Origin of the sequence: Paracoccus haematequi, assembly GCF_900631945.1 — a bacterium.
GTDB lineage: Bacteria > Pseudomonadota > Alphaproteobacteria > Rhodobacterales > Rhodobacteraceae > Paracoccus > Paracoccus haematequi_A.
Window position 1 is genome coordinate 1 of record NZ_UZWE01000021.1, and the last position, 166,937, is coordinate 166,937.

Sequence of the window (166,937 nt, forward strand, 5' to 3'; positions counted from 1 at the left end):
AGGCTCAAGGAATACAGAGGCATCGCCATGCGCTGCTGCAAGACTGATGAAAGTTTCAGCGCCTTCATTGCTCTCGCCGCAACCGTCATCCGACTCCGGTGAACGTCAACACACCCTAGTCGCCGCTGCCCTCCAGCCGGATCCGCAATTCGCGCAGGACCGGCAGGGCGATGCGCACGCGGTCGACGCCGATGTCGCGCACCACCTCGCCGATCAGGGGCATGAAGGCGGCGATGGCCGCGTCGCGCGCTGCCCGGCCCGCCGGGCTGATCGACACGAACTTGCGCCGCGCATCGTCCCAGTCCGGGCGGATATGGACATGGCCCGCCCATTCCAGCCGCGACAGGGTGTTGGTCATCGCCCCCCGCGTCACATGGAAGGCCTGCGCCAGTTGCGCGGGGGTGCGTTCCTCGTTCACATGGGCCAGCAGGTTCAGCACCGAGAAATGCGAGATCTGCATTCCGCGCGGCAGGGCCTTGCTGATCAGGTTGCGCGACAACTGGTCGGCGATCAGCACCTCGGCGAAAAGGCTGGCCGCAAGCCGGTCATGGGTCTGGGGCTTGTCAGAGGCCGGGGGCCTGTCGGGTTCGGACACAAGGGGGCGCATGGTTCCCTGAGGAGCGGGCTGGGTTTTACCGGAGAGGGCGAAATCGTGACCCTGCCTTGCGGTCTGCCCCTTGGTCAAGCCCGACATTGGCCGCACCTTGCGTCACGTCTGCCCATGCCTATGCGCCCGTACCCGCCAGCAGGCCGTCCAGCTTGCCCTGACGCTCAAGATCGAACAGGTCGTCGCAGCCGCCGACATGCCGGTCGCCGATGAAGATCTGCGGCACCGTCCGGCGGCCCCCGGCGCGCTGTGTCATCTGCGCGCGGACCTGCGGATCGGCGCCCACGTCGATCTCGTCGTATTGGGCGTTCTTGTCGCGCAGCAACCCCTTGGCGCGGTGGCAGAAGGGGCAGGTGCGGGTGGTATAGATGGTGATCGGGGCTTGGCTCATGATGCGGTCCTTTTCCTGTCGTCCCCATATCTAGTCATCCTTGACCGCCCTTGCCAGAACCGCGACCGACACCGGCCCCGATCCCGCCGCCAGCAGCGCCTCGGTGGCCGCGGCCATGGTCGCGCCCGAGGCCATCACGTCGTCGATCAGCAGCACCGGCCGCCCCGCCAGGGCCGCCGCATGGCGCGGATTGACCGCAAGCGCGCCGGCGATATTGGCGAAGCGGTCGCCGACGCCCCGATGATCCTGTCCGGGCGTATGCCGCCGCCGGACCAGCAGGCCGGGCAGATGTGCCGCCCCATGCGTCCGAGCCACCCGGCCCGAGATCAGTGCCGCCTGGTTGTATCGCCGCTTCAGCAGCCGCCGCAGATGCAGCGGCACCGGCGCCACGATCGTGTCGGGCCGCACCAGCGGTGCCGCCGCGCGCGCCAGCCAGGCCGCAAGCGCGGGCGCCAGGTCGGGCCTGTCGCCATGCTTCAGCGCCAGCACCAGCTTGCGCCCGATACCCGAATAGACCATCGCCGCCCGCCCGGCCTGCCAAGGGCCGCGCCATCGTCAGGCAGTCGTCGCAGGTCAGCGTCGGGTCGTCCGCGCCCGTCCCGTCATCGGGCAGCGGCACCCCGCAGCGGCCGCAGGCCGCGCCGGTGATGAAGCGCGTGTCGGGAAAGCAATCCGGGCACAGCTGGCCGGGATCGTCGCCCCCGCCCGCCACCGGCGCGCCGCAGGACACGCATTGCGGCGGATACAGCAGGCGCAACGCGCCTTTCATCGCCCCCTGAAGCACCCTATGTTCCATCCCCATGACCAAGCCCGCGCCAGATCGCCCCGCCCTGACCGACCGTCCCGCGCTGCTGCGCCAGCGTGCCCGCGCGATTCGCCAGGGCTTCGCCGACGTGCTGCACCGGCTTGCCGCCGACGAGATCCAGGATAGGCTCTCCGAGATTAACAGAAGGTTTACGGCTCCGGCCGTGGTGACGGGTTTTCCGCACCTGTGGTCCGAAACCTTCCCCGATGCCCGCATCGTCCCCGACGATCCGGTGCTGGATCTGGAACCCGGCGCGCATGACCTGGTGATCCACGCCCTGTCGCTGCACTGGGCCGAGGATCCGGTGGGCCAGATCGTGCAATCCGCCCGCGCGCTGCGCGAGGACGGGCTGTTCGTCGCCGCCTGCTTCGGCGGCCAGACCCTGCACGAATTGCGCGGCGCCCTGGCCCAGGCCGAGGTCGAACTGACCGGCGGCCTGTCCCCTCGCGTGCTGCCGATGGGGGAAATCCGCGACCTGGGCCAGCTTCTGAGCCGCGCCGGGCTGGCCCTGCCGGTGGCCGACGTGGTGACGCAGAAGGCCAGCTATCGCGACCTGATCCACCTGGCCCGCGACCTGCGCGCCATGGGCGAGGGCAATGCGATGGCCGCCCGCCTGCGCCGCCCGACCGGGCGCGCGGTGCTGGCGCGGGCTGCCCAGATCCTGGCCGAACACCATCCCGACCGCGACGATCCGTCCCGGATCGCGGCGACCTTCGATCTGGTCTTCCTGACCGGATGGTCGCCGTCCGACAACCAGCAGAAGCCGTTGCGGCCGGGATCGGCCAAGACCCGCCTTGAAGACGCGCTGAACGAAATCAGGACCAAGACATGACGCCAGCCCATGCGCCCGCAAACCATCCCGCGATCCCGCCGAAGAAGACCGGGATCCTGATCGCCAACCTGGGCACGCCGGACGGCTATGACTATTGGTCGATGCGGCGCTATCTGAACGAGTTCCTGTCGGACAAGCGGGTGATCGACTATCCGGCCTGGAAATGGCAGCCGCTGTTGCAGGGCATCATCCTGACCAAGCGGCCCTTCACGTCCGGCAAGAACTACAAGCTGATCTGGAACGAGGAGCGGAACGAAAGCCCGCTGATGACCATCACCCGGTCGCAGACCGAGGCCCTGCGCGCCCGCGCAGCCGCCGAATGGGGCGACGGGGTGATGGTCGAATTCTGCATGCGCTATGGCAACCCCTCCACCCAGGACGTGCTGGACCGGATGGTCAAGGCGGGCTGCCAGCGGATCGTGTTCCTGCCGCTTTATCCGCAATATGCGGGCGCGACTTCGGCCACGGCGAACGACCAGCTGTTCCGGGCGCTGATGACGCAGAAATGGCAGCCTTCGGTGCGCACCTGCGAACCCTATTTCGACCGTCCCGACTATATCGCGGCCCTGGCCGCATCGGTCCGCCGCGCCCTGGGCGACACCGTGCCCGCCAAGCTGGTCGCCAGCTATCACGGCATGCCGCGCCGTTACCTGCTGGAGGGCGATCCCTATCATTGCCAGTGCCAGAAGACATCCCGCCTGCTGCAACAGGCGCTTGGCTGGCCCGACGGGGTGATCGACACCACCTTCCAGTCGGTCTTCGGGACCGAGGAATGGCTGCGCCCCTATACGGTCGAACATGTGGCCGAGCTGGCGAAACGCGGCATCACCGACATCGCCGTGATCTCGCCCGCCTTCGCCGCCGACTGCATCGAGACCCTGGAGGAGATCAACGGAGAGATCCGCGAAAGCTTCGAACATGCGGGCGGCAAGGGCTTCACCTATATCCCCTGCCTGAACGACGACCCGGCACATATCGAGGTGATGCTGAACGTCATCCGCGACAATATCGGCGGCTGGGTCTGATCCCGAAAGCGAAAGGGGGCCGCCCGGCCCCCCGTCCTCAGATCACCAGAACCTGCGTACCGATCTTGGTCAGGCCGAACAGTTCCTTGATATGTTCGTTATACAACCCGATGCAGCCGTTCGACGATTTGCGCCCGATCTTGCGCGTGTCATGCGTGCCGTGGATGCGGTAATACTGCCAGCTTAGCCACAGCGCATGGGTTCCCAGGGGGTTGTCGGGGCCGGGGGGCACGAAATCGGGCCATTCCGGGTTGCGGGCCTTCATTTCCGGGGTGGGCGACCAGCTTGGGCCTTCGACCTTCTTGATGATCTCGGTCCGGCCGGTGCGGGTCAGGTCCTGGCTGACCGGGATGGACGAGGGATAGACCCGATAGGTGGCCCCGTCCTCGGACCAGAAATGCACCGCGCGCGAGGTCAGGTCGCACAGGATCGCGCCGTTGGTCAGGTTCTGGAAATGCGGCTGCCAGCTTTGGCCGGCGAAGCTGGAGATGTTGTGGCGCTGATCTGCGGTCGGATCGTATTGCACCGCGCCCGCGTCGGGGGTGGCGCCGGGGACCAACGCGCCCTGGATGGGCTGGCCGGTATAGGGGTCGTACTGCTGGGCAAGCGCCGGCATCGCCAGGCCTGCGGCGCCCAGAGCTGCGGCCGAACCCAGGAAGGCCCGGCGGCTGATTGCGGATGATCTGCTCATCGTCACATGTCCTTCGAAGGATGGCCGTTCTTGCTGGACGGCCTTGACCACTCTGCCTTTGGGGGCAGGACGTGCTATACGACCGGGCGGCGATTCCGGCAATTCAAACTGCCGTGCGGGCCAAGATGCCACAGCGCGCCGCTTCACGAATTCGTGGGTTTGATCGGCTGATCGTCCTTCGATAGATCTGCGCGCAAGAAACACGAGGGATGGCGAAAACATGCCGAATTACAAGGTGATCGCGACGCTGTCGCTGATGGCGCTGGCGGCCTGCCAGCCGCGCAGCCTGCCGCCGGTCGCGCCCGACGGGCAGGCGCTGCCCACCGGCCGCCAGATCAGCGCCGCCGAAGAGCAGCAGATTCCGATCCGTGTGTTGCAGCAAATCAACACGCTGCGCGGGAACATCGCCGCGCCCCCGCTGACGCTGAACCCGCAGCTGTCGGCGGCCGCCCTGGCCCATTCGCGCGACATGTCGGCGCAGAACCGGGCCTGGCACTGGGGATCGGACGGATCCTCGCCGCTGGATCGGGCGCGCCGGGCCGGATATCTCGGCACCGTCATCGGCGAGAACATCTCGGAATCCTATGAAAACGACATGCAGACGCTGTCCGCCTGGATGGGCACGCGCGACACACGCGACGTGATCATGGATCCGGCCGCCACCAACCTGGGCTTCGCCTGGTATCAGGAACCCTCGGGCAAGCTGTGGTGGACGCTGCTGACCGGAAATTGAGCCGCAAGCAAAAGGCCCCGGTCGTCCGGGGCCCTGGTCACAGCGGGTGCCGATCAGCGTCAGGGATTGATGACGATGGGAACGCCGGGGCGCAGCATCGCATAGACCTCTTCGATCTCTTCGTCCTTGATGGCGATGCAGCCTGCGGTCCAGTCGCGGTTCTTGGGCGCGAAGCGGTTCCCCTCGGGGCCGCGGCCGTGGATGAAGATGTCGCCGCCCGCGTGACGGCCCAGGGCGGCAGCCAGCGCGGCATCGCGTTCGTTCGGATAGGACACGCCCACCGACAGGTGATAGCGGCTGCGCGGGTTGAAGCGGTCGATGAAATAGACGCCCTCGGGCGTCTTGCCGTCGCCCTCGAATTGTTTGTGGCCGACCGGCACGTTGCCCAGGCCCACGTCATAGGATTTCAGCACGGTCGTGCCGTGCAGAAGATACATCTTGCGCGCGCCCTTGTTCACGACGACCTGGGTCACGGCCGGGCCGTTATAGCCCTTGAACTTGCTTTCCGGTTTGCCGCAGGCCGCCACGAAGGCAAGCAGGGAAAAGGCGACGGCGCGGCGCGTTGGCTTGAACATCACTGCCTCTGACGTTTTTGATTTTTGTGGGTGATTCATATCACAAGCGACTGTGATCTGACTAGGTTCTGACGAATTCCGCGACCGTTTCGACATGGGGCGACCACCGGAACTGATCGACCACGATCAGCCGGGACAACCTGAAGCCGCCATCGGCAAGAAGCTGCGCATCCCTTGAGAAATTGACCGGATCGCAGGCCACGAAGGCCAGCCGCCCGACCTCGGATCCGGCGATTTCGCGCGCCTGTGCCTCGGCCCCGGCGCGGGGCGGGTCGATCACGATTGCGTCAAAGCGCTCCAGCTCGTCGGCCATCAGCGGGCAACGGGCCAGGTCGCGAATCTCGGTCGTGACGCGGCCCAGGCCGGGGGCGGCGCGCCAGCCCGCGTCCAGGGCGGTCAGAGGGGCCGCCAGCCCCTCGACCGCGTGGACGGTCGCGGCTTCCGACAGGGGCAGCGCGAATGTCCCGCAGCCCGCGAACAGATCGACGATGCGCGTGGCGCCCGCCGTCATGCCGCGCACCGCCGTCAGCAGCGCGGCCTCTCCGTCCGGGGTCGCTTGCAGGAACGCCCCCGGCGGCGGCACGACCCGCGCGCGGCCCATCGGCAGGGCCGGGGGGCGGCGGGTGATCGACTGGCTGTCTCCGGCCTGATCCTGCCAGGTCAGCCGCGCCAGACCGCCCTGGTCCGCCAAAGCGGCCAGCGTCTGGAACAGCGCCGGATCCAACGGCTTGCCGCCGGTGACGGTCAGGTCCAGCCCGGCGGGGCCGTGGATCACCGTCATCGACAGTTCTGCGCTGCGCGAGGCGCCCGCCACGGTGATCTGCCGCAGCAGGGGCAGGGCTGCGGTGATTTCGGGGCGCATGACGTGGCATTCGGCCAGATCCACGATCACGTCCGAGGCCCGCGCGTGGAACCCGACCAAGGCGCCCTTCTTGGTGCGTTTCCCCGACAGCACCGCGCGGCGTCGCGACAAGGGGGGCGAGACATGCACCGCCTCGATGGGCGCGGGCAGGCCGCGCGCAGCCAGCGCGGCCTCGACCACCTGCCGTTTCCAGGCGGTGGTGAAACCGTCCGACGCGTGCATCAGTGAACAGCCTCCGCAGGCGCGGTAATGGGTGCAGATGGGCCGCACCCGGTCGGCCGAGGGCGTGACGATGCGCGGCGCGGCGATGCGGCCATCCTGCGCCTCGCCCTCGATGCGTTCGCCGGGAAGGGTCAGGGGGGCAAGGGCACGGCCTGCGTCGCCGGCCGCCACCCCGTCGCCGCGACGGCCCAGGCGCTCGACCTGCCACAGGCTCATTCGGCCGCTTCCTCGGTGCCCAGGAAACCGCCCGACTGCCGGTTCCAATACCGCGCATACAGCCCGCCGCGCGCCAGCAGGTGATCGTGGCTGCCCTGTTCGACGATCCGGCCCGCATCCATGACGATGATCCGGTCCAGCTCGGCGATGGTGGACAGCCGGTGGGCGATGGCCAGCACCGTCTTGCCCTTCATGGCGCGGACCAGGGCATCCTGAACCTGGGCCTCGACCTCGCTGTCCAGGGCACTGGTGGCTTCGTCCAGAACCAGGATCGGCGCGTCCTTGAGGAACGCGCGGGCCAGCGCGATCCGCTGGCGCTGCCCCCCCGACAGCTTGACCCCGCGTTCGCCCAGATGCGCGTCATAGCCCTTGCGCCCGGCATGATCCTGCAAGGTCAGGATGAAGTCATGCGCCTCGGCGGCCCGCGCCGCCGCCTCGACCTCGGCCTGGCTGGCGCCGGGGCGGCCATACAGGATGTTGTCGCGGGCCGATCGGTTGAACATCGCCGTTTCCTGCGTGACCATGCCGATCTGGCGGCGCAGGCTTTCCTGCGTGACGCGGCGGATGTCCTGCCCGTCGATTCGGATGGCGCCTTTTTCCACGTCGTACAGCCGCAGCAGCAGCGCGACCATGGTGGACTTGCCCGCCCCCGACGCGCCGACGATGCCCACCTTCTCGCCCGGTCGGATATGCAGGTCGATGTCGCGCAAGCCGCCTTCGTCGCGGCCATAGGCGAAACCCACATGGTCGAAATCGATCCGGCCCGCGACGCCCTCCATCGCCACGGCATCGGGGGCGTCGGTCAGGCCATGGGCGGGGGACAGGGTCTTCATGCCGTCCTCGACCTCGCCCACGCTGCCCCAGATGCCCATCAGCGCCATGCTGACCCAGCCGGTCATCTGCGACAGGCGCATGGCGATGGCCCCCGCCGCCGCCACGTCGCCCGGCGTGGCCTGGCCCTGCCGCCACAGCATGATGGACCCGCCCACCAGGATCACCGGCAGCACCCCCGCAATCACCATCAGCGACATGCGGAAGCTGCTGCTGACCACGCCGAAATCCAGCGCCCGTTCGCGGAACCCCGCCATGGCACCCAAGGCGGCGCGATCCTCGTGTTCGGCATGGGCGAACAGCTTGACGGTCTTGATGTTGGTGATCGTGTCGACCACCTGGCCGGTGATCATCGCGCGGGCCGAGGCGCGGGCCCCCGATTTCGCGCGGATGCGCGGCAGGAAGAACTTGATCAGCACCAGATAGGACGCCAGCCACAGGATCAGCGCCACCGCGCCCCAGGCATCGACCGACACCAGGAAGGCCGCCGACCCCAGGATCGAGGCCAGCGCGAAAGCCACCACGTTCACCATTTCCGTGGCGACATCGGTGACGGCGCGGGCGGTCTGCATCTGCTTCTGCGCCAGCCGCCCGGCAAAGTCGTTGTCGAAGAAGGCGACCGAATGGCCCATGGTCCAGCGATGGATCCGCGACAGGACCAGCGGCAGCACGTTCGGCCCGATGATGACGCTGCTGGTCGCGGTGGACAGGCCGAAGATCAGGGGCCGCAGCAGCAGGAAGAAGCCCACGAAGGCCGCGACCAGCAGCCCGTTCTGGCCCCAGAAGGCGCCCGGATCGCCGCTGGCGATGGCGTCCACGACCCAGCCCAGCAGCACGGCCGCGACCACGTCGGCCACACCGCCCAGTGCGGATGCGACGGCGGCCAGCCCAAGCCCGCCCCAGGCCCCCGACAGGCACCAGCGGAAGAAGGCCAGCAGCGTGGCGGGCGGCGGGCCCTCGGCGGGGCGGAAGGCGTCGATCAGGCGGCCAAGGCGGTGGTGCAGGGTCATGGCGTCTTTCCGGCCAGCAGGGCGATGTCGATCAGGGCGGAGGGCGGCAGGGCAAAGCCCGAGTCGATCCAGGCATCCTCGGCCGCTTTCAGCCCCCGGCCAAGCGCCGGGCCTTGCAGGCGAGGTTGCAGATCGGCGGCGGCGATGGGCAGCGGGCGGGCGGCGGCCTGCGCCTCGGCCCAGCCGGGGCAGGGGCCTGACGGCCCGGTCTGGACCAGCAGCGCGGCGGCCTGGGCAAGGTCGCCCGACAGGCGATAAGCGATGCGGTGGAAGGACCAGTCCTCGGCCAGGGCGGTGGCAAGGATGCGATGGTCGCGGGCCTCGGACCGGGACAGGCGCAGAACCTCGGTCAGGTCGGCTTGGGACAGCGCGGCCAGCCGCGCCAACCAGGGCGCGGGGGATTGCAGGGCGGAAAGCCGGTTCGGCGCGGCATCCGGCAAAACCTTCTTCAGGACGCCGGTATCCGCCATCAGCCGGATGGCGGGCAGCGGATCGGGGGCCATCAGCAGTTTGCGGAATTCCTGGCCGATGCGTTCGCGGGAAATGCCGTCCAACCCATCGCGCCCGTCCCGGCAGGCGGCGATCGCCGCCGGATCGGCATCGCGGCCATACCAGGCCAGGAAGCGGAAGAAGCGCAGGATCCGCAGGTAATCCTCGGCGATGCGTTGCGCTGGATCGCCGACGAAACGCAGGCGCCGGGCGCGCAGGTCGTCCAAGCCCCCGACAAGGTCGATGACCGTGCCGCCGCGGTCGGCATAAAGCGCGTTCATCGTGAAATCGCGCCGCCGGGCGTCCTGCGCCAGGTCGTCGGAAAAGGCCACCACCGCGCGGCGACCGTCGGTTTCCACGTCGCGGCGCAGGGTCGTCACCTCGAAGCCGCGCCCGTCCGCCACCACCGTCACCGTGCCATGGTCGATGCCCGTGGGCACCGGCTTCAGCCCGGCGGCCTGGGTCAGCTGCGTGACCGTTTCCGGCGGCGCGTCGGTTGCCAGATCCAGATCGCCCACCGGCTCGCCCAGCAGGGCGTTCCTGACCGCGCCGCCGACCAGCCAGGCGCGGTGGCCGCCCGCCTGGAGGGCGTCGAAAACCGATTGCAGGGGGGGATCCTGCAAGACCGCCGGGGGAAGCCGCGTCACGCCTGCATCCTTCTGGCCAGGCCCAGCAGGATCCGCGCCGTCGCACCCCACAGGTAATAGGGGCCGAAGGGCGCGGCGTGATAGCTGCGCCAGCCCTCGCGCCAGCGCCGCCTTTCGATCCGATAGCGCGAGGGATCGGCGACATGGGCAAAGGGCAGCGCGAAGGCCTCCTCGACCTCGCCGGGTTCGGGGCGCGGGGCGAAGGGGCCGCGGATGATGCCGATGACCGGGGTCACGGCGAAGCCGGTGACGGTGCGGTGCGGCGGCAGCGTGCCCAGCAAATCGACCTGCGCGGGATCCAGGCCGATCTCCTCCTGCGCCTCGCGCAGGGCGGCGGCCACATCGTCGGCATCCCCTGGATCGACCTTGCCGCCGGGCAGGGCGATCTGGCCCGGATGGTGGCGGAGGCCCGAGGCGCGCTTGGTCAGGAGCAGGCGGCCGTCGTCCTGATGGAAAGCGGCCAGCACCCCTGCCGGGCGCAGGCTGCCCGCAGGCGGAGTCACGTCCGGGTTGAGGTCGTAATCAGAGGTCGGCCCCATGGCCACGGCCAGCGCGTGGCGCAGGCGATCCTCGGACCAGTCGGGAATCACTCGGCCGCCCTGTCGGACAGGGGCTGGCCGTCGGCGTCCACGGTGGCCTCGAAGCCCAGGCTGTGCGGGTCGAATTCGTAATGCGCCCCGCAAAACTGGCAGTCGGCGGTGACGATGCCCGCGTCGGTTGTCATATGCGCGATGTCCTTGGCGGAATAGATCGACAGCGTGTTGCGCACCCGGTCCGCCGTGCAGGAGCAGCCGAATTCGACCCGCTGCGTATCGAAGACGCGCGGTTCCTCCTCGTGGAACAGGCGCAGCAGCAGGTCGGTCGGCCCGACCGAGGGGCCGATCAGCTCCAGAACCTCGACCGTGTCCAGCAACAGGTTGGCGCGGTTCCAATCCTCGGATTCGGCGCCTTGCAGGATGTCGGCGGCCTCGATCAACCCGCCCTCGCCGCTGCCGCCCTCGCCCTGCATGGGTTTGGCGGGCAGGGTTTGCAGCATCACGCCGCCCGCCCGCCAATGGCTGTCCTGCCCCGACAGGCGCGACGCCCCGCTGGCAAGCTGGAACCGGGTCGGCAACTGTTCGGATTGCGCGAAATAGGTCTGCGCGCAGGCCGACAGCGACCCGCCCGCCAAGGGCGTGATCCCCTGGTAGGGCAGCGTGCCTTCGCCCTGGTCGATCAGCACGGCGAAATAGCCTTCGCCGATCTGCTGGAAGGGGGGGCGATCGTCCAGCCGGGCGTCGTCAAAGCTGGCCCAGGCGCGGATCCGGGCCGGGGCGCCGTCCCGTTCGGGGGCGTAATAGTCGGCGGCCAGTGTGCGGATGGCGCCGTTGCCCCGCACCTGAAGGCTGAGCTTCCAGCGCAGCTTGACGGTCGGGCCGACCAGGGCCGCCAGCAGCGCCAGTTCGGCCACCAGGGCGCCGACCGGGGTCGGATAGTCGTGGCGCGACAGGATGTGGTCCAGCACCCCGTCCAGGCGGGCGACGCGGCCGCGAATGTCCGAACGATCCAGTTGGAACGGCAGAATCGTGTCGTCCCACGCGATCTGGTTGATCTTGCTCATGCGGTGATTCCTGAAATCCTGGGCAGGCCCGCGCAAGGCGGGCCGGGTCGCGCCCAATATAGGATGTTTGCGGGCAATCCCAAGGGGGCGGCTTTTGCGTTGCGCGGGGTTGCGCTAGACGGGCGAAAGCGACCGGAGTTCCCATGATCCCCCGTTACGGCCATGTTCCCCGCCCCGGACGGCGGCACCGTCTGCGCCCCGGCGCCTATGCCCTGCTGATCCGCGACGGGCTGCTGTTGCTGACGCATCAGTCCGGACCGGAACCGGAATACCAGCTGCCGGGCGGCGGCATCGATCCCGGTGAAACCGGCCTGCGCGCGCTGCACCGCGAGGTGTTCGAGGAAACCGGCTGGACCATCGGCGATGCCCGCAGGTTGGGCGCCTACCGCCGCTTCGCCTTCATGCCGGACTATGGCTGGTGGGCCGAAAAGCTGTGCCATGTCTGGGTGGCGCGCCCGACCCTCCGCCTGTCGGCCCCGACCGAGCCGCATCACAGCGCACATTGGGCCACCCCCCGCGCCGCGATGGGCCTGCTGGCTGATCCGGGCGCGCGGGCGTTCCTGGCGCGGTTCCGGCACTTGATCTAGCCCGGACTTCTCACGAGTCGATGGCAGGGGGCGTGTTCGGGTCCGACTGGGGTGTAGTGGACAGGGTTGTGCCGGTTTGGACGCGCGGGTCTGCGGCGCCGGGAACGCGGGCGAGAGCGGTGGGGTTTGGGGGGGTGCGGGAAGCCTAAGATGCAGGGGGGCCGCGCAGGATACCCAATTCGGACGATGCCGTGCCGTACGGAGATCACGAAGCTTTGCCCCGACAGCCGAAGCTGCGATATGAGACCCCGATGCGACCGATTTATCTTTCCTATCTGACCGCGCCGGTCGATGACCCGTTCGAGGCGCTGCGTATCGCGGCGAATGCCGGATATGCCGTGTTGGGCCTGCGGCTATGCGATCCGGTGACCGGCATGGGGCCTCTCCGCTGGTCGGAAATCCGGCGCTGTGCCGACGGTTCGCAGCCAGTCTGAAAGAGGCCGGGCTGAGCGTCCCCGAGGTCGAGGCCCGGGTGCTGATGCGCGGCCCGGACCCGCAGATCGCCCCCGAGGTGCTGGAGGCCGCCGCCATGCTGGGCCGACCCTGCATCATCGCGGTCGCGGACCAGCGGGGCGCGATCTAGCCCACCGACGTACGCGACCGTTTCGCCGCCCTCTGCACCGAGGTCGCGGCCTTCGGGCTGGAGGCCGGGTTCGAGCCCATCGCCCATCGCGCCGCCGGGTCGCTGGATCGCGCACTGGAGATTGTTTCGGGCTCCGGGCAGGGCGCAAGACTGGTTCTGGACGCGCTGCACCTGCACCGCATGGGGATCGGCACGGATCGGCTGGCTCGGGTGGACCCCGCGCGGATGCGGGTCTTTCACCTCTGCGACGCCCCGCCGATTCCGGCCGATCATATCGATCATTCCGTTCCCCACGCCGGCCAGGCCGCCGGGCCCGCCGTGCCGCCGGTGCCGATGCGGAAGAACGATATCTCTTGCGCCGTGGCGGTCTGGCCCAGTCCGGCGGCTATGGCGAAGGATGCGAACACTATCTTGAGTTTCAGGGCGTTACCCCTGTTTCCCTGACTTCCCGAAATCTGCCGAGCCCAGAGGCGGCGCCCCCGACAACCGTGCAGATCCGCCGAATTGCCGCCGTGACGCACCGTCCCGCCGCGCAACGGCCCGTTCGTGCCTGGCGTGGCGGGCAGGACGCGCGGGTGAGCTTGACATTCGGGACCGAAAGCCGCTGTTTCCCGGTCGTGGCGACAGGGAAAGAGGCGACCGATGGAACTCGACCGGATAGAAGCAGTCCTGGGGACAATCGGCGGCATCGTCTGGGGGCCCTATCTTCTGATCCCGCTGCTGCTGGGGACCGGGCTTTACCTGACCTTCCGCTTGCGGGGCATCCAGCTGCTCCGGCTGGGCGCGGCGCTGCGGCTGGGCCTGCTGAAGCGCAAGGATGACGATGCCGAGGGCGACATCTCGCAATTCCAGGCGCTGACCACCGCCATGGCGGCGACCGTCGGCACCGGCAACATCGTCGGCGTGGCGACGGCCATCGCGGCGGGCGGGCCGGGGGCGCTGTTCTGGATGTGGGTCACGGCGATCCTCGGCATGGCCTCGAAATATGCCGAGGCCTTCCTGGGCGTGCGCTTCCGCATCACCGACGAGGTGGGAGAGAAGAACGGCGGCCCGCAATATTATCTGGAGCGCGGCATCCGCAACGGCTTCGGCAAGGTGCTGGCGCTGAGCTTCGCGGTCTTCGCCGTCTGCGCCTGCTTCGGCATCGGCAACATGACCCAGGGCAATTCCATCGCCTCGAACCTGGAGCGCAGCTTCATGATCCCGACCTGGATCACCGGGGTCGTGCTGGCCGGGCTGACGCTGGTGGTGCTGGTCGGCGGCATCAAGTCCATCGGCCGGGTGACCGCCGGGCTGGTTCCGGTGATGATCCTGTTCTATGTGCTGGGCGCGCTTTACATCCTGCTGGTCAACATCCAGGCGGTGCCTGCCGCCCTGGGCGAGATCTTCTCGCAGGCCTTCACGGGCACGGCGGCGACCGGCGGGTTCCTGGGGTCCACGATCATGGTCGCGGTGCAGTTCGGCGTGGCGCGCGGCATCTTCTCGAACGAATCCGGCATGGGCTCGGCCGCCATCGCCGCGGCCTCGGCGCAGACCACGCATCCGGTGCGCCAGGGGCTGGTGTCTATGACCCAGACCTTCATCGACACGATCATCGTCGTGTCCTGCACCGGCCTCGTCATCATCACCACCGGCGTCTGGAGCGAGATCGACCCGCAGACCGGCGTGCAGATCTCGCCCTCGATCATGACCGGGCAGGCCTTCACCCACGGGCTGCCGGGGCAGTGGGGGCATTGGATCGTCACCATCGGCCTGGTGCTGTTTGCCTATTCGACCATCCTGGGTTGGGCCTATTACGGCGAGCGCAACCTGGAACGCCTGGTCGGCCATCGCGGCGTGATGCCCTTCCGCATCCTGTTCTCGCTGGCGGTGCTGCTGGGCTGCACGGTGCAACTGGGCGTGGTCTGGAGCTTCTCGGACGTGATGAACGGGCTGATGGCCATTCCGAACCTGATCGGCCTGTTGATCCTGTCCGGCCTGATCGCGCGCGAGACCCGCTTCTACCTGCGCCACGATCCCCGGCTGGAGGCCGATCGCCAGCAGATCGAGGCATTCATGAAGGGCCAGCCCGGCTGGGAGGAATGGAAGGCAAGCGAGCGGTCCTAGCCGCGCGCGGCGGCCAGGGCGCGCGAACCTTGCGCGGTTCTATGCTGAGGCTCGTCAGAGGATAACTTACCAGGCTGTCGGCGAGAGAGCGGCGCAAGCCGGAAGATCGGTTCTGCCGGCAGCTGGGGCGCGGCGTTCCCCTGACGTGACCCCTGCATGACAGAGTGTCCCGTAAAGGTTGCATTTCGTTTGCTTCTTTTGCTAACCTTCAAGGGCAGGGGTGGAGCCGAGTCACCCCCAGACTCAGGAGGCAGCCATGTCGGATCGACATGCCACCCAACCCGAGGGGCAAGCGCCCAGCCGCCGCAGAGAGTTGGCGCAGTTCCTTTTGCTGGCTTTCGGCATCTGGCCGGTGGTCGCGGTGGCGACCGTGGGCGGCTACGGGTTTCTTGTCTGGATGTATCAGCTGATCGCCGGACCTCCTGGGCCTTCGGGGCATTAGGCCGTGTCCGCCGGTCCCGCCCTGTCGCGCCGGGATGTGCTGCGCGGCGCCACCCGCCCGGCGCCGTTCCTGCCGCGTCCTCCTGGCGTCACCGCCGCCTCGCTTGCGGCCTGCACCGGCTGCGGCGCCTGCGTCCAGGCCTGTCCGCAGGCCGTCCTTGCCCTGACGCCCAGGGGCGTCGCGCTGCGGCCCGAGGCGGGGGAATGCGTCTTCTGCGGCGATTGCGCGGCGGCCTGTCCCGAGCCGGTCTTCGCGGCCGACCGCCGCATGGCGCATGTGATGCGGATTTCGGCCGACTGTTTCGCCCATGCGGGCATCTCTTGCATGTCCTGCCGTGACGCCTGTCCCGAACAGGCGATCGCCATGCAGCCCAGGATCGGCGCGCCCTTCCTGCCGCGCATCGACGCGGCCGCCTGCACGGGCTGCGCGGCCTGTTCGGCATCCTGTCCCGCCGGGGCGATCCTGGCGGTCGCGCGCGAGGCCGAGGATGCGTAAGCCGCGCTGGCATGTCTCGTCCGCCGTCGTGACGGTCGCCCCGGACGCGATGCCCGCCGTCCGCGACCGGGTGGCCGGAATGGACGGGGTCGAAATCCACGGCGGCGACGCAACCCGCCTGATCGTCACCATCGAGGGCGACAGCACCGGCAGGCTGGGCGACCGGCTGACCGAAATCAATCTGATCAAGGGCGTTCTGGCGGCCAGCATGGTCTTCGAGCACGCCGAGGACAAGGAGGAAACCTCATGCCGCTTGACCTGACCCGCCGCCAGCTTCTCAAGGCCCATGCGGCGGCGCTTGCCGCCTCGGCCGCCGGGCTGCCGCAGGCGGCCCTGTCCCAGCCCGTCGCGGGCGGGGTCGAGGCGCTGAAGATCCACTGGTCCAAGGCCCCCTGCCGGTTCTGCGGCACCGGCTGCGGCGTGATGGTCGGTGTCAAGGAGGGCAAGGTCGTCGCCACCCATGGCGACATGCAGCACGAGGTCAATCGGGGCCTGAACTGCGTCAAGGGCTATTTCCTGTCCAAGATCATGTATGGCGAGGACCGGCTGACCACGCCGATGATGCGCAAGACGAACGGCCAGTTCGACAAGAACGGCACCTTCGAGCCGGTGAGCTGGGACGAGGCCTTCGACCTGATGGCCGCGCGGGTCAAGAAAGTCCTGGCCGAGAAGGGGCCGGAAGGCATCGGCATGTTCGGGTCGGGCCAGTGGACCGTGCTGGAAGGCTATGCCGCCACCAAGCTGATGCGGGCGGGGTTCCGGTCGAACAACCTCGACCCCAATGCGCGGCACTGCATGGCCTCGGCGGCGGTGGCCTTCATGCGCACCTTCGGCATCGACGAGCCGATGGGCTGCTATGACGATTTCGAACATGCGGATGCCTTCGTGCTGTGGGGATCGAACATGGCCGAGATGCATCCGATCCTGTGGACCCGGCTGGCCGACCGCCGCCTGGGCACGCCGGGCGTGAAATGCGCGGTTCTGTCCACCTTCACGCATCGGTCGATGGACCTGGCCGACATCCCGATCGTCTTCAAGCCGGGCACCGACCTGGCGATCCTGAACTATATCGCCAACCACATCATCCAGACCGGGCGGGTGAACCAGGACTTCGTGGACCGGCACACGGTCTTCAAGAAGGGCGCCACCAACATCGGCTATGGCCTGCGCCCCGAACACGAACTGGAACTGGCCGCCACCGGCGCCGGCAATCCCGGCCTGATGGAGGACAGCGATTTCGAAGCGTTCAAGGCCCATGTCTCGACCTATACGCTGGATTACGTCAGCGAGCTTTCGGGCGTCGAGCCGGGCTTCCTGGAGGAACTGGCCGAGCTTTACGCCGATCCCGACCGCAAGGTCATGTCGCTGTGGACGATGGGCTTCAACCAGCACGTCCGGGGCGTCTGGGCCAACCAGATGGTCTACAACATCCACCTGCTGACCGGGAAAATCTCGGAACCCGGCAACTCTCCCTTCTCGCTCACGGGCCAGCCCTCGGCCTGCGGCACGGCGCGAGAGGTCGGCACCTTCGCCCACCGCCTGCCCGCCGACATGGTGGTCACGAACCCCGAACATGTCGCCCATGCCGAGGAACTGTGGAAGCTGCCGCACGGGCTGCTGAACACCAAGCCGGGTTTCCACGCCGTTCAGCAGGACCGGATGCTGAAGGACGGGGTGCTGAACTTCTACTGGATCCAGGTGAACAACAACCTGCAAGCCGCGCCCAATTCGCAGAACGAGACCTATCAGGGCTATCGCAATCCCGACAACCTGATCGTGGTGTCGGACGCCTATCCGACGGTGACGGCGATGGCCGCCGACATCATCCTGCCCGCCGCCATGTGGGTCGAGAAGGAGGGCGTCTATGGCAATGCCGAACGGCGCACCCATGCCTGGCACCAGCTTGTCGATGCGCCGGGCGAGGCGCGGTCGGATCTGTGGCAGCTTGTCGAATTCTCGAAACGCTTCACCACGGACGAGATCTGGCCCGCCGAGATCCTGGACGCGAACCCGGACTTCCGCGGCAAGACCCTGTTCGATGTCTGCTTTGCCAACGGCCAGGTGGACCAGTATCCGCTGGACCAGGTGCGCGCGGATTACCCCAACCAAGAGGCGCGGGATTTCGGCTTTTACCTCCAGAAGGGCCTGTTCGAGGAATATGCCAGCTTCGGGCGCGGCCATGGCCACGACCTGGCGCCCTATGACGTCTATCAAAGCGACGAGGTGCGCGGGCTGCGCTGGCCGGTGGTGGACGGGCAGGAAACCCGCTGGCGCTTCCGCGAGGGCCACGACCCCTATGTGAAGCCGGGCAAGGGGGTCGAATTCTATGGCAATCCCGACGGCCGCGCGGTCATCATCGCCGTGCCCTACGAGCCGCCCGCCGAAAGCCCCGACGACGAATTCGACATGTGGCTGGTGACGGGCCGGGTTCTGGAACACTGGCATTCCGGGTCGATGACCATGCGCGTCCCCGAGCTTTACAAGGCCTTCCCCGGCGCCAAGGTCTTCATGAACGCCATCGACGCGCGCGAACGCGGCCTGAACCAGGGGATGGAGGTGCGCATCGTCTCGCGCCGGGGCGAAATCCGCAGCCGGGTCGAAACGCGCGGCCGCAACCGGATGCCGCCCGGCGTGATCTTCGTGCCTTGGTTCGACGCCAGCCAGCTGATCAACAAGGTGACGCTGGACGCGACCGACCCGATCTCGAAACAGACCGATTTCAAGAAATGCGCCGTGCGGGTGGAGCCGGTGTGATGGGACAGCTTCGCCTTTCGATCGCGCTTGCCGCCTGTTTCTCTGCCAGCTTCGTGATGGCGCAGAACGTCCCGGAACTGTCCGGCCCGCAGCCCGATCCGATGCGGTCGGTGCCCGCCGCGCCGATCGCGCAGTTCGTCACCGACGACGTGCGGCAGATGCGCGCCTATCCCGAACAGCCGCCGGTCATCCCCCACTCGATCGAGGGCTATCAGCTGTCGGTCAACACCAACCGCTGCATGTCCTGCCACACCCGAGAAATGACCCGGGGGTCGGGCGCGCCGATGATCTCGATCACCCATTACATGACGCGCGAGGCGCAGATGCTGGCCGACGTGTCGCCGCGCCGGTACTTCTGCACCCAGTGCCATGTGCCCCAGGCCGACGCCCCGGCGCTGATCGGCAACACCTTCACCGACATGTCCGAACTGGGCGCGACCGGCGCGGGGAGTGAGTGAGATGCGCCGGATCCTGCAACCCTTCCGCTGGTTCTGGCGCGTCCTGTGGACCCCTGCGGGCACGCTGGGCCTGGGCTTCCTGACGCTGGGCGGCTTTCTGGGCGGGGTGATCTTCTGGGGCGCGTTCAACACCGCGCTGGAATTCACCAATACCGAGGGCTTCTGCATCTCGTGCCACGAGATGCGCGCCAACGTCTATGAAGAGATGTCGCGCACGGTCCATTACTCGAACCGTTCCGGGGTGCGGGCGGGCTGTCCGCAATGCCATGTGCCCCATGACTGGACGGACAAGATCGCCCGCAAGATGCAGGCCTCGAAAGAGGTCTGGGGCAAGGTCTTCGGCACCATCGACACGCGGCAGAAATTCCTGGAACACCGGCTGGTGATGGCCAAGCGCGAATGGGCGCGGCTGAAGGCGAACGACAGCCTGGAATGCCGCAACTGCCATTCCGCCATCGCGATGGACCTGGGGCGGCAGGCCCCGCGCGCGGCCGAAATCCATTCGACCTATCTGCTGTCGGGCGAACGCACCTGCATCGACTGCCACAAGGGCATCGCCCACGAACTGCCCGACATGACCGGCATCGAACCCGGCTGGACCGTTCCCGCCGACCTTCAGGGAGAGACCCAGCCCGGCCTGACCCCCGCCGAGGAAATCCAGAGCTTCCTGCGCCAGGCGCCGGCGGAGTGATACCGCCGCGCCCCCGGCGTTTCATCGCCGCATGGGGCAGCTTTCCCGACTTTATCCTGCCACCGACCCGATCTGAGGCAGAGGCGGGTCCGCGCAGGCACCCTGCGCCCGCAGGGCGGAAAAATTGGCGGCTAACCAGCAGAAGTCGCGCAAAAATTCCCTTTCATTAATCTTTTGTTAATCATTTTCCGGCCAGAAGGTCCCGCTGCCCTGTTTTCGGGCAGTGAAAGATCATGGTTGAGTCGTCGATGTCCAAAAACTTTGCCCGCAGTGTCCGCCGCAATTTCGCTTCTCACCGGGTCTTCTTCCAAGCATTTCTCTCGATCCTGCTGGGCTCCTGGCTCCTAGCTCCTGGCTTTCAGCGTGCAGGGCGCTGCGGCGCAGGCGGTCGATTGGGTAGTCAACGTCAACGATTCGGCCTCGGATCCGTCGCCTGCGGGCGGGCTGATCGATTATTCGATCCGCATCACCAATGACGGCTTCAACGCAGCGCCCGCGACCTCGCTGAGCCTGACGGTCCCCTCCGGCACGGTGCTAGAGGCCACGACCGGGGCCATCACCGGCTGCGCGCCCCTGCCGGCGACGGGACCGGCCACGGTTTCCTGCCCCGTGCCCGCGCTGGCGGCGGGGGCGGACGTCAGCTTCACGGCGCATCTGCGCAGTTCGGTGCAGGGCACGATCACCTTTGGCGCCGCGGTCCCGGCCACTGCGGGCACGGCGACCGACACCCAGCCCGGCAACAACGCCGTGACCGAGAATACCAGCATCACCGCGGGCGCCGATATCGCGCTGGAGATGACCGGGCCGGATTCGGCGGCGGCCGGGTCTGTCGTGACCTACGCGCTGGCCGCGACGAACAACGGCCCCGATGCGGTCAGCAACCTGACGCTGACCTTCCCGGTCCCGACCGGCCTTGCCAACATCACCCCCCCGTCCGGCTGCACGCTGGTCGGCGGCACCTATCGCTGCGCCATCGCCGGTCCGGTCGCGGTCGGCGCGACGGTGACGCAGAACTTCCAGGCGCAGATCGTCGCGGCCTCCGGCTCGACCATCACCCCGGCGGCCAGCATCGGCGGCGGTACGCCCAACGACCCGATCCCCGATAACAACGCCGCGCTGAAAAATACCGAGATTCAGGCCGGCAGCGACCTGTCGATCGTCAAATCCCGCGCGCCTGCGGGCACGATCCTGGTGGGCGATCAGGTCACCTTCACGCTGACCCCGCGCTATTCCGGTGACAGCCCGCAGGGGATCACGGTCACCGACAGCCTGCCCGCGAATTACAGCATCGTCTCGGTCACGGCGCCGGGCTGGTCGGCGACCACGGCGGGCCAGACGGTGACGGCGACCCGCGCTTCGGGCACCGGGTCAGGGGCGAATGTCGCGTTGGGGCCGATCACCATCGTCGCGCAGGCCGACACGCCGGGCAGCATCGTCAACACGGCGCAGATTTCGGCCGCGACCGCCGATCCGAACCCTGCCAACAACAGCGACGACGATGGCGGCGTGACCATCGAGGCGCCGCGCGTCGACCTCCGCGCCAACAAGAGGGGGCCGTCTCCGGCGCTGTATGTCGTGGGCCAGAACTATGATTTCGACATCAGCACCAGCAATGTCGGCAACGCGCCCTTCTCGGGCCAGTTGACCATGACCGACCATCTGCCGGCCGGGATGACGGTGACGAGCGCCGCTCTGAACGGTTGGACATGTCCCGCCCTGCCGGTGGCCGGGCCCGCGAATCTGACCTGTACGCGGGACTATGCACCGGGCTCTCCGCTGGGCGTGGGCGCCCAGACGCCAATCGTAAGGCTGACCGCCACCGTGACGGATGCGGGGGCGCAGCCCAACGGGCTGACGGTCGGTTCTCCCGACCTGCCGGACGAACAGAACACCGCCAACAACAGCATCACATTCGGCGGCACCGCGGCCCAGCCCGCCAACAGCGCCGATCTGCGCGTCATCAAGACGGCCAACCTTGCGACCGTCGCCTCGGGCGACGAGATCCAGTTCACGCTGGAGATCGTCAATGACGGCCCGACCCAAGCGACCTCGGTCGCGGTCACGGACGAGTTGACCGGGCTGATCAACAATGCCGCAGGGCCGGCTGCCGGCTTCGTCGGCTATTCGGTGACGAACGGCAGCGCGACCGGCCTGTCCTGCTCTTCGGCCAGCAGCGGGTCCACAGGCCGCCGCGCCACCTGCTCGATCGCCACGCTGCCGGTCTGCACGGCGGGAACTGGTGACTGCCCGCGCATCGTGCTGACCGTCCGGCCCGGCGGAGACGCGGGTTCGCGCACCAACACGGCCAGCGCGATGTCCGCCGACACGCCCGATCCGGTCCTTGGCAATAATGCGGGCAGCGTCAGCCATGCCGTGACCGCGCGGACGGACGTGACCGTCAGCAAGGTCGCCATCTCCACCACTCCTCCGGCGGTGGGCCAGCCCTTTGAATATGTGATCACCGCACGCACCCTCAATAACGGGTTGTCGTCCGCTCAGAACGTCACCATCACCGATACGCTGCCCGCCGGAATGACTTTCATCTCGGCCACGCCCAGCAGCGGCAGCTGTTCGGTCAGGCCTGGGGCGAACACGACGACGGGGCCGGGCAACGACACCGTTACCTGCAACCTGGGCGTGATCGGCGTGAACGCGCAGCGCACGGCGACGATCCGGCTGCGGCCGAACCTGGGCCTGCAAGGCGGGACGGCGACCAACACCGTCGCCGTCTCGACCTCGACGGCCGAGACCGACACCAGCAACAACGTCTTCTCGCTGGGAACCGTCATAGCCAATCCGCAGGTCGACCTTCTGATCAACAAGACCGACAGCGTCGATCCGCTGCCGGTGGGCGACAGTACGGTCTATCACCTCACCGTGACCAATTCCGGCCCTTCCGTGGCGACCAACGTGGTGGTGACGGACGACATGCCGACCGACCATATCGCCTATCAAAGCTATGCCGTGTCGGACGATGGCACCTGCGGCACGTTGCCCACGCCGGGAACGTCGGGCGGCAAGCTGATCTGCAGCTTCCCTGTGCTGGGGGTCAACGAAAGCCGCCGGATCGACATCACGGCCCAAGGCCTGTCCAAGGGCGTCCCCATGAACCGCGCCGCAGTCACCTCGGACGAGACGCAGGGCGGGTTCGAGCCCAACACCACGAACAATGCCACGCAGCAGGCAACGACGCTGCGCACCCGCGCCGATGTCGAGGTGGTCTCGAAGACCGCCACTCCGGCCACCGTCAACCTTCGTGATCCTTTCCAGTTCGTGATCGACGTCCGCAACAACAGCGGGGTCGGCCTGGACGAGGCCGACGATGTGGTCGTCACCGACAATCTGCCCAGCGGGACCGAGCTGATGGGCACCCCGACCGTCACCGTCACCAGCGGCACCGCCAGCACCGCGTCCTGCACGGGCAGTTCGGGGGCGACCAGCTTCAGCTGCCAACTGGGCACGATGAGCCCCGGCGCTACGGTCCGCATCGCCGCGCCGACGCGCGTGGTCACGGTGACCTCGACCGGGCAGGAATTCACCAACACCGCCAGCATCGACACCTCGTCCTTCGAGGCGGATCAGACGAACAACAGCAATTCCGGTATCGTGACCGTGGGCGCAAGCTCTCTGGCGGGGCGCGTGTTCCGCGACTTCGACAACAATGGCGCGCCGGATGCCGACGATACCGGAATTTCCGGTCTCAGCGTGACGCTGAGCGGCACGGCCTTCGACGGCACGCCGATCACCCGGACCGTATCGACCGCAGCGGATGGCAGCTATGCCTTCTTGGGCATCCCCGAGGGCACCTACAGCATCACCCATGCCGCCATCGGCGAGGCGCAGTTGCAAGACGGCGACACGACCGCAGGCAGCGCGGGCGGCACCACGGCGCCGACCACGATCAGCGGTATCGCGCTGCCTGCGGCGACGCCTGCGTCAGGCTATCTGTTCCCCAAGGTGCCGCAGGCCCTGATCGGCATCGCCAAGCACCGCAGCAGCGGGCCGCAGATCCAGGCCGATGGCAGCTTCACCGCAAGCTTCGGCCTGACCGTCCGCAACCCCTCGCTGGAACCGCTGGAAGATATCCAGGTCACCGACCCGCTGGCCGGTGCCGCGCCCGCCTTCGGCAGCTTCGCGGCGCTGTCTGATCCCGCGACCGATCCGCTGGCGCCCGGCAGCTACACCATCGTCGGGGCGCCTTCGGGAAGCTGCGGCGGGGCGAATGGCGGCTTCGACGGGGCCTCGGACCGGGTGGTGGCCAGCGGCTTCACCCTGGCGGCGGGCGCGCAATGCAGCCTGTCCTTCCAGATCCGCGTGCGGCCCTCGGCGCCGATGCCGCCGGTCCAGGCCTCGGGCGGCAATTACGAGAACCTGGCCGATGTCGAGGGCACCGGCGCGCTGTCGGGCCAGACCCGCGCCACCAACCCGGACCTGGCCGACCGTTCGAACAACGGCACGACGGTGCAGCCGGGCGTGGTCTCGCCGACGCCGCTGGCCCCGGCTTTCGCGCCGTCCCTGACGCTGGTGAAGACGGCCGATACCTCGGCCCTGTCCGCCCCGCCGGCGGTGGGCGACCGGATCACCTACAGCCTGACGGTGCAGAATACCGGCAACGTGACGCTGACGAATGTGGCGGTCACCGATCCGATGCTGGGCGCGATCACTGGCAGCCCGCTGGCCTCTCTGGCGCCGGGCGCATCCCAGGTGCTGACCGCGAGTTATGATCTGACCCAGGCCGATCTGGACGCGGGCCGGGTCGAGAATACCGCGACGGCCGAAGGCGAGGCGCCGGACGGCAGCACGGTCGATGATGTTTCTGGCACGGACGCGACGAACGACGATCCGACCATCACCAGCCTGACGGCGCAACCCGCGATCACGCTGGTCAAGGCGGCGGATGCCTCGGCGGTGTCCTCGCCAGCGGCGGTGGGCGACCGGATCACCTACAGCCTGACGGTGCAGAATACCGGCAACGTGACGCTGACGAATGTGGCGGTCACCGACCCGATGCTGGGCGCGATCACCGGCAGCCCGCTGGCCTCTCTGGCACCGGGCGCGTCCCAGGTGCTGACCGCGAGCTATGATCTGACCCAGGCCGATCTGGACGCAGGCCGGGTCGAGAATACCGCGACGGCCGAAGGCGAGGCGCCGGATGGCAGCACCGTCGATGATGTTTCCGGCACGGACGCGACGAACGACGATCCGACCATCACCAGTCTGACGGCGCAGCCTGCGATCACGCTGGTGAAGACGGCGGATGCCTCGGCGGTGTCCTCGCCAGCGGCGGTGGGCGACCGGATCACCTACAGCCTGACGGTGCAGAATACCGGCAACGTGACGCTGACGAATGTGGCGGTCACCGACCCGATGCTGGGCGCGATCACCGGCAGCCCGCTGGCCTCTCTGGCACCGGGCGCGTCCCAGGTGCTGACCGCGAGTTATGATCTGACCCAGGCCGATCTGGACGCGGGCCGGGTCGAGAATACCGCGACGGCCGAAGGGGATACCCCGGACGGCGGCACGGTCGATGATGTTTCTGGCACGGACGCGACGAACGACGATCCGACCATCACCGGCCTGACGGCGCAGCCTGCGATCACGCTGGTCAAGACGGCGGATGACAGCGGCATCTCGACCCCCGCAGCGGTGGGCGACCCGATCACCTACAGCTTCACCGTGACCAATACCGGCAGCGTGACACTGAAGAACGTCGTGCTGACCGAATCGCTGGCCGGGGCGGTCGTGACCGGCGGCCCGATCGCCGCGCTGGCGCCGGGGGCGGTCGATGCGGCCAGCTTCACTGCGACCTATCGCCTGACCCAGGCCGATATCGACGCGGGCGAGGTCAGGAACAGCGCCACCGTGACCGGCACGCCCGACAGCGGCGGCCCCGTCTCGGACGTTTCGGGCACGACCGCCGGGGATGACGCGCCGACCCGTGTCACCATCGCGCCCCAGACCGGGATCCGGCTGGTGAAGTCGCTGGCCGGGATCGAGGACAGCAACGGAAACGGCATCCAGGACATCGGCGATCTGGTCCGCTTCGGCTTTGAGGTGACCAATACCGGCAACGTCGCGCTGCGGGTCGAGACCATCGCGGATGCCACGGCCAGCGTGTCGGGCGGGCCGGTGACCATCGCGCCGGGCGCGACCAACCGGGGCAGCTTCACCGCCATCCACGTCCTGACGCAGGCGGACCTGGATCGCGGCCATGTGCAGAACAGCGCCTCGGTCGAGGGCCTTGCGGTGCGCGGCGACGGCAGCCCGATCCTGGGCAGCGACGGCGCGCTTCGGGCCAGCGACGTGTCGGACGCAGGGACCGATCCCGAAGGGGCGGCCGTGGGCGATCCGGCGGCGGTAGAGACCCCCGACGGCGCGGGCGGGCGCGACGGCGATCCGGGCAACGACCCGACCGTGGCGCTCTTGACCCGCACGGCGGCGGTCGAACTGATCAAGAGCTATCTCGACTTCACCGATGCCAACGGCAATGGCGTCGAGGATGCGGGCGATACGCTGCGCTTCGGCTTTGCCGTCACGAATACCGGCAATGTCGCGCTGCGGATCGACACCATCGAGGATCCGCTGGCGGCGGTCGCGGGCGGACCCGTGACCCTGGCGCCGGGCGAAACCGACGCGGCGGCCTTTACCGCCACCTATCTGCTGACCGACGAGGACATGCAGCGCGGATATGTGCAGAATTCGGCCCGCGTCACCGGCCAGGCGGTCACGGCGGATGGCACGCCGATCCGCGACGGCCAGACGCCGCTGCGGGCCACCGATGTCTCGGACGCGGGCACCGATCCCGAAGGCGCGGCCCTGGACGATCCGCAGGCGGTGGAGACACCCGATGGCGAGGACCGCACCGACGGCGACGGGACCAACGATCCCACCGTGGTCAAGCTGGGCTGGCCCGAGATTCTGCTGAAGATCTCGATTCTCGACACGCCCGACAGCAACGGCAACGGCATTTTCGACGCGGGCGACCGGATCGTCTATGCCTTCACCGTGACCAATACCGGCAACGTCCTGTTGGAGAATGTCACCGTCGATCCGGCCAGCCTCAGCCTGGACCTGCCCGGATTCTCCTGTCAGCCGATCCGGCTTGAGGTGGGCGAAAGCGCGGTGCTGACCTGCACCGGCAACCTCTATACCGTCACGCCCGAGGATGCGCGCCGCGGCACGATCAACCTGGCCGCGACCGCGACCGGCAGTTCCATCGCAGGTGTGCAGGCCTCGTCCGATCACGCGGTCGTCTCGCCCACGATGGAGGCGGGCGGGCTGACGCTGACCAAGACGGCAGATCGCAGCACCGCGCTGGCGGGCGATCTGGTCGGCTATGTGCTGGAGCTTGGCAACGACGCTTCGGGGATCGCCACGATCACCGATCTGGTCGACACGCTGCCTTCGGGCTTCAGCTATCGCTCGGGCAGCGGCACGGTCGGCGGCAGCAAGGTCGAGCCCGAGATCCAGGGCAACCGGCTGATCTGGCGCGACCTGCGGCTGGCGGCGGGGGAAACCCTCCGGGTGCGGATCGAGGTTCTGGTCGGCGGCGGCGTCGAGCCGGGCGCCTATGTGAACCGCGCGCAGGCCTTCAGCCCCGCCACCGGCCGGCCGGTGACGCCCGAGGCCACGGCCACCATCCGGGTCGAGGCCGATGCGGTCTTTGCCTGCGCGACGGTCATCGGCCGGGTCTTCGACGACCTCAACCACGACGGCTACTACAATGGCCAGCCGTCGCGGCAGAGCCTGCGTCCCGACCAAGGCAGGCTGCCCGCCGCCGAGGGGGCCGAACGGGGCCTGCCGGGCGTGCGGCTGGTGACGCCGAACGGGCTTGCGGTGACGACCGACCGGCATGGCCGCTTCAGTCTGCCCTGCGCCGCCCTGCCGCGCGACATCGGCGCCAACTTCATGCTGAAGCTGGACGAACGCACGCTGCCGCTGGGCTATCGGCTGACCTCGGAAAATCCGCGCGTGGTGCGGCTGACGCCGGGGATGCTGACGAAGATGAACTTCGGGGCCACCCTGTCGCAGGTCGTGCGCGTGGATCTGTCGGCGCGCGCCTTCGACGGTCGCGACCTGCGCCCCGAGCTTGAGGCGGGCCTGCGCCAGCTGGTCGGCCAGATCGCGTCGAAGCCTTCGGTGCTGCGGCTGGGCTATCAGCTGCAACCGGGCGAGGCGAAGGGCGATGCCCGGTCCCGGTTGCGCCAGGTCGAGGCGGCGCTGCGCCGGTTGTGGCCTGCGAACGGCCGCTTTGCCCTGAATGTCGAGACGGCCGTGGAAACCGCTCCGGCCCGTGCGCGGAACCAGTAAGATGGCGAATTTTCCTATCATGAACCCGATTGCTTCCTTCCGTCTGACGGCCTGTTCCGCCCTGGCGCTGATCCTGTCGCTGCAATCCACGCTGGCGGATCCGGCCGGCAGCCGGGGCTGCGCGCTGATCCAGGGCGAGTTGCCCGGCGACTGCGCCCATGACAATGCGGGCACCGTCGTCTCGCGCGAGCTGCCGGCCAATGCCCGGCACGAACCGGCGGGCGACCTGGGGCCGCTGGGCTTCTCGATCTCGATCGAGGCGACCCCGGCCGAGCCGCGCCGAACCGTCGCGGGCGCGGCCCCGGCGCCCGACCGGCTGCGCGAGATGGACCAGGATCTGGACCGGCTGGGACTTAGGGTCAGCGTCGACGGGCTGGGCGCGCGGCCGATCCTGAACGTGGCGACCGCGGATCTGCGCAGCAGCTATGGTCCGGGGCAGGCGGTGGTGTTCCGAACCTCGTCGAACTATCCGGGCTGGATCGCGCGGGCGCAGGTGATCGTCATCGATCCCGACCGCCCCGGCCATCCGCTGGCGGTGCTGCCCGCATCGCCGAACGGGCTGACCGAATGGCGGATGCCCGCCGAGGGTCCGGAGGAGATGACCTATGTTCTGCGGGTCGAGGACCGCGAGGGACGGCGCGACGAGACCGTGCCCCTGCCGCTGCGGCGCGCCTCGGCCGTCCTGGAGGGCGCGGATCTGACCGGCCCAATCATCGCGCCCGGCGAGGGCGAGGACCGCACCGCCCGGCGCGGCATCCCGGTCCATGGCGCGGTGGTCACCGTCTCGGGCGAGGATCTGCCCGCCGGGGCGCGGCTGACCGTGCTGGGCGAACCGGCGATCCCCGATGCCGGCGGCCGCTTCGTGCTGCAACGCATCCTGCCGCCTGGCGAACATGACCTGCGCATCGCGATGGGCGACCAGGCCCAGACCCGCCACGTCACCGTCCCGCAGCGCGAGCTGTTCGCGACCGGCATCGCCGAGATCACCCTGGGTCGCGACCAGGTCAGCGACGAGACCTGGCGCTATGGCCGGGTGGCGGGCTTCGTCCAGGGCGTGCTGGCCGACGGGACCAAGGTGACGGCCTCGGTCGATACCCGCGATACCGAACTGCGCGACATGTTCCGCCATGTGACGCGGCGCTTCCCCGACCAGGTGCTGCGCCAGATCGAGGACCGCGACGTCTGGGTCACGACCGGCGACGACAGCACGGTCGAGAACCTGGCGCCGACCTCGGGGCGGCTGTTCGTGCGGCTGGAAAACGACCAGAGCTATGCGATGTGGGGCGATTTCCGCCCCGAGGGCGATCTGGACCGGATGGTGCGCAGTGACCGCACACTCTACGGCGCCTCTGCCGGGTGGCGTTCGGCCGAGACGGCCGCCGATGGCAGTCCACGGCAGAAGATCGGCGCCTATGCGGCCTCGACCGACCGGCTGAGCCAGCGCGACGTGTTCCGCGGCACCGGCGGCAGCGCCTATTTCCTGTCCCACCGCGACATCGAGGCGGGAACCGAAACGCTGATGGTCGAAATCCGCGACCGGGTCTCGAATACCATCGTGTCGTCCCGCCGCCTGGTCGAGGGGCGGGACTATCGCATCGACTATGTGCAGGGCGTGGTGATCCTGAACGGGCCCTTGTCGCCCTCGGCGGGCGGTCCGGGGCTGGTCAGCGACAGCGCCCTGGGGGACCAACTGGTCAATCTGGTCGCGCAATACGACTATGTCCCGGCGAACGGCGCGGATTCCAGCGACAGCTATGGCGCGCGGGCCGAAAGCTGGGTCACGCCGCGTCTGCGCTTTGGCGCCACGCTGGCGCAGGAAGGGGCAGGGGGCGCCGACAACCGTCTGGGCGGCGCCGACCTGCTGTGGAAGCGCAGCGAGGACAGCTGGTTCTCGGCCGAACTGGCCGAGAGCGAGGGACCGGGCCTGGGCCAGGCCCTGTCTCTGACCGGCGGGCTGGATCTGGATCCGGCCAGCCCCACGGCGGGCGTCAAGGGGCTGCGCGCAAGGGGGATGCATGTCGAGGGGCGGCTGGATCTTGCCGAAATCGGCGGCGCGGGCCATGTCACCGCCTTCTGGGATCGCCGGGACGAAGGCTTCGTCTCGCCCGACTGGAACGTGACGGTGGGCCAGCGCAGCGGCGGTCTGGACGGCCGGGTCGAGATCGGCGGCGCGACTGCCCTGACCTTCGGCGCCACCCGGTTCCGCGACGATGCGGGCAAGCGCGACGACCGCGAACGCATCGGGATCGACCACTGGCTGAGCGGCGCCTGGCAGGTCGAGGCCGAGATCGCGCGTCGCGACCTGGCCAATCCCACGGCCCTGGTCCAGGGAGAGAACGGCAAGTCCACCGACGCCGCCCTGCGCCTGACCTGGCATCGCGACGAGGATCTGTCGGCCTGGGTCTTCGGGCAGGCGAACCTGTCGCGGTCGGGCGATGTGCTGCGCGACGACCGAGTGGGGATCGGCGCCGAGGCCGCGGTCACAGATCGGCTCAGCGCGCTGTCCGAGGTGTCGGACGGCACCCAGGGCGTCGCCGGGCGGCTGGAACTGGCCTGGGCCAAGGATGCCGCCACGACCTATACGCTGGGCTGGCGCGAAGATCCGACGCAGATCGACAACCTCGCCAGCGGCGAGCGGCGCGGCCTGACCTTCGGCGCGCAGCGGCAGGTCAACGACCGCTGGGCCTATACGACCGAGACGATCCGCAGCGGCGTCACCAGCCGCCGGTCGCTGGCCTCCAGCTATGGCGTCAGCTACACGCCGGACGAACGCTGGCGCCATGATGTCGGGGTGGTCACCGGCCGGACGCTGGAACAGGACGGCAGCCGGATGCGGCGCACCGGCCTGTCGCTGGGCACCCAGTTCTCGAACGGCGAGGATCAGGCGGCCAGCCTGCGCGGCGAATGGCGGCGCGAACGGTCGGACGACGCGCTGCAACCGATCCGCCGCAAGACCTGGATGGTCACGGGCGATTTCACCTATCGCACCAATGACGACTGGCGCCTGGTGGGGGAACTGGACACGGTGATCTCGACGGGCGAGGACGACCTGCGCGACGGCCGCTATATCGAGGCGATGCTAGGCTACGCCTATCGCCCGGTCCATGACGACCGGCTGAACGCGCTGTTCAGCTATACCTATCTGGAGGATCTGCCGGGGGCCGATCAGGTCAATATCGACGGCGAGACGGACGGGCCGCGCCAGCGCAGCCATATCCTGAACGCGGCCTTCAGCTATGACCTGGACCAGCGGTGGACGCTGGGCGGCAAATACGGCTTCCGCACCCGCCAGCAGGCCGACCGGGACGATTCGGATTTCACCCGTTCCACCGCGCATCTGGCGGCGCTGCGGGCCGATTACCGCATCGTGCATCGCTGGGACGCCATGGCCGAGATCCGCGCCTTCCACGCGCCCCGCGCCGAGATGACCGAATATGGCGCGCTGCTGGCCGTCTATCGCGAGGTCACGCCCCATGCCCGGCTGGGGGTGGGCTATGCCTGGGGCGGCATCTCGGACGACCTGCGCAAGATCGAACCGGCCAAGCGGGGGATCTTCGTGAACCTGATCGGCAAGTTCTGACCCCCCTTCGGCAGGCCGCGACGCCCTTCCGGCGGCGCTGCGGCCTGCAACTCCTCGCCCCCGGCCTCCGGCCGCCTGGCCCAGGCATGCGGCAGGCCGGGCGCAGGCCCAACCTCTCCCGGATCGGGGTGACACCGACCGGCGCGGCCCGTCTCGTTCTGCGACGAGACCCGGCCCGCTCTCTCTGGCCACCCCCGCTCTGAACGGATTATTCCTGACTGGATGCAGGAAAGGTGCTGCCCAATCCGCCGTGGCAGATGCTGCCGGGTGAAGGCAATGCCTACCGCGTCGAGGCCGCGACCTTCGCGGTCGCCATCACGGGCCGCTGGGTTTCGTCGGGCTGGTCGCGCCGACATCCGGCAGGACTGTGGCTGGGACCGGATTGCCGGCTGATCCTGCCAATCGCGGCGCTTCGCGGACGGGTGCCGTGCGCGACCCTGGCCCCAGGCCGGGACGCGGCGCCGCGAATTGCTGGACCGAGGGCCGGGTGCCGCCCGCCGGGCAGGGGCAAGGCTGACCTGATGAAGGGGCGATCCGGGCTGAGGCCTCTCAGTGCCCGCCGCCGCCCGCCGCCCCGCGGGCGGGGGGGCTTCATCGCCAGGGCCATCACGGCAAGGCCCACGAACAGCATCGTCAGCAGGGTGAACACGTCGATGAAGGACATGATCGTGGCCTGCTGCGCCACCCGTCCCGCCATCTGCGCCAGGGCGCCGTCAACGGGCAGGCCGTGGCTGGCCAGGTTGCGCTGCATCATCTCAAGCTGGCTCAGCGCCTGCGGGTTGGCCCAGGTCACGGATTCGTCCAGTCGGGCGGTGTGCAGTGCGCGGCGGTCGGTCAGCACGGTATTGATCATCGCCAGCCCGACCGCCCCGCCCAGGTTGCGCATCAGGTTGTAAAGCCCGGACGCGCCCTTCATCTTGGCGGGCGGCAGCGTGCCCAGAGCCAGGTTGTTGATCGGAACCATGCAGATCATCAGCGACAGGCCGCGCAGCACCTGCGGCCAGAACAGTTCCTGAAAGTCCCAATCGGCGGTCATGCCGGTCAGCATCCAGGACGAAATCCCGAAGCCGACGAAGCCGCACAGCAGCATCAGGCGCAGATCCATCCTCGACGCCAGGATCCCGGCCAGCGGCGCCGACACGAACATCGCCAGCCCCGAGACGAACACCGTCTCGCCGATCATCAGGCTGTCATAGCCCCGGATCGCCGAGAGATAGAGCGGATAGAGATAGGTCATCCCGTAAAGCCCGATCCCCATCACGAAGGAAAACACCGATCCGACCGCGAAATTGGTGTTCGCGAAGGCCGAGAAATCCACCAGCGGCTCGTCGCGGGTGAAGGCGCGCCAGAAGGTAACAATGCCGCCCAGGACCATCACCACGAACAGGATCGCCACGGCCTCGTCCTGGAACCAGTCGTTGCCGGGCCCTTCCTCCAGCACGAATTCCATCGCGCCCAGGAAGGCCGCCAGGGCGACCAGGCCGGTCCAGTCGAACTTGCCCCACAACGACCATTCCGGCTTGTCGAAATCCACAAGCGCCAGAACGCCCAGGGTGACGGCGATCCCGGCGGGGACGTTGACCAGGAACAGCCAGTGCCAGGACAGCGCATGGCTGAGATATCCGCCCACCGTCGGTCCCACCGTGGGCGCCAGCGTCGCCACCAGCCCGATCATGGGCGAGACGACGTTGCGCTTCGCGGGCGGAAAGATCGTGAAGGCGGCGGCAAACACGGACGGGATCATGCCGCCGCCCAGAAACCCCTGGACGCCGCGCCACAGGATCATCTCGTTGATGGACGACGAGGTGGCGCACAGGAAGGACGCCGCCGTGAACCCCGCCGCCGAAATGGCGAACAGGTATCGCGTCGACATCATCCGGCCCAGGAATCCCGACAGCGGGATCATCACCACCTCGGCGATCAGATATGAGGTCTGCACCCAGGAGATTTCGTCCGAGGAGGCGCCCAGCCCTGCCTGGATTTCCGGCAGCGATGCCGAGACGATCTGGATGTCCAGGATCGCCATGAACATGCCGAAGACCATGATGAAGAAGGCGGCGACCCGGCGCGGCGTCAGTTCGGGCGCGGCGGCCTGATCGGCAGGGGCGGCGGGGGCGGCCATCTATCCGGCGGCGGCCAGGGCCGCGTCGGGGCCGGTGCGGGTGTCGATCTCGACCTCGACCGACAGGCCCGCGCGCAGGCCGGGCGTGCCTTCGGGCAGTTCGATCCGAACCGGCACGCGCTGCACGATCTTGGTGAAATTGCCGGTCGCGTTCTCGGCCGGCAGCAGGGAAAACACCGCGCCGGTGGCAGGGGCGACCGGCACCACGCGGCCCTCGATCGCGGGGCCGTCGAAGGCATCGACGGACAGGTGGGCGGTCTGGCCCGCGCGAACCTCGGCCAGTTGGGTTTCCTTCAGGTTGGCCTCGACATAGAGGCCCTGGTCGGGGACCACCGCCGCCAGCCGCGCGCCCGCGCTGACCAGTTCGCCCTGCTTGATGGCGATGTTGGCGACAGTGCCGTCAAAGGGCGCGCGCAGCGTGGTGAAATCCAGATCGCGCTGCGCCTGCGCCACGGCCAGTTCCAGGGCGCGCCGGGTCGCCCCGGCCTCGGCCCGCTGGGCCTTCAGCACCTCGACCTGGGCAAGGGCGCCCGCGATGGCGGCATTCGCGGCGTTGCGGTTGGCCTCGGCCGTGGCCAGGGATTCGTTGGCGTCGTCAAGATCGGCCTGCGATGTCACGCGCCGCCCCGCCAGATCGCGCGCCCGTTCGGCCGAGGCGCGCGCGGCCGTCAGCACCGCGTCGGATGCGGCAAGCTGCGCCTTCGCCTGGTCCACGCCGCTTTCCGCCGCAGCGACCTGCGCGTCGATCCGCGCCAGCGTGCTGGACAGCTCCGTCAGCCGGGCCTGCGCCTGTTCCAGGGCGATGCGGTGATCGCCGTCGTCGATGCGCAGCAGCACCTCGCCCGCCCGGACATGCTGGTTCGCCGAAACCGGAATATCGGCGACATAGCCGGTGATCTTGGCCGAGATCAGCGACAGATCCGCCTGCACATAGGCATCGTCGGTCGAGACCAGGAACCGCCCCTGGGACCACCAGTGCCAGCCCTCGTATCCCCCCGCCAGCAGGGCTGCCGCCGCCAGCCCGGCCAGGATCCGCATCTTGCGGCCCTTCGGGGCAGCGGCCTGGGCCTTGGGGGATTCCGAACCGGGCGTGTCGGCGTCGGGCGGGGTTACGGGCCGGGGGGCCTCGGGACGTTCGTGGCGTGACACTGATGCTCACCCTGCGCTGGGGACATCGAACCATCCGGTTCGAAGCGCCGAAATAACCCGTCGCGGCGCGGTTTTCAATATTCCATCGAACCCCCCGGTTCGATTAAAATCGAAATCATGACAGACGATCCGCGCCGACCTGACGATACCCCCCCACGCCGCCACGCCGCCGGAGAGGATCCGCAGAAGCGCGGCCAGATCCTGGCGGGGGCCTGGCAGGAATTCATGGCCAAGGGCTTTGACGCCGCCACGATGAACGGCATCTGCCGCGCGGCGGGCGTGTCCAAGGGGACGCTGTATGTCTATTTCCGCAACAAGGAGGATCTGTTCGTGGCCCTGGTCGAACACCGCCGGGTCCAGATCTCTGAACAGCTGCGCGCCGCCCTTGCCGTCCCCGGCGGGATCGAGGCGCGGCTGACCGCCTATGCCGCCGCGATCATCCGAATGCTGACCTCGGCCGAGGTGCTGCGGTCGCAGCGGATCGTGGTGGCGATGGCCGAACGGATGCCAGACCTGGCGCGCCGCTTCTATGACGCCGGGGCGCGCCAGGTGCTGAACGGCCTGGGCCGCTGGCTGACCGAGGCCGAGGAGGCGGGCCTTCTGCGCATCCCCGATGCCGAACGCGCGGCCCACCAGTTCGTGGAACTGGCCACGGCGGGGGTCTGGCGGCAATATCTGTTCGGCCTGCGCAGCGATCCTCCCCGTCAAGGGGAAATCGACGCCCTTGCGGCGGATGCCGTGCGGATCTTCATGGCGGCCCACCGTTCCCCGCCCGCGGGTTAGGGGGCGTCATCGCCCCGCCTGGGCGGTATCCACGTGGACGACCACCGACATGCCGGGGCGCAGGTATTCGGCCATCTGCTGGCCGGGGTCGATGGCGATGCGGACGGGCAGGCGCTGCGCGATCTTGGTGAAGTTGCCGGTCGCGTTGGTGCCCGCCAGCAGGCTGTATTCCGATGCCGTCGCGGGCGAGAAGGAATCGACCCGTCCGGTAAAGGCGCGGTCCTGCATGGCATCGACGGTAAAGCGTACCGGCTCGTCCGGGCGCAGGCCGGTCAGGTGGGTTTCCTGGAAATTGGCGATGATCCAGATTTCGGTCCCGACATGGGACACAAGCGCGGTGCCCGGCGTCACATATTGCCCGACCCGGACCGAGACCTGCCCCAGATGTCCGTCCGAGGGCGCGCGGATGACGGTGTTGTCCAGGTCGATCTGCGCCAGTTCGACGGCCGCCTGAGCGCTGGCGATGTCGGCGCGGCGCGATTGCAGGGCGACGCGGGCGGATTTCACCGCCTCGGTCTGCACGTCCAGTTGCGCCTGGGTCTGGGCGACGGCGGCCTGGGCCTGCTGCAAGGCCAGTTCAGACTGGTCGGCCGAGGATTGCGAGGCCACGCCGCGCGTGCGCAGCGCCTGCGCGCGGTCCCAGCTGGTCTGCGCCGTGGCCAGGGCCGATCGGGCCGATTCCGTCGCCGCCTCGCTGGCCCGCGCCGCAGCCTGGGCCGAGGCGACGCCCTGGGTCGCCACCTGCAACGCGGCCTGGGCGGCGGCCAGTTGCGCCTGGGCCTGGGCCAGCTTCTGCCGGGCGATGCGGTCGTCGATGCGCGCGATCACCTCGCCCGCCTTCACGGGTTGGAAATCGGTGACCTCGACGGCGCTGACATAGCCGGCGACCTGCGGGGCGACCGTCGTGACCTTGCCCCGGATATAGGCGTTCTCGGTCGTCGGTTGGGATGGCTGGAACGGCGGCAGGTGCCAGGCGAACAGCAGCAGCAGGACGCCTGCCGCGCCGATGACGAGGGCGATGACGGTGGGGATCAGGTTTTCTTTTTTCATGGGTTCGGGTCCGGTTTGGGCGCCATCCGCAGGGCCAGCCGGTCGCGCAGCAGGTGCAGGACCAGGGCCGAGGCGGCCGCAAGGGCGATCAGCGCCGTCAGGGCATAGGCGTCGTTATAGGCCATCACCCAGGATTGGGCGGACGCCTCTTGCGCGACCTGCTGGACGGCCTGCGCCCGGCGCGCGGCGGCATCGGGGATCGCCGCCGTCAGCGCCGCGGCGGCGCGGGCGATGGCCTGGATGGTGGCGGGATCGCTGGCGGCAAGCTGTTCGGTCAGGGTCGCGTAATGAGCGGCCTGGCGGTGGTTGATGAAGGTCGTGAACAGCCCCGACCCCAGCACTCCGCCCAGCGGCTGTGTGGAAATGAAGACGATCACGAAGGACAGCAGGTATTGCGGCCCGCGCGCAAGCGCCTGGACCAGCCCCGCCATCATCGCGGGCGGCAGGAACAGCATTCCGGCAAATCCGATCAGCGCCTGGCTGACGATCATCTGCTGGGGCCGGGTGTCGATGGTGGCCTGCGCATCCATGAACGCCCCCGCCGCGATCAGCAGCAGCGCCGTCAGGTGCAGCGCGGGCACGCGGTTGGGGCGCATCCAGGCCACGCAGGCCAGCCCGCCCAGCAGGCTGGCCGCGACGATGACCGCGAACAGCCCCGTCATCTGCGCGGGCGCCACGCCAAGCGCCTGGAACATGCGCGGCGCGCCCGCGCTTTGTTCCGACAGGATCAGCCGGAACAGGAACAGCGTCGCGGTCAGGTGCAGCATCGCCGGGCTGACCAGCCAGCGGATGTCCAGAAGCGGCGCGGCGCGGTTCAGTTCCAGCGCGACCGCCACGGCCAGCGATCCGGCCGAGGCCGCCAGCAGCATCCCGATCCAGGGCGCGTCGGTCCAGGAGTGGATCGGCCCCATGACGAAGCCGATGGTCAGCCCGGCGAAGCCGAAGCCGATCAGCGCGAAGCTGACGAAATCCAGCGCCTGGATCACCTTCTGATGCGGCACCGGGCGCAGCGGCAGGCGGAACACCAGCATCAGCGACACCATCGCCATGCCAAGCGCGGTCAGATGCACCCCGGTCAGCCCGCCGTCGCCGATCAGCGCGGGCGACACCACGCGCGCCAGGGTCGGCCCCGACATCATCACGGCCATCGCGGCGGGCAGGCCCAGGCGCATCTTCCAGTGCTGGGGCAGGGGTTCCAGCATGTACAGAAAGGCCAGCGTGGACAGAGGCGCGGCCGCCGCGCCCGACAATGTCTGGACCACCACCGCAGACCGGAAATCGCTGATCCAGACCGAGGCGAAGGCCACCACCACATAGGCGATGATCCCCAGTTCGGCGAAACGGGGCAGGCCGTACTGGGTGCGGATCTTGATCAGCAGCAGGGGCAGGGATGCGCGCGGGATCATGTAGGCCGCGACCAGCCAACTGGCCTGGGTGGTGGTCGTGCCCAGGTCGCCCGCAAACTGCGGAATGTTGGCCGACACGAAGCCCTGGCCCAGCCCCTGGGACAGGGCCAGCATCACGGACGCGCCCATATAGGCCAGGGCGCGGGGCACGGGCAGCGGCGGGTGGACCACCGGCGGCGGGGGCGCGGCATCCGTCATGGGCGGTCCAGCCGGGCGATATTGGCGGCGATGCGGTCCAGGACGGATTGCGCCACGGCCAGATCCTCGGCCGGGATGCCCGCCACCAGATCGGCCCGCATCCGGCGGGTGAAATCGACGATGCCGCTGTCCTGGCCGCGCGGGGTCAGGAACAGGGCGTTCTTGCGCCCGTCGCCCTGGGCCGGGCGGCGTTCCACGAAACCGGCCCGTTCCAGGGCGTCGATCTGGCGCTTCAGCGTCGGCGCCTCGATGTCGAGGGCGGCGGCCAGTTCGGCCTGCGTGGTCCCGTCCATCCGCGACAGCGTGGTCAGCGCGCGGGCGCGCGACAGGGTCAGGCCCATGGCCTCGGCCCGCGCGTCATAGCTGCGGCGCAGCAGCCGCATCAGTTGCAGCAGGGTGTCGAAGAAATGCGAGGATTGCGGCATGGCCAGGTTCCGATTATTCGTTAGCTAGCTAATGACATGGACCGCCGCCGTCAAGGACGGGCGCCCGTCCGGCCGGGTCTTCATCGAAGATCAATCGGGCAGGTGCCGCGCAGATCTGCCGCGCGGCAAAAAACGTCGGGCGCCGCGAACAATGCGGCCCGCCGCGCGTTACCTCGCCATAGTCACGAATTTCCAAGCGAGCGAGCATCATGTCAGCCAAGGACTATACCACCGAGACCGGCAGCGGCGGAGAGCTTCACCAGAAGGCCGGGGGCGACGTGCCGCCGCTGACCACGCAGGTCGGCGCGCCGGTTTCCGACGACCAGAACAGCCTGCGGGTGGGGCGTCGCGGCCCCACCCTGATCGAGGACCAGGCCTTCCGCGAAAAGATTTTCCATTTCGATCACGAACGGATCCCGGAACGGGTCGTCCATGCCAGGGGCTATGGCGCGCACGGCTATTTCGAGACCTATGAAAGCCTGTCCGACATCACGGCGGCCGACATTTTCCAGCGCGCCGGGGAAAAGACCGAGGTGTTCGTGCGGTTTTCCACCGTGGCGGGAAACAAGGGGTCGATGGATCTGGCCCGCGACGTGCGCGGCTTCGCGGTCAAATTCTATACCAAGGAAGGCAACTGGGATCTGGTCGGCAACAACATCCCGGTGTTCTTCATCCAGGACGCGATCAAGTTTCCCGATCTGGTCCACGCCGCCAAGCAGGAACCCGACAGCGATTTCCCGCAGGCCCAGACCGCGCATGACAACTTCTGGGACTTCATCTCGCTGATGCCGGAATCCATGCACATGATCATGTGGATCATGTCCGACCGGGCGATCCCCCGGTCGTTCCGCTTCATGCAGGGCTTCGGCGTCCATTCCTTCCGCTTCGTGAACGCGGCGGGCGAGGCGCGGTTCGTCAAGTTCCACTGGAAGCCCAAGCAGGGCCTGCAATCCGTGCTGTGGGACGAGGCGCTGCGCATCAACGGCGCCGATCCCGATTTCCACCGCCGCGACCTGTGGACCGCCATCCAGTCGGGCGATTATCCCGAATGGGAACTGGGCGTGCAGGTCTTCGACGACGCCTTTGCCGACCAGTTCGATTTCGATGTCTTGGACGCCACCAAGATCATCCCCGAGGAGATCCTGCCGGTCCGCCCCATCGGCCGGATGGTCCTGAACCGGATGCCCGACAACTTCTTCGCCGAGACGGAACAGGTCGCCTTCCAGACCGGCAACATCGTCCCCGGCATCGACTTTTCCGAAGATCCGCTGCTGCAAGGGCGGAACTTCAGTTACCTGGACACGCAGTTGAAGCGGCTGGGCAGCCCCAATTTCAACCATATCCCGATCAACGCCCCGCGCTGCCCGTTCCACCACTTCCAGCAGGATGGCCACATGGCCATGCACAATCCGCGCGGGCGCGCGAATTACGAACCGAACAGTTGGGGCGGCGACCAGGGCGGCCCGCGCGAGGTCGCGCAGGGTGGCATCCGCGCGGTGCCTGTCGCCTATAGCGGTGAAAAGGCGCGGATCCGGTCGGAAACCTTCGCCGACCATTACTCGCAGGCCCGGCAGTTCTATATCAGCCAGACCCCGGTCGAGCAGAAGCACATGGCCGACGCGCTGACCTTCGAATTGTCGAAGGTCAAGACCAAGCCGATCCGGCTGCGGATGCTGGCCCATCTGCTGAACATTCATGAGGATCTGGCCCAGGCGGTGGCGGCGGGCCTTGGCGTCAAGGACATGCCCGCGCCCGCCCAGCCCGCAGTTCCGCCGCGCACCGATCTGCCGGAAAGTCCGGCCCTGTCGATCCTGAAGAACGGTCCCGACAGTTTCGCGGGCCGCAAGATCGGCATGTTGCTGACCGACGGATCGGACGTGGCCCAGGTCAAGGCCATCGTCGATGCGGCTCAGGCGGAAGGCGCGATGGTGCAGTTCATCGGCCCGATCGCCGGCAGCGTGGTTCTGTCGGACGGCACCGAACTGGACCTGGACGAGATGGTCGAGGGTGCGCCTTCGGCGGTCTTCGACGCCGTGGCGATCCTGCCGTCCGACGATCAGGCCGAGATGCTGGCCAAGATGGCCGCCGCGCGCGATTTCGCCGCGACCACCTGGGCGCATTACAAGTTCGCGGCCTTCAACGACGCGGCGCGCGTGCTGTTCGCCAAGGCCGGGCTGCCGCAGGAACTGGACGAAGGCTTCATCCCGGCCTCGGACGCCAAGGGCTTCATCGCCGCCTGCCGCGACCTGCGCTTCTGGGGACGCAAGAACGCGGCCTGACCGGCCGCTTTCCGAACGGCTGCGGCGGGCGGGCATGGTCCGCCTGCCGCATCCCGGCGGCCCTTGCCATTCGTCTGGATTGTCCCGATAGTGAATCATGACAATCTGGCGCCCCGACCCCCTGGCCTTGTATCGCCCCGCCTATCTGTCCCTGGCCGAGCAATATGCCCGCGCCATCCGGGACGGGCAGCTTCCCGCAGGATCGCGCCTGCCGCCGCAGCGCAAGCTGGCCGACGATCTGGGGCTGTCGGTGCAGACCGTCTCGCGCGCGTATGAGGATCTGATCCGGCGCGGGCTGGTGGTGGGCGAGGTGGGGCGCGGATCCTTCGTCCTGCCCGCCGGATCCGAGAATTCGCCTCCGTATCTGGCCGAACGGCCGGGCGGGCTGGTCGATCTGTCGATCCTGAAGCCGGTGACCGGGCGGATGCATGTCGACATCTTCCGCGAAGGTCTGCACTGGGTGGCCGAGAACCTGACCGCGCCCGCCGCGCTGTCGTTCCGGCCGAATTCAGTCCTGCCGCAGCATCGCCGGGTGGCGGCGGACTGGCTGCGGCGCGGCGGCCTGGACGTGGCGCCCGACTGCATCACCCTGACCGACGGCGCGACCTCGGCCATCACCACCGCGGTGATGAGCGCGGTTCCCCCCGGCGGCACGCTGGCGGCGGCGGCGCTGACCCATCATCTGCTGATGCCGCTGTGCAAATACCTGGGCCTGCATCTGGAGGGCCTGCCGGTGGACCATGATGGCATCGTCCCCGAGGCCCTGGACCATCTGGCCCGCAAGGGCAGCCTGCGCGCCCTGTATATGCAGCCCTCCGCGATCAATCCGATGGCGATCATGACCAGCCTAGACCGCCGCGCCGAACTGGTTCAGATCGCCCGCCGCCACGACCTGCTGATCATCGAAAACGACATGCTGAACACGCTGATCCAGGATCGCCCGCCGCCCATGGCGGTGCTGGCGCCGGAACGTGTGCTGCATATCCAGGGCTTCACCAAGACCACCCTGCCGGGCCTGCGCATCGGCTGGCTGGTGTCGCCGTCGCGCTTGGCCCCGATCGCCGCGAACCGGCATCTGGTCACGAACTGGATGGCGACGCCCGCGATGGTCGAACTGCTCAGCCACTGGATCAGCGACGGCACGGTGGACCGTCTGATGTCCTGGCAGCGGGACGCGCTGCGCGAACGCCACGCCATCGCGAGAGAGGTTCTGGGATCCGCGCCCTTTCACGCCCATCCGCAAAGCCTGCATGTCTGGCTGGAACTGCCCCCCGGCCGCGACGAGGAGGAATTCGTGGCCCAGGCAAGGCAGCGGGGGGTGGCGGTCGCCTCGGGGCGGGCATTCCGGCTGGACGAACGCGGGCGGCGGGACGCGGTGCGAATCGCCCTGGGTTCCACCGGAGCCGAGGATCTGCGGCGCGGATTGCGGCTGGTCGTGGAAACCCTGGGCAGCAATGCCGAGCCGGTTCTGACGCTGGTTTAGGCAAAGCGCCCCGAATAATTGTCATGATATTATTTTGTGATTGACCTGATATAATCCCGCTGCAAAGTTCCGCTGTGACAGCACGGGGAACGCATGGACCAACCGATCATCCGAATCCAGAACCTGCAAAAGTCCTTCGGTACGCTGAAGGTCATCGACGGGCTGAACTTCGACGTGATGAAGGGCGAGAAGCTGGCCCTGATCGGCCCGTCGGGATCGGGCAAGACCACCATCCTGCGCATCCTGATGACGCTGGAGGATATTTCCGGCGGCCGGATCGAGATCAACGGAGAGCCGCTGTATCACATGACCAAAGGCGGCGCCGAGCTGCCTGCGGACGAGGCGCATCTGCACAAGATGCGCCGCCATGTCGGGATGGTGTTCCAGCACTTCAACCTGTTTCCGCACAAGACCGTCTTGCAGAACATCACCCTTGCCCCGGTCCTGACCCAGGGCGTCGGCCGCGCGGCGGCCGAGTCCCGTGCCCGCGAATTGCTGGACATGGTGGGTCTGGCCGACAAGGCCGCCTATATGCCCAGCCAGCTTTCCGGCGGCCAGAAACAGCGCGTGGCCATCGCCCGCGCCCTTGCCTTGCAGCCGCAGATCATGCTGTTCGACGAAGTGACCTCGGCCTTGGACCCCGAACTGGTCGAGGAGGTGCTGGAGGTGATGCAGCGTCTTGCGCGGGAAACCGACATGACCATGCTGCTGGTCACGCACGAGATGGGCTTTGCCCATGACTTCGCCGACCGGGTTCTGTTCTTCGACAAGGGCCGGATCGTCGAACAAGGCCCGCCCGACCAGATCTTCACCGCGCCGCAAGAGGACCGAACGAAGTCCTTCCTGCGCAAGATCATCGCCGCCGGACAGCGCGTGTGATGGACACCCAACAGGAGAAAGCCATGAAAACCACCCTGATCGCCGCCCTGCTGCTGGCGGCCCCGCTGCCCGCGCTGGCGGACAAGCTGGACGACCTGAAGGAAGCGGGCACCGCCCGCATCGCCATCGGCAACGAACCGCCCTTCACCGCCATCGGCGCCGACGGCAAGGTTTCGGGCGCCGCGCCCGACGTGGCCCGCGCGGTCTTCGCGGCGTTGGGCGTGGCCGATCTGGAAGCCTCGATCCTGGATTACGGCGCCATGATTCCCAGCCTTCAGGCGGGCCGCGTCGATGCGATCACGGCGGGTCTGTTCATGAAGCCCGAACGCTGCGACGCGGTGGCCTATTCCGAACCGATCCTCTGCGATGCCGAGGCGCTGCTGCTGCCCAAGGGCAACCCCAAGGGCTTCAAGTCCTATGCCGATTTCGCCAACGATCCCGAAGCCCGTCTGGGCGCGCCCGGCGGCGGAACCGAGGAGAAGCTGGCCCTGGACGCGGGCGTGCCGCGCGACCGGCTGGTCGTGGTGCCTGATGCGCAATCGGGGCTGAAGATGGTCCAGGACGGCCGCATCGACGCCTATTCGCTGCCGGTTCTGTCGTTGAACGACCTGCTGGCGAAATCCGGCGACGCCAGCCTGGAGGTCGTGGCCCCGGTCCAGGGGGCGCCGGTCTATTGCGACGGCGCGGCCTTCAACAAGCGCGACACCGCGCTGCGCGACGCCTTCGACGTGGAGCTGGCCAAGCTGAAGGAATCGGGCGAATTCGCCAGGATCATCGAACCCTACGGCTTCTCGGCCGAGGCGGCCATCTCGACCAACCGCGAGGCGCTTTGCGCGCAACAGTGACGTGACGGGGGCGGGGCGCGGCCCCGCCCGATCATCCGACAGCAGAAAGGCAGGCATCAGCGCATGGGCGACTGGTCTGGATATCTGACGCTTATCCTTCAGGGGGCATGGGTCACCGTCAAGCTGACGCTGATGGGATCCGCGCTGGCGCTGGTGGTGGCCTTCATCGCCGGGCTGGGCCGCATCTCGGGCCACGCCGCCCTGCGCTGGCTGGCGACCGGATATATCGAATTCTTCCGGGGCACCTCGATCTTCGTGCAGCTGTTCTGGATCTATTTCGTGCTGCCGATGACCGGGCTGTGGGCGCCCACGCCGATGCAGGCGGGCGTCCTGGCGCTGGGCCTGAACGTGGGCGCCTATGGGGCCGAGGTGGTGCGCGGCGCCATCCTGGCCGTGCCGCGCGACCAGTACGAGGCCTGCACCGCCGTCAACCTGACCCGCTTCCAGCGGATGCGCCACATCATCCTGCCCCAGGCGCTGCCGCTGATGCTGCCGACCTTCGGCAACAACGCCATCGAACTGCTGAAGGCCACGTCGGTCGTGTCGCTGATCTCGCTGGCCGACATGACCTTCCAGGCGCAGGTGGTGCGGTCCCAGACCGGCAACACGCTGCTGCCCTTCGTCACGATCCTGCTGCTGTATTTCGCGATGTCCTCGGTGATTTCCTTCGCCATCCGCCGGTACGAGCGGCGCGTGACGCGCGGCCTGGACGGGGTGCGCTGATGGAATGGGATTGGGAATTCGCCGCCTCGATCATGCCGCAGCTGCTGGCGGGGTTCAGGATCACGCTGATCGCCACCGCGCTTGGCGCCGTGGTCGCCGCCGTGCTGGGGCTGGTCTTTGCCATCCTGCGCCGGTCGCGGAACCGGATCCTGTCGCGCGGCACCGGCTTCGTGGTGGAATTCATCCGCGGCACGCCGCTGCTGGTGCAGCTTTACTTCATCTTCTACGTCCTGCCCGATCTGGGCATCCGCCTGCCCGCGCTGACGGCGGGGGTGATCGGCATGGGCCTGCATTACGCGACCTATGCGTCCGAGGTTTATCGCGGCGGGATCGAGGCCGTGTCGCGCGGCCAGTGGGAGGCCGCGAAGGCCACCAACCTGAACGCCCGCCAGACCTGGATCCACATCATCCTGCCGCAGGCGGTGCCGCCGATGATCCCGGCCATGGCGAATTACCTGCTGGCGATGTTCAAGGAAACGCCGCTGCTGTCGGCCATCACCGTGCTGGAACTGATGAACCAGGCCCGGTCGGTCGCCAACAGTTCCTATCGCTATGTCGAGCCGATGACCCTGGTCGGGGTGATGTTCCTGATCGTCAGCGTGATCTCGGTCGTCGGGCTGCGCTGGCTGGAACGGCGCTATGGCGGGGTGGGGAAATGACCGTGGTTCTGGACGACCGTCCCCTGCCGCATCGCCTGGGCCTGGTGACGCTGGCCACCGACCACACGACCGAGGTCGACTTCGCCGCCCTGCCGCCGCATGGCATCGGCGTCTATGCCACCCGGATTCCCTTTGCCAACCCGGTCACGCCCGAAACGCTGGCCGCGATGGCGGGCGACGTGACGCGGGCGGCGGCGCTGATCCTGCCGGATCAGGATCTGGACGCGGTGGTCTATAGCTGCACCTCGGCGTCGGTGGTCATCGGCGACGACAAGGTGCGCGGGGCCATCGCGGCGGGCAAGCCGGGGGCGGCGGCGATCACGCCGATCTCGGCCGGGTTCGCGGCGCTGCGGGCGCTTGGCGCGGATCGGATCACGCTGCTGACCCCCTATGATGCCCAGACGACGCAGCCGATGGCCGAGTGCTTCGAGGCGGGCGGCTTTGCGCTGCAAGCGGTGTCCTGTCTGGGCCTGACCGACGACCGCGACATGGCCCGGATCACCCACGCCAGCATCGTCGAGGCCGCGCGGGCGGCCGTTGCCCCCGGCAGCCAGGCGCTGTTCGTGGCCTGCACCGCCGTCCGCGCCGCCGGGATCATCGACCGGATCGAGAACGCCGTGGGCATCCCGGTCGTCTCGGCCAATTCCGCAACGCTGTGGGCCGCCGCGCGCGCCTGCGGCGTCGCGGGCGCCCTTGCCCCCGGCCAGTTGATGAGGCTGCCATGACGCTGGACGACATCCGGGCCGCCGCCGCCCGCCTTCGGGGCCATGTCGCGGAAACGCCACTGCCGCGCGACGAGGCGCTGTCGGCGCGGCTGGGCCAGCCGGTGCTGATGAAATGCGAATACCGCCAGCCGACCGGCGCCTTCAAGCTGCGCGGCGCGACCAACGCGATCCTGTCGCTGCCCGCCGGGGTGCGGGGGGTGGTCACGGCCTCGACCGGGAACCATGGCCGGGCGCTGGCCCATGCCGCCCGCGCGCTTGGCGTGCCTGCCACGGTCTGCCTGTCGCGGCTGGTGCCCGCGAACAAGGTCCAGGCGATCCGCCATCTGGGCGCCCTGGTGCGGATCGTCGGCGACAGCCAGGACGACGCCATGGCCGAGGTCGCGCGCCTGGTGGCCCAGGACGGCCTGACCCAGATCCCGCCCTTCGACCACCCCGATGTGGTCGCTGGCCAGGGCACCATCGGGTTGGAGATCGGCACGCCCAACGCGGTGCTGGTGCCGCTGTCCGGCGGCGGACTGGCGGCGGGGATCGCGGTGGCGATCAAGGCGATCTCGCCCGCGACCCGCGTGATCGGCCTGACGATGGAGAACGGTGCGGCCATGGCCGCCAGCCTGCGCGCGGGGCGCCCCGTCGAGGTGGCCGAGGTCGCGACCCTGGCCGACAGCCTGGGCGGCGGCATCGGGCTGGACAACCGCGTCACCTTCGCCCTGTGCCGCGATCTTCTGGACGATGTGATCCTGCTGACCGAGGCGGAAATCGCCGCCGCCATCCGCCATCTGGGCCGCGCCGGCCATGTGGTCGAGGGCGCGGCGGCGGTCGGCCATGCCGCGCTGCTGGCCGGGAAATTCGTGCCTCGGGGTCCGACCGTCACCATCCTGTCCGGCGGCAATATCGACCCCGCCCAGCACGCCCGGTTGATGCAGGAGGACGCCGCATGAGACCGCCCGTGAAGATCCTGACGGAATCCGACCTGCGCGCCCTGATGCCCCTGGATACCGGGGCCGTGGCCTGCATCCGCGACGCCTTCCTGGCGCTGGCGACGAAGCCCGTCGCCATGCCGCCGATCCTGCGGCTGGACATCCCCGAACACCGGGGCGAGGTCGATGTGAAGACCGCCTATGTTCCCGGCCTGTCGCATGTCGCGATCAAGATCTCGCCCGGCTTCTTCGGCAATCCGGCGCTTGGCCTGCCGTCCACCAACGGCATGATGGTGGTGCTGTCGGCCAGGACCGGCCTGGTCGAGGCACTGCTGCTGGACAACGGCTGGCTGACGGATGTGCGCACCGCCGCCGCAGGGGCGGTCGCCGCCGATGCGCTGGCGCGGGCCGATGCGGCCACCGCCGCGATCCTGGGCGCCGGGATGCAGGCGCGGATGCAGTTGCAGGCGCTGACGCTGGTTCGCCCGCTGTCCCGCGCCACCGTCTGGGCGCGCGATCCGGCAAGGGCGCGGGCCTTCGCCCAGGACATGACCGCCGCGCTGTCGATCCCCGTCACCGCCGCCGCCTCGGTCGAGGATGCCGTGCGCGATGCCGGGATCGTCGTGACCACCACGCCCGCGGAAAGCCCGATCCTGCACCGGGTCGCGCCGGGCACCCATGTCACCGCCATGGGGTCGGACGCGCCGCACAAGAACGAGATCGCCCCGGACCTGATCCGGGCGGCGCATTACGTCGCCGACCGCCTGTCCCAGACCCGCACGCTGGGCGAATTGCGCCATGCCGGGCTGGACGGCGGGCTGGACGGCGATTTGCCCGAATTGGGACAGATCCTGGCCGGATCGGCCCCCGGCAGGACCAGCCCGGATCAGATCACCCTGGCCGACCTGACCGGCACCGGCATCCAGGACACCGCCATCGCCACCCTTGCCTTGGCCCGCGCGGCCCAGGCGGGGGCAGGCCACGACTTCACCCTCTGAAAGCAACCCCCATGACAGATGTCGCATTGAAATTCACCCGCGAGGAATACGCGCAACGCCTCGTCAAGACCCGCCGGGCGATGGAGGCCGGTGGCGTCGACCTGCTGATCGTCACCGATCCGTCCAACATGAACTGGCTGACCGGCTATGACGGCTGGTCCTTCTATGTCCATCAATGCGTGGTCGTGCCCCCGGACGGAGAGCCGATCTTCTTCGGGCGCGGCATGGATGCCGTGGGGGCGCGTTTCACCGCCTATCTGAACGACGCCAACATCATCGGCTATCCCGACGATTATGTGCAGAACACCCAGAAGCATCCCATGGACCTGCTGTCGCAGATCCTGACGGACAAGGGCTGGGGCGCGAAACGCATCGGCGTCGAGATGGACAATTACTGGTTCACCGCCGCCGCCTTCGCCGCCCTGCAAAAGCACCTGCCCAACGCGACGTTCAGCGACACGACCGGGCTGGTGAACTGGCAGCGCGCGGTGAAATCCCCGACCGAGCTGGACTATATGCGCAAGGCCGGGGCCATCGTGACGAAGATGCACGAACGCATCTTCGAGAAGATCGAGCCGGGGATGCGCAAATGCGACCTGGTGGCCGAGATCTATGACGCGGGCATTCGCGGCACCGATGGCTTCGGCGGCGATTACCCGGCCATCGTGCCGCTGCTGCCCTCGGGGCGCGAGGCCGCGGCGTCGCACCTGACCTGGGACGACCGGCCGATGCGCGCGGGCGAGGGGACGTTCTTCGAGATCGCGGGCTGCTATAACCGCTATCACGCGCCGCTGTCGCGGACGGTGTTCCTGGGCAAGCCCACCCAGGTGTTTCTGGACGGCGAAAAGGCCGTGCTGGAAGGCATGGAGGCCGGGCTGGAGGCCGCGCGTCCCGGCAATACCTGCGAACAGTTCGCGGGCGCCTTCTTCGCGGTGCTGAAGAAATACGGCATCGTCAAGGACGGCCGCACCGGATACGGCATCGGCGTCAGCTATCCCCCCGACTGGGGCGAACGCACCATGTCGCTGCGTCCGGGCGACACCACCGTGCTGCAACCCGGCATGACGTTCCACTTCATGACCGGCCTCTGGTCCGAGGAAATGGGGCTGGAGATCACCGAAAGTATCGCCATCACCGAGGGCGCGCCGGAACTGCTGGCCTCGGTCCCGCGCAAGCTGTTCGTGAAGGACTAGGCCATGCTGCCCCTTCAGATGCAACTGACGCCGTCGCCCATCACGGCGACGGTCGATTTCGCGGAACCGGGCGTCCGCCACGGCTTCCTGCGCCTGCCCTATTCGCGCGACGACGCGGCCTGGGGGTCGATCATGACCCCCATCACCGTGGTCGTGGGCGGCGAAGGGCCGACCGTGCTGCTGACCGGCGCCAATCACGGCGACGAATACGAAGGTCCGATCGCGCTGTTCGACCTGGCCTCGACCGTCCGGGCCGATCAGGTGACGGGCCGGATCATCATCGTGCCGGCAATGAACTATCCGGCCTTCGGGGCGGGGACGCGCACCTCTCCCATCGACCGGGGCAACCTGAACCGCAGCTTTCCGGGGCGGCCCGACGGCACGGTGACGCAGAAGATCGCGGACTACTTCCAGCGGGTTCTGCTGCCCATGGCCGATGTGGTGGTGGATTTCCATTCCGGCGGCAAGACGCTGGATTTTCTGCCCTACTGCGCCGCCCACATCCTGCCCGACAAGCGGCAGGAGGGGCAGAGCTTCGATCTGGTGCGGGCCTTCGGGGCGCCCTGGTCGGTCAAGATGCTGGAGATCGACGCGGTCGGCATGTACGACACCGCCGCCGAGGAGATGGGCAAGGTCTTCGTCACCACCGAACTGGGCGGCGGCGGCACCGCGACCGCGCGCACGGCGGGCATCGCCAAGCGCGGGTTGAAGAACCTGCTGATCGCGGCGGGCGTCCTGCGCGGCGAGGTTCAGGCCCAGCCGACGCAATGGCTGGACATGCCTGACGCCGATTGCTTCACCTTCGCGGAAGACGGCGGGCTGATCGAATTCCTGGTGGATCTGGGCGATGCCGTCGCGCAGGACCAGCCGGTCGCCCGCATCTTTCCCGTGACTCGCACCGGGCTGCCGCCCGTGACCGTCACCGCCGCGCGCGCCGGGCTGATGATGGCGCGGCATTTCCCCGGCATCGTGAAACCCGGCGATTGTGTCGCCGTCATCGGCGTAGAGGTGGACGAATGATTGCCGACAAGACCCTGATGCGCCCCGACGCCTTCGTGAACGGCGCCTGGATCGGCGGCGACCGTTTCGCCGTCACCGATCCGGCCACCGGCGGGACCGTCGCGCAGGTCGCGAAACTGGATGCGGCGGGCGCCCGCGCCGCCGTGGATGCCGCCGACGCGGCCTTCCCGGCCTGGGCCGCCGCGCTGCCGCAGGAACGCGCGGCGATCCTGTTCCGCTGGTTCCAGCTGATCCGCGACAACCGCGAGGATCTGGCCCGGATCATGACCGCCGAACAGGGCAAGCCGCTGTCGGAATCGCGGGGCGAGATCGACTATGCCGCCAGCTTCGTCGAATTCTATGCCGAGGAAGCCAAGCGCCCCAATATCGAAAGCGTGACCTCGCACCTGTCCACGGCCGAGATGGAGCTGTGGCGGGAACCCGTGGGGGTCGCGGCCTTGGTGACGCCCTGGAATTTCCCCTGCGCGATGATCACCCGCAAGGCGGCTGCGGCCCTGGCTGCCGGCTGCACGGTGGTGATCCATCCCTCTGCCGAAACGCCGCTGTCGGCGACCGCGCTTGCCGAACTGGCGGATCGCGCCGGTTTCCCTGCCGGGGTGTTCAACGTGGTGACGGGCGAGGCGCCGGAAATCGTCGGGGAATGGTGCGCCGATCCGCGGGTGCGGGCGCTGTCCTTCACCGGATCCACCGAAATCGGCAGGCTGCTGTATCGCCAATCTTCGGACACGGTAAAGCGGCTGGTGCTGGAGCTGGGCGGCCATGCGCCTTTCATCGCCTTCGCCGATTGCGATCTGGACCTGGCGGTGGAAGAGGCGATCAAGGCCAAGTTCGCGACCTCGGGCCAGGATTGCCTGGGTGCCAACCGCTTCCTGGTCGAACGCCCGATCTATGACGAGTTCTGCCGCCGTTTCGCGGACGCCGCCGCCGCGCTGACGCTTGGCCCCGGCGAACAGGACCGCGACCTTGGCCCGCTGATGAACGAAGGCGCGGTCCGCAAGCAGGAAGAACATGTGGCCGACGCCCTGTCGCGCGGCGCCCGGCTGCTGACCGGCGGCGGGCGCGACCCGCAAGGTCCGCTGTTCTATCAGCCGACGGTGCTGGCCGATGTCCCCGTCGATGCGCTGATCTTCCGCCAGGAAACCTTCGGCCCAGTCGCCGCCATCGCCCCCTTCGAGACCGAGGACCAGGCGGTGCGGATCGCCAACGACACCGAATACGGCCTTGTCGCCTATGTCCATTCCCGCGACCCGCGCCGCATCTATCGCCTGTCGCGCGCGCTGCAATTCGGCATGGTCGCGGTCAACCGCACCAAGGTCACCGGCGCGCCGATCCCCTTTGGCGGCATGAAGCAGTCCGGCCTCGGCCGCGAGGGCAGCCGCCACGGTTTGGAGGCCTTCACCGAAATCAAATACGTCTGCCGCGACTGGGCAGAGCACAGGAGGGCATGAGAATGCTGACGAATGACGAACTGGCGAAATGGGACCGCGAGAGCTTTTTCCATCCCTCGACCAACCTGGGCCAATTCGCCCGCGGCGAAGGCGCGCAGCGCATCGTCAAGGGGGCCGAGGGCGTCCATATCATCGACCGCGACGGCAACCGCCTGCTGGACGGGTTCGCGGGGCTTTACTGCGTGAACGTGGGCTATGGCCGGACGGAAATCGCCGACGCCATCGCCGCGCAGGCGCGCGAACTGGCCTATTACCACGCCTATGCGGGGCACGGATCCGAAGCCGCGATCACGCTGGCGAAGATGGTCATGGACCGCGCCCCCGACGGCATGGCGCGGGTCTATTTCGGGCTTGGCGGGTCGGACGCCAATGAAACCAACATCAAGCTGGTCTGGTATTACAACAACATCCGCGGCCTGCCGCAGAAGAAGAAGATCATCAGCCGCTGGCGGGGCTATCACGGGTCGGGCCTGATGACCGGCAGCCTGACCGGGCTCGAGCTGTTCCACAAGAAGTTCGACCTGCCCCTGGCGCAGGTGATCCACACCGAGGCGCCCTATTACTTCCGCCGTCCCGATCCCTCACAAAGCGAAAGCAGCTTCGTGGGCTATTGCGTCGACAAGCTGGAGGCGCTGATCAAGGCGGAAGGCCCCGACACCATCGCCGCCTTCATCGGCGAGCCGGTGCTGGGCACCGGCGGCATCGTGCCCCCGCCCCAAGGCTATTGGCCCGCGATCCAGGCGGTGCTGGACAAGTACGACATCCTGCTGATCGCCGACGAGGTGGTGACGGGCTTCGGCCGCCTGGGGTCGCTGTTCGGGTCCGATCATTACGGCATGAAGCCCGACATCATCACCTGCGCCAAGGGGCTGACCAGTGCCTATGCCCCCCTGTCCGGGTCGATCGTCGGTCAGCGGGTCTGGGACGTGCTGATGCAGGGCACCGACGAGAACGGCGTCTTCGGCCATGGCTGGACCTATTCCGCCCATCCGATCGGCGCGGCGGCGGGGATTGCCAACCTGAAGCTGATCGACGAACTGGGGCTGGTGCGCAACGCGGGCGAGACCGGCGCCTATCTGAACGCGCAGATGCGGGCCGCGCTTGGCGATCATCCCCATGTCGGCGAGATCCGGGGCGAGGGGATGCTCTGCGCCGTGGAACTGGTCCGCGACCGGGATTCGCGGACGTTCTTCGACGCGTCCGAAGGCGTGGGGGCCAGGATCGTGGCGGCGATGCTGAAGCGCGGCGTGATCGCGCGGGCCATGCCGCAAGGCGACATCCTTGGCTTTGCGCCGCCGCTGTGCCTGACCCGCGCCGAGGCCGACACCATCGTCGCCGCCGCCGCTGAATCCGTGCGCGAGGTGCTGGGCTGAGCCGCCGGGGGACTTCGCGTCCCCCGGACCCCCTGCGGGATATTTGGACAAAGGAGAATGAGGCCGGCCGGGCTTGACAAGAGAGGTCCCGCCGCCGCTTCAATTCCGGGGCATGGGTCAGGACAGCCGCCGATGACGCGCCAACTTCTCGGAACCGTTTTTCGCAGCCTTGGGGGCAGGGGGCTTGCCCGATGATCGTCCGCCCCCGGCCCGGCCTGCTGACGCTGTTCTTCGTCCTGAAGGGGTCGATCATCCTGCGCACCTGGCCGCAGCTTGCCGCCGTGGGCCTGTTGTCGCTGGTCGTCGTGGCCGCCCACCGTCATGCGCCGCAGGTGGTGCCGGGAATCAATCCGGCACCGCTGACCCTGATCGGCATCGCGCTGTCGATCTTTCTCAGCTTCCGCAACAATGCCTGCTATGACCGCTGGTGGGAGGCCCGAAAGCTGTGGGGCGGGATCATCCACTCGGCCCGCGACGTCGCCCGGCAGACGGTGGTCCTGGATGACGGCCCGGACGGCCCGTCGCCCGAACGGCGCGAAATCCTGACGGCCATCATCGCCTTTGCCCATGCGGCGGTCGCGCAATTGCGGCACAGGACCAGCCTTCAGGCGGCGGGCGCGCCTGCCGTCTCGGCCCGGCCGGCGGACCGGATCCTGCATGAGGTCGCCGGGCTGGTCGGCCGGCTGCTGCGCCAGGGCCGTCTTGCCCCGGTCGAGGCGCTTGCCCTGAACGACAGCCTGGGGCGGCTGACGCAGGCCCTGGTGGGTTGCGAGCGTCTGGCCAACACGCCCTTGCCCTTTGCCTATACGCTGCTTCTGCACCGCACGGCCTATCTGTTCTGCTTCCTGCTGCCCTTCGGCCTTGCCGACATGCTGGGCTGGTCCACGCCCCTGGCCGCCATGCTGGTCGCCTATACCTTCTTCGGCCTCGACGCCCTGGGCGAGGAACTGGAGGAGCCGTTCGGCCTGATGCCGAACAACCTGCCGATCGCCGCCTATGCGACGGTGATCGAGATCCACCTGCGATCCGCCCTGGGCGAGACGGACCTGCCCGCCATGCCGGTCCCGCAGGATTACGTGCTGACCTGATGCAAGCATCGGCCGCCGCACGAAACCCTTTGGCGGGGTTCGGTATTATCCTTGGACAGCCTGCGGCCCCAGCCCGACGGAAAGCGAGGATCCATGAGTCAACCCTATTGCGGACCGGGCGCAGCCCCTGGCGGGTTATGGACCGCCTGGAATCTCGATCCGCCGCTGCTGGCCGGGCTGGCGCTGCTGTCGCTGGCCTTGTGGTGGCGTCAGGCGGGCAGGGCGGGCGGCGTCGCGGTCCTGGCGCTTGTTCTGGCCTTCGTGTCGCCCCTTTGCGCGCTGACCGTTTCGCTGTTTTCGGCCCGCGCGCTGCATCACCTGGTCCTTGCCGGGGTGGCCGCGCCCGCCCTGGCGCTGGCCTGGCCGCTGGCCGCGCGCTGGCCTGCGCAAATCGGGGCGGCGGGGATGGCCCTGGCGATGGCGGCCTGGCACCTGCCTGCGGTCTATGACGCGATCTGGCGATCCGATGCGGTCTATTGGCTGATGCAGGCGGCGCTGCTGCTGCCCGCCTGGGCCTTCTGGTCGGCGGTCTTGGCCGGGCCGCGCCATGCGGTCCTGGGCAACAGCGTCCTGACCATGGGGCTGGCGGGGGTGATGGGCTTTCTGGGTGCGGTGCTGACCTTCGCGCCCGCCGTCCTCTATGTCCAGCATGTCGACGGCGCGGCGCTGTGGGGCATGACCGCGCTGGACGATCAGCGGCTGGCCGGGCTGATCCTGTGGGTGCCGGGTTTCCTGCCGATGGCGGGCTTTGCGGGCTGGATGCTGCGCCGAGGCTGGCAGCGGGGCTTCGCGGCATGATCGCGGCGCTGAAGGCCATCCATATCGCCGCGATGCTGTGCTGGTGCGCCGGGCTGATCGCCCTGCCGCTGTTGCTGATCGCCTATGGCCACGCGCGGCGCCAGGTCCGCTATTCCGAATTCCGGCTGCTGACGCATTACGGCTATATCGGCTTCGCGACCCCCGCGGCGGTCATCGCCGTGGTCGCGGGAACCGCGCTGATCTTCGCGGCCGAGGTGTTCGATCTGTGGTTCGTCGCCAAGCTGGCGTTCGTCAGCCTGATGGCGCTGACCCATGCCTGGATCGGCCACCTGATCGAGCAGTCGGGTCTGCAACGCCGGGGCAGGGGCAGCGATCCGGGCCGGGCCTATGACATGCCGTGGCCGGGCATCGCCCTGGCCATCGGCCTGCCGTCGATGGCGGCGGTTCTGTGGCTGGTGCTGGCCAAGCCGGATCTGGCCTGGGTCGCGGATCTGCTGCCGGACATCATGCAGGCGCCCAGGGATCAGCTGCCATGATCCCGTTGCGTGCCGATCTGATAGTCGAAGACCAGCTTGCCGCCATGCCAGCCGGTGACCGTCGTCAGCCCCACCCCCAGGGCCGAGATCAGGATCCCCACCGGCAGCACCGCCGCCTGCGGGTCGGGCAGGCGGAAGCCCCAGTTGACGCCCAGGACCGAAAGCAGCGTGCAGGCCAGGATGAAATGCGTCCAACTGGGCGCGCGGATGCGGATGCCCGGAACGATCAGCAGCTCGACCGTTCCGGCGATGCCGGCCAGCACGCCCATCACGAAGGCGATGCCTGCCGTCCAGACCGCCATGCGCGGCCAGAAGGCGTCGCCCGTCCACCAGAACATGCCGTCGGCGAACAGCGTCAGGAAGGCCAGGGCGATGGGATAGGTGATCAGCATCGCGTGGATCGGATGGCCCGCCAGGGCGATGGTGGATTCGGTATCGTCGAAGGCCGAATGCTCCTCGATCGGGTCGGAAAGGCGGCGGCGTTGGCTCCAGGTCCGTTTGGGTCGCATCGGCAGTCTCCGTCGGGGTTGCACAAGGGGAAGTTTTGGGCGGTCCTTGCGGTTCCCCTGCTGGCCGGTTGCGACGGCGGCGCAAGCGCGCTGTCCCCGGCCGGACCCGCCGCCCAGCAGATCGCCACGCTGTGGTGGGCGATGCTGGCCGGGGCGGGCCTGATCACCCTTCTGGTGCTGGTGCTGGCGGGCCTTGCGCTGTGGCGCGGCCCGCGCCCGACCGGGGAACGCGGCTGGATCGTCTGGTGGGGCCTGGGCTTCACCATGTCGGTGCTGGCGGTCCTGCTGGGCTTCGCGCTGTGGACGGGCGAGCGGATGATCGCGCGCGGCGACGGCGCCATGCAGGTCCAGGCCGAGGCCTATAACTGGGGCTGGCGCTTTACCCAGCCCGGCCCGGACGGACCCGTCGTGACCGAGGGGATCCTGTATGTCCCGGCAGGCCAGCCCTTCGACATCGTGCTGACCAGCCCCGACGTGATCCATTCCTTCTGGGTGCCCCAGCTTGGCGGCAAGATGGACGCGATCCCCGGCCATCGCAACGTCCACCGCCTGCAAGCCGACGCCCCCGGACGGCACGAGGGGCTGTGCGCCGAATTCTGCGGCCTGGGCCATGCCGCCATGCGGTTCGAGGTGGTCGTCTATGACCCCGCCGCGCCGCCTGCCTTCATCTCTGCCGAAAGGGCGCCATGACCGAGGACATTCCCGCCAATCCTGCCCGCAAGGCGCTGCGCCTGCACCGCGAGATGGACCGCATCTGGTCCGACCTGCCCGGTTGGCGGGGCAGCCTCGCCTCGGTCAACCACAGCACGATCGGGCTGCGGTTCATGGCGACCTCCTTCGTGTTCTTCGCCATCGGCGGCGTTCTGGCGATGCTGATCCGGGCGCAGCTTGCGACGCGGGACGGGGCCTTCCTGGATACGGCGCTGTATAACCAGATCTTCACGATGCACGGCAGCATCATGATGTTCCTGTTCGCCATCCCCATGCTGGAGGGGCTGGGCATGTGGCTGCTGCCCAAGATCCTGGGTGCGCGCGACCTGGCCTTTCCGCGCCTGGGGGCGCTTGGCTATTGGTGTTACCTGTTCGGCGGCACGATCATCCTGGCGTCGCTGCTGCTGGGCATGGCGCCCGATGGCGGCTGGTTCATGTATGTGCCCCTGTCCGGCAAGACCCATACCCCCGGCGTCAGCGCCGATGTCTGGCTGCTGGGCGTGACCTTCGTCGAGATCTCGGCCGTGGCGGCGGCGGTCGAGATCATCGTCACGATCCTGCGGATGCGCCGGGCGGGCATGGGCCTGACGCGGATGCCGCTGATGGGCTGGTACATGCTGGGCACCGCCGCGATGATGCTGGTGGGGTTTCCGCCGCTGATCCTGGGATCGATCCTGCTGGAACTGGAACGCGCCTTCGACTGGCCGTTCTTCGACATCCTGCGCGGCGGCGATCCCCTGCTGTGGCAGCACCTGTTCTGGCTGTTCGGCCACCCCGAGGTCTATATCATCTTCCTGCCCGCCGCAGGCGTGCTGTCCACGATCATCCCGGTCTTCGCGCGGGTGCCGATTCTGGGATACGGCGCCATCGTCGCGGCGGTGCTGGGGCTGGTGTTCCTGTCCTTCGGGCTGTGGGTGCATCACATGTTCACCGTGGGCATTCCGCATATGGCGCTGGCGTTCTTTTCGGCGGCCTCGGCCCTGGTGGCGGTGCCGACCTCGGTCCAGATCTTCGCCTGGATCGGCACGATGTGGGCGGGCAGGGTAGAGTTGCGCCTGCCGATGCTGCATGTGATCGGCTTTTTCCTGACCTTCGTGATGGGCGGGCTGACCGGGGTGATGCTGGCCATGGTGCCCTTCAACTGGCAGGCCCATGATACCGCCTTCGTGACCGCGCATCTGCATTACGTCCTGGTCGGCGGCTTCGTCTTTCCGATGATGGCCGGGATCACCTACTGGATGCCGATGATCAGTGGCAGGTTCCGGGTCCGCGCCCTGGGCGAGGCCGCCTTCTGGCTGATCCTGCTGGGCTTTCACGGCACCTTCTTCCTGATGCACCTGACCGGGCTTCTGGGGATGCCGCGCCGGATCGACCGCTATCCGGGCAACCCGGAATGGGAATGGCTGAACCTGGTGTCGTCCATCGGCGGGATGGTGATGGCGGCGGGCTTCGCGCTGTTCGTGATGGATATCGGAATGCAATGGCTGTTCGGTCGGCGCAGCCACCGCAACCCATGGCGGGCCGAGACGCTGGACTGGGCGATGGCGCTGCCCGCGCCGCCCTACAACTTCGCCTCGCTGCCCGGACCGCGCCATCCCGACAGCAGCGCGATCCTGCCCCTGGCGCGGGGCGAGGGCCTGCTGCCCGGCTCCCCCCGAGACCGGCGAGAGGTTCTGGTGACGGACGCAGGCACCGGCCGCCCCGATCACGTCGCCGTGGTGCCGGGAAACACCGTGTTGCCGATCTGGACCGCCGCCGCGCTTGGCAGCTTCTTCCTGCTGATGCTGGCGGGGCTTTACTGGCTGACGCCTCTGGCCATCGCGGCGATCCTGTGGGCGGGATGGCAGTGGGGCGGCTTCATGGGCAGCCCGCGCGACGCGGCGCCGATCCCCGTCGCGCCCGGCCTGTCCCTGCCCGAGCATTGGCAGATCCGCCAGACCCTCGCCTATAGCGGGACCGTGACGCTGCTGGTGGCGGACGGGACGCTCTATGCCTCGCTGCTGTTCGGGGTGGGTTTTCTGACCGTCATCGCCCCGAACTGGCCCGCCCCGGAAAGCGGCCTGGGCCTTGGCGCGCTGCTGGCCGCCGGAGGGGCGCTGCTGTCCATCGCCGCCGCCACCCTGGCCGCCCGCCTGGCCGAGACGCGGCGCGACAGGCCGACCGGCGCCACTGCCGCCCTGACGGGAGTGCTGGCCGCGGGGCTGGCGCTGGCGCTGCTGGGCGTGCTGGCCTGGCAGTTGGACGATCCGCGCCGCCATGCCCGCGACGCCCTGCGCGGGGTTCTGCTGGGCCATGCGGTGTTCCACGGGGCTGTCGCGCTGATGCTGGGGCTGCGCAGCCTGTGCGATGCCCGGCAGGGACGGACCAGCCGGTTGCGCCGAGGCGCCGCGCCGGTCTGGCAACTGTTCCAGGCCTTCTGGCTGGCGACCGCCGCCCTGTCGCTGGGCCTTGTCATCCTGCAAGAGGTCGGCTGATGGCCTGGGTTTTGCGGATGCTGGCGGGGCCGCTGCTGTGGGGCGCGCTGTTTTCCGCCGTCTATGCGCTGCACGGGCTGGGCTGTGCCTGGGACTGGCCCGCCCGCGCAACGCCCGCCGGGCCGCTGCATCCCCTGGCGATGATCCTGCTGTGGCTGGCCGGGCTGGCCCTGCACGGCGCCTTGATCCTGTGGAACAGGGCCGATGGCAGCGCGAGGCAGGCGCTGCTGGTCCGTGCAGGCAACTGGATCGGCGCGGTCGCCAGCGCCGCCACGCTGTTTCCGGTGATCGTCCTGTCGACCTGCGGCTAAAAGGCCGTTTTGCGGGTTATTGCATATCTTCGAAGAAGCGCATACATCAAGACCCGCACAGGCCCACAGACAGTCCGAGGGACAGGCAATGACCCACACGCCCGAAGTCACCGGCTTTTACGAGTCCCGCACCGGATCGGTGCAATACGTGGTGGCCGATCCGGCGGCCGGGGCCTGTGCCATCATCGACCCGGTGCTGGATTTCGACGACAAGTCGGGCGCCGTCGCGACGGCCCAGGCCGACCGGATCCTGGATTTCGTGGCGACGAAGGGCTATCGGGTGGACTGGATCCTGGACACCCATCCCCATGCCGACCATTTCTCGGCCGCCGACCACATCAGGCGCAGGACCGGCGCGCCCACCGGCATCGGCGCCCAGGTCGTGCAGGTCCAGCGGCTGTGGAAGGGCTTTTACAACTGGCCGGATTTTCCCGCCGACGGATCCCAGTGGGACAGGCTGTTCGACGATGGCGACCGCTTCGCGGTCGGGTCCATCCCGGCGCGGGTGATGTTCTCGCCCGGCCATACGCTGGCCTCGATCACCTATGTCATCGGCGACGCGGCCTTCGTGCATGACACGCTGTTCATGCCCGACAGCGGCACCGCCCGAGCCGATTTTCCGGGCGGCGACGCAGGGCAGCTTTGGCGCTCGATCCAGGCGATCCTGGCCCTGCCGGACGACACGCGGATCTTCACCGGCCACGATTATGGCGAGGGCGGCCGTCCGCCCCGCTGGGAATCGACCGTGGCCGAGCAGAAGGCCGCGAACATCCACATCGCCCGATACCGGACCGAGGACGCCTTCGTCGCGGCCCGGCAGGCACGAGACCGGACACTGCCGATGCCCCGGCTGATCCTGCATTCGTTGCAGGTCAACATGAATGCGGGCCGCCTGCCCGACGCGGAATCCAACGGGCGCCGCTATCTGAAAATTCCGCTGAACCTTCTGGAGGCCCCGTGGGAATGAGCGACATGACTGCCTTCACCCCGATCCAATCGCTGCTGGGCGGGGCGCTGATCGGCCTGTCGGCGGTGCTGCTGATGGCCTTTCACGGCCGCATCGCCGGGATGACCGGCATCCTGGCCGGCCTGCTGCCGGGGCAAGAGGGTCGGGGCTGGCGGCTGGCCTTCCTGGCCGGGGCCGTCCTTGCGCCCCTGCTGGCGACGACGCTGGGCGGCATCGAGATTCCGTTTTCCAGCCAGACCCCCTTGCCCTGGATCGTCGTCAGCGGGCTGGCGGTCGGCATCGGCACGACCTTCGGCGGCGGCTGCACGTCGGGGCACGGAATCTGCGGCAATGCCCGGCTTTCGCGGCGCTCGATCCTGGCGACGCTGATCTTCATGCTGGCGGCGGGACTGACCGTCTATGCGATCCGCCACGGGATCGGGGGGGCATAGGGATGGCCGTTCCGCTTGCTTTCCTGATCGGGCTGGTCTTTGGAACCGGGATCATGATCTCGGGCATGGCGAACCCCGCCAAGGTATTGAATTTCTTCGACATCGCCGGAACCTGGGATCCGTCTCTGGCCTTCGTGATGGGCGGCGCGCTGACCGTGGCCCTGATCGGCTATCGCATCGTGTTGCGGCGGCCCCGGCCGGTGCTGGACACCTGCTTCCACCTGCCGACGCGGCGCGACATCGACCCCGCGCTGATCGGCGGTTCGGCGCTGTTCGGGGTCGGCTGGGGGATCGCGGGTTTCTGCCCCGGCGGGTCGATCCCCGCGCTTGGCCTGCTGCGCCCCCAGGCGGCGGTGTTCGTCTGCGCGATGCTGGCGGGCATGGCGATCGCCCGCAGGCTGCGCGCCCGCCGCGCCGCGCCGCGACCCAGGCTGTCCTGAGGCCTGCCCCGCCTTACGCCCTCTGCCGCAGACGCTGCGTGCAGACCGGGATGCCCAAGGCCTCGCGGTATTTGGCAACGGTGCGCCGTGCCAGCGGCTTGCCCTCGCGGCACAGGGCGGCGGCCAGTTCCGCGTCGCCCAAGGGGGCGGCCGGATCCTCGGCCGCGATCAATTGCCCCAGCCTGTAGCGGATCGCCGCCGCGGCGGGCTGAGGGCCGGGCCGCCTGCCCGGTCCCGCCCGGACGGGGCCGCCGTCGAACAGGCTGCACAGGGTCCGCAGCCCGTGCGGCGTGTCGACCAGCAGATCCCGCGCCACCCGCCCGACCGTGCTGCCATGCAGGCCCAGATCGGCCGCGATCCCGGCCCGGCTGAGGGTCAGCAGCGCGCCGGGACCGTGATCCAGAAAGCCGCGCTGCCGGTTCAGGACCGCCCGCGCCACCGCCAGCACCGTGCGGTTGCGGCGTTCCACGATGGACGACAGCCATTCGGCCTCGGCCCGGATCGCGCCCATCCCCTTGGCCGCGCGGGCGTCGGGGATCACGTCCAGCACCGGCAGCGTGGCGCGGTTCAGGGCCACCTGCCAGCCTTGCGCCGCGCGCGAGACGATCACGTCGGGCGCCCTGACCGGCGCGGGGGTGCCCCCGAAGGCCAGTCCGGGGCGCGGATCCATGCGCCGGACCCGCGCCAGGCAGGCCGCCACCTGGTCCGGGTCCAGCCCCGCAGCCTTTGCCACCGCAGCGGCCCCGCCCTGGGCCAGAAGGTCAAGATGGCGCAGCACCGCCGCCATCGCGGGCGAATGCTGGTCGCGATCGATGGCCTGAAGGCGCAGGCAATCGGCCAGGCCGCTGGCGAACAGACCGGCAGGCTCGATCCCCTGTTGCAGGGCCGTCAGCATGGCTTCAGCCTGGGCAAGCGACCGCTGGGCACTGGCCGCGATCTGGGACAGCGGACGGTCCAGCCAGCCGTTGCCGTCCAGGGCTTCCACAAAGGCCAGGGCAAGCGCCTCGTCCGCCCGCGCCGCACCGATCAGCCGCAGCTGCGCCGTCACATGGGCATATAGCCCGCCTTGGGAATCGGCCAGATCCTCGGTCCCCGGCGAAGCGGTCCCGGCAGGCAGGCGCAGCCGCAGAAAGGGGTTGTGCGCCGCGCGCCGTGCCAGATCGGCGGCCAGATCCTCGTTCGTCAGCCGCAAGAGGGCGATGCCCTGGATCTGGCGGAACCCCAGGCTTTGCCGCTGGCTTTGCGTCAGGCGCAAGGACATTCGGGCCGATCCCGTCAGTGGGGCGCCGTGGGGCCGCCCATCTTGTCGCTGGCGATCCAGCGCGCGGCCAGCACCAGGGTGCCCATCGCGAAATCCTTGCCATGGACCTGAATCATCTCTTGCGAGATTTCCGCGATGCGGGCGAAGAAGGCGTCCTTGCTGGCATCCTCGGGGGTCGGTTTGGCCTGGGCGTTGGTCATGCTGTGTCCTTTCGTCATTTGAAAAGCTGCGGCGGCAGGGTGACAAGCGCCGCCTGGCCGTCCGCCGTGCCGATGCCGAGATGAAGCCCGTCGCGCGACCAGCCAAGCGCGGTCACGGCGTGGCCGTCGGGCTGGCGCAGGGCCATCTCCTCGGAACGGCCCGCGCGGGCGATCTGGACTGCGCCATCGGCAGCGCCGAAGGCGATCAGGTCGCGGGTCGGGTGGGCGGCGATCCTGTCGATCAGCACCAGCCCCGGCCGCCCGGTCCGCAGTGCGCCGGTTGCCTCGTCATCCCAGGGCGGCGTCTTCAGCGACCATCCCGCCGCGCGGAAGGCGCCCGAGGCGAACACCGCCCCGGCCGGGCCGCTGAAGGCGAGCGAGGAGGGGGCTGCGCGGAACCTGCCGATCCGGGCGATCCGTCCGTCACCGCGCCGCAGCAGCCACAGGCCGTCCCGGCAGTTCGACCCGGCCAGCCATCCGCCATCGGCCGAAAAGATCAGCGGCCCGCTGCCGCCGATCAGCGGGTGCATGGTCAGCCCGTCTTCGGGTCGGCCCAGCAGCAGGGCCTGGGGCAGCAACGCCGCCAGGGTGCCGTCATCGGCGAAGGCCAGCGCCTGGGCCTGGGCCGGCACCGGCAGGCTGGCGATCCGGGCCATGTCCTGTTCGTCATGCAGATCGACCGCCCCCTGTCGCGCCAGGGCCAGGCGGCCCGCCAGGTCCGAGGCGATGGCCAGGATCGGGCCGTCCGGCACCGGCAGGGCAATGACCTGGCCGCGCGGGGTGACGCGGTGCAGGCGGCCGTCGCGCCCGGCGGCGACCAGCCCGATCACGCCTGATGCCGCCAGCAGCGGCGCGCCCCGCGCCAGTTCCGGGGTCAGGACCGGCGGGGCGGGCGGCTTTTCGCGGGGGCGGATGGTGCTGCGGCCCGAATCCGCCTCGATCCGCATCCGCGACAGGGCCGAGTCCGGATCGTCCAGCGGCGCCAGTGCCAGCCGCCCGTCGTTCAGCGCGAAGCCCGCCAGCTTGCCCGCGCGGTCGAAGGCGATGTCGGTAACGGCCGCGCCCAGCATCCAGTTGCGCGCCAGCAGATCGAACAGCGGCGATTGCGGCGGCGGGGCCGCGACATCGGGGAAGGCGGTTTCGGTCATGCGATGATCCTCATGTCGATGCGGCCAGTTCCCGCCCAAGGGCCGAAAGGCGCTTTTCCAGGTCGATGATCTGCAAGGCGCAGGTCTCGGCGGTCTGTTTCGCGGCCTGTTCGGCGCGCCGGGCCAGGGCGAGGGTTTCGGGGGCGGCGTCCTCGGCCATTTGCCGGGCAAAACCGGCGGCGGCCACCTGCTGCAGAAGCCGGTGGTATTCGCCGGTCAGCGCGCTCAGCTGGGCAGTGATGCGGAACTGATCCGCCAGAACCTCTTGCGCGGCGCGCCCATCCCTTGTCATGCTGTCCCCCATGCGCCGAACGCGCCCCACAGCAGAAGCCGCCGATGCCCGGCGCGGCCCCGTCGGGCGGGATGCCGTGACCGGCTCATGACCGGGCCTCGCGCAGGGCGGTCTCTTCGGCGCGCAGGCCCGCAACCACGCGGTCGATCCCTTCGCTGAACCGCTTCTCGGCCATCTCGATATGGGCGGCGATGGCGTCCCAGATATCGACCCGCATCAGGGTTTCCACGTCGCCGGTCAGGATCTCGATCTCGTCCAGGCGGAAGCTGCGGGTCAGCGAGACGCCGGTGGCCACGAAGTCGCGCAGTTCGACCGCGTGGCTGTCGATGAAGAAGGGCAGCAGGGGATGGCCTTCCGCCGTCACTCCGGCCTGGGCCAGCCGCGTTTCCAGGAAGCGGCGGAAATGGCTGTGCAGGATCTCTTGGCTGCGGCCCAGGAAGCGCATGGTGAAGACCAGATCCTGGGGCGCGCGGGCGACCATCGCCTGGGCGGTCAGGCGCGGCGCGTTCTGATCGGGGGGGAAGGGATCTGGCATCGGAACGTCCCGCGGAAAGAAGGGCCGGACGGCGCCGGCGGTCCTGCCCAGATTACCACCCGCCCGCCTGCCAGGACATGTTTTTGTGACGGTAACATCATGTTTTTGAAAACTAAAAACGGGATTCAGCGTTACGGTTGTAACGTTTCGTTCCAGCCGTCCGTTACAGCTTTGCGGCGGCTTTACATGCCGCGCTGCGGCATGGGAATCCGGCGCGCAGGGGCGGACGGTTCAGGGGCGAATCGGCCTGCACGGGGCCCTTATGGACGAAATGTTACAGTTTTGTGCAGCGCAGCCCGGATGGACGTGACAGGTGTAACGTTTTGCAACGCCGCGCGCGGCGCAGGACCGGACCGGCCGGGCGCCAAGCGGCAAAAAATCGTGAAAAAATAAATTGTTTTATTTCAGTCATCTATCGACAGATGGCGGATGAATCGGCGCGATTTCCCGCGCCGGTGCCGCCGTCTGGCACGCGTTCTGCATGTATCCCCATCACAATAAGGCGGCTGGCCCGATGGCCTGACCCCGAAAGAACGAAGGAATGGGAGGAGACGCGAGGCCACCGGGGACGGCAGCACGCAGGACGTTGCGCCGAACCGGATCCAGGCCCGCAGCCCGGAAACCTTTGCCGTGACCTGACCCGGCCGATCGGCCGGAAAAACCGGGGCGGACAAGCCGCCCAGCGGCCCGGAATGCCACCCGTGCCGTCAACATCAGGAGATTCATGGCATGACGCAACTGACGCTCAACAAGATCACCGCGCAGCGCGGGATTTCGGTCGGGGAGGCGACGAAGAAGATCTCGGATCTGGGCTGGAACCCCAGCTATGTCCAGGAAGCCGCGACCTTCCCCACCGATTACAAGATCGCCAAGGCGCCGCGCGATCCGATGAAACAGGTGCTGCGGTCCTATTTCCCGATGCAGGAGGAAAAGGACAACCGCGTCTATGGCGCGCTGGACGCCGCCCTGCGCGGCGACATGTTCCGCAACGTCGAACCCCGTTGGGTGGAATGGATGAAGCTGTTCCTGGCGATCATCCCCTTCCCGGAAATCTCGGCCGCGCGGTCGATGGCGATGGTCGCCCGCATCGCGCCGGGCGAGGATCTGCGCACCGGATTCACCATGCAGATGGTGGACGAATTCCGCCACTCCACGATTCAGATGAACCTGAAGAAGTGGTACATGGAGAACTATATCGACCCGGCCGGCTTCGACATCACCGAGGAAGCCTTCGGCAAGTGCTATGCGACGACCATCGGCCGCCAGTTCGGCGAGGGCTTCATCACCGGCGACGTGATGACCTCGGCCTGCATGTACCTGACCGTGGTCGCGGAAACCGCCTTCACCAACACGCTGTTCGTGGCCATGCCGTCCGAGGCCGCGCGCAATGGCGACTATGCGCTGCCCACGGTGTTCCTGTCGGTGCAGTCGGATGAAAGCCGCCACATCGGCAACGGCCATTCGCTGCTGATGGCCGCGCTGAAAGAGCCGGAAAACCACCTGCTGCTGGAACGCGACCTGCGTTACGCCTTCTGGCAGAACCACGCCATCGTCGATGCCGCCATCGGCACGCTGATCGAATACGGCACCACCAACCGCGACAAGGACAAGGAATCCTACGCGGAGATGTGGCACCGCTGGATCTTCGAGGATTACTATCGCACCTACATGCTGCCGCTGGAGAAATACGGCATCAAGGTGCATCACGACGATGTCCAGGAAGCCTGGAACCGCATCACCAAGAAGCATTACGTCCACCGGGTCGCGCAGTTCTTCGCGGTCGGATGGCCGGTGAACTTCTGGCGGATCGAGGCTCAGACCGACAAGGACTTCGAGTGGTTCGAGCACAAGTATCCGGGCTGGTATGCCGAATTCGGCGAGTTCTGGAAATGGTATGCGAAGCTGTCGAAGCCGGGCCAGAAGGTCATCACCTTCAACGAGGAGACCGGCTATGTCTATCCGCACCGCTGCTGGTCCTGCCTGGTGCCCTGCCTGATCCGCGAGGATATGGTGGTGGACGAGATCGACGGCCAGATCCACACCTTCGCCCATGAGCTGGACCGCTGGACCGCGGTCGAGGCCTTCGCGAACGAATACCAGGGCCGGCCGACCCCGGCGATGGGCAAGTTCTCGGGCAAGCGGGAATGGGAGACGCTGTATCACGGCTGGGATCTGGCCGATGCGATCAAGGATCTGAACTTCGTGCGCGACGACGGCAAGACGCTGGTGCCGCAGCCGCATCTGCGCTTTGACGACAAGGACATGTGGACGCTGGACGACGTGCGCGGCCACACGCTTCTGTCGCCGCTGACCCTGCTGCGCGAGATGACGCCCGAGGCGCGGGCCAAGCACATCGCCGAATACCAGGCGGGCTTCACCATCAACCCCTGCAACTGATGCGGGCGGGCGGGGGCCGGGCCGGTCCCCGCCGATCACCGGACTTGAACGGGGCGGCCGCAAGGCTGCCGGACTGACGGCGGGGAGGCCGGACAGAATGGGAGAGGTTTATACCGTAAGGCTGGAACCCGTGGGGGTGGAATTCGAGGTGGACGAGGACGAGACCGTCCTGGACGCCGCCTTCCGCCAGGGCATCGCGCTGCCCCACGGATGCAAGGAGGGGCAATGCTCGGCCTGCAAATGCGTGCTGCTCGACGGCGAGGTCGAGATGCTGAAATACTCGACCTTCGCGCTGAACGACGGCGACCGCGACAGCGGCCAGATCCTGATGTGCCGCGCCAAGGCCTTCGACAATCTGACCATCGACCTTTTGAACTATGACGAGGAGGTGCTGTCGAAATCCATCCCCGTCAGGCAGTTCCAGGGGCGGATCACCGATTTCCGCAAGCTCACGCATGACATCCGCGGCGTCGAGGTCGAGCTGAGCGCGCCGCTCAAGTTCTGGGCGGGTCAGTATGTCGACATCACAGTCACCACGGAAGAAGGGGAGACGATCACGCGTTCGTTCTCCATGGCAAATCCGCCGAGCGAAACCCAAAAGCTGTCCTTCATCATCAAGAAATACCCCGAAGGAAAGTTCTCCAACCAACTCGACAACGGAGGAATCCGCGCCGGAGCGGAAGTGACCGTGACCGGCCCCTATGGCATGTGCTTCCGCCGAGAGGGGCGCGCGGGGCCGGTGGTGCTGGTCGGCGCGGGGTCGGGCATGTCGCCGGTCTGGTCGATCCTGCACGACCATATCGAAAGCGGCGAGGATCGGCCGGTCTATTTCTTCTATGGGGCGCGCACCCAGGACGACCTGTTCCACCTGGACCGGCTGGCCGCGATCACCGCCGACCATCCGTCGGTCGAATTCATCCCGGTCCTGTCCCACGCCCCCGAGGACGGCGGCTGGCAGGGCGAGCGCGGCTTCGTCCACGAGGCGGTCGACCGCAGGCTGAAGGCGCTTGGGATCGGCGGGCAGGGCGATGTCTATGCCTGCGGCCCGCCGCCGATGATCGACGCACTGACGCCGACGCTGTTCATGCTGGATTACGAAAGCGAGCGGATTTTCTACGACAAGTTCACCACCACCTCGGGCGCCTCGGGCCACTAGGCCACGCCGCATCATCACGACCACCAAGGGAGGAAGACCAAATGGCATCAACAGCAAGTGCCGTCGCATCGGGTGCCGCAGGCGCCGCGATCTTTGCAGGCTCGACCAGCCGCAAATACAACTATTTCGAGCCGCGCGGCAAGCGCGCCACCCATTACGAGGATGTCACCTGCGACGTGCAGCCCGATCCCGAACGCTATCTGATCCAGGACTGGATCATCAGCTTCGGCGACGGCAAGGGCGCCTATACCAAGGACAATACCCGCGCGCTGAGTTCCAACTGGCACCTGTTCCGCGCGCCCGACCAGGAATGGGAACGCACCCATTACCAGCGTCAGTCCAAGATCGAGACGATGGTCCAGGCGGTGATCGGCAACGCCCGCAAGGCCGGCGCGCATCTGGTCTTCGACAAGGTCTGGCAGCGCGTGTTGCAGACGCATCTGGGCGCCTGGAAGCATGTGGAATTCGGCCTGGGCACCTCGCTGATGCAGGCGCAGCGGTATGGCTATACCCAGATGATCAACAACGCCACGCTGACGAATTCGTCCTACAAGATGCGGCTGGCGCAGGACATCACCCTGTATCTGGCCGAGATCGGCATGGACATTCCCGGCTGGGACGACGAGCTGGGCAAGAAGGCCTGGCTGGAGGATCCGATCTGGCAGCCCACCCGCCTGGCGGTCGAGACGATCATGGGCGCCGAGGATTACCTGGAGCAGTATTTCGCCATCAACCTGGTCTTCGAGCCCCTGGTGGGCGAGCTGTTCCGGTCGGGCTTCCTGATGCAGGCGGCGGCGGCGAACAACGACTTCATCACCCCGCCGGTGATCTCGGCGGCAGAGGCGGACTATGAACGCAACCTCGCCAACACCATCGACCTGATCTACCTGCTGGCCAACGACGAAAAGCACGCCGCCCACAACCGGGCGCTATTCGGGGCCTGGGTCAGGAAGCATGGCGACCTGGCCGACAAGGCCGCCGCCGCGTTGCAGCCGATCTGGTCGCAGCCCCATTCGAAACCCGTGTCCTTCGCCGATGCCCAGGCCGCCTCGCACGAGCGGCTGGCCCAGATCCTGGGCGAAATCGGCCTGAGCCGCTGAACAGGAGACAGAGAGCATGTCCACGACCGCCCGCGACAGCACGAAAAGCAACATCTTCAAGTCGATGAAGGACATCACCTTCGACCAGACGATCTCGCATCAATGCGGCGTCACCATGAACGATTCGGTCGAGGCGCGCGCCATCGCCGAATACATGGACCAGGATCCGAAGGTGACGGTGACCTATAACCCGGCCACCATCCGCATCGACGGCGAAGGCAGGCTGATCTTCAAGATGGACGACATCAGCGAATATCTGGGCCGCGAGATGACGGCCGAGATCTTCGAGGTCAACACCTCGACCCATTACGGCCGGATGGTTCGGATCGACGACAACACCGTGATCCTGTTCGGGAACATGGACGAAGTTTTCGAATACATCTGACCGTTTTCAGGGATGCGCCCTCCCCGCGCATCCCTGATCCGTTCCAGCAGGAGATGACATGGCAAGCATGATGAAAGCGGCGGTCTTCGTGGAGAAGGGCCGCATCGTCCTGGAAGACAAGAAGATCCCCGATGTCGGCCCGAACGACGCGCTGATGCGGGTGACGACGACCACGATCTGCGGCACCGACATCCACATCCTAAAAGGCGAATACCCGGTCGAACGCGGGCTGACCATCGGCCACGAGCCGGTCGGCGTGATCGAGAAGCTGGGCACGGCCGTCAAGGGCTTCCGCGAGGGGCAGCGCGTCATCGCCGGGGCGATCACGCCCTCGGGCTGGTCGAATGCCTGCCTGTGCGGCTTCTGTTCGCAGGACGGCGCGGGCACCCCGCACGGCTGGAAGGCCATCGGCGGCTGGAAGTTCGGCAATACCATCGACGGCTGCCAGGCCGAATATGTGCTGGTGCCGGACGCGATGGCGAACCTGGCGCCGATCCCCGACGACCTGACCGACGAAGAGGTGCTGATGTGCCCCGACATCATGTCAACGGGCTTCGTCGGCGCCGAGAACGGCAATATCCGCATCGGCGACACGGTGGCGGTCTTTGCCCAGGGACCGATCGGATTATGCGCCACCGCGGGCGCGAAGCTGATGGGCGCCAGCCGCATCATCGCGGTCGATACCGTGCCCGCCCGGCTGGAGATGGCCCGCCGCATGGGCGCGGACGAGGTGGTCGATTTCAAGGCCTCGAACGACGTGGTGGGCACCATCATGGAGATGACCGACGGACGCGGCTGCGATGTCGCCATCGAGGCGCTTGGCTTGCAGGCGACCTTCGAATGGGCGCTGCGTTCGATCCGGCCGGGCGGCACGCTGTCCAGCCTGGGGGTCTATTCAAGCGACCTGAAGATCCCGCTGGACGCCTTTGCGGCGGGCTTGGGCGAAAAGACCATCCGTTCCGCCCTGTGCCCCGGCGGCAAGGAACGGATGCGGCGGATGATGGATGTGGTCCGGGCGCGCCGCGTCGATTTCAGCGCGCTTGTCACCCACCGCTTCGGCCTCGACCAGATCGAGGAAGCCTACGAGCTTTTCGCCAATCAGCGCGACGGCGTGCTGAAGGTCGCGATCAGCACCTGACCGACCCACCAAGACGACATTCAGGGAGGAAGACGATGTACAAGACAGCCGACGGGAAAGAGATCTTCGTTCTGGACTGCCATACCCATTTCTGGAACGGCAGCCCCGAAAACCAGCGCAACATCCATGGCAAGCAGTTCATCGACTGCTTCTATGCCTATCACACCGGCCTCAGCCCCAAGGAACAGCTTTGGGAAAAGGCCAGGTTCGAAAAGCAGACGGTGGAACAGGTCTATCAGGATCTGTTCATCGACGGGCCGGATGACATGGCGATCATCCAGTCCACCTATCTGCGCGATTTCTACAAAGAGGGCTTCAGCTCGATCGAGCGTTCGACCCAGCTGGCCCAGGTCCATCCGGGGCGCTTCATCGTCAACGGATCCTTCGATCCGCGCGACGGGGAAAAGGCGCTGGAATACATCCACTACATGAAAGAGACCTTCGATATCAAAGGGGTCAAGATGTATACCGCCGAATGGCACGGCGAATCCCGCGGCTGGAAGCTGACCGACCCATCGGCCTACAAATGCTTCGAACTGTGCGACAAGCTGGGCATCCGCAACATCCACGTCCACAAGGGCCCGACGATCCGGCCGCTGTCCAAGGACGCCTTCGCGGTGGGCGATGTGGACGACGCCGCGACGGATTTCCAGAACCTGAACTGGATCATCGAACATTGCGGCCTGCCGCGCCTGGACGATTTCTGCTGGATCGCCACCCAGGAAAGCAATGTCTATGCCGGCCTGGCCGTCGCCTTGCCCTTCATCCATTCGCGCCCGCGCTATTTCGGCGAGATCATTTCCGAACTGCTGTTCTGGATCGGCCCGGACAAGATCCTGTTCGGGTCGGACTATGCGATCTGGACGCCGCGATGGCTGGTCGAGACGTTCTGGAATTTCCAGATCCCCCAGGACATCGCCCAGGAACGCGGCGTTCAGTTGACCGATCAGATCAAGGAGCAGATCCTGGGCCTGAACGCGGCGCGGCTCTACGACATCGACGTGGCGGCGAAACGGGCCGAACTGGCGCAGTCGCCCATCCGCTTTGCGGCAGAGTGACGCCATGGGCCTGCCGCAGATCCGGGGCGCGCAGGCAAGGGAGGTGTGGCGGCGCCTGGGCGCCGTCACCGACCCCGAGCTTGACGAGCCGATCACCGACATGGGTTTCGTCGAACGCCTGGAGGTCAGGCGCGGCGAGGTCGAGATCGCCTTCCGCCTGCCGACCTATTGGTGTTCGCCGAACTTCGCCTTCCTGATGGCCGACGGCATCCGCCGGGCGGCGCTGGCGCCCGCCTGGGTGACGGGGGTGCGGGTCCAGCTGATGGACCATTGCTATGCCGACCGGGTGAACGCCGCCGTCAACGGCGAGCAGTCCTTCGATGCGGTCTTTGCCGAACTGAGCGACGGCGCCGACCTGTCCGAACTGCGCGAGACCTTCCGCGAAAAGGCCTTTCTGCGCCGGCAAGAGGCGGTGCTGCGCGGCCTGCTGGCGATGGGCTGGGACGCGGCGGGGATCACCGGGCTGACGCTGGCGGGCTTCGATGCGCTGAACCTGGCCGACAGCCCCGAGGCGGCGGCGCAGAAGCCCCGCTATCGCGAGATCCTGCTGGGCGAGGGGCTGGCGATCCTGCCCCAGGATCCGGCCTTCGTCACCTGGGGCGGCGATCCTCTGGCGGCCGGGGAGCTTGGCGATCACCTGATGCGGCTGCGCTCGATCCGCATCAACATGGAGTTTAACGGCGCGCTGTGCCGGGGCCTTGCCGCCGCGCGCTACAAAGAGGTCGATCTGTCCGGGGACGAACCGGGGCTGGTCGATTTCATCCTGGGGCGGGTGCCGCCACGGGACCGGGGGACCGGACCCGACTGCCGGACCTGATCCCCGGACCGATCATCACCACGAAGAAAAGCCGGCGCGCGCCGCGCGTCCGGCCACCAAGGGAGGATTACCCATGCCGCATTTCCTGCTTCACAGCACCGATGCCCGCCGGGCCTTGGCGCGCGGCGTCGCGCGCCTGGCCGCCGCGGTCGAACCGACGCTTGGCCCCAAGGGCCTGAACGCGATGATCGACCGCCCGGTCGGAACGCCGCTGATCACCCGTGACGGCGTGTCCATCGCGACCGAGATCGAGCTGCCCGACCGCTTCGAGAACATGGGCGCGCAGGTGGTGCGCGAGGTCTCGATGCAGACCAACGAGGTGGCGGGCGACGGCACCACCACCGCCATCGTGCTGGCCAATGCGATGATCCAGCAGGGCGTGACCCAGGCCGAACGCGGCGCGCGGGCGGTGGATCTGTGCCGGGGAATCGAACTGGCGGTCGGCCGCGTCGTCGAGGCGCTGCGCGCCAATGCCGTGCCGGTCAAGGACAATCCCCGGCTGCTGGGCGCGGTCGCCAATATCGCCGCCACCGATCCGCGCCTGGGCGAGATCGTGGCCCAGGCGCATGGCCGGGTCGGCAACGACGGCATCATCACCGCCGATTTCTCGGTCACGGTCGAAACCACGCTGGAGGTGATCGAGGGCATGTCCTTCGACCGCGGCTATATCTCGCATCACATGGTCACCGACCAGGACGAGATGGAGGCCGTGCTGGACAAACCGCTGATCCTGCTGACCGATCAGAAGATCCTGTCGCCCTCGGCCCTGGACGGCGCGCGCCGCATCGCCGATGCCGAGGGGCGGTCGCTGCTGATCGTGGCCGAGGAGATCGCCCCCGAGGTGGTGGTGACGCTGCTTGAGGCCGCGCGGCCCGGCAAGTACCTGATCGTGCATCCGCCGGAATACGGCCATTGGCGCAAGGCGCTGATGGACGACCTGGCGATCCTGACCGGGGGTGAGGTGCTGGCCCGCGATCTGGGCCGGAAGATCGAGACCGTCACCCGCGAACAGCTGGGCGCGGCCCGGCAGGTGCGCGCCTCGGCCAGCCAGACCACGGTGATCGGCGGCGGGGCAGGGGACGCGGGCGCCATCGCCGCGCGCCGGTTGCAGGTGCAGCGCCAATACGACATCGCGCCGCCGAACATCGAACAGGACAAGCTGCGCGAACGGCTGGCCAAGCTGTCGGGCGGGACCGCCGTGATCCATGCGGGCGGCCTGACGCCGGTGGAACAGAAGCGCAAGATCCAGTTGATCGAGGATGCGCTGCACGCGATCCGCGCCGCCGTTGACGAAGGCGTGGTGCCCGGCGGCGGCTCGGCCCTGGCCCATGCCGCGACGGCGCTGGATGGGCTGGTGGCCGAGACCTCGGGCGATGTCTCGGCGGGGGTCGAGCTGGTCCGTTCGGTCCTGACGCGGCCGCTTGCGCGGATCGCGCTGAATGCCGGGTCGGATCCGAACGCGGTCATCGCCGAGGTGATCCGGTCGGGCGACGGCATGGGGTTCGATGCGGCCCAGGGCCGGTTCCGCGACATGATCGAGGCAGGGATCGTCGATCCGGTCCGGGTCACCTGTTCCGCCCTGGCCAACGCGGCCTCGGTCGCCAGCCTGATCCTGACCACCGAGACGGTGATCGGCCATGCCGAGGATTATGTCGATCCGACCGCTGGTCCCGCCCTGGGCGGCGGCGCGGAACGGCTGGGCCGGCAATAGGCGCGCGGCGGGCGGCCTGCCGGGCCGCCCCCGATCCCAACCCTTCAGGACAAGGAGCGCGCCATGAAGGCCGCAAGACTTTACGACTATGACCCGGCGATGAACGTCAAGCTGGTGGTCGAGGACATTCCCAGCCCCACCATCGCCGCCCCTGACGAGGTGATCGTGCGCGTCGGCGCGGCCGGGCTGTGCCGCACCGACCTGCATATCATCGAGGGCGTCTGGCGTCCGATCATGGACCCCGACAACACGCTGCTGCCCTATGTGATGGGCCACGAGAACGCCGGCTGGGTCGAGGATGTCGGCAGCAATGTCCGCACCGTCAAGCCCGGCGACGCGGTGATCTGCCATCCGCTGCGGACCTGCGGCGTCTGCCTGAACTGCCATCACGGCCACGACATGTATTGCGACCACGGCCTGTTCCCCGGCCTGGGGCTGGACGGCGGCTTCGCGGAATATTTCAAGACCAACGAACGCTCGCTCATCAAGCTGAACACCGACATCGCGCCCCTGGACGTGGCGCCGATGGCCGATGCCGGGATCACCGCCTATCGCGCCGCCAAGCGCGCGGCCAAGATGCTGCCGCCGGGCAGCTGGTGCGCGGTGCTGGGCGTCGGCGGGCTGGGCCATATCGCGCTGCAATCGCTGCGCGCGCTGTCGGGCTGCCGGCTGATCGCCATCGACCGCGAACCGGGCGCGCAGGTGCTGGCGCGCGAACTGGGCGCCGATGTCGTGCTGGACGGCGGCCCGAACCTGATCGCCGAATTGAAGGACATCACCGGGGGCGGCGCCCATGTGGTGATCGACTTCGTGGGCGAACTGGGGGTCGAGAACATCTGCTGGAAGCTGTTGCGCAAGGGCGGCGAATGCATCGTCGTCGGCTATGGCGGCACGGTCGAGGTGCCGACGCTGGAACTGGTCGCCAACGAGATCAGGATCGGCGGCAGCCTGGTCGGCGATTACACCGAACTGGTCGAACTGATGGAGCTGAATTCCGACGGCAAGGTGAAGATGCACTATACCGCCTACAAGCTGGACGACATCAACACGGCCATCGACGATTTCAAGAACCGCCGCTTCACCGGGCGCGGCGTGATCGTGCCCTGAACCCCATCGGAAAGGGCGCCCCCGTGCGCCCTTTCCCGTTCGCCTCATTCATAGGTGCGGCGGATCCCGTAGGTCTTCAGCTTGCGGTACAGCGTCGGGCGAGAGATGCCCAGAACTTGGGCCACGCGGGTCAGGTTGCCTTCCTCGGCGGCCAGGGCGTGGCGGATCGCCTGTTCCTCGAGATCGGTCAGATTGGCGGGTCCGGGCTGCGGCTCGGGCGCGACGGCCGTCGGGTGGCGCGGCGCATTGCGGAAGGCCGGGGGCAGATCCTCGGGCGTGACCATGTCTTCCGCGACCATCAGGTGCAGCCGCTCGAACAGGTTGCGCATCTCGCGCACGTTGCCGGGCCAGGCATAACCGATCAGCAGTCGCGCGGCGTCCTGGGACAGGACCAGCGGCTCGCGGCCCATCCGGGCGGCGACCGCGCGGTTGAAGTGATCGGCAAGGCAGGGAATGTCGCAGGGCCGTTCGCGCAGCGGCGGCACCTCGATGGTGATCGCGCCCAGCCGGTAATACAGGTCGCGGCGGAACCGCCCGGCCTCGACCTCTTGGCCCAGGTCGCGATTGGTCATGGCCACCAGTTGCACATCGACCTGGCGGCGACGCGAACAGCCGATCCGATAGACCGCGCGCTGTTCCAGAACCCGCAGCAGATAGGGTTGCAGATCCAGCGGCATTTCTCCGATCTCGTCCAGGCACAGCACGCCGCCGTCGGCCTGTTCGAACTTGCCGGGCTTGCCCTCGCGCGTGGCGCCGGTGAAGGCGCCGGGGGCGTGGCCGAACAGTTCGGACCCGAACAGCTCGGCCGAGATGGCGCCGCAGTTCACGGTGACGAAGGGCGCGCGGCCCTGATGCGCGGCCGAGGTATGGATCAGCCGGGCGAACAGTTCCTTGCCCGCGCCGGTCTCGCCCTGGATCAGAACCGCCGATCCCGCCGCCGCCGCGCGCCGCGCCATCTGGACCGCGGCGGTGAATTTCGGCGCTTGGCCGATCATCAGAAGCTCGTCCCGCTCGGCCCCTGCGCGGGGCGGGATGCGCAGCGCCTCGGCGGGTGCGGCCGGGCGGGCGGCGGCGCTGGCGGGGCGGGGCGGCAGGATCAGCGCGGCGCCGCTGAATTCGCCGTCCAGGAACAGGCGGCTGATGCCCTTGGGGCGCAGATCGGGCGGCGTGGCCCGCGCGATGTCCTGATCGCTCATGGAACCGGACAGCGGGATGAACTGCTGGCCCGGCGACAGCTTCGGCGCGCGCGGGTCGGGCGCGTCGCCCGAGGGCGCGCGATGGTACATCACCCGGCCGAAGCGGTCCAGGATCACCACCGCGTCGCGGCTGCTCTGCGCGGATCCGCTGTCCAGGAACGCCTCCAACAGGCGGATGCGGCGCATCTCCTGCCGCTCGGCCAGCGCCGCCTCGATCTCGCGCGCGACCGAGGCGATCATGGCGACGTTGTGCGGCCGGAAGATCGACGGCGGGCCGGACAGGTCGACCGCGCCGATGATGCGCTGGTCCACCGGATCGCGCACCGGGGCGGCCGCGCAGGTCCAGCCCTTGATGCCCTGACAGAAATGTTCATAGGCGTGGACCAGCGTCGGGCGCCCGGCACGGATCGCGGTGCCGATGCCGTTGGTGCCGATCGCGGCCTCGTCCCATTTGCCGCCCTGGATCAGGTGGATGCCGCGGGCCGCGTGATGGGTGCGCAGATCGCCGATCTGGTCCAGCACCAACCCGTCGGCATCCGTCAGGATCAGCAGCACGTTGGCTTCCGACAGCAGCGGCTCGATCTTCTGAAACGGCTTCTGGGCGGCGGCGGCGCGCAGGTCGGCATTCTTCTGCCGCGCGTCGTCCAGCAGTTCCTCGGTCTCGTCCATCGGCGCAAGCCCGGCCGTGGCGTCGATCCCCGAGGCGAGGCTGCGCGACCAGGATTCCAGGATCTCGCGGCGCACGCCCGAGGTCCGGCTGTGGTCGAGATCCCGATAGGTCAGGAAATCCTCCCAGGCGCGCATGATCGCGCGCTGGTCGAGCCAGTCGTCGAACATGCCGGTTCGGGTCTGATATCCCGAAAAGAGATCGGTCATGCGTCCTCATACAGGGCTGGGGCGGGGTGTCGCCCTTGCTGATCGGTGCAGTTCGCAACAGGGCCGGCAGCCGCGACGCGGGCGCCGGAGGATCGGCTGACGCAGCGGTCAGCTAAGGCCGAGTCGGTCCGCTATCTCGCCTGCCAGCAGGCTTTCGGGGCAAGCCTGGTCGATGATCTGGCCGTCCAGTTCGGCGATCTTTCCGGCCATCTCGTCGGGCAGGCCCGACAGGAAACCGTTCTCGCGCGTGGCAAGGGCGAAATAGCGGGTGCCCTGCTGGCGTCGGATCTCGCCCAGCAGGTGCATCTGCCGGCCCGAGCCGCTGTCATAGGCGACGACGCGGTTGTTCACGCTGACCTTGACCCGGACATCCCCCGACTCGGGCCCCAGGCGCGCGCCAGAGGACAGGTCGTGGAACCGCCTGCCTGACTCGGGCGGCGGGGCGTTGGAAGCCTCGGCCTTGGCGCGCCGCGACGCGCTGTAGCCGCCTTGGGTCAGATGATCGGCGATCTGGGTGATGGCGCCGCGATTCGCCTGGATCATGTGCCGGGCGCGTTCGTCCTCGCGGCGCGGGCCGTCGCGTTTCGATATGATGTCGACCATGGTCATCCTCCCAAATGGCCAGTGATCTCTCTGTCTTGTCGACGCCGCCCCCTCCCCCTCGGCCGGTCTCCCCTCCGGCTTTTCGGGCGCGTCGCGGCCCTGTGGCAGGGGCGCATGGCGTCGTCGTGGTGGAACAAGGCTACAGACCGGACTGCTTTTCAGCAAGCGTTTCCGCGCGGCCGGGCAAAGTCGCGCCCGGCGCGGGCGCCGTCAGCCGGGGCGCCAGCCGGGCAGGGCGGTCAGCCCGCTGGCCCGCCGCAGCGCCAGGCCGCCCTCGCGGACGACCTCGGCGATCTGCATCAGCTGCGCCTCCATCGCGCTGGATTTGCGCCAGACCATGCCGATCCGGCGGGTCGGCTGGGGGTCGCGGAACCGCGCCACCGATACCGAGGCGGAACGGGTCTCGATCGGCACCGCCATTTCCGGGATCAGCGTCACCCCCACGCCCACGCCGACCATCTGCACCAGCGTGGACAGCGAGCTTGCGTCCAGCATCTCGCGCGGCTGGGTCGAGGGCATGTCGCAGAAGGACAGCGCCTGGTCGCGGAAGCAATGCCCCTCTTCCAGCAGCAGCAGCCGCATCTCGCGCAGCTTGTCGCGGTCGGGCACCGGCTTGTCGGCATCTTCCGGCGGGCGGATCAGCACGAAGCGTTCGGTGAACAGCGCCACCTCGGTCAGCGAGGGTTCCGAGACCGGCAGCGCAAGGATTGCCGCGTCGATGCGTCCGTCGCTCAGCTCCTCGATCAGGCGCGAGGTCATGCTTTCGCGCAGGATCGGGCTGAGACCGGGGAACTGCCGGGCCAGCCGGGTGACGATGCCGGGCAGCAGATAGGGCGCGATGGTCGGAATGACCCCCAGCCGCAGCTTGCCCGCAGGCTGGCCGCCCGCCGCCCGCGCCAGATCGTCCAGATCCTCCAGGATCGCCAGCATCGCCTGCGCCCGCGCATGGACCATCTCGCCGAAGGCGGTCAGCCGCACGCCCCGCGGCCTGCGTTCCAGCAGCGGGGTTCCGGCGATCTCCTCCAACTCCTTGATCTGCATCGACAGGGCGGGCTGCGTCACTGCGCAGGCCTGCGCCGCCGCGCTGAAGGTGCCCAGGCGGGCGATGGCGTCGAAATACCGGATCTGCCGCAGGGTCAGGTTTCGCATCAGGTCAGGTTATACAAGCCATAAGAATATTCAAGTTTCCCTGAAGTCAGCGCCCCGTTAGGATCGCCCTGTCGGCCCAGGTCCGGGGAGGGGGCGGGCCGTTCGGTTATCTATCCGAGGGAGGACATCATGGATGGAAGCACACCTGCCGGGCAATGCCCGGTGGTTCACGGCGCCGCGCCGCGCGCCAGGCGCAGGAACAGGGACTGGTGGCCGAACCACCTGGATCTGTCGATCCTGCACCAGCATGACGCGAAATCCGACCCGATGGGACCGGGCTTCGATTATCGCGCCGAGTTCCAGAAGCTGGATTACGACGGGCTGAAAAAGGATCTGGCGGCGCTGATGACCGACAGCCAGGACTGGTGGCCTGCGGACTGGGGCCATTACGGCGGGCTGATGGTGCGGATGGCCTGGCACGCGGCGGGAACCTATCGCACCGCCGACGGGCGCGGGGGCGGCTCCACCGGCAACCAGCGGTTCGCGCCGCTGAACTCCTGGCCGGACAACGGCAACCTGGACAAGGCGCGGCGGCTGTTGTGGCCGGTCAAGCAGAAATACGGCAACCGGATTTCCTGGGCCGATCTGATCCTGCTTGCGGGCAACGTCGCCATGGAGACGATGGGCTTCAAGACCTTCGGCTTTGCGGGCGGCCGCGCCGACATCTGGGCGCCCGAGGAGGACACCTACTGGGGGCCGGAAGGCGAATGGCTGGCCACCTCGGACAAGCCGGACAGCCGGTATTCGGGCGAACGCGACCTGGCCAACCCCCTGGCCGCGGTGCAGATGGGCCTGATCTATGTGAACCCGCAAGGGCCGGACGGCAATCCCGACCCGGTCGCATCGGGGCGCGACGTGCGCGACACCTTCGGCCGCATGGGCATGAACGACGAGGAAACCGTGGCGCTGGTCGCGGGCGGCCATACCTTCGGCAAGGCGCATGGCGCGGGCGACCCGGCCTTGGTCGGGGCCGAGCCGGAGGGCTGCGCCATCGAACACCAGGGCTTCGGCTGGATGAACCGGCTGGGCGGCGGCCACGGCGTCCACACCACCACCTCGGGTTTCGAAGGAGCCTGGAAGCCGAACCCGACCACCTGGGACAACGGCTATTTCGACATGCTGTTCGGCTATGACTGGGAACAGGTGACCAGCCCCGCCGGAGCGATCCAGTGGCGGGCCAAGGGCTGTCGGCCCGAACACATGATTCCCGACGCGCATGATCCGGCCGTGAAGCACGCGCCGTTCATGACGACGGCGGATCTGTCGCTGCGGTTCGATCCGATCTATGAACCCATCGCCCGCCGCTTCCACCGGAACCCCGACCAGTTCGCCGACGCCTTCGCGCGCGCCTGGTTCAAGCTGCTGCACCGCGACATGGGACCAAGGTCGCTGTATCTTGGCCCCGAGGCCCCGACCGAGGATCTGATCTGGCAGGATCCTATCCCGGCCCGCGACCATGCCCTGATCGACGCCGTCGACATTGCCGGGCTGAAGGCGCGGATCCTGGCATCGGGGCTGGGCCATGCCGACCTGATCGCGACGGCCTGGGCCTCGGCCTCGACCTTCCGCCAGTCGGACCGGCGCGGCGGCGCCAACGGCGCGCGGATCCGGCTTGCCCCGCAAAAGGGCTGGGAGATCAACCAGCCCGACCGGCTGACCCGTGTGCTGGGCGTCCTGGAAACCGTGCAGGCCGAATTCAACGCGGCCCAGACCGGCGGCAAGCGGGTTTCCCTGGCCGACCTGATCGTGCTGGCGGGCGGCGCGGCCGTCGAGGCGGCGGCCCTTGCGGGCGGCCATCCGGTGACGGTGCCCTTCACGCCGGGCCGGATGGATGCGACGGCGGACCAGACCGACGTGGCCAGCATGGATCTGCTGCGCCCCGAGGCCGACGGCTTCCGCAACTATTCCAGCGGCACCTATCGCATCGCGCCCGAGGAGATGCTGGTCGATCGCGCGCAGCTTCTGACGCTGAGCGCGCCCGAAATGACCGTGCTGGTCGGCGGCTTGCGGGTGCTGGGCGTCAACCACGCCGACGCGCCCCATGGCGCGCTGACCACGCGCAAGGGGCAGTTGACGAACGACTTCTTCGTCAACCTGCTGGACATGGGCACCCAGTGGCGTCCCGCGAACGAGGATCAGACCCTGTTCGAGGGGCTGGACCGCAAGACCGGCGCGGTGCGGTGGACGGGAACGCGCGTCGACCTGGTGTTCGGGTCGAATTCGCAACTGCGCGCCCTGGCCGAGGTTTACGGCCAGTCCGACAACGCCGCGAAATTCGTCGGCGATTTCGTCCGGGCCTGGACGAAGGTCATGGAACTGGACCTGTTCGGCGCCCCGGCCTATCCGGCCTGAGATCCCGCGCGCGGCGGTCCCCCGCCGCGCGCAATCCGGCGCGACGCTGCCTTGTCGGGGGTGAAGGCGACCCGCTTCGTCGCCGCATTCCTGGCCCGTCAGCCCAGCCGCTCGTCGAAGGGATAGCGGGTCAGGTTCTCGAACCCCGTTTCGGTGATCAGCACCTGGTCCTCCAGCTTGATCGAGAAATCGCCGCCCTCGGGCGAGATCAGCGCCTCGACGCACAGCACCATGCCTGCTTCCAGCGCATAGTCGAAGGCGCCTTCGACATGCCCGTCGGGATAGGCGACCATGGGCCATTCGTCGCACAGTCCGACGCCGTGCATCATCAGCCCGTATTTCTGCTTCTGGCAGTTGTCGGGCAGGCGGTGGCAGTTCATCGTCAGCTCGCGGATGGCGACGCCGGGGCGCAGCATCGCCATGTTGTGGTCGATATGTTCGCGCGCCAGTTTCATCGCGTCGATCATGTCCGGGCGCGGCGGCTGGTCGCCGATCCACCAGGTCCGGCTGATGTCCACGCACATGCCGTAGGATCCGATCAGATCCGTGTCGAAGGCCACGATCTCGTTCGGCTGCACGATGCGGGGGCCGCATTCCTGGAACCAGGGGTTGGTCCTGACGCCCGAGGTCAGCAGCCGCGTCTCGATCCATTCGCCGCCGCGCCGGATGTTGCCCGCGTGCAGGCAGGACCAGATGTCGTCCTCGGACATATGGCCCAGCGGCACGCCGTCGCGGGCGGCCTGCTCCATCTCGGCCACGGCGGCCTCGCAGGCGTGGACGGCGCATCGCATGGCCAGGATCTCGTCGGGGCTCTTGATGGCGCGGGCTTTCTCGGTCAGTTCCTCGCCGTCCGTGACCTGGAAGCCCTGTGCCTCCAGCGCGCGCAGCCCGTGCAGCATGATCTTGTCCACGGCCAGCCGCCGGTTGCCGCCGCCATGGTGGTCCACCAGGTCGCGCACTTCGGCGGCAAAGCGGTCCGCCGCCGGGCCGATCCTGTCGCCCCGGTCGAAATAGAACAGATCCGCCCCCGACCGCTGTTCGCGCACCAGCGGGTTGAAGGCCGACAGGAAGGGCGAGCTTTTGTAGTCCCAGATGACCATGTAGCCATCGGCGCAGACCAGCACGGCGCGGAACAGGTTGTGGGTGTTCCACAGCTGCATGTTCGTCGAATCGGTAGCATAGCGGATGTTCAGCGGATCGAACATCAGCACCGCGCCATAGTCGCGGTCGACGACATGGCGGGTCAGCCTTTCCCAGCGATACCGGCGCATGGTCTCAAGGTTCGGCGCGGCCAGCCCGGCGGCGGCCCATTCTTGGAAGGCCAGGCGGGTCGGGCCGATCTCGATCCGGTCGCCGTCGTTGGGCGATCCGTCGGCCAGGGTCTCGCCCCGGTCCAGGTCGATCTTGCCGGGGCCGATCTTGCGTCTGTCGCTGAAATGCTGCGGCGCGGTCATCGTGATGAACCCTGTGTTGCGTGGTGGCCGGGGTCGCCTCTGTCCCCGGTGCCGATCAATGGCGAATTGCATCAGCAGGGCAATGCGATAAAAAATTGACTGTGAATTGATGCTGGCGCAACTCGGGGGGATGCGATGGTCCGGCGCTTCTATGATCTTCCCTCTCTGACGGGGCTGGAGGTGTTCGAGGCCGTCGCGCGGCACGGCAGTCTCAAGCTGGCGACATCCGAGCTGAATGTCACCTCGGCGGCGATCAGCCGTCAGATCAAGGCGCTGGAAGCGCAGTTCGGCGTGCCGCTGTTCATTCGCACGGGGCGGGGGGTCAGGCTGACCCCCGCCGGGACCGAGCTTTACGCCAGCGTCGCCGCGGGATTTTCCCGCATCGCCGACGTGTCGCGAGAGATCAAGCGCGGCGACCGATCCCGGAACGTCACGATCGCCACCACCGACACCACGGCGACGATGTGGCTTGTCCCCCGGATGCCTGAGTTCTGGCAGCGCCATCCCAAAATCATGATCAACCACCAGCTGGCCGAGAACAGCCGCCACTTCCGCCCCGAGGAGGTCGAGCTGCGCATCCGGCACGGCATGGGCGGCTGGATCAACGACGTGACGGAACCCCTGTTCGACGACTGGCTCTATCCCGTCTGCAGCCCCGCCTTCGCCAGGCGCCATGCCGGGGCCACGACGGCCGACCTTCCCGACCTGCCGCTTCTGGACATCGACTGGGTGGCGCCCGACTGGGTGACCTGGGAACAGGCGCTGTTGCAAGGCGGCGTGTCGGCGCGGTCGTTCGAGGCCCGCCGCCTGGGCAAGTTCAGCCTGGCCATGCAGGCGGCGGCGGCCGATCAGGGCGTGGCCATCGGCTGGCACCGGATGATTACCCCCATGCTGGAGCGTGGCGAACTGGTCCGCCTGACCGACCTGATCTTCCGCGCGCCGGGGGTTTATTATCTGACATGGAATCGCGGCCACGGGCTGTCCCCCGCCGCAGAACTGCTGCGCGGCTGGATCCACGAGCAGGCAGAGGCGGAACGGTCCCGGCCCCCGCCGGTGGAAGCTTCCGGCGTCTGAGATCGGCCGCAGGGTGGCTCGTGCCCTCAGCCGGGCCGTCTGGCGATCAGGTCGATCAGGGCCGAGGGACCGGCATGGGCGGTTCCCTCGGCCAGATGCGCCTCGTAGGATCGCAGCACCGGGATGTCCCAGCCGGCAAAGGCGTCTTGCAGCATCTGCGGGGTATAGAGGTTCTCGACCTGGCGCGGCCCGCCGGTGCCGTGGTCCAGCTGCCGGGGCGTGTAGCCGTGCAGAAGGATCAGCCCGCCGGGGCGCACCGCGCGCTTCATGCCCGCGAAGATCCGGCGGCGCAGGTCGGGGCCAGCGAACTGGATGAAGATCGCCACCACCGCGTCGAAGGCGGCGTCCGGCCAGGCATAATCCTCGGCCGCGGCAAGGCTGAAGCCGACGGCGACGCCCCGCGCCTGGGCCAGCCGCCGGGCCTTGGCCAAGGCGACGGCCGAGGCGTCCCAGGCCGCGACCCGGCAACCCTGCGCGGCCAGCCAGACCGAGTTGCGCCCCTCGCCATCCGCCACGCAAAGCACCCGGTCGCCTGGCGCGAACCGGCCGGCATGGCGGGTCAGAAAGGCTGCAGGTTCGGTCCCGAACAGGAACCCTTCGCCACCATAGCGTTCATCCCAATCCATCGTCCGCCCCCTTCATTCCCCCGCCGACCGGCAGGGCGCGCCGGTCAGGGCGCGCCAGGCGTCATACTGGCTTTGAAAGACCCGTCCGTTCAACTGGTCCAGGAAATGGCTGGACTTCAGCCGATCCATAACCGGGCCCTTCACCTCGCTGAGGTGGAAGCCGATGCCCAACTCGGCCAGGCGCCGGTTCACCGCCTCCAGGCTTTCCAGGGCCGAGAAATCGATGTCGTTCACCGCCGGGCACATCAGCACCACGTTCGCGACCGGCGAATCGTCGGCAACCCGGTCATGGATAAGGTTTTCCAGAAAACGCGCATTCACGAAATACAGGCTTTCGTCGATGCGGATGGTCAGCAGGCTGGGATCGGTCTGGACCCGGTGGCGGGCGACGTTGCGGAAATGGTGCGTGCCGGGAACCAGGCCCACCACGGCGACATGCGGCCGGGCGGTCTTGACCAGATGCAGCAGGATCGACACCACCACGCCGGTCGCCACGCCGATCTCGACCCCCGCGCCCAGGGTCAGCAGGATGGTGACCGCGACGGCGGCGAAGTCGCCTTTGGAATAGGCCCAGGTCCGTCGCAGGATCGACAGATCCACCAGCCCCAGCACCGCCACGATGATCGTGGCGGCCAGGGTGGCGTTGGGCAGGTCATGGATCAGCGGCGTCAGGAAGGCCGCGGCGAAGGCCAGACCGATGGCGGTGAATGCCCCGGCGGCGGGCGTCTCGGCCCCTGCGTCGTGGTTCACGACCGACCGGGCGAAGCCCCCGGTGACCGGATAGCCGCCGGTGAAGGCCGCGCCCAGGTTGGCGGCGCCCAGGCCGATCAGTTCCTGGTCCGGGTCGATCCGTTCCCGCCGCCGCGCGGCCAGCGTCTGCGCGACCGACACCGATTCCACGAAGCCGATGATCGAGATCAGCACTGCGGGCAGGGCCAGTTCGCGGATCAGCGCGGGCGACAGGCCGGGCAGGGTCAGCGGCGGCAGGCCCTGCGGCACCGCGCCGACGATGGCGACGCCCGCCCGGTCCAGCGACAGCGCCCGCACCGCGAGGGTGGTGGCCACGACCGCCAGCACCGGCCCGGCCTTGGTCAGGATGTCGGCCATGCGCGCCGGCACGCCCCGGCGCAGCAGGGCGGGCTTCATGCCGCGCCGCACCCAGACCAGAAAGCCGGTCGCCGCGGCGCCGGTCGCCAGGGTCGCGGGGTTGGCCTGGCCCAGGTTCGACAGCAGCCCGGCGGCGATCTCGACCAGCGTGTCGCCGCCCGCCGGAATGCCCAGAAGGTGGCGCAATTGCGAGGCCGCGATCAGGATCCCCGAGGCGCTGATGAAGCCCGAAATCACCGGATGGCTGAGGAAATTCGCCAGCATCCCCAGCCGCAGCAACCCCAGCAGCAGCAGGAACCCGCCCGACAGCGCCGCCAGCGTCAGCGCCGCGCTGGCGTAATCCGCCGTGCCCTGCTGCGCGACCTGGCCCACCGCGCTTGCGGTCAGCAGCGACACCACCGCGACCGGCCCCACCGCCAGGCTGCGCGAGGTGCCGAAGACCGCATAGAGCATGATCGGCGCGATCGAGGCATAGATCCCCGCCTCGGGCGGCAGCCCTGCCAGCATGGCATAGGCCAGCGATTGCGGGATCAGCATGATCGTCACGATCACTGCCGCCAGCAGGTCGCCCGACAGCGCCGCCCGGTCATAGCGGCGCCCCCAGTCGAGGATGGGAAGATACCGGCTGACCATCCTCGTCACGGACTGCTTGCCCCCTTGCGCCGGTCTCATTGCGGTGCGGCCCCCCGCCGTTCGGGCCGGGCGTGCCATTTCCGGTGGCGTCCGGCCGTCAGCGGGCAGGGGCCATCGCCGTCGGTCCGCGCGTCTGCCGGGCGTCCGGCCGCGATCACAGCGCGTTGACCGGCACCTTGAGGTAGCGCCTGCCGTCGCCATCCGGCGGCGGCAGCTCGCCCCCGCGCATGTTCACCTGAAGAGACGGGATGATGAGCCTGGGCATGTCCAGTTGCGCGTCGCGTTCGGTGCGGAAGCGGACGAACTCCTCTTTCGTCTTGCCGCCGCCGACATGGATGTTGTGGGCCTTTTCCTCGGCCACGGTGGTTTCCCAGCGGATCTCGCGGCCGTTCGGCCCGTAGTCGTGGCACATGAACAGCCGCGTCTCGTCGGGCAGGCTCAGCACCTTCTGGATCGAATCGTACAGCGTTCCGGCATCGCCGCCGGGAAAATCCGCGCGCGCCGAGCCGCCGTCGGGCATGAACAGCGTATCGCCCACGAAGGCCGCGTCGCCCATCACATGCGTCATGCAGGCCGGGGTATGGCCGGGGGTATGGATCGCCAGGCAGGTCATGCCGCCGACCCGGTAGGTGTCGCCGTCGTCGAACAGCCGGTCGAACTGCGATCCGTCGCGGCGGAACTCGGTTCCTTCGTTGAAAACCTTGCCGAAGGTGTCCTGGACCACGGTGATGCCGCGGCCGATGCCCAGCTTGCCGCCCAGCCTCTGCTGGATATAGGGGGCGGCGCTGAGATGGTCGGCATGGACATGCGTCTCGATCAGCCAGTCCACGGTCAGGCCCCGGTTGCGGACATGGGCGATGATCTGGTCGGCGTGGTCATGGCTGATGCGGCCGGCGGCATAGTCGATGTCCATGACGCTGTCGACGATGGCGCAGGCGGCCGAACCGGGATCCTTGACCACATAGGAAATCGTGTTCGTCGCCGGGTCGAAGAATCCCGTGACCTCGGGCCGGACGGACAGGTCGGGGGTATAAGGCCGCATTGACTGCTCGTTTCTTTTGAAGGGGTGACGGATCGGGCCGGGCGGCGCCTGGGCGGGCCCGGCCTGAACTGGGTTCGCGGATCAGCAGTCGCGGCAGGTTCTCAGCCCCAACAGGCTGTAAAGCGGGCAGTTGCCCATGATCGAGGTCAGCAGGAACACCGCCGCGATGGCCAGGAACAGCCAGTGCGGCAGGCCGGTGGCCGCGAAGGCGGTGCCGAATGCCGCCCAGACCAGGATGACCGCCGCGCTGATGCGCGCAACGCGGTCGAAGGTGCCCATGTTCGTCTTCATCTTTCGCCTCCGGGATTCGCGTGATGACGGATCCTCGCATCCCGGCGCCCGATGCGTCGGTGACTTGGTCACCAAGCGTTCAGGCGGCGCGGACCAGCCGTTCCAGCCCCTCGCGCCCGATCAGCCGCAGCTCGCCCCGCGCCTGCTCGACCCAGCCGCGCCGCTGGAATTCCGCCAGCGTACGCGAGATCACCTCGCGCGCGGTGCCCAGTTCGGACGCCAGGACCGCATGGGTCGCCCGCACCACGCCCCGGTCGTCGGCCAGTTCCAGCAGCCGCGAGGCCAGCCGCACGTCCATGCGCTGGAAGACGATGTCGTCGATCAGGCTGAACAGGTCGGTGATCCGCCGCGCATAGGCGGTAAAGACGAATTCGCGGAACACCGGCGAACGGGCCACCAAATCGTCGAAGGTCTTGCGCGGAATCACGGCCGCCTCGACATCCGTCTCGGCGATGCCATCGGCGGAATAATCCTGGAATGCCAGCATGCAGGCGGTGGTCAGGACGCAGCTTTCCCCGGCGTGGACGCGGTACAGGAACACCTCTCGTCCCGTCTCGGACCGCTGCTGCACCCGGACGGTGCCCTTGAGAAGCAGCAGCAGGCTGTCGGCCGACTTGCCGGGTTGGAAGACCTGGGTGCCTGCGGGCACCGCGACGATCTGGCTGCCGCGATCCAGATCGGCGCGGATGTCGGCGGGCAGGCGGCCCAGCCCCGGAAAGCGGTCGATCCAGCTTGCGCCCGCATCGCTCATCTTATCGGTCTCCGCCCCGGTCTGATCGGCGGCGCGATGGTCCGCAGCCGCATCGCCCCGATTTCAAGCCGAAGCCAGCCGCCAAGACAAGGGGCGCGGCGCTTGAGCAGTTCCTGGCCCCGCCTGCTGGCGCTGCAAAGCGTTCCCCAGGCCTAGGACTGCCCCCAGATCACCGCGCTTTCATGGCGCTTGATGGCGTGGCGCAGGCTGTCGAAGGCGGCGATGACGTGGCCCGCGAAACGGTCCGACGCGGGCAGCCGCGGACCGCCCGCCTTGCGCATGATCCCCAGCGAGCGGTTCGGTTGCGGGATCTGATAGGGCAGCACAGCCACATGGCCGGGGTCGCGCAGCGCAAAGACGACGGAAAACGGCAGGACCGCCAGCGCGTCGGTCTCGGCCAGGACGTTCACGACGCTCATCAGCGAGCCGCCGGAATAGCGGATGTTGAGATCCGACATGCCGATGCTCATCAGGATCATTTGCAGATCCGACATCAGCGGCGATCCCGGCAGCGGCGCGACCCATGGACAGGCGGCCAGGTCGGCGGCCTCGATGGGGCGCTTGCGCATCAAGGGATGGCCCCGGCGGCAGGCGACGACGTTCCGGCCGGGCAGGATCTCGGTGAATTCGAAGCCGGGGCCGGATGACATCTCGCCCATGGCGACGATGCCCAGGTCAAGCTGGTCGCCCTCCAGCGCGGCGATCACCTCGGGCAGGTTCATATAGCTTTGCTGGATCACGATCTCGGGTTCGCGGCGCTGGAATTCGCCGATCATGCCGCTGATGATCGCGTCCATGAAGAAGGGCACGCCGCCCAGGCGGACCAGGCCCCTGGTGCCCTTGACGAAGCCCTGCACCGCGTCCGAGGCTTGGCGCGACGCGGCGATGATGACACGGCCCTGCGCGGCCAGTTGCGCGGCCAGCGGCGTCGCCTGCAAGGGGCGGCGGCCCTTGACGAACAGCGGTTCGCCCACGCGCGCCTCCAGCATGGACAGCGAGCGGCTGACGGCGGGCTGGGTCAGGCCCAGCATGGCCGCGCCCTCGGACACGCCCCCCGCGTCCAGGACGGCGGCAAGCTGCATGAGGTGGCGTTCGTTCAGGCGCATAGCAGAGTGCTATATTGACCGCGGCAAAACTCAAGCAGTTTCCGCGGCGGCCGTGCTACCACCCTTGCAAGGGGAGGGGAGGCCCCGCGGGAATGGAGGATGGGCGCGATCCCTGGGCGCATGATGCGATGCCCGTCGCGGACCAGATCGGCCGCGACCTGGCGCAGCGGCTGGCGATGGTTCCGCCGACGCGGCTGGCCCAGGCCGTCGCCCGGATCGCCCGTCACCTGCACCTGCTGATCGCCGAGTTGCACCCCTCATCCGCCGAATTCCGCGAGGCGCTGGGCTTTCTGACCCAGGTCGGCCATCACACCGACCACAAGCGGCAGGAATGGGTGCTGCTGGCCGATGTGCTGGGCGTCTCGGCGCTGGTCGAGGGGCTGAACGCCCCCCGTCCGCCCGGCGCGACCCCGAATACCGGGGCGGGGCCGTTCTATCGCCCCGATGCGCCCGACCTGCCGCTGGGGGCGGACCTGTCGCGGGACGGCAAGGGCGAAAGGCTGCGCGTGTCGGGACGTGTCACCGACATTCAGGGTCATGCGCTGCCCGGCGCGCTGGTCGAGGTCTGGCACGCCAATGGCGCGGGCCTTTACGAAAACCAGCAGCCCCACAACCAGCCCGAATTCAACCTGCGCGGCCGGTTCCGGGCGGATCCCAAAGGGCGGTTCGACTTTCTGTCGGTGATGCCGGGGGGCTATGCGCTGCCCTCGGACGGGCCGGTCGGGCGGCTGATGGCGGCGCTGGGCTGCCCGCTGGACCGTCCGGCGCATCTGCATTTCCGCGTCACCGCGTCGGGCTGTCAGACCCTGACCACGCATATCTTCGACCGCGCCGATCCCGCCCTTGGCCGCGACCCGATCTTCGACGTCAAACCCGCGCTTCTGGCCGATTTCCGCGCCACCCGGACCCGTTCCGGCCTGTCCCAGCATCGGCTGGATCTGACCCTTGTCCTGTGCCCCTTGGGCCAGGCCGCACCCTGACATTCAAACGGAGGAAACACATGGCTCTTGTCAGCGGATACCACCACCTGACCCTGTCCACGGACGGCGCGCAGGAGGATTTCGATTTCTACACCAAGACGCTGGGCCTGCATTCGGTCAAGCGCACCGTGCTGTTCGACGGGGTGATCCCAGTCTATCACCTCTATTACGGCTCGCCTGACGGCGATGCCTCGACCATCATCACCACGTTTCCCTTTCGCAAGCCCGGCGTTTATGGCCGGCGCGGCACCAACCAGTCGCGCACCATCATGCAGTCGATCCCGCCGGGCGCCGCGGATTTCTGGGTGGACCGGCTGAACGCGCGTGGGCTGGCGGTCGAAAAGACCGCGCGCTTCGGGGCGACCCGCGTGGTCTTCGCCCATCCCTGCGGCATTCCGCATGAACTGGTCGAAAGCGACGGCGACCCGCGCCAGCCGATCGTGAACGAGGCGCAGGGCATCGGACCCGCCCAAGGCATCAAGGGCATCTATGGCGGGCTGGTGGCCTGTTTCGACCGCACGGCGATGGACGATTTCATGACCGTCGCGCTGCCCCTGACGAAAGAGGCCGACAGCGACGAAGGCACCGTCTATCGCGTGCCCGACGCCGATGGCGTGATCCAGCGGGTCGAGGTGATCGAGGACCGCGCCTCGCCTCAGGGCACCTGGACGCTGGCGGGCGGCACCATCCATCACCTGGCGCTGAACACCGGCGACGAGGAAAACCAGCTGAAGCTGCGCGCCCATATCGAGGGGCTGGGCTTCACCGACATTTCCGAACAGAAGGATCGCAACTATTTCAAGTCCTGCTATGTCCGCAGCCCCGGCGGCGCGCTGTTCGAACTGGCCTGGACCACGCCGCAGGGCTGGGCGCGCGACGAGGCGCCGGGCGAGATCGGCAAGACCCTGGTCTTTCCGCCCTGGTTCAAGGACCGCGAGGACGAATTGCGCGCGGGCCTCGAGGCCGCGGAATTCGCATGACGGCGGTGCTGGACCTGCTGCGCTGCGGGGCGGACCTGTCGGCGGCAAGGGCGCTGTGCGTCCTTGTCCACGGCCGGGGCCAGTCGCCCGAGGAGATGCAGTCGCATGTGCTGGCGCGGCTGGATGCGCCGGGAACGGCCTTCCTGCTGCCCCGCGCGCCGGGGGCAAGCTGGTATGCCGCCCGCGCGGTCGATCCGCTGACCGCCCAGACCCGCGCCGCGCTGGCCGATGGGCTGGCGGGTCTGCGCGCGCTGATCCGGGATGCCCGCGCCGCCGCGCCCGGCCTGCCGCTTGTGCTGGCGGGGTTTTCGCAAGGGGCCTGCCTGTCGCTGGAATACGCCTTTGCCGGACAGGACGCGCCCGATGCGCTGGCGGCGCTGACCGGCTGCCGCGTGGGGGTGGCGGGGGATGCGCGCGCCGACAACCTTCCGCCGGGTCTGCCGGTCTATCTGACCGGCTCGGACGCCGATCCGTGGATCCCGGTCGAGGCTTTTGCCGAAGCCGCCGTGGCCCTGGGCCGATCCGGCGCCGCGCTGCGCGCCGACCTGTTTCCGGGCCGCGCGCACGAGGTCTCGGGCGCCGAGATCGCCATGCTCGCGGCGATGCTGGGCGACATGGCGGCGGGCCATGCGCCCCGGATGGCGGCGGCGCGGTAACGGCCGGGCGGTTCATAACGCCGGGTTATGCTGGCTGCCCAAGATCCTAAACAAAATCGGCTTTCGAACGGTCATGCTTGCACGAACGGCGCGGGTGGACCGGGGACCGCCCGCAGATCATCAGGGGAGGATGAGATGTTCACCAGACGGAAATTCCTGCGCACGACGGCGGCGACCGGCCTGACGCTGGCCGCGCCCCACCTGGCCGCGCCGGCCATCGCCCAGGGCGCGCGGATCAGGCTGGGCTATGTCACGCCCCGGACCGGCCCGCTGGCGGGTTTCGCCGAAAGCGACGACTGGAACATCAAGACCTTCCTGGCATCGGAACTGGGCCGCGACTTCGAGGTGGTGGTCAAGGACAGCCAGTCGAACCCGAACCGCGCCGCCGAGGTCGCCAAGGAACTGATCCTGGCCGACGAGGTGAACCTGATGCTGGCGGCCTCGACGCCGGAAAACACAAATCCCGTGGCCGGGGTCTGCGAGGGCGAGGGCGTGCCCTGCATCACCACCGTCGCCCCCTGGCAGCCCTGGTTCATCGGCCAGCAGGGCAATCCGCGCGACCCGGCAAGCTGGCAGGGCTTCGATTACGCCTTCCATTACTTCTGGGGGATGGAGGACGTGATCCAGGTCTATACCGCCATGTGGGACCAGCTTCGGACCGGCAAGGCGGTGGGCGGGCTGTTTCCCAACGACGCCGACGGCAACGCTTGGGGCGACCCTCGGACCGGGTTGCAGCCGGGCCTGGCCGAACGGGGATATGCGCTGACCAATCCCGGCAGCTTCCAGAACCTGTCCGACGATTTTTCGGCCCAGATCAATGCGTTCAAGGCGGCGAATTCGGACATCATCACCGGCGTCCTGATCCCGCCGGACTTCGCGACCTTCTGGGCGCAGATGCGCCAGCAGGGGCTGCGGCCCAAGGCGGTGACGGTCGCCAAGGCGCTGCTGTTCCCGCAATCGGTGGAAACGCTGGGCGAGGCCGGGCACAACCTGTCGTCCGAGGTCTGGTGGTCGCCCTCGCATCCGTTTTCCTCGACCCTGACGGGGAAAAGCTCGGCCGGGCTGGCGGCGGATTTCACCGCCGAAACCGGGCGGCCCTGGACCCAGCCGATCGGCTTCGTTCATTCGCTGTTCGAAGTCGCCGCGAATGTCATGGGCCGGATCGACGATCCGTCGGACGGCGACGCCGTGGCCGAGGCGGTGGCTGCGACCGACATGACCACGGTCGTGGGCAGGATCGCCTGGAACGGCGTGGGCGTGCCGGATTTCGCCGCGCGCAACGTCTGCAAGACGCCGCTGACCGGCGGGCAATGGCGCCGGAAGGAAGGCGGCGGCTATGACCTGGTGATCGTCGAGAACGGCGCCGCGCCCGACATTCCGACCGGCGGCAGGATGGAGCCGCTGGCCTGACCGGGCGGCACCCGCCGCTATATATCGAACCGCTATGCTAACGGGGGTTTTTCGCATTTGACTTGCGCAGATGCAGACCGCTTGATGCAGGCACTGGTTTCGCCCTCTGGGAGGCGGGCGAAGCCTTCTCGACAGGACCGATGCCTGGTTCCGGGTTTCTACCCGGCCGGTGCCGCTTTGCCCGCCCCTGGGGTGGGTCGCGGCGGCGTGTCCCGTCCTGGACCGAAGGGCAGAATGGGAGGATGCCTTGGCTTCACTTGAGACGATGTTCGACGTGCGCGGCAAATCCGTGATCGTCACCGGCGGCGCCAGCGGCATCGGCCGCGCCTATGCCGAGATCCTGCTGCAACAGGGCGCGCGGGTCTGCATCTTCGACATCGACGCCGAAGGGCTGGACCGCACGGTCGCGGACTTGGCCGAAGGGGCCGGGCAGGGCGGCGAGATCTGGGGCCAGCAGGTCGATGTCGGCGACCGCCGGGCGATGGCCATGGCCTTCGACGCGGTGGCCGACCGCCATGGCCGCATCGACACGGTCTTCGCCAATGCGGGCATCGATCCCGGCCCCGGCTTCATGACGCCCGACGGCGAACGCAATCCCGACGGCGCCATCGAGAACATCCCCGACAGCCAGTGGGATCGCGGCATCGAGATCAACCTGACCTCGGTCTATACCACCGTGAAGAACGCCGTGCGGCACATGAAGCCCAACGGCGGCGGGCAGATCATCGTCACCTCGTCCATCGCCTCGCAGATCAACGAAAGCATTGTCGGCACCAGCTACATGCCCGCCAAGGCGGCGGTGAACCACTTCGTGCGCCACATGGCGATGGAACTGGGCGCCTTCGGCATCCGCGTGAACGCCATCCTGCCCGGACCCTTCATCACCAACATCGCGGGCGGACGCCTGCGCAACAAGGCCGACCGCGCCGCCTTCGAGCGCCAGTCGCTGATCGGCCGCATCGGCGATGTCGAGGACATCAAGGGCCTGGCGCTGCTGCTGGCCTCGCCCGCCGGGGCCTTCTTCACGGGATCGCTGATCGTGATCGACGGCGGCGCCCTGACCCGCATGACCTGAACGCCGCCACGCGCCTGGCCGGGCGCGCGGCCCATCCAAGGGAGGAACGACAGTGACCTATTACAACAAGCTTGTCCGATCGGGCATCAGCCGTCGGTCGTTGCTGCGTGGCGCGGGCGCGGGGATGGTCTCGACCCTGGCGCTGCCGGGATACCTGCGCGCGCAGACGGCGGGCAGGATCAGGATGGCCTATATCACCCCCGCGACCGGCCCGCTGGGGCTGTTCGGGGAAACCGACGGCTATACCGTCCAGAAGATCCGCGCGGTGCTGGGGGGCACCATCACCGCCGCCAATGGCAGCACCTATGAACTTGAGATCCTGGAGCGCGACAGCCAGTCCAACCCCAACAAGGCGGCCGAGATCGCGGGCGACCTGATCCTGAACGACGAGGTGCATCTGATGGTGCCCGCCTCGACCACCGACACGATCCTGCCGGTCATGGAGCAGTCGGAACTGTACGAAACCCCCTGCATCTCGGCCGGGGCGCCATGGCAGGCGGTCATCATGCCGCGCGGCGGCGGCGAATTCGACTGGACCTATCATTTCTTCTGGGGCCTGGACGAGGCGCTGAACACCTATGTCGGGCTGTGGAACGGGCTGGACAGCAACAAGGTCGTAGGAATGCTGTTCCCGCAGAACATAGACGGCGAGACCTGGGGGAACGAGGATTACGGCCTGCCCGCGCCGACCCGCGCCGCCGGATACGAGGTGGTGATCCCCGGCTATTTCCAACCGCGCACCAACGACTTTTCCGCCCAGATCGCGGAATTCAAGGCCAAAGGCTGCGAGATCATCGGCGGCATCGCCTATCCCGACGACCTCAAGACCTTCGTGACCCAGTGCAACCAGCAAGGGTTCAAGCCCAAGGCCATCACGGTCGCGGCGGCGCTGCTGTTCCCCGGCGGGGTCGAGGCGATGGGGGCCTTGGGCGACGGCATGACCACCGAGGTCTGGTGGACCCCGGCCTTCCCGTTCCAGTCCTCGCTGACGGGCCAGACCGGACGCCAGATCGCCGACCAGTGGGAGGCCGACCAGAAGCGCCAGTGGACCCAGCCGCTGGGCTATTCCCATGCCCTGATCGAGGTGGCCATCGACATCCTGAAACGCTCGGCCGATCCCCTGGACCGCGAGGCCAACCGCGAGGCGATGGCGGCGACCGACCTGTCCACCGTCTGCGGCCCGGTCCGGTTCGGCGGCACGCCGCACAAGAACATCTGCACCATGCCGATCTTCGGCGGGCAATGGGTCAAGGGCGCCGACTGGCCCTATGACCTGAAGATCGTCGACAACACCGTCAACCAGCTGTTCCCGCCGGAACAGAAGATCGTCCCGATCGCCTGGTGACCATGCGCGACACCACCGAACAGGCCGAAAGGATCGGGATGGCCACGGAGATTCACCTTTCCGCGCGCGACGTGTCGAAAAGCTTCGGTGCGGTGCGGGTGCTGCACGGCGTCAGCTTCGACGTGCATCGCGGCGAGGTGCTGGGCATCCTGGGTCCGAACGGCGCGGGCAAGACCACGCTGTTCAACATGATCAGCGGCGACATCCGCCCTTCGGGCGGTGAAATCCGCCTGGGCGATGTGCCCTTGAAGGGCGAGCCGCCGTTCCGGCGCTGCAAGATGGGGATCGGGCGGACCTATCAGATCCCGCGCCCTTATTCCGGCATGACCACGTTCGAGAACCTGCTGGTCGCATCGACCTTCGGGGGCGGCCGGTCGGAACGCGACAGCTATGGCTTTTGCGCGCAGGTGCTGGAGGACTGCGAACTGGCGGGCAAGGCCAACCTGCGCGCCGGGGGGTTGACGCTTCTGGACCGCAAGCGGCTGGAACTGGCCCGCGCGCTGGCATCCGACCCGCAGCTTCTGCTGCTGGACGAGATCGCGGGCGGGCTGACCGACGACGAATCCCGCGATCTGGTGGCGCTGGTGCGCCGCATCCGCGACCGCGGCGTGACCATCGTCTGGATCGAACATGTGCTGCACGCGCTGCTGGCGGTGGCCGACCGGCTGATGGTGCTGAACTTCGGCGAGAAGATCGCCGAGGGCGCGCCCGATGCCGTGATCGCCGACCCGGACGTGAAGCGCGTCTATATGGGGATCGAGGGATGACCGGCGCCGTTTTGTCCACGCATGGCCTGGTGGCGCGCTATGGCGATTTCCAGGCGCTTTACGGCATCGACTTCCAGATCGGCCAGGGCGAGGCGGTGGCGCTGATCGGCGCCAACGGCGCGGGCAAATCCACCTTCCTGCGCGCGGTGATGGGGCTGCTGCCGGTCGCGTCCGACATGGTGCGGATGGGCGGCCAGCCCATCGGCGGCACTCCGGCCGACCGCATGGTGCAGCGGGGCGTGGCCATTGTCCCGGAAGGGCGGCGGCTGTTTACCGGCATGTCGGTCCAGGACAACCTGCGCGTCGCCGTCGATCAGGCGGACCGGCTGGGCCGCAGGGGCGGCTGGTCGCTGTCGCGGCTGCACCGGCTGTTCCCGATCCTGAACGAAAAGGCCCGCACCCCGGTGCAAAGCCTGTCGGGCGGGCAGCAGCAGATGGTGTCCATCGGCCGGGCGCTGCTGTGCCAGCCGACCGTCCTGCTGTGCGACGAGATCAGCCTGGGCCTTGCGCCCAAGGTGATCCGCGAAATCTATGCCGCCCTGCCGGAGATCCGGGCGCAGGGCACCTCGGTCGTGCTGGTGGAACAGGATGTGGGCTTGGCCCAGTCGGCGTCGGACCGGCTTTACTGCCTGCTGGAGGGGCGGGTGACGCTGACCGGCCCCTCGGGATCGGTCACGCGCGACCAGATCAGCCAGGCCTATTTCGGAGGTTCCCATGCAGTGGTTTGACGCGCTGATCCAGGGCGTTCTGCTGGGCGGCATGTATGCGCAATACGCGCTGGGCATGGCGCTGATGTTCGGGGTGATGAAGATCGTGAACGTCAGCCACGGCGATCTGGTGATCCTGCTGTCGCTGGTGGGAATCTCGCTTGCCTCGTCCTTTGGCCTCGGCCCGCTGGCCGTCATGGCGGCGCTGGTGCCGCTGGCGGTGGGGCTGGGCTGGCTGCTGCAAAAGGCCGTCCTGAACCGGGTGGTGGGCGAGGATCCGCTGCCCTCGCTGATCGCGACCTTCGGGCTGTCGCTGGCCTTGCAGAACCTGATGCTGCAGATCTGGTCGGCCAACAGCCGGTCGCTGCCGGGTGGCGGGATCGAAAGCCGGTCGGTGCAGATCGGCGGCATCTATATCGGCCTTCTGCCGGTGATCGTGCTGGCCGTCGCGGTCGCGCTGACCTGGGGGCTGGACCTGATGCTGAAGCGCACGCGCTTCGGCCGGGCGCTGCGGGCGGCGGCCTCGGATGTCGAGGCGGCGTCGATGACCGGCATCAACCCGCGCGCCGTCTATGCCTCGGCCACGGCCATCGCGGTCGGCATCCTGGGCTTTGCGGCGGTGTTCCAGTCGCTGCGCTCCACCGTGGCCCCGGCCGATGGCGGCGCGCAGCTGATCTATGCCTTCGAGGCGGTCATCATCGGCGGCATGGGGTCGGTCTGGGGGGCCTTCCTGGGCGCCATGGTCCTGGGCGTGGCGCAGGCCATCGGTTTCCGCATCGACCCCGGCTTTGGCGTCCTGGCCGGCCATATCGTCTTTCTGCTCGTGCTGGCGACGCGCCCGCAGGGCCTGTTCGGAAGGGCCTGAGACATGACAATGGTTGCCATGATGCCGATGCAGGTGTCCATCCGGCGGCAGACCGCCTCGGGGCGGGTGGCGCTGGCGCTGTTCGTGCTGGCGGTGATCGGGCTGGCGGCGATGCCCTGGTGGGCCAGGACCGGCACCATCCGCATGGTGCTGGAACTGTGCTGCTATATCGCCGTGGCGCAGATGTGGAACCTGCTGGCGGGCTATGCGGGCCTTGTGTCGGTGGGCCAGCAGGCCTTCATGGGGGCGGCGGGCTATGCGCTGTTCGTGCTGGCCCAGACCTTCGGGGTGAACCCGTTCCTGGCGGTCTTCCTGTCGCTTCTGGTGCCGCTGGTGCTGGCCGTGCCCTGCTATCTGCTGCTGCACCGGCTGGACGGGCCGTATTTCGCCATCGGCACCTGGGTCGTGGCCGAGGTGTTCCGGCTGGTCGCCTCGAACCTGTCATGGGTGAATGCGGGGGCGGGCATGTCGCTGTCGGTGATGAAGGACTATTCCGCCTTTCAGCGCAATATCGCCATGTCGCTGTTCTGCGCGCTGCTGGTCCTGGTCAGCATCGGCGGCAGCTACTGGTTCCTGCGGTCTCGCTTCGGGCTGGCGCTGATCGCCATGCGCGACAATCCGGTGGCGGCGGCCAGCCAGGGCGTGAACGTGCGCAGGCTGCGGTTTCTGATCTATGTCGCGGCGGCGGTGGGCTGCGGGCTGGTCGGCGCGGTCTATTTCATGGCGCAACTGCGCATCAACCCGCCCTCGGCCTTCGATCCGATGTGGTCGAACCTCGCCATCTTCATCGTCATGGTCGGCGGCATCGCCTCGATCGAGGGGGTGCTGATCGGCACGCTGATCTATTTCATCGCGGACCGCTGGTTCGGCGAATACGGCGCCAGCTATTTCGTCGTGCTGGGCGTGATGACGGTGCTGGTCGCGCTCTATGCCCGCACGGGCATCTGGGGCATGATCTCGAAACGCTGGGATGCGCCCTGGTTCCCGATCCGCCGCCACCTGGTTCTGGAAAGGGACAAGCCATGAAGGCAGTCATCTTCGACGCGGTGGGCCAGCCGCTGCGCACGGGCACCCGCCCCGATCCCGCGCCCGCCCCGGACGAGGTGGTGCTGCGCGTCGCCGGTTGCGGCATCTGCGGCAGCGACCTGCACATCACCGAGGATCCCGCCCCCTTCGGCATCGGGCCGGGCTTCGTGCTGGGCCACGAGATCGCGGGCGAGGTGGCGGCAACGGGCGCCGAGGTGCGCGACCTGCGCCCCGGCGACCGGGTGGCGGTGGTGCCGATGCGCGGCTGCGGCCGGTGCCCGCGCTGTCTGGCGGGCGATCCGGCGCGCTGTCCCGATATGGTGCTGATCGGCGGCGGCTATGCCGATTACGTCACCGTCGCCGCGCGCCAGTGCCACCGCCTGCCCGACGGCGTGGCGCTGTCCGACGCCGCCCTGGCCGAGCCGCTGGCGGTGGCGCTGCATTGCATCGTCCGGTCCGGCATGAAACCCGGCGACCGGGTGGCGGTGCTGGGCGCCGGGCCCATCGGGCTGCTGGTCGCCTTCTGGGCGCGGCGCATGGGCGCCAGCCATGTGGTGATGGCCGACCTGCACGACCATCAGCAGGCCCGCGCGCTGGCCTTGGGGGCCACGGGATTTGCGCTGTCCGGCCCCGCGCTGCCCGAAAGCCTGGCCGATTTGTGCGGCGGCGCGCCGGATATCGTCTTCGAATGCGTGGGCAAGCGCGGGTTGTTGCAGGCCGCGGCCCAGGCGGTGCGGCTGCAAGGCAAGGTGATCGGCGTCGGGCTGTGCATCGGCGGCGACGACTGGGATCCCTTTGTCGCGCTGTCCAAGGAAATCGACCTGATCTTCAGCGTCTTCTTCCATCAGCGCAACGAATTCGGCGTGGCGCTGGACGCCCTGGCCGCCCGCCCCTTCGCGCCGCAGGCGATCGTCACCGACCGCATCGGCCTGTCGCAGGTGCCGCAGGTCTTCGAATCCCTGCGCCGCCGCACCACGCAATGCAAGGTGCTGATCCAGCCCGAACTGTACTTAGGAGAATAGACATGGCCGTGAACTTTGAAACGCTGGAATACGACATCGGCGGCGTGCGGACGGTGGTGAAGGCCGTGGGCCGGGGCAGGCCGGTCCTGTTCCTGCACGGCGCGGCGACGCTGGAGGGTTTCGATTTCGCCGAAGGTCTTGCCGACCGCTTCCGCGTGCTGCTGCCCAGCCATCCGGGCATGGGGCTGTCGGGTCCCGCGCCGCATGTGGCCGACATCTCGGACATGCTGCTGCATTACCTGAACCTGCTGGACGTGCTGGACCTGGCCGAAAAGCCGCATCTGATGGGCTTTTCCATGGGCGGCTGGATGGCCACCGAACTGGCCGCCATCGCGCGGGACCGCTTTGACAAGCTGGTGCTGATCGCGCCCGCCGGGCTGAACGATCCCGCGCATCCGGCGACCCCGCTTGGCGGCATCGCGCCGCAGGATTTCCCCGGCTATCTGACCCATGACCCGGCGGTCGCCGCGCGCTTTTTCCCCGACGGCAGCGATCCGGCATTTGCCGAATCCTTCGGCGCCGACCGCGCGCGGGAAGGCGATCTGGTCGGGCGGCTTTGCGCGCCCTTCGGCATGGGCCATCCGAACCTGCGCCGCTTCATGGCGCGGATCACCAATCCGACCCTGTTGGTCTGGGGCGAACGGGACCGGCTGCTGCCCGCCTCGCAGGCGCCGATCTGGCTGGAAAACCTGCCCGCCGCGCAGTTCCTGTCCGTTCCCGACACCGGCCACCTTGTGCCGCAGGAACGTCCCGAGACCCTGAAGACAATCGGCGATTTCCTCGCCGCCTGAACCGACCCTGAGGAGGAGCAAATGAACAAGCCCATGAACCACAGCTATTGGGGCAAGAGCGTCGATTACCGCGATATGCTGCAACGGATCGCCCAGATCGGCCCGCAGCTTGAAGCCAATGCCCCGGCCGACGAGGCGGCAGGCGAACTGACGCCCGAGACCTTCGCCCTGCTGAAACCCCTGCGCTTCTCGCATCTGCTGGCGACCGAGGAACTGGGCGGCGCGCAGATGCGCCCGACCGAGGTGCTGCAACTGCTGGAAGCCGTCAGCTATCATTCCGGCTCGGCCGGATGGGTGTCGATGGTGCATTGCTGCATCGGCGCGATGTCGGCGGCCTTCCTGCCCGACAGCGCGGTGGAACGGCTGTTCGCGCCGGGCACCGAGAACCGATTCTCGGGGCAGGGCGCGCCGCTGGGGATGCTGAAGAAGGTCGAGGGCGGATACACGCTGACCGGCAAGTGGAGCTATGGCTCGGGCTTTTCGCATGCCACCTGGTCGCATTCGGCCTGCTTCGTGGACGACGGCACCGGCAAGCCCGCCAAGGACGAGGCGGGCAATGTCATCGTCATGTGCGCCCATGCGCCGATCCCGGAACACAAGCAGCTTGGCAACTGGGACGTGCTGGGGCTGAAGGGCACCGGGTCCATCGACTATTCCGCCGAGGATGTGTTCATCGCCGAGGATCTGGTGTTCCCGATCCTGACCGCGCCGCCGCAGCGGCTGAAGGAACTGTTCAGCCTGGGCATCGTCGGGCTGGCCGCCATCGGCCATACCGGCTGGGCGATGGGCACCGGGCGGCGGATGCTGGACGAGATCGCGGGCTTCGCGCGGTCCAAATCCGGCCGCGCCGGGCTGATCGGCGAAAGCGAGAAGTTCTGGTACGATTACGGCCGCGCCGAGGCCGCCTATCGCGCCGCCCGCGCCTTTGTGATGGAGGTCTGGGCCGAGATCGAGCATCTGGCCGAAAGCGGGCAGATGATGACCACCCGCCAGATCAGCCTGGTCCATCTGGCCAAGGCGCAGATCCACGAGGTCGGCGTCGATGTGTGCAACTTCGCCTATCGCGCCTCGGGCGGGGCGGGGCTGCGCGCCGGCGTGATCCAGCGGACCTTCCGCGACATGATGGTGGCGGCGAACCACTTCACCGTGGCGCCGTCGCTGGTCACCTCGGCCGGGCGCGATCTGGGCGGACAGTGGTCCGACCGGGTCTGGCAGTTCTACGACCTGATCGAGAAGAAATAAGCCATGCGCCGGGCCGGGGCACCCTGGCCCGGCACCAAACCCGGAGCGCGCCGATGACCGACCAACCGCTTTCGCAGGCCTTTCGCGAGGCTTTCCGCTGCCATCCCGCCGGGGTGGCCGTCATCACCGCCGATCCGGGCGACCGGCCCGTGGCGATGACCGTATCCTCGCTGATCTCGGTCAGCGCGGAACCGCCCACGGTCGCCTTTTCGCTGTCGTCTCGGTCGGGGTCGACGGCGGCGGTGTTGCAGGCGGGCGCGGTGGTCGTCCATCTGCTGCGCTATGACGATCTGGCGCTGGCGCAGTTGGGCGCGACGCCGGGCGCGGACCGTTTCGGCCCCGGCATCGCCTGGCGGCGCCTGCCCTCGGGCGAGCCGCGCTATGACCGCGTGGCGACCTGGTTCCGGGGGCGGATCATCGGGTCGTTGCCAGTCGAGGGCGCGACCGTCGTGGTCGCGGAACTGTTGGAGGGTGCGGCGGGCCATCCCCCCGGCGCGCCTGAACTGGAATCGCTGATCTATCTGGACCGGCGCTGGCACCGCCTGCGCGAGGCGGCGGACGGCCATGCCAGCCTGACGCTGATGGACGAGGATCCGCGCGATGTGTTCCGCTGACCCTCTGGGCGCACCTTCATAACGCAAGGCGATATTGCCGCCGGATCATCCGATCCAATCCGCCCTGGCCTGTCTTTAGGCTGCCCAAGGGCAATCCGAAGGGGAAGGGGGAGCCATGGCAATTCTGTCGCTGCGGGACGTGTCGAAGCGCTTTGGCGCGCTGACCGTGGCCGAGGCGGTCAGCTTCGACCTGGCCCCCGGCGAGGCCTTGGGCATCATCGGCCCGAACGGCGCGGGGAAATCGACGCTGTTCAACCTGATCACCGGCAGCCTGCGTCCCGACCGGGGCGGCATCGGCCTGGACGGGCGCGACATCACCGCCGAAACGCCGATGCAGCGTTGCGCCAGCGGCATCGGCCGGTCCTTCCAGATCCCGCAGCCCTTCGGCCACCTGTCGGTCTATGAAAACCTGCTGGTCGCGGCGCGCTTCGGCGGCGGCGTCGATGCCGCGCAGGCGCCCGGCCACTGCATGGACATCCTGCGCCGCACCGGGCTGGCGGCCCTGGCCGACCGCAAGGCGGGGGGCCTGCCGCTGCTCAGCCGCAAGCGGCTGGAACTGGCCCGCGCCATGGCGACGAAGCCGCGCGTGATCCTGCTGGACGAGATCGCGGGCGGGCTGACCGAGGCCGAATGCGGCGAACTGGTCGCCACCATCCGCGCCATCCACGCCGAGGGCACCGCGATCCTGTGGATCGAGCATGTGCTGCACGCGCTGACGGCGGTGGTGACGCGGCTGATGGTGCTGAACTTCGGCCGGGTGCTGATGATCGGCCCGCCCGACCAGGTCATGGCCGCCCCCGAGGTGCGCGAGATCTATCTGGGGATCGAGGCATGAGCGCGCTGTTGCAGGTAACCGGGCTGACCGCCCATTACGGCGATTTCCAGGCCCTGTTCGGCGTCGATCTGACGCTGGATCAAGGCCAGACCCTGGCGATCATCGGAGCCAACGGCGCGGGCAAGACCACGCTGATGCGGGCGATCACCGGCATCGCGCGGGTCACCGGCGGGTCGGTCCTGCTGGACGGGCAGCGGCTGGACCGGATGGCCGCGCCCGAGATCCTGCACGCGGGCGTCGCCATGGTCCCCGAAGGGCGGCGGCTGTTCCCCAGCCTGACGGTCGAGGAAAACCTGCGCATCGGCGCCCATGCCCGGCAGGGCAGCGGCTTCTGGACGCTGCCGCGCATCCATGACCTGTTCCCGGTGCTGCGCGACCGCCGCGACCACCCCGCCACCGCCCTGTCGGGCGGCCAGCAGCAGATGGTCGCCATCGGCCGGGCGCTGATGGCGAACCCCCGCGTCCTGCTGTGCGATGAACTCTCGCTGGGCCTGGCCCCGGTGGTGATCCGCGAGATTTATGCCGCTTTCCCGGCCATCCGCGACAGCGGCACCGCCATCGTCGTGGTCGAACAGGACATCGGCCAGGCGCTGAAGGTCGCCACCCGCGTGCATTGCATGATGGAGGGTCGGATCACCCTGTCGGGCGCCCCCGCCGATCTGGGGCGCGAGGCGATCCACGACGCCTATTTCGGGGTAAGACAGGGATGATCTGGCTGGACACGCTGATCCAGGGACTGATGCTGGGCGGGCTTTACGCCCTGTTCGCGGCCGGTCTGTCGCTGGTCTTCGGGATCATGCGGCTGGTCAACCTGGCGCATGGCGACCTGATCGTGCTGGGCGCCTATCTGATTCTGGGGATCGGCACGGCGACCGGGCTGAATCCCCTCCTGGCCGCGGCGCTTGCCCTGCCGCCGATGTTCGCGCTGGGCTGGCTGTTGCAGACCGCCCTTCTGAACCGCGTGCTGGGCGAGGACATCCTGCCGCCGCTGCTGGTCACCTTCGGGCTGTCTGTGGTGATCCAGAACACGCTGCTGATGGGGTTTTCCGCCGACAGCCGCAAGCTGCCGATCGGCCCCGTCGAGGCGCAGTCCCTGGCATTGGGGCCGGTGAACCTGGGGGTGATGCCGCTTGTGACCTTCGGCTCGGCCGTGGCGGTGGTCTTCGGGCTGAACCGGCTGTTCTATCGCACCGCGCTTGGCCGCGCCTTCCGGGCCACCTCGGACGATCCGGTGACGGCGCAGCTGATGGGGATCCGGCCGCAGCGCGTCTTTGCCGTGGCGACCGGCATCGCGCTGGTGGTGGCGACGATCGCCGCGCTTTACTTGGGCGCGCGGGCGAATTTCGACCCCTCGACAGGACCGGCGCGGCTGCTTTACGCCTTCGAGGCGGTGATCATCGGCGGCCTGGGCAGCCTGTGGGGCACGCTGGCCGGGGGCATGGTGATCGGCGTGGCCCAAGCCCTGGGCGCGGCGCTGAACCCCGAATGGCAGATCCTGGCGGGGCACCTGGCCTTCGTGGCCGTGCTGCTGCTGCGCCCGCGCGGGCTGTTTCCGCGCGCCAATGATTAGGAGGGCGTGGACCATGAGAACGCTGCTTCCTCCCGCGATGCTGATCGTGGCGGTGGTCCTGCTGGCGGCGCTGCCGGTGATCGGCAGCCGCGCGCTGGTGCAGGATCTGTTCATGGTGCTGTGCCTGCTGGTGCTGGCGCTGAACTGGAACATGCTGGCGGGCTTTGCCGGGCTGATCTCGGTGGGCCAGCAGGCTTTCGTGGGCATCGGCGCCTACGGCATGTTCGCCTGCGTCATCCTGGGGGGCATGGATCCGCTGGCGGGCCTGCTGGTCGGCGGGCTGGCCGCCATGGCCCTGTCCGTGCCGGTGGCCTTTTTCACCTTCCGCCTGAACGGCGCCTATTTCGCCATCGGCACCTGGGCGGTGGCCGACATTGCCCGACTGGCCCTTGGCCAGTGGAAGGCGCTTGGCGGCGGCACCGGCACCGCGCTGCCCAAAGCCGCCGTGCAGGACATGCCGGGGATCGAGGCGATCCGCGCGCTGATCGGCGGATCGAAGGCGGCGGCGGTCGATGCGCTGACCTATTGGCTGGCGCTGGCGCTGGCGGCGGCGATGCTGGCGGCAAGCTGGGCCTTCCTGCGGTCGCGCATGGGACTGGGCTTGCAGGCGGTGCGCGACAATCCGGTTGCGGCGCGGTCGGTCGGGGTGGACCCGGTGCGCCTGAAGGCGCTGGTCTTTCTGCTGACGGCCTTCGGCACCGGGATCTGCGGCGGGCTTCTGTTCATCCAGATCGGGCGGATTTCGCCGGACGCCGCGTTCTCGCTGCTGGACTGGACGGCCTTCGTCATCTTCATCGTCGTGATCGGCGGCATCGGCACGCTGCCCGGCCCTGTCGTCGGGGTGCTGGTCTTCTATGGCCTGCAAACCCTGCTGGCCGATTACGGCACCGTCTATCTGATCGTCCTGGGGCTGATCGGCATCGCGATCATGCTGTTCGCGCGGCGCGGCCTGTGGGGCGGCTTCACCCGACGCACCGGCCTGGATCCCGTGCCGCTGTCCCATGCCGCGCCCCGGCCCGTCCCGACACCCGAATCCTGAGGAGGAAGACCCGTGAGCTATTTCACCGAAGCCAATTCAACCGCCACCGTGAACGGCCGTATGGGCCCCGGAACCGATCCTCGGTTGGCGACGGTCATGGAAAGCCTGGTCCGACACCTGCATGACTTCGTGAAGGATGTCGGCCTGACCCAGCAGGAATGGGAATACGGGATCGGCTTCCTGACCCGCACCGGCCAGATCTGTTCGGGGGAACGGCAGGAATTCATCCTATTGTCGGACGTGCTGGGCGTGTCGATGCTGGTCGATGCGATCAACAACCGCCGCCCCCAGGGTGCGACCGAAAACACCGTCTTCGGCCCCTTCCATGTGGACGGCGCGCCGATCCGCCAGATGGGCGACTCCATCAGCCTGGACGGCAAGGGCGAATCCTGCCTGTTCGAGGGGCGGGTGCTGGATCTGGACGGCTCCCCCGTCGAAGGCGCGACGGTGGATGTCTGGTCCGACAATGCCGACGGCTTCTATGACGTGCAGCAGCCGGGCATTCAGCCGAAATGGAACAACCGGGGCCGCTTCATTACCGGGCCGGACGGACGATACAGCTTTGTCGGTATCAAGCCGGTCAGCTATCCGATCCCGGATGACGGGCCTGTGGGGCAGATGCTGGCCCATCTGGGCCGTCACCCCTATCGGCCCGCGCATATGCACTATCTGGTCACCGCACCGGGTTATCAGCGGCTGGTGACGCATACCTTCGTGGGCGGGGACGAATACCTGACCTCGGACGCGGTGTTCGGCGTCAAGGACACCCTGGTCGCCCCTTATGAACGGCTGGAGGGTGGCGACACGCAGTGGCGGTCGCCCTTCGATTTCGTCCTGGTTCCGGTCTGAGGCCGCCATGCCCAACGTCAAGATCTATATCGACCAGGCCTGCTATGACGCCGTGCGCCCGGCCGTATCCGACCTGCTGCCCGATCTGCGCGCGATGCTGTGCGATCTGCTGGAGGTCGCGCCCGACGCCTGCCAGTTCGCGGTGCTGCCGGTGCTGGGCCTGCCGGACCAGCCCAGGATCAACGCCGAACTGCACCTGATGCCGCGCCCCTCGCGGACCCGCGACCGGCTGGAACAGGTGGCGGCCGGGACGCGCGACAGCCTGTCGCGGGCCAGCGGGTTGACGGTCGCGGTCAGGATCGCCCAGCTTGACGCGGCGACCTATGTGGCGCTGAAATGATCAGCCGCGCCGCCGCGTGATCTGCTGGTCATGGTCCATCCGCGCCTGCAACCGCTGGCATTCGGCCAGCAGGAAGGTGGTCAACTGCCGCACGGCAGGGGGCAACTGGCGGTCGGACACCCGCAGGATGCCCAACTGGCGTTCGGCATGGTCGATCTTCAGCGGCAGCGCCTCCAGCGGGATGGTGCGGCGTGACAGGAACACCACCGAATAGGGCAGCACCGTCAGCGCGTCCGATCCGGTCAGCACGGACTGGATCGAGGCCAGCGTCCCGCCCGAGAAGTTCACGCGGAAATCCTCTTGCCCGATGGATTTCAGCGCCCGTTGCAGGTCGCGATACAGCGGGCTGTCGATGGGCGGCGCGATCCAGGCATAGGGCGCGATATGGTTCAGCGTGATGCCTCGGGTGCGGGTCAGCGGATGACCGGCGCGGCAGGTGATGACATTGTTGCCCGACAGCAGCGGCGTGAATTCCAGATCCGGCGGCACTTGTCCGGGATGCAGCGGCAGGATCGCCACGTCCAGCCCGCCGTTCCGCAGCCCGGCCTCGAGCTGGTTCAGATAGCCATAGGACTGGTCGATCTGCACATCGGCGTGGCGCGACTGGAATTCCGCAATCATCGAGGCGACCACCCCGTCCATGAAGATCGGCGACCCGCCGACCCTCAGCCGCCCCGCCAGCCCCTGGCGATAGCGTTGCACCAGCAGGCTGGCTTCCTTGTTGGCGCGGTGGATGCGGCTGCCCAGCCGCGCCAGGCTGGCGCCCAGTTCGGTCGGGCGCAGGGGACGGCGCCCCGGCTCGAACAGCGGCAGGCCGATCCGCGCCTCCAACAGCGCCATCGACCGCGACACCGAGGGCTGCGACTTGCCCAAGGCCTCGGCCCCTTCGGTCAGGCCGCCCTGTTCGACGATGGCCGCCAGGATCTCCAGGTGTTCGCTGTCGAGCTTCATAGCATGACGCTATATTACGGCGCGCATATCCGATCAATATTCCTGTTTCGCCGCAATAGAGTTATTCGCAGGAAAGAGAGGGGCCATGTCCTTTTACCGCGATGAATTCACCGCCCGCAGCGCGGCGGTCCGCGTCCGTTTCGGCGCCGGTATCTGTAAGGCCGTCGCCGAGGAGATCGAGGCCTTGGGCGCCCGCCGGGCGCTGATCCTGACCACGCCGCAGCAGGCCGCCCTGGCCGACGATTTCGCGGCGCTGTGCGGGCGCGCGGCGGTCGGCCGTTTCACCGGCGCGGCGATGCACACGCCGGTGGACATTTCCGAACAGGCCACGGCGGTGGCGCGCGACCTGGGCGCGGATGTGCTGGTCTCGGTCGGCGGGGGATCGACCACGGGCCTGGGCAAGGCCATCGCCCTGCGCACCGCCCTGCCGCAGATCGTGGTGCCCACCACCTATGCGGGGTCCGAGGCGACAGGGATCCTAGGCCAGACCGAAAACGGCGTGAAGACCACGCTGACCAGCCCCAAGGTCCAGCCCGAGGTGATCCTCTATGACGCCGAACTGGTGACCAGCCTGCCGGTCGGGATGACCGTGACCAGTGCCCTGAACGCGATGGCCCATGCAGCCGAGGGGCTTTATGCGCGCGACCGTTCGCCCCTATCCTCGCTGATGGCGGTCGAGGGGCTGCGCGCCTTTCGCGACAGCCTGCCCCAGGTGACGGCGCGGCCCGATGATGTGTCCGCGCGGGGGCAGACGCTGTATGGCGCATGGCTGTGCGGCACGGTGCTGGGACAGGTCGGCATGGCGCTGCATCACAAGCTGTGCCACACGCTGGGCGGCAGCTTCGATCTGCCGCATGCCGAAACCCATGCGGTGATCCTGCCCCATGCGCTGGCGTTCAACGCGGTTGCGGTGCCCGACCTGCTGGCGCCGGTGACGGAGCTGTTCGGCCATGGCGATCCGGGCCTAGGCCTGTGGCATTTCGCCCGCGACGCCGGGGCGCCCCTGGCTCTGCGCGACCTGGGGCTGAAGGAAGCCGACCTGGACCGGGCGGCAGACCTGGCCTCGGCCAATCCCTACTGGAACCCGCGCCCGGTGACGCGCGACGGCATCCGCGGCCTGTTGCAGGCCGCTTGGGCGGGCGACCGGCCCGCCACCTGATCCTTGGGCGCGGGCAGGGAGGCCCGCCCCGCTGCTGCATATCCCTGGGAGGACTTCATGGCAGACATTTCCACCGATGTGCTGATCATCGGCACCGGCCCCGCAGGCTCGGCCACGGCGGCGTTGCTGTCCAGCTACGGCATCGCCAACATGGCGGTGAACCGCTATCGCTGGCTGGCCAACACGCCGCGCGCCCATATCACCAACCAGCGGACCATGGAGGTGCTGCGCGACCTGGGCCGAGAGGTCGAGGACGAGGCCTACATGTTCGCCACCCATCAGGATCTGATGGGCGAGAACATCTTCTGCGAAAGCCTGGCGGGCGAGGAAATCGGCCGGATGAAGGCCTGGGGCAACCATCCGCTGTCCAAGGCGGAACACCTGATGTCCTCGCCCACGAAGATGAACGACCTGCCGCAGACCTTCATGGAGCCGCTGCTGTTCAAGACCGCCTGCCAGCGCGGCACGCAGGCGCGCATGTCCACCGAATACCTGCGCCACGACCAGGATGCGACCGGGGTGACGACGACCTGTCTGGACCGGCTGACGGGCCGCGAATTCACCATCCGCTCGAAATATCTGGTCGGCGCCGATGGCGGCAAGTCGCTGGTGGCGGACCATGCGGGCCTGCCGTTCGAGGGCAGGATGGGCGTCGGCGGCAGCATGAACATCCTGTTCCGGGCGGATCTGTCGCGATACGTCGCCCATCGGCCCAGCGTCCTTTACTGGGTGATGCAGCCCGGCGCCGATGTCGGTGGCATCGGCATGGGGCTGGTGCGGATGGTGCGGCCCTGGAACGAATGGCTGATCGTCTGGGGCTATGACATCAACGGTCCCGAACCCGAGGTCACGCCCGAATTCGCCACCGGCGTCGCGCGCCAGCTGATCGGCGATCCCGATCTGGAAATCGAGCTTCTGTCCGCGAACACCTGGACGGTGAACAACTATTACGCGACCCGCACCAGCCAGGGCCGGGTGTTCTGCATGGGCGACGCGATCCACCGCCATCCGCCGTCGAACGGGCTGGGATCCAACACCTCGATCCAGGACGCGTTCAACCTGGCCTGGAAACTGGCGATGGTGCTGCGCGGACAGGCGGGCGAACGCCTGCTGGACAGCTATGACGCCGAACGCGCGCCGATTGCGAAACAGATCGTCACCCGCGCCAACCAGTCCATAGGGGAAACTGGCCCGATCTTCGCCGCGCTTGGCATGGCCGAAGGCGTCAGCCCCGAGCAGATGCAGAAGAACCTGCAAGCCCGCACCCAGGGCACCCCCCAGGCCGAGGAGCAGCGCGAGGCGATCCGCAAGGCCATCGCCTTCAAGAAATACGAATTCGACGCCCACGGGGTCGAGATGAACCAGCGTTACCGTTCGGATGCGGTGGTGACGGACGGCCAGATCGAACCCGCCTTCGCGCTGGATGCCGACCTGCATTACCAACCGACGACCTGGCCCGGCGCGCGGCTGCCCCATGCCTGGCTGTATCGCCACGACACCGGGGCCGAGGTCTCGACGCTGGACCTGTGCGGGCATGGCCGGTTCACGCTGCTGACCGGCCTGGGCGGCGAGCCTTGGGTCCAGGCGGCCGAGGCGCTGGAGGCGGAACTGGGGATCGAGATCGCCACCCATGTCATCGGCCCGCGCCAGGCCTATGTCGATCACAGCGGCGACTGGGCGCGCCTGTCCGAGATCCGCGACGACGGCTGCCTGCTTGTCCGCCCCGACCACCACGTCGCCTGGCGCGCCATCACGAAAAGCACGGCCCCGAAGGCGGACCTGACGCGGGTGCTGAAGGCCGTTCTGGCGCGTTAGGCGGGGTGCCCGGAGCGGGGGCCGCCCGCAGCCGGTGGCGCCGCGTCCTGTGGTCCGCAAAAGGCGTCGTACAGAACCTGCATCACCCGGCGCGCCGGGTCGCTGTCGATCCGGTACCAGATTGTCTGGCCGTCGCGGCGCCCGGCGATGATGCGGTCGCGGCGCAGGATCGCCAGGTGCTGCGACACGGTGGAATCGCGGATGCCCAGAAGGGCCGCAAGCTGGCCCACGGATTTCTCGTCCTGGGCTAGCGCGCAGAGGATCATCAGCCGGTGCTGGTTGCCAAGCGACTTCAACAGCCCGCTGGCCTGATCGGCCGCGGCGCGCATGGTTTCGGGATTCATCGCAAGATCGGGGGTCATCCGCAGATATATACGGGAATCCGCAGACCTTTCAAGGAAAGACGCGCCCCGCCGGTGACGCGCGCGGTTCTTGCAGGGGCGCGCCGGGGGCTGTAAACCCCGGCCAACGAAAGGAAACGTCATGTCGATCACCGAGGATCAGGCCCGCAAGGTCGCCCATCTGGCGCGCATCGCGGTCGATGACGCCGCTTTGCCCGCCCTGGCGCGAGAGTTGAACGGCATCCTGCATTTCATGGAGCAACTGAACGAGGTCGACGTGACCGGCGTCGAGCCGATGACCGGCGTCACCCCCATGCGCCTGAAGCGGCGCGAGGATGTCGTGACCACCGGAGAGATGGCCGACAAGATCCTCTCCAACGCCCCCGACGCGCGCGAGGGCTTATTTGCCGTGCCGAAGGTGGTGGAATGACCGATCTGAACAGCCTGACCATCGCCGAGGCGCGCGATACGCTGCGCAAGGGCGACGCCACCGCCCTGGACCTGACCGAAGCCTGCCTGACCGCCATCGAAGGCGCAGGCGCGCTGAACGCATTCGTCCACAAGACGCCCGACATCGCGCGTGCGATGGCCCAGGCCGCGGATGCGCGGATCAAGGCGGGCGACGCCACATCGCTGACCGGGATTCCGTTGGGCATCAAGGACGTGTTCTGCGTGAAGGGCGTGCCCAGCCAGGCCGCCAGCCGGATCCTGGAAGGCTTCCGGCCGGAATATGAATCGACCGTCACGCAGAACCTGTGGAACGCGGGCGCGGTGCTGCTGGGCAAGCTGAACCAGGACGAATTCGCGATGGGCTCGGCCAACGAATCCAGCTGCTATGGCCCGGCGGTGAACCCCTGGAAGGTCGATGACCGGCAGTTGACGCCCGGCGGCAGCTCGGGCGGGTCGGCGGCGGCGGTGGCGGCAGACCTGTGCCTGGCCGCGACCGGCACCGATACCGGCGGCTCGATCCGCCAGCCCGCCGCCTTCACCGGCATCGTGGGGTTGAAGCCCACCTATGGCCGGGTCAGCCGTTGGGGGGTGATCGCCTATGCGTCCAGCCTGGACCAGGCCGGGCCGATGACCAAGACCGTGCGCGACGCGGCGATCATGCTGGGCGCGATGGCCTCGGTCGATCCGCAGGATTCGACCAGTGCCGAACATCCGGTCCCGGATTACGAGGCTGCGCTGACCGGCGACATTCGCGGCAAGCGCATCGGCATCCCGCGCGAATACCGCGTGGACGGAATGCCTGCGGAAATCGACGCGCTGTGGCAGAAGGGCGCCGAGATGCTGCGCGAGGCCGGGGCCGAGATCGTCGAGATCAGCCTGCCGCATACGAAATACGCGCTGCCCGCCTATTACGTCATCGCGCCCGCCGAGGCGTCGTCGAACCTCGCGCGCTATGACGGGGTGCGTTACGGCCGCCGCGCCAGGCTGGGGCAGGGCGACGGCATCGTCGAGATGTACGAGAAGACCCGCGCCGAGGGCTTCGGCCCCGAGGTGCAGCGCCGCGTGATGATCGGCACGTATGTCCTGTCGGCGGGATTCTATGACGCCTATTACAACCGCGCCCGCAAGGTCCGCGCGCTGATCAAGCGCGACTTCGACCAGGCCTTCGCCGACGGCATCGATGCGATCCTGGCGCCGACGACTCCGTCGGCGGCCTTTGGTCTGAGGTCGGTGGACAGCAGCGATCCGGTGCAGATGTATCTGAACGATGTCTTCACCGTCACGCTGAACCTGGCCGGGCTGCCGGGGATCGCGGTGCCGGTCGGCCTGGACAAGCAGGGTCTGCCGCTGGGCCTGCAACTGTTCGGCCGCCCCTTCGAAGAGGGCGATCTGCTGAACCACGCCCTTGTCCTGGAACGCGCGGCGGGATTTGTGGCCAAGCCCGATCGCTGGTGGTAGGGTCGCGTCGATGGCATATCCAGGAGGCATGATGCGCGGCTGTCTGATCCTTTCGGTGCTGGCCCTGGCCGGCTGTGGCGAGCATCTGGGCTGGAATCCCAACTACAACTTCGCCCCGACCCGCTATGGCGAATATCGCGCCACGCGCGAGGCGGCCCTGGTGACGGGGGCGGAATCGCCCAAGACCATTCCGGTGACGCGGCCCTTCTATGCCCCGACCGGCGCCGACATCGCGGGCCGCAATCCGGTGCCGGTCCCCGCGACCATGGGCGTCGGCAAGGTGCGGGTGGTCAAGCCCTCGCCCGCGACCGCGCCCGCCTCGGCCCCCGCCCGCAGCCCGAACGCGCCGGTCGTGATCGTTCCCCCCTCGATGCGGACGGGCGGCCAGCCGCCGCTGTGATCGCGGCTTTCCCCAGTCCCAACCATGGCGACAGGCGCGGGCAGCGCCCGGAACTGATCGTCCTGCATTACACCGGCATGGCGGACGCGGTCCAGGCCCGCACCCGGCTGTGCGATCCGGTGGCCGAGGTCAGCGCCCATTGGCTGGTTCACGAGGACGGCCGCGCGGACCCTCTGGTCCCCGAGGATCGCCGCGCCTGGCACGCGGGCGCGGGCGCCTGGCAGGGCCGCGACGACGTGAATTCCCGCAGCATCGGCATCGAGATCGCCAATCCGGGCGACCGTCCCTTTCCGCTGCGCCAGATGGACGGCGTGGCCGCGCTGCTGCGCGACATCATGGACCGTTGGGGAATCGGCCCTCAGGGCGTGATCGGCCATTCCGACATGGCGCCCGGCCGCAAGATCGACCCCGGCCCGCGCTTCGACTGGCAGCGCCTGTCGCGCGAAGGGCTGGCCTTGACGGGGGGCAGCGGACCGGACCTGCCGCTGGAGGACAGCCTGACCCGGATCGGCTATCCCCCCGCCGATCCCACGACCCGCCTGTCCGCCTTCCGCCTGCGCTTCCGCCCTGGGGGGCAGGGCCCCGAGAACGAGGCCGACCGCCGCTGCGCGGCCTTCGTCGCGGCGTCCCTGGCAGCCCCGGACCGCGCCGCCCTGGTCTGAGATCCCGGGCTTTGCCGTGGCGCAAAGATTTTTGTCCGGCACTCGAAATTTACGCTTGCGCCCCCCTGCGCCTTTGCCTAAACACCGCCCCACGCCGCCCGTAAAGACGGGCCGCGCCAGAAAGTGGCCCGTTCGTCTATCGGTTAGGACGTCAGGTTTTCAACCTGAAAAGAGGGGTTCGACTCCCCTACGGGCTGCCACTACTTTTTTCCTCCATTTGAAAACATGCAGTTAGCGGGCAAAAGTGTATCATGCTGCGTCATGATACAACGTTCCGGCCTTGTTCCCTGCTGACCAAGCGGCGCATTTTCGCGGCTCGAGTATAGTGTTCGACCTCGGCCAGTGACGCATGACCGCCCCACGCCATGATCGCATGAGATGTGCCGCCAGCTTCGGCTATGGCCGTCAACCGAGCTTTGCGCAGGCCGTGCGCTGTGCGGTCAATCAGTCCAGCGTCTCGAGCCGCGTCCGCTATCAGGTTGCCCAGCCCTTTCACGCTGCGGGGCTTGCCTGCTACCGCCAGAAACGTTGCGCTCGAGCCTAGCAGGGCGCTCTTGACCGCTTCCCGTTCATCCTCCCAGCCCTCGGCAAACTCTGGCAGCCGGTTCGACCACGGGACATAAGCCCGGCCTCCGGTCTTGGACTGGACGAACGACAAGATACCGTCAGGCCCGATATTCCCCGGCCCGATCAGCACGGCATCATTCGTGCGCGCGGCGGTCCAGTATAGCAGTTCAAATGCGGCTCGAGCCGGTGTCCCGATCTTCCAGCGGGCGCGGAATAGGGCAATGTCGTCGCTGTCCCATGCCGCGAAGCCGATCACGCGAACCGTGCGGCGCTTGACCTCGAGGGCGGGGTTCGGCGTGACCTTCGCGTGGTTCATTAGTGCCCGCCATACCTTGAGCCTGTCATTGGCCGGGTTGGGGTCCAGCTTGCCCAGATCCGTTTCAATGTTGTGTGCGGTGACGGCTTTGATCTTGCCCGTCCCATACTTGGCTGCAATGTCCTCTGCATGGCGGCGCATCATCCCTTGATAGGTCGGTGACTTACCGCGAAACCATGCCCCGTGCAGCATGTCCCGCACGGCGGCGGCGATCTGGCCTGGCAGAACCGGCTTGCGGCGCTGCGCAGTCTCGAGAGGGCTTTTCGCCTTGGCCTCAGCCTTCGCCCATTCTGTGACGAAATCCGGGTGCGTCTCGGGCAGATCGGGCAACCTGATGCCGGTGGCCCGATGATAGCGGACGATCTTGTCTCCGCGTTTCTGGCGACGGATGCCTTTCAGTTTCCCGCCCCAAACAGCCTGTCGCATTCTTCCCTGTCCCTTTCCGCCGTGTCGATCTGTTCGCCTTCATAGCCCATGGCATTGACGAACGCCTCGAGGTCGTAGCGGTCGTAAAGGCGGCGCTTGCCCCATACGCGACGGGGCAGGCCAAGGGAACGCAGGGTCGTTTCACTCATGCCGATATATCGAGCCGCCTCCGATGCTGACATCAGGCGCGGCTGATATGTCAGGATCGCGCGTTCACCCATCCCGGCCCTCCTTGCTGCCTCGGCCATAGCCCGCCGTTCTGCCGCCCTTGCTGATGTATCGGTCGGCTATATCAACCATCCCCGCCCTCCATCCACCCGCCCCTCTGCATCAAGGGGTCATCCCGATACCGGCCTGTGCGGATCGCCTCCATGTGGTATTGCCGGTCTGTGACCTCGGAGGGGGACATGCCGATGTAGGAGGCGATGGCGGTGCGCTCGTCCTGGCGGGCAGCTTCCAGCAGGCGGTCGAGGGCGCTGGCGTCGGGAAGGGGGATGTTCAAAACGCCATGCCCGCACGGATAAAGCGTCGTCGTGGCATTTCCGGTGCCGCCTGATCCGCCGCTATATCCAGAGCCGCCACAGATGCGGCAGTTGGCCTTGATGGTCGGCAGCAGCGCCTCCCGCATCTTCCGCACCGCTGCGGCTTCCCGTGCTGCGGCCCGATCCTCCGCATCTTTCAGCCGCCGTTCGCTGTCAACCAAAGTGCCCCGCAAGAACACTCGCGACAGGTTGCGTTCCCCGGCGTCATTGATCCCGGCACGCACGGCTGCGGCGAGTTCGTCGCAACCTTCGGCCTTGCGCTTCCATTCATCCCGGCGCCGGGTCATTTCATACAGCTTTTCAGTCAGCACGAGTTTGGCTGCGGCTTCTCGTGCTGCGGAGAGGTCGCGTTCGGCTAGGAGGGCGATGATAGCCTGCCCCCAAGGTCCGTCTGCGCTGGCATGGTCAAGTTTGCCGTCTATCATCAGCGTCAGCATCGTCGTGTCTTTGCCGGTGCCGAAGTCAATGCCGGTCGTCATGCCGATGCCAGGCGCTTGCGTGTCGATCTTCGGTGCGTCGGTCGGGCCGGTCATGTGTAATACTCCACAACAAAGAGGCGTTCAGCGTCGATGGGGACCGCAAGGGTTCCGTAGAAATCATCGCCGCACATGCCGGGGCCGCGCTGATCAACCCATTCGGTTTCCACGCCTGCGTAATCGCTTCTCTGCTCCTTGAACTTGGACAGATCAAAGCCTGCGCGGGCAGCGATTCGCGGCTTGCTGGTGAAGCCGTTGCCGTTCATTTCTTTGCATACGGCGGCGATGATGCTGGCGGGGTCACACGCCTCTGCCACCGCATCGGGGGCGGGCTTCGCTTCACGGCTGGCAAGGGCGGCGCGGTTTCTAATGTTGTCCACCCAGTCCCGGTCAAACCCCGGCATGGCTGGTAGCGGGGTATCGCTGGGCACTGCGTCGATCCACTCAAGGCAAACGTCCAGCGCCTCCACCAGCGCCGTGTTGTCCGTGGGCGCGGCAGAGGGGCCGGACGAAACTTCGGTTTGATCCGGGGCGTCACCTTCAACTTTCCGCGCCGAAAGTTGAAGGTCGGGCTGCTCGGTCTGGGCGTCGAGGATGGCGAGGACAGATCGGCGGCAAATCCAGTTGCCGTCGCCGTCGCTGGCTTCCACCATAGCAAGAGGGCGCTTGAGACATTGATCATAAGAGGTCAGCGCCGCGATCTTCTCGCGCAGGGTGCGTTCGGTCATGATATGCAAAACCCCTTGGAGATTGAGAAAAGCACCGTTTCTTTCGGAGTAGGAAAGCGGTGGGCTTTCTGCTCATTGCAGGACCGGCACAACCGCCATATGTTGCTTTGCTTCTTCGTGCCGCCCATGAAACGCGGAACGAAATGATCCTTGGTAGAAGATGGGCCTTTCCGCTCCCGAGGCCCAATCCATTCACGGCACAAGGGGCAGTATTCTGCAGGGCTGTAGAAACTCGAATGGATCATGCGTCACCCGTGGGCTGGAGAGCGGCAATCTGGCGGCGCAGTTCACGCCACTGATCTGTCGTCCATACTGTCTCATCGCGATCTGACGTGCGGAAACTGATGGCCCATGTCGTCACAAACTCCGCAAAGCCGCGCAGCCGTGCCAGTTCGGCGGCTTGGGCATCCAGCGCATCGGCGGCAATGTCCAAGTCCCATGCAGACACCTCATGGAACGTGCTGCGCATACTAGCTTCGATGGTCTGACCACCAATCCCGCCGCGCATCCTGCCTTTGGCGAACGTCGCCTGCCGCAGCCGCTTCGCTGTTTCCGCCACATCATCCGGCACGGCAGGGACCGGCGCGGAATAATGTGCATCACGGGTATGGCCGCAAATCCTGCAATCACCCATCGCCATGTAATCGGGGCTATACTCGTGCGGCTTCTCGCCCGGTCCATTCCACGCCACCGGATCCTGTTCAGCGGGTGCAGGGGCGGGGATGAGGGCCATGATACCGTTCAGCAGGCTGTCGCTATCCCATGAGATACGGTGCCCGGCATCGCTGCCAGCAGGATAATCCACTTCGGCGTCGATCATGGCGTCTTCAATTAGACGCTCAATCGTCGCCCGAAGGTCCGGCTTCACGGCCACCTGCGCGGGGGTGTTAGTGGTCATGGGTGATACACCTTCGTCAATGAGCCTTTGCAGACCGGGCATGTGATGGTCATGAAGTCTCCCTCCCGCTGATCGTGAGTGATCTTCGCCTCATGCTCCCGAAACCGAAGTTCGCTGTCGCAGTATCGGCAGGTGATGTCGTGGACCCGTTCGCCCTTTGGCTGACCTCGCTTGATTATCTCGACCATCACGCCCCCTCCCCGCTGTCAGGCTGCGGCAGGGCGGCGCGGGCTGCGATGAACTCCGGGCGATCTGCCGACAAGTCGCAATCCGATAGCAAGCCACGCAGCGCCGCCCGCATCTCCGCCTCACGGGCGCGGAGGGCGGACAGGTCGGCGCGTAGTTGCAGCACCTCGGCGGCAAGCTGCGGGGCGAGGGCGATCAGGCGGGCGTTGGCCGACTGTTCCTCTGCGGACGCATACTCGTGATATTCGCCATCGTTCAGATCGCAAATGAAGTCGTTCTCGCAGCCATAACCATGGGTTCGGCCCGGCCGCAGCCCTTCGGCCTTGGTCTTGACGCCGGAAAACTCATAGTCGGCGTCTGCGATCCACGGCCCCGGCGTTGCCGCTTCCAGCATCCGCCGCAGGTCGTCCGTGTCTATAGGGTCAGGCATGGTCGCTCTCCATCAGATGCTTGCGCGCCCGCGTCTCCCAATCGTGCAGGTCGCGCTGAAATTGATCCTCGACCCATAGCTGCGGGGTCAGACTGCGATGCTCGATCACGCGCCAGGGATCGCAGGTGCAATTATGGCGCTGGACGTATCGCTCAAACTGGCCGCTTTCCTGCCAGCCCTCGGGATCCTTCGACGCGGCCAGCGTGTCGGCGCGGCGCTGTATCCCGTCCAAGGTCCGACCGCGAACGGTGAGGTTCAGGGCTTCGTTCAGTAGCGCCGTGCAAGTGGTGCAGGCGGGGTCACCCATCGGGGGCCTCCAGCGCAGACAGGCCGTCTTTGAAATCGCGAAGAAGATCGCGCATGAACTGTCGGGTCAGGCTACCGTCCGGGACATTGCGCAGCGCGCTTCCCGCCCAGCGGATGATCTCGGCCTCGGTGGGATAGCGGTAGATGGTGATGGTGGCGCGCTTATCCATCGCTCCCCTCCGTGGCAGAGGGGCGGGGGGCGATCACTCGACCCGTTGCCTTGGAATACTCCAGCCGATGCCAGCGCGGATCGAACGTCAGGCCGATGGCATCTGCGATCTCGCGCATGGTGTCCTCGTCCTCGTAATGACGCTGATCCATCCAGCCGAACCAGATCAGGTCATCGCCGTAGGTTTGGCCGATGTTGAAATCGTCAGAGCCACGGATCTTCCATCCGTGCTTGATGGCATCGTTGCGGTTGTTGAACCGCTTTCGGTCCCAGCCATAGCCGAAGCCGTAACCGCGATCATTGCACCAGACCGAGGCACAGACGACGATGAACTCCGGGTCGATGTCGGGCAGCGCCGCCCCGCCGCTGTTGCTGTTGCTCTGGGCGGTCATGCGGCACCGCCTTCCGCCACATCAGCAGCGTCCCGGATCGCGGCACACAGCGCCCGAGCCTGATCCGGCGTCATCGCGATGGTGACGGCTTCCTCGGCCACAATATCAACCGCGCGGATCAGCACGTCGCCAAGCGGACTAACGGTCACACGGGCATGGTCGCCACGCTGGCCGGGGTATTTCGGGGTGTCTGCAAAAATGCTTGTCATGTCTCGGCTCCTGCCGGTTGTGTTTGGAAAAAGGCGGCGACACAGCGGACCATGCCGCCGCCCAGGTGCCCGCGCGTGTCCGATGTGGGGACAGGCAGTTGCGCGGGGGGATTAGCTGCCGGGCACATAGATGCCGTCCCGGAACTGTTGCTTGAGCGTCAGATACAGGGCGCGAAGGGCATCCTCGTGACCCCATTCGCCAGCGGTTGCGGCGTCCCGTCGATCAAGGCTGTCGTGGCACGCGCTGCACGCAAAGACCGCAAACCAGTCGTCGGGCTTCTGGCCCATGCCAGCCGCGCCAAACATCCGCAGATGCGCCAGGACGGTCGTCTGCGGATCGCCGTTGCAGCTGGGCAGGCGCAGGGTGCATTCTCGTCCGCGCGCATTCTGACGGGCCGCGACATGGACCAGGTTGCCGGTCATGCGCTTCTGCGGCTTTGGTTGAGTGCCCTTAAGGCCCAAGGCCCCACGTCCCGCAAGATCTCCGAAGCGGGCGTTCATGCCGCGTCCTCCGCCAGAAACCCAAGCGGATCGAACCCAACGGCATCGGCCAGTTCGGCCATAGCGCGGTCCATGTATTCGCAGAAATCGCGATGGCTCATCTTGTCCAAGGCAACGCTGTCGGGTTTCATGCCAACCACCTTGCCTTGCAGGTCAAAGATCGGTTCCACATAGCCCAGCTTGACCTTGATCGCCGTGTGCAGGGCTTCGCGGGATCCCCATCGGCCCGTTGCCTTCACAGCGACGGACAGGGCTTTCCAATAGGTCTTGAGTTGGGGATGGCTGCGCTTGGTTCGGGCGATCAGGTCAAACTCGGTGCCGTTTGGAAAGGCCGTGATATCCTCATGGTCCAAGCCGCTGGCGGGGATGATGCGCCCTGCAAACAGCTTGACGATGGGCGGTGGCGGGGTTTCGCGCTTAGGCATCGGCCCGCCCCTCGACATGCTGACGCGCCAGATGGGCCAGCACCTGATCCGCAGCGTCTGCAGTAGCCTCGTCGGACGCCTGCGGTCCCGCCAGGATATGCGCTGCCATGTCGTGGATCAGCATATCGTCGGGCCAGCCGGTGGCGGTCTTGGCGTGAGAGACAGCATCAGCGATCTGGGCGGGGGTGTAGCTCGACCGGATCATCAGAAAGCCGCCTTTTCCTGCCAGACCCGAAGTCCGTCCGCGTTCTGAAATGTCTTGTGGTTCTTCCGCGCCCAGTCCTCGATGAACACGGTCAGATCATCGCGGCGATTGACGGCGATCCAGTTGAGCAGCTTGCGGTGATCCTCGATCTCATAGCGCGTCTCATTGCGCATACCTTTGACGGTATCCTTGCTGGCGGCAGCGGCGCGTCGTTGCGCTTCCTCGGCCTCGCGCTGCGCCTCTGCGGCGGCGCGCTGCTCTTCCAGATCGGCCGCATTGGCTTTGCGGGCGGCTTCTTCGGCCTCGCGCATCTTGCGGGCGGCTTCGGCGTGGGCGGCGCGCTCCGCCTCGGCCTTTTCCTCGGCCAGCTTGCGCTTGAAGCCGTCCACCAAGGCGACAAGGCCCTTCTCGATCCGCTGCGCATCCTCGATGGTCGGCTTCCATCGTGCGCCTTCGGTCTTGTAGGCGTCATAAAGGGGCGCGGTTGCCGACTTCTGCCCGGCCTCCAAGGCCATGCGCCATTCGCGGGCCTGCTTGCGCAGGACATCCACAGCCTTCATCTGGGCTTCGTTCTCGACGGGATGTCCGTCCAGCCAGTTCGCGGCTTCTTCGCGCGCGGCCTCGAACTGCGCGCAGATTTCATCAAGCGGGTCTGGCGGGTTGTTGGCGCCGATTACGGCTCGTGGGTTCAGGTCGTCCATTTCTGGGATCCTCAATACGGAATTTCGTTCGCGTCGATCACGACAGGCTTGCGGGATTTGATGGTGCTGTTCAGGCGCTTGATGATCTGGGTGAAGTCATCGGGGTGCAGTTCTTCGATGTGTTCGACGCTGTATTGAGAAGCGATCCGATCCAAAGGGACGCCAGCTTCATCAGCCTTTGCTTGCAACTGTCGATACTGATCGGCGGTGATCGTGTTGCTGCGCTGAACCGACTTGTGATCTTCTTGGGTTGGCGCATCATCCCGGCGCGGCGCGGCTGATTGGGCGTCGTCGTCAACCTCTGCCGACAAGCCTAAGGCGGCCTTGAGCGTATAACGCTGCAAGTAGGTGACGGCGCTTCCGACAGCCTGGAACGGGTTTTTGCTGCCCGATCCATCCGGCGCACAGGTCAGCGACGTTTCCTCGCTATGCCCGTCGGCATGGGCGATGATGCAAGTGACACGAACCCCGCCATTGCCCTGATCGGTGCGGAACCGGTAGGACAGTCCGAACTGCGAAAGGATGGGGTCGATCACCTTGGCGATGCCCGCCAGCGTTTCATGCTGATAATGGGTGCGCTTGCCGTCCTTGGTCCTGAAATCGACCGTGGCATCCTTCATGATGGGTGGTATCTGCGACCGAGCCGCTGCCAAAGCGCGCGCGAAAGAGATCCGGGCGTTGTCGCGGTCATGATCTCGCTTGAGGGCAAGCATCCGTTCCAACTTGTCCAAGTCGGCATCAGGGTTCAGGACCAGGCGCTCGATCATGCTAACCATAGGGTCGGCAGGGAGATGGGTGTTCCCTCCGGCCTCGTCGTGCTTGGCAATAGCGTTCATTTGTCGATCCTTTTGGTTTCCGGGATGCCGGTGGCGGCCTAGCAGGCTACCGCCACCGGCTTGACCGCGCGCAGGGAGGACACGCGCGCGGATCGAGGATTATCGGCTGCGGGGATCCCGCAGGTTGTCGGCAAGCGCCCTGATCTGTTCGACGTAAGCGGCGGCGGCGAACTCGATTTCCGTCGCAACTTCGTCCAGGTCATCGGCATCCCAAGGCGGGCTGTCATAGAGAGGGCCTGCCTTTGCCAGAGCGTTCAGCAGGTCGTTCGTCGCCCGGTCGCTGTGCGGCAGACAGGCCATGAGCCGCACCCAATCCGGCGAATGGCGGCCGGGGGATGCCTTCTCGGCCAGCTTGTGCAAGAGGCCGGAAATGTCGTGCCGGTCCAGACCGCCCACGGTCAGAGCGCAGTTGATCGCCATCAGGTCGGGATGCAGTGTTGCGATGGGGGCGTGCTTCATCACTGGTCCTCCTCGTGCGGGATCATGTTGCGGCCGGATTGCAGCATGTCGCTGCCGTCCGTGGGCTTGTAGCGGGACCGGAACACAAAAGCGTCTGGTAGAGCGCGCTCTGCCTGCATGGCCTCGGTCAGGCTGGCGTGGATCGTGTATCCGAGACCGGGGCGATACAGGCGGAAGCCATGGTTTCCGTCCTCAATGAGAGCGGCGCCCCGATGCCAGGTGCCGTGGTCTGCGTCATAGGTCCAACGCCAGCGGAGCCGCAGGTAGGCGATAAGGTCACGGATCATGTCACCGGCCCTCCGCCAGAACCGCGCTGCACTCCGCGCCATAAAGCGCACGGGCAGCGCAGATCGGATGCGGTTCGGTTGCGCGAAGGTAGGCGATGACAGCGATGTTGGCCGCGACCCAAGCTACCGTGCTGATCACCAGCACACCCACGCCTGCGATCTGCCAGCGGGTCATTCGGTCCAAGCCGTGGCGGTCCTTCCGCCAGTCCTGGATTTCGTCGAAGCTGGGTCTGGTCATTGCGCGACCTCCACCAGCTTACCGCCTTTGGCGTGATACCAGGTGTCAGCCTTGATCCCGTCCTTGCCGACGATCCCGCAGGCGACTGAAAGGATGGGGCCGTCCCACGTCTCGCGTTCGACCGCGAACAGGGCGTTGCCTTCCTTTCCTTGGACCTGACCGAGATAGCCCGACGCGGTGGCCGCGCCCTGATCGCCCGACGCGGTGGCCGCGCCCCGATAGCCCGACGCGGTGGCCGCGCCCTGATAGCCCGACGCGGTGGCCGCGCCCTGATAGCCCGACGCGGTGGCCGCGCCCCGATAGCCCGACGCGGTGGCCGCGCCCTGATAGCCCGACGCGGTGGCCGCGCCCTGATCGCCCGACGCGGTGGCTAGACCATTGTCCTTGACCGCAACCGGGCCTTCCAGGGAGGCGCGGGCCATCACCCAATCCACAGCTTCCTGGGCCAGTTCGCCCAGTCCGATCTCCCGCTGAACCGTCAGGATTTCAGCGGCGATCTTGTCGCTTTCGCGGTCGGTCTTGCCGTTAACCTCTACCACACAGAAGCGGCTTCCGGCGGGAGGGTAGAAGCTGAACACCGCCAGCGGATGAACATCCTCGGGGATGGCGTGAAAGCCGCCGACGCAGGCTTCGACCGTGCCTTCGTGCTTGTAGGTCTCGCCGACAGCAAACTGGAACCCACGGCATTGCAGATCATGGTCGAAGCCTTTTATGGCCTTGATCGGTTTGTCGGCCATCACCGCGTCCCCTCTGCCAGCTTTGCAGCAGCGATGTGGGCGGGGACGATCTGCTCGTATTCAGAGCTGGGAAGGGTGATGATCCGGTCCCGGCGGATGCGCTCGTTCAGGATGATCAGATCGGACAGCCAGCCGGTGCGGGGCGACACGGGCGCTTGGATCGGGGTCATGCTGCGATTTCCTTCGTCGCGGTTCCCCATTGCTGCGCGAACGCCATGGCAATTCCGGGGTATGTTTCACTGCGCTGGAGCCAGCGATCATCGGTCGGGGTCAGACGGTTCTGGCCGCTGTCGGTCTGGTTGGACCAGCGTTCGACATGCTTGCCGTTGTGGGTGACGATCCGACCGGAAACTCGGCGCGTGGGAGTGAGGCGTGGCAGCCGGTCCAGCCAGAGGCCGGTTCCCTTGCTGGCATCGTCGCCAAACTGATAGGGCTGTATGACCTGATCGGGCTTGCGGATCGCCTTGCTGATAAAGCTGGTGGCGGGGTTCTCGATGGCCTTGGGATAGGGCAGCGCCATGATGCGGCGCACATCGTCCAAAGCCTTCTCTCGGGCTTGGCGGCGGGCTTCTCCGGTCAGGGTGCCGGGTTTGACCTTCTGGTGATAGCCGACGCGGGGGTATCGGTCGAAGTCGGGATCTGAAAAGGCCCAAGCCGCGCTGCACGTCAGATAGGTGCACATCGGATGGAAGATGCCCCAATCCCAACGCCAGTTGACGACGTCCCAGATGTCGTCCTGAATGTGCCAGTAATGGTCGGCTGACCGAATATCACAGGTGACAGCCTCGATACCCATCCGACGCAAGGCCGTGACCGTGATCGGACAGCGGGAGAAGCCGATAAGAACGCCACCCATCACGCAGCACCCACGATGTAGCTGTTGGAGCGGTCGCCAGCCTTGAGGCGGTTGGCTTCGTCCATCGCCTCGCCGGGCGTCAGGTGCCCGCTGACAAAGACTTCGTTCTGCGGGGTCTGGCCGCGCTGGATACGGTCACAGCGGTAAACGGCCCAAGGCATGTTGCTCATTTCGCCACCTGCGCAATCCGGGCCGACAGGCGATTGGCCCAATCGGTCTGCCGTGCGGCGAACCGGAACTGATGCCGCGTCTGATGAACGGCATAGGCAGCGAGGCGGATGGTCTGTTTGCGGTTGTAGAGCAGGCCGTCAAGGCTGCGGGGGAAAAGGATGGGGATCGGCATCACGCGTCCTCCGCGATCAGGTTGCCGTCAGCATCCAGGATGCCCAGCAGTTCGCAGGCGTCACGCCACGCACCGAGCGGCGCGGCATAATCGGCGCCCTCGTGCCAGAGGCAGGGACCATCTTCGCAGCGATCTTCGGAAGGATCGCGATCCACTTCGGTCCAGCCGTGGGCGCGGGCGATTGCTTCATAGTCGGGATTGGCGGTCATTTCGGTTGTCCTCCTGTGATCCCGCGATCTGCGCTGTTGCCGTCAGGCGGTTGCGTGTCTTCGGCGGGTGGTAGGACAAATATGCATGTGGTGCATTCGACAGTCAAGCATAAAATGCATGACGTGCATCGAATTCTTCCTGTCCCTGATTCGCCCGTGCTATGGTGCAGGTGCTGGCGGTCGCGAACTGCGCATGGAGCGCGGGCTACCTACCCAAGGACACGACCGGGGAACCGGCTGCGGGTCGATCCCCGCCGTGGCCGTCAGCGCAGCAAAAAGCCCGCCTGGTCGGGCGGGCTACTGTAGTGACGGTCGGTTGGCGCGGACTATCCGGCAGCGTAGGTGATCGCCGCGATCAGGGCGCCAAGTCCTGCGAACAAAAGCGCCGCAATCCCCATCTTCGAATTTATCATGCTGTCCACCTTGTCGGGGGTGGGCATATCACGGGCGCGATCCATGACGCGTTCCATCCGCTCCTCAATCCGGGCCTGCGAAGCGCCGATGAGAGATGTCCGATCTTCAAGCCTTGTCTGTGACGCCTTCACATCGGCGATATCAGAAGACAGCCGATCAAGGCTGATGTCTACGCGCGCAAAGGCTTCTTCAAGTCGGGACAACCGCTGTTCCATAGGAGGCAATGTGCCATCGCCATCACCATTTTTCAATGCGTCACGACCCAGCTGCCGTCTGCGCTCGGTGAATTTGGGATGTGGATAGCCATCGGTCATCTAGGCGCGTCCTCCCCCAGTAGCGTATCCCTGTTATCAAAGATTGTATTGGTGATTTCTTCTCGGGCAGCCTTACCTTTGTCAGTTCGATCAAGGAGATGCACCGCAAAACTCAAAGCCATTGCGTCTTGGCTTGCCAGTTGCTTCACCCAATTCCAAAGGGCCAGGTTGGATGCTTCCAACATCTCAATCCGTTCGACTGCCTTAGCTAGCGTTTGCTTGAGCAACTGCTCGTCGTCCTCGGTCAATCCCATTCCTCCATCGGCTGCGTCACCTTGTCGGCCCATTCGTCCAGCAGCTTCGCCGCAACGCCCTGTTTCCGGCTGATTCTTCCACAAGCAAATGCGGTCAACCTGTCCGTTCGACAGTTGCGCGGTCGCGGATGTTCTGGGAAAGTTCTCGCCGGGAGCACAGGTCTGGGTGGGACGATGACGGAAGAACAGGAATTTGCAGCGGCGCTTGCGAAACTAACGGATGAGCAAATCAAATGGCTCATTGCGCAGGCGACGGCGGCTGGCTTCCTGCCTCAATCGCCAAGGCCGACAGAACCTTGCGACGGGACGCATCAGAAGACCGAAACGCTATGACCAAGAGGGCTTCTTCAGCGGTTCTTTCATCGCTGAATAGGTCCGACAGCGTGACCCCCAAGGCGTCGGCGCATTTGATATAGGTTTCCAGCCTGGCGCTACTGTGCATTTTTTCGGCGCGCTGGATCGTGGCCTGATCCACGCCGACCAGTTCTGCCAGTTGTTGTTGGGTCAGCCGCTTCGCTGTGCGGTAAGTGCGCAAATTCATGGCGGCATCATGCGCGTGATGCATGATTGAGGCAAATGCACGAGGTGCATTGAGAGTGTTGACCTCTTTATGCATCTGGTGCATTATGCTGCCATGTCCAAACTCACCCATTATCTTGCGAAGGAAGGCCTCACGCAGCGCGCGTTTGCCGCTCGCGTGTCCGTCGATCCGAGCATCATCTCGCGCCTGACGCGTGAGGAAATGACCCCTGGCTTGCAACTGGCGGTCGATATTGAACGCGAGACCAATGGCTTCGTCCCGGCGTCAAGCTGGGTCGAGGCAAGCCTTAAGCGGGCGGGGTGACAATGCATCATACGCATTCACCTGTGTGCGCCAATGCAGTCCTTCAAGCATCACCTGTAAAAAAGACAACGGGTGCCGCGTGAGCGCCCGCCTGTCCCCCAGATCCCAGACCATCGCATTCCGTGCATGGCAATGGTGCGAGGCGTTCGGCTGGGAACACACGCTGGCCGAAATCGCGGGCGCCATTGACGAAAGCCACAATGCCGTTCGCGCGGTGTTTGTTCTCAAGGGCTGGATGGGCCGTGTCCGCAAGGTCTCCCCCGATTACGCGGGCGGACTGTATCATCGCCCGACGTTCATCCCCGGCGACAGCGCCCTTGGCGATCTGGAGGCATGGGCATGACCGATGCAGGCATCCACTGGTTCGAGGGCCTAGGCTTCCGCCCGGCCGTCTGGTCGCCCCCGCACCGCGCCGATGGCGTGGATTACCCGCGACTGATCGTCGCGCCTGATGCGGACGTGCCGCTGGCGAAGGTCGATCCCTACGCGCACATCCCCGCCTCCGGCTATGCCTGGGGGACGTGGATCCCCGCAGATGCCGCCGCCGCGCCGCAGATCGCCTCGCCGTCAACGCAGGTCCAGCAGGTCGCATCGTCCATCGCCATGCCGCCCTACTGGCCCCCGCAGCCGTCCTATCCCTGCCGCTGCATCACGCCGCCGGTTGATGTGCCGCCTGTCGCCCCTGTGCCGGTTCCTGCGTCTGGCGTCCTGCTGATCGTCGCCCTTGTCGGGCTGGGGATCATCAGGGGGAGGCGCGCATGACCCACTCCATCCATCATGTCCCTGTGGGCGAGGGGTAGGCATGCTGACCTTCCGCCAGGATTTCCCGCCCCATGGCCGCATCGTCGCCCTGCTGTCGGAGATCGAGGCAGGCGTGATCTTCCCCGGCCAGCCCTGCCGCTGGAGGCTTCTGCTGGATCGGCACGGATCCGAAAAGACCGCCCGCACCGATCTGGCGGCAAAGACCGCTCTAAACGACGCCCTGCGCGACTGGCTGCGCCGGGCGGGGCTGGATCGGAGGATTGCAGCATGACCCCCGAACAGCAAAGCATCGCGTTCATCAAGGCAGCCCGTGGCGGCAAGTTCACCACCGCTGAAATCGCAGAACGTGCGGGCCTGACGCTGGATCAGGCCCGTGACGTGATCGCGCGTGGTCGGCAGGCCAAGCGCATCGAGATCCACGACGAGGATCGACAGCACGTGTGGATCGAAATCGTGGAGCCGAAGGCATGATGGCGCAGATCGCAATCGACTGGCCTGCCCAGCCTTTGTGGCCGAACCGAAAGGCTCATTGGGCCAAGAACAAGACCGCCCGTGATGCGCAGCGTTCGGCCGCATTCTTCATCGCCAAAGCTGCTGGATGGGAAAAGCCCGCGCATCCCGTCCATGAGGTCCGGTTGTCCATGACGTTCTGCGGGCCTACCGCCCGCCGCTTCGACCTGGACGGCGCACTATCCGCCATGAAGGGCGCCATTGACGGCCTGTCCGCCTGCCTAGGCGTGGATGACAGCCTGTTCAGCTACACCCTGCGCCGGGGCGAAAAGTGCAAGAGCGGCGCGGTCATCGTGACTGCGGAGGTGGCGTAATGAGCGCCTACTACAAGATGGACCCCGCCGACTGGGATTTCCGCACCGCTGAACTGTCGCTTGAGGAAGAAGCGGCGCTCCTGCGCATCATCAACGCGATCCACAAACACGACCAGCCCGTGCCGAACAATGATCGTGTTCTAGCTGGCCTGTTTCGCTGCTCCACACGGAAGGCGCGGACGCTCCTAAACGCCCTGATCGAAGCAGGTGAACTGAGGATCGAGGACGGCCGGATCACCAACGACAAGGCCATTTCAGACATAGTTCAGCGCGGTTCCGTGTCCGGTTCGAGGGCCGAAAGTGGCGCGAAAGGTGGACGAAAGAGGGCTGAAAACGCTGCTAAGGCATTGTCCGATAATGAATCGGGCCAAGCAATTGCTTCAAGCAGAATAGAAGAGAATAGAATAGAATATGGTGGTGGTGGTAGCGCGTGCGCGCGAGAGACCGTTCCTTCCTCAGAAAGCCTTTCGGTTCGAGAACGCATCCTCATTGCCATGGGGCTTGGCGCTGACGGCGTAGTCGGCCCCAGCAAGTTCATTGGCACCCCGTCTGATGTGGCCGAAGCCAACCGCTGGCTGGCTATGCCCGGCATGTCGATTGAGGCTGTCGAGGCTGAGATTGCCAGCATCATGCGGGGCAAGACCGATGGTCCTCCAAGCCGGTTTTCCTACTTCACCAACGCCATGACGCGCCTGAGCGCCGCCCTGTCCGCGCCGCCGCTCCGCGCTGCTGAAATCCTTCCCCTTCACCAGAACCATGCCCGGCCCACCGGCCACGGCATCCGCGCCCAGATCCCGGAGAAATACCGCCAATGAGCAATTCAATGACTGCCGACATCACGATGCGCGTCAATGCTTGGCTGGATCGTTTCAGCCCGCCGCGCCAGATCGCAAACAATCCCCAAGCCATGCAGGATGATGCCAACGCCATTCTGCGCATCTTCCTGGATCACGCCCCCGATGACGGCTGGCAGGGCTGGTTCGAAGATGCCCTGCGCCGCTTGGAAGCCAGCATGACGACGCGAAGCTGGCCCGCCCCCGGTGAGGTGGTTCGGGCCTGCCGTGGTGCAGAACGGCCCCAAGAACAAGCCGGGCCGAACGCCCGGGCCGAAGTCGCAGCGGTTGATGCCTTGATCGGATGGTTCCAGAAGTTCGGAACGCAGATGCCGGGCATGGGTAACGGCTTCCGCACCCGGAAGATGGTCGAGCGGGGCATCTTCAAGGATCTGGCCGAAGCCCGCTTCCGTGGCTTCACGCTGTTCCCCGATGATGAGCGCGAAATCCTTGCACGCAGGGCCGAGCAGTCCCGCCGTGGTGATCCGCTGTCGTCCATCCTCGGTGATGCAGAATATCGCCGTCATGTCGCCGTTCTGGCGAACATCTGGGGCGTGTCGGAAGCCGATGCCGAGGATCGCGCCCGCCAATCGCCCGAACTGCAACAGCCTGATCTTAGCGCAAACCGGGTGGCCGCAGAATGACCTACCAATCCCACAGCTTCCTGACCGAAGAAGATCGCGCCCAGATCCGCGACATCCACAAGCGGGCCAGCATTCGCCAGATCACCCGCGAAGTCTGCGAAGAAGCCGAAATCCCGGTATGGCTGGTTCTCGGCCCTGGCAGGGATGCCCACCTGTGCCGCGTTCGGGAAACGATCTACGACATCGCCACCCGTCACGGTTTCAGCCTGTCGCAGATCGGCCGCGTGTTCCAGCGCGACCACACCACCGTCATGAGCGGCCTTCGCAACATCCGCAAGCGGAGAGGCGAGGCATGAAGGCTCATATCAACGCCTGCCCAGTCTTGGGACCGGATGGCACCCTCTACATTTCCCACGGGGCTGCTGCAAAAGCCTTAGGCGTGTCGAAGCGAACCATCGGCTATCACCTCGATACCTGGGGCAATCTGGACCGCCTGGGCCGTGAAGCCGCCCGTCTGAACGCATCCCGCCGCCGCCCAATCACCATCGGCAATCGCCAATGGCCCTCCGTGGCAATCTTCGCAGACTACATCGGCCATCGGCGTGAAACGGTCCGCAACTGGGTCCGCAAAGGCGACATGGACCGGATCATCGGTGCGCTGATGAAGGCTGATGCCCAGCAGCGGAGGGCAGCAGCATGACCCTCACAGCCCCCAAACACTTGCGCGGCCGGATTGGAAACCATCGACCGGAACTGTTGGCAGAGCGGGCCGAATGGATCCGGCAAGTCAAGGCGAAGGGATGCAAAAGCACCGAAATCTCCGCTGCGTTAGGCATCAGCTACAACGCCGCGAGACAAGCCGCAGCGAAGGCGGGATGCGGCCGCGTCAGCCAGCAGACCATGGACGTGCTGTGGAAGCAGGGCATCAAGATTGGCCCGCCGAAAAAGACCGTTGATGGGATGTCGGTGAGAGGCCGCGCCCGGCTGGCGGATGAAGCCGCGCGAACAGGCAAGCCCTTGCTGCACGTCATGGCCGATTTCTGGGAACAGCATCACGGAGCGCAGGCATGAGCCAACACGACCCCAAAGCCCGCATCCAACGCCAGCGCGACAGCCGCAAGCAGGAACGCCGCCAGGAGCGACACACCGACAACGCAGCCATCCGCGATCAGGTGAGAGCATTGGGCGGCGGCGATCTGGACCATTGGGACTCCGACAGCGAGAGAGGGCAGGGCGATGAGTGATACCATGACCCCCGAACAACTGGCAGAAGCCATCCTCTCCGCTGCTGGATCGGGCCTGCGCCATTACACCGTCACCAGCAGGCAACGCATCATCGACGCAGCAGAGGCACAGATCGCCACGTTGCAGGGCATCCCGGTCGGGCTTGGCGTCTTGGAGTTGCCCGCAGCGCCTCTAGAAGCCGCCCCACAGCCCCGCAACGACCCTTCCGGGTATGCGGAGCCGTCCGACACTATCAACGCGCCTCACGGGGCGGAAAACGGGGCCGACAATGGCTAAGACGAAATCCCGCAAGCTTGCCAGACAGCGCAAGCAATCACTCGCTGGCGTCATGGCCCGGCGCAAGGGTCGCGTCACCATGCCGGAAAGCCCTTGGGATCACGGCGCAACAGGGCAGGCCAACCGCATGGGGCTTATCATCGAGCAGCGCGGGGATATTGACCCTGACACGGGCGAGACGATCAACCCGAACGGGATCACGGGTGCCCGCCGCATCGACCTGCTGCAATACTGGCACAAGCGCGGCAGCATCAGCACGGGCGGATACAACGCCGCCGTCATGCTGCGGGACGCATTCGAGGCTACCATGCGCAGCAAGCCATGCCTGCCCGACAATGACCGGGTGCAGTCCAGCCCCAAGCCGGACCATGCTGTCACCATCCAGATCGACCGCATCAGCCGCTATGAGAAGCTGGCCCGGCATGTTCACCCGCAAGACAAGACGCTTATTTCCGCCTGCGTCTTGGACGGTCAGCACCCGTCGCGCATCTATGGCGCATTGCGGACGCGGGAAGGGCTGGCCCATCTGCGGGAGGCCCTAGACCGGCTATCGGACGCCATGTCGAGATAAGGGGTTGCAAAACGGTAGGAACTGTGCGACCAAATAATCGCGCGCGAGGTTTGGCTACAGGTCTGCTTTGCGCTGCGGCTCTGCTTCGGCATCCGCGTTAAGTCCAGGTTAAGAGCCTGGCCGGTGGGTTGATCGCCACCGCTTGTAATTCAGCGCGGCCCGAGAGATCGGCGCCGCGTTTTCGTTAGCCGCTCTGATGCAGACTGCCTCGTAAGTCGCCTGGATGCTGGGCGCGGATAGAAGGGATGGGCTATCCCGGTCGGGCAGTCTACATGAGCGCGGGCATACGCAGGACGGTTGCAGCAATGCCCCGTCACGGCCCGGCCCCGATGCTGCGATAAGGGGTTCCGCTCAGTTCATCAGCGTCCACATTCACCCCGTGGGCAAAGGACGCTGACGGGCCAAACACAAGGCCGCTCACCCACGGCAAGGCCGGATAGCCCAACCATACAGCGAGGCGGTTATGCCAATGTTCATGGAAGCCGCAGGTGGCAGGATCATCAGCCGCACCACCGGGCAGGAAGTGCTGCGAGTGGACGTTGACGCCCTTATGGTGGATGAAGCCCGCAAGGTGATTGATGCCATCCTTCCCGCGCTAGAGGAAGCATTCTCCCGCAAGCCGGAAGGCTGACCTTGCCCCGCAAGTGGGACGGTAAAGGCAGCAGGCACGATGGCTAAGCTGCCCACGCAGACGCCCCGCCTGACGGCCATGCGCCCCACGCTACAGGCGCCCAAGGATGAGGAAGGCCGGGCGCGGCACCGCAGGCAGGCCAGCCCTTGGCGAGCATGGTATAACACCGCCCGCTGGCAGAAGCTGAGATGGCAGGTGCTGGTGGATGCGATGTTCACCTGCGCCATGTGCGGGAAGATGGAAGGGCAGAGCCGAAACCTGGTGGCTGACCACATCACCCCGCACCGTGGCGATGAGGCGTTGTTCTGGGACCGGCAAGGCATCCAGTGCCTGTGCAAGTCTTGCCATGACAGCCGAAAGCAGGCGATGGAGCGGCGAGGCGAGGTGTAGGGGGGGGGCGTCCCCGAGTAAAAATCGGGCTGATCCCACGGACCCGCGGCCCACTCATTCCGAGATTTTTTCCCTGCTGGGGAGTTGGAGGGTGCGCACTCGCTGCGCACTGTGAAGCATGGCCGATGAGAAAAAGCCGATTGACTGGCCTTCCATCCGGTCTGACTGGTCGCAATCTGACAAGAGTATCAGGTGGTTGGCAGACTGGTATCAGGTTTCTGAGTCTGCAATTCGCAAGAAAGCAAAGCAGGAAGGTTGGCCTGATCGCCCCGAAAAGGCGCGCAAGCCGGTGCGCACCTCCGACGCACCGCGCACTGAGCCGGTGATGATGGCGGGCGTTGATGCTACCGATCCAGAGCAGATCGTTGGCAAAGGCCACAACCTGATCTTCCGCTTGCTAGATGAACTGGACGCCACGACGACCCATCACACGCAATTAGCGGAGATGATCGAGGCGCATGAGGAGGACCCTCGCCGCCGTGCCGCGATGATGAAGGCTATCGAACTGCCCGGTCGGGCGAACGTCATTAAGGCGCTGGCGACGGCGTTCAAGACTTGGAATGAGGCGCAGGCTCCAGAGGGAAAGAAGGCGCAGAGGCAGGCCAATGCTGAAAAGGTGGCGGCTGCGGGAAGGTTCGCTCCGCGAGGTGGTCCTAAACTGGCGGTTAATAACGGCTGATGGTTGAGTGGTCCACCGAGTGCAAGGACTGGTCTGATCGGATCGTTCGGCGGCAAAGCCTGATCCCCTTCGACCCGCTGTTCCAGTCGGAAGCGGACTATGCGCTAGGCGTGTTCAAGTCCCTGCGGGTTGCGGACATGCCCGGCAAGCCGACCTTTGGTGAGGTCTGCGACCAGTGGGTGTTCGACTTCGTGGCTGCGATCTTCGGGGCGAATGACCCTGAGACAGGCAACCAACTGATTAGCGAGTTCATGCTCCTGATCAGTAAAAAAAATAGCAAGTCAACCATTGCCGCTGGGGTGATGCTGACGGCGCTAATCATCAGTTGGCGCGAGGAAGAAGAACTGTTGATCCTGGCGCCGACGATTGAAGTTGCCGGGGCCAGCTTCAACCCTGCCGCTGCGATGGTGCGGGCTGATGAGGAGCTAAGCGACCTTCTGCATGTGATTGACCACCAGCGGACCATTCGGCATCGGGTCACAAGGTCATCCTTGAAGGTGGTCGCGGCTGATAACGATACCGTGTCGGGTAAGAAATCGGGCCGCATCCTGATTGACGAATTGTGGCTGTTCGGATCGAAGCCGAAGGCCGATGCGATGCTGCGAGAAGCAACGGGCGGATTGGTGTCGAGGCCAGAGGGCTTCATCATCTACCTGACCACGCAATCGGACGCGCCGCCTGCTGGCGTGTTCAAGGACAAGCTGGACTATGCCCGCGATGTGCGGGACGGCAAGATTGATGACAGGCGGTTTCTGCCGGTGCTGTATGAGTTCCCGCAGGCACTGATCAAGAAAGAAGCCTACCTAGACCCCGCCTATTTCTATGTGACCAACCCCAACATGGGTCGGTCGGTCAGCCAGGAATGGCTGGAACGGGAAATGGGCAAGGAAATGGCGAAGGACGCTGGCACGCGGGCGACCTTCCTAGCCAAGCACCTGAACGTCGAAATCGGGATGAACCTCCGGGCCAACCGATGGCCCGGCGCTGATTATTGGGCCAAGCGGGGCGACAAGGCGCTGACCTTGGAAGAAGTGCTTTCCCGGTCTGAGGTTGTAGTGGTGGGTTTGGACGGCGGCGGCGCGGACGACTTGTTCGGTGTCGCCGTGGTTGGGCGTGACAAGGAAAGCAAGGACTGGCTGGCGTGGCATCATGCGTGGTGCCACAAGGGAGTGCTGGACTTGCGCAAGAGCATCGCATCCCGCCTGCGGGATTTCGAGGCGGAAGGCACCCTGACGATTGTTGGGGATGAACTGGATGACATCAGGCAGATCGCTGAACTGGTGGACGACATCAATCAGCGTGGGTTGCTGGCATCGGTCGCGGCCGACCCTGCCGGGTTGGGCGAAATGATCGACGCCTTGGCGGAAATCGACGTGACCCCTGAGAACGGCAAGGTCATCGGCGCTCCCCAGGGCTATGCGATGATGAACGCTATCAAGACGGCAGAGCGAAAGCTGATCAACGGCACACTGCGCCATGACGGGTCCGCGCTGATGGCTTGGTGTGTCGGCAACATCAAGATCGAGCCGACCGCAACGGCGATCAGGGCAACGAAAGCGAACGCTGGGGATGCCAAGATTGACCCGGCAATGGCGTTGTTTGACGCTGTGACGGTGATGAGCCGCAACCCGGAAGCGCCTCGCCCGCCGCAATACCAAATGCTGATCGTCGGCTGACAGCACAAATCACTTAGGAGGCCGCGATGGAAAATCGTGCCTATTCGGTCTTGGAGATCAAGGCCGTTGACGACGACGCGCGGGAAATCCGAGGCATCGCCACCACCCCTGCGCCCGACCGCGTGCAGGATGTCGTCGTGCCGGAAGGCGCCAAGTTCGCGCTTCCCCTTCCTCTGCTGTGGCAGCACGACGCATCGCAGCCCATCGGCCATGTGACGGAAGCGACGGTAACGGCCAAGGGTATCGAGGTCGTCGCCAAGATTGCCAAGGGCGTTGACGCCGAGATTGACCGGGCATGGAACCGCATCAAGGCGGGTCTGGTGCGGGGTCTGTCCATCGGCTTTCGCGGTCTTGAGAGCGAGGATATCCCCGGTTCCTGGGGTCGAAAGTTTACTTCGTGGGAATGGATGGAGTTGTCAGCAGTGACGATCCCGGCGAACGCCGAGGCGTCCATTCTTGCGGTCAAGCAATACGACACTGAGCAGCGGGCCGCGTCAGGCCAGAATGCTGTTGGGTCGGAAGTCGGCGCGTCTGCCGTCCCTGTCAAATCTGCAAATGGAGACAAGCAGATGTCCAAGAAGACCTTTGCCGAGCAAATCTCGGCATTTGAGGCCACGCGCGCTGCCAAGTCGGCCCGCATGGCTGAACTGATGGATGCATCGGCTGAAAGCGGTGAAACGCTCGATGCGGAAGGTGCCCAGGAATACGATGACCTGAAAGGCGAGGTGAAGTCGATTGACGAACACCTGAACCGCTTGCGCGACATGGAAAAGCTGGCCGTTAAATCGGCGGCTGACGTGACCAATGCCACCACCACCAAGGCATCGGAAGGCGTTCGCACCGTTGCTGCGGTGAAGGGCAACAACCTGCCCAAAGGCACCGCGTTCACGCGCTACGCCATGGCGCTGATGGCCGGTAAGGGCAACCTGATGCAGTCGGCGGAAATCGCCAAGCGTTGGGATGATACCCCCCAGGTCGAAACCGTGCTGAAAGCCGCTGTTGCGGCGGGCACCACGACCGACACGAACTGGGCAAAGCCGCTGGTCGAATACAGTAACATGGCAAGCGAGTTTGCCGAACTGCTGCGCCCCGCGACCATCCTTGGCCGCATCGACGGTCTGCGCCGTGTGCCGTTCAACATCAAGGTGCCCCGGCAGACCGGCGGCGCGTCGGCAAGCTGGGTCGGTGAAGGCGCCCCCAAGCCCGTGTCGTCGCTGGCGTTTGACAGCATCACCCTTGGTCACACCAAGGTTGCTGGTATCGTCGTGATGACCGAGGAACTGGTGCGGTTCTCGAACCCGGCTGCGGAGGACATCGTTCGCCGCGATCTGGTCGAAACCATCGGCGGCCTTATCGACAAGGACTTTGTTGATCCGGCCAAGGCTGCGGTTTCGGGGGTTTCGCCCGCCTCGATCACCAATGGCGTGACCCCGGTTGTCGCCAGCGGCACGAGTGCGGATCACCTGCGGGCTGACGTTCAGGCGCTGATGGCGAAGTTCATCACCGCCAACATGTCGCTGTCGGGCGCTGTCTGGATTATGACCGAGACGCAGGCGCTGGCAATCGCCATGCTGCTGAACCCGCTTGGTCAGCCGGAATTCCCCGGCCTGTCCATCAGCGGCGGCACCGCTGGCACCTTCTTCGGGATCCCGGTCATCCTGTCCGAGAACATCCCGGCTCAGTCGGAAGTCACCGGCCCGCCCGCCATCCCGGCAGGTTCGCGCATCATCCTGGCGAAAGCCTCGGAGATCATGCTGGCCGATGACGGGCAGGTGATGCTGGACGCCAGCAATCAGGCTTCGCTGCAAATGGATAGCGAGCCGACGAACCCGCCCACCGCGACCACCGTCATGGTGTCGCTGTGGCAGATGAACATGGTCGGCATTCGCGCCGAGCGGTTCATCAACTGGACCAAGCGCCGCGCAGGCGCTGTTCAGTATATCACGGGCGCAGCTTACGCCTGACCCTAACGGCGGGCGGGGAAACCTGCCCGCCCCTCAACAGGAGGCTGGCATGATTGCAGTCAAGGCGATGCGCTATGCGGGGCAATGGCTGTCCCCTGGCGATGAATTCGAGCCGAAATCGGAACGCGACGCGCGTATTCTCCGGGCTATCGGAAAGGCGGCTGACGGGGATGTGCCGGAAGTCGAGGACAAGGCCGAGGATAGCAATGCAGATGACGACAAGCCCAAGAAGCGGGCCTATCGTCGCAAGGACATGAAGGCCGAGGACTGATCGTGCGCATTTTCGGCCTCGACATCACCCGCAAGCGCGTGCAGCCCCAACAGGTCAGTTCGCGCGGGTTCTGGGGCTGGATACAAGAGCCTTTCACAGGCGCTTGGCAGATGAACCAGGAGATCAAGCTGGACAGCGTGATGACATTCGCCGCTGTCTCGCGCTGCGTGTCGCTGATCGCTGGCGATATTGCCAAGATGCCGGTTCGCATGGTTGAACTGACGCCGGATCGCATCTGGGCCGAGAAGGACAACCCGGCTTACAGTCCGGTGTTGCGCAAGCCGAACGCCTACCAGAACCGCATCCAGTTTTTCGGGAATTGGATGGAAAGCAAGCTGATCCACGGGAACGCCTACGTTCTCAAGCAGCGCGATCAGCGGGGCGTTGTGTCTGCGTTGTTTGTGCTGGACCCCCGGCACGTCAAGGTTCTGGTCGCGTCGGATGGCGGCGTTTACTACGAACTGGCCCGCGATGACCTGTCGCGGCAGTATGAAACCAGTGTGACCATCCCGGCCAGTGAGATAATCCACGACCGCTGGAACACGTTTTATCACCCGTTGGTTGGGATTTCCCCGATTGCGTCCTGTGGCATCGCGGCGGCGCAGGGGCTGGCGATCCAGAACAACAGCGCGCGGTTCTTCAACAACAACAGCAATCCCGGTGGAGTGCTGACGGCCCCCGGCGCGATTTCCGACGAGACGGCGGCGCGTCTGAAAGCCTATTGGGATACGCAGTATTCCGGGGAGAACGCGGGCAAGGTCGCGGTCCTGGGCGATGGCTTGAAGTATGAGCCGATGGCGGTCACTGCGACGGATGCGCAATTAATCGAGCAGTTGAAAATGTCGGCTGAGATGGTCTGCACGGCGTTTGGCGTTCCGGCCTACAAGATCGGCGTCGGACCTGCCCCGGCCTATAACAACATCGAAGCCCTGAACATGCAGTATTACACCGATGCGCTGCAAATCCATGTGGAAAGCATCGAAGAATGCCTGGATCAGGGGCTTGGCATTTCCCGCCCGCTCGGGACGGAATTTGATCTGGATTACCTGTTCAGGATGGACACGGCAACGATGGTCAACGCGGAGGCGGAAGCCGTCAAGTCGGGCATCAAGGCGCCCAACGAAGGCCGCAGGCGCTTGAACCTTCCCCCGAAAGAGGGCGGGGACAGCCCCTATATGCAGCAGCAGAACTACAGCCTTGAGGCATTGGCGCGGCGCGACGCGCAGCCCGACCCATGGGCGCAGCCTGAACCGGCTGCGGAGCCGACCGAAGCCCAAGAACGCGCCTTCGTGGCGGAAACCCTGCTTTCTATGCGGAAGGCGATGGAGGCAGCATGATCGACGCAAAGGCATTCGGCGCCGAACTTGCCGACATCGTAAAGACGGCAACGGCGCCCCTGCTGCGTCGGATAGACCAGTTGGAAAAGCAACTGGCCGAAATTCCCGCCGTTCGAGATGGCAAGGATGGGGCCGATGGCCGCGACGGGGCCGATGGCAGGGATGGTGCCAGCGTATCGCTGGATGATGTCTTGCCCGCCCTTAAAGATCAGGTTGCCGAATATCTCGCCAGCATCCCGGTGCCGCAGGACGGCAAGGACGGTGCTGATGGCAAGGACGGTGCGAATGGCGCCAACGGGAAAGACGGGTCCAGTGTCTCGCTGGATGATGTCTTGCCGGTCCTAAAGGGCCAGGTCTCTGAATACTTGACCAGCATTCCCGCGCCCCGCGACGGCAAAGACGGGGCCGATGGTAAGGACGGCGAAAAAGGCGATCCTGGCCGCGACGGGCTGGACGTGAAAGACTTGTTCCGCGCTGACGGGGGGCGCCTTGTGGCTGTTATGAGCGACGGCACCACGAAAGATCTTGGTGAGTATGTCGGCAAGGACGGGAAGGCTGGCGCTGACGGTAAAGACGGTGCTGATGGCCGCGACGGCTTCGGGTTTGACGACCTGACGTTTGAGCAGACAGGCGAACGGTCTGCCGTGCTGCGCTTTGCCAAGGGCGAACAGGTCAAGGAATTTGCTATCGTTCTGCCCGGCTTCGTGGATCGTGGCGTATGGAAGGATGCGGAAGCGTATCAGCTCGGCGACGGTGTGACCTATGGTGGGTCGTTCTGGATCGCGCAGTCTGGGGCTGAGGGGCGCCCGGATACTGGCAAGGGCTGGCGTCTGGCAGTCAAGAAGGGCCGCGACGGCAAGGACGGCAGGGATGGCGAAAAGGGCATCCAAGGGCCGGAAGGGAAGCCGGGCCGCGATCTGACGCAGCTAGGCGGTGACGGGAGCAAGTGGTAATGCCCCTTGTCTCGCTGGAAACCCTGAAGTTCCGGGGCAAGATCGACTATACCGAAGCGCAGTTGGCCGTTCTGCTGGCTGACGCCGAGGCCATCGTGATCGACTATCTCAAGCGTCCCGATCACGGCTGGACCGAGAGCACGGTGCCTGGCGAGGTGCGGGCAGCCATCGTTCGCGTGGCCGTGCTGATGCTGGATCAGACGACCAGCGACAAGCCGGTGCAGTTCCTCGACGAGGGGGTTGTGGCGCTGCTGGAGCGGCACCGTGACCCGGCGCTGCGATGAAACTGGACTATCGCGCCGCGTTCGCCGCGCCTGTTGAGGCCCGCGACGATGACGGTCAGGTCGTGCAGGACCATCAGGAGCAGTTCACCGTCTGGGCTGGCATCCGCTGGCTGCGCGGCGGTGAAAGCGTCATGCAGGCTCGGATGCAGAGCCGCAGCCCGGCTATCCTGACCGTGCGCAAGACGCCGGACACGGACCGCATCACGTCCGAATGGCGGGTGCTGGTGGACGGGCGGGATTTCGACGTGAAGGAAGATCCCCGGCCTTCGGATGACCGGGGCTATCTTGAGATGCTTGCCGAGGACAGGGGCCAATGAGAGCCGGTCGCGTCCTGCGCAAGATCGTGATGGATCGCATCATCGCCCAAGTCCCCGCGCTTGACGGGCGGGTCTATGACAAGGCGACGGAAGAAACCGCTTCCCCTTATGTCACCCTTGGGCCGTCATATTGGAGCGACAATTCCGCTGATTGCATCAAGGGCCGGTTGCAGACGTTGCAGATCGACGTGTGGGCCGATCAATCGAACAAAGGTCGGCTTGAGGACGTAGTGGATGACATTGCCGCCGCGCTGGATGGTTGGGCGGATACCGAAGCCCTGACGATGCACACGCTGTCTGTGTCGATTGCCCGCGTCATGGATGACCCAAGCGGCGCTGTTCATGGGGTTATCCAAGTGGAGGCCCTGCTGGAAAATGGCCCAACTCAACCCGAGAATTGAAGCGAAGCTGAAACAGATCCCGGCAGTTGCGGTGGAAGCGGCGCGGGAGGCGATGGAAGAGGGCGCCAAGGAAATCGTCAGCATGATGCGGGCGCTGGTTCCCGAGAAAAGCGGGAAGCTGCGGCGCAGCATTGGTTGGACGTGGGGCGAACTGCCCCCCGGCACCTTCATGATCGATGAAATCCGCAGCGGGACGAACAAGGGCGACCAATACGCCACGATGCGGATCAAGATATACGCGGGCAGCAAGGAAGCCTTTTACGCCCGCTTTATCGAGTTCGGCACGCGGCCTCATTCATTGCAGACCAATGCGTCGGTGGATCGAGGCTTACGGCAGAATGAAGGCGAATGGCACCCCGGCGCCCCAGCAAGGCCGTTCTTCTATCCGATATGGAAGAAACAGCGCAGCGTGTTCATTCGCCGCATTCAGACGCGCGTGCGGGCTGCCATTCGAGAGGCTTGGCGCAATGGCTAAGGCGATCTTCACGGGTGAGTTCCACTATTCCAGCCGCAAAACGCATGTCGGCTGGTCGGCTTATCCCAAGCCAGAGCCGCAGCATTTTCCGCGCGAGTTCATTGACGCCGCCGTTAAGGCTGGCCGCGCGACAGAGGTTTTGCCGAAACGGGCAAAAACGGCCAGCAAGGGCCGGAAATCGGGCGACTGAGTTTCAGGCCCTTCACCAGCAACAGTCATCCGCCCGTGGGCGGCTTTTCATGGAGGCTACATTGGCCGCACCTATCACTGAACGCTTTGAGGAACTTGTCCTTGAAGTCAGCGAGGACGGATCGACCTGGACGCGCATCTGCGGCCTGATCGGAGTCACCGTCACCCGAACCGCGCAGTTCGACACCACCGAGGTTCCGGCGGATTGCGATGATGAAAGCCTGCCGCTGCAGACCGAGCGGGCCATTCGCGCCACGGAAGTTTCCATTTCCGGGGATGGCGTCTGGGCCGCACAGTCGCACGGCACCCTGATCGACTGGTTCTATACCGGCGCCACGAAGCAGGTTCGGGTCGGCAACCTGAACGCTGCCAGCGGCGATACAGAGTATGAAACCGGCCCCGCCTTTCTGTCCACGTTGAACAACACGCGGACCAAGGGCCAGAAGGTCACGGCATCGGTGGCGATCCAGTTCGACGGCACGCCCGAACGGATGATGAAAGCCTGATGAAAGCGATCAGCACAGTTTGGCCGGGCGGAGAGCATTCTTTCCGCCTGGGTCTTGCTGAACTTGAGGCTGTTCAGCAAAAAACCGACTATGGCCCTGAATGGCTGTTGCACCGGATCAACACGGGGCAATGGAAAACCGATGATCTGTTTGAGGTCTTGCGCTTTGGGCTGATTGGCGGGGGCATGGATGCCGCCCAAGCCAAGTCGCTGGTTCATACTGCCTTCGAACGGCACCCCGCCATCGGCTTCAAGGTTCCTGCACAAGCTGTCCTGGCGGCTTTCCTTTATGGTCCCCCGGATGATCCGGTGGGGGAGGATTTGCCGGTGGGTCCGACACCGGAAAGCGAAAAAACGGGCGATGGAAGTTCAGCAGCTACTACGGATTAGGGGCTGCTATGGGGTTTGACCCGGATCAAGTTGGCCGGATGACCCCCTGGCAGTTCATGGCCTGCCTTGACGGCTATGCGCGCGCAAATGGCTGGAAATCGAATGGCTCCAGCGGTGCAGCGGATGATTTGACCGACGCGGATTTGCGCGCAATGGGAATTGCAGGTTTCTGACATGGCCGAAGAACCCGATCTCGTCCTAACCGCTGGCTTTTCCGACGCCAAGCTCGTCGCCGAAGCGAACAAGGTCGTTGAACTCTATCGAAAGAAGGGCAACGAAGCGCAAAAGGCGTTTCAGGACGCGCAGGGCAAGGTCACGGACACGCAGGCAATGCGTGCCCACATGAAGCAACTGGACACCCTGTCGCGGGCCTATGACCCTGTGTATCGCGCGACGAAGCAATACGAAAAGACCGTGAAAGACTTGGATCGCGCTCTTTCGGTGGGTGCGATCAGCCAAAAGCAGCACACAGATCAGGTCGTTCGTGCTGCCCGGCAGTTCAATCAGGCATCAGAAGAAACCCAAGCCAGCATCATGCGCACGGGTGGCGGCTTGCAGAACCTTGGCTTTCAGGTCGGAGACTTCGCCACGCAAGTTGGGGCGGGCACATCAGCCGCGCAGGCTTTGGGCCAGCAGCTTCCCCAGCTTCTCGGCGGGTTCGGGACGCTAGGGGCTTTGATGGGCGCAGGCGCCGCCATTGCCATCCCCTTGGGGGCTGCGCTTCTCAAGGTGGCGATGGACACCGAGACGCTGGACGATAAGCTGAAGAGCCTAGAAAAGACGACTGACGCCTATCTTGATGCGGTGGATGCGGCTTCTGCGCCTCTGGATGAACTGCGCACCAAATACGGCGATCTGGCCGATGAAGTGGCCCGCGCCAATGAGGCGACAGTTCAGCTTACGGCTGCCACGGCCCGCCGCGATCTTCTAGGGTCTGCCAGCCGCTTGGGGGAAGCCTTCGGGGGGGTGTCGCCCGTCGAGCGGATCTTTGGGCAGTCGGACACGGAATATGATGCCGTTCTGCGGGGGCAGGCGGAAAGGCTGGCGAAGGCGCTTGGCGGCGCGACCGCAGCGCAGATTGACGAAGTAATGATGGCGCTGCGGCGCTTGCAGACCAGCAATAGCTTGGAGGCTGTGGCGAAGGACGCCGAAAACTTCCGCACCATTCTTGTGTCGGTCGCCGGAAGTGCAGACGAGGCCGCGCGGCGCTTTCCTGAGCAACTGGCGGCTGCGGATACTTTGGTTCGGGCGGCAGTGGATCAGATCGGTGCCGCCAGCCGACGCCAGCGTGAAGCACAGCAGGAACTGCTGGACGAATACGACAACACGACGCAGCAACTCAAGAAGCTATCCACACAGCGCGAGACGGCCGAAAAGATGCTGGCCGACGCCGTTGAGGAAGGCGCCCAGGATCGGATTGACGCATCGCGCCGGGTGATTGAGCAGATCGACCTTGAGATTGCCAAGACGCAGCAGTTGGCCCGCGAAAGCGACATGGCTTTCCAAGGGATGCTCAGGGCATACAGCGAATATGCTGGCAGCCGCCGCGCGGGCAATGAGTGGGCCAATTCGGCAGCGGGCTTTGAAGCGCAGTATGTGGCGGCGCGTGCGGCTGGCGCCGGTAGCCAAGAGGAAGAACTTGTCCGTGCGGTGACTGCCCTGTCTGAGCAGATGGGGATTGCCGCCAAAGACCTTCTGGCCGTCATGTCCTTCGAGACGGGCGGTCGGCTTCGCCCGGATGTCATGGGTCCAACGACCAAAAACGGCCAGCACTTCGGGCTGATCCAGTTCGGGGACAAGGGGGCAGGTCCGCGTTACGGGGTAACGCCCAATTCGTCCATCACGGAACAAGTCGTCGCGGCGGGACGGTATCTTCAAGACGCGGGCGTGAAGGCGGGTGATAGCCTTGCCAACATTTACGCGGCTGTCCTGTCTGGTGATGCCCGCAAGATCAACGCTTCCGATTTGGCCGCTGGGGGCGTGGTCGGGAACGTCAGCCAAGCCACATCCGGGGAACAGTTCGCCCCGCACCTTGCGCGGGCGGAAGGCTTGCTTGCTGCCTACGGAAGTGTGGCCCGGCAAACGAAAGAGGATGCGCAGGAAGCCGAGAAGGCTCTGAAGGATCAGATCCGTGAACGGGAACGCCTTGCCAAGCAGGCAAAGGAATACGGCGATCAGCTTGCCCGCAATCTGCTGACCGATCAGGAAACTGCCAAGCTGAACGCGCAGCAGGCGGAACAGATTGCGGCTATCAAGGCCGAACAGATGGGGCCAGAAGCGGAAAGTCGGGCCATCGCTGCCGTCACGGCAGAGGTCGAAAAGCAGCGGGCCATCCTGATGCTGCTGGCTGACGCGAAGAAGCGCAATGTGGACCTGGACGCCATGCTGTCGGACGGGTCCATGACCTATCGGCAGGCTATCGAGGCGCTAGGGGAAGCCAAGCGGGCGGAAATCATCGCCACGAATGAACGGGCTATTGCAGAGGGCCGAGTTGCTGAGGCGCAGCAGCTTATGGCTGATGCACAGGAACGGACTAAGCAGGGGCTGCTGGATAGCATCGTTGCTGGGCAGAGTTTCACCGAAGTTCTGGCCGGGGTGGCGCAGATGTTCGATAAGGTCGCCTTGGAAGCCGCGCTGTTTAACACCGGGCCGTGGGCTTCTGGCGGGCAGGGCGGCGGCATCCTGGGCGGGTTGTTTAACGGCGTGTTCAAGTTTCTTGGCGGCGGCTTCGCATCCGGGGGATATACCGGATCAGGGGGGCGCTATGACCCTGCGGGCATCGTCCACAAGGGCGAATACGTCATGTCAGCCCCTGCGGTTCAGCGCATCGGCGTTCCGACGCTAGAAGCGATCCACAGGGGCGGCACGATAGGCGGCGGCAGCCGGTCTGTCGCCCTGACCATCGACCTTCGCGGCACCACGGGCGACAAGGAACTTGACGCCAAGATCGCCCGTGCTGGTCAGCGCATTCTGCAACAGGTGCCGTCCGTCATGGACGATCACCAAACCCGGCGGCGTTAACAGGTATAGGTGACTTCCATCTGCCCCTTGATCAGAGGCTGGACGCCGGTAGCGGTGCAGCCACGGGGGGCAAGCCACGCCTGAGCGGCAGACTGGAACGGCGCGGGATTGTCCCATGCGCCCCAGTTATTGACCTGCCGAACGGAGGCCACAGTCGGGGCCACCATCACGCGGCCTTCTTGGGGGCGGTCGTAAAACTTCCAGTCCACGTCGCCATGAACAAGAGTGACGGGCCGGATGGAGCCATAGTCAGCAATGACGCCCCCTGCGCCACAGGCTGCAAGCGAAAGCACGAGAGCGGAAGCAAAGAGGCGGCGCATTAGCGGTCCTTTGGTTTGAGACAACACGGATATGTGAGCGGTCGGATCCGCTGTCCATATCCCGCGCGAAAAATGGTGATGAATGCAAGCCACCTTTCCCTATCTGGCGCTCTGGCAGGACGTGACCTTTCACCTATCCGGTCAGTCTCTGGATCCGGCGGAAAGCATCAGCGGGGCGGAGACCATCGTTCCGACCTTGCGCGGGCGGTGGATGGCAGCCGCCAGCTTCGTCCTGCGGGGTGAGGCTGCCACGCTGCAATGGCAGGCGTTCCTGGCGCAGATGCAGGGCCGGATCGGAACAACGCTTGTTCCGGCGCGGTCGCGGTATCGCCCCAAGGACCGCGACGGCAAGCCGCTGCCGTTCTGCGACATTGCCAGCATCAAGGGCGCGCAGACCTGGGAGCATTTTGGCTTTGAGAATACGGACATTCCCCGGATCACGCTGGCATCATCTGCCGCGCTGCGGGCGACTGAGTTGAGCCTGACGTTGAACGACAGCACCGGACTACGGCCCGGCCAGTTTTTCAGCTTGGGCGACCGTCTGCACCGGGTGCAGCACCATTGGCAGCCCGGCAGCGGCCATCGGGTGATGATCGAGCCGCCGCTTCGTGCTGCGGCGTCTGCGGGTGCCGTGCTGGAGATTGCCAAGCCGGTCTGCCGGATGCGGATGACCAGCGAAACCGAAGGGCTGTTTGATCAGTCGCTGAACCGCCTGCCGAGCGTGACGGTCAACTTCATGGAGGCTCTATGACCGCCCGAGACGACCTGATTGCAATCCCTGACGACCTGCTGCGGTCAGGGCGGATCACGCAGGCGGTCCTGGTGCATATGGATTTCAAGGACACCCCGCGCCGCTGGTGGACCGGCTTTGGTGATCTGGAGGTTGCAGGCCATACATGGCAGGGCTTGGGCGACATGATCAGCATCAGCCCCATATCCTCGGCCTATCAGGTCAGCGCAGAACAGGTGACGTTCGAACTGGCAGCAACGCCCGAGATGCTGGCCCTTGCGCTGGCAGCCAAGACGCGGGTGCGGGACCGGGCCGTGACCATCTACCTGCAACTGATGGCGACTGACGGCGTGACTGTGGCGGGCAATGACATCGTGTCGGGCCAGCCGGTCGGGTCGCCCATGGCGCTTTATTCGGGCACGATGCAAAGGCTCCCGTGGGGTGCCGATGGTCCCAACAAGAGAACCGTTCGGTTGGAATGCGAAGGGTTATTTTTCCGCAGAAACCAACCACCACGCGGCAGGTGGACTGATGCAGACCAGAAGTCTCGTTACCCCGGCGATAGAGGGTTCGAGAGATTGCCGTTGTATGCTGGCGGATATGAGACAGCCTGGCGCGGATGAAGGTGATTCACACCGTTGAATCAATAGGCTATAATCAAACGGCCCGGCAGGTGCGCTAACACCACGTCCGGGCCTGACCCTAACGGATCGGATAAGGATCGCGTCATGGCTAACAAGCCTTTACCCTCTCCCGAGGTTTTTCGTCAATTGATGTCATATGACCCTGCAACGGGAAAGCTGTTCTGGAAAGAGCGGCCAGCGGCATGGTTCAAATATCCGGCGCAGGCTGAAAAGTGGAATAGGCACTACGCCAACAAGGAAGCGTTCACCCCCATCAATAGCCGGGGATATCACACGGGAACCGTTAAGGGGAAAATGCTACTGGCACATCGCATCGCGTGGGCAATCACGCATGGCCGATGGCCGGATCACTTTTTAGACCACATCAACGGCATCCGTTCGGACAATAGACTTTGCAATCTTCGGGAGGCGACGCACGCTGAGAATAGCCGGAACAGTGATGTTCCGATGGGCGAGAGCGGCGTTCGTGGTGTCCGGCAAGACAAGCGGTGGCGTAAGCGTTGGCAAGCCCGGATCACCGTGGACGGCGTGGCTAAGTCGCTCGGATACTACGACACAATGGAAGAGGCGATTGCTGCCCGACAGGCTGCCGTGACCAAGTATCACGGCGAGTTTGCCAGAACACAGTGAAGGTGGACCTGACGATGAACGAAGAACAAATCCGGGCAATTGTCCGCGACGAGCTTTCCAAGCAGGAAGTAAAGATCACTCTGAGAGACAGCGAGTCCGTGTCGCCCGAAATGATGGCGCATATGAGACGCGCCGCAATGGAAGTAGTGAAGCAGAACGAACGCCGTCGGTGAGGCTAGCAACCGCTGCTGACGTTCTGCGGATCGTCGGCTGGATCGAAGAACTGCGGGACGCCGTGAACGGCCCCATCCCGGTTGACCGGGCGCATACCGCAAACACGGTCGCGCGGCTGATCGCCAGCCCTGACGGCTTCGTGGCGGTTACGGGTGGCGGCTTCATCGCGGGATGCCTGACGCCAACGCTGATCAACCCTGGCCTGATCGCACAGGAAATAGGCTGGTTCAGTAAGGACAAGACTGGCTTGCAACTGCTGCGGGCCTTCGAGGAATGGGCGACCGAACGCGGCGCCATGCTGATCCAGCTATCGACGGGCGCCGACGGGCTTGACCTGTCGAGGCTGGGCTATCGGCTGACTGAGCGGGCGTGGGTGAAGCAGTAATGGCGATCTTCAGTATCATCAGCGCCTATGCCACGGCGGTCCTTGGGCCGGGGGCACTGTCCCTGTTCGGCCTGTCCCCTGCGGTCACGGCGGCTGTCGTCAGTGTCGGTCGGTCTGTCCTGTGGTCGATGGCAGGGGCTGCGCTGACAAAGCCCAACCTGCCTCGCCAGCAGGTGATGGCGACGATCACGCAGACGGACACGCCCCGCGTGCGGGCATACGGGCGCAACCTCCTGGCAGGGCAAAGGGCATTCTTCGAGGCGGCAGACGGGCAGCTTTATCAGATCATCGTCATGCACCACGGGCGGGTTGATGGTCTGATCCGGTTTTGGTGGGACGGTGAACCTGTCGTGACCCTTGCGAACGGCGATGTTGATCCGAAGTACAAGCGGAACTATTTCCGGGACGGCAACGGGAACGGCGGCGATTACAGCGGCATCCCGACGCCGAACCTGCAAACGCTGTTCCAGACGCTTTGGACGGCAGACCATCGGCTTGAAGGGCAGGCCACATTCCTGACGGTCTTTGGTGATCCTCCTGACGAGGACTTCGGCAAGAAGTTTCCCAAGGGGGCTTACACGCAAGTTCAGGCTGAAATCCGGGCCAGCCGGGTGGCGAACATGGCGGGGGCGATGATCTACAGCGAAAATTCGGCGCTGTGCATCCGTGACCTGATGACGCATGTGGACGGCTGGAACATCGCTCTTGACCGGCTAGACACATCGTCCTGGCAGGCTTTCGTCAATCGTTGCGGCCAAGCCGTTCCGCTGGCGGGCGGCGGCACGGAGATGCGCTATCGGCTGTGCGGCTTCTATACACTGGACGACCAACTCAAGGACGTAACGGCGCGGATGCTGGCGACCTGCGACGGGCAGATTTACGAGACGGCGGAAGGCAAGATCGGCATTCTCGGCGGGGCATGGTCCGAGCCTGACGTGACGATCACGGCAGACGACATCCTTTCTATCGAGATGCAGGACGGTTTTGACCCGTTCACCGATTACAACGTGCTCAAGAGCCAGTTCGTCAGCCCGGATCACGGCTATCAGCCGACATCGGTTGCCGAGTGGCGGGACGAGGATGCTCTTGTGACCCAACCGGAGCGGGCCGAGCAGTTCGACGTGGACATGTGCCCGAGCCACACGCAGTTGCAGCGGCTGCGCAAGATCAAAGTCGCCAAGGACCGTCGCGACATGGTGGGCACGATCCGCACCAATCTGGTTGGCCTGAAGGCCCGCTTTCCAAAGGGCGACGGCATCCACACCATCCGCGTGCAGGCAGAAGAATTTGGCATCGACGGCGTGTTTGAAGTCACCAGCCACCTGTTCAGCATCCCGGACGGATATTGCGAGATCGGCATTGCAAGCATCCAGAACCCTTACGGCTGGTCGGTGACGGAAGAACTGCCGCTGCCGCCGACGATTGATGAGCTAGGCAAGCCCCCCCGACAGGTTCCGCCGCCTACCGGGGCCAGCCTGACGCAGATCCCGGTCCTGCTGTCTGGCGACACCTATGGCGGCAAGCTGCGCCTGACTGTGGCTCCCGTGACGCGGGGCGACCTGACATTGCAGGCCCAGGTGGGGCCGGGGAACGTCTCGGCCAATGCCTCGGTCGCATGGGCGACCATGGCCGGGGATCGGTTCAGCGCCGAAACGGGCATTCTGCCCAACGAGGAAGTCTATACCGTCCGCTACCGCTGGCGCGGGCAGGGCGATTGGATAAAGGCTGGATCCGTGACCATCGTAGCAAACCCTAATGTGCCCGCAGCCCCGACCGGCTTTGCCCGCGTCGGATCGTCGGGGGCACAACTGACTTGGACGAACCCGGCGACGAACTTCTTCAAATCGCGGCTGTTCAGGAACAGCACCAACAGCTTCGCCGGGGCCTCCTTCGTTGCTGACATCTCGGGCCTTGCCGGGCAGTCGTCCAGCTATACCGATAGCCCAGGCACCGGCCCCTGGCATTATTGGGTGGTCGCGATGAACGGGTCTGCTGTCGTGTCGCCACCTGCTGGCCCTGTCTCCATTACTCTCTGACACCCTGAACATTCCTGAACTCCGCCCGCTTTTAGCGGGCTTTTTGCTGCCGAGGTCAAACATGCCGACAACTGCACAAATCCTGCTGCGTGACTTTGTGCGCTACACCGGGGATGGCAAGCCGAATGAGCCTGTGGGCAAGCCCGCCCCGGTCGGGGATCCGTCAAGCGGCGTCCACAACCCGTCCAAGCGTGACTTTCGGGAGGCTATCGGCAGCGTAACGGATGCGGCGGACAGGGCAGACCGTCAGGTGTCTAAGGGCATGGAAGTATTGGCGGCGGATGGCTTGGCTGATGACACGGCGCTGTTTTCGGCGGCAATGACGGCTGATGGCGTTCTCTCCGTCCGGCCTCCCGCTGGGGCGATTTCCCTGAACCCATCAGGGACGACCTTCCCGAATGGGGGGGTTCTGTCTGGTGCTGGGGCGGGGAAAACTTCACTCGTCCGCCGCGCGCTCGGCAACTTCCTGCGCGGCACCGATCTAGTAGGGGGACGGATCGAGCGACTGACCATTGACGCCAATCGCCAGTCTCTCGGCGATGCGTCCGGTCATGCCATGACCTTCAATGGCACGTCTGGCATGACGCTGGCCGATCTGGAGGTCCGCAACTTCGGCACAACGGTTTCCGGTTCTGGCGGCGGCACGGGCGTCCTGTTCACCTCGTCGGCGGCGAACGCAAAGCCGCGCTACAACCGCCTGATGAACAGCACGATCATTGCGGACCCGACTGCCGGGACCACCATCGGCTGGATTATGGACGACACCGACTTCGGCCTCGTCAACAACGTGCTGGTCCGAAATACGACAAGCGGGCTGGGGTGGGCGCATGAACTGAAGACGCGTGCGCATTTCAACCTAGCCTATGGCTTGCAGGCAGAAGGTGCCAATGTCGCATTTGGCTTGGGCGGCGAACAGTCCGAGGCCGATGGCGGCAACTTCAACGTCTGGGGCCTGATAACAGGTCGGAACATCCGCACGGGATATTTCCAGTCAAAAGGGCGGGGCAATCTGGCAACCGGATGGGTCATCGACGGCAACATTCCGGATACCGAGGGGAGAAATGAGGTTGTTTCTCTGGGGCTGAGTTATCTGGCTGGGACCAATTCCACGGCACAGGAAAACGCGGTGATTGACGCGATGGGCTTCGGCACCCGGCCGCGCTTTGCCGGGGTCGGCGGGTCGCGGAACTTCCTGCGCATCCTGGCTCACACAGTCGGGCAGGTTGTCGGCTTTGTCTCCGGGGCCATCGGCAACGTGGTCGAGGTGCTGCATCCCGGTCAGCGGGCCAGCGTGGCCGGGGCTATCACCGACGACAGCGGGCAAGAACTGGATGGGCCAAATGCAAACGTGGTTCATAGCCCGGCAACCGGCGAACGCATCGGTTCGATCAGCGGGTATTTCCACGACCAGCTAAGCCGCGCGGGGGTGACTTGGAACGCGGAACATCGCTGGCGCAAGGAGCGGGCGAAGATCGCAGTGCAGGCGTTCGGCACGGACGGCACCGCCGACAACCTGACCGGGATTGCAGTATCAACCCCCGGCCAAGCTGATCGCGCAAGTATCTGGCACCGGATTGGTGCAACAATTGCCGCCGACCGTTGGGAATGGCGGGGCTTCGGTCAGGGCGAGGTGATGACCCTTGATAGCGCCGCGCTTTACCCCACCCGCAATGCGGACGATGCGCAGGATCGGGGCAAGTCGCTGGGCAAGTCCACTAATCGCTGGAAGGCGCTCTACACCGTCCTTGTCGATTACGGGGATGGCGTTGTTGACACAGCAGGCCCCGGATCACCGGAAGGTGTCGTGCCTGCCGCTCCTGGCTCCACCTATCGGCGCAAGGGCGGAGGCGCCGCAACAGGCTTCTACGTCAAGGAAACAGGCGGCACCGGCAACACCGGCTGGGTCGCAAAATAACCACACCCCCACAACCCGACCTGCAATCACCCGCCTCTGCGCGGGATTTTTCATGCACCAAGGAGGCGACTATGCCCAATACCGCGACAGTGAGCGGAAAGTTTGTCGATACCGATGGCAACGCCGTCGCGGGCGGCAAGATCGTTGCAACTCTTGTCGGCACAGATGCCTGGGAGGACGGCGCCCGCATCGTCACCAGCACCGAAAGCGCCACGACCGGCGCGGACGGCAACTGGTCGCTTGACCTGGCCGTAAACGGCGAGGGCCGCAACGCCTCAACCACTTGGACATTCACCGGCTATGGCCCGGATGTGAACAAGGTCTTTGAGGTCAAGGGCGTCTTCATCCCCGTCGCCGTCGCGGCTCTGCTGAATGACCTTGAGGTGACAAGCGCCGGGAACATCAAGGCGGCGAAAGACAACAGCCTCGTGCGTGTCATCACTGCGCTGAACTATGCTGAGTATCTGGCTCTCCCTGCCGGTCAGCGCCGCGACAATGATCTTGTCGTCATCGTGCCGGGGGTTTGATCAATGGCATTCATCGGCACCTTCAGCCGGGCGCTGCTGGAAAGCGCGACGGCGGTCTATTTCGGCGGGGCATCTGTCAGCATCTTGGATGCTCAGGGCAACGTCATCCTTGGCGACGACCTGCCCGAGGCCCCGACAGTCACCAGCACGATTGCGGATCGCACCTATGTCGTAGGGGATGCGGCAGTCACGGTTGACCTGCGCACCAAGTTCGATGGGGCGACAAGCTATGCCGTCAGCCCGGCCAATTCGGCTGTGACCATCGACGGCTATACGCTGACGATCAGCCCGGCTGCGACAATGACATCCACCACCTTCACGGTGCGCGGCATCAATGGCGGTGGATCGTCTGATCCTCTGACATTCAAGCTGACGATTACTGCCCCGGTTCCGGAGCTGCTCCAGCCGTTGCCGGATCAGTCGCTGCTGATCGGCGGCGGGACGGTGACGCTGCCGCTGGCCGAGTATTTTTCCGGCGCGGCGGGCTATGCCGTCTCGCCTGCGAACAGCGGCGTCACCATCAGCAACGGCAACCTTGTCATCAGCCGAACCACGGCGCGCGACGTGATCATCACCGTCACGGCGACCAATGCGACGGGCCAGGACACATCCGACAGCTTCGCGCTGCTGGTTGCGGCCCCGGCCAATCAAGCGCCGGTTGCCTCTGCGATCCCGCAGCAGAACCCGACCGCCAACACCGCATTCACGGTGGACCTGTCGTCCTACTTTGTGGACCCGGAAGGGGCATCGCTGTCCTTCGACTATACCGGAACGCTACCGACCGGCATAACCCGGAATGGCGCCGTGTTCAGCGGGACGGCAACCGTTTCTGGCCAGACGGCCAGCGGCGTCCTGCGGGCGCGCGATCCCGGCAACCTTGAGGCAGAGGCTCCGGTGACATGGGCGGTCGCCGCCCAACCCACCCTACAAGCCACCATTACCCCCGACCCTCTGGTGGCGGGCCAGCAGGCCAGCATCACTTTCAACGCCGCCATCGACGGCCCTCCGACCATCGCCCAGGGCCAGACGGCTATCACGGCCACGCGGGTCGGCACCACCAACGAGTGGGCCTTTACCCCAGTTTCATCTGGTGCCCTGATCATCGCGGCGACGGCAGCAGGATATGCGTCCAGTCCGTGGACCTTCGACGTGCAGCCCGCGCTGCCCGCCTTGGGCACCCTGTCCGACAACACCGCGCGCATCGAGAACGTCACCCCGACCACGGCCCCGTTCGACCTCGAAATCGTCACCCCCGCCCGATACGCCGGTCAGCGCACCGTCACCCCATCCGAATTCTCGGGCGGTCCTGTCGCCCATGTCCCGCCCACCTTCACCGGCACCGCAGACGTGGGCCAGGCCCTGACCGGCGATCTGGGCCTGTGGCTGACGCTGGCTAACGACATGAACCTGGAGCCAGTCTGGGTGCGCCGCCTGACCGCCAATTCGGGCGATGAATTTGTGCCCATCTCGGGGGCGACCGGCACTACCTATACCGTCGCCAGCAGCGATCAGGGCTATACGATCCGCTTCGGCGGCCAAGCCGAGGACGCCAATGGCGACCGGCTGGTGCTGTCCGAAGCGCAGGCGGTGATCCCGGCTGCGGTCGGGTGGTATGCGCCGACCTGGAAGCGCAATGGAGAGACTGCATCGCGCGGCACGATCACCGGGCCGGATGCCAATGGCGACCTGACCATTGGATCGGACGGCGTCGCGGGCGGCAATACACAGGGCAACCCACGCGTCTATTTCGACGTGGTGCCGGGCGACACCTATGAGCTGGAAACTCACATCGAGTGGGGCGATGCGACCCGCGTGATCGGTCGCTTGTCAGACATGACCAGCTACAATACCGCGATACACGTCAGTGTTTTCGACGTGACCAAGCCCGAGGGTGCCACGACCCTTTCTCGCACCGACACCTTCACCCCCGCCGGGACTCATGTGGCGATGTATTATATCTTCACCATGGGCGTCAGCGGCACGGCCAAGATCCTTTCCAACACCCGCGCGAGGCAAATAGCATGACCATCAAGATCAAAGCCCTGTCTATGGTGGGCGAGGAATTCTCCGCGCGGCTGATCATCGGCGGGGTGCCGGGGCCGCTGCTGACGATCGAGCAGTATGGGGATGCGCCGGAGGTGGTCGAGATGCAGGCTTTTGGCGGACGCGTGAACGTTCTGGATGCCGCCATCGCCTCGGTCACGCAGGGCAGCGCAGTGGCGCGGTCGGACGGCAAGACGACGCTGGACCTGCGTGACTTGACAACTTCGGCCTCGATCCCTGCCATCCTATCCAATGGGCAGCAATCGCTCATCGCCGCCACCGCTCCTGCGCTTCCTCGGGGGCATCCCTCGGGCGAGCATTATGTGCTGCCGAAGGACGGTAATAATCGCTATGTCTGTGCCCCTGGCCAGCGGCACCGGAAGATTTACTTTTCCGAAGCCCCCGCAGCCCTGACCCGCGCGCAGATCGCGGCCGATGCGGGCGTCACGGAGGCGACCGTCACCGGCGCCTGGCTGCTGACCCGACCGCAATACGGCGGCACCGAGGCGACCAAAGTCCACACGGCGGTCGCCAACCTGATCCGCGCCCATGTTACAGCAAACGGGATGCCCAGCCGTTCCGATCACTGGATCATGGAGCGTGGTCACGACTATCTCGGTTTCGCCCTGACCACGCTCATGGGCGAAGATGAACTCCATCCTGTGCTGGTCACGTCCTTCGGCACCGGCGCGAAGCCAAAGGTCCGCATGACCTCATCGTTCCTGTCTGCGCCCTATGTGGTGTTGCAGGACGTGGATACGGACGAGGAAAAGGTCAGCATCCGCTATGGGTATTGCACCGCGTTCGATCATGTGGACGTGGGTAAGGAAATCGTCATGGCGGACAATGTGGCGATCACGGTCCATGAGTGCGATTTCCTGAAGGCATTCTGGCTGACGGTCAATACTATCGCAACAACCGGGACCGGAATTCAGGTATGGAACCCTCAAGGCGCCAATTACATCAGCGGAATGTATGCCAGCGAGAGCGAAGGTATCTTGGTAGACAGTTGCCTGTTGGACCACGCAGGATGGGCCGATGGGCATTCTTTCGACCTGCTTATTTCATCGCCACAACCGCCTACGAAATTTTCCCACAACATCTATTTCGCCGCGAACGTCTATGACGTGACAATTCGGTATTGCCTCAACACCCGCGCGTCGTCCTGTGGCACGCAGTTGCGCGCAGGGGCGCATCTGGAAGGCAATATCTTCGCCGAGAACGGGATCCTCTCGAATTGCCAGAGCCAGGAGGCAAAGCAGCAATACGTCAACTGCCTCGATAACATTGGGTTTGGCGGCGGATACAAGTTTGTCAAGTCCTATCCGGACCCAGGTCTCGGGGGAACCGAGGGCGAACAGGCAGGCGGCTTCCACTGGACCTCTGCGCAGACTGGCGCATTGGGCAACATCTTGGCACACAACGCTAACCCGGATGATCCCGCCGAGATTGCGGCCCGGACATATATCGAACAAGCGCAGGTCAAGGTCGGCCTCGCGCCGATCGCCAATGATACCATCGTCTATCGGCGCAACATCCCCAATGTGAATATCGAAGGTCTGGATACCTCTGTGCTGGACGCCACAACGCTGCAAAAGATGGGCGGGATGCTGATGGGACAGCCGTCTGCGACCGTGCAGGAACTGGTCGATTACATGGCCGCGCAGGACAACAAGGGGCCGAAGGTCGCACAGGGTCGGCGCTGGGTTCAGAGCCGCTTCGGTCGCATCGCCGGTGCGGCGCGCTCGACGCCCGCCGACCTGGTGTTCCGGCCCGAAGTTGCCTTCGAGGGGTTCCGCTGGGACAACCGCTACAACTGGTCCACGAAAGACCTGCCCGGCACCCATGTTGCGGACACGGCGGACCTGGACGGCCATTTCTTGCGGTACGGGACGCTGACAGCCGAAATCGCCGCTCTGCATAGCAAGGGTGGAACACTGGACGTGACTTCGGGCAGGCTCAATATTGGCGCACTGACCGATGCTGCGGATATGCTTGTGCGAATGTCGGGCCAAGTCTGGATTGGCGATGCCGAGCATCCGCTATCCGTCGAGGCGACCGGCGGCGCTCTGGCGCTGACTGGTGAGATGTCCAATCTGGACCTCTATGCAGGTGGGCAGTCCCTGGTCCTGTTGGGGCCTGACTGCACGGCAGAAAGCATCATCATCAGCGGTCAACGCGCTCGGGTCGGTTGGGATGGCTCCGGCACCGCCGCCCTTACTATCGGGCGGCTGGAATTCCGTCGGGGAGTTCGGATTACTGCCGGTGGCCTGAACGACGCCTATCAGGCCCGTATCAACTCTCTAACCTACAAGCACATCGGCAAGACAGTTACGGGGTCGGTCAGCGGCTTTACTGCTCGGGTCGCCGGGGTAGAGCGGAATGATGATCGTGGAGGTAAAATCAGCATCTGGCTTTCCGACGTGGAGGGCATCCCCCAAGTCGGCGAGACCTTTGCTGTATCACCCCGGCGCAATACGGACGGCACCGATACGCCGGTTCTTGTCCAGATCAATTCTGTGGGCGCATTTGGCATCTCGCCGCTGCAACGGTTCCGGTCTGGTCTGATCGGGACCGGCCTTGCCGAGCCGACAGTCAGCCCCACGGCCAACATCAACGAGATCGTTCTGCCGTCCGGTCTGACGCCCGGTCAGCCCTATGACCTGACCGGAGCCGGTGTTGTGCTGGGTGATCTGGGCGATTTGCCCCCTGGGGTCGTCGCGACCGGCGGAAAGCTGGTCTATACCCCTTGAGACTTGCGGCGCTTTCGCAGGACAGCGAGAGCGCCAAGACCTAACGGCAGAAGGGCGGAAGTCGCAGGCAGCGGGACAGGAGAAATTCTGTCTACGGAAAGCACCGTAAAATATGAGTATTCGATTTCATGTGAATAAACGTGACTGCCGTCATTTGTATACATAATGCCATCATTGCCACCGTATATCATGTGGTAAAAAACTTCAATTGACTGGCCAACCTGTAGCGGTCCCTCAACGATCCAATCATCATCCCAAGCCAGGAAAATGGATTCATTTCCGCCGTAGGTTCGGTTAGTGTCTGTGCAATCCCAAGGCCCAAGTTGACAGACCGGCGTTCGGCCTCCATTTCCGTAATAATAATCATCAATTGGAACTAGAGGCACAATCACGGTCACAATGAAGTCAAAGACAGTACCAATTTCCGGGAATCCGAAAAGATAGCTTTGAAGACCAAGGGAAGTGTCGCCAGCTTCGACATCGCCTTGAAAGATCGCATCCCCCTCTTTCGCGTCATAATAGCTAACGTCAGAGAAATGCGTCCCGTCATATCTGACGGTCATTTCAAGACTTGTGGTTCTATACGTCGCCGCCTCTGCCGCCGACCCCACCCCGACCACGACGGCAGCCGCCGCGCACAATGCCCTGATACCCATAATCCACCCCTGAAAATCGAATCACCCGGCCCCATGCGCGGCTGACGGGATGATCCGCATCACGGCGGCGTGAGTCTCGGCGAATATGCGCGCGGTTAATCAATCGCGGCGCGAAACGTGATCCAGAACAGCACGATACTACAGATCGGAGAATGCATGGCAGAGCCGACAATAGCCGATCTGGCGCGGACATTGGACAAGCTAGTCACGAAAATGGAGCGGCACGACGACGCCTGCCCATTCACCCCGGAAGAAATCGAGCAGATCAAACGCGGCGCGCAGCTTGTGGAGTGGTTCGACACGGCGGGCTGGATCGGAAAGCGCCTGCTGGCTCTGACCGGGGGCATCGTCCTGCTGATCAGCCAGTGGGAGCGGATCAAGGAATTTCTCATCGGAGGCGGGCAATGATGTTCTCGACGTGCAAGACCCCCACGCTGCGGGCGCTGTTCTGGTGGCTGTTCCTGCCGCTGGCAATTGTGCTTTACACCGCCGCCTGGCTGACCCCGGCGCGGGTCTGGTATGAGCCGGGCAGCATCCATATCGCGGATGCCTATGAGGGCGAGGATCCGGTCGTCTCCATCAACCGGACAATCCGCCGCAGCTTCGACGGGCGCTACACCGTGAGCCTGTGGCGCGACCCGCCAGACGGTCATGTCGCCTGCGCCGGTTCTGACACGCTTCGCTATCGGGGCGGGCTGTATGAGCCGCACGAAGCGCCACTGACGCAATGGGCCGACGACGAATGGTGCGCCCGGCTACCGACCGGGAAATACTACGCCGAAGTCTGCTGGACCGTGCTGCGGCCCTTCTTCGGCATCGTGCCGGACAAGACCGTCTGCGCCACCACGAACATCTTCTCCGTTCGGCCGCGCGAGGGATGACATGCTGCATTGGCACGTCAGTAGCTGCCTGGGCTTTGTGCTGACCGGGCGGTTTAGGCCGGTGTGCAGCATCGTCTGGGGCTTGCCAGATTGCCGCCCGCGCACCGCCTTTGCCCGACGCATGAACGCGACCTTCTGCGAAGATCGGCACTGTGGCCGCATCCATGACACCTACATCCTCTGCGCCATGCTGCGGGGGCCGATCCAGTATGACCCCGCCCCGATCACCGGCAGGCGCCATCCTGATCCTGGCTACTGACCCAACCTCATAGGCATCATCATGCAACACAACTCGAATATCGAGGTGCTTCAACGTGCCTTGGGGATAGCGGCTGACGGCTTGCGCGGCCCCAAGACCAATGCGGCCATCCTGGCGGCGGCGGACGCGGGCAGGCTGTCCGTCGAAGCCCCTGCGCCTGTGGTGGCGTTGCCGTTCCCCGAGGCTTCGGAGGCCAAGCTAAAGGGCGTCCATGGCGATCTGGCTGGCATCGTGCGCGAGGCATACAGCCGCAGCCCCGTCCCGTTCGCGGTCATCGAAGGTCTGCGAACCAAAGAGCGTCAGGCGCAGCTAGTGAAGGCGGGCGCGTCAAAGACGATGAACAGCTATCACCTGACCGGCCATGCCGTGGACCTGTGGCCCGTCGATCCCAACACCGGAAAGAACCTGCCCTCCGACGCCGCATTCAAGCGCGGTTCGGCAGAAGCCCGCGCCGCCGACAAGGCGCTGTGGGATGGACTGCGCAAGATCGCCGCGACCATGCAGGCCGTGGCGGCAGAACGGGGCGTGTCCCTGACCTGGGGCGGCGGCTGGACGAATTTTCCAGATGCACCGCACTTCCAAATCAAACGCTAGGAGCAATGACATGAACGGCTTTCTCACCGCAGCGCAGCCCTATGCGCTCGAAATCCTCGGCCTCGCGCTGACCCCTGCCATCCTGTGGGCATCCGTGCAGATCGCCCGCCGCACCGGCCTGGACATCGAACAGCGTCACCGTGACGCTCTGCATACCGCCCTGATGACCGGCGCGCGCCTCGCCCTGGCAAAGCAACTGACCGCCGCCGCCGCGATTGAACTGGTCCTCGGCTATGTGCGCCAGTCGGTCCCGGATGCCGTGGGCAAACTGAACCCGCCGCAGTCGGTGCTGGAAAACCTCGCCAAGTCCAAGATAGAGGCGGTGAAGGCGGATCCTGCGTTTCAGGCGGGCCACGCCATCGGGGAAGCCATCAAGCAGGCCATCCGTTGAACCCGCTGCTGATCCTCTGGGCGTATCAGGCGGCTTGGGTGCGGGCCTGTGCTGCGTGGGGGATAGGGCCGGGATGGATGCGACGACACGTCAGGCCCGACCCTCGTCCACCAGCGTCATCAGGGCGCGCTGCGCTGTTTCGGTCGCGCACGGCGCCCCTTTGAGCCAGCGGCCCAGGGTCGGTTCCGTGGAATGCAGGGCGGCGGCTGCTGCTTTCCAGGATCCGCGCCGCTCGATCCAGTCCCGCGACTCGGCGCCTATGCAGCACGTCACCTTCGAATGCCATTGCGGCCTTTCGCCACCGCTTCTATCAGCCGTTCCAGCGCGTCAGTCATGCGTGTCTCCTGTGGTGGGGGCGGGCGGGAACTTGGCTGCGCATAATGCTCGAACATCCTCAGCTTCCGAGTTATCGCCATAGTCGCAATCTCCGCATTTCGCACAGACATGGACAGGCACGGAGCATCCACAATCGGGGCCGCAGCCTGCGTTCGCGCCGCCATATGACTGCCAGTCGTGCCCATATTCCCGACACGGCCCTTGGGCGATTTCCCGACGCAGTCGGAACACTTCTGCTTCAGCCCGTTCGAGGTCAGACAGTAGGTGTTGCATCAGCATCCCTCCATCGGTTTGACCGGACGATACACCGGCAGCCCTGCCTCCTTCGCCCGCTTTATCATGTCGTCAGTCCCGCGCCCGCCAGGGAAGGCAATCAGCGCGTTCGGCTGGTGTTCATCAATCATCTGCTGGTTTCGGATCGGCCCAGCCGCCTTGCCGTGCTTCTTCCAATCAGCAGGGACGTTGTGGACAATCACGAACCGAGAAGCCGCCCATTCATAGGCCAGCCGGTCTGCACCCTTCGCCCCGCCTTGGATCAGGCAAGTGATGCCGTGCTGGGCATGGAAGCGGTCAAGGGCAGCAACGGCGGCATCCTTGTCGGCATAGTCCCGCCCGCCGCATACGATCACGCGCATGGACCCTCCATCGGTTTGACAAATCCCACGCAACCCATTGACCCACCGGGGGCGGTCATGCGGCTGCTTCCTGAGCATCGCCACAAAGGGCGTGAAGTTCTGCGTCGGTCAGGCTGCCCCAATGCTCGACCTCAGCCAAGATCAGGATGGGATCGCCATCGTCACCGGCTTCGCCCCAATAGTCAGATCCTGAGTTGTGCAGGACCAAGCCGCACGGGAAGTGCTCGACCCAATCGCGGCGGCGCAGCTTGCCGAACCAGCGGCTTAGGCCAAAGCGCGGGGGATAGAGGCTGCACATGTCCAAGGTCGGGCTGTCGCCCTTTCCCACTTCCCAGAATTCGCTGGCCTTGTAGCCGTGCCGCTCAATCAGCAAGTCACGCGCGCGGCGGGTGCGACGGATCCAGTCGCCCTTGCCCTTGATGGGCTGTTCGGTCAGGCGGCGGATGGATGCGGGGATCGGATTGGGCATCACACAGCCTCCTGCGGTTTGACAACTTCCGTCCAGGCCATTGACCCACCGGGGGCGGTTTGACGATCTGCCGGGGGCCATGCCGTTGATCGCGCGGGGGTGGCGACGGATTGAAAATCCGCTGCTCTGGGGTCACGCATTGCTTGCATCCAGAGGCTTGCCGAAGAACTCGTAACTCCAGCAAGGCAAAAACTCGGCGCGCTGTAGCTCGAGCTTGTTGTAGTCAAGCTGGATGCGTCGGCAGCCCTGCATCTTGCCTTTCTGCATGACAAAAAACCACTGCTCATAACGGTTTGGCTCTCCAACAGGCGCAAGCCGTTGGCGGTTGTGAATGGCGTTCTCATCCCTGATTGCCGTCCGTTCCGCCAATTCTGCCATTCGGCGGTTCTGGAACATTTCAAGCGTTACTCGAGCGGCTTTGTAGCGCCACGGCAGAACCCAGCGAGTGCTGTCACGGCCAAAGAAGTCCTTGGTGATGCCGACATACAGCAAGTGTCCTTGGGCATCGAAGTAGCGGTAGAGATAGGTTCGCTCTCGCCACATCGGATGATCCTGTAGCTCAAGCCGGATCAGGTGCGACTGGAAGGTGCTCCAGAAGCCTTGATCGTCAGAGCCTGCACGCTCGAGGACCAGCGATGATTTCCGCTTTCGGCGTGATACTTTCCGATCTTTAAGCTGTTGATCTGCCACGGGGCGTTTCTCCTGTGCGATACAGTCTAAGCCGTTGACAGAATTATTATATGCTACTCCCCTACGGGCTGCCACTTATCTACCTATTTCCGCGTGTTTTCGGCATCTTGGCTGCTTTTATTGCCCTGCAATTTGGTGAGCGAGGGCAACTTACTCATGCCACCATCTGCGAGGCGGGCGCGTCCTGCGGTCTTCGTATAGGTCGCGGCCTCGTGCGGTGTCTTGTGGGCAAGGAACGCCATGATCTCGTATTCTGAGGCGCCGTGTTCAGCCACCCTGCGCGCGCGCGAGGTTGCCCGTGTCGGCGCAGAGATGGCCGAGGGCAAGGGGCTGCCGTTCCGCGCCGCCACGGATGGCGAGAATGTCAGCGGCAAGTTCGCCGTGGTGGAAAAGAGCCACGAGTTCAACGAGTTCGATCAGATGTCGCGTTCGCTTGCGGCGCTCGACTTGCCAAGTGCGCATATCATGCCGCGCCCGTTGTGCCTGATGCCGGTTGTGTGCTGCCCGGTGGCGTTTGAGCGCCGCCAGTGTCACGATCAGGCGCTGATGCAGTTCGGCGAGATGGAGCCGCACGACGAGTCCACGATCACCTTCGGCCAGAAGGAAATCGAGGTTCACGAACTGGCAACCTATGTCGATATCTCGAACCGCCTGCTGCAAGATGCGCCGCAGGCCGAGACCGAAGTGCGCGCGGCGCTAGCCGAGGACTTCGCCCAGAAGGAAGCACACGCGTTTCTATGGGGCGATGGCATCAAAAAGCCCGGGGGGCTGATGGTGAACTCCGCGATCCCGGAAGTCGCCAACGGCCACGCCACCACACTTTCGACGGATGCCCTCATCAAGCTGATGTATTCGCTGCCCGCGCCCTACCGGAACAAAGGCGCATGGGCGATGAACGGGATCACGCTGGGCATCCTGCGCACCCTCAAGGATACGCAGGGGCAATACGTCTGGCAGCCGTCGCTGCAAGCTGGTCAGCCTGAAACCATCCTTGGCCGCCCGGTGATCGAAATGGTGGACCTCGGGGATATCGCGGCGAACGAACAGCCGATTGTCTACGGCGACTTCCAAGCCTACCGGATCGTGGACCGGTTGAGCATGTCGGTGCTGGTCGATCCCTACACTCAAGCCCGTCAGCGCATCACCATCACAACAGCTCCAAGCAGCGTCTGGAACGGCGCCAATTCCGAAAAGGATAACACATGACTATCTACGCGACGAATGGCGCCAAGCTGTATATTGGCCCGGTGCTGGCCCAGAAGTCGGTTGACTTTGTCCGTGCCGACTTCCCGGCAGCCAATGCGACGACCTGGAAGGAAATCGGGGAGACGGAGAGCCTCGGCACAGTTGGTGACACTTCGGCAGAGATCAGCTTCGACAGCATCAGCGCGGCTCGAACCCGGCGCCTGAAAGGCACCCGGAACGCTGGCACGATGGAGGTGATCTGCGGCATCGACTATGCAGACCCCGGCCAGATCGACGTTCTGGCCGCTGAAAAGACCATCCATGACTACGCCTTCCGTTTGGTGCTAGACGATGCGCCCGCCGGTGCCAACGCCAAGCCCTCGGAACGCCTGTTCATCGCCAAGGTTGCCTTTGCCTGCGGCGGGAACGCTCCTGCTGCAAGCCTTCAATGCCCTGTCGCGCCAGCGCAGCTACGGCCCCAACGGTCCCAACCCGATCAGTTGGGAGGCGCTGGCCGCTTGGTCGAGCATGATGCGCCAGCCTCTGGTCCCCCACCACGCGGACATCATCATGGCGCTGGATCAGGTCTGGCTGGAACATAGCTATCGCCGCGAAGCGCAGGCCCCCGAGGGGGTGAAGGTCTTGCCGCCGGTCTCGGAACATCCCATCAGCGCAGCACTTCTGGATGCGACACTCGGATAGCCAACTTGGGAAGGATGGGTGGCAGGAGGGGTGGCGAGGTTGTTATAGATTTTTTATCCAATTAAATCAAATACTTAACAGATAAAATGGCGGGCCATGCGAGATACCGATGGGCACGATACCTACTCCATAGCCCTCTATACCACTTCCAAATAGGAACGTCGTCGCCCAACCGGCAGTGTAAAGATTCGGATCGAAAGACCCAGCCGCCTTCTACGCCATCTCCTTAGCTCGAAACCTTCCGATGATGCTAGGGCCAGAGGCGTTCTTTCGTCCAACTGCTGCTATCCACTGAAGGACTAAATTGAAGTCGCTTGTGGTTGCGGTCGCTTGCTCCCTGCCAGAACTCCACAATATGCGGGGCGACGGCGTACACTTGCCAGCCGGGGGCAACGTAGTCGAGGTTCTCGGCAATAAACTCTTCGGCTTTGATCAGTTTCCGATTTAGCTCCCCGGCATCAGAAAGGACCTCGCTCTGACGGGAAGCAAGCGCGCTGGCCCGGGATGCTTTCGGGCGGTCGAGGTAGTCGGCAGCGTATTCTGCTGCCGGAAGCAAATTGGCAACACCACGTATGCGGATTTGACGTGCAAGCGCTGGCCAGTAGAAGGTTAAAGCAACATGCGGATCGTTCATGATCTGCCGCGCCTTGGGGCTTTCAGCCTTAATGGCGAAGTGCCAGGAGAGTGTCCGATCTTCTGTGTATGAGTGGTCCGGTCCATGCTTCACCGAAAGGAAGCATGCATGACGATCTCCAAGGAACTTCTGGATGAACTGCTGA

General features: G+C 66.3%; 191 protein-coding genes, 1 tRNA gene and 4 pseudogenes. 126 read left to right on the top strand and 70 right to left on the bottom strand.

From position 1 onward, the window contains the following. Window positions 1-115 precede the first annotated feature (115 nt). The 3 genes and pseudogenes from PARHAE_RS03020 to PARHAE_RS03030 all read right to left on the bottom strand — a co-directional run bounded on the left by PARHAE_RS03020 (window position 116) and on the right by PARHAE_RS03030 (window position 1,767). On the bottom strand, window positions 116-607 hold the full coding sequence (locus PARHAE_RS03020) for a MarR family winged helix-turn-helix transcriptional regulator (protein WP_126153128.1): 492 nt from the start codon (window positions 605-607) through the stop codon (window positions 116-118). Between the two features lie 118 nt (window positions 608-725). Further along, complete coding sequence (gene grxC / locus PARHAE_RS03025) at window positions 726-998, bottom strand: glutaredoxin 3 (protein ID WP_126153129.1); 273 nt, start codon at window positions 996-998, stop codon at window positions 726-728. 30 nt (window positions 999-1,028) lie between these two features. Beyond that, window positions 1,029-1,767 (bottom strand): annotated as a pseudogene (locus PARHAE_RS03030) (double zinc ribbon domain-containing protein). A gap of 31 nt (window positions 1,768-1,798) precedes the next feature. Between PARHAE_RS03030 and PARHAE_RS03035 the strand changes: the two are divergent. Together PARHAE_RS03035 and hemH are read left to right on the top strand one after the other, a co-directional pair. Then, on the top strand, window positions 1,799-2,635 hold the full coding sequence (locus tag PARHAE_RS03035; RefSeq protein WP_126153130.1) for a methyltransferase domain-containing protein: 837 nt from the start codon (window positions 1,799-1,801) through the stop codon (window positions 2,633-2,635). Continuing rightward, window positions 2,632-3,660 carry a ferrochelatase gene (gene hemH, locus PARHAE_RS03040; protein ID WP_126153131.1) on the top strand — a complete coding sequence of 343 codons (1,029 nt, stop codon included), beginning with the start codon at window positions 2,632-2,634 and terminating at the stop codon, window positions 3,658-3,660. Before PARHAE_RS03035 ends, hemH begins: the two co-directional genes overlap by 4 nt. A 37-nt stretch (window positions 3,661-3,697) precedes the next feature. On the opposite strand, the gene PARHAE_RS03045 is transcribed toward hemH, so the two are convergent. Then, entirely contained in the window at window positions 3,698-4,351 is a 654-nt protein-coding gene (locus PARHAE_RS03045; protein ID WP_126153132.1) for a L,D-transpeptidase, read from the bottom strand. Window positions 4,352-4,571: 220 nt separating this feature from the next. On the opposite strand from PARHAE_RS03045, the gene dalA reads away from it, so the two are divergent. Next, on the top strand, window positions 4,572-5,084 hold the full coding sequence (gene dalA, locus PARHAE_RS03050; protein WP_126153133.1) for a divisome-associated lipoprotein DalA: 513 nt from the start codon (window positions 4,572-4,574) through the stop codon (window positions 5,082-5,084). Between the two features lie 59 nt (window positions 5,085-5,143). On the opposite strand, the gene PARHAE_RS03055 is transcribed toward dalA, so the two are convergent. The 6 genes from PARHAE_RS03055 to hslO form a co-directional block, all read right to left on the bottom strand. Further along, window positions 5,144-5,659, bottom strand: coding sequence for a L,D-transpeptidase family protein (locus PARHAE_RS03055; RefSeq protein ID WP_126153134.1), 516 nt, complete (start codon window positions 5,657-5,659; stop codon window positions 5,144-5,146). A gap of 61 nt (window positions 5,660-5,720) precedes the next feature. After that, a complete protein-coding gene (locus tag PARHAE_RS03060; protein ID WP_126153135.1) occupies window positions 5,721-6,959 on the bottom strand; it encodes a class I SAM-dependent RNA methyltransferase in 1,239 nt (412 codons plus the stop codon). After that, a complete protein-coding gene (locus tag PARHAE_RS03065; RefSeq protein ID WP_126153136.1) occupies window positions 6,956-8,800 on the bottom strand; it encodes an ABC transporter ATP-binding protein in 1,845 nt (614 codons plus the stop codon). The genes PARHAE_RS03060 and PARHAE_RS03065 overlap by 4 nt, the downstream gene beginning before the upstream one ends. After that, a complete protein-coding gene (locus PARHAE_RS03070; RefSeq protein ID WP_126153137.1) occupies window positions 8,797-9,936 on the bottom strand; it encodes a CCA tRNA nucleotidyltransferase in 1,140 nt (379 codons plus the stop codon). The genes PARHAE_RS03065 and PARHAE_RS03070 overlap by 4 nt, the downstream gene beginning before the upstream one ends. Next, on the bottom strand, window positions 9,933-10,475 hold the full coding sequence (locus PARHAE_RS03075) for a CoA pyrophosphatase (protein ID WP_126153295.1): 543 nt from the start codon (window positions 10,473-10,475) through the stop codon (window positions 9,933-9,935). The genes PARHAE_RS03070 and PARHAE_RS03075 overlap by 4 nt, the downstream gene beginning before the upstream one ends. 47 nt (window positions 10,476-10,522) lie before the next feature. Next, window positions 10,523-11,536 (bottom strand): Hsp33 family molecular chaperone HslO, encoded by a 1,014-nt coding sequence (gene hslO / locus PARHAE_RS03080; protein ID WP_126153138.1) that lies wholly within the window; start codon window positions 11,534-11,536, stop codon window positions 10,523-10,525. Between the two features lie 143 nt (window positions 11,537-11,679). Between hslO and PARHAE_RS03085 the strand changes: the two genes are divergently transcribed. The 12 genes and pseudogenes from PARHAE_RS03085 (at window position 11,680) to PARHAE_RS03140 (ending at window position 31,542) form a co-directional block, all read left to right on the top strand. Continuing rightward, window positions 11,680-12,123, top strand: coding sequence for an NUDIX domain-containing protein (locus PARHAE_RS03085; RefSeq protein ID WP_126153139.1), 444 nt, complete (start codon window positions 11,680-11,682; stop codon window positions 12,121-12,123). A gap of 355 nt (window positions 12,124-12,478) precedes the next feature. Then, window positions 12,479-12,706, top strand: coding sequence for a hypothetical protein (locus tag PARHAE_RS03090; RefSeq protein WP_126153140.1), 228 nt, complete (start codon window positions 12,479-12,481; stop codon window positions 12,704-12,706). Window positions 12,707-12,727: 21 nt separating this feature from the next. Beyond that, window positions 12,728-13,150, top strand: a pseudogene (locus PARHAE_RS22055) (apurinic/apyrimidinic endonuclease family protein); the annotation flags it as partial. Window positions 13,151-13,348: 198 nt separating this feature from the next. Next, window positions 13,349-14,812 carry an alanine/glycine:cation symporter family protein gene (locus PARHAE_RS03100; protein WP_126153141.1) on the top strand — a complete coding sequence of 488 codons (1,464 nt, stop codon included), beginning with the start codon at window positions 13,349-13,351 and terminating at the stop codon, window positions 14,810-14,812. A 256-nt stretch (window positions 14,813-15,068) separates the two neighbouring features. After that, window positions 15,069-15,254, top strand: coding sequence for a periplasmic nitrate reductase, NapE protein (napE, locus tag PARHAE_RS03105; protein ID WP_126153142.1), 186 nt, complete (start codon window positions 15,069-15,071; stop codon window positions 15,252-15,254). A gap of 3 nt (window positions 15,255-15,257) precedes the next feature. Then, complete coding sequence (locus PARHAE_RS03110; RefSeq protein ID WP_126153143.1) at window positions 15,258-15,749, top strand: 4Fe-4S dicluster domain-containing protein; 492 nt, start codon at window positions 15,258-15,260, stop codon at window positions 15,747-15,749. Beyond that, window positions 15,742-16,011: a chaperone NapD gene (locus PARHAE_RS03115; RefSeq protein WP_126153144.1), complete on the top strand. Its 270-nt coding sequence runs from the start codon at window positions 15,742-15,744 to the stop codon at window positions 16,009-16,011. The genes PARHAE_RS03110 and PARHAE_RS03115 overlap by 8 nt, the downstream gene beginning before the upstream one ends. After that, window positions 15,996-18,503, top strand: coding sequence for a periplasmic nitrate reductase subunit alpha (napA, locus tag PARHAE_RS03120; RefSeq protein WP_126153145.1), 2,508 nt, complete (start codon window positions 15,996-15,998; stop codon window positions 18,501-18,503). The genes PARHAE_RS03115 and napA overlap by 16 nt, the downstream gene beginning before the upstream one ends. Then, complete coding sequence (locus PARHAE_RS03125; RefSeq protein ID WP_241232648.1) at window positions 18,503-18,961, top strand: nitrate reductase cytochrome c-type subunit; 459 nt, start codon at window positions 18,503-18,505, stop codon at window positions 18,959-18,961. Before napA ends, PARHAE_RS03125 begins: the two co-directional genes overlap by 1 nt. A 1-nt stretch (window position 18,962) precedes the next feature. Then, complete coding sequence (locus PARHAE_RS03130) at window positions 18,963-19,652, top strand: NapC/NirT family cytochrome c (RefSeq protein ID WP_126153296.1); 690 nt, start codon at window positions 18,963-18,965, stop codon at window positions 19,650-19,652. Between the two features lie 363 nt (window positions 19,653-20,015). After that, entirely contained in the window at window positions 20,016-27,962 is a 7,947-nt protein-coding gene (locus PARHAE_RS03135; RefSeq protein ID WP_126153147.1) for a DUF7507 domain-containing protein, read from the top strand. 19 nt (window positions 27,963-27,981) lie between these two features. After that, a complete protein-coding gene (locus PARHAE_RS03140; protein ID WP_241232649.1) occupies window positions 27,982-31,542 on the top strand; it encodes a transporter in 3,561 nt (1,186 codons plus the stop codon). A 280-nt stretch (window positions 31,543-31,822) separates the two neighbouring features. Here the strand turns inward: PARHAE_RS03140 and PARHAE_RS03145 are convergent, their stop codons facing one another. Next, entirely contained in the window at window positions 31,823-33,664 is a 1,842-nt protein-coding gene (locus tag PARHAE_RS03145; protein ID WP_126153149.1) for a DHA2 family efflux MFS transporter permease subunit, read from the bottom strand. Further along, on the bottom strand, window positions 33,665-34,813 hold the full coding sequence (locus PARHAE_RS03150) for an HlyD family secretion protein (RefSeq protein ID WP_126153150.1): 1,149 nt from the start codon (window positions 34,811-34,813) through the stop codon (window positions 33,665-33,667). A 117-nt stretch (window positions 34,814-34,930) separates the two neighbouring features. Here PARHAE_RS03150 and PARHAE_RS03155 point away from each other — a divergent pair, with 117 nt between their 5' ends. Continuing rightward, on the top strand, window positions 34,931-35,596 hold the full coding sequence (locus PARHAE_RS03155) for a TetR/AcrR family transcriptional regulator (RefSeq protein ID WP_126153151.1): 666 nt from the start codon (window positions 34,931-34,933) through the stop codon (window positions 35,594-35,596). 6 nt (window positions 35,597-35,602) lie between these two features. Here the strand turns inward: PARHAE_RS03155 and PARHAE_RS03160 are convergent, their stop codons facing one another. From PARHAE_RS03160 to PARHAE_RS03170, 3 genes are read right to left on the bottom strand one after another with little or no spacing between them, the layout of a single operon-like run. After that, on the bottom strand, window positions 35,603-36,646 hold the full coding sequence (locus PARHAE_RS03160; RefSeq protein WP_126153152.1) for an HlyD family secretion protein: 1,044 nt from the start codon (window positions 36,644-36,646) through the stop codon (window positions 35,603-35,605). Then, a complete protein-coding gene (locus PARHAE_RS03165) occupies window positions 36,643-38,250 on the bottom strand; it encodes an efflux MFS transporter permease (protein WP_241232650.1) in 1,608 nt (535 codons plus the stop codon). The genes PARHAE_RS03160 and PARHAE_RS03165 overlap by 4 nt, the downstream gene beginning before the upstream one ends. After that, on the bottom strand, window positions 38,247-38,675 hold the full coding sequence (locus PARHAE_RS03170) for a MarR family winged helix-turn-helix transcriptional regulator (RefSeq protein ID WP_126153153.1): 429 nt from the start codon (window positions 38,673-38,675) through the stop codon (window positions 38,247-38,249). The genes PARHAE_RS03165 and PARHAE_RS03170 overlap by 4 nt, the downstream gene beginning before the upstream one ends. Before the next feature lie 209 nt (window positions 38,676-38,884). Between PARHAE_RS03170 and PARHAE_RS03175 the strand changes: the two genes are divergently transcribed. The 16 genes from PARHAE_RS03175 to PARHAE_RS03250 all read left to right on the top strand — a co-directional run bounded on the left by PARHAE_RS03175 (window position 38,885) and on the right by PARHAE_RS03250 (window position 55,600). Further along, complete coding sequence (locus tag PARHAE_RS03175) at window positions 38,885-40,954, top strand: catalase (protein ID WP_126153154.1); 2,070 nt, start codon at window positions 38,885-38,887, stop codon at window positions 40,952-40,954. A gap of 97 nt (window positions 40,955-41,051) precedes the next feature. Next, on the top strand, window positions 41,052-42,437 hold the full coding sequence (gene ehuR, locus PARHAE_RS03180) for a MocR-like ectoine utilization transcription factor EhuR (RefSeq protein WP_126153155.1): 1,386 nt from the start codon (window positions 41,052-41,054) through the stop codon (window positions 42,435-42,437). A 93-nt stretch (window positions 42,438-42,530) separates the two neighbouring features. Beyond that, window positions 42,531-43,316 carry an ectoine/hydroxyectoine ABC transporter ATP-binding protein EhuA gene (ehuA, locus tag PARHAE_RS03185; RefSeq protein ID WP_126153156.1) on the top strand — a complete coding sequence of 262 codons (786 nt, stop codon included), beginning with the start codon at window positions 42,531-42,533 and terminating at the stop codon, window positions 43,314-43,316. Window positions 43,317-43,339: 23 nt separating this feature from the next. Beyond that, entirely contained in the window at window positions 43,340-44,161 is an 822-nt protein-coding gene (gene ehuB, locus PARHAE_RS03190) for an ectoine/hydroxyectoine ABC transporter substrate-binding protein EhuB (RefSeq protein WP_241232651.1), read from the top strand. 63 nt (window positions 44,162-44,224) lie between these two features. Next, the gene (ehuC, locus tag PARHAE_RS03195) at window positions 44,225-44,884 is read left to right on the top strand and encodes an ectoine/hydroxyectoine ABC transporter permease subunit EhuC (RefSeq protein WP_126153158.1); all 660 of its coding nucleotides are present in this window, start codon (window positions 44,225-44,227) and stop codon (window positions 44,882-44,884) included. Further along, complete coding sequence (gene ehuD, locus PARHAE_RS03200; RefSeq protein WP_126153159.1) at window positions 44,884-45,543, top strand: ectoine/hydroxyectoine ABC transporter permease subunit EhuD; 660 nt, start codon at window positions 44,884-44,886, stop codon at window positions 45,541-45,543. Before ehuC ends, ehuD begins: the two co-directional genes overlap by 1 nt. Further along, window positions 45,540-46,268 carry an aspartate racemase/maleate isomerase family protein gene (locus PARHAE_RS03205; RefSeq protein WP_126153160.1) on the top strand — a complete coding sequence of 243 codons (729 nt, stop codon included), beginning with the start codon at window positions 45,540-45,542 and terminating at the stop codon, window positions 46,266-46,268. The genes ehuD and PARHAE_RS03205 overlap by 4 nt, the downstream gene beginning before the upstream one ends. Then, entirely contained in the window at window positions 46,265-47,206 is a 942-nt protein-coding gene (gene eutB / locus PARHAE_RS03210) for a hydroxyectoine utilization dehydratase EutB (RefSeq protein WP_126153161.1), read from the top strand. Before PARHAE_RS03205 ends, eutB begins: the two co-directional genes overlap by 4 nt. Further along, entirely contained in the window at window positions 47,203-48,183 is a 981-nt protein-coding gene (locus tag PARHAE_RS03215; protein WP_126153162.1) for a cyclodeaminase, read from the top strand. Before eutB ends, PARHAE_RS03215 begins: the two co-directional genes overlap by 4 nt. 11 nt (window positions 48,184-48,194) lie before the next feature. Then, on the top strand, window positions 48,195-49,376 hold the full coding sequence (doeA, locus tag PARHAE_RS03220; RefSeq protein ID WP_126153163.1) for an ectoine hydrolase DoeA: 1,182 nt from the start codon (window positions 48,195-48,197) through the stop codon (window positions 49,374-49,376). A 3-nt stretch (window positions 49,377-49,379) separates the two neighbouring features. Beyond that, a complete protein-coding gene (gene doeB / locus PARHAE_RS03225) occupies window positions 49,380-50,396 on the top strand; it encodes a N(2)-acetyl-L-2,4-diaminobutanoate deacetylase DoeB (RefSeq protein ID WP_241232652.1) in 1,017 nt (338 codons plus the stop codon). Beyond that, entirely contained in the window at window positions 50,393-51,844 is a 1,452-nt protein-coding gene (locus tag PARHAE_RS03230) for an NAD-dependent succinate-semialdehyde dehydrogenase (protein ID WP_126153164.1), read from the top strand. The genes doeB and PARHAE_RS03230 overlap by 4 nt, the downstream gene beginning before the upstream one ends. A 2-nt stretch (window positions 51,845-51,846) precedes the next feature. Next, on the top strand, window positions 51,847-53,217 hold the full coding sequence (locus tag PARHAE_RS03235) for an aspartate aminotransferase family protein (RefSeq protein WP_126153299.1): 1,371 nt from the start codon (window positions 51,847-51,849) through the stop codon (window positions 53,215-53,217). 191 nt (window positions 53,218-53,408) lie between these two features. Continuing rightward, on the top strand, window positions 53,409-54,305 hold the full coding sequence (locus PARHAE_RS03240) for a bestrophin family protein (RefSeq protein ID WP_126153165.1): 897 nt from the start codon (window positions 53,409-53,411) through the stop codon (window positions 54,303-54,305). A gap of 93 nt (window positions 54,306-54,398) precedes the next feature. After that, window positions 54,399-55,103: a cytochrome c oxidase assembly protein gene (locus PARHAE_RS03245; protein WP_126153166.1), complete on the top strand. Its 705-nt coding sequence runs from the start codon at window positions 54,399-54,401 to the stop codon at window positions 55,101-55,103. After that, a complete protein-coding gene (locus PARHAE_RS03250; protein ID WP_126153167.1) occupies window positions 55,100-55,600 on the top strand; it encodes a CopD family protein in 501 nt (166 codons plus the stop codon). The genes PARHAE_RS03245 and PARHAE_RS03250 overlap by 4 nt, the downstream gene beginning before the upstream one ends. Here the strand turns inward: PARHAE_RS03250 and PARHAE_RS03255 are convergent. Continuing rightward, window positions 55,588-56,109: a DUF2231 domain-containing protein gene (locus tag PARHAE_RS03255; RefSeq protein WP_126153168.1), complete on the bottom strand. Its 522-nt coding sequence runs from the start codon at window positions 56,107-56,109 to the stop codon at window positions 55,588-55,590. The genes PARHAE_RS03250 and PARHAE_RS03255 overlap by 13 nt on opposite strands. 18 nt (window positions 56,110-56,127) lie before the next feature. Between PARHAE_RS03255 and PARHAE_RS03260 the strand changes: the two genes are divergently transcribed. From PARHAE_RS03260 to PARHAE_RS03285, 6 genes are all read left to right on the top strand, one after another. Next, window positions 56,128-56,799, top strand: a complete 672-nt coding sequence (locus tag PARHAE_RS03260) for a cytochrome c oxidase subunit II (protein WP_241232653.1) — start codon at window positions 56,128-56,130, stop codon at window positions 56,797-56,799. Next, window positions 56,796-59,294 carry a cytochrome c oxidase subunit I gene (ctaD, locus tag PARHAE_RS03265; protein WP_126153170.1) on the top strand — a complete coding sequence of 833 codons (2,499 nt, stop codon included), beginning with the start codon at window positions 56,796-56,798 and terminating at the stop codon, window positions 59,292-59,294. Before PARHAE_RS03260 ends, ctaD begins: the two co-directional genes overlap by 4 nt. Beyond that, the gene (locus tag PARHAE_RS03270) at window positions 59,294-59,605 is read left to right on the top strand and encodes a hypothetical protein (protein ID WP_126153171.1); all 312 of its coding nucleotides are present in this window, start codon (window positions 59,294-59,296) and stop codon (window positions 59,603-59,605) included. Before ctaD ends, PARHAE_RS03270 begins: the two co-directional genes overlap by 1 nt. Window positions 59,606-59,693: 88 nt before the next feature. Beyond that, window positions 59,694-60,572, top strand: a complete 879-nt coding sequence (locus PARHAE_RS03275) for an MBL fold metallo-hydrolase (protein WP_126153172.1) — start codon at window positions 59,694-59,696, stop codon at window positions 60,570-60,572. A gap of 5 nt (window positions 60,573-60,577) precedes the next feature. Continuing rightward, window positions 60,578-61,003 (top strand): YeeE/YedE family protein, encoded by a 426-nt coding sequence (locus PARHAE_RS03280; RefSeq protein WP_126153300.1) that lies wholly within the window; start codon window positions 60,578-60,580, stop codon window positions 61,001-61,003. Between the two features lie 2 nt (window positions 61,004-61,005). Further along, window positions 61,006-61,443, top strand: a complete 438-nt coding sequence (locus PARHAE_RS03285) for a DUF6691 family protein (RefSeq protein WP_126153173.1) — start codon at window positions 61,006-61,008, stop codon at window positions 61,441-61,443. A 13-nt stretch (window positions 61,444-61,456) separates the two neighbouring features. Here PARHAE_RS03285 and PARHAE_RS03290 read toward each other — a convergent pair whose 3' ends face one another. The 5 genes from PARHAE_RS03290 to PARHAE_RS03310 form a co-directional block, all read right to left on the bottom strand. Then, window positions 61,457-62,704 (bottom strand): RNA polymerase factor sigma-54, encoded by a 1,248-nt coding sequence (locus tag PARHAE_RS03290; RefSeq protein ID WP_126153174.1) that lies wholly within the window; start codon window positions 62,702-62,704, stop codon window positions 61,457-61,459. A 14-nt stretch (window positions 62,705-62,718) separates the two neighbouring features. Then, window positions 62,719-62,904, bottom strand: a complete 186-nt coding sequence (locus PARHAE_RS03295; protein ID WP_126153175.1) for a hypothetical protein — start codon at window positions 62,902-62,904, stop codon at window positions 62,719-62,721. A 14-nt stretch (window positions 62,905-62,918) separates the two neighbouring features. After that, a complete protein-coding gene (locus PARHAE_RS03300) occupies window positions 62,919-64,052 on the bottom strand; it encodes a WD40 repeat domain-containing protein (protein WP_126153176.1) in 1,134 nt (377 codons plus the stop codon). Between the two features lie 10 nt (window positions 64,053-64,062). Beyond that, window positions 64,063-64,344: a hypothetical protein gene (locus tag PARHAE_RS03305; RefSeq protein ID WP_126153177.1), complete on the bottom strand. Its 282-nt coding sequence runs from the start codon at window positions 64,342-64,344 to the stop codon at window positions 64,063-64,065. A gap of 85 nt (window positions 64,345-64,429) precedes the next feature. Then, window positions 64,430-64,879, bottom strand: a complete 450-nt coding sequence (locus tag PARHAE_RS03310) for a hypothetical protein (protein WP_126153178.1) — start codon at window positions 64,877-64,879, stop codon at window positions 64,430-64,432. 729 nt (window positions 64,880-65,608) lie between these two features. Between PARHAE_RS03310 and PARHAE_RS03315 the strand changes: the two genes are divergently transcribed. From PARHAE_RS03315 to PARHAE_RS03355, 9 genes are all read left to right on the top strand, one after another. Beyond that, window positions 65,609-67,276 (top strand): aromatic/alkene/methane monooxygenase hydroxylase/oxygenase subunit alpha, encoded by a 1,668-nt coding sequence (locus PARHAE_RS03315; protein ID WP_126153179.1) that lies wholly within the window; start codon window positions 65,609-65,611, stop codon window positions 67,274-67,276. Between the two features lie 97 nt (window positions 67,277-67,373). Continuing rightward, complete coding sequence (locus tag PARHAE_RS03320) at window positions 67,374-68,432, top strand: NADH:ubiquinone reductase (Na(+)-transporting) subunit F (RefSeq protein WP_126153180.1); 1,059 nt, start codon at window positions 67,374-67,376, stop codon at window positions 68,430-68,432. Window positions 68,433-68,473: 41 nt separating this feature from the next. Further along, the gene (locus PARHAE_RS03325; protein ID WP_126153181.1) at window positions 68,474-69,532 is read left to right on the top strand and encodes an aromatic/alkene monooxygenase hydroxylase subunit beta; all 1,059 of its coding nucleotides are present in this window, start codon (window positions 68,474-68,476) and stop codon (window positions 69,530-69,532) included. 16 nt (window positions 69,533-69,548) lie between these two features. Then, window positions 69,549-69,917 carry an MmoB/DmpM family protein gene (locus PARHAE_RS03330; RefSeq protein ID WP_126153182.1) on the top strand — a complete coding sequence of 123 codons (369 nt, stop codon included), beginning with the start codon at window positions 69,549-69,551 and terminating at the stop codon, window positions 69,915-69,917. Window positions 69,918-69,975: 58 nt separating this feature from the next. Beyond that, on the top strand, window positions 69,976-71,055 hold the full coding sequence (locus PARHAE_RS03335; protein ID WP_126153183.1) for an NAD(P)-dependent alcohol dehydrogenase: 1,080 nt from the start codon (window positions 69,976-69,978) through the stop codon (window positions 71,053-71,055). A gap of 35 nt (window positions 71,056-71,090) precedes the next feature. After that, window positions 71,091-72,113 (top strand): amidohydrolase family protein, encoded by a 1,023-nt coding sequence (locus PARHAE_RS03340; RefSeq protein ID WP_126153184.1) that lies wholly within the window; start codon window positions 71,091-71,093, stop codon window positions 72,111-72,113. After that, window positions 72,100-72,930 carry an iron-sulfur cluster assembly protein gene (locus PARHAE_RS03345; RefSeq protein WP_241232654.1) on the top strand — a complete coding sequence of 277 codons (831 nt, stop codon included), beginning with the start codon at window positions 72,100-72,102 and terminating at the stop codon, window positions 72,928-72,930. The genes PARHAE_RS03340 and PARHAE_RS03345 overlap by 14 nt, the downstream gene beginning before the upstream one ends. 73 nt (window positions 72,931-73,003) lie before the next feature. Next, window positions 73,004-74,641 carry a molecular chaperone GroEL gene (gene groEL, locus PARHAE_RS03350; RefSeq protein ID WP_126153186.1) on the top strand — a complete coding sequence of 546 codons (1,638 nt, stop codon included), beginning with the start codon at window positions 73,004-73,006 and terminating at the stop codon, window positions 74,639-74,641. Window positions 74,642-74,704: 63 nt separating this feature from the next. After that, window positions 74,705-75,748 carry an NAD(P)-dependent alcohol dehydrogenase gene (locus PARHAE_RS03355; RefSeq protein ID WP_126153187.1) on the top strand — a complete coding sequence of 348 codons (1,044 nt, stop codon included), beginning with the start codon at window positions 74,705-74,707 and terminating at the stop codon, window positions 75,746-75,748. A gap of 44 nt (window positions 75,749-75,792) precedes the next feature. Here the strand turns inward: PARHAE_RS03355 and PARHAE_RS03360 are convergent, their stop codons facing one another. The 3 genes from PARHAE_RS03360 to PARHAE_RS03370 form a co-directional block, all read right to left on the bottom strand. Next, the gene (locus PARHAE_RS03360) at window positions 75,793-77,820 is read right to left on the bottom strand and encodes a sigma-54-dependent Fis family transcriptional regulator (RefSeq protein WP_241232655.1); all 2,028 of its coding nucleotides are present in this window, start codon (window positions 77,818-77,820) and stop codon (window positions 75,793-75,795) included. Between the two features lie 108 nt (window positions 77,821-77,928). Further along, window positions 77,929-78,423, bottom strand: a complete 495-nt coding sequence (locus PARHAE_RS03365; protein WP_126153188.1) for a hypothetical protein — start codon at window positions 78,421-78,423, stop codon at window positions 77,929-77,931. A 210-nt stretch (window positions 78,424-78,633) separates the two neighbouring features. Then, window positions 78,634-79,572, bottom strand: a complete 939-nt coding sequence (locus PARHAE_RS03370) for a hydrogen peroxide-inducible genes activator (protein ID WP_126153189.1) — start codon at window positions 79,570-79,572, stop codon at window positions 78,634-78,636. Between the two features lie 129 nt (window positions 79,573-79,701). Here PARHAE_RS03370 and katG point away from each other — a divergent pair, with 129 nt between their 5' ends. Next, window positions 79,702-81,924, top strand: coding sequence for a catalase/peroxidase HPI (katG, locus tag PARHAE_RS03375; RefSeq protein WP_126153190.1), 2,223 nt, complete (start codon window positions 79,702-79,704; stop codon window positions 81,922-81,924). Window positions 81,925-82,022: 98 nt separating this feature from the next. Here katG and dddP read toward each other — a convergent pair whose 3' ends face one another. Continuing rightward, window positions 82,023-83,378: a dimethylsulfonioproprionate lyase DddP gene (gene dddP / locus PARHAE_RS03380; RefSeq protein WP_126153191.1), complete on the bottom strand. Its 1,356-nt coding sequence runs from the start codon at window positions 83,376-83,378 to the stop codon at window positions 82,023-82,025. A 135-nt stretch (window positions 83,379-83,513) separates the two neighbouring features. Between dddP and PARHAE_RS03385 the strand changes: the two genes are divergently transcribed. Next, window positions 83,514-84,452: a LysR substrate-binding domain-containing protein gene (locus PARHAE_RS03385; protein ID WP_126153192.1), complete on the top strand. Its 939-nt coding sequence runs from the start codon at window positions 83,514-83,516 to the stop codon at window positions 84,450-84,452. A gap of 26 nt (window positions 84,453-84,478) precedes the next feature. On the opposite strand, the gene PARHAE_RS03390 is transcribed toward PARHAE_RS03385, so the two are convergent. The 6 genes from PARHAE_RS03390 to PARHAE_RS03415 all read right to left on the bottom strand — a co-directional run bounded on the left by PARHAE_RS03390 (window position 84,479) and on the right by PARHAE_RS03415 (window position 90,008). After that, window positions 84,479-85,078: an SAM-dependent methyltransferase gene (locus tag PARHAE_RS03390; RefSeq protein ID WP_126153193.1), complete on the bottom strand. Its 600-nt coding sequence runs from the start codon at window positions 85,076-85,078 to the stop codon at window positions 84,479-84,481. 12 nt (window positions 85,079-85,090) lie between these two features. Further along, complete coding sequence (locus tag PARHAE_RS03395; protein ID WP_241232656.1) at window positions 85,091-86,857, bottom strand: SulP family inorganic anion transporter; 1,767 nt, start codon at window positions 86,855-86,857, stop codon at window positions 85,091-85,093. Window positions 86,858-86,972: 115 nt separating this feature from the next. Continuing rightward, a complete protein-coding gene (locus PARHAE_RS03400; protein WP_126153194.1) occupies window positions 86,973-87,860 on the bottom strand; it encodes an MBL fold metallo-hydrolase in 888 nt (295 codons plus the stop codon). Window positions 87,861-87,941: 81 nt separating this feature from the next. Further along, entirely contained in the window at window positions 87,942-88,151 is a 210-nt protein-coding gene (locus PARHAE_RS03405) for a YgaP family membrane protein (protein WP_126153195.1), read from the bottom strand. 79 nt (window positions 88,152-88,230) lie between these two features. After that, entirely contained in the window at window positions 88,231-88,902 is a 672-nt protein-coding gene (locus PARHAE_RS03410) for a Crp/Fnr family transcriptional regulator (protein ID WP_126153196.1), read from the bottom strand. 152 nt (window positions 88,903-89,054) lie between these two features. Continuing rightward, window positions 89,055-90,008, bottom strand: coding sequence for a LysR family transcriptional regulator (locus tag PARHAE_RS03415; RefSeq protein WP_126153197.1), 954 nt, complete (start codon window positions 90,006-90,008; stop codon window positions 89,055-89,057). A 128-nt stretch (window positions 90,009-90,136) separates the two neighbouring features. Here PARHAE_RS03415 and PARHAE_RS03420 point away from each other — a divergent pair, with 128 nt between their 5' ends. The 20 genes from PARHAE_RS03420 to PARHAE_RS03515 all read left to right on the top strand — a co-directional run bounded on the left by PARHAE_RS03420 (window position 90,137) and on the right by PARHAE_RS03515 (window position 108,121). Further along, entirely contained in the window at window positions 90,137-90,988 is an 852-nt protein-coding gene (locus PARHAE_RS03420) for a dioxygenase family protein (protein ID WP_164555123.1), read from the top strand. Between the two features lie 20 nt (window positions 90,989-91,008). Next, complete coding sequence (locus tag PARHAE_RS03425; RefSeq protein WP_126153199.1) at window positions 91,009-91,968, top strand: VOC family protein; 960 nt, start codon at window positions 91,009-91,011, stop codon at window positions 91,966-91,968. Beyond that, a complete protein-coding gene (locus PARHAE_RS03430; RefSeq protein ID WP_126153200.1) occupies window positions 91,965-92,624 on the top strand; it encodes an alpha/beta hydrolase in 660 nt (219 codons plus the stop codon). The genes PARHAE_RS03425 and PARHAE_RS03430 overlap by 4 nt, the downstream gene beginning before the upstream one ends. Window positions 92,625-92,759: 135 nt before the next feature. After that, entirely contained in the window at window positions 92,760-94,034 is a 1,275-nt protein-coding gene (locus PARHAE_RS03435) for an ABC transporter substrate-binding protein (RefSeq protein WP_126153201.1), read from the top strand. Between the two features lie 247 nt (window positions 94,035-94,281). Continuing rightward, the gene (locus tag PARHAE_RS03440; RefSeq protein WP_126153202.1) at window positions 94,282-95,109 is read left to right on the top strand and encodes an SDR family NAD(P)-dependent oxidoreductase; all 828 of its coding nucleotides are present in this window, start codon (window positions 94,282-94,284) and stop codon (window positions 95,107-95,109) included. Between the two features lie 52 nt (window positions 95,110-95,161). Then, window positions 95,162-96,454, top strand: a complete 1,293-nt coding sequence (locus PARHAE_RS03445) for an ABC transporter substrate-binding protein (RefSeq protein ID WP_126153203.1) — start codon at window positions 95,162-95,164, stop codon at window positions 96,452-96,454. Window positions 96,455-96,456: 2 nt separating this feature from the next. Beyond that, window positions 96,457-97,221, top strand: a complete 765-nt coding sequence (locus tag PARHAE_RS03450) for an ABC transporter ATP-binding protein (RefSeq protein WP_241232657.1) — start codon at window positions 96,457-96,459, stop codon at window positions 97,219-97,221. After that, a complete protein-coding gene (locus PARHAE_RS03455; protein ID WP_126153205.1) occupies window positions 97,218-97,949 on the top strand; it encodes an ABC transporter ATP-binding protein in 732 nt (243 codons plus the stop codon). The genes PARHAE_RS03450 and PARHAE_RS03455 overlap by 4 nt, the downstream gene beginning before the upstream one ends. Next, complete coding sequence (locus PARHAE_RS03460; RefSeq protein WP_126153206.1) at window positions 97,936-98,793, top strand: branched-chain amino acid ABC transporter permease; 858 nt, start codon at window positions 97,936-97,938, stop codon at window positions 98,791-98,793. The genes PARHAE_RS03455 and PARHAE_RS03460 overlap by 14 nt, the downstream gene beginning before the upstream one ends. 3 nt (window positions 98,794-98,796) lie before the next feature. After that, complete coding sequence (locus tag PARHAE_RS03465; RefSeq protein ID WP_126153207.1) at window positions 98,797-99,819, top strand: branched-chain amino acid ABC transporter permease; 1,023 nt, start codon at window positions 98,797-98,799, stop codon at window positions 99,817-99,819. Further along, on the top strand, window positions 99,816-100,841 hold the full coding sequence (locus tag PARHAE_RS03470) for a zinc-dependent alcohol dehydrogenase (protein ID WP_126153208.1): 1,026 nt from the start codon (window positions 99,816-99,818) through the stop codon (window positions 100,839-100,841). Before PARHAE_RS03465 ends, PARHAE_RS03470 begins: the two co-directional genes overlap by 4 nt. Before the next feature lie 2 nt (window positions 100,842-100,843). Beyond that, the gene (locus tag PARHAE_RS03475; RefSeq protein WP_126153209.1) at window positions 100,844-101,632 is read left to right on the top strand and encodes an alpha/beta fold hydrolase; all 789 of its coding nucleotides are present in this window, start codon (window positions 100,844-100,846) and stop codon (window positions 101,630-101,632) included. A gap of 21 nt (window positions 101,633-101,653) precedes the next feature. Then, window positions 101,654-102,874 carry an acyl-CoA dehydrogenase family protein gene (locus tag PARHAE_RS03480; RefSeq protein ID WP_126153210.1) on the top strand — a complete coding sequence of 407 codons (1,221 nt, stop codon included), beginning with the start codon at window positions 101,654-101,656 and terminating at the stop codon, window positions 102,872-102,874. A gap of 53 nt (window positions 102,875-102,927) precedes the next feature. After that, window positions 102,928-103,488, top strand: coding sequence for a flavin reductase family protein (locus PARHAE_RS03485; protein ID WP_126153211.1), 561 nt, complete (start codon window positions 102,928-102,930; stop codon window positions 103,486-103,488). 115 nt (window positions 103,489-103,603) lie between these two features. After that, window positions 103,604-104,323, top strand: a complete 720-nt coding sequence (locus tag PARHAE_RS03490; protein WP_126153212.1) for an ABC transporter ATP-binding protein — start codon at window positions 103,604-103,606, stop codon at window positions 104,321-104,323. Beyond that, complete coding sequence (locus PARHAE_RS03495; RefSeq protein WP_126153213.1) at window positions 104,320-105,033, top strand: ABC transporter ATP-binding protein; 714 nt, start codon at window positions 104,320-104,322, stop codon at window positions 105,031-105,033. Before PARHAE_RS03490 ends, PARHAE_RS03495 begins: the two co-directional genes overlap by 4 nt. Beyond that, complete coding sequence (locus PARHAE_RS03500) at window positions 105,030-105,893, top strand: branched-chain amino acid ABC transporter permease (protein ID WP_126153214.1); 864 nt, start codon at window positions 105,030-105,032, stop codon at window positions 105,891-105,893. The genes PARHAE_RS03495 and PARHAE_RS03500 overlap by 4 nt, the downstream gene beginning before the upstream one ends. A gap of 13 nt (window positions 105,894-105,906) precedes the next feature. Continuing rightward, a complete protein-coding gene (locus PARHAE_RS03505; protein WP_206436849.1) occupies window positions 105,907-106,932 on the top strand; it encodes a branched-chain amino acid ABC transporter permease in 1,026 nt (341 codons plus the stop codon). Window positions 106,933-106,944: 12 nt separating this feature from the next. Continuing rightward, a complete protein-coding gene (locus PARHAE_RS03510) occupies window positions 106,945-107,781 on the top strand; it encodes an intradiol ring-cleavage dioxygenase (RefSeq protein WP_241232658.1) in 837 nt (278 codons plus the stop codon). Between the two features lie 7 nt (window positions 107,782-107,788). Beyond that, a complete protein-coding gene (locus PARHAE_RS03515; RefSeq protein WP_126153216.1) occupies window positions 107,789-108,121 on the top strand; it encodes a hypothetical protein in 333 nt (110 codons plus the stop codon). Here PARHAE_RS03515 and PARHAE_RS03520 read toward each other — a convergent pair whose 3' ends face one another. Beyond that, complete coding sequence (locus PARHAE_RS03520; protein WP_126153217.1) at window positions 108,122-109,072, bottom strand: LysR family transcriptional regulator; 951 nt, start codon at window positions 109,070-109,072, stop codon at window positions 108,122-108,124. A gap of 85 nt (window positions 109,073-109,157) precedes the next feature. Here PARHAE_RS03520 and PARHAE_RS03525 point away from each other — a divergent pair, with 85 nt between their 5' ends. Then, window positions 109,158-110,231 (top strand): maleylacetate reductase, encoded by a 1,074-nt coding sequence (locus PARHAE_RS03525; protein ID WP_126153218.1) that lies wholly within the window; start codon window positions 109,158-109,160, stop codon window positions 110,229-110,231. A gap of 57 nt (window positions 110,232-110,288) precedes the next feature. Then, entirely contained in the window at window positions 110,289-112,046 is a 1,758-nt protein-coding gene (locus PARHAE_RS03530) for an FAD-dependent oxidoreductase (RefSeq protein WP_126153219.1), read from the top strand. Here the strand turns inward: PARHAE_RS03530 and PARHAE_RS03535 are convergent. Further along, entirely contained in the window at window positions 112,043-112,408 is a 366-nt protein-coding gene (locus PARHAE_RS03535; RefSeq protein WP_126153220.1) for an ArsR/SmtB family transcription factor, read from the bottom strand. The two genes, PARHAE_RS03530 and PARHAE_RS03535, sit on opposite strands and share 4 nt — an antisense overlap. A gap of 121 nt (window positions 112,409-112,529) precedes the next feature. Between PARHAE_RS03535 and gatC the strand changes: the two genes are divergently transcribed. The 5 genes from gatC to PARHAE_RS03560 all read left to right on the top strand — a co-directional run bounded on the left by gatC (window position 112,530) and on the right by PARHAE_RS03560 (window position 115,557). Further along, window positions 112,530-112,817, top strand: coding sequence for an Asp-tRNA(Asn)/Glu-tRNA(Gln) amidotransferase subunit GatC (gatC, locus tag PARHAE_RS03540; protein WP_126153221.1), 288 nt, complete (start codon window positions 112,530-112,532; stop codon window positions 112,815-112,817). Further along, complete coding sequence (gene gatA, locus PARHAE_RS03545; protein WP_126153222.1) at window positions 112,814-114,295, top strand: Asp-tRNA(Asn)/Glu-tRNA(Gln) amidotransferase subunit GatA; 1,482 nt, start codon at window positions 112,814-112,816, stop codon at window positions 114,293-114,295. The genes gatC and gatA overlap by 4 nt, the downstream gene beginning before the upstream one ends. 31 nt (window positions 114,296-114,326) lie before the next feature. Beyond that, entirely contained in the window at window positions 114,327-114,695 is a 369-nt protein-coding gene (locus PARHAE_RS03550) for a hypothetical protein (RefSeq protein ID WP_164555124.1), read from the top strand. Further along, a complete protein-coding gene (locus PARHAE_RS03555; protein WP_277600638.1) occupies window positions 114,692-115,357 on the top strand; it encodes an N-acetylmuramoyl-L-alanine amidase in 666 nt (221 codons plus the stop codon). The genes PARHAE_RS03550 and PARHAE_RS03555 overlap by 4 nt, the downstream gene beginning before the upstream one ends. A 125-nt stretch (window positions 115,358-115,482) precedes the next feature. Beyond that, window positions 115,483-115,557 (top strand) — tRNA-Glu (locus tag PARHAE_RS03560). Window positions 115,558-115,616: 59 nt separating this feature from the next. On the opposite strand, the gene PARHAE_RS03565 is transcribed toward PARHAE_RS03560, so the two are convergent. From PARHAE_RS03565 to PARHAE_RS03680, 28 genes are all read right to left on the bottom strand, one after another. After that, a complete protein-coding gene (locus PARHAE_RS03565) occupies window positions 115,617-116,666 on the bottom strand; it encodes a site-specific integrase (RefSeq protein WP_126153224.1) in 1,050 nt (349 codons plus the stop codon). Beyond that, window positions 116,636-116,887 (bottom strand): MerR family transcriptional regulator, encoded by a 252-nt coding sequence (locus PARHAE_RS03570; RefSeq protein WP_126153225.1) that lies wholly within the window; start codon window positions 116,885-116,887, stop codon window positions 116,636-116,638. The genes PARHAE_RS03565 and PARHAE_RS03570 overlap by 31 nt, the downstream gene beginning before the upstream one ends. A gap of 71 nt (window positions 116,888-116,958) precedes the next feature. Further along, window positions 116,959-117,741, bottom strand: coding sequence for a hypothetical protein (locus PARHAE_RS03575; protein WP_126153226.1), 783 nt, complete (start codon window positions 117,739-117,741; stop codon window positions 116,959-116,961). Beyond that, a complete protein-coding gene (locus PARHAE_RS03580; RefSeq protein WP_126153227.1) occupies window positions 117,738-118,412 on the bottom strand; it encodes a hypothetical protein in 675 nt (224 codons plus the stop codon). Before PARHAE_RS03580 ends, PARHAE_RS03575 begins: the two co-directional genes overlap by 4 nt. Next, entirely contained in the window at window positions 118,409-118,657 is a 249-nt protein-coding gene (locus tag PARHAE_RS22060; RefSeq protein ID WP_126153228.1) for an HNH endonuclease, read from the bottom strand. Before PARHAE_RS22060 ends, PARHAE_RS03580 begins: the two co-directional genes overlap by 4 nt. Then, on the bottom strand, window positions 118,654-119,310 hold the full coding sequence (locus PARHAE_RS03590) for a hypothetical protein (protein ID WP_126153229.1): 657 nt from the start codon (window positions 119,308-119,310) through the stop codon (window positions 118,654-118,656). Before PARHAE_RS03590 ends, PARHAE_RS22060 begins: the two co-directional genes overlap by 4 nt. A gap of 187 nt (window positions 119,311-119,497) precedes the next feature. Next, the gene (locus PARHAE_RS03595; RefSeq protein ID WP_126153230.1) at window positions 119,498-119,926 is read right to left on the bottom strand and encodes a hypothetical protein; all 429 of its coding nucleotides are present in this window, start codon (window positions 119,924-119,926) and stop codon (window positions 119,498-119,500) included. Then, a complete protein-coding gene (locus PARHAE_RS03600) occupies window positions 119,919-120,233 on the bottom strand; it encodes a hypothetical protein (protein WP_126153231.1) in 315 nt (104 codons plus the stop codon). Before PARHAE_RS03600 ends, PARHAE_RS03595 begins: the two co-directional genes overlap by 8 nt. Next, window positions 120,226-120,402: a hypothetical protein gene (locus PARHAE_RS20950; RefSeq protein WP_164555126.1), complete on the bottom strand. Its 177-nt coding sequence runs from the start codon at window positions 120,400-120,402 to the stop codon at window positions 120,226-120,228. Before PARHAE_RS20950 ends, PARHAE_RS03600 begins: the two co-directional genes overlap by 8 nt. Beyond that, window positions 120,395-120,793, bottom strand: a complete 399-nt coding sequence (locus tag PARHAE_RS03605) for a hypothetical protein (RefSeq protein ID WP_126153232.1) — start codon at window positions 120,791-120,793, stop codon at window positions 120,395-120,397. Before PARHAE_RS03605 ends, PARHAE_RS20950 begins: the two co-directional genes overlap by 8 nt. Continuing rightward, on the bottom strand, window positions 120,790-121,002 hold the full coding sequence (locus PARHAE_RS03610) for a hypothetical protein (RefSeq protein ID WP_126153233.1): 213 nt from the start codon (window positions 121,000-121,002) through the stop codon (window positions 120,790-120,792). The genes PARHAE_RS03605 and PARHAE_RS03610 overlap by 4 nt, the downstream gene beginning before the upstream one ends. 111 nt (window positions 121,003-121,113) lie before the next feature. After that, window positions 121,114-121,425, bottom strand: a complete 312-nt coding sequence (locus PARHAE_RS03615) for a nuclease domain-containing protein (protein ID WP_126153234.1) — start codon at window positions 121,423-121,425, stop codon at window positions 121,114-121,116. Between the two features lie 74 nt (window positions 121,426-121,499). Beyond that, complete coding sequence (locus tag PARHAE_RS03620) at window positions 121,500-121,928, bottom strand: hypothetical protein (protein WP_126153235.1); 429 nt, start codon at window positions 121,926-121,928, stop codon at window positions 121,500-121,502. Continuing rightward, on the bottom strand, window positions 121,921-122,133 hold the full coding sequence (locus tag PARHAE_RS03625; protein WP_126153236.1) for a hypothetical protein: 213 nt from the start codon (window positions 122,131-122,133) through the stop codon (window positions 121,921-121,923). The genes PARHAE_RS03620 and PARHAE_RS03625 overlap by 8 nt, the downstream gene beginning before the upstream one ends. Further along, on the bottom strand, window positions 122,133-122,834 hold the full coding sequence (locus tag PARHAE_RS03630; RefSeq protein WP_126153237.1) for a hypothetical protein: 702 nt from the start codon (window positions 122,832-122,834) through the stop codon (window positions 122,133-122,135). The genes PARHAE_RS03625 and PARHAE_RS03630 overlap by 1 nt, the downstream gene beginning before the upstream one ends. An 11-nt stretch (window positions 122,835-122,845) precedes the next feature. Further along, window positions 122,846-123,670, bottom strand: coding sequence for an ERF family protein (locus tag PARHAE_RS03635; RefSeq protein ID WP_126153238.1), 825 nt, complete (start codon window positions 123,668-123,670; stop codon window positions 122,846-122,848). Between the two features lie 99 nt (window positions 123,671-123,769). After that, on the bottom strand, window positions 123,770-124,129 hold the full coding sequence (locus PARHAE_RS03640; RefSeq protein ID WP_126153239.1) for a hypothetical protein: 360 nt from the start codon (window positions 124,127-124,129) through the stop codon (window positions 123,770-123,772). Further along, window positions 124,129-124,416, bottom strand: a complete 288-nt coding sequence (locus tag PARHAE_RS03645; protein WP_126153240.1) for a hypothetical protein — start codon at window positions 124,414-124,416, stop codon at window positions 124,129-124,131. The genes PARHAE_RS03640 and PARHAE_RS03645 overlap by 1 nt, the downstream gene beginning before the upstream one ends. Before the next feature lies 1 nt (window position 124,417). Then, a complete protein-coding gene (locus PARHAE_RS03650; RefSeq protein ID WP_126153241.1) occupies window positions 124,418-124,654 on the bottom strand; it encodes a hypothetical protein in 237 nt (78 codons plus the stop codon). Beyond that, window positions 124,651-125,391 carry a DUF7666 domain-containing protein gene (locus PARHAE_RS03655; protein ID WP_126153242.1) on the bottom strand — a complete coding sequence of 247 codons (741 nt, stop codon included), beginning with the start codon at window positions 125,389-125,391 and terminating at the stop codon, window positions 124,651-124,653. Before PARHAE_RS03655 ends, PARHAE_RS03650 begins: the two co-directional genes overlap by 4 nt. Continuing rightward, window positions 125,391-125,561 (bottom strand): hypothetical protein, encoded by a 171-nt coding sequence (locus PARHAE_RS20955; protein ID WP_164555127.1) that lies wholly within the window; start codon window positions 125,559-125,561, stop codon window positions 125,391-125,393. Before PARHAE_RS20955 ends, PARHAE_RS03655 begins: the two co-directional genes overlap by 1 nt. Next, entirely contained in the window at window positions 125,558-126,247 is a 690-nt protein-coding gene (locus PARHAE_RS03660) for a hypothetical protein (RefSeq protein WP_206436850.1), read from the bottom strand. Before PARHAE_RS03660 ends, PARHAE_RS20955 begins: the two co-directional genes overlap by 4 nt. Continuing rightward, entirely contained in the window at window positions 126,247-126,417 is a 171-nt protein-coding gene (locus PARHAE_RS20960; RefSeq protein ID WP_164555128.1) for a hypothetical protein, read from the bottom strand. Before PARHAE_RS20960 ends, PARHAE_RS03660 begins: the two co-directional genes overlap by 1 nt. Then, a complete protein-coding gene (locus PARHAE_RS20965; RefSeq protein ID WP_164555129.1) occupies window positions 126,414-126,590 on the bottom strand; it encodes a hypothetical protein in 177 nt (58 codons plus the stop codon). Before PARHAE_RS20965 ends, PARHAE_RS20960 begins: the two co-directional genes overlap by 4 nt. Then, on the bottom strand, window positions 126,590-126,799 hold the full coding sequence (locus PARHAE_RS03665) for a hypothetical protein (RefSeq protein WP_126153243.1): 210 nt from the start codon (window positions 126,797-126,799) through the stop codon (window positions 126,590-126,592). Before PARHAE_RS03665 ends, PARHAE_RS20965 begins: the two co-directional genes overlap by 1 nt. Window positions 126,800-127,125: 326 nt before the next feature. Further along, window positions 127,126-127,527: a coiled-coil domain-containing protein gene (locus PARHAE_RS03670; RefSeq protein WP_126153244.1), complete on the bottom strand. Its 402-nt coding sequence runs from the start codon at window positions 127,525-127,527 to the stop codon at window positions 127,126-127,128. Continuing rightward, window positions 127,524-127,775, bottom strand: coding sequence for a hypothetical protein (locus PARHAE_RS03675; protein ID WP_126153245.1), 252 nt, complete (start codon window positions 127,773-127,775; stop codon window positions 127,524-127,526). Before PARHAE_RS03675 ends, PARHAE_RS03670 begins: the two co-directional genes overlap by 4 nt. Before the next feature lie 244 nt (window positions 127,776-128,019). After that, entirely contained in the window at window positions 128,020-128,406 is a 387-nt protein-coding gene (locus tag PARHAE_RS03680) for a helix-turn-helix transcriptional regulator (RefSeq protein WP_164555130.1), read from the bottom strand. A gap of 9 nt (window positions 128,407-128,415) precedes the next feature. Between PARHAE_RS03680 and PARHAE_RS03685 the strand changes: the two genes are divergently transcribed. The 31 genes from PARHAE_RS03685 (at window position 128,416) to PARHAE_RS03820 (ending at window position 147,203) form a co-directional block, all read left to right on the top strand. Further along, on the top strand, window positions 128,416-128,625 hold the full coding sequence (locus PARHAE_RS03685) for a helix-turn-helix domain-containing protein (protein WP_164555131.1): 210 nt from the start codon (window positions 128,416-128,418) through the stop codon (window positions 128,623-128,625). Between the two features lie 79 nt (window positions 128,626-128,704). Next, window positions 128,705-128,968: a hypothetical protein gene (locus PARHAE_RS03690; RefSeq protein ID WP_126153248.1), complete on the top strand. Its 264-nt coding sequence runs from the start codon at window positions 128,705-128,707 to the stop codon at window positions 128,966-128,968. Then, window positions 128,965-129,387, top strand: a complete 423-nt coding sequence (locus PARHAE_RS03695) for a hypothetical protein (RefSeq protein WP_126153249.1) — start codon at window positions 128,965-128,967, stop codon at window positions 129,385-129,387. Before PARHAE_RS03690 ends, PARHAE_RS03695 begins: the two co-directional genes overlap by 4 nt. 40 nt (window positions 129,388-129,427) lie before the next feature. Continuing rightward, complete coding sequence (locus tag PARHAE_RS03700; RefSeq protein WP_126153250.1) at window positions 129,428-129,658, top strand: hypothetical protein; 231 nt, start codon at window positions 129,428-129,430, stop codon at window positions 129,656-129,658. Beyond that, window positions 129,655-129,858 carry a hypothetical protein gene (locus tag PARHAE_RS03705; protein WP_126153251.1) on the top strand — a complete coding sequence of 68 codons (204 nt, stop codon included), beginning with the start codon at window positions 129,655-129,657 and terminating at the stop codon, window positions 129,856-129,858. Before PARHAE_RS03700 ends, PARHAE_RS03705 begins: the two co-directional genes overlap by 4 nt. Then, window positions 129,855-130,211 carry a hypothetical protein gene (locus PARHAE_RS03710; protein WP_126153252.1) on the top strand — a complete coding sequence of 119 codons (357 nt, stop codon included), beginning with the start codon at window positions 129,855-129,857 and terminating at the stop codon, window positions 130,209-130,211. Before PARHAE_RS03705 ends, PARHAE_RS03710 begins: the two co-directional genes overlap by 4 nt. After that, window positions 130,211-131,026: a DUF1376 domain-containing protein gene (locus tag PARHAE_RS03715; RefSeq protein ID WP_126153253.1), complete on the top strand. Its 816-nt coding sequence runs from the start codon at window positions 130,211-130,213 to the stop codon at window positions 131,024-131,026. The genes PARHAE_RS03710 and PARHAE_RS03715 overlap by 1 nt, the downstream gene beginning before the upstream one ends. A gap of 8 nt (window positions 131,027-131,034) precedes the next feature. Further along, window positions 131,035-131,688, top strand: a complete 654-nt coding sequence (locus PARHAE_RS03720; RefSeq protein ID WP_126153254.1) for a hypothetical protein — start codon at window positions 131,035-131,037, stop codon at window positions 131,686-131,688. After that, on the top strand, window positions 131,685-131,984 hold the full coding sequence (locus PARHAE_RS03725; protein WP_126153255.1) for a helix-turn-helix domain-containing protein: 300 nt from the start codon (window positions 131,685-131,687) through the stop codon (window positions 131,982-131,984). The genes PARHAE_RS03720 and PARHAE_RS03725 overlap by 4 nt, the downstream gene beginning before the upstream one ends. Then, entirely contained in the window at window positions 131,981-132,328 is a 348-nt protein-coding gene (locus tag PARHAE_RS03730; RefSeq protein WP_126153256.1) for a hypothetical protein, read from the top strand. Before PARHAE_RS03725 ends, PARHAE_RS03730 begins: the two co-directional genes overlap by 4 nt. After that, window positions 132,325-132,699, top strand: a complete 375-nt coding sequence (locus PARHAE_RS03735; RefSeq protein WP_126153257.1) for a hypothetical protein — start codon at window positions 132,325-132,327, stop codon at window positions 132,697-132,699. Before PARHAE_RS03730 ends, PARHAE_RS03735 begins: the two co-directional genes overlap by 4 nt. Further along, window positions 132,696-132,872: a hypothetical protein gene (locus tag PARHAE_RS20970; protein ID WP_164555132.1), complete on the top strand. Its 177-nt coding sequence runs from the start codon at window positions 132,696-132,698 to the stop codon at window positions 132,870-132,872. Before PARHAE_RS03735 ends, PARHAE_RS20970 begins: the two co-directional genes overlap by 4 nt. Next, window positions 132,865-133,149, top strand: coding sequence for a hypothetical protein (locus PARHAE_RS03740; RefSeq protein WP_126153258.1), 285 nt, complete (start codon window positions 132,865-132,867; stop codon window positions 133,147-133,149). The genes PARHAE_RS20970 and PARHAE_RS03740 overlap by 8 nt, the downstream gene beginning before the upstream one ends. 52 nt (window positions 133,150-133,201) lie before the next feature. Further along, on the top strand, window positions 133,202-133,720 hold the full coding sequence (locus PARHAE_RS03745; RefSeq protein ID WP_164555133.1) for a hypothetical protein: 519 nt from the start codon (window positions 133,202-133,204) through the stop codon (window positions 133,718-133,720). 469 nt (window positions 133,721-134,189) lie between these two features. Then, window positions 134,190-134,351 (top strand): hypothetical protein, encoded by a 162-nt coding sequence (locus PARHAE_RS20975; protein WP_164555134.1) that lies wholly within the window; start codon window positions 134,190-134,192, stop codon window positions 134,349-134,351. A gap of 39 nt (window positions 134,352-134,390) precedes the next feature. Then, on the top strand, window positions 134,391-134,741 hold the full coding sequence (locus PARHAE_RS03750; protein WP_126153260.1) for an HNH endonuclease: 351 nt from the start codon (window positions 134,391-134,393) through the stop codon (window positions 134,739-134,741). Window positions 134,742-134,859: 118 nt separating this feature from the next. After that, entirely contained in the window at window positions 134,860-135,420 is a 561-nt protein-coding gene (locus PARHAE_RS21315) for a hypothetical protein (RefSeq protein ID WP_206436851.1), read from the top strand. Beyond that, the gene (locus PARHAE_RS03760) at window positions 135,420-137,096 is read left to right on the top strand and encodes a terminase large subunit (protein WP_126153261.1); all 1,677 of its coding nucleotides are present in this window, start codon (window positions 135,420-135,422) and stop codon (window positions 137,094-137,096) included. Before PARHAE_RS21315 ends, PARHAE_RS03760 begins: the two co-directional genes overlap by 1 nt. Window positions 137,097-137,122: 26 nt before the next feature. Next, window positions 137,123-139,060 carry a phage major capsid protein gene (locus tag PARHAE_RS03765; RefSeq protein ID WP_126153262.1) on the top strand — a complete coding sequence of 646 codons (1,938 nt, stop codon included), beginning with the start codon at window positions 137,123-137,125 and terminating at the stop codon, window positions 139,058-139,060. 49 nt (window positions 139,061-139,109) lie between these two features. Next, window positions 139,110-139,331 (top strand): hypothetical protein, encoded by a 222-nt coding sequence (locus tag PARHAE_RS03770; protein WP_126153263.1) that lies wholly within the window; start codon window positions 139,110-139,112, stop codon window positions 139,329-139,331. A gap of 2 nt (window positions 139,332-139,333) precedes the next feature. Continuing rightward, the gene (locus PARHAE_RS03775) at window positions 139,334-140,668 is read left to right on the top strand and encodes a phage portal protein (protein ID WP_206436852.1); all 1,335 of its coding nucleotides are present in this window, start codon (window positions 139,334-139,336) and stop codon (window positions 140,666-140,668) included. Then, a complete protein-coding gene (locus tag PARHAE_RS03780; RefSeq protein WP_126153264.1) occupies window positions 140,665-141,621 on the top strand; it encodes a collagen-like domain-containing protein in 957 nt (318 codons plus the stop codon). Before PARHAE_RS03775 ends, PARHAE_RS03780 begins: the two co-directional genes overlap by 4 nt. Further along, the gene (locus tag PARHAE_RS03785; protein WP_126153265.1) at window positions 141,621-141,905 is read left to right on the top strand and encodes a phage gp6-like head-tail connector protein; all 285 of its coding nucleotides are present in this window, start codon (window positions 141,621-141,623) and stop codon (window positions 141,903-141,905) included. Before PARHAE_RS03780 ends, PARHAE_RS03785 begins: the two co-directional genes overlap by 1 nt. After that, window positions 141,902-142,222 (top strand): phage head closure protein, encoded by a 321-nt coding sequence (locus tag PARHAE_RS03790; RefSeq protein ID WP_126153266.1) that lies wholly within the window; start codon window positions 141,902-141,904, stop codon window positions 142,220-142,222. The genes PARHAE_RS03785 and PARHAE_RS03790 overlap by 4 nt, the downstream gene beginning before the upstream one ends. Beyond that, window positions 142,219-142,623, top strand: coding sequence for a DUF3168 domain-containing protein (locus PARHAE_RS03795; protein WP_126153267.1), 405 nt, complete (start codon window positions 142,219-142,221; stop codon window positions 142,621-142,623). The genes PARHAE_RS03790 and PARHAE_RS03795 overlap by 4 nt, the downstream gene beginning before the upstream one ends. Beyond that, window positions 142,598-143,098, top strand: a complete 501-nt coding sequence (locus PARHAE_RS03800; protein WP_164555135.1) for an HK97 gp10 family phage protein — start codon at window positions 142,598-142,600, stop codon at window positions 143,096-143,098. The genes PARHAE_RS03795 and PARHAE_RS03800 overlap by 26 nt, the downstream gene beginning before the upstream one ends. Then, a complete protein-coding gene (locus PARHAE_RS03805; RefSeq protein WP_126153269.1) occupies window positions 143,091-143,288 on the top strand; it encodes a hypothetical protein in 198 nt (65 codons plus the stop codon). The genes PARHAE_RS03800 and PARHAE_RS03805 overlap by 8 nt, the downstream gene beginning before the upstream one ends. A gap of 61 nt (window positions 143,289-143,349) precedes the next feature. Further along, window positions 143,350-143,793, top strand: coding sequence for a phage tail tube protein (locus tag PARHAE_RS03810; RefSeq protein WP_206436853.1), 444 nt, complete (start codon window positions 143,350-143,352; stop codon window positions 143,791-143,793). Then, a complete protein-coding gene (locus PARHAE_RS03815; protein WP_126153271.1) occupies window positions 143,793-144,182 on the top strand; it encodes a gene transfer agent family protein in 390 nt (129 codons plus the stop codon). The genes PARHAE_RS03810 and PARHAE_RS03815 overlap by 1 nt, the downstream gene beginning before the upstream one ends. Window positions 144,183-144,220: 38 nt before the next feature. Next, window positions 144,221-144,355, top strand: coding sequence for a hypothetical protein (locus PARHAE_RS21860; protein ID WP_277600639.1), 135 nt, complete (start codon window positions 144,221-144,223; stop codon window positions 144,353-144,355). Window position 144,356: 1 nt separating this feature from the next. Continuing rightward, the gene (locus PARHAE_RS03820; protein WP_126153272.1) at window positions 144,357-147,203 is read left to right on the top strand and encodes a coiled-coil domain-containing protein; all 2,847 of its coding nucleotides are present in this window, start codon (window positions 144,357-144,359) and stop codon (window positions 147,201-147,203) included. Here PARHAE_RS03820 and PARHAE_RS03825 read toward each other — a convergent pair. Beyond that, on the bottom strand, window positions 147,200-147,523 hold the full coding sequence (locus tag PARHAE_RS03825) for a hypothetical protein (RefSeq protein ID WP_126153273.1): 324 nt from the start codon (window positions 147,521-147,523) through the stop codon (window positions 147,200-147,202). The two genes, PARHAE_RS03820 and PARHAE_RS03825, sit on opposite strands and share 4 nt — an antisense overlap. 82 nt (window positions 147,524-147,605) lie before the next feature. On the opposite strand from PARHAE_RS03825, the gene PARHAE_RS03830 reads away from it, so the two are divergent. The 10 genes from PARHAE_RS03830 (at window position 147,606) to PARHAE_RS03870 (ending at window position 159,360) form a co-directional block, all read left to right on the top strand. Further along, window positions 147,606-148,274 (top strand): hypothetical protein, encoded by a 669-nt coding sequence (locus tag PARHAE_RS03830; protein WP_126153274.1) that lies wholly within the window; start codon window positions 147,606-147,608, stop codon window positions 148,272-148,274. Continuing rightward, the gene (locus PARHAE_RS03835) at window positions 148,271-148,876 is read left to right on the top strand and encodes a hypothetical protein (protein WP_126153275.1); all 606 of its coding nucleotides are present in this window, start codon (window positions 148,271-148,273) and stop codon (window positions 148,874-148,876) included. Before PARHAE_RS03830 ends, PARHAE_RS03835 begins: the two co-directional genes overlap by 4 nt. 105 nt (window positions 148,877-148,981) lie before the next feature. Then, a complete protein-coding gene (locus PARHAE_RS03840; protein WP_126153276.1) occupies window positions 148,982-149,527 on the top strand; it encodes an HNH endonuclease in 546 nt (181 codons plus the stop codon). Beyond that, window positions 149,524-149,700 carry a hypothetical protein gene (locus PARHAE_RS20980; protein ID WP_164555136.1) on the top strand — a complete coding sequence of 59 codons (177 nt, stop codon included), beginning with the start codon at window positions 149,524-149,526 and terminating at the stop codon, window positions 149,698-149,700. Before PARHAE_RS03840 ends, PARHAE_RS20980 begins: the two co-directional genes overlap by 4 nt. Continuing rightward, complete coding sequence (locus PARHAE_RS03845; protein WP_126153277.1) at window positions 149,697-150,086, top strand: hypothetical protein; 390 nt, start codon at window positions 149,697-149,699, stop codon at window positions 150,084-150,086. Before PARHAE_RS20980 ends, PARHAE_RS03845 begins: the two co-directional genes overlap by 4 nt. After that, window positions 150,086-152,122, top strand: a complete 2,037-nt coding sequence (locus PARHAE_RS03850; RefSeq protein ID WP_126153278.1) for a phage tail protein — start codon at window positions 150,086-150,088, stop codon at window positions 152,120-152,122. Before PARHAE_RS03845 ends, PARHAE_RS03850 begins: the two co-directional genes overlap by 1 nt. A gap of 61 nt (window positions 152,123-152,183) precedes the next feature. Then, entirely contained in the window at window positions 152,184-154,037 is a 1,854-nt protein-coding gene (locus PARHAE_RS03855; RefSeq protein WP_126153279.1) for a hypothetical protein, read from the top strand. A 71-nt stretch (window positions 154,038-154,108) separates the two neighbouring features. Beyond that, window positions 154,109-154,564 (top strand): hypothetical protein, encoded by a 456-nt coding sequence (locus tag PARHAE_RS03860; protein ID WP_126153280.1) that lies wholly within the window; start codon window positions 154,109-154,111, stop codon window positions 154,562-154,564. Window positions 154,565-154,567: 3 nt separating this feature from the next. Then, a complete protein-coding gene (locus PARHAE_RS03865) occupies window positions 154,568-156,589 on the top strand; it encodes a hypothetical protein (RefSeq protein ID WP_126153281.1) in 2,022 nt (673 codons plus the stop codon). Beyond that, window positions 156,586-159,360: a hypothetical protein gene (locus PARHAE_RS03870; protein ID WP_126153282.1), complete on the top strand. Its 2,775-nt coding sequence runs from the start codon at window positions 156,586-156,588 to the stop codon at window positions 159,358-159,360. The genes PARHAE_RS03865 and PARHAE_RS03870 overlap by 4 nt, the downstream gene beginning before the upstream one ends. Here PARHAE_RS03870 and PARHAE_RS03875 read toward each other — a convergent pair. After that, a complete protein-coding gene (locus tag PARHAE_RS03875; protein ID WP_164555137.1) occupies window positions 159,348-160,016 on the bottom strand; it encodes a hypothetical protein in 669 nt (222 codons plus the stop codon). The two genes, PARHAE_RS03870 and PARHAE_RS03875, sit on opposite strands and share 13 nt — an antisense overlap. A gap of 156 nt (window positions 160,017-160,172) precedes the next feature. Here PARHAE_RS03875 and PARHAE_RS03880 point away from each other — a divergent pair, with 156 nt between their 5' ends. The 5 genes from PARHAE_RS03880 to PARHAE_RS03900 are packed head-to-tail and all read left to right on the top strand — an operon-like array spanning window position 160,173 to window position 162,141. Further along, a complete protein-coding gene (locus PARHAE_RS03880) occupies window positions 160,173-160,424 on the top strand; it encodes a hypothetical protein (RefSeq protein WP_126153284.1) in 252 nt (83 codons plus the stop codon). After that, window positions 160,421-160,897 (top strand): hypothetical protein, encoded by a 477-nt coding sequence (locus tag PARHAE_RS03885; protein ID WP_126153285.1) that lies wholly within the window; start codon window positions 160,421-160,423, stop codon window positions 160,895-160,897. The genes PARHAE_RS03880 and PARHAE_RS03885 overlap by 4 nt, the downstream gene beginning before the upstream one ends. A 1-nt stretch (window position 160,898) precedes the next feature. Next, window positions 160,899-161,156 (top strand): hypothetical protein, encoded by a 258-nt coding sequence (locus PARHAE_RS03890; protein WP_126153286.1) that lies wholly within the window; start codon window positions 160,899-160,901, stop codon window positions 161,154-161,156. A gap of 21 nt (window positions 161,157-161,177) precedes the next feature. Further along, a complete protein-coding gene (locus PARHAE_RS03895; RefSeq protein ID WP_126153287.1) occupies window positions 161,178-161,750 on the top strand; it encodes a M15 family metallopeptidase in 573 nt (190 codons plus the stop codon). A gap of 10 nt (window positions 161,751-161,760) precedes the next feature. Then, window positions 161,761-162,141: a hypothetical protein gene (locus PARHAE_RS03900; RefSeq protein ID WP_126153288.1), complete on the top strand. Its 381-nt coding sequence runs from the start codon at window positions 161,761-161,763 to the stop codon at window positions 162,139-162,141. 90 nt (window positions 162,142-162,231) lie between these two features. Here PARHAE_RS03900 and PARHAE_RS03905 read toward each other — a convergent pair whose 3' ends face one another. The 5 genes from PARHAE_RS03905 to PARHAE_RS20985 form a co-directional block, all read right to left on the bottom strand. Further along, the gene (locus PARHAE_RS03905) at window positions 162,232-162,414 is read right to left on the bottom strand and encodes a hypothetical protein (RefSeq protein WP_126153289.1); all 183 of its coding nucleotides are present in this window, start codon (window positions 162,412-162,414) and stop codon (window positions 162,232-162,234) included. 335 nt (window positions 162,415-162,749) lie between these two features. Continuing rightward, window positions 162,750-163,112, bottom strand: coding sequence for a DUF2493 domain-containing protein (locus PARHAE_RS03910; RefSeq protein ID WP_126153290.1), 363 nt, complete (start codon window positions 163,110-163,112; stop codon window positions 162,750-162,752). A gap of 55 nt (window positions 163,113-163,167) precedes the next feature. Then, entirely contained in the window at window positions 163,168-163,581 is a 414-nt protein-coding gene (locus tag PARHAE_RS03915; protein ID WP_126153291.1) for a hypothetical protein, read from the bottom strand. Between the two features lie 132 nt (window positions 163,582-163,713). After that, entirely contained in the window at window positions 163,714-164,271 is a 558-nt protein-coding gene (locus PARHAE_RS03920; RefSeq protein ID WP_126153292.1) for a hypothetical protein, read from the bottom strand. Window positions 164,272-164,354: 83 nt separating this feature from the next. Beyond that, window positions 164,355-164,513: a hypothetical protein gene (locus tag PARHAE_RS20985; protein ID WP_164555138.1), complete on the bottom strand. Its 159-nt coding sequence runs from the start codon at window positions 164,511-164,513 to the stop codon at window positions 164,355-164,357. A gap of 28 nt (window positions 164,514-164,541) precedes the next feature. On the opposite strand from PARHAE_RS20985, the pseudogene PARHAE_RS21965 reads away from it, so the two are divergent. Then, window positions 164,542-164,676: pseudogene (locus PARHAE_RS21965) on the top strand (DUF3363 domain-containing protein); the annotation flags it as partial. Between the two features lie 156 nt (window positions 164,677-164,832). Next, window positions 164,833-165,477 (top strand): phage major capsid protein, encoded by a 645-nt coding sequence (locus PARHAE_RS03925; RefSeq protein WP_241232659.1) that lies wholly within the window; start codon window positions 164,833-164,835, stop codon window positions 165,475-165,477. On the opposite strand, the gene PARHAE_RS22065 is transcribed toward PARHAE_RS03925, so the two are convergent. Next, window positions 165,405-165,779, bottom strand: a complete 375-nt coding sequence (locus PARHAE_RS22065) for a hypothetical protein (protein ID WP_420899382.1) — start codon at window positions 165,777-165,779, stop codon at window positions 165,405-165,407. The genes PARHAE_RS03925 and PARHAE_RS22065 overlap by 73 nt on opposite strands. A gap of 28 nt (window positions 165,780-165,807) precedes the next feature. On the opposite strand from PARHAE_RS22065, the pseudogene PARHAE_RS22070 reads away from it, so the two are divergent. Together PARHAE_RS22070 and PARHAE_RS21865 are read left to right on the top strand one after the other, a co-directional pair. Beyond that, window positions 165,808-165,993: pseudogene (locus tag PARHAE_RS22070) on the top strand (phage tail assembly chaperone); the annotation flags it as partial. 33 nt (window positions 165,994-166,026) lie between these two features. Then, window positions 166,027-166,158, top strand: coding sequence for a hypothetical protein (locus PARHAE_RS21865; protein WP_277600640.1), 132 nt, complete (start codon window positions 166,027-166,029; stop codon window positions 166,156-166,158). Between the two features lie 250 nt (window positions 166,159-166,408). Here the strand turns inward: PARHAE_RS21865 and PARHAE_RS03935 are convergent. Continuing rightward, a partial coding sequence (locus PARHAE_RS03935) for a pyridoxine/pyridoxamine 5'-phosphate oxidase (protein WP_126153294.1) occupies window positions 166,409-166,937 on the bottom strand: 529 nt, incomplete at its 5' end.

Excerpts from the sequence above, each read along its gene's own strand:
- PARHAE_RS03020 (WP_126153128.1), bottom strand. The coding sequence starts at position 607 with ATGCGCCCCCTTGTGTCCGAACCCGACAGGCCCCCGGCCTCTGACAAG.
- grxC (WP_126153129.1), bottom strand. The coding sequence starts at position 998 with ATGAGCCAAGCCCCGATCACCATCTATACCACCCGCACCTGCCCCTTC.
- PARHAE_RS03035 (WP_126153130.1), top strand. The coding sequence starts at position 1,799 with ATGACCAAGCCCGCGCCAGATCGCCCCGCCCTGACCGACCGTCCCGCG.
- hemH (WP_126153131.1), top strand. The coding sequence starts at position 2,632 with ATGACGCCAGCCCATGCGCCCGCAAACCATCCCGCGATCCCGCCGAAG.
- PARHAE_RS03045 (WP_126153132.1), bottom strand. The coding sequence starts at position 4,351 with ATGAGCAGATCATCCGCAATCAGCCGCCGGGCCTTCCTGGGTTCGGCC.
- dalA (WP_126153133.1), top strand. The coding sequence starts at position 4,572 with ATGCCGAATTACAAGGTGATCGCGACGCTGTCGCTGATGGCGCTGGCG.
- PARHAE_RS03055 (WP_126153134.1), bottom strand. The coding sequence starts at position 5,659 with ATGTTCAAGCCAACGCGCCGCGCCGTCGCCTTTTCCCTGCTTGCCTTC.
- PARHAE_RS03060 (WP_126153135.1), bottom strand. The coding sequence starts at position 6,959 with ATGAGCCTGTGGCAGGTCGAGCGCCTGGGCCGTCGCGGCGACGGGGTG.
- PARHAE_RS03065 (WP_126153136.1), bottom strand. The coding sequence starts at position 8,800 with ATGACCCTGCACCACCGCCTTGGCCGCCTGATCGACGCCTTCCGCCCC.
- PARHAE_RS03075 (WP_126153295.1), bottom strand. The coding sequence starts at position 10,475 with ATGGGGCCGACCTCTGATTACGACCTCAACCCGGACGTGACTCCGCCT.
- hslO (WP_126153138.1), bottom strand. The coding sequence starts at position 11,536 with ATGAGCAAGATCAACCAGATCGCGTGGGACGACACGATTCTGCCGTTC.
- PARHAE_RS03085 (WP_126153139.1), top strand. The coding sequence starts at position 11,680 with ATGATCCCCCGTTACGGCCATGTTCCCCGCCCCGGACGGCGGCACCGT.
- PARHAE_RS03090 (WP_126153140.1), top strand. The coding sequence starts at position 12,479 with ATGCGATCCGGTGACCGGCATGGGGCCTCTCCGCTGGTCGGAAATCCG.
- PARHAE_RS03100 (WP_126153141.1), top strand. The coding sequence starts at position 13,349 with ATGGAACTCGACCGGATAGAAGCAGTCCTGGGGACAATCGGCGGCATC.
- napE (WP_126153142.1), top strand. The coding sequence starts at position 15,069 with ATGTCGGATCGACATGCCACCCAACCCGAGGGGCAAGCGCCCAGCCGC.
- PARHAE_RS03115 (WP_126153144.1), top strand. The coding sequence starts at position 15,742 with ATGCGTAAGCCGCGCTGGCATGTCTCGTCCGCCGTCGTGACGGTCGCC.
- napA (WP_126153145.1), top strand. The coding sequence starts at position 15,996 with ATGCCGCTTGACCTGACCCGCCGCCAGCTTCTCAAGGCCCATGCGGCG.
- PARHAE_RS03125 (WP_241232648.1), top strand. The coding sequence starts at position 18,503 with ATGGGACAGCTTCGCCTTTCGATCGCGCTTGCCGCCTGTTTCTCTGCC.
- PARHAE_RS03130 (WP_126153296.1), top strand. The coding sequence starts at position 18,963 with ATGCGCCGGATCCTGCAACCCTTCCGCTGGTTCTGGCGCGTCCTGTGG.
- PARHAE_RS03140 (WP_241232649.1), top strand. The coding sequence starts at position 27,982 with ATGAACCCGATTGCTTCCTTCCGTCTGACGGCCTGTTCCGCCCTGGCG.
- PARHAE_RS03145 (WP_126153149.1), bottom strand. The coding sequence starts at position 33,664 with ATGGCCGCCCCCGCCGCCCCTGCCGATCAGGCCGCCGCGCCCGAACTG.
- PARHAE_RS03155 (WP_126153151.1), top strand. The coding sequence starts at position 34,931 with ATGACAGACGATCCGCGCCGACCTGACGATACCCCCCCACGCCGCCAC.
- PARHAE_RS03160 (WP_126153152.1), bottom strand. The coding sequence starts at position 36,646 with ATGAAAAAAGAAAACCTGATCCCCACCGTCATCGCCCTCGTCATCGGC.
- PARHAE_RS03165 (WP_241232650.1), bottom strand. The coding sequence starts at position 38,250 with ATGACGGATGCCGCGCCCCCGCCGCCGGTGGTCCACCCGCCGCTGCCC.
- PARHAE_RS03170 (WP_126153153.1), bottom strand. The coding sequence starts at position 38,675 with ATGCCGCAATCCTCGCATTTCTTCGACACCCTGCTGCAACTGATGCGG.
- PARHAE_RS03175 (WP_126153154.1), top strand. The coding sequence starts at position 38,885 with ATGTCAGCCAAGGACTATACCACCGAGACCGGCAGCGGCGGAGAGCTT.
- ehuR (WP_126153155.1), top strand. The coding sequence starts at position 41,052 with ATGACAATCTGGCGCCCCGACCCCCTGGCCTTGTATCGCCCCGCCTAT.
- ehuA (WP_126153156.1), top strand. The coding sequence starts at position 42,531 with ATGGACCAACCGATCATCCGAATCCAGAACCTGCAAAAGTCCTTCGGT.
- ehuB (WP_241232651.1), top strand. The coding sequence starts at position 43,340 with ATGAAAACCACCCTGATCGCCGCCCTGCTGCTGGCGGCCCCGCTGCCC.
- ehuC (WP_126153158.1), top strand. The coding sequence starts at position 44,225 with ATGGGCGACTGGTCTGGATATCTGACGCTTATCCTTCAGGGGGCATGG.
- ehuD (WP_126153159.1), top strand. The coding sequence starts at position 44,884 with ATGGAATGGGATTGGGAATTCGCCGCCTCGATCATGCCGCAGCTGCTG.
- PARHAE_RS03205 (WP_126153160.1), top strand. The coding sequence starts at position 45,540 with ATGACCGTGGTTCTGGACGACCGTCCCCTGCCGCATCGCCTGGGCCTG.
- eutB (WP_126153161.1), top strand. The coding sequence starts at position 46,265 with ATGACGCTGGACGACATCCGGGCCGCCGCCGCCCGCCTTCGGGGCCAT.
- PARHAE_RS03215 (WP_126153162.1), top strand. The coding sequence starts at position 47,203 with ATGAGACCGCCCGTGAAGATCCTGACGGAATCCGACCTGCGCGCCCTG.
- doeA (WP_126153163.1), top strand. The coding sequence starts at position 48,195 with ATGACAGATGTCGCATTGAAATTCACCCGCGAGGAATACGCGCAACGC.
- doeB (WP_241232652.1), top strand. The coding sequence starts at position 49,380 with ATGCTGCCCCTTCAGATGCAACTGACGCCGTCGCCCATCACGGCGACG.
- PARHAE_RS03230 (WP_126153164.1), top strand. The coding sequence starts at position 50,393 with ATGATTGCCGACAAGACCCTGATGCGCCCCGACGCCTTCGTGAACGGC.
- PARHAE_RS03235 (WP_126153299.1), top strand. The coding sequence starts at position 51,847 with ATGCTGACGAATGACGAACTGGCGAAATGGGACCGCGAGAGCTTTTTC.
- PARHAE_RS03240 (WP_126153165.1), top strand. The coding sequence starts at position 53,409 with ATGATCGTCCGCCCCCGGCCCGGCCTGCTGACGCTGTTCTTCGTCCTG.
- PARHAE_RS03245 (WP_126153166.1), top strand. The coding sequence starts at position 54,399 with ATGAGTCAACCCTATTGCGGACCGGGCGCAGCCCCTGGCGGGTTATGG.
- PARHAE_RS03250 (WP_126153167.1), top strand. The coding sequence starts at position 55,100 with ATGATCGCGGCGCTGAAGGCCATCCATATCGCCGCGATGCTGTGCTGG.
- PARHAE_RS03255 (WP_126153168.1), bottom strand. The coding sequence starts at position 56,109 with ATGCGACCCAAACGGACCTGGAGCCAACGCCGCCGCCTTTCCGACCCG.
- ctaD (WP_126153170.1), top strand. The coding sequence starts at position 56,796 with ATGACCGAGGACATTCCCGCCAATCCTGCCCGCAAGGCGCTGCGCCTG.
- PARHAE_RS03270 (WP_126153171.1), top strand. The coding sequence starts at position 59,294 with ATGGCCTGGGTTTTGCGGATGCTGGCGGGGCCGCTGCTGTGGGGCGCG.
- PARHAE_RS03275 (WP_126153172.1), top strand. The coding sequence starts at position 59,694 with ATGACCCACACGCCCGAAGTCACCGGCTTTTACGAGTCCCGCACCGGA.
- PARHAE_RS03280 (WP_126153300.1), top strand. The coding sequence starts at position 60,578 with ATGACTGCCTTCACCCCGATCCAATCGCTGCTGGGCGGGGCGCTGATC.
- PARHAE_RS03285 (WP_126153173.1), top strand. The coding sequence starts at position 61,006 with ATGGCCGTTCCGCTTGCTTTCCTGATCGGGCTGGTCTTTGGAACCGGG.
- PARHAE_RS03290 (WP_126153174.1), bottom strand. The coding sequence starts at position 62,704 with ATGTCCTTGCGCCTGACGCAAAGCCAGCGGCAAAGCCTGGGGTTCCGC.
- PARHAE_RS03295 (WP_126153175.1), bottom strand. The coding sequence starts at position 62,904 with ATGACCAACGCCCAGGCCAAACCGACCCCCGAGGATGCCAGCAAGGAC.
- PARHAE_RS03300 (WP_126153176.1), bottom strand. The coding sequence starts at position 64,052 with ATGACCGAAACCGCCTTCCCCGATGTCGCGGCCCCGCCGCCGCAATCG.
- PARHAE_RS03305 (WP_126153177.1), bottom strand. The coding sequence starts at position 64,344 with ATGACAAGGGATGGGCGCGCCGCGCAAGAGGTTCTGGCGGATCAGTTC.
- PARHAE_RS03310 (WP_126153178.1), bottom strand. The coding sequence starts at position 64,879 with ATGCCAGATCCCTTCCCCCCCGATCAGAACGCGCCGCGCCTGACCGCC.
- PARHAE_RS03315 (WP_126153179.1), top strand. The coding sequence starts at position 65,609 with ATGACGCAACTGACGCTCAACAAGATCACCGCGCAGCGCGGGATTTCG.
- PARHAE_RS03320 (WP_126153180.1), top strand. The coding sequence starts at position 67,374 with ATGGGAGAGGTTTATACCGTAAGGCTGGAACCCGTGGGGGTGGAATTC.
- PARHAE_RS03325 (WP_126153181.1), top strand. The coding sequence starts at position 68,474 with ATGGCATCAACAGCAAGTGCCGTCGCATCGGGTGCCGCAGGCGCCGCG.
- PARHAE_RS03330 (WP_126153182.1), top strand. The coding sequence starts at position 69,549 with ATGTCCACGACCGCCCGCGACAGCACGAAAAGCAACATCTTCAAGTCG.
- PARHAE_RS03335 (WP_126153183.1), top strand. The coding sequence starts at position 69,976 with ATGGCAAGCATGATGAAAGCGGCGGTCTTCGTGGAGAAGGGCCGCATC.
- PARHAE_RS03340 (WP_126153184.1), top strand. The coding sequence starts at position 71,091 with ATGTACAAGACAGCCGACGGGAAAGAGATCTTCGTTCTGGACTGCCAT.
- groEL (WP_126153186.1), top strand. The coding sequence starts at position 73,004 with ATGCCGCATTTCCTGCTTCACAGCACCGATGCCCGCCGGGCCTTGGCG.
- PARHAE_RS03355 (WP_126153187.1), top strand. The coding sequence starts at position 74,705 with ATGAAGGCCGCAAGACTTTACGACTATGACCCGGCGATGAACGTCAAG.
- PARHAE_RS03360 (WP_241232655.1), bottom strand. The coding sequence starts at position 77,820 with ATGACCGATCTCTTTTCGGGATATCAGACCCGAACCGGCATGTTCGAC.
- PARHAE_RS03365 (WP_126153188.1), bottom strand. The coding sequence starts at position 78,423 with ATGGTCGACATCATATCGAAACGCGACGGCCCGCGCCGCGAGGACGAA.
- PARHAE_RS03370 (WP_126153189.1), bottom strand. The coding sequence starts at position 79,572 with ATGCGAAACCTGACCCTGCGGCAGATCCGGTATTTCGACGCCATCGCC.
- katG (WP_126153190.1), top strand. The coding sequence starts at position 79,702 with ATGGATGGAAGCACACCTGCCGGGCAATGCCCGGTGGTTCACGGCGCC.
- dddP (WP_126153191.1), bottom strand. The coding sequence starts at position 83,378 with ATGACCGCGCCGCAGCATTTCAGCGACAGACGCAAGATCGGCCCCGGC.
- PARHAE_RS03385 (WP_126153192.1), top strand. The coding sequence starts at position 83,514 with ATGGTCCGGCGCTTCTATGATCTTCCCTCTCTGACGGGGCTGGAGGTG.
- PARHAE_RS03390 (WP_126153193.1), bottom strand. The coding sequence starts at position 85,078 with ATGGATTGGGATGAACGCTATGGTGGCGAAGGGTTCCTGTTCGGGACC.
- PARHAE_RS03395 (WP_241232656.1), bottom strand. The coding sequence starts at position 86,857 with ATGAGACCGGCGCAAGGGGGCAAGCAGTCCGTGACGAGGATGGTCAGC.
- PARHAE_RS03400 (WP_126153194.1), bottom strand. The coding sequence starts at position 87,860 with ATGCGGCCTTATACCCCCGACCTGTCCGTCCGGCCCGAGGTCACGGGA.
- PARHAE_RS03405 (WP_126153195.1), bottom strand. The coding sequence starts at position 88,151 with ATGAAGACGAACATGGGCACCTTCGACCGCGTTGCGCGCATCAGCGCG.
- PARHAE_RS03410 (WP_126153196.1), bottom strand. The coding sequence starts at position 88,902 with ATGAGCGATGCGGGCGCAAGCTGGATCGACCGCTTTCCGGGGCTGGGC.
- PARHAE_RS03415 (WP_126153197.1), bottom strand. The coding sequence starts at position 90,008 with ATGCGCCTGAACGAACGCCACCTCATGCAGCTTGCCGCCGTCCTGGAC.
- PARHAE_RS03420 (WP_164555123.1), top strand. The coding sequence starts at position 90,137 with ATGCCCGTCGCGGACCAGATCGGCCGCGACCTGGCGCAGCGGCTGGCG.
- PARHAE_RS03425 (WP_126153199.1), top strand. The coding sequence starts at position 91,009 with ATGGCTCTTGTCAGCGGATACCACCACCTGACCCTGTCCACGGACGGC.
- PARHAE_RS03430 (WP_126153200.1), top strand. The coding sequence starts at position 91,965 with ATGACGGCGGTGCTGGACCTGCTGCGCTGCGGGGCGGACCTGTCGGCG.
- PARHAE_RS03435 (WP_126153201.1), top strand. The coding sequence starts at position 92,760 with ATGTTCACCAGACGGAAATTCCTGCGCACGACGGCGGCGACCGGCCTG.
- PARHAE_RS03450 (WP_241232657.1), top strand. The coding sequence starts at position 96,457 with ATGCGCGACACCACCGAACAGGCCGAAAGGATCGGGATGGCCACGGAG.
- PARHAE_RS03455 (WP_126153205.1), top strand. The coding sequence starts at position 97,218 with ATGACCGGCGCCGTTTTGTCCACGCATGGCCTGGTGGCGCGCTATGGC.
- PARHAE_RS03460 (WP_126153206.1), top strand. The coding sequence starts at position 97,936 with ATGCAGTGGTTTGACGCGCTGATCCAGGGCGTTCTGCTGGGCGGCATG.
- PARHAE_RS03465 (WP_126153207.1), top strand. The coding sequence starts at position 98,797 with ATGACAATGGTTGCCATGATGCCGATGCAGGTGTCCATCCGGCGGCAG.
- PARHAE_RS03470 (WP_126153208.1), top strand. The coding sequence starts at position 99,816 with ATGAAGGCAGTCATCTTCGACGCGGTGGGCCAGCCGCTGCGCACGGGC.
- PARHAE_RS03475 (WP_126153209.1), top strand. The coding sequence starts at position 100,844 with ATGGCCGTGAACTTTGAAACGCTGGAATACGACATCGGCGGCGTGCGG.
- PARHAE_RS03480 (WP_126153210.1), top strand. The coding sequence starts at position 101,654 with ATGAACAAGCCCATGAACCACAGCTATTGGGGCAAGAGCGTCGATTAC.
- PARHAE_RS03485 (WP_126153211.1), top strand. The coding sequence starts at position 102,928 with ATGACCGACCAACCGCTTTCGCAGGCCTTTCGCGAGGCTTTCCGCTGC.
- PARHAE_RS03490 (WP_126153212.1), top strand. The coding sequence starts at position 103,604 with ATGGCAATTCTGTCGCTGCGGGACGTGTCGAAGCGCTTTGGCGCGCTG.
- PARHAE_RS03495 (WP_126153213.1), top strand. The coding sequence starts at position 104,320 with ATGAGCGCGCTGTTGCAGGTAACCGGGCTGACCGCCCATTACGGCGAT.
- PARHAE_RS03500 (WP_126153214.1), top strand. The coding sequence starts at position 105,030 with ATGATCTGGCTGGACACGCTGATCCAGGGACTGATGCTGGGCGGGCTT.
- PARHAE_RS03505 (WP_206436849.1), top strand. The coding sequence starts at position 105,907 with ATGAGAACGCTGCTTCCTCCCGCGATGCTGATCGTGGCGGTGGTCCTG.
- PARHAE_RS03515 (WP_126153216.1), top strand. The coding sequence starts at position 107,789 with ATGCCCAACGTCAAGATCTATATCGACCAGGCCTGCTATGACGCCGTG.
- PARHAE_RS03520 (WP_126153217.1), bottom strand. The coding sequence starts at position 109,072 with ATGAAGCTCGACAGCGAACACCTGGAGATCCTGGCGGCCATCGTCGAA.
- PARHAE_RS03525 (WP_126153218.1), top strand. The coding sequence starts at position 109,158 with ATGTCCTTTTACCGCGATGAATTCACCGCCCGCAGCGCGGCGGTCCGC.
- PARHAE_RS03530 (WP_126153219.1), top strand. The coding sequence starts at position 110,289 with ATGGCAGACATTTCCACCGATGTGCTGATCATCGGCACCGGCCCCGCA.
- PARHAE_RS03535 (WP_126153220.1), bottom strand. The coding sequence starts at position 112,408 with ATGACCCCCGATCTTGCGATGAATCCCGAAACCATGCGCGCCGCGGCC.
- gatC (WP_126153221.1), top strand. The coding sequence starts at position 112,530 with ATGTCGATCACCGAGGATCAGGCCCGCAAGGTCGCCCATCTGGCGCGC.
- gatA (WP_126153222.1), top strand. The coding sequence starts at position 112,814 with ATGACCGATCTGAACAGCCTGACCATCGCCGAGGCGCGCGATACGCTG.
- PARHAE_RS03550 (WP_164555124.1), top strand. The coding sequence starts at position 114,327 with ATGCGCGGCTGTCTGATCCTTTCGGTGCTGGCCCTGGCCGGCTGTGGC.
- PARHAE_RS03565 (WP_126153224.1), bottom strand. The coding sequence starts at position 116,666 with ATGCGACAGGCTGTTTGGGGCGGGAAACTGAAAGGCATCCGTCGCCAG.
- PARHAE_RS03570 (WP_126153225.1), bottom strand. The coding sequence starts at position 116,887 with ATGGGTGAACGCGCGATCCTGACATATCAGCCGCGCCTGATGTCAGCA.
- PARHAE_RS03575 (WP_126153226.1), bottom strand. The coding sequence starts at position 117,741 with ATGACCGGCCCGACCGACGCACCGAAGATCGACACGCAAGCGCCTGGC.
- PARHAE_RS03580 (WP_126153227.1), bottom strand. The coding sequence starts at position 118,412 with ATGACCGAACGCACCCTGCGCGAGAAGATCGCGGCGCTGACCTCTTAT.
- PARHAE_RS22060 (WP_126153228.1), bottom strand. The coding sequence starts at position 118,657 with ATGATCCATTCGAGTTTCTACAGCCCTGCAGAATACTGCCCCTTGTGC.
- PARHAE_RS03590 (WP_126153229.1), bottom strand. The coding sequence starts at position 119,310 with ATGACCACTAACACCCCCGCGCAGGTGGCCGTGAAGCCGGACCTTCGG.
- PARHAE_RS03595 (WP_126153230.1), bottom strand. The coding sequence starts at position 119,926 with ATGCCTGACCCTATAGACACGGACGACCTGCGGCGGATGCTGGAAGCG.
- PARHAE_RS03600 (WP_126153231.1), bottom strand. The coding sequence starts at position 120,233 with ATGGGTGACCCCGCCTGCACCACTTGCACGGCGCTACTGAACGAAGCC.
- PARHAE_RS20950 (WP_164555126.1), bottom strand. The coding sequence starts at position 120,402 with ATGGATAAGCGCGCCACCATCACCATCTACCGCTATCCCACCGAGGCC.
- PARHAE_RS03605 (WP_126153232.1), bottom strand. The coding sequence starts at position 120,793 with ATGACCGCCCAGAGCAACAGCAACAGCGGCGGGGCGGCGCTGCCCGAC.
- PARHAE_RS03610 (WP_126153233.1), bottom strand. The coding sequence starts at position 121,002 with ATGACAAGCATTTTTGCAGACACCCCGAAATACCCCGGCCAGCGTGGC.
- PARHAE_RS03615 (WP_126153234.1), bottom strand. The coding sequence starts at position 121,425 with ATGACCGGCAACCTGGTCCATGTCGCGGCCCGTCAGAATGCGCGCGGA.
- PARHAE_RS03620 (WP_126153235.1), bottom strand. The coding sequence starts at position 121,928 with ATGCCTAAGCGCGAAACCCCGCCACCGCCCATCGTCAAGCTGTTTGCA.
- PARHAE_RS03625 (WP_126153236.1), bottom strand. The coding sequence starts at position 122,133 with ATGATCCGGTCGAGCTACACCCCCGCCCAGATCGCTGATGCTGTCTCT.
- PARHAE_RS03630 (WP_126153237.1), bottom strand. The coding sequence starts at position 122,834 with ATGGACGACCTGAACCCACGAGCCGTAATCGGCGCCAACAACCCGCCA.
- PARHAE_RS03635 (WP_126153238.1), bottom strand. The coding sequence starts at position 123,670 with ATGAACGCTATTGCCAAGCACGACGAGGCCGGAGGGAACACCCATCTC.
- PARHAE_RS03640 (WP_126153239.1), bottom strand. The coding sequence starts at position 124,129 with ATGAAGCACGCCCCCATCGCAACACTGCATCCCGACCTGATGGCGATC.
- PARHAE_RS03645 (WP_126153240.1), bottom strand. The coding sequence starts at position 124,416 with ATGATCCGTGACCTTATCGCCTACCTGCGGCTCCGCTGGCGTTGGACC.
- PARHAE_RS03650 (WP_126153241.1), bottom strand. The coding sequence starts at position 124,654 with ATGACCAGACCCAGCTTCGACGAAATCCAGGACTGGCGGAAGGACCGC.
- PARHAE_RS03655 (WP_126153242.1), bottom strand. The coding sequence starts at position 125,391 with ATGGCCGACAAACCGATCAAGGCCATAAAAGGCTTCGACCATGATCTG.
- PARHAE_RS20955 (WP_164555127.1), bottom strand. The coding sequence starts at position 125,561 with ATGACCCCGATCCAAGCGCCCGTGTCGCCCCGCACCGGCTGGCTGTCC.
- PARHAE_RS03660 (WP_206436850.1), bottom strand. The coding sequence starts at position 126,247 with ATGGGTGGCGTTCTTATCGGCTTCTCCCGCTGTCCGATCACGGTCACG.
- PARHAE_RS20960 (WP_164555128.1), bottom strand. The coding sequence starts at position 126,417 with ATGAGCAACATGCCTTGGGCCGTTTACCGCTGTGACCGTATCCAGCGC.
- PARHAE_RS20965 (WP_164555129.1), bottom strand. The coding sequence starts at position 126,590 with ATGCCGATCCCCATCCTTTTCCCCCGCAGCCTTGACGGCCTGCTCTAC.
- PARHAE_RS03665 (WP_126153243.1), bottom strand. The coding sequence starts at position 126,799 with ATGACCGCCAATCCCGACTATGAAGCAATCGCCCGCGCCCACGGCTGG.
- PARHAE_RS03670 (WP_126153244.1), bottom strand. The coding sequence starts at position 127,527 with ATGACCGATGGCTATCCACATCCCAAATTCACCGAGCGCAGACGGCAG.
- PARHAE_RS03680 (WP_164555130.1), bottom strand. The coding sequence starts at position 128,406 with ATGCACCAGATGCATAAAGAGGTCAACACTCTCAATGCACCTCGTGCA.
- PARHAE_RS03685 (WP_164555131.1), top strand. The coding sequence starts at position 128,416 with ATGTCCAAACTCACCCATTATCTTGCGAAGGAAGGCCTCACGCAGCGC.
- PARHAE_RS03695 (WP_126153249.1), top strand. The coding sequence starts at position 128,965 with ATGACCGATGCAGGCATCCACTGGTTCGAGGGCCTAGGCTTCCGCCCG.
- PARHAE_RS03700 (WP_126153250.1), top strand. The coding sequence starts at position 129,428 with ATGCTGACCTTCCGCCAGGATTTCCCGCCCCATGGCCGCATCGTCGCC.
- PARHAE_RS03705 (WP_126153251.1), top strand. The coding sequence starts at position 129,655 with ATGACCCCCGAACAGCAAAGCATCGCGTTCATCAAGGCAGCCCGTGGC.
- PARHAE_RS03710 (WP_126153252.1), top strand. The coding sequence starts at position 129,855 with ATGATGGCGCAGATCGCAATCGACTGGCCTGCCCAGCCTTTGTGGCCG.
- PARHAE_RS03715 (WP_126153253.1), top strand. The coding sequence starts at position 130,211 with ATGAGCGCCTACTACAAGATGGACCCCGCCGACTGGGATTTCCGCACC.
- PARHAE_RS03720 (WP_126153254.1), top strand. The coding sequence starts at position 131,035 with ATGACTGCCGACATCACGATGCGCGTCAATGCTTGGCTGGATCGTTTC.
- PARHAE_RS03725 (WP_126153255.1), top strand. The coding sequence starts at position 131,685 with ATGACCTACCAATCCCACAGCTTCCTGACCGAAGAAGATCGCGCCCAG.
- PARHAE_RS03730 (WP_126153256.1), top strand. The coding sequence starts at position 131,981 with ATGAAGGCTCATATCAACGCCTGCCCAGTCTTGGGACCGGATGGCACC.
- PARHAE_RS03735 (WP_126153257.1), top strand. The coding sequence starts at position 132,325 with ATGACCCTCACAGCCCCCAAACACTTGCGCGGCCGGATTGGAAACCAT.
- PARHAE_RS20970 (WP_164555132.1), top strand. The coding sequence starts at position 132,696 with ATGAGCCAACACGACCCCAAAGCCCGCATCCAACGCCAGCGCGACAGC.
- PARHAE_RS03740 (WP_126153258.1), top strand. The coding sequence starts at position 132,865 with ATGAGTGATACCATGACCCCCGAACAACTGGCAGAAGCCATCCTCTCC.
- PARHAE_RS03745 (WP_164555133.1), top strand. The coding sequence starts at position 133,202 with ATGGCCCGGCGCAAGGGTCGCGTCACCATGCCGGAAAGCCCTTGGGAT.
- PARHAE_RS20975 (WP_164555134.1), top strand. The coding sequence starts at position 134,190 with ATGTTCATGGAAGCCGCAGGTGGCAGGATCATCAGCCGCACCACCGGG.
- PARHAE_RS03750 (WP_126153260.1), top strand. The coding sequence starts at position 134,391 with ATGGCTAAGCTGCCCACGCAGACGCCCCGCCTGACGGCCATGCGCCCC.
- PARHAE_RS21315 (WP_206436851.1), top strand. The coding sequence starts at position 134,860 with ATGGCCGATGAGAAAAAGCCGATTGACTGGCCTTCCATCCGGTCTGAC.
- PARHAE_RS03760 (WP_126153261.1), top strand. The coding sequence starts at position 135,420 with ATGGTTGAGTGGTCCACCGAGTGCAAGGACTGGTCTGATCGGATCGTT.
- PARHAE_RS03765 (WP_126153262.1), top strand. The coding sequence starts at position 137,123 with ATGGAAAATCGTGCCTATTCGGTCTTGGAGATCAAGGCCGTTGACGAC.
- PARHAE_RS03770 (WP_126153263.1), top strand. The coding sequence starts at position 139,110 with ATGATTGCAGTCAAGGCGATGCGCTATGCGGGGCAATGGCTGTCCCCT.
- PARHAE_RS03780 (WP_126153264.1), top strand. The coding sequence starts at position 140,665 with ATGATCGACGCAAAGGCATTCGGCGCCGAACTTGCCGACATCGTAAAG.
- PARHAE_RS03785 (WP_126153265.1), top strand. The coding sequence starts at position 141,621 with ATGCCCCTTGTCTCGCTGGAAACCCTGAAGTTCCGGGGCAAGATCGAC.
- PARHAE_RS03790 (WP_126153266.1), top strand. The coding sequence starts at position 141,902 with ATGAAACTGGACTATCGCGCCGCGTTCGCCGCGCCTGTTGAGGCCCGC.
- PARHAE_RS03795 (WP_126153267.1), top strand. The coding sequence starts at position 142,219 with ATGAGAGCCGGTCGCGTCCTGCGCAAGATCGTGATGGATCGCATCATC.
- PARHAE_RS03800 (WP_164555135.1), top strand. The coding sequence starts at position 142,598 with ATGGCCCAACTCAACCCGAGAATTGAAGCGAAGCTGAAACAGATCCCG.
- PARHAE_RS03805 (WP_126153269.1), top strand. The coding sequence starts at position 143,091 with ATGGCTAAGGCGATCTTCACGGGTGAGTTCCACTATTCCAGCCGCAAA.
- PARHAE_RS03815 (WP_126153271.1), top strand. The coding sequence starts at position 143,793 with ATGAAAGCGATCAGCACAGTTTGGCCGGGCGGAGAGCATTCTTTCCGC.
- PARHAE_RS21860 (WP_277600639.1), top strand. The coding sequence starts at position 144,221 with ATGACCCCCTGGCAGTTCATGGCCTGCCTTGACGGCTATGCGCGCGCA.
- PARHAE_RS03820 (WP_126153272.1), top strand. The coding sequence starts at position 144,357 with ATGGCCGAAGAACCCGATCTCGTCCTAACCGCTGGCTTTTCCGACGCC.
- PARHAE_RS03825 (WP_126153273.1), bottom strand. The coding sequence starts at position 147,523 with ATGCGCCGCCTCTTTGCTTCCGCTCTCGTGCTTTCGCTTGCAGCCTGT.
- PARHAE_RS03830 (WP_126153274.1), top strand. The coding sequence starts at position 147,606 with ATGCAAGCCACCTTTCCCTATCTGGCGCTCTGGCAGGACGTGACCTTT.
- PARHAE_RS03835 (WP_126153275.1), top strand. The coding sequence starts at position 148,271 with ATGACCGCCCGAGACGACCTGATTGCAATCCCTGACGACCTGCTGCGG.
- PARHAE_RS03840 (WP_126153276.1), top strand. The coding sequence starts at position 148,982 with ATGGCTAACAAGCCTTTACCCTCTCCCGAGGTTTTTCGTCAATTGATG.
- PARHAE_RS03850 (WP_126153278.1), top strand. The coding sequence starts at position 150,086 with ATGGCGATCTTCAGTATCATCAGCGCCTATGCCACGGCGGTCCTTGGG.
- PARHAE_RS03855 (WP_126153279.1), top strand. The coding sequence starts at position 152,184 with ATGCCGACAACTGCACAAATCCTGCTGCGTGACTTTGTGCGCTACACC.
- PARHAE_RS03860 (WP_126153280.1), top strand. The coding sequence starts at position 154,109 with ATGCCCAATACCGCGACAGTGAGCGGAAAGTTTGTCGATACCGATGGC.
- PARHAE_RS03865 (WP_126153281.1), top strand. The coding sequence starts at position 154,568 with ATGGCATTCATCGGCACCTTCAGCCGGGCGCTGCTGGAAAGCGCGACG.
- PARHAE_RS03870 (WP_126153282.1), top strand. The coding sequence starts at position 156,586 with ATGACCATCAAGATCAAAGCCCTGTCTATGGTGGGCGAGGAATTCTCC.
- PARHAE_RS03875 (WP_164555137.1), bottom strand. The coding sequence starts at position 160,016 with ATGGGTATCAGGGCATTGTGCGCGGCGGCTGCCGTCGTGGTCGGGGTG.
- PARHAE_RS03880 (WP_126153284.1), top strand. The coding sequence starts at position 160,173 with ATGGCAGAGCCGACAATAGCCGATCTGGCGCGGACATTGGACAAGCTA.
- PARHAE_RS03885 (WP_126153285.1), top strand. The coding sequence starts at position 160,421 with ATGATGTTCTCGACGTGCAAGACCCCCACGCTGCGGGCGCTGTTCTGG.
- PARHAE_RS03890 (WP_126153286.1), top strand. The coding sequence starts at position 160,899 with ATGCTGCATTGGCACGTCAGTAGCTGCCTGGGCTTTGTGCTGACCGGG.
- PARHAE_RS03895 (WP_126153287.1), top strand. The coding sequence starts at position 161,178 with ATGCAACACAACTCGAATATCGAGGTGCTTCAACGTGCCTTGGGGATA.
- PARHAE_RS03900 (WP_126153288.1), top strand. The coding sequence starts at position 161,761 with ATGAACGGCTTTCTCACCGCAGCGCAGCCCTATGCGCTCGAAATCCTC.
- PARHAE_RS03910 (WP_126153290.1), bottom strand. The coding sequence starts at position 163,112 with ATGCGCGTGATCGTATGCGGCGGGCGGGACTATGCCGACAAGGATGCC.
- PARHAE_RS03915 (WP_126153291.1), bottom strand. The coding sequence starts at position 163,581 with ATGCCCAATCCGATCCCCGCATCCATCCGCCGCCTGACCGAACAGCCC.
- PARHAE_RS20985 (WP_164555138.1), bottom strand. The coding sequence starts at position 164,513 with ATGGCGTTCCTTGCCCACAAGACACCGCACGAGGCCGCGACCTATACG.
- PARHAE_RS03925 (WP_241232659.1), top strand. The coding sequence starts at position 164,833 with ATGGAGCCGCACGACGAGTCCACGATCACCTTCGGCCAGAAGGAAATC.
- PARHAE_RS22065 (WP_420899382.1), bottom strand. The coding sequence starts at position 165,779 with ATGGATGGTCTTTTCAGCGGCCAGAACGTCGATCTGGCCGGGGTCTGC.
- PARHAE_RS21865 (WP_277600640.1), top strand. The coding sequence starts at position 166,027 with ATGGCGCTGGATCAGGTCTGGCTGGAACATAGCTATCGCCGCGAAGCG.